The organism is Pseudoalteromonas sp. SW0106-04 (assembly GCF_001293805.1).
Classification (GTDB): Bacteria; Pseudomonadota; Gammaproteobacteria; order Enterobacterales; family Alteromonadaceae; genus Pseudoalteromonas; species Pseudoalteromonas ruthenica.
On sequence record NZ_BCAI01000005.1, the window covers coordinates 1 to 219,816 of the forward strand.

General features: G+C 47.7%; 189 protein-coding genes, 1 tRNA gene, 1 pseudogene and 1 riboswitch. Of the genes and pseudogenes, 122 read left to right on the plus strand and 69 right to left on the minus strand.

From position 1 onward, the window contains the following. Nucleotides 1-184: 184 nt before the first annotated feature. The gene (locus W04_RS07450; RefSeq protein WP_053910383.1) at nt 185-805 is read right to left on the minus strand and encodes an arylesterase; all 621 of its coding nucleotides are present in this window, start codon (nt 803-805) and stop codon (nt 185-187) included. Here W04_RS07450 and W04_RS07455 point away from each other — a divergent pair, their 5' ends adjacent. Both W04_RS07455 and W04_RS07460 read left to right on the plus strand, forming a co-directional pair. Next, nucleotides 806-1,522 (plus strand): ABC transporter ATP-binding protein, encoded by a 717-nt coding sequence (locus W04_RS07455; protein ID WP_045978404.1) that lies wholly within the window; start codon nt 806-808, stop codon nt 1,520-1,522. Continuing rightward, the gene (locus tag W04_RS07460) at nt 1,512-4,013 is read left to right on the plus strand and encodes an ABC transporter permease (RefSeq protein ID WP_053910384.1); all 2,502 of its coding nucleotides are present in this window, start codon (nt 1,512-1,514) and stop codon (nt 4,011-4,013) included. The genes W04_RS07455 and W04_RS07460 overlap by 11 nt, the downstream gene beginning before the upstream one ends. A 30-nt stretch (nt 4,014-4,043) precedes the next feature. Here the strand turns inward: W04_RS07460 and W04_RS07465 are convergent, their stop codons facing one another. Then, nucleotides 4,044-4,934: a TIGR01777 family oxidoreductase gene (locus tag W04_RS07465; RefSeq protein ID WP_053910510.1), complete on the minus strand. Its 891-nt coding sequence runs from the start codon at nt 4,932-4,934 to the stop codon at nt 4,044-4,046. Nucleotides 4,935-5,091: 157 nt separating this feature from the next. Here W04_RS07465 and W04_RS07470 point away from each other — a divergent pair, with 157 nt between their 5' ends. Then, nucleotides 5,092-6,138, plus strand: a complete 1,047-nt coding sequence (locus W04_RS07470; protein ID WP_045978403.1) for an AI-2E family transporter — start codon at nt 5,092-5,094, stop codon at nt 6,136-6,138. Here the strand turns inward: W04_RS07470 and W04_RS07475 are convergent. The 5 genes from W04_RS07475 to W04_RS07495 form a co-directional block, all read right to left on the minus strand. After that, entirely contained in the window at nt 6,135-6,545 is a 411-nt protein-coding gene (locus W04_RS07475; protein WP_053910385.1) for a lysozyme inhibitor LprI family protein, read from the minus strand. The genes W04_RS07470 and W04_RS07475 overlap by 4 nt on opposite strands. A 7-nt stretch (nt 6,546-6,552) precedes the next feature. After that, nucleotides 6,553-7,890, minus strand: coding sequence for an ATP-binding protein (locus tag W04_RS07480; RefSeq protein WP_053910386.1), 1,338 nt, complete (start codon nt 7,888-7,890; stop codon nt 6,553-6,555). After that, complete coding sequence (locus W04_RS07485) at nt 7,884-8,558, minus strand: response regulator transcription factor (RefSeq protein ID WP_022943803.1); 675 nt, start codon at nt 8,556-8,558, stop codon at nt 7,884-7,886. The genes W04_RS07480 and W04_RS07485 overlap by 7 nt, the downstream gene beginning before the upstream one ends. Continuing rightward, nucleotides 8,558-8,812 (minus strand): PepSY domain-containing protein, encoded by a 255-nt coding sequence (locus W04_RS07490; protein WP_022943802.1) that lies wholly within the window; start codon nt 8,810-8,812, stop codon nt 8,558-8,560. The genes W04_RS07485 and W04_RS07490 overlap by 1 nt, the downstream gene beginning before the upstream one ends. A 100-nt stretch (nt 8,813-8,912) precedes the next feature. Then, entirely contained in the window at nt 8,913-9,215 is a 303-nt protein-coding gene (locus W04_RS07495; protein ID WP_026110949.1) for a YciI family protein, read from the minus strand. 171 nt (nt 9,216-9,386) lie between these two features. Between W04_RS07495 and W04_RS07500 the strand changes: the two genes are divergently transcribed. Beyond that, complete coding sequence (locus W04_RS07500; protein ID WP_053910387.1) at nt 9,387-10,811, plus strand: sodium-dependent transporter; 1,425 nt, start codon at nt 9,387-9,389, stop codon at nt 10,809-10,811. Between the two features lie 20 nt (nt 10,812-10,831). On the opposite strand, the gene W04_RS07505 is transcribed toward W04_RS07500, so the two are convergent. Both W04_RS07505 and W04_RS07510 read right to left on the minus strand, forming a co-directional pair. After that, complete coding sequence (locus W04_RS07505) at nt 10,832-11,470, minus strand: CPBP family intramembrane glutamic endopeptidase (protein ID WP_053910388.1); 639 nt, start codon at nt 11,468-11,470, stop codon at nt 10,832-10,834. Between the two features lie 59 nt (nt 11,471-11,529). Beyond that, entirely contained in the window at nt 11,530-12,111 is a 582-nt protein-coding gene (locus W04_RS07510) for an inner membrane-spanning protein YciB (protein WP_053910389.1), read from the minus strand. A gap of 133 nt (nt 12,112-12,244) precedes the next feature. On the opposite strand from W04_RS07510, the gene W04_RS07515 reads away from it, so the two are divergent. Then, nucleotides 12,245-12,523 carry an HU family DNA-binding protein gene (locus W04_RS07515; RefSeq protein ID WP_022943797.1) on the plus strand — a complete coding sequence of 93 codons (279 nt, stop codon included), beginning with the start codon at nt 12,245-12,247 and terminating at the stop codon, nt 12,521-12,523. On the opposite strand, the gene trpA is transcribed toward W04_RS07515, so the two are convergent. The 6 genes from trpA to W04_RS07545 are packed head-to-tail and all read right to left on the minus strand — an operon-like array spanning nt 12,520 to nt 19,047. Then, on the minus strand, nt 12,520-13,326 hold the full coding sequence (gene trpA, locus W04_RS07520; RefSeq protein WP_053910390.1) for a tryptophan synthase subunit alpha: 807 nt from the start codon (nt 13,324-13,326) through the stop codon (nt 12,520-12,522). The genes W04_RS07515 and trpA overlap by 4 nt on opposite strands. Beyond that, nucleotides 13,323-14,510 carry a tryptophan synthase subunit beta gene (gene trpB / locus W04_RS07525; protein ID WP_045978473.1) on the minus strand — a complete coding sequence of 396 codons (1,188 nt, stop codon included), beginning with the start codon at nt 14,508-14,510 and terminating at the stop codon, nt 13,323-13,325. The genes trpA and trpB overlap by 4 nt, the downstream gene beginning before the upstream one ends. 7 nt (nt 14,511-14,517) lie before the next feature. Beyond that, the gene (gene trpCF / locus W04_RS07530; RefSeq protein ID WP_053910391.1) at nt 14,518-15,882 is read right to left on the minus strand and encodes a bifunctional indole-3-glycerol-phosphate synthase TrpC/phosphoribosylanthranilate isomerase TrpF; all 1,365 of its coding nucleotides are present in this window, start codon (nt 15,880-15,882) and stop codon (nt 14,518-14,520) included. Next, nucleotides 15,875-16,879, minus strand: a complete 1,005-nt coding sequence (gene trpD, locus W04_RS07535) for an anthranilate phosphoribosyltransferase (protein ID WP_053910392.1) — start codon at nt 16,877-16,879, stop codon at nt 15,875-15,877. The genes trpCF and trpD overlap by 8 nt, the downstream gene beginning before the upstream one ends. Before the next feature lie 3 nt (nt 16,880-16,882). After that, entirely contained in the window at nt 16,883-17,473 is a 591-nt protein-coding gene (locus W04_RS07540) for an aminodeoxychorismate/anthranilate synthase component II (RefSeq protein ID WP_053910393.1), read from the minus strand. Then, on the minus strand, nt 17,470-19,047 hold the full coding sequence (locus W04_RS07545; RefSeq protein WP_053910394.1) for an anthranilate synthase component 1: 1,578 nt from the start codon (nt 19,045-19,047) through the stop codon (nt 17,470-17,472). The genes W04_RS07540 and W04_RS07545 overlap by 4 nt, the downstream gene beginning before the upstream one ends. Before the next feature lie 482 nt (nt 19,048-19,529). Between W04_RS07545 and W04_RS07550 the strand changes: the two genes are divergently transcribed. Genes W04_RS07550 through rluB form a run of 5 tightly spaced genes read left to right on the plus strand, consistent with a single transcriptional unit; the run spans nt 19,530 to nt 23,336 of the window. Continuing rightward, nucleotides 19,530-20,363: a PHP domain-containing protein gene (locus W04_RS07550; RefSeq protein ID WP_022943564.1), complete on the plus strand. Its 834-nt coding sequence runs from the start codon at nt 19,530-19,532 to the stop codon at nt 20,361-20,363. 25 nt (nt 20,364-20,388) lie between these two features. After that, nucleotides 20,389-21,009: an L-threonylcarbamoyladenylate synthase gene (locus tag W04_RS07555; protein WP_022943563.1), complete on the plus strand. Its 621-nt coding sequence runs from the start codon at nt 20,389-20,391 to the stop codon at nt 21,007-21,009. Then, on the plus strand, nt 21,009-21,827 hold the full coding sequence (locus W04_RS07560; protein ID WP_022943562.1) for a ScpA family protein: 819 nt from the start codon (nt 21,009-21,011) through the stop codon (nt 21,825-21,827). The genes W04_RS07555 and W04_RS07560 overlap by 1 nt, the downstream gene beginning before the upstream one ends. Nucleotides 21,828-21,885: 58 nt before the next feature. Continuing rightward, nucleotides 21,886-22,476, plus strand: a complete 591-nt coding sequence (scpB, locus tag W04_RS07565; protein WP_022943561.1) for an SMC-Scp complex subunit ScpB — start codon at nt 21,886-21,888, stop codon at nt 22,474-22,476. Continuing rightward, nucleotides 22,473-23,336 carry a 23S rRNA pseudouridine(2605) synthase RluB gene (gene rluB, locus W04_RS07570; RefSeq protein WP_045978392.1) on the plus strand — a complete coding sequence of 288 codons (864 nt, stop codon included), beginning with the start codon at nt 22,473-22,475 and terminating at the stop codon, nt 23,334-23,336. Before scpB ends, rluB begins: the two co-directional genes overlap by 4 nt. 57 nt (nt 23,337-23,393) lie before the next feature. On the opposite strand, the gene W04_RS07575 is transcribed toward rluB, so the two are convergent. Continuing rightward, nucleotides 23,394-24,143: a YciK family oxidoreductase gene (locus tag W04_RS07575; protein WP_022943559.1), complete on the minus strand. Its 750-nt coding sequence runs from the start codon at nt 24,141-24,143 to the stop codon at nt 23,394-23,396. 198 nt (nt 24,144-24,341) lie between these two features. Here W04_RS07575 and W04_RS07580 point away from each other — a divergent pair, with 198 nt between their 5' ends. Further along, the gene (locus W04_RS07580) at nt 24,342-26,747 is read left to right on the plus strand and encodes a VolA/Pla-1 family phospholipase (protein ID WP_053910395.1); all 2,406 of its coding nucleotides are present in this window, start codon (nt 24,342-24,344) and stop codon (nt 26,745-26,747) included. A gap of 100 nt (nt 26,748-26,847) precedes the next feature. Continuing rightward, nucleotides 26,848-27,864 carry a protease SohB gene (gene sohB, locus W04_RS07585; RefSeq protein WP_053910396.1) on the plus strand — a complete coding sequence of 339 codons (1,017 nt, stop codon included), beginning with the start codon at nt 26,848-26,850 and terminating at the stop codon, nt 27,862-27,864. Between the two features lie 53 nt (nt 27,865-27,917). On the opposite strand, the gene W04_RS07590 is transcribed toward sohB, so the two are convergent. Then, nucleotides 27,918-29,252 carry a dicarboxylate/amino acid:cation symporter gene (locus W04_RS07590; protein WP_045978389.1) on the minus strand — a complete coding sequence of 445 codons (1,335 nt, stop codon included), beginning with the start codon at nt 29,250-29,252 and terminating at the stop codon, nt 27,918-27,920. Nucleotides 29,253-29,417: 165 nt separating this feature from the next. Between W04_RS07590 and W04_RS07595 the strand changes: the two genes are divergently transcribed. Together W04_RS07595 and topA are read left to right on the plus strand one after the other, a co-directional pair. After that, nucleotides 29,418-32,309, plus strand: a complete 2,892-nt coding sequence (locus tag W04_RS07595; RefSeq protein WP_053910397.1) for a hypothetical protein — start codon at nt 29,418-29,420, stop codon at nt 32,307-32,309. Between the two features lie 266 nt (nt 32,310-32,575). After that, nucleotides 32,576-35,221 carry a type I DNA topoisomerase gene (topA, locus tag W04_RS07600; protein WP_053910398.1) on the plus strand — a complete coding sequence of 882 codons (2,646 nt, stop codon included), beginning with the start codon at nt 32,576-32,578 and terminating at the stop codon, nt 35,219-35,221. Nucleotides 35,222-35,296: 75 nt separating this feature from the next. Here the strand turns inward: topA and W04_RS07605 are convergent, their stop codons facing one another. Together W04_RS07605 and W04_RS07610 are read right to left on the minus strand one after the other, a co-directional pair. Then, the gene (locus tag W04_RS07605; RefSeq protein ID WP_022945095.1) at nt 35,297-35,533 is read right to left on the minus strand and encodes a hypothetical protein; all 237 of its coding nucleotides are present in this window, start codon (nt 35,531-35,533) and stop codon (nt 35,297-35,299) included. 187 nt (nt 35,534-35,720) lie between these two features. Beyond that, nucleotides 35,721-37,340, minus strand: a complete 1,620-nt coding sequence (locus W04_RS07610; protein ID WP_053910399.1) for an alpha-glucosidase family protein — start codon at nt 37,338-37,340, stop codon at nt 35,721-35,723. A 653-nt stretch (nt 37,341-37,993) separates the two neighbouring features. Here W04_RS07610 and W04_RS07615 point away from each other — a divergent pair. The 6 genes from W04_RS07615 to W04_RS07640 all read left to right on the plus strand — a co-directional run bounded on the left by W04_RS07615 (nt 37,994) and on the right by W04_RS07640 (nt 49,994). Further along, nucleotides 37,994-40,798 (plus strand): TonB-dependent receptor, encoded by a 2,805-nt coding sequence (locus W04_RS07615; RefSeq protein ID WP_053910400.1) that lies wholly within the window; start codon nt 37,994-37,996, stop codon nt 40,796-40,798. 86 nt (nt 40,799-40,884) lie between these two features. Further along, the gene (locus W04_RS07620; RefSeq protein WP_053910401.1) at nt 40,885-42,378 is read left to right on the plus strand and encodes a tryptophan halogenase family protein; all 1,494 of its coding nucleotides are present in this window, start codon (nt 40,885-40,887) and stop codon (nt 42,376-42,378) included. Next, nucleotides 42,378-44,192: a glycoside hydrolase family 13 protein gene (locus tag W04_RS07625; RefSeq protein WP_053910402.1), complete on the plus strand. Its 1,815-nt coding sequence runs from the start codon at nt 42,378-42,380 to the stop codon at nt 44,190-44,192. Before W04_RS07620 ends, W04_RS07625 begins: the two co-directional genes overlap by 1 nt. An 82-nt stretch (nt 44,193-44,274) precedes the next feature. Further along, the gene (locus W04_RS07630) at nt 44,275-46,107 is read left to right on the plus strand and encodes an alpha-amylase family glycosyl hydrolase (protein ID WP_082342183.1); all 1,833 of its coding nucleotides are present in this window, start codon (nt 44,275-44,277) and stop codon (nt 46,105-46,107) included. Next, nucleotides 46,107-47,594 carry an MFS transporter gene (locus W04_RS07635; RefSeq protein WP_053910403.1) on the plus strand — a complete coding sequence of 496 codons (1,488 nt, stop codon included), beginning with the start codon at nt 46,107-46,109 and terminating at the stop codon, nt 47,592-47,594. Before W04_RS07630 ends, W04_RS07635 begins: the two co-directional genes overlap by 1 nt. Nucleotides 47,595-47,609: 15 nt before the next feature. Next, nucleotides 47,610-49,994 (plus strand): glycoside hydrolase family 15 protein, encoded by a 2,385-nt coding sequence (locus W04_RS07640; protein ID WP_053910404.1) that lies wholly within the window; start codon nt 47,610-47,612, stop codon nt 49,992-49,994. A gap of 87 nt (nt 49,995-50,081) precedes the next feature. Here W04_RS07640 and W04_RS07645 read toward each other — a convergent pair whose 3' ends face one another. Continuing rightward, nucleotides 50,082-51,107 carry a LacI family DNA-binding transcriptional regulator gene (locus W04_RS07645; RefSeq protein ID WP_053910405.1) on the minus strand — a complete coding sequence of 342 codons (1,026 nt, stop codon included), beginning with the start codon at nt 51,105-51,107 and terminating at the stop codon, nt 50,082-50,084. A gap of 347 nt (nt 51,108-51,454) precedes the next feature. Here W04_RS07645 and glk point away from each other — a divergent pair, with 347 nt between their 5' ends. From glk to W04_RS07700, 11 genes are all read left to right on the plus strand, one after another. After that, nucleotides 51,455-52,471, plus strand: a complete 1,017-nt coding sequence (glk, locus tag W04_RS07650) for a glucokinase (protein ID WP_022945104.1) — start codon at nt 51,455-51,457, stop codon at nt 52,469-52,471. 12 nt (nt 52,472-52,483) lie between these two features. Beyond that, nucleotides 52,484-53,524, plus strand: coding sequence for a LacI family DNA-binding transcriptional regulator (locus W04_RS07655; RefSeq protein ID WP_022945105.1), 1,041 nt, complete (start codon nt 52,484-52,486; stop codon nt 53,522-53,524). A 360-nt stretch (nt 53,525-53,884) separates the two neighbouring features. Beyond that, nucleotides 53,885-55,747, plus strand: a complete 1,863-nt coding sequence (edd, locus tag W04_RS07660) for a phosphogluconate dehydratase (RefSeq protein WP_045978380.1) — start codon at nt 53,885-53,887, stop codon at nt 55,745-55,747. Nucleotides 55,748-55,771: 24 nt separating this feature from the next. Then, nucleotides 55,772-56,392, plus strand: coding sequence for a bifunctional 4-hydroxy-2-oxoglutarate aldolase/2-dehydro-3-deoxy-phosphogluconate aldolase (locus tag W04_RS07665; protein ID WP_022945107.1), 621 nt, complete (start codon nt 55,772-55,774; stop codon nt 56,390-56,392). A 16-nt stretch (nt 56,393-56,408) separates the two neighbouring features. Continuing rightward, nucleotides 56,409-57,413, plus strand: coding sequence for a type I glyceraldehyde-3-phosphate dehydrogenase (gap, locus tag W04_RS07670; RefSeq protein ID WP_053910406.1), 1,005 nt, complete (start codon nt 56,409-56,411; stop codon nt 57,411-57,413). 113 nt (nt 57,414-57,526) lie between these two features. Then, nucleotides 57,527-59,320, plus strand: a complete 1,794-nt coding sequence (locus W04_RS07675) for a HAMP domain-containing sensor histidine kinase (protein ID WP_053910407.1) — start codon at nt 57,527-57,529, stop codon at nt 59,318-59,320. 89 nt (nt 59,321-59,409) lie between these two features. Next, nucleotides 59,410-59,742: a metalloregulator ArsR/SmtB family transcription factor gene (locus W04_RS07680; RefSeq protein ID WP_053910408.1), complete on the plus strand. Its 333-nt coding sequence runs from the start codon at nt 59,410-59,412 to the stop codon at nt 59,740-59,742. An 11-nt stretch (nt 59,743-59,753) separates the two neighbouring features. Then, nucleotides 59,754-60,758 carry an ArsJ-associated glyceraldehyde-3-phosphate dehydrogenase gene (locus tag W04_RS07685; protein WP_053910409.1) on the plus strand — a complete coding sequence of 335 codons (1,005 nt, stop codon included), beginning with the start codon at nt 59,754-59,756 and terminating at the stop codon, nt 60,756-60,758. Between the two features lie 9 nt (nt 60,759-60,767). Further along, a complete protein-coding gene (gene arsJ / locus W04_RS07690; RefSeq protein ID WP_053910410.1) occupies nt 60,768-61,961 on the plus strand; it encodes an organoarsenical effux MFS transporter ArsJ in 1,194 nt (397 codons plus the stop codon). Nucleotides 61,962-62,120: 159 nt separating this feature from the next. Next, nucleotides 62,121-62,807: a signal peptidase I gene (gene lepB, locus W04_RS07695; RefSeq protein WP_053910411.1), complete on the plus strand. Its 687-nt coding sequence runs from the start codon at nt 62,121-62,123 to the stop codon at nt 62,805-62,807. A gap of 3 nt (nt 62,808-62,810) precedes the next feature. After that, nucleotides 62,811-63,503 (plus strand): aspartate/glutamate racemase family protein, encoded by a 693-nt coding sequence (locus W04_RS07700; RefSeq protein ID WP_053910412.1) that lies wholly within the window; start codon nt 62,811-62,813, stop codon nt 63,501-63,503. Nucleotides 63,504-63,714: 211 nt separating this feature from the next. Here W04_RS07700 and W04_RS07705 read toward each other — a convergent pair whose 3' ends face one another. From W04_RS07705 to W04_RS07720, 4 genes are all read right to left on the minus strand, one after another. Then, nucleotides 63,715-64,188, minus strand: coding sequence for a hypothetical protein (locus W04_RS07705; protein ID WP_157576342.1), 474 nt, complete (start codon nt 64,186-64,188; stop codon nt 63,715-63,717). A 68-nt stretch (nt 64,189-64,256) separates the two neighbouring features. Beyond that, nucleotides 64,257-67,043, minus strand: coding sequence for an ATPase (locus W04_RS07710; protein ID WP_053910414.1), 2,787 nt, complete (start codon nt 67,041-67,043; stop codon nt 64,257-64,259). After that, complete coding sequence (locus W04_RS07715; RefSeq protein WP_053910415.1) at nt 67,044-67,592, minus strand: hypothetical protein; 549 nt, start codon at nt 67,590-67,592, stop codon at nt 67,044-67,046. It abuts the gene before it with no gap. Further along, complete coding sequence (locus tag W04_RS07720; RefSeq protein WP_053910416.1) at nt 67,589-68,863, minus strand: hypothetical protein; 1,275 nt, start codon at nt 68,861-68,863, stop codon at nt 67,589-67,591. The genes W04_RS07715 and W04_RS07720 overlap by 4 nt, the downstream gene beginning before the upstream one ends. A gap of 314 nt (nt 68,864-69,177) precedes the next feature. On the opposite strand from W04_RS07720, the gene nhaD reads away from it, so the two are divergent. The 7 genes from nhaD to lysC all read left to right on the plus strand — a co-directional run bounded on the left by nhaD (nt 69,178) and on the right by lysC (nt 74,998). Continuing rightward, nucleotides 69,178-70,425 carry a sodium:proton antiporter NhaD gene (nhaD, locus tag W04_RS07725; RefSeq protein ID WP_053910417.1) on the plus strand — a complete coding sequence of 416 codons (1,248 nt, stop codon included), beginning with the start codon at nt 69,178-69,180 and terminating at the stop codon, nt 70,423-70,425. A gap of 247 nt (nt 70,426-70,672) precedes the next feature. Continuing rightward, on the plus strand, nt 70,673-71,092 hold the full coding sequence (locus tag W04_RS07730; protein ID WP_053910418.1) for a GNAT family N-acetyltransferase: 420 nt from the start codon (nt 70,673-70,675) through the stop codon (nt 71,090-71,092). After that, nucleotides 71,085-71,621, plus strand: a complete 537-nt coding sequence (locus tag W04_RS07735) for a peptidoglycan DD-metalloendopeptidase family protein (RefSeq protein ID WP_053910419.1) — start codon at nt 71,085-71,087, stop codon at nt 71,619-71,621. Before W04_RS07730 ends, W04_RS07735 begins: the two co-directional genes overlap by 8 nt. Nucleotides 71,622-71,632: 11 nt before the next feature. Continuing rightward, the gene (locus W04_RS07740; protein ID WP_053910420.1) at nt 71,633-71,977 is read left to right on the plus strand and encodes a hypothetical protein; all 345 of its coding nucleotides are present in this window, start codon (nt 71,633-71,635) and stop codon (nt 71,975-71,977) included. A gap of 31 nt (nt 71,978-72,008) precedes the next feature. Further along, on the plus strand, nt 72,009-72,464 hold the full coding sequence (locus tag W04_RS07745; protein WP_053910421.1) for a hypothetical protein: 456 nt from the start codon (nt 72,009-72,011) through the stop codon (nt 72,462-72,464). Nucleotides 72,465-72,764: 300 nt separating this feature from the next. Next, the gene (locus W04_RS07750; protein ID WP_053910422.1) at nt 72,765-73,238 is read left to right on the plus strand and encodes a hypothetical protein; all 474 of its coding nucleotides are present in this window, start codon (nt 72,765-72,767) and stop codon (nt 73,236-73,238) included. Between the two features lie 157 nt (nt 73,239-73,395). Beyond that, a riboswitch (Lysine riboswitch) is annotated at nt 73,396-73,568 on the plus strand. An 80-nt stretch (nt 73,569-73,648) separates the two neighbouring features. After that, entirely contained in the window at nt 73,649-74,998 is a 1,350-nt protein-coding gene (lysC, locus tag W04_RS07755; protein ID WP_053910423.1) for a lysine-sensitive aspartokinase 3, read from the plus strand. Here the strand turns inward: lysC and W04_RS07760 are convergent. After that, on the minus strand, nt 74,970-75,683 hold the full coding sequence (locus tag W04_RS07760; protein ID WP_053910424.1) for a 4'-phosphopantetheinyl transferase superfamily protein: 714 nt from the start codon (nt 75,681-75,683) through the stop codon (nt 74,970-74,972). The two genes, lysC and W04_RS07760, sit on opposite strands and share 29 nt — an antisense overlap. Before the next feature lie 90 nt (nt 75,684-75,773). On the opposite strand from W04_RS07760, the gene W04_RS07765 reads away from it, so the two are divergent. Then, nucleotides 75,774-77,096 (plus strand): sodium-dependent transporter, encoded by a 1,323-nt coding sequence (locus tag W04_RS07765; RefSeq protein ID WP_053910425.1) that lies wholly within the window; start codon nt 75,774-75,776, stop codon nt 77,094-77,096. A gap of 18 nt (nt 77,097-77,114) precedes the next feature. Here the strand turns inward: W04_RS07765 and W04_RS07770 are convergent, their stop codons facing one another. Continuing rightward, the gene (locus W04_RS07770; RefSeq protein ID WP_053910426.1) at nt 77,115-78,095 is read right to left on the minus strand and encodes a 2-hydroxyacid dehydrogenase; all 981 of its coding nucleotides are present in this window, start codon (nt 78,093-78,095) and stop codon (nt 77,115-77,117) included. Continuing rightward, nucleotides 78,061-78,573, minus strand: a complete 513-nt coding sequence (locus W04_RS07775; protein WP_022945131.1) for a glutathione peroxidase — start codon at nt 78,571-78,573, stop codon at nt 78,061-78,063. Before W04_RS07775 ends, W04_RS07770 begins: the two co-directional genes overlap by 35 nt. 97 nt (nt 78,574-78,670) lie before the next feature. Between W04_RS07775 and W04_RS07780 the strand changes: the two genes are divergently transcribed. Continuing rightward, nucleotides 78,671-79,555, plus strand: a complete 885-nt coding sequence (locus W04_RS07780; protein ID WP_053910427.1) for an NAD(P)-dependent oxidoreductase — start codon at nt 78,671-78,673, stop codon at nt 79,553-79,555. 17 nt (nt 79,556-79,572) lie between these two features. Here the strand turns inward: W04_RS07780 and sbcB are convergent, their stop codons facing one another. The 4 genes from sbcB to W04_RS18965 form a co-directional block, all read right to left on the minus strand. Continuing rightward, the gene (gene sbcB / locus W04_RS07785; RefSeq protein ID WP_053910428.1) at nt 79,573-81,024 is read right to left on the minus strand and encodes an exodeoxyribonuclease I; all 1,452 of its coding nucleotides are present in this window, start codon (nt 81,022-81,024) and stop codon (nt 79,573-79,575) included. A gap of 361 nt (nt 81,025-81,385) precedes the next feature. Next, complete coding sequence (locus W04_RS07790) at nt 81,386-81,913, minus strand: cytochrome b/b6 domain-containing protein (RefSeq protein ID WP_053910429.1); 528 nt, start codon at nt 81,911-81,913, stop codon at nt 81,386-81,388. Further along, on the minus strand, nt 81,913-82,188 hold the full coding sequence (locus W04_RS07795) for a PepSY domain-containing protein (protein ID WP_197275950.1): 276 nt from the start codon (nt 82,186-82,188) through the stop codon (nt 81,913-81,915). Before W04_RS07795 ends, W04_RS07790 begins: the two co-directional genes overlap by 1 nt. A gap of 138 nt (nt 82,189-82,326) precedes the next feature. After that, the gene (locus tag W04_RS18965; RefSeq protein WP_053910431.1) at nt 82,327-83,550 is read right to left on the minus strand and encodes an HD domain-containing phosphohydrolase; all 1,224 of its coding nucleotides are present in this window, start codon (nt 83,548-83,550) and stop codon (nt 82,327-82,329) included. 230 nt (nt 83,551-83,780) lie between these two features. Between W04_RS18965 and W04_RS07805 the strand changes: the two genes are divergently transcribed. Next, nucleotides 83,781-85,094 (plus strand): PAS domain-containing methyl-accepting chemotaxis protein, encoded by a 1,314-nt coding sequence (locus tag W04_RS07805; protein ID WP_053910432.1) that lies wholly within the window; start codon nt 83,781-83,783, stop codon nt 85,092-85,094. Between the two features lie 17 nt (nt 85,095-85,111). Here W04_RS07805 and W04_RS07810 read toward each other — a convergent pair whose 3' ends face one another. Beyond that, a complete protein-coding gene (locus W04_RS07810) occupies nt 85,112-85,855 on the minus strand; it encodes an EAL domain-containing protein (RefSeq protein WP_053910433.1) in 744 nt (247 codons plus the stop codon). Between the two features lie 223 nt (nt 85,856-86,078). Here W04_RS07810 and W04_RS07820 point away from each other — a divergent pair, with 223 nt between their 5' ends. After that, nucleotides 86,079-86,633: a DUF922 domain-containing protein gene (locus W04_RS07820; RefSeq protein ID WP_053910435.1), complete on the plus strand. Its 555-nt coding sequence runs from the start codon at nt 86,079-86,081 to the stop codon at nt 86,631-86,633. Between the two features lie 82 nt (nt 86,634-86,715). Here W04_RS07820 and W04_RS07825 read toward each other — a convergent pair whose 3' ends face one another. From W04_RS07825 to W04_RS07840, 4 genes are all read right to left on the minus strand, one after another. Beyond that, a complete protein-coding gene (locus W04_RS07825) occupies nt 86,716-87,255 on the minus strand; it encodes a DUF2937 family protein (RefSeq protein WP_053910436.1) in 540 nt (179 codons plus the stop codon). A 92-nt stretch (nt 87,256-87,347) separates the two neighbouring features. Next, nucleotides 87,348-88,022 carry a lytic transglycosylase domain-containing protein gene (locus W04_RS07830; protein ID WP_022946520.1) on the minus strand — a complete coding sequence of 225 codons (675 nt, stop codon included), beginning with the start codon at nt 88,020-88,022 and terminating at the stop codon, nt 87,348-87,350. 100 nt (nt 88,023-88,122) lie between these two features. Next, entirely contained in the window at nt 88,123-89,475 is a 1,353-nt protein-coding gene (gene astB, locus W04_RS07835) for an N-succinylarginine dihydrolase (RefSeq protein WP_053910437.1), read from the minus strand. Nucleotides 89,476-89,520: 45 nt separating this feature from the next. Continuing rightward, nucleotides 89,521-89,736: a hypothetical protein gene (locus W04_RS07840; protein WP_053910438.1), complete on the minus strand. Its 216-nt coding sequence runs from the start codon at nt 89,734-89,736 to the stop codon at nt 89,521-89,523. Between the two features lie 439 nt (nt 89,737-90,175). On the opposite strand from W04_RS07840, the gene W04_RS07845 reads away from it, so the two are divergent. From W04_RS07845 to W04_RS07900, 12 genes are all read left to right on the plus strand, one after another. Beyond that, nucleotides 90,176-90,736, plus strand: a complete 561-nt coding sequence (locus W04_RS07845) for a type 1 glutamine amidotransferase domain-containing protein (protein WP_053910439.1) — start codon at nt 90,176-90,178, stop codon at nt 90,734-90,736. 782 nt (nt 90,737-91,518) lie between these two features. Beyond that, the gene (locus W04_RS07850) at nt 91,519-93,204 is read left to right on the plus strand and encodes a hypothetical protein (protein ID WP_053910440.1); all 1,686 of its coding nucleotides are present in this window, start codon (nt 91,519-91,521) and stop codon (nt 93,202-93,204) included. Between the two features lie 172 nt (nt 93,205-93,376). Further along, entirely contained in the window at nt 93,377-93,628 is a 252-nt protein-coding gene (locus W04_RS07855; protein WP_053910441.1) for a hypothetical protein, read from the plus strand. Nucleotides 93,629-93,724: 96 nt separating this feature from the next. Continuing rightward, entirely contained in the window at nt 93,725-94,510 is a 786-nt protein-coding gene (locus W04_RS07860; RefSeq protein WP_053910442.1) for a DUF2071 domain-containing protein, read from the plus strand. A 151-nt stretch (nt 94,511-94,661) separates the two neighbouring features. Continuing rightward, nucleotides 94,662-95,069: a GFA family protein gene (locus W04_RS07865; protein ID WP_053910443.1), complete on the plus strand. Its 408-nt coding sequence runs from the start codon at nt 94,662-94,664 to the stop codon at nt 95,067-95,069. A gap of 449 nt (nt 95,070-95,518) precedes the next feature. Further along, a complete protein-coding gene (locus W04_RS07870; protein WP_053910444.1) occupies nt 95,519-95,821 on the plus strand; it encodes an isoamylase early set domain-containing protein in 303 nt (100 codons plus the stop codon). 2 nt (nt 95,822-95,823) lie between these two features. Then, on the plus strand, nt 95,824-97,827 hold the full coding sequence (malQ, locus tag W04_RS07875; RefSeq protein WP_053910445.1) for a 4-alpha-glucanotransferase: 2,004 nt from the start codon (nt 95,824-95,826) through the stop codon (nt 97,825-97,827). Beyond that, complete coding sequence (gene glgB / locus W04_RS07880) at nt 97,808-100,069, plus strand: 1,4-alpha-glucan branching protein GlgB (protein WP_053910446.1); 2,262 nt, start codon at nt 97,808-97,810, stop codon at nt 100,067-100,069. The genes malQ and glgB overlap by 20 nt, the downstream gene beginning before the upstream one ends. Beyond that, entirely contained in the window at nt 100,062-102,137 is a 2,076-nt protein-coding gene (glgX, locus tag W04_RS07885) for a glycogen debranching protein GlgX (RefSeq protein ID WP_053910447.1), read from the plus strand. Before glgB ends, glgX begins: the two co-directional genes overlap by 8 nt. Then, nucleotides 102,134-104,629 carry a glycogen/starch/alpha-glucan phosphorylase gene (locus tag W04_RS07890; protein ID WP_053910448.1) on the plus strand — a complete coding sequence of 832 codons (2,496 nt, stop codon included), beginning with the start codon at nt 102,134-102,136 and terminating at the stop codon, nt 104,627-104,629. Before glgX ends, W04_RS07890 begins: the two co-directional genes overlap by 4 nt. A gap of 2 nt (nt 104,630-104,631) precedes the next feature. Next, nucleotides 104,632-105,924 (plus strand): glucose-1-phosphate adenylyltransferase, encoded by a 1,293-nt coding sequence (gene glgC, locus W04_RS07895; protein WP_053910449.1) that lies wholly within the window; start codon nt 104,632-104,634, stop codon nt 105,922-105,924. Nucleotides 105,925-105,926: 2 nt separating this feature from the next. Next, on the plus strand, nt 105,927-107,444 hold the full coding sequence (locus W04_RS07900; protein ID WP_053910450.1) for a glycogen synthase: 1,518 nt from the start codon (nt 105,927-105,929) through the stop codon (nt 107,442-107,444). Between the two features lie 39 nt (nt 107,445-107,483). On the opposite strand, the gene W04_RS07905 is transcribed toward W04_RS07900, so the two are convergent. Beyond that, nucleotides 107,484-108,518: a GGDEF domain-containing protein gene (locus W04_RS07905; RefSeq protein ID WP_022946540.1), complete on the minus strand. Its 1,035-nt coding sequence runs from the start codon at nt 108,516-108,518 to the stop codon at nt 107,484-107,486. 313 nt (nt 108,519-108,831) lie between these two features. Between W04_RS07905 and W04_RS07910 the strand changes: the two genes are divergently transcribed. Further along, nucleotides 108,832-111,636 carry a collagenase gene (locus W04_RS07910; protein WP_231658073.1) on the plus strand — a complete coding sequence of 935 codons (2,805 nt, stop codon included), beginning with the start codon at nt 108,832-108,834 and terminating at the stop codon, nt 111,634-111,636. A 54-nt stretch (nt 111,637-111,690) separates the two neighbouring features. On the opposite strand, the gene fur is transcribed toward W04_RS07910, so the two are convergent. From fur to W04_RS07935, 5 genes are all read right to left on the minus strand, one after another. Beyond that, a complete protein-coding gene (fur, locus tag W04_RS07915) occupies nt 111,691-112,137 on the minus strand; it encodes a ferric iron uptake transcriptional regulator (RefSeq protein ID WP_053910451.1) in 447 nt (148 codons plus the stop codon). 137 nt (nt 112,138-112,274) lie between these two features. Continuing rightward, complete coding sequence (gene fldA, locus W04_RS07920; protein ID WP_022946543.1) at nt 112,275-112,802, minus strand: flavodoxin FldA; 528 nt, start codon at nt 112,800-112,802, stop codon at nt 112,275-112,277. A gap of 14 nt (nt 112,803-112,816) precedes the next feature. Further along, entirely contained in the window at nt 112,817-113,095 is a 279-nt protein-coding gene (gene ybfE / locus W04_RS07925) for a LexA regulated protein (protein ID WP_022946544.1), read from the minus strand. A 2-nt stretch (nt 113,096-113,097) separates the two neighbouring features. Beyond that, complete coding sequence (locus W04_RS07930; RefSeq protein WP_022946545.1) at nt 113,098-113,319, minus strand: DUF2788 domain-containing protein; 222 nt, start codon at nt 113,317-113,319, stop codon at nt 113,098-113,100. A gap of 125 nt (nt 113,320-113,444) precedes the next feature. Beyond that, nucleotides 113,445-114,221, minus strand: coding sequence for an alpha/beta fold hydrolase (locus W04_RS07935; protein ID WP_053910512.1), 777 nt, complete (start codon nt 114,219-114,221; stop codon nt 113,445-113,447). 182 nt (nt 114,222-114,403) lie between these two features. On the opposite strand from W04_RS07935, the gene seqA reads away from it, so the two are divergent. From seqA to W04_RS07970, 7 genes are all read left to right on the plus strand, one after another. Further along, entirely contained in the window at nt 114,404-114,949 is a 546-nt protein-coding gene (gene seqA, locus W04_RS07940) for a replication initiation negative regulator SeqA (RefSeq protein WP_053910513.1), read from the plus strand. Between the two features lie 10 nt (nt 114,950-114,959). Then, entirely contained in the window at nt 114,960-116,600 is a 1,641-nt protein-coding gene (pgm, locus tag W04_RS07945; protein ID WP_053910452.1) for a phosphoglucomutase (alpha-D-glucose-1,6-bisphosphate-dependent), read from the plus strand. Between the two features lie 95 nt (nt 116,601-116,695). Next, nucleotides 116,696-117,730, plus strand: coding sequence for a succinylglutamate desuccinylase (gene astE / locus W04_RS07950; protein WP_053910453.1), 1,035 nt, complete (start codon nt 116,696-116,698; stop codon nt 117,728-117,730). 291 nt (nt 117,731-118,021) lie between these two features. Next, the gene (locus W04_RS07955; protein ID WP_053910454.1) at nt 118,022-119,239 is read left to right on the plus strand and encodes a thiamine pyrophosphate-dependent dehydrogenase E1 component subunit alpha; all 1,218 of its coding nucleotides are present in this window, start codon (nt 118,022-118,024) and stop codon (nt 119,237-119,239) included. After that, nucleotides 119,239-120,216 (plus strand): alpha-ketoacid dehydrogenase subunit beta, encoded by a 978-nt coding sequence (locus tag W04_RS07960; protein ID WP_022946551.1) that lies wholly within the window; start codon nt 119,239-119,241, stop codon nt 120,214-120,216. The genes W04_RS07955 and W04_RS07960 overlap by 1 nt, the downstream gene beginning before the upstream one ends. 10 nt (nt 120,217-120,226) lie before the next feature. Further along, nucleotides 120,227-121,804 (plus strand): dihydrolipoyllysine-residue acetyltransferase, encoded by a 1,578-nt coding sequence (locus W04_RS07965; RefSeq protein WP_053910455.1) that lies wholly within the window; start codon nt 120,227-120,229, stop codon nt 121,802-121,804. 161 nt (nt 121,805-121,965) lie between these two features. Then, complete coding sequence (locus W04_RS07970) at nt 121,966-122,331, plus strand: DUF805 domain-containing protein (RefSeq protein WP_053910456.1); 366 nt, start codon at nt 121,966-121,968, stop codon at nt 122,329-122,331. Between the two features lie 42 nt (nt 122,332-122,373). On the opposite strand, the gene W04_RS07975 is transcribed toward W04_RS07970, so the two are convergent. Further along, nucleotides 122,374-123,549, minus strand: a complete 1,176-nt coding sequence (locus W04_RS07975) for a putative manganese transporter (protein ID WP_053910457.1) — start codon at nt 123,547-123,549, stop codon at nt 122,374-122,376. A 61-nt stretch (nt 123,550-123,610) separates the two neighbouring features. Continuing rightward, nucleotides 123,611-125,239, minus strand: a complete 1,629-nt coding sequence (locus W04_RS07980) for a M28 family metallopeptidase (RefSeq protein ID WP_053910458.1) — start codon at nt 125,237-125,239, stop codon at nt 123,611-123,613. A gap of 108 nt (nt 125,240-125,347) precedes the next feature. Here W04_RS07980 and W04_RS07985 point away from each other — a divergent pair, with 108 nt between their 5' ends. The 8 genes from W04_RS07985 to W04_RS08020 all read left to right on the plus strand — a co-directional run bounded on the left by W04_RS07985 (nt 125,348) and on the right by W04_RS08020 (nt 132,384). After that, complete coding sequence (locus W04_RS07985) at nt 125,348-126,157, plus strand: DUF3025 domain-containing protein (protein ID WP_053910459.1); 810 nt, start codon at nt 125,348-125,350, stop codon at nt 126,155-126,157. Continuing rightward, a complete protein-coding gene (locus W04_RS07990; protein ID WP_045978335.1) occupies nt 126,157-126,948 on the plus strand; it encodes an ATP-binding cassette domain-containing protein in 792 nt (263 codons plus the stop codon). Before W04_RS07985 ends, W04_RS07990 begins: the two co-directional genes overlap by 1 nt. Then, on the plus strand, nt 126,941-128,149 hold the full coding sequence (locus tag W04_RS07995; RefSeq protein ID WP_053910460.1) for an ABC transporter permease: 1,209 nt from the start codon (nt 126,941-126,943) through the stop codon (nt 128,147-128,149). Before W04_RS07990 ends, W04_RS07995 begins: the two co-directional genes overlap by 8 nt. Before the next feature lie 100 nt (nt 128,150-128,249). Further along, entirely contained in the window at nt 128,250-129,524 is a 1,275-nt protein-coding gene (locus W04_RS08000; RefSeq protein ID WP_053910461.1) for a hypothetical protein, read from the plus strand. 107 nt (nt 129,525-129,631) lie between these two features. Then, entirely contained in the window at nt 129,632-130,381 is a 750-nt protein-coding gene (locus W04_RS08005; protein WP_053910462.1) for a hypothetical protein, read from the plus strand. 45 nt (nt 130,382-130,426) lie between these two features. After that, a complete protein-coding gene (locus tag W04_RS08010; RefSeq protein ID WP_053910463.1) occupies nt 130,427-131,566 on the plus strand; it encodes a hypothetical protein in 1,140 nt (379 codons plus the stop codon). A 12-nt stretch (nt 131,567-131,578) separates the two neighbouring features. Next, nucleotides 131,579-132,118: a tetratricopeptide repeat protein gene (locus W04_RS08015; protein ID WP_053910464.1), complete on the plus strand. Its 540-nt coding sequence runs from the start codon at nt 131,579-131,581 to the stop codon at nt 132,116-132,118. 80 nt (nt 132,119-132,198) lie between these two features. Next, nucleotides 132,199-132,384, plus strand: a complete 186-nt coding sequence (locus W04_RS08020; protein ID WP_045978329.1) for a hypothetical protein — start codon at nt 132,199-132,201, stop codon at nt 132,382-132,384. A gap of 78 nt (nt 132,385-132,462) precedes the next feature. On the opposite strand, the gene W04_RS08025 is transcribed toward W04_RS08020, so the two are convergent. The 3 genes from W04_RS08025 to W04_RS08035 all read right to left on the minus strand — a co-directional run bounded on the left by W04_RS08025 (nt 132,463) and on the right by W04_RS08035 (nt 136,484). Next, complete coding sequence (locus W04_RS08025; RefSeq protein WP_053910465.1) at nt 132,463-133,719, minus strand: aromatic amino acid transport family protein; 1,257 nt, start codon at nt 133,717-133,719, stop codon at nt 132,463-132,465. A gap of 209 nt (nt 133,720-133,928) precedes the next feature. Further along, a complete protein-coding gene (locus W04_RS08030) occupies nt 133,929-135,506 on the minus strand; it encodes a peptide MFS transporter (protein WP_022946566.1) in 1,578 nt (525 codons plus the stop codon). A gap of 177 nt (nt 135,507-135,683) precedes the next feature. Further along, complete coding sequence (locus tag W04_RS08035) at nt 135,684-136,484, minus strand: UDP-2,3-diacylglucosamine diphosphatase (protein ID WP_053910466.1); 801 nt, start codon at nt 136,482-136,484, stop codon at nt 135,684-135,686. Nucleotides 136,485-136,807: 323 nt separating this feature from the next. Between W04_RS08035 and W04_RS08040 the strand changes: the two genes are divergently transcribed. Next, complete coding sequence (locus W04_RS08040) at nt 136,808-137,044, plus strand: DUF333 domain-containing protein (RefSeq protein WP_053910467.1); 237 nt, start codon at nt 136,808-136,810, stop codon at nt 137,042-137,044. Nucleotides 137,045-137,078: 34 nt separating this feature from the next. Here the strand turns inward: W04_RS08040 and W04_RS08045 are convergent, their stop codons facing one another. The 5 genes from W04_RS08045 to W04_RS08065 all read right to left on the minus strand — a co-directional run bounded on the left by W04_RS08045 (nt 137,079) and on the right by W04_RS08065 (nt 142,759). Further along, nucleotides 137,079-138,806 carry a proline--tRNA ligase gene (locus W04_RS08045; RefSeq protein WP_053910468.1) on the minus strand — a complete coding sequence of 576 codons (1,728 nt, stop codon included), beginning with the start codon at nt 138,804-138,806 and terminating at the stop codon, nt 137,079-137,081. 75 nt (nt 138,807-138,881) lie between these two features. Beyond that, nucleotides 138,882-139,589 carry a tRNA (N6-threonylcarbamoyladenosine(37)-N6)-methyltransferase TrmO gene (tsaA, locus tag W04_RS08050; RefSeq protein WP_053910469.1) on the minus strand — a complete coding sequence of 236 codons (708 nt, stop codon included), beginning with the start codon at nt 139,587-139,589 and terminating at the stop codon, nt 138,882-138,884. Nucleotides 139,590-139,693: 104 nt separating this feature from the next. Next, nucleotides 139,694-140,290, minus strand: a complete 597-nt coding sequence (locus W04_RS08055; protein WP_053910470.1) for a porin family protein — start codon at nt 140,288-140,290, stop codon at nt 139,694-139,696. 249 nt (nt 140,291-140,539) lie between these two features. Beyond that, complete coding sequence (locus tag W04_RS08060) at nt 140,540-141,007, minus strand: acyl-CoA thioesterase (RefSeq protein WP_022946572.1); 468 nt, start codon at nt 141,005-141,007, stop codon at nt 140,540-140,542. Between the two features lie 105 nt (nt 141,008-141,112). Continuing rightward, on the minus strand, nt 141,113-142,759 hold the full coding sequence (locus W04_RS08065) for an electron transfer flavoprotein-ubiquinone oxidoreductase (protein WP_045978323.1): 1,647 nt from the start codon (nt 142,757-142,759) through the stop codon (nt 141,113-141,115). A gap of 231 nt (nt 142,760-142,990) precedes the next feature. Here W04_RS08065 and W04_RS08070 point away from each other — a divergent pair, with 231 nt between their 5' ends. Both W04_RS08070 and W04_RS08075 read left to right on the plus strand, forming a co-directional pair. Then, a complete protein-coding gene (locus W04_RS08070; protein ID WP_053910471.1) occupies nt 142,991-143,743 on the plus strand; it encodes an electron transfer flavoprotein subunit beta/FixA family protein in 753 nt (250 codons plus the stop codon). Then, entirely contained in the window at nt 143,740-144,666 is a 927-nt protein-coding gene (locus W04_RS08075) for an electron transfer flavoprotein subunit alpha/FixB family protein (protein WP_045978322.1), read from the plus strand. The genes W04_RS08070 and W04_RS08075 overlap by 4 nt, the downstream gene beginning before the upstream one ends. Nucleotides 144,667-144,810: 144 nt before the next feature. Here the strand turns inward: W04_RS08075 and asnS are convergent, their stop codons facing one another. Continuing rightward, entirely contained in the window at nt 144,811-146,208 is a 1,398-nt protein-coding gene (gene asnS, locus W04_RS08080; protein WP_053910472.1) for an asparagine--tRNA ligase, read from the minus strand. A 550-nt stretch (nt 146,209-146,758) separates the two neighbouring features. Here asnS and W04_RS08085 point away from each other — a divergent pair. Both W04_RS08085 and W04_RS08090 read left to right on the plus strand, forming a co-directional pair. Continuing rightward, entirely contained in the window at nt 146,759-147,190 is a 432-nt protein-coding gene (locus W04_RS08085; RefSeq protein WP_022946577.1) for an ATP-binding protein, read from the plus strand. Between the two features lie 22 nt (nt 147,191-147,212). Next, nucleotides 147,213-147,719 carry a phosphate-starvation-inducible PsiE family protein gene (locus W04_RS08090; RefSeq protein ID WP_053910473.1) on the plus strand — a complete coding sequence of 169 codons (507 nt, stop codon included), beginning with the start codon at nt 147,213-147,215 and terminating at the stop codon, nt 147,717-147,719. Nucleotides 147,720-147,761: 42 nt separating this feature from the next. On the opposite strand, the gene W04_RS08095 is transcribed toward W04_RS08090, so the two are convergent. Together W04_RS08095 and bioA are read right to left on the minus strand one after the other, a co-directional pair. Beyond that, a complete protein-coding gene (locus tag W04_RS08095) occupies nt 147,762-149,099 on the minus strand; it encodes a KamA family radical SAM protein (protein ID WP_053910474.1) in 1,338 nt (445 codons plus the stop codon). Nucleotides 149,100-149,338: 239 nt separating this feature from the next. Continuing rightward, nucleotides 149,339-150,631: an adenosylmethionine--8-amino-7-oxononanoate transaminase gene (gene bioA / locus W04_RS08100; protein WP_053910475.1), complete on the minus strand. Its 1,293-nt coding sequence runs from the start codon at nt 150,629-150,631 to the stop codon at nt 149,339-149,341. Nucleotides 150,632-150,728: 97 nt separating this feature from the next. On the opposite strand from bioA, the gene bioB reads away from it, so the two are divergent. The 5 genes from bioB to htpX all read left to right on the plus strand — a co-directional run bounded on the left by bioB (nt 150,729) and on the right by htpX (nt 155,349). Further along, nucleotides 150,729-151,772, plus strand: a complete 1,044-nt coding sequence (gene bioB, locus W04_RS08105; protein ID WP_053910476.1) for a biotin synthase BioB — start codon at nt 150,729-150,731, stop codon at nt 151,770-151,772. After that, entirely contained in the window at nt 151,772-152,893 is a 1,122-nt protein-coding gene (locus W04_RS08110; RefSeq protein WP_053910477.1) for an 8-amino-7-oxononanoate synthase, read from the plus strand. Before bioB ends, W04_RS08110 begins: the two co-directional genes overlap by 1 nt. After that, on the plus strand, nt 152,890-153,645 hold the full coding sequence (locus W04_RS08115; RefSeq protein ID WP_053910478.1) for a methyltransferase domain-containing protein: 756 nt from the start codon (nt 152,890-152,892) through the stop codon (nt 153,643-153,645). Before W04_RS08110 ends, W04_RS08115 begins: the two co-directional genes overlap by 4 nt. Next, the gene (gene bioD, locus W04_RS08120; protein WP_022946583.1) at nt 153,642-154,322 is read left to right on the plus strand and encodes a dethiobiotin synthase; all 681 of its coding nucleotides are present in this window, start codon (nt 153,642-153,644) and stop codon (nt 154,320-154,322) included. Before W04_RS08115 ends, bioD begins: the two co-directional genes overlap by 4 nt. A gap of 157 nt (nt 154,323-154,479) precedes the next feature. Continuing rightward, on the plus strand, nt 154,480-155,349 hold the full coding sequence (gene htpX / locus W04_RS08125) for a protease HtpX (RefSeq protein ID WP_053910479.1): 870 nt from the start codon (nt 154,480-154,482) through the stop codon (nt 155,347-155,349). Between the two features lie 63 nt (nt 155,350-155,412). Here htpX and W04_RS08130 read toward each other — a convergent pair whose 3' ends face one another. Continuing rightward, nucleotides 155,413-155,616, minus strand: coding sequence for a hypothetical protein (locus W04_RS08130; RefSeq protein WP_022946585.1), 204 nt, complete (start codon nt 155,614-155,616; stop codon nt 155,413-155,415). Between the two features lie 85 nt (nt 155,617-155,701). On the opposite strand from W04_RS08130, the gene W04_RS08135 reads away from it, so the two are divergent. Further along, nucleotides 155,702-156,220 carry a GNAT family N-acetyltransferase gene (locus W04_RS08135; RefSeq protein WP_053910480.1) on the plus strand — a complete coding sequence of 173 codons (519 nt, stop codon included), beginning with the start codon at nt 155,702-155,704 and terminating at the stop codon, nt 156,218-156,220. Between the two features lie 6 nt (nt 156,221-156,226). Here W04_RS08135 and W04_RS08140 read toward each other — a convergent pair whose 3' ends face one another. Beyond that, nucleotides 156,227-156,763, minus strand: coding sequence for a TetR/AcrR family transcriptional regulator (locus W04_RS08140; RefSeq protein WP_053910514.1), 537 nt, complete (start codon nt 156,761-156,763; stop codon nt 156,227-156,229). Between the two features lie 82 nt (nt 156,764-156,845). Here W04_RS08140 and W04_RS08145 point away from each other — a divergent pair, with 82 nt between their 5' ends. The 5 genes from W04_RS08145 to W04_RS08165 all read left to right on the plus strand — a co-directional run bounded on the left by W04_RS08145 (nt 156,846) and on the right by W04_RS08165 (nt 162,879). Further along, nucleotides 156,846-157,034, plus strand: coding sequence for a hypothetical protein (locus W04_RS08145; RefSeq protein ID WP_022946588.1), 189 nt, complete (start codon nt 156,846-156,848; stop codon nt 157,032-157,034). 173 nt (nt 157,035-157,207) lie between these two features. Then, complete coding sequence (gene purE / locus W04_RS08150) at nt 157,208-157,690, plus strand: 5-(carboxyamino)imidazole ribonucleotide mutase (protein ID WP_022946589.1); 483 nt, start codon at nt 157,208-157,210, stop codon at nt 157,688-157,690. A gap of 11 nt (nt 157,691-157,701) precedes the next feature. After that, nucleotides 157,702-158,841 carry a 5-(carboxyamino)imidazole ribonucleotide synthase gene (locus W04_RS08155; protein ID WP_053910481.1) on the plus strand — a complete coding sequence of 380 codons (1,140 nt, stop codon included), beginning with the start codon at nt 157,702-157,704 and terminating at the stop codon, nt 158,839-158,841. 158 nt (nt 158,842-158,999) lie between these two features. Continuing rightward, nucleotides 159,000-160,193: an endonuclease/exonuclease/phosphatase family protein gene (locus W04_RS08160; protein ID WP_053910482.1), complete on the plus strand. Its 1,194-nt coding sequence runs from the start codon at nt 159,000-159,002 to the stop codon at nt 160,191-160,193. A gap of 199 nt (nt 160,194-160,392) precedes the next feature. Further along, nucleotides 160,393-162,879 carry a prolyl oligopeptidase family serine peptidase gene (locus W04_RS08165; RefSeq protein ID WP_053910483.1) on the plus strand — a complete coding sequence of 829 codons (2,487 nt, stop codon included), beginning with the start codon at nt 160,393-160,395 and terminating at the stop codon, nt 162,877-162,879. Between the two features lie 20 nt (nt 162,880-162,899). Here W04_RS08165 and rrtA read toward each other — a convergent pair whose 3' ends face one another. After that, nucleotides 162,900-163,490: a rhombosortase gene (gene rrtA, locus W04_RS08170; protein ID WP_231658075.1), complete on the minus strand. Its 591-nt coding sequence runs from the start codon at nt 163,488-163,490 to the stop codon at nt 162,900-162,902. Between the two features lie 89 nt (nt 163,491-163,579). On the opposite strand from rrtA, the gene ggt reads away from it, so the two are divergent. From ggt to W04_RS08190, 4 genes are all read left to right on the plus strand, one after another. Continuing rightward, nucleotides 163,580-165,337, plus strand: coding sequence for a gamma-glutamyltransferase (gene ggt / locus W04_RS08175; RefSeq protein ID WP_053910484.1), 1,758 nt, complete (start codon nt 163,580-163,582; stop codon nt 165,335-165,337). A gap of 184 nt (nt 165,338-165,521) precedes the next feature. Then, the gene (locus W04_RS08180; RefSeq protein ID WP_053910485.1) at nt 165,522-167,240 is read left to right on the plus strand and encodes an NAD-dependent malic enzyme; all 1,719 of its coding nucleotides are present in this window, start codon (nt 165,522-165,524) and stop codon (nt 167,238-167,240) included. Between the two features lie 169 nt (nt 167,241-167,409). Then, entirely contained in the window at nt 167,410-168,483 is a 1,074-nt protein-coding gene (locus W04_RS08185; RefSeq protein ID WP_045978310.1) for a sensor histidine kinase, read from the plus strand. Further along, nucleotides 168,480-169,307: a LytTR family DNA-binding domain-containing protein gene (locus tag W04_RS08190; RefSeq protein ID WP_053910486.1), complete on the plus strand. Its 828-nt coding sequence runs from the start codon at nt 168,480-168,482 to the stop codon at nt 169,305-169,307. The genes W04_RS08185 and W04_RS08190 overlap by 4 nt, the downstream gene beginning before the upstream one ends. Here W04_RS08190 and W04_RS08195 read toward each other — a convergent pair. Both W04_RS08195 and pyk read right to left on the minus strand, forming a co-directional pair. Beyond that, complete coding sequence (locus W04_RS08195) at nt 169,304-170,293, minus strand: ATP-dependent 6-phosphofructokinase (protein ID WP_053910487.1); 990 nt, start codon at nt 170,291-170,293, stop codon at nt 169,304-169,306. The two genes, W04_RS08190 and W04_RS08195, sit on opposite strands and share 4 nt — an antisense overlap. Nucleotides 170,294-170,330: 37 nt before the next feature. Beyond that, the gene (gene pyk, locus W04_RS08200; RefSeq protein WP_022946599.1) at nt 170,331-171,767 is read right to left on the minus strand and encodes a pyruvate kinase; all 1,437 of its coding nucleotides are present in this window, start codon (nt 171,765-171,767) and stop codon (nt 170,331-170,333) included. Between the two features lie 276 nt (nt 171,768-172,043). On the opposite strand from pyk, the gene gndA reads away from it, so the two are divergent. Next, nucleotides 172,044-173,417, plus strand: a complete 1,374-nt coding sequence (gndA, locus tag W04_RS08205) for an NADP-dependent phosphogluconate dehydrogenase (RefSeq protein ID WP_053910488.1) — start codon at nt 172,044-172,046, stop codon at nt 173,415-173,417. Between the two features lie 99 nt (nt 173,418-173,516). Continuing rightward, on the plus strand, nt 173,517-175,250 hold the full coding sequence (locus W04_RS08210; protein ID WP_082342189.1) for an amidohydrolase: 1,734 nt from the start codon (nt 173,517-173,519) through the stop codon (nt 175,248-175,250). A 123-nt stretch (nt 175,251-175,373) separates the two neighbouring features. On the opposite strand, the gene ansA is transcribed toward W04_RS08210, so the two are convergent. Further along, nucleotides 175,374-176,384 carry an asparaginase gene (gene ansA, locus W04_RS08215; RefSeq protein WP_053910490.1) on the minus strand — a complete coding sequence of 337 codons (1,011 nt, stop codon included), beginning with the start codon at nt 176,382-176,384 and terminating at the stop codon, nt 175,374-175,376. A gap of 54 nt (nt 176,385-176,438) precedes the next feature. Continuing rightward, entirely contained in the window at nt 176,439-178,304 is a 1,866-nt protein-coding gene (gene sppA / locus W04_RS08220) for a signal peptide peptidase SppA (RefSeq protein WP_022946603.1), read from the minus strand. A gap of 198 nt (nt 178,305-178,502) precedes the next feature. Between sppA and W04_RS08225 the strand changes: the two genes are divergently transcribed. From W04_RS08225 to W04_RS08255, 7 genes are all read left to right on the plus strand, one after another. Continuing rightward, nucleotides 178,503-180,470 carry an NADPH-dependent 2,4-dienoyl-CoA reductase gene (locus tag W04_RS08225; protein WP_053910491.1) on the plus strand — a complete coding sequence of 656 codons (1,968 nt, stop codon included), beginning with the start codon at nt 178,503-178,505 and terminating at the stop codon, nt 180,468-180,470. Nucleotides 180,471-180,846: 376 nt separating this feature from the next. Beyond that, nucleotides 180,847-181,530: a DoxX family protein gene (locus W04_RS08230; RefSeq protein ID WP_053910492.1), complete on the plus strand. Its 684-nt coding sequence runs from the start codon at nt 180,847-180,849 to the stop codon at nt 181,528-181,530. A gap of 118 nt (nt 181,531-181,648) precedes the next feature. Beyond that, nucleotides 181,649-182,200, plus strand: coding sequence for an NAD(P)H nitroreductase (locus W04_RS08235; protein ID WP_022946606.1), 552 nt, complete (start codon nt 181,649-181,651; stop codon nt 182,198-182,200). Between the two features lie 229 nt (nt 182,201-182,429). Next, nucleotides 182,430-182,807, plus strand: a complete 378-nt coding sequence (locus W04_RS08240; RefSeq protein ID WP_053910493.1) for a hypothetical protein — start codon at nt 182,430-182,432, stop codon at nt 182,805-182,807. Between the two features lie 56 nt (nt 182,808-182,863). Beyond that, nucleotides 182,864-182,954 (plus strand) — tRNA-Ser (locus tag W04_RS08245). Between the two features lie 90 nt (nt 182,955-183,044). Then, nucleotides 183,045-183,419, plus strand: a complete 375-nt coding sequence (locus W04_RS08250) for a hypothetical protein (protein WP_022946608.1) — start codon at nt 183,045-183,047, stop codon at nt 183,417-183,419. An 81-nt stretch (nt 183,420-183,500) separates the two neighbouring features. Continuing rightward, the gene (locus tag W04_RS08255; protein ID WP_026111357.1) at nt 183,501-184,118 is read left to right on the plus strand and encodes an FKBP-type peptidyl-prolyl cis-trans isomerase; all 618 of its coding nucleotides are present in this window, start codon (nt 183,501-183,503) and stop codon (nt 184,116-184,118) included. A 53-nt stretch (nt 184,119-184,171) separates the two neighbouring features. Here the strand turns inward: W04_RS08255 and W04_RS08260 are convergent, their stop codons facing one another. Next, entirely contained in the window at nt 184,172-184,690 is a 519-nt protein-coding gene (locus tag W04_RS08260; RefSeq protein ID WP_053910494.1) for a DUF2062 domain-containing protein, read from the minus strand. Between the two features lie 108 nt (nt 184,691-184,798). Here W04_RS08260 and W04_RS08265 point away from each other — a divergent pair, with 108 nt between their 5' ends. Genes W04_RS08265 through tcdA form a run of 7 tightly spaced genes read left to right on the plus strand, consistent with a single transcriptional unit; the run spans nt 184,799 to nt 192,140 of the window. Continuing rightward, nucleotides 184,799-186,928 carry a DNA internalization-related competence protein ComEC/Rec2 gene (locus W04_RS08265; protein WP_082342190.1) on the plus strand — a complete coding sequence of 710 codons (2,130 nt, stop codon included), beginning with the start codon at nt 184,799-184,801 and terminating at the stop codon, nt 186,926-186,928. Between the two features lie 59 nt (nt 186,929-186,987). Continuing rightward, complete coding sequence (gene msbA, locus W04_RS08270; protein ID WP_053910496.1) at nt 186,988-188,733, plus strand: lipid A export permease/ATP-binding protein MsbA; 1,746 nt, start codon at nt 186,988-186,990, stop codon at nt 188,731-188,733. Beyond that, nucleotides 188,730-189,728: a tetraacyldisaccharide 4'-kinase gene (lpxK, locus tag W04_RS08275; protein ID WP_231658077.1), complete on the plus strand. Its 999-nt coding sequence runs from the start codon at nt 188,730-188,732 to the stop codon at nt 189,726-189,728. The genes msbA and lpxK overlap by 4 nt, the downstream gene beginning before the upstream one ends. Beyond that, nucleotides 189,729-189,926 (plus strand): Trm112 family protein, encoded by a 198-nt coding sequence (locus tag W04_RS08280; RefSeq protein WP_045978843.1) that lies wholly within the window; start codon nt 189,729-189,731, stop codon nt 189,924-189,926. Beyond that, nucleotides 189,914-190,663 carry a 3-deoxy-manno-octulosonate cytidylyltransferase gene (gene kdsB, locus W04_RS08285; protein ID WP_045978842.1) on the plus strand — a complete coding sequence of 250 codons (750 nt, stop codon included), beginning with the start codon at nt 189,914-189,916 and terminating at the stop codon, nt 190,661-190,663. The genes W04_RS08280 and kdsB overlap by 13 nt, the downstream gene beginning before the upstream one ends. Further along, nucleotides 190,660-191,325, plus strand: coding sequence for a TIGR01621 family pseudouridine synthase (locus W04_RS08290; protein WP_053910497.1), 666 nt, complete (start codon nt 190,660-190,662; stop codon nt 191,323-191,325). The genes kdsB and W04_RS08290 overlap by 4 nt, the downstream gene beginning before the upstream one ends. A gap of 5 nt (nt 191,326-191,330) precedes the next feature. Beyond that, nucleotides 191,331-192,140 carry a tRNA cyclic N6-threonylcarbamoyladenosine(37) synthase TcdA gene (gene tcdA, locus W04_RS08295; protein ID WP_053910498.1) on the plus strand — a complete coding sequence of 270 codons (810 nt, stop codon included), beginning with the start codon at nt 191,331-191,333 and terminating at the stop codon, nt 192,138-192,140. Here tcdA and W04_RS08300 read toward each other — a convergent pair. The 3 genes from W04_RS08300 to W04_RS08310 form a co-directional block, all read right to left on the minus strand. Then, entirely contained in the window at nt 192,137-192,553 is a 417-nt protein-coding gene (locus W04_RS08300; protein WP_053910499.1) for a SufE family protein, read from the minus strand. The genes tcdA and W04_RS08300 overlap by 4 nt on opposite strands. Beyond that, the gene (locus W04_RS08305; protein ID WP_231658079.1) at nt 192,550-193,797 is read right to left on the minus strand and encodes an aminotransferase class V-fold PLP-dependent enzyme; all 1,248 of its coding nucleotides are present in this window, start codon (nt 193,795-193,797) and stop codon (nt 192,550-192,552) included. The genes W04_RS08300 and W04_RS08305 overlap by 4 nt, the downstream gene beginning before the upstream one ends. 74 nt (nt 193,798-193,871) lie before the next feature. Continuing rightward, nucleotides 193,872-195,158, minus strand: a complete 1,287-nt coding sequence (locus W04_RS08310) for a citrate synthase (protein ID WP_045978838.1) — start codon at nt 195,156-195,158, stop codon at nt 193,872-193,874. A gap of 428 nt (nt 195,159-195,586) precedes the next feature. On the opposite strand from W04_RS08310, the gene sdhC reads away from it, so the two are divergent. The 13 genes and pseudogenes from sdhC to W04_RS19085 form a co-directional block, all read left to right on the plus strand. Then, nucleotides 195,587-195,964, plus strand: a complete 378-nt coding sequence (gene sdhC, locus W04_RS08315) for a succinate dehydrogenase, cytochrome b556 subunit (protein WP_051034453.1) — start codon at nt 195,587-195,589, stop codon at nt 195,962-195,964. Then, on the plus strand, nt 195,955-196,302 hold the full coding sequence (gene sdhD / locus W04_RS08320; protein ID WP_022944506.1) for a succinate dehydrogenase, hydrophobic membrane anchor protein: 348 nt from the start codon (nt 195,955-195,957) through the stop codon (nt 196,300-196,302). The genes sdhC and sdhD overlap by 10 nt, the downstream gene beginning before the upstream one ends. Continuing rightward, a complete protein-coding gene (gene sdhA / locus W04_RS08325; protein ID WP_045978836.1) occupies nt 196,303-198,075 on the plus strand; it encodes a succinate dehydrogenase flavoprotein subunit in 1,773 nt (590 codons plus the stop codon). 11 nt (nt 198,076-198,086) lie between these two features. After that, nucleotides 198,087-198,803 (plus strand): succinate dehydrogenase iron-sulfur subunit, encoded by a 717-nt coding sequence (locus W04_RS08330; protein WP_022946093.1) that lies wholly within the window; start codon nt 198,087-198,089, stop codon nt 198,801-198,803. 115 nt (nt 198,804-198,918) lie between these two features. After that, nucleotides 198,919-201,732 (plus strand): 2-oxoglutarate dehydrogenase E1 component, encoded by a 2,814-nt coding sequence (locus tag W04_RS08335; protein WP_053910500.1) that lies wholly within the window; start codon nt 198,919-198,921, stop codon nt 201,730-201,732. 10 nt (nt 201,733-201,742) lie between these two features. Further along, nucleotides 201,743-203,269 carry a 2-oxoglutarate dehydrogenase complex dihydrolipoyllysine-residue succinyltransferase gene (gene odhB, locus W04_RS08340; RefSeq protein WP_053910501.1) on the plus strand — a complete coding sequence of 509 codons (1,527 nt, stop codon included), beginning with the start codon at nt 201,743-201,745 and terminating at the stop codon, nt 203,267-203,269. A gap of 180 nt (nt 203,270-203,449) precedes the next feature. Beyond that, nucleotides 203,450-204,616, plus strand: coding sequence for an ADP-forming succinate--CoA ligase subunit beta (gene sucC / locus W04_RS08345; RefSeq protein ID WP_022946096.1), 1,167 nt, complete (start codon nt 203,450-203,452; stop codon nt 204,614-204,616). Next, entirely contained in the window at nt 204,616-205,488 is an 873-nt protein-coding gene (gene sucD / locus W04_RS08350; RefSeq protein WP_045978833.1) for a succinate--CoA ligase subunit alpha, read from the plus strand. The genes sucC and sucD overlap by 1 nt, the downstream gene beginning before the upstream one ends. Nucleotides 205,489-205,848: 360 nt before the next feature. Continuing rightward, on the plus strand, nt 205,849-207,276 hold the full coding sequence (locus W04_RS08355; protein WP_053910518.1) for a DEAD/DEAH box helicase: 1,428 nt from the start codon (nt 205,849-205,851) through the stop codon (nt 207,274-207,276). A gap of 190 nt (nt 207,277-207,466) precedes the next feature. Next, entirely contained in the window at nt 207,467-210,157 is a 2,691-nt protein-coding gene (gene rdrA / locus W04_RS08360) for an antiviral RADAR system adenosine triphosphatase RdrA (RefSeq protein WP_053910502.1), read from the plus strand. Next, nucleotides 210,157-212,868, plus strand: coding sequence for an antiviral RADAR system adenosine deaminase RdrB (gene rdrB, locus W04_RS08365; RefSeq protein ID WP_053910503.1), 2,712 nt, complete (start codon nt 210,157-210,159; stop codon nt 212,866-212,868). The genes rdrA and rdrB overlap by 1 nt, the downstream gene beginning before the upstream one ends. 15 nt (nt 212,869-212,883) lie before the next feature. After that, the gene (gene rdrD / locus W04_RS08370) at nt 212,884-213,606 is read left to right on the plus strand and encodes an antiviral RADAR system accessory protein RdrD (protein ID WP_053910504.1); all 723 of its coding nucleotides are present in this window, start codon (nt 212,884-212,886) and stop codon (nt 213,604-213,606) included. Nucleotides 213,607-213,790: 184 nt separating this feature from the next. Beyond that, a pseudogene (locus W04_RS19085) lies at nt 213,791-213,967 on the plus strand (transposase); the annotation flags it as partial. A gap of 193 nt (nt 213,968-214,160) precedes the next feature. On the opposite strand, the gene W04_RS08375 reads toward W04_RS19085, so the two are convergent. Further along, a complete protein-coding gene (locus W04_RS08375) occupies nt 214,161-215,732 on the minus strand; it encodes a PepSY domain-containing protein (protein ID WP_053910505.1) in 1,572 nt (523 codons plus the stop codon). Further along, complete coding sequence (locus W04_RS08380) at nt 215,729-216,019, minus strand: hypothetical protein (RefSeq protein ID WP_053910506.1); 291 nt, start codon at nt 216,017-216,019, stop codon at nt 215,729-215,731. The genes W04_RS08375 and W04_RS08380 overlap by 4 nt, the downstream gene beginning before the upstream one ends. A 404-nt stretch (nt 216,020-216,423) precedes the next feature. Between W04_RS08380 and W04_RS08390 the strand changes: the two genes are divergently transcribed. Next, nucleotides 216,424-218,478, plus strand: coding sequence for a TonB-dependent receptor (locus W04_RS08390; protein ID WP_053910508.1), 2,055 nt, complete (start codon nt 216,424-216,426; stop codon nt 218,476-218,478). Nucleotides 218,479-218,708: 230 nt separating this feature from the next. On the opposite strand, the gene W04_RS19230 is transcribed toward W04_RS08390, so the two are convergent. Next, a complete protein-coding gene (locus W04_RS19230) occupies nt 218,709-218,939 on the minus strand; it encodes a phage integrase N-terminal SAM-like domain-containing protein (protein WP_373432699.1) in 231 nt (76 codons plus the stop codon). Nucleotides 218,940-219,133: 194 nt separating this feature from the next. Between W04_RS19230 and W04_RS08395 the strand changes: the two genes are divergently transcribed. Next, nucleotides 219,134-219,526 (plus strand): ankyrin repeat domain-containing protein, encoded by a 393-nt coding sequence (locus W04_RS08395; protein WP_053910509.1) that lies wholly within the window; start codon nt 219,134-219,136, stop codon nt 219,524-219,526. A gap of 154 nt (nt 219,527-219,680) precedes the next feature. Beyond that, a partial coding sequence (locus tag W04_RS19235; RefSeq protein ID WP_157576345.1) for a transposase occupies nt 219,681-219,816 on the plus strand: 136 nt, incomplete at its 3' end.

Genomic DNA, 219,816 nt, shown 5'->3' on the forward strand with positions numbered 1-219,816 from the left:
ACAGTGCGCTACCAGGCTGCGCTATATGCCGACTTGGATTGCAATAGTACGGAAATATTTTGTAAATGCAAGCGTCGGCGGGTGCGTTTGCTTATAAAACATTCATATTCGCCGATTTAATTACAAAAAAGAAAAAAGCGCTAATTTTCAGCGCTTTTGTTGAGTTATTTTGGTGTATCAGAGGCTACTTGGTCAGCCAGTTACTGATTTGTGTTTTCATAATATCCCGTAGGATCGGCTGCGCTTCAGCATTAGGGTGAATGTTATCGTTTTGCATTAATTCACCGTTGGTCGCCACTTGCTCTACAAAGAAGGGCATTAAGGTCACTTGCTTTTCCTTGGCCACATCAACAAAGCTTTGCTCAAACAACTCGGTATAACGGCGGCCATAATTGGGTGGAATACGAATTTGCATTAACGCCACCTCAGCACCGGCCTCTCGGCTTTTATCTATTAGTGCATGCAGGTTGGCTTTCATTTTAGTGACGGGAAAACCACGTAAGCCGTCGTTGCCGCCAAGCTCAATGAGCACATGGGTAGGGGTGTGCTCTTTAAGAATCGCATCAAGGCGACGTAGCGCACCGCCTGTGGTTTCACCGCTTATACTGGCATTAATCAGGGTAGTGGGCGTATTTTGTTGTTCGTACGTATCTTGTAACAATTGCACCCAGCCTTGGTGTTGTTTTAACCCATAGGCTGCGCTTAAGCTGTCACCTAGGACAAGTATCTGATTGTCAGCCCAAGCGAATAATGGTTTAGTGACAAGCAGTAAGACGATAAAAACACGTAGGATTGAAGCACTCATATGTCAGCGTTATCTCAATTAAATATTATTCAAGTCAAAGAATTAACTAAGTCCGTTAATACGCTTGACGGCGATTTAACGATCCTCAGCGACATTACCTTTAATGTCAAGCCAGGCGAGTCGGTGGCCATTGTTGGCGCCTCGGGGTCGGGTAAATCAACATTGTTGAGCTTGTTAGCAGGGCTTGATGTGGCAAGCTCAGGAAGCATTACCTTAGATGGTGATGCCTTGGAGCAACTGGACGAAGAAGGGCGCGCGGCCTTGCGTGCGCAAAAAGTCGGATTTGTATTCCAATCCTTTATGTTGGTGCAAAGCCTCAGTGCACTTGAGAATGTGATGCTGCCAGCTGAGCTTGCTAACCAAAGTGACGCCAAAGAGCAGGCGCTGGCGCTGTTGGAAAAGGTCGGTTTGAGTCATCGCGTTGAGCATTACCCTTCGCAGCTTTCTGGCGGCGAGCAGCAGCGAGTTGCTATCGCTCGTGCCTTTATTGGCACGCCGCAAATTTTGTTTGCTGATGAGCCTTCGGCAAACTTAGACAGTAAAAACGGTAAAATGATTGAAGAGCTGTTGTTTGAGCTTAACCAACAGCAAGGCACCACGCTGGTGCTGGTTACACACGATGAAGCACTGGCACAGCGATGCGACCGTATCTTGCACATCGAAGGCGGCAGTCTAACCGAGTTGAGTGAGCCGAAGGAGCAGGTCAATGTGGGGTAAATTGGCATTTAGACTGTTTTTGAGAGAGCTGCGCCGAGGCGAGCTCACGGTGATATGTGCAGCCATTGCGTTGGCAGTGATGACGGTGTTGACCTTGTCCTCAGTAACTGACCGTATTGGTCAAGCCATTTTGCAAAAATCCAACGCTTTTATCGCCGCCGATAGAGCGCTGGCCAGTAACCATGCGTTGCCAGATGAATACCGCCAGCAAGCACAGAAAATGGGCTTGAAAACGGCGCAGCTCACGTTTTTCGATACCATGCTCTTTGCCAATGACCGTATGCAACTGGCGGCAATAAAAGCAGCGTCATCAGCCTATCCTCTTAAAGGTAAACTACTCATTAAAAGCGATTTTGATGCCCAAGAGCAAGTGGCTGAGGGCGGCCCCAAAGAGGGCAACGTTTGGCTCAATGAAACGGTGATGTATTCATTGGATCTGCAAGTGGGCGATGAGGTTGAGTTAGGTGCTGCCACCTTTACCGTTAGCCATATTTTGAGCGAAGAACCGGATGCGCCGTTCAATATTTTCTCTGGCAGTCGCCGGGTGTTGCTTAATGAAGCAGATATCGCCAAAACTGAGGTGATCCAACCGGGGAGTCGGGTGTTCTACCGTCAACTCTATGCTGGCGACGGTGACGATGTCGAAGCGTTCTATCAATGGCTAAAGCCTCAACTGGCCGAAAACCAACGTTGGTATGGGGTGAAAGACAGGCAGTCGCCCATAGCTAATTCGCTAGAGCGCTCGGAGCGCTTTTTACTGTTGGCAGGTCTGTTGGGCATTATTCTCGCGGCAGTGGCTATTGCGGTATCAGCAAAGCGTTATTGCGAGCGCCAATACGACCCGGTGGCAATGATGAAAACCCTAGGCGGGGCTCGTGCACAAATACGCGCTATTTATTTGCTGCACTTGTCACTGGTGTGTGGTTTTTCACTACTTATTGGCCTTGCTGTAGGATATTCGCTGCAGCACGTGGCCGCCGACTACATGGCTAAAAGCATGGATATTAGCCTTCCGCCTGCGTCGCTGCGCCCATGGTTAAGTGCGGTATTCATCGGGGTTGTGTGCGCGGTGATGTTTTCTATTAAGCCGCTGCTGGATTTATTTGATATTCCGCCGTTACGGGTATTGCGCCGAAACCTCGGTGATAGGTTGGTGGTGAGCAAAATCCACCTCGCGCTCTCGGCGTTAACGGTTTTTGGGTTAATGTGGTTATTCAGCGGTAAAATCAAAATTACCCTAATCTTATTCGCCTCATCGGCCCTTGTGGTGGTGGTGCTGTTTGTTGCCTCAAAAGTGATTTTTGGCACAGGGCGAAAGCTCGGCCTCAGCCCGGGTAACAGTTGGTCTTTAGCGCTGGCGTCAATTCAAAAGCGGGCTAATGCCAATGCCGTGCAATTAATCAGCTTTGCGCTGGCGATTAAGCTGTTACTGTTTCTCATTGTGCTTAAAAATGACATGATCAATGACTGGCAATCGCAATTACCAGCGGATGCCCCTAATGCGTTTCTTGTTAATATTAGCGAGCAAGAAAAACAGCCCGTTGCTGATTATCTCGCGGCTAATAACATTGAGGTGTCGCGTTTTTATCCGACCATTCGTGGGCGCGTCAATGCCGTTAATGGCGAGAAAGTGGCGCGAGAAGTGTCATTAGAGGACAACGAGAAAAAAGATGAAGAAGCACGCTCTGGTGTGGGTCGTGAGCTGAACTTGACGTGGGTTCGCGATATGCCAAGCCATAACACCCTAACCAAAGGGCAGTGGTTTACAGAGCAAAGCCAAGGAGAAGTCTCTATTGAGCAGTCAATGGCTGAGCGGTTGGAGATTCAACTGGGCGATACCATTACCTTTTTAATCGGTTCGCAAAGCTTTGATGCCGAGGTTACCAGCTTTCGCGAGGTGAATTGGTCCACCCTAAAACCAAACTTCTTTATGATCCTAAGCCCAGACTTGCTCGCTGAATTTCCGGCAACCTACATTGCGGCAGCACGCATTGATGACGGTGAAAATAAAGCCTTTACTCAGCTATTGCGGCAGTATCCCACCATTACGGCTATCGATGTCGACAACTTTGTCGAACAAATTCGCTCAACTATCGAGCAGGTGTCGTTAGCCATTGGGTTTGTGCTGGCAATCGTAGTGGTCTGTGGTGCCTTGGTATTAATTTCGCAGGTCCAAGCAAGCTTGGGTGAGCGGATGCAAGAGGTCGTTATTTTACGCACCTTGGGAGCACGCGGAAAGTTGATCCGAGGAGCCACCTTGTATGAATTCTTACTACTGGGATTGATAGCTGGCGTAGTTGCCGCCTTAGTGAGCGATGTGGCGTTATTCATTGTGCAGCGACAGTTATTTGAGCTACCTGGAAAGTTCCATCCTGATATATGGTTCATCGGGCCCGTAGCTGGTGCTTTGTTTGTGGCACTGTTGGGATACACTATGATAGCGCGAACACTCAACAAGAACACCAGTGGTTTGCTACGCAAACTGATGTAGACGAAAAAGCCGCTTTAACAAGCGGCTTTTTTAATTGCGGTTAAGGAGTTGAGCCAGGGCAGGTTTGAGTTCGGGGTGGCGAAAACGAAAGCCCTCGTCTATCAGCCGCTGGGGTTGAACATTTTGCCCATAGAGCAATAAATCGGCCATTTCTCCCATCATCAGCCGTAATGAAAAGGCGGGCATGCGCACGATGGCGGGGCGGCGCAATACTTCAGCGAGCGTTTTAGAGAATTCCTCATTATTGACGGGCTTAGGCGCGGTGGCGTTGATGGCGCCGCTAATATGATCGTATTTTATTAGGTACATAATTAGCTGCACCATGTCATCAAGGTGGATCCAAGACATGTATTGTTGGCCATCTCCTATGGGGCCACCGAGGCCAAAGCGAAATGCGGGGAGCATTTTTCCTAGGGCACCGCCTTGGGCACTTAGCACAATACCGGTACGCAGTAAGCACACACGGGTTTGTGCTTTGTTTGCAGCTGCCTCCCAGTCGCGACAAAGCTGGTGGCTAAATTCATCATAGCAGTGGCTGAAGTCTTCGGTGATCTCCACATCTCCTTGGCGGCCGTAATAGCCAATGGCGCTGCCCGATATTAGCGCCTTCGGTTTGTTGTCTGCGGCATTTATCTTGGCCACGATAGCTTTGGTGGTATTGAGTCGGGAGTCGTAGATACGCTTTTTTTGTTGCTCGCTCCAACGCTTATTAACGATGGGCTCACCGGCGAGGTTGATCACGATATCGACATTATTAAAATCAACCTCATCTAAATTCTGGATGGCTTCAATACGATGACCCAACTTTATGTACGCCCGTGAGGGGGAGCGAGTGAGTACCGTAACCCTATGGTGGTTAAGTAAATGCTTGTAAAGTTCGCTACCTATGAGCCCTGTGGCTCCGGTGATCAATATATGCATGGGTGCCATCGTGTTGCTAATTCACTTTGTTTCTAGTTTAGTTCAAATACTACGAAACTGGCGAATTTAAGATCATTTCCTATGGCCAATCAATGGTTTATTTTCAAACGTATCTCACCTAAACTAGCATCACTTGTCTGCTTTAAGGAAACGAACTGTGCCCAGCTTCACTGGAGCGAGTAAAAGCCTCCTAGTTATGGCCGCCTTGGTGGTGGTTTTGGCAGGGGTGAAAACCGCAAGCGCCTTGGTGGTGCCCTTTATTCTATCGGTATTCATTGCCATCATCTGTAACCCTTTGATTGATACTTTAGGTCGCTACCGAATTCCCAAAGGCGTGGCAGTGAGCATTGTTATACTGCTGGTGGTCGCCGTCCTTTTGAGTATTGGCGGCTTGGTAGGGCAGTCGGTGAATGATTTCTCGCAAAACCTGCCGCAGTATAAAGAGCAATTAAAGAAAGAGTTTGTGTGGGCGGTGAACACGTTAGCGCAATACAATATTTTCCTAAATAAAGAGCAACTGATCTCAATGTTTGACCCTGGGAAAATGATTGATGTAGCCACCAACATGTTAACTGGGCTAGGCGGGGTGATGGCTAACCTGTTTTTAATCATCATTACCGTGGTGTTTATGTTATTTGAAGGGCCCAGTATTAGCCGCAAAATTCACTTAGCGTTAGATGACCCAGATATGAAAATGGCGCAAATCGACCGTTTTCTTGAGTCTATTAACTCGTATTTGGCGATTAAAACCTTAGTTAGTTTAGCGACAGGCTTTTTAGCGACCATGTTATTGTGGGCGCTGGACGTCGACTACTTTATTTTGTGGGGCGTGGTTGCTTTTATGTTTAACTACATTCCCAATATCGGCTCTATTATCGCCGCTGTGCCGCCGGTATTGTTGGCTTTGATCACGCAAAACCCATTGACTGCGGCTTTTGTGGGCATGGGATACTTAGTCATCAATGCGGTGATGGGCAACGTGGTCGAGCCTAAATTTATGGGTCGGGGCTTAGGTTTGTCGACCTTAGTCGTGTTTTTATCGTTAATCTTTTGGGGCTGGTTATTGGGCACGGTGGGGATGCTGCTCTCTGTGCCTTTGACTATGGTGGTGAAAATAGCCCTAGAAGAGAGCGAAGAGGGGCGCTGGCTTGCCACCTTACTTGGCGCCGACGTAGACGACGCTAAGCAAAGTGACCAAGGTTAATCTAGTGGTACGCGATAACTGTCGATACGCTGCTCAATAAGCCGTAACTCACAATGCTTATACGCCATCGCCGCAGCCGTAGCGTCGGGCATCACACGCAGATAACGCCACCGACAGCTGTCTTCAAGGTAGCTGTCAAAGCTCTGCTGCGAGCGTAAATAAATATCCAATGGCTGAGTGATCCCCGATTGCTTAGCGAAGTTTTCGAGCTGCAGCTGACGCTTATTCTGCCACGCAGTCAAATCTCGGCGCAGAAGCTCTAACTGGCGGTCAAGACATTGGATATAGTCACGACGACTATCGGGTGTTTCGCCTACCGGTGCGCATTGCGCAATTTCATTGGCATCAACAGTATTGAACAAACAGGCGCCGAGGCCAATGGTTAACACAAAAAAGTGACGTTTCATAATGACGTTAGGTTGTCTCTTGGTAATCAAACTCAAGCATAAAGCGAGCGCCGCCCAAGGGGCTGTCGTCAATGCTTAAAATACCATGATAGCCGTTTACGAGATCAGCGACAATGGCCATACCCACACCGTGTCCGCTTTCATAGCTATCAAGGCGGGTACCACGTTGCAACAGCAACTCACGCTTCTCCTCAGGCACGCCAGGACCGTCGTCTTCAATCATTAGTTTAAGACGCTTCTTACGTTGCTCGACCTTTAAACTCACCTGCGAGACACAGGCTTTACAGGCGTTATCAATGAGGTTGCCAAGCAGTTCCATTAAATCGGTTTTATCGCCCAAGAAAAAGTGCTTGTCGCTCACATCGACACTGAATTCGATGTCTTTATCACGATACACTTTACTCATGGCATTAAAGATAGAGTCCGCTACTGGCTTAATATGCGTTTGTTTTTTCCATGTGTCGGATGCACCCGTCGCAGCGCGTTTTAATTGGTGTTCGATCATCACATTGATGCGGTCCAACTGCTCTTGGGCATCGTCATCGCTGGCCATAGGGCTTGACTTAAGTACAGCCAAGGGGGTTTTCAGAGCGTGGGCAAGGTCACTTAAAGACGCGCGATAACGCTCTTTTTGCCGTTGCTGTGATTCCAACAGTAGGTTCAAATCGGCTTTTATATTTTGCAGCTCAACGGGGTAGTTGCCTTTGATACGCGTGCCTTCGCCCGATTCAATGGCTTTTATCTCTTTATCTAAGCGGTGTAATGGACGAGAGTTCCAGATGAAGCCGATGATCATCAACACGGTGATCACCACACCCATAATTAACATCCAGTTTATTGATGTCTCCTTAAACCCTTCCATCAGCCTTAATAAACCATCGTTACTTTTAACTACAATGAAGCGGGCTTCAATGGTTTGGTCGAGATTCGCGAGGATCCCAGTGAGTGACAGTTGCCAGTATTTGCGACCATTGACGGTCACGAGGCGAAAATCCGCTTTACCGGTTTCGGTGATCACTAAGTCCGGTTTGTAATCAATATTTAAGGCGGACTCACTTTGCCAGACTCGCTCGTTGCCATTATAAATCATGGCATAGGTGTCTGATGTGACGCGGTTCAGCTCGGGGGCAAGAATACTGCGTGGCATTTCTACACCACGTTCACTGTATTCAACTTCAGAAATTAATGAGTATAAATGCGCTTCGAGGGTTTTTTCAGTGGCCTCCACTAATGAGGCACGATACGCGTTGCCAATCGAAGCAAATAAAATAGGCATGGCTACGATCAACAAAAAGACAAGGATAAATCCTTGTCTTATTTTCAGTGAAACTTGATTTCCTACCACTGGGTGCGCAGCCTGTATCCTCGCCCACGTAGGGTCTCAACGGGGTTCAGGGTGCCTTCTGGGTCCAGTTTCTTGCGCAGACGCAGGACAAATACTTCTATCACGTTAGAGTCGAGATCAAAGTCTTGGTCGTAAATGTGCTCGGTCAATTCCGATTTAGAAATCACTTTTTGTGGATTCACCATCAGATATTCCAACACTTTATATTCGTAAGCGGTCAGATTGAGCTCGCGCTCTTCTACCCATACCTGCTGCGAGCGTGTATGAATACGGATTGGGCCGTTTTCAATTTCAGGGTTCGCCTGACCCGCACTGCGACGAATTAATGCGTTACAACGAGCGATTAATTCTTCCACATGAAATGGCTTGGTAAGGTAATCGTCGGCACCGGCATCGAGGCCTTCAACCTTGTCCTGCCAGCGATCGCGCGCAGTCAAAATTAAGATAGGGATGTCGACGCCATTTTTACGGGCTTGTCTGATAAGCTCAATACCATCAATTTTTGGTAAGCCTAAATCAACCACCGCCATATCCAGTGGGTATTCACAAATATGGAAAAGGCCCGCTTCTCCATCATTACACAAATCAACGCTGTAGCGCTCTTTTTCTAGGGCACTACGCAGGTTATCTGCCAAATGTAAGTCGTCTTCAATTACTAGTATGCGCATTAATTATTTTCCTTCTCTACCTGCCCGGTGCGTTTTGAGACGCTGACGTCAACCACACGGCCCTTGGGCTTTAATATACGAACAATAAACTTTTCCCTTTGTTCAGATATCTTTAACACTTTACCGTTTTCGGCTTCTTTGGCAATTGCCACTGCCTGCTTTTTATCAATGTCTTTGGGGGGCGTTGAGCCAGCCTGGGCCACTGAGGTGGCTAAAACAAAAGCAGTAAATATAGCGGCTATATATTTAAGCATGGTTCAAAGAACTCCCAATTGATCTTTCGTTGCGCAACATACACTGCACTTGCAGCGGCAATGTCGCAAGCATACAAAAAATCAATTAACCTTTACTGAATTACGCTGGAAGCACCTTCTTGAAGGGCTTGACTACTGAGTTTTCATATACACCAGCGGCGATATAGGGGTCATCAGCGGCCCATTCCCGTGCATCTTCTAAGGATGCAAATTCAGCCACCACTAATGAGCCGGTAAAGCCAGCTCCACCCGGGTCGTTACTGTCCGTCGCTGGAAGTGGTCCGGCAAGGTGTAAGCGCCCTTGGTGCTGTAACTCTTGCAAGCGTGCAAGATGCGCTGGACGCGCCTTAAGACGCTGCTCGAGCGAATTTTCCACATCGGTGGAATAAATCATGTACAACATAATAATAACCAAGTACTTGGTATCGATTACATTTATGATAGCCAGCAATGATAGGCGTTGTAAATTAATATCGTTGTTTAAATGGGACCGCGCCCACCAGCAGTCGTTAAAGCTTGAAAAGCTTTGTTTAACACTGGTAGAGTCGGGTTAAAACAATAACAAGGTTTTTCTATGAGCGAAAAACGTGAACATTTTAGCTCTCGCTTGGGCTTTATTCTTGCTGCTGCAGGCTCTGCGGTAGGTATTGGCAATCTCGTTGGGTTTCCTGTTTCGGCCACCAAAAATGGCGGTGGTGCCTTTCTTTTAGTTTATGCACTGTTTGTGGCGTTTATTTGTTTGCCGGTCATGATGGCGGAAATGGCTATGGGCCGAAAAGCGCAAAAAGACCCTTATGGTGCATACAAAACACTGTCGGATAATTCACCGCGCTGGCGCGGTGCAGGGATTCTTGCGGTACTGACGCCGTTTATGATTGCGGTGTTTTATATGGTTATTACAGTGTGGATTTTCGGTTATCTGGCACAAACAGCCATGGGCAACCTTGATGCGCTTGCCGACCCCGGTAACTTTGGCCGCTTCATTAATGAATACAGTATTTTTGGCTACATGGTGGTGGTCGCCATTGTGGTTAACTTAATCCTCGTCGGTGGCGTCAAAGAGGGCATTGAAAAGGCTGCGAAGTTTTTAATGCCAGCTCTTTTTGTGCTGCTCATAGGTTTGGTTGCCTATGTGTTGACCTTGGATAATGCTATGGCGGGTGTGCGTTATTATGTGGTTCCGGATTTCTCAAAAATGAATGCCAGCGTACTCAATGGTGCCTTATCACAAGCGTTTTTCTCGCTGTCGTTAGGGATGGGGATTTTGATGACCTACGCGTCCTACATCTCGAAAAAGGATGATATTGTTGGTGGCGCAAAGATGGTCGCCATCACCGATTCACTGGTGGCTTTTACCGCCGGCTTAATGGTGTTGCCAGCCATTTTTAGCTTTAATCCGGATACTGATCCAAGCCAACTCTCTGAGTCGTCGGTGTCGATGATATTTGTTTATTTACCGAAGATTCTTTTGGCACTGCAAACCGATATTGGTTATATGGGTGCGTCTATGGTGGCGTTTGTATTTTTCTTGTTGGTGTTTTTCGCTGCCATTACGTCGTTGGTGTCGATTGTCGAGGTGCCCACAGCAACGCTTATTGAGGAAAAGGGCTACAGCCGCAAAAAAGCACTGTTAGTTTTAGCAGGCGCTATCGGCTTGCTCACCATTGGCTGTACCGTATCATTTGGCATGGTCGATTGGTTGACTCAGTTCACCCACTACGGTGATGCTGATAAGAGCTTCTTTGATGTGGTTTATGACGTGTTTTATGACACCATTTTACCACTTAACGGCTTGATGGTGTGTTTGTTTGTTATGTATCGTTGGAAGAAGGTGCGTTTGAATGATGAGCTTTCGCAAGGCTGCGCTAGTTACGAAGGCAGCTTTATGCAAAAGTACGTGAACTTCTCACTATCAACCTTTATCCCAGCGATTTTGCTGCTGATTTTCATCAATACTGTGGCAACCAAGTTTTTCGCCATTAGTATCTTCGGCTTTTAATTCGCCGGTCGGGGGCTAGCCTAAATAGCCCCCGAATCTAAATAACTGCCAAGTCCCAGAGTAAACATCCACAACCCCCACAAACTATGTTCCAGTACACACACAAGTGTGGAGCGTGAGTGCGCATAGGTATAAGAAAACAATAGCCCACCGCAAAACGACAATACTATCGCAACCCAATTCCCATAAACCATGTGTGCCAAGGAAAATACGCTAGCACTTAACCAAATACGCCAAGTTTTGCTAGGAATGATGGGCTTATAGCGGTGAAAGAAATAGGTGCGAAAAATCAGCTCTTGTGGCAACACAGAGAGCAGCGGGTATAACACCAGTAGCATCAACCAGCTCAATGGTGATTGCAGCGGGTAGCTAAACCAGTTTTCCTGATTGAGAATGCCATAGAGCACACCCGAGAATAATGCTCCGGTGAGAAAAAACGTGGCAATGCGCTTACGCACCGCTGAGAACTGGCCCATGGAAGTGATGCGAAAGCGTTTAAAGTGGGGATCGGTAAGGAGAACAAAACAACACACCGCAGTGAGGGTGATCAACGCAGGGATCAGCCAGTTATGCAAATACTCGCGCATCAGCAAGCCGGCAACCGGCAATAGGATAAAGATACAGAACAGCTCTAGCCAGCGATACTGCGCGTTATTCAATGTTTCAGCCCATTGCTACACTCAATATGTACTCAGTGTAGCAGGGCTGTACGACAGCTTTATGACTCTTCTTCAGGAAAGTAAGGGTAAAGACGCATAATCGTGGCAATAATAGCCACAAAGGTGATGCCGATAAGGCCGAACACTTTGAAGTTTACCCAAAAGTCGAGCGAGAAATTGTAGGCAACATAAATGTTGAGCACTGCAATAACGGCAAATAAAATAACCCAGAAAATGTTTAACTGCTCCCAAATCCGCTCTGGTACCGCAATCTCTTGACCTTGCTCACCGCCTTGTTTCTCTTCTACCGACTTGAGCAACCCAGTGAGTGCCTTTTGCACTAGGTTCTTTTTGAAAAACAGCCGTGCGGCTAATAACACCACCGCTAACAGCGCATAAATGAAAGTGGCCTTCCATTGGATAAAATGCTCATCTCGAAACAGAATGGTCATAGTTCCTAACACTAGGGCGATAGCGAAAAACACCCAATGACGCTTAGCAATATGGCCCTCTTTGAAATAGCCATAAGCAAGCTGTAGGGCACTGGTGCCGATTAATACGCCCGTCGCCCAATAGATATCAACGAGTTTATAAACAGCGAAAAATAAAATTAGCGGAATGTATTCAATTAAAGTACTCATTCACGACGTCCATTACATTAGGTAGCAGCCGTTTTACCAGTATCTGAGAGCAAGCTCAAGCATCAGTGCGACATTGACATTTTCATTGTCGCCTTTTAGGCTGCGCGGCTTTGAGTTTTCAGTAGGTAGCACCGTGAACAAAAAGCAACTAATTGACGCCATGCATGGGCGCAGTGGATTAACTAAGCAACAATCTGCGGCAGCGTTAACATCGCTCATTGAGGCGATAACGCGGTCTTTACACGAAGGGGATGCGGTATTTATACCTAAGTTTGGTAACTTTTCGCTTAGCTATCACCCGGCGAAACGCGGTCGTAACCCGCAAACAGGGGAGGAAATAGAAATAGCAGGGCAAAATAAAGTGGCCTTTAAATGCGCCAAGGCATTAAAAGACCACATACAGCCAGGCTAACCCTTGGTCGCCTCTTTCATGGCGATAGTAAACACTTTCAGCTCTTCACACATGGCCTCTGGGTGGTCCAAGTTGGCGGCAATAATTTTTACCACGGCGGAGCCACTGATAGCTCCCGCAGCACCACTGCTCAGGGCTTGGCTCACATCATCCGGAGTGCTGATACCAAAGCCAAGCAACGCGGGTGCGGCATGATATTCTTTTAGCTTGGCAATCATCGAATCCGCCGGCATTTGCGCTTTGGTTTCGGTGCCCGTGACGCCTGCTCGGGAGAGCAAGTAGGTGTAACCGCGCCCGTAAGAGGCGCACTGTCGAAGGGTGTCATCATCGGCATTGGGGGTGGCGATAAAAATCGGCTCAATGCCGCTTTCAGTGGCCGCTTGACGGAACATTTTCGACTCATGTAAGGGCACATCAGCGACCAAGATTGAGTCCACTCCAGCGTCTTTCGCTTGTTGGTAAAACTGCTGCGGTCCACGGGCTAGTACCAAGTTAGAATACAGTAGTAAACCAATTGGAATATCTGCGTTATAGGCGCGAATTTCGCGAATGATGTCAAAGCAATCATCGGTGCTAATATTCGCCTCTAAGGCGCGAATATTGGCGGCCTGAATCACCGGGCCATCGGCAATTGGGTCGGAGTAGGGAATGCCCAACTCTAATGCGTCGGCACCGCCATCAATCAGGCTTTTAATAATGGCAATACTTTGTGCTTTACCCGGATCGCCCAAGGTCACAAAGGGCACAAACGCGCCTTCATTGTGCTCGGCGAGGTTGGCGAAGGTGGTGGCATAACGACTCATGATATATCTCCTTTAGCAGCAAGCACTTGATGCACATGGGCCAAGTCTTTGTCACCTCGGCCGCTGAGGTTTACAACAATAATACACTCTTCACTTTGTTGCTCCGCATACTGGAGGGCATAGGCCAGTGCGTGGCTCGACTCAAGTGCCGGTATAATGCCCTCATGGCGTGCCAGCGCCTTAAATGCATCGAGCGCTTCATCATCGGTGATACCCACATATTGGGCGCGGCCGCTTTCATGCAGATGCGCGTGCTGAGGCCCCACTGCGGGGTAGTCTAAGCCTGCCGATACTGAGTAAGACTCTTCAATTTGGCCTTGCTCGGTTTGCATGATGTAGGTGTAAGCGCCATGCAAAATTCCTTTGCTACCGCGACATAAGGTCGCGCCATGTTCACCGCTATCAAGGCCCTTACCTGCGGGTTCAACGCCGATCAGCTTGACGCTTGGCTCATCAATGAAATCGGTAAACATGCCAATGGCGTTAGAGCCGCCGCCGACACAAGCAATGACCGCATCGGGTAAACGTCCTTCGGTTTCGAGAACCTGTTGCTTGGCTTCTTCACCAATCATTTTTTGGAACTCGCGCACCACCGTTGGGAAAGGGTGGGGTCCGGCAGCGGTACCGAGCAGATAGTGCGCTGTTTTATAATTCGCTGACCAGTCGCGCAGCGCTTCGTTCACGGCATCTTTCAAGGTACCAGAGCCGGCGGTAACAGGTATCACTTCAGCGCCCATCAAGCGCATACGAAATACATTCGGCTGCTGACGCTCGACGTCTTTAGCGCCCATATAAATGCGACACTTTAAACCCAACAGCGCACAGGCCAAAGCCGTAGCCACACCGTGCTGACCAGCGCCGGTCTCAGCGATGACTTCCTCTTTGCCCATGCGTTTGGTGAGCAAGGCCTGGCCCAACACTTGGTTGGTTTTATGGGCGCCACCGTGAAGTAAATCCTCACGCTTAAGGTACAGTTTGACCTTGGGGTTTTTCACCAAGTTACGCGTTAACGTTAAGGGTGTCGGACGGCCGGCATATTCATTGAGCAAAGAGTGAAACTCTTTTTCAAAAAGCGGGTCGTGTTGTGATTTATTAAACTCGGCTTCTAGCTGTTTAAGCGCCGGCACCAAAAGCTCCGGCACAAACATGCCGCCAAAATCGCCAAAATAGGCTGAATTACTCATAACCACCTCAATAATTCCGAATTGCCGCAAAGGCAGCATTAATTTTCTGTGTACATTTTTTACCGGGTGCGGTTTCTACGCCGGAATTAATATCCAGCCCGGTTGCGTTGTGTGCTAAAGCGTCAGCAATATTGCCAGGGGTCAAGCCGCCTGCCAGCATGAAAGGGGGTTCAGCCTGCGCCAGCAGTTGCCAGTTAAATTGCTCACCGGTGCCACCTTTCGCTTGTTTGCTATACGTGTCATAGAGAATACGGTCGACGCCCGCGAGCGCTTTAGGCAGCTGTGTAGCCACCGCTTGTGCTTTCCAAATTTGGCACGATAACGGCAGCGCTTGGCGTAATGACTGAATATAATGCTCATCCTCCCCTCCATGCAGCTGCACGGCAGCCAGTTTTAATCGCGTGGCATAGTCGCTGACTTGCGCAATCGGTGCGTCAACGAAAACCCCTACGTAATGCAGCGGCGCACTATCAACAATGGCCTTGGCGCAATCAATGTCAACATAGCGGGGTGAGCCTGGGTAGAAAATCAGGCCACCATAATAGGCACCAGCTTGGTATACCGCTTGTGCATCCTGTGAGCGCGTAAGACCACAGACTTTATGCTCGCCAAAAATTAAGGCGCGACAAGCGCTTTCAATATCAGCCTGGGCCATAATAGAACTGCCAACCAGAAACCCGTCACACAAGGTGCTTAAGCGCTGCACGTCTTTATGGCTGTAAATGCCCGACTCAGAAATCAACACTTTATCACTGGGGATCAATTGGCGAAGCCGTTCAGTGGTCGCCAAATCGGTCGATAAGTCGCGTAAGTCACGGTTATTGATACCGATGATCTCGGCGTTCAACGCCAGCGCCCGAGTTACTTCCTGCTCATTGCTCACCTCAGTTAATACATCCATATTCAGTGACTTAGCCAGTTTGCTAAGCGCCGTGTAGGTGTCGTCATCAAGCACTGAGAGCATCAATAAAATAGCATCACCGCCGTGTAAACGAGCCAAATAAACTTGATAAGGGTCGATAAAGAAATCTTTGCAAATCAGTGGCTGGCTGACTTTCTGTCGTACCTGGGTTAAGTAGTCAAAATGGCCTTGAAAGTACTTTTCGTCGGTCAGCACACTAATACAGCTGGCGTACTTTTTATAGACGGCAGTGATTTCATCCAGGTTAAATACATCGCGAATAAGCCCTTTTGAGGGCGATGCCTTTTTGCATTCCAGAATAAAGCTCGTTGGGCTCTGTTTCAGGGCACGATAAAAATCACGGTCGCTCGCAGTGATGTCGTCAATAAAACTCGCTAACGGTTGCGTGCGTTGACGCTGCGCTACCTCATGGCGTTTATCGGCAACAATTTTTTCTAATACATTAGCCATGACTTACCTCAATGATGGTATCAAGCGTGCGTTGTGCTTGCTGGGATTGTAAAACGTCTTGAACCTGCGCGCTGGCCTCTTTGAAATTAGCCGCTTTGCCGGTCAATACTAATAACGCTGCGACATTGATCACCACCGCACTGGTGTGCGCCGGCTCTCCTTGGCCGCTTAAAATCGCCCGCGTGGCATTGGCGTTGTAGTCTGGCCCTTGACCACTGAGTTGCGCAAGTGAATAGTTTGCAAGTCCGAAGTCACTGGGGTTTAAGGTGTACTCATGCAGTTGCCCTTGGTTGAGTTCAACCACTTGGGTCTCACCATGTAAGGCGATTTCATCGGTGCCGGCACCATGGACGACCATCGCCCGTTTGCATCCTAAGGTTTGCAGGGTCTTTGCCATAGGTAAGCATAAGGCAGGGTCGTACACCCCGAGTAATTGATAATCCGGTGCCGCCGGGTTAGCAAGCGGCCCGAGAATATTAAACAGAGTCCGTGTTTTAAGGGTGGTACGCACCGCCATCGCGTGCTTGACCCCTTGGTGGTAAAGCGGAGCGAACAAAAACGCAAAGCCGGTTTGCTCAAGCATCGCGGCGGCTTGCTCTGGGCTCATATCGATATTGATCCCCAGGCTTTGTAACAAATCAGACGACCCTGAGTTACTCGATACACTGCGGTTACCATGTTTGACCATATTAATTCCACAGGCGGCGGCTACAAGCGCTGCCGTGGTGCTGATATTAATAGTGTTGGCACCATCACCACCGGTGCCACAGGCATCGACCAAGTGTTGCGCCGAGGTGTTAAAGGGCAGGGCATTGGCGCGCATAGCGGCGGCGGCCCCGGCAATCTCGTCGGCGCATTCACCCTTAATTTTCAGCGCGGTAAGCATGGCCGACAGGGTGATATCATCAATATCGCCGCGCATCACGCTATCGAACAGCTGCTGTGACTCTGCAAAGGTTAAGTCCTGCTGCTGATACAGCTTATTCATTACATCCATGAGTTACCCCTGTGCTGTTAAGTATTCAAGGCTTTGCTGCAATAGTTGCGCGCCATGAGGAGTTAGAATCGACTCTGGGTGAAACTGATAGCCAAGCACCTTATCTTGATGCTGACACACAGCCATTGGCATGCCCTGGTACTGCGCGATAATCGCTAATTGATCGCTTACCTTGGTTGCCACTAAGGAATGGTAACGGGCCACCACGAGGTGCTCGCCAAAGCCGCTAAAAGCGGGGTGGGGCATTAGGCTAATGGTGGATGATTTACCATGCACCGTTTGCTGAGCATGGCCAATTTCACCCCCATACGCCTGCGTTAATGCTTGTTGCCCGAGACAAATCCCGAGCATCGGGAAGCGTCCCCGACACAGGTCAATGAGCGCCATTAAACATCCCGCGCTGTCGGGCGCGCCAGGCCCGGGGGAAAGCACGAGCACCACCGGCTGGGTTTCTGCGCACATGCGCTCGAATATGACTTCCGCCGCCACGGTATTGCGATACACCACCAACTCTTGGCGCAACTGTGCAAATTCATCCACCAAGTTATAACTGAAAGAGTCTTCGTTATCTAAGAAGTAAATCTTATAATTCATGCGTTTGTTGCTCCTTGGCTGGTGGCGATAGCGCGCAGTACGGCGCCGGCTTTAGCGCGGGTTTCATCGGCTTCACTTTGCGGGTCTGAGTCATAAACCACCCCAGCGCCGGCTTGCACATGGGCTAGGCCACCTTTGACAAAAGCACTGCGGATAACAATGCAAGAGTCCATGGCTCCATCACCCGTGAGGTAGCCGACGGCACCGCCATAGCTGCCTCGGCGTTTCTTTTCTACCTCACGAATTAAGCGTGCAGCGCTGACCTTGGGGGCGCCAACCAAAGTGCCCATATTCATACAGGCCGAGTAAGCGTGCAGTGCATCTAGGTCTTCTTTTAACTGTCCTACCACCCGCGAAACAAGGTGCATGACATGGGAGTATCTATCGACTTTGAGTAGCTCTTTAACGTGACGCGTGCCGGCCTGGCTGATACGAGCGACGTCGTTACGCGCTAAATCGACGAGCATAATGTGCTCGGCGCGCTCTTTGCCATCATTGCGCAAATCGAGCTCGATGCGCGAATCGAGGTCTAAATTTAAACGTCCATCGGCATGCTTCCCACGCGGGCGCGTGCCCGCTATCGGATACACCTCAACTTGATTGCTCTGGGCACAGTATTTCAAGGCCGATTCAGGAGAAGCGCCGAACAGCGTAAAATCTTGGTCGCGCAAATAGAACATATAGGGGCTGGGGTTTTGTGTTTTCAGCTGTGCATAGGCCGCTAATGGCTGTTGGCAAGGCAGAGTAAAGGTTCGTGAAGGCACCACCTGAAAAATATCACCGTCGATAATATGTTGCTTTAGTTGGCTAACCTGCGCCTTGAAGTCTTCGTCACTGATATCGACACTGGCTTCTACAGGCTGCGCTGTTGCCTGCGGCGCTGGTAGTACCTCCACATCATCACAGAGGGTGTTTAAGCGTTCGACTTTTTGTCCTACCTCAAAGCAATTGGCATGCACTTGCGGGCCATTGAACACGTTACCGATAATTTCAGTGCTCTGTGCTTGGTGATCAACCACCACTAGGGTTTCAGCAAGGTAAAAAACATAGTCTGGGCAGCTGTTATCTTTTGCCTCGACGGCGGGTAGTTGCTCAACATTCGCGACCATGTCGTAGCCCATTACGCCGCCTAAGAAAATGGCAAACGGATTGTCAGAGTTGTTGCTGATGCGATTAATGCACTGACGTAGGGTATCGAAGGCGTTGGCTGCTTTGAGCTTGGCATGCTCGTCTAAATCGCTGGCCGCGGGCGGGTAGCTGATTTGCAAGGTAGTGTTATCGAGTGTGGTGGTGCCGGCATCGATGTGACGCTGCAAATAAGGCAGCAGTTGCGCGCCGTTATTTGATAGCGCGATGACACTGACCTCGCTGCCGTTACACTCTATGCGCAATGCGCTATCAACTAATACGATACTTTTTAAATTGGCTTTGGAGTCTATTTCTGCGGACTCCAGTAACAAACTATTATCGGTATCGAGCTTGGCGAACAGGCTCAGCGCAGAGGGGATATAGTCTCGCCGCTGGCTAATGCTGGTCACCTGACCGGGCTCGGTCGAGATGTGGCTAAAAATCATAAAAAGTCCTCATTCCCAAAATGTATTGCCATCGGTTTTATTGCTGCTAGCAATGATGATGGCCTAAAAACAAAAAACCCGCATACTTCGAAAAGCTGCGGGTTGCAATTATGCTCAGCCGTAACAAGGCCCACCCGCTATCTCGAGTGCCACCACCAAATTACTGTTACGAACTGCGTTAAAATCATGTTACTTACCTTTGTTTAGATACAAAAAAACCCGCTTGCTGCGGGTTTTGTTAATCAGGAAGTACTCACTGCGCACGACTAATTCCACCCGCGATTACGAGTGCCACCACCATGTCATATGTGTGTTATTAGCCTGTGACTGCATGAGCTTGATAATCCTAATTAATTGATGGCTGTTAGTTAAACCTAGCTGAGCATCAGTGTCAACCATTTTATAAATAAAAAGTTATTGCCGCGCTGCGGGGTGAAAAATGATAAGCTAATGGCATTATTGATAGCTGTTAAGAGGGCTGTGTGCTTAAGTACGATTTACATTGCCACAGTAATTTTTCCGACGGGACTTTAAGTGTTGATGAGCTGGTATCGAGAGCCGCCGACAAGGGAGTTGATGTGCTCGCGCTCACCGATCACGATACCATTGCCGGTATCGCTCCAGCGCGCGCCGCGATAGCTGCGCAGGCGCTCGACCTAGAATTAGTCGCCGGAGTCGAAATATCCACGCGCTGGCACAGCTTTGAAATTCATATTGTTGGCTTGCAGGTTGACACCCAGGCTCCGGAACTGACAGCATTGTTGGCTGAACAGCAGCAAAAGCGCAGTGAACGAGCGATAAAAATAGGCGAACGTCTGCAAAAAGCAGGGTTTGAAAACACCTATGAACAAGCCTGTGAGCTGGCCGCTGAGGCGCAAGTAACGCGTGCCCATTTTGCCCGGGTGTTAATGGCGCAAGGCGCAGCGAAGACCTTTCAAGGCATCTTCAAAAAATACCTCAGTCGCGGCAACACCGGGTATGTGCCAAGTACATGGTGTGACATGCACACCGCCATTAAGGCCATCGCCGCAGCAGGCGGGCAGAGTGTGCTCGCGCATCCGGCTCGATACAAAATGTCGAATAAGTGGCTGCGCAAGTTAGTAAACGAATTCGCCACGCTCGGTGGCGATGCAATGGAAGTGGCCCAAACCCAACAAGCGCCCTGTGAAAGGCAGTTTTTAGGGCAGCTTGCGCGCGAGCATGGGCTGCTGTGCTCGCAAGGTTCTGATTTCCATTTTCCTTTACCTTACATAGAATTAGGAAAGAACCTATACTTACCTAAAGACTGTGAAGGCGTATGGCAGCGTTGGCAGTAGTCGTTATCACAAAGCAAGGATAAACATGAGTCAATTTTTTCACATTCACCCGCAAAATCCGCAGCCACGGCTGATCCAACAAGCGGTGGATATTGTGCGCAAAGGCGGCGTAATGGTCTATCCCACTGATTCTGGGTATGCCATAGGGTGCCAACTAGGGGAAAAGGCCGCGCAAGAGCGGATCACCCGAATTCGGGGTATCGAAAAGCACCATAATTTTACTTTGATGTGTCGCGATTTATCAGAGCTTGCGACCTATGCACGCGTTGATAACCAGATGTTTCGGTTGATCAAGAATAACACGCCAGGCCCTTATACCTTTATTTTCAAAGGCACTAAGGAAGTACCACGACGAGTATTAAATGATAAAAAGAAAACCATTGGTATTCGCGTCACCGATCATCCGATTAGTAAGGCGTTACTTGAAGAGCTTGGCGCACCCTTAATGTCGTGTTCATTGATTTTGCCTGGCGCTGAATTCACCGAGTCAGACCCCGATGAAATTCGCGATCGTTTAGAGAAGCACGTCGATGTGATTATCCATGGTGGTTTTTTGAGTGAACAGGCCACTACTGTGGTGGATTTGTCCGATGACGCAGTGGAGATTTTGCGTGTCGGTTGTGGTGATCCCAGTCCCTTTAAATAATGACCCAAGATACTTTGGTAGAGCAGCAAAAGCTGCCGCTGGCGTTTATTCGCGGCGAGGCCGTGGTTGAAAAGCCAGAAGATTTATATATTCCACCGGATGCCCTAGAAGTCGTACTCGAGACTTTTGAAGGGCCTTTGGACTTGCTGCTTTATCTTATCAAAAAGCACAAACTCGATGTCCTTGAGCTGTCTATTTTTAGCATCACCGAGCAATATATGCGCTATGTGGAAATGATGCGTGAGTTTCAATTGGAGCTCGCCGGTGAGTATTTGGTGATGGCGGCGCTGTTGGCGCAGATAAAATCACGTTTACTGTTACCTGTGCATGAAGAACTCGGTGAGGAAGAGGAAGACCCTCGCGCCGAGCTGGTGAGACGGTTGCAAGAATACGAGCAATTTAAAAAGGCGGCGGAGCAGCTGGATGAATTGCCGCGCATGGAGCGCGATATTTTTACCGCTCACGCGTTAGTTGAAGAAGCGGCTATGCCTGAACCTTTATTTCCTGAAGTAGCACTAGAAGAATTAATGCTGGCACTCAGTGATGTCATGGCCCGAGCCAAAACCTTTGAGCATCATCATATCACTCCTGAGCAGCTATCGACCCGGGCACGCATGAGCGCTATTTTAGCGCAATTACAAAACCACTCCGGTTATATTGATTTTGCCTTGCTATTTACCCCACAAGAAGGGCGCGCCGGTGTGGTGGTGACCTTTATAGCCATATTAGAGCTCACCAAAGAAGGGCTTATTCACTGCCAACAAGCTAATAGCGAAAGTGCCATACATGTGCGTTTAAAAGAGCATGCTGCAGCGTGATTTGCATTGCCTTATGGTGTAGCTCTGCCATAATAGCGCCCGCGATGGAGGTCTGAGCATGAGCACGCGACGCATTAGTGACGAGCAGCTTATAGAGTTGCTAGAGGCGGCAATTTTCGTTGCCCCTAAACCGCTGACAAAAAAACAACTCAAAGAAACTGTACTCAGTGATATTAATGTGTCTTCTAAGCGCGTTAATGAAGCTTTAGAGGCCATCAGCGCGCATTATCAAACCCGAGGGATCCGCTTAGTGCACGTTGGCTCAGGCTATCGCTTTCAGGCGTGCAGCAGCTTAAGCCCTTGGCTCAGCAAGCTATTCCAAGAGCGGGCACCGAAATATTCAAGGGCGTTAATGGAAACCCTGTCACTGATAGCCTATCGTCAACCTATAACCCGAGGCGAAATAGAGCAAGTGCGTGGTGTGACAGTTGCTAGCAATATTATGAAAACATTGCAAGAGCGCGGTTGGGTGAAGGTGATTGGCCATAAGGAAGTCCCTGGTCGCCCCGCGTTATATGCGACGACGAATGAATTTTTAGATTATTTTTCGCTATCTGGCTTAGAGCAATTACCGCCGCTCCCTGAGCAGCAGCAAAGCCAGATAGATAAGTTATTACACGATCCTTCTGTGAGAGAACCATCTGAATGAGTGAAAAGTTACAAAAAGTCCTAGCCAGAGCCGGCGTCGGCTCCCGTCGCGAGATGGAAAAGTACATCGAGGCCAACCGCGTGAGTGTTGATGGCAAAGTGGCGCGCTTAGGCGATCGCGTTGAGCCCAACCAAACCATTCGTGTCGATGGCCACATAGTCAAAGTTGAAGAGCCACAAGAGCGAGTGTGTCGGGTATTAATGTACCACAAACCTGAAGGTGAGCTGTGCACCCGTAAAGACCCTGAAGGGCGTCGTACGGTATTTGACAGACTACCGCGAATTGAAGGCGACCGCTGGATTGCCATTGGTCGTTTAGATATTAACACCTCAGGGTTGCTGTTATTTACCAACGATGGAGAGCTCGCCAACAGGGTGATGCACCCGAGCTATGAAATTGAGCGTGAATATTCGGTGCGCGTATTTGGTGATGTAACCAAAGAAGCAGTTCGCAACCTCACCAAAGGCGTGGAGCTCGATGATGGGCCGGCACGTTTTCATAGTGTTAAGCCTATGGGCGGTGAGGGGATCAATAAATGGTTTAACGTTACATTGAGCGAGGGACGCAACCGTGAGGTACGTCGTATGTGGCAATCTCAAGGGGTGGAAGTATCGCGCCTGATCCGCGTACGTTATGGCGAGCTGGAGCTCAATAAGCGCTTACCACAAGGTGGCTGGGAAGAACTTGAACTCAGTAAAGTGAATTACCTGCGTAAGACCGTAAAGTTAAAGCCTGAAACACAAACTAAGTTATCGGTTGACCCTATCAAGCGAAAAGACAAACGCGCTAAAGTGAACCGCATTAGAAAAGCTGTTAAAAAGCACAACCAGCGCGTGCAACAACAAAAGAAACGCCGTTAATTCAGATACAAAAAACGCCGCAATCAACGCGGCGTTTTTTACATCAAGATGTGCTAATTATTTCTTTTTAATTTGCGCATCCAACGACTGACCATTAACGTCACTAGAGTCATCACTCATTAAATAAAGGTAAGTGGGCATCAAGTCTTCAGGCGTTGCTAGCTTGTCTTTGTCTTCTCCTGGGTAAGCACTGGCACGCATACTCGTGCGGGTGGCGCCTGGGTTAATACAATTGATGCGAATATTGGTTTTATCGACTTCTTTTGACCATGTCTGCATCATGCCTTCGGTGGCAAATTTAGAAATAGCATAAGCTCCCCAAAATTCGCGGCCTTCGCGGCCAACGCCCGACGACGTAAACACAACCGATGCATTGTTTGATTTCTTTAATACAGGAAACAACGCTTTGGTCAGCATTGCTTGCGCAGTGACGTTGACCTTCATGATGTTCTCGAAAGTGGATGTACAGAAATGTTCCATTGGGCCTAATGCACCCAGGATACCAGCATTGTTTAATAAGCCATCGAGCTTACCAAATTGCTGATCAATAGTGGCGGCCAGGTCACGGTAATTTTGCTGTGTGGCACCTTTTAAATCCAATGGAACAATCGCTGGTTGTGGGCCACCTGCAGCGACGATTTCATCGTAAACTGCTTCGAGCTTTTTAGTTGTTTTACCTAATAAAATTACTGTAGCACCGTATTTGGCATAGGTTAACGCGGCAACCCGGCCGATGCCGTCGCCAGCCCCAGTAATTAATATGACTTTTTCATCTAATGCATTTGCACTTGCTTGGTAGTTTTGCATAAGCTGCACCTAGAGCATGATCTTTTTAAGAATTTTACCATACTCAAATAACAAGTAATCGATTTAATTACAAAATTAAGTGGCGAAAGGCATAGGTTTACGTTAAGTTAAACTGGTCTAATGTGTCATTAACATTTTGCTATCTTTAATACACACATAATAAGCAGATAACAATAAAAAAGGTTTGGAGCCAACAACATGAAAAAATTGCTACTTCCTCTCGCTGTAGCGTCTGCGCTCGCTGGCTGTGGTGGCGGAGAAACGCTCGAAGACGTTAAGAATGAAACACCTACGGTTGTTCCGCAATCCACAGTGGTGTTTGACCCCGGTGCCGGGGAAATCTCCGTACCCAATGATCTGCTTTTAAGCGGCACCACCGATGGCACCTTGAATATTCCTGGTGAAGGCGATGATTACACTAACCCTCAACTGGCGCTCGGTGCGTTAGATGGGTGGTCGACGCAAATGCCATATGCCATTGATTTCGATTTTTCCCCTGGTGTAAGCCTTGATGCAACATCGGCTGCAACACCGGGTAATGTGCGTATTTTTGAAGTTGTGATGGGCGCCGACCAAAGCTCACAAACCTGCGCTCAAGTACCGGCAGGCATTGCCTGTGAATATGTTAAAGAACTTAACTTTGGCGTTGACTTTATCACCCAAGCCAGTGGCAATTCCGTGGCTGTGGTGCCACTTAAGCCATTTACTCAAGGGCGCTCGTACATTACGGTATTGACCAACGGCTTGACCGATTCAGCCGGTAACGCCATTGCCCCGTCATCGACCTATGCTAGTGTTAGCAGTGAAGACCCACTTGTTACTGAGCAGCAACTGAGTTTGCAAGCGGTGATCAACAGTTATGAAGACGTTATTGTTGGCGGCAGTGACCTAAGCAAAGACGACATTATTTACTCAGCGGCGATGACCATGCAAAGTGCAGGTGAAGTGCTCGGCACGATTAAAAGCTTGCTTGCCGCGTCGCTCACTCAAGATAGCTTACCCAAGCCTGAGATGATGATCCCGCAACAGCCTGCGCTCACAGTAGGGCAGATTTTTGCGGCTCAAGGCATGCAAGACATTAATCCTGCATTTAACGCAGTGAGCTATGAAAAAGGCAGCATTGTTCTTCCTTACTACTTAAAAAGCCCACAAGGCAAAGAGCTCAGTGATTTAAACAACACCTACTGGCAAGCAAACTGCGACAGCGCTGTAACCGTGCTTGGTTATAAAGAGCAGGCTGGTGAAGCATTCCCTGAGCAACCAGTGAGTGAAAATGATGCAATATGTGCCGCTCTCAGCGGCGGTCAATTGCGTGATTTGAGCTTGGATGACAAACGTCACCTAACGAAATACAACACCATTCCGAAAGTGCAGAGCTATCGAAATATACCTGTACAGGTTACAAAACCGGCAGATTTAATGACCTTAAACGCTATCCGCAGTCAGCTTGGGCTTGATGCCATGAGCATGCCTGCTGCTGGCTGGCCAGTTGTTATCATGCAACATGGGATTACCAGTCGCAAAGAGGATATGCTGGCGTTGACTGCGGCGCTAAGTATTCAAGGCTTTGCCACCGTTGCTATCGACCACCCGGCTCACGGTGAGCGTGGAATCGATGTCGACAACGATGGCACTGACGATTTTAATGCGACCACAGGCTCTGTGCTTGCGTATATGAATTTGAATTCATTGCTGGTCGCGCGTGATAACTTACGCCAATCAGCTGCGGATTTACTTGGTTTGCGCCTAGGTCTTAATTTTGTCAACGACCCTATGCTCAACACGATGGATGTGGGCTTCGTCGGTCACTCCTTAGGTGCGGTTGTGGCCCCGGCTTTCTTATCTATGACGAATGCAGAGCTTGACCCTCAGGTTGATCCATTGTTTAAAGTGAACACTGTGGCACTTGGCAGTGGTGGTGGCGGCATCGCCAATTTCTTACTTGCATCAGATTCATTTGGGCCATTTATCCAAGGTTCAGTATTAGCTGGTGCAGGAACCGATGAGTCAGCAGCGTTTGGCGCATTCCTACAAGAAGGCGCAGTCTCTAGCTGTGCACAATTTATTGATAACCAAGAGGCGTACGTTGGCTGTGGTTATCAAGCGTTTTTAGCGCAGTTAACAGCTCAAGGTGACACTGCGAGCTTGGCTAATATTCAAGGGTTGTTAACGCAGTTTACCTACGCTGCACAAACATTGCTGGATGCCGGTGACCCAACCAACTACGCAATGCGTGTAAACGCACAGCAAACCCCAGTTTATACCAGCGTGGTTGTGGGTGATGGCATGGAAAACAAGCCGGATACGGTGATCCCGCCTATGGTTGAGAGCAACCCCATTGCCGGAACTATTCCACTTGCAATGATGATGGGCGCTGACAATGCAGCACAAACGCAGTTAGCAGATAGCCCACAAAGCTACCTAGTACGCTTTAGTAAAGGCCACCATGGTACACTTTTGACGCCAGCTGCGAACCCGCAAGCAGGAGCAAGTGCAGCAGATAGCGCTGCAGCGAATGCTGAAATGCAACAGCAAGTAGCGACCTATCTGAAATCGAAAGGTACGATATTGCCTATCACTAATGAAGATGTGATAGCCCAGTAAGCACACGGGTTTCGACTATCAGCCGCGCAATTGCGCGGCTTTTTTGTGGCTAATGGCTGTGCTACATTGCCGTGCATCAACAATGAAAGAGGGACTCTAGGTGGAGTATATTTATGAATACGGGTTATTTTTTGCAAAAACCCTGACTTTTTTAGTGGCAATCGTCATTATCATCGCAATGATTGCAGGAGCGGCAAATAAACCTAAAAGTAAAGAAGGATCACTTCAGGTTGACGATCTCTCAGCAAAGTTAAAACAGTTGAAAGATGATTTTTTAGCAAACACCCTGGATAAAAAAGCCTTAAAAGCGCTCAAGAAAGAACAGAAAAAGGCAGCTAAAAGTGACAGCAGCGACACACAGCAAGGGCGCCTATACGTTATTGACTTTGTTGGCTCCATGGATGCTCATGAAGTTGAGAGCTTACGTGAGGAAGTCACGGCGATTTTAACATTGGCCGATAAGCAAAAAGATAAGGTATTAGTGCGCTTGGAAAGCGGCGGAGGCGTTGTCCATGGGTATGGCTTAGCAGCGTCGCAACTGGCCCGTTTGAAAGCGGCACAGATACCACTGACCATCGCCATTGATAAGGTCGCCGCCAGTGGTGGATATATGATGGCATGTGTTGCCGATGAAATCATTGCTGCGCCTTTTGCTATTGTCGGCTCTATTGGCGTGGTTGCGCAAATACCAAACTTTAATAAGGTGCTGAAAAAGAACGATATTGATCTAGAGCTCATTACCGCAGGGCAGTATAAGCGGACCCTTACTTTGTTTGGCGAAAACACTGATGAAGGGCGAGAAAAGTTCCGTCAAGAAATTGAACAAACGCACCAATTGTTCAAACACTTTGTCAGCGAGCATCGCCCTGAATTAGACTTAGGCACCGTCGCTACTGGGGAGCACTGGTTTGCGATTGATGCCAAAGAAAAAGGGTTGGTGGATAGAATCACGACCAGTGATGATGAACTACTTGCGTTTAGTAAAGAGCGACAAGCTTACAAAGTGAGCTATAAGAAAAAACAAGGCTTGGCGGATAAAGTCGCGCATAGCTTAAGTCTCGCGGTAGAAAAAGCAGGTTTAAAGATATGGTCTAAGGGTCAGCGCCTGAGACCTTAATTTAGATATAAAAAAACCTCGCCACAACGGCGAGGTTTTTTATACAAGTAAGGTTAGCTTCTTGCTTTGGGCTTATATTCTTCCAGTTCTTTAGCCGACTCGAGATCGTTAAAGACGGTCTCATCAAGCTGTCCTTCAGATTTGGCGACAACACAGGTAACCATACAATCACCGGTCACATTAACCGCTGTACGCGTCATATCTAACAATCTATCGACGCCGATAATAATCGCGATACCTTCGACGGGGAGGCCCACCTGATTCAGTACCATCGCCAGCATAATCAAGCCAACTCCTGGCACTCCAGCGGTTCCAACGGATGCCAATGTGGCGGTAAGAATAACCATTAGGTAATCTGAAATACTTAAATCGACACCAAACACTTGAGCGATAAACACGGTTGCACAGCCTTGCATAATGGCGGTGCCGTCCATATTAATAGTGGCTCCCAGTGGCACAGTGAATGAGGCTACGGAGTTACTAGCACCGAGCTTTTTAGTCGCGGTCTCAAGTGTAATAGGCATGGTTGCACTGGAACTTGAGGTGCTAAACGCAAACAAACAAGTGTGCTTCATTTGCGATAAAAAGGTGACAGGATTTAAGCCAGTCAGCACTTTTAATAGGATAGAGTAGTTAATTAACCCATGGATCAGCAGCGCTGCGACCACCACACCGAAATACTTCATCAGGCTCCAAATAAGCCCCAGCTCAATGGTCGTAAACAGTTTTGCCATCAAACAAAAGACCCCGTAAGGGGCAATGTTCATAAGTAAGGTAACCAGTTTAAGAATGACATTATTGAGGTCCTCAAAAACGGCGCTTAGGCGCTGGCCCGCTTCGCCACTGAGAGCCATTGCAATGCCGAATAGTAGCGCAAAAACAATGACCTGCAACATGTTACCACTGGCCATAGCATCAATAGGGTTGGTGGGGAACATATTGATGATGACCTGAGCCAGCGTCGGCGCTTCTTTCGCATCAAAGGTCGCATCATTTGGCAAGGTGACGCCATCGCCAGGGCTTACTAACAGCGCTAAGGTAATGGCGACGGTGATGGCAATGGCAGTGGTACCCACATACATGGCGATGGACTTACCACCTAAACGACCTAAGGTTTTCGGATCACTGAGGCTACAAGTACCACAAACGAGGGACACAAATACCAGTGGCACCACCAACATTTTTAAGCTGGCAATGAAGATTTGCCCGCCAATATTGAATAAACCGTCAACAAAAAAGCCTTTAACAGGAAAGGCAAACAAGCCTAAATCAAGTAATAATTCGTCTTCACCGGCCAAAATCAACTTGAACAAGAAGCCGACAACAACACCTAGCGCCATACCAATCATAATACGCGTGGTGAGAGACATTGAACCTTTTTCAGACATAGGTATGATTCATCTTCGTTATTGTAATTCGCTATAGCCTATCAGCGAAAATCACTCAATGCAGCGAAAAACGACAACTTTTTTCAAAAAAGGAATGCGTAATTCACTCATCCTGGGTTAATATTAAGTAAATAATTTAAACAATAAAACGTTAGGGAGAAGTCAATGCGTTTTGTGCGATTGCTCAGTGCCTCATTACTGAGTTTACTTCTAGTCGCCTGCGGTGGCGGCGGCAGTTTAGAAGAAGGTGGTGACACGGGGGGAGATGGTAGTTCTTCCGGTAGTTATTCCATTACCGTAACCGTGGTGGACAGTGAAGGCAATGCAATATCTGCCGAAAATCCTATTTCTAATGATAACCCGGCGCAAGCAGTAGCAACGCTCAGCGCAACTTCAGGCTCGGTGTCCGGTAAGGCCATTGAGTTTAGCCTGCAGCAAGTAAGTGGCAATACCCTAGGTGAGCTAAAACCTGCTTCTGCACAAACGAACGCAGATGGTGTCGCACAGGTCACTATTGGCCCAGGTCAAGTGAAAGGCGCGGGTCGTGTAACCGCAACTTACATTCCGGCTGCGGGAGACCAAGTGACAGCGCAAGCGGATTTTACCACCCAAGGTGATGACGTTGTTGTGACCGAGGAAACCGCCGATGTTGACGTGTTACTACTCACTGGTTGTAACGCTGGTTGGGATGATGACCGTGATAACGTCATGCTTGACCCTCGTGACCCGAATACCGGTTGTAATATCGTAAATAGCATTTCTTCTAATGAAGTGGGCGAGATTTACGTTGAAGTAACCAGCATTCAAAGTGGCGACGGCGTGGGCTCGGCAATCGTTAATGCCCAGACCTCAGTGGGCACAGTATTACCATCGTCTGGCACTGCATTAACCGACTCATTTGGCCGCGCACTATTGCGTTTACAGCCAGGCAACCAAGGTGGCGCAGGCACGATTACCGCCGAAGCATTGGGCGTCACTGACACCACTAACTTTGCTGTGGGTGTGGTAGATTTAGAGCTGACAGTTGATAACGGCTTGGCAACGGATAACAACAATAATGTTATTCCACTTAAAGCCGGTGGCAGTACGGTTATCGAAGTGCAGCTTCGCGATGAGGAAGGCAACCTATTCCAAACTCCGACCGATGTGGAATTTAGTTCTACTTGTGCCGCCAGTGGTCAGTCTACTTTGGATGACAAAGTAAAATCGCGTGCCGGTATTGCTACAGCAACCTACCGCGCGAACGGCTGTAACATTGAAGATAACGTCACTGTAACAGTAGAGACTGGTGGTAAAAACTACACCGCAACAACCATTATTCCGGTTGAAGCGTCACCTGTACAATCTATTCAATTTATGGATGTAAGCGAGGCGTTTATCGCTCTTCCTCCAGGTGAAGGCGGTGTACCTACCCAATCTGTGGTGCGCTTTAAACTTCTTGATGAAGATGGCAACCCTGTCGCTCAGGACCGCATCGATTTTCGTTTGACTGACGGCACCGGTGAAGCAACACTGACACAGGTAACAGGTAATACTGATAACAACGGTGTGGTGCAAACCACTGTGACCTCTGGTGTGGTCCCAGGTGCCCTAGTTGTAAAAGCTTGCTATGTGCCAAAAGCCGATGTGGCCGCCTTGCCTGAAGGTGATGATTTGACCTGTTGGGTTGATGAATATGAAGCCTGTCAAGCAGCCGATGCCCCAAGCTCTTGCCCTGAAGGCGAACTTCGACTTATTCCACTAAGTGAGCAAATCAGCTCGGTATCTAGTTTGCTTACTTTAAGCTCAGGCGTGACCGATCAGAACAGCTTTGATTTAAGCGCCGACGTTATTAACTCCAACTCGCTTTATTACAACGGTGTGGTATCTAATCTTACGGTATTTTTTGGTGACCAATTTAACCAGCTAAGTGGCGATGGTGTTGAAGCAACGGTACTTGCTGAGGCAGGCGCTACAGGAGTGATCGATGGCACGCAGTTTAACCCCACCTTTAAATGTCAAACGACTGATGCAGCCTGTACCATTCAATGGCGTAGCCAAGGTGATAGACCATTTGAAGACTATAAATGGGGTAACCGTATAGGCGATATCGACGGCAATCCATCTACTACCGAGGGCATTAATCCAAAAACCGGTGAGCAGAATTGTGACACGTGGTTTACGCAACCCGCACCTTGTATCAATGGTATGGTACGCGCTAAGAATGACCCTAATGGTATTGTCATGGGCGGGCGTGTTACTGTAATGGCGGTAGCCAAAGGCCAAGAAAACTTTGTTGATGAAGAGTCGAGCGGTGGTGTGACCCGTCGTAACGGCCTGTTCGACATTGGTGAATACTATCAAGAGTATGACTTAACCGAAGCCTTTATCGACCATAACGAAAATGGCACCTTCGACAAAGCCAACTGCGATCCAACACCTGGACCGACTGACCCTTGTTCAGAGTTACTCTCGCGAGGCGGTCATAACGAAACTTGGCGTGACCTTGATAACGATGGCATCTTTGATGAAGCGGACGGCAAATACAATGGTCTATTGTGCTCACAAGAGGCTGAAGCGGCCGGTGAATGTACTCGTGAGCTGATTGAAGTGCGTAGCAGTGTAGAGCTAGTGATGTCTGGCGATAAGCCTTTTGTACGCTTTGCGATTGATTCGAACAGCTGTACAACCGATGCGCAGCGCGAATTGGAGTCTACTAACGTTGATGGTAAATGTGATATTAAAGAAGTCAATGTAAGTACGGAAGACGAAGGCGGACTCGCTTTTCAAGATATCCATATTTATTACAGCGATGAGTTTGGTAATCCTTTACCTGCCGGGACTGAAGTAGAAATCACTTCGAGCAATGGTGACTTGGACCTTATCAGTCACACTGCAACCCTAGGCAATACGAACAGTGATAAACCTTCACATTCTATTGTTAAAGTATCTAGAGAAGCACAAGGCAACCAAAAAGATACAGGTGCTTTGGTAATTACCTTTACCATTCCATCAGGATTTGATGGTGGTGATGCCACGGTAGTATCTGCATCAATGACTGTTGTTGATAACCAATAATAGCGCGTCTTGTTAAACAAAATGCCAACCACTCGGTTGGCATTTTTGTTTTTATTCCTATATATTGCCCGGCGTTAGCCTGTGCACCGGTGATTAATCACCATAACGGACAAAATCACAGCAATAGCTGGTCAAAAAATCGCTGATTAGATAAAAGTTTAGCGTCAAAGCTTGTAACAATAGGTGTTTGTAGATATACCTATATTTATTCGTGCCCACGAACAAGGGCAATCATTATAAAAAGAGATAGGTCAACTTAGGCTATTATGGGCAAATCGCTAGTCATTGTAGAGTCTCCTGCAAAAGCAAAAACAATTAATAAATACCTAGGCAAGGACTATGTTGTTAAGTCCAGCGTAGGTCACGTACGCGACCTTCCCACCTCAGGGTCAGGTAAGGCGAAGGCGCCTGCGGCAAAATCTCCCGCCGAAGTGCGCAAAATGGCCCCTGAGGAAAAAGCCGCCTATAAAAAGAAGCGTGACTATCAAAACCTAGTTGCACGCATGGGTATTGACCCAGAAAAAGGTTGGGAGCCTCACTATGAGGTGCTACCCGGCAAAGAAAAAGTTGTTCAAGAATTAAAAAAACTCGCCGAAACGGCAGATGAAATTTATCTTGCAACGGATTTGGATAGAGAAGGGGAAGCCATAGCATGGCACCTTGAAGAGATTATCGGCGGTGATAAGTCGAAGTACAAACGGGTGGTTTTTAACGAAATCACCAAAAATGCCATTCAACAGGCCTTTTCTACCCCAGGCGAGCTGAATACCGATATGGTACAGGCTCAGCAAGCGCGACGCTTCCTAGACCGTGTTGTTGGTTTTATGGTCTCGCCCTTGTTGTGGCAAAAAGTGGCGCGCGGGTTATCTGCTGGGCGCGTGCAGTCCGTTGCTGTTCGTCTTCTTGTTGAACGCGAGCGTGAAATCAAGGCCTTTATCCCGCAAGAGTTTTGGGATATTCATGCCGATGTACAAGCCAAAGCCGATGCGTTACGTCTTCTGGTAACCAAAGAGCAAGGTAAAGCCTTTAAACCGGTTAATAAAGACCAGGCTGACTCTGCTGTGGCGCAGCTGCAATCGGCGCAGTACCAAGTTACCGACGTTGAAGAAAAACCGAGTAAAAGCCGTCCAAGTGCGCCTTTTATCACCTCCACCATGCAACAAGCGGCCAGTACGCGCTTAGGGTATGGCGTTAAAAAGACCATGATGCTAGCGCAGCGTCTTTACGAAGCCGGTTATATTACCTACATGCGTACTGACTCGACTAACTTGTCACAAGACGCTATCGCCATGTGTCGCGGTTATGTGGCCGATAATTTTGGCGACAATTACCTGCCGGAAAAAGCCAATATTTACAGCGCAAAAGGCAATGCACAAGAAGCGCACGAAGCAATCCGGCCGTCAGATGTGAACGTTCTTTCAGGGCATGTTGAGGGTGTTGATGCTGACGCTAAGAAACTGTATGAGCTTATTTGGCGTCAATTTGTTGCCTGCCAGATGGTGCCAGCGCAATACGATTTAACCACAGTGACGGTTACAGCGGGTGAGTTTGAGCTTAAAGCCAAAGGCCGCGTATTGCGCTTTGATGGTTGGACCCGAGTACAACCTGCCGTGCGCAAGAAAAGCGATGAAGAGCAAGCGCTGCCAGCATTGAGTGTCGGTGATGAATTAGGCTTAGATAAGCTGGACCCACAACAGCACTTTACCAAGCCGCCAGCGCGATACAGTGAAGCAAGCCTAGTTAAAGAGCTTGAGAAGCGCGGTATCGGTCGACCCTCAACCTATGCTTCGATCATCGGCACTATTCAGGACAGAGGCTATGTACGGGTGGAAAACCGTCGTTTCTTCGCCGAAAAAATGGGTGAAATCGTCACCGATCGCCTTGTTGAGAACTTTACCGAGCTATTGAACTACGACTTTACCGCCAAAATGGAAGAGCGCCTGGATGATATTGCCGAGGGCGAGCGTCAGTGGACTCAAGTGCTGGATAACTTTTATGCCGACTTCTCGGAAAAGTTAGCCATTGCCAGTGGCGATGAGGCGCAAGGCGGAATGCGTCAAAACCAAATGGTCGAGACTGACATTGATTGTCCTAGCTGTGGCAGAAAAATGGGGATCCGCACAGCATCAACCGGTGTGTTCTTGGGCTGTACCGGGTATAACTTGCCACCTAAAGAGCGCTGCACCACCACCATGAACCTCACGCCAGGTGAGGAAGCGGTCAATGCCGATGAAGTTGAAGATGTTGAAACATCAACATTGATGCAAATGAAGCGTTGCCCTAAATGTGAAACCGCCATGGATTCATATTTAATTGATGAAACCCGCAAATTGCATGTCTGTGGTAATAATCCCGCGTGCAGTGGTTATCTCATTGAACAAGGGCAGTTTAAGCTCAAGGGCTATGATGGTCCGATTATTGAGTGCGATAAGTGTGGCGCCGATATGGAGCTGAAAAACGGTCGCTTCGGTAAGTATTTTGGCTGTACCAATGAAGACTGTAAAAACACCCGTAAACTGCTCAAAAATGGCGAGCCGGCACCACCTAAAGAGGACCCGGTGCACTTGCCAGAGCTTGAATGCGAGAAATCGGATGCCTATTTCGTGCTGCGTGATGGCGCTGCCGGTATATTCTTGGCGGCCTCTACTTTTCCTAAGTCACGGGAGACTCGGGCACCTAAGGTTTCTGAATTAAAGCGTTTTCGCGATCGTATATCACCTAAATTTTACTATTTAGCCGATGCGCCAGAGACTGACTCTGATGGTAACCCAGCGGTAGTACGTTTTAGCCGTAAGACTAAGTCGCAGTATGTAATGACAGAAGTCGATGGTAAAGCGACCGGCTGGAAGGCAACCTACGAAAATGGTAAATGGGTTGAAGAAGAGAAAAAGAAAGCGAAAAAGAAAAAGTAACCCGCAAAAAAGAAAAAGCCGCTCACAATGATTGAGCGGCTTTTTTACTCCCCTAGGCCCATATTAGGCAAGCGGCTATTTGATATTCACTTGTTGTACGTGCTGGTAACCATTGTCACTGAGCTCATCATTGACACAGTCGAGCACATACTGATACTGGCTTTGCGCATCAATGTCATCTTCCGTGGCCCAGTCTAGGCACATCTGCGTGTGCTCCTTGATTATCTCCTCGGGGGCGACTGGTAGGTCATCGCTGGCAAAAGCACTTTGTAAGCCAATAGCAAACAGCGCACTTAAAACAAGGTATTTCATTGCATAGTTCCTCTTTGGAAAGTGCTTTATTTTTAGCGTAATCCCCGGTTTTTAGAAAGTGAGTTATTTTTATCGTCAAGATAACCGACGTTGTCCTTGGGTGAGCAACATGATTGTTGAACAAGCACAAAAAAAGCACCCCGTAGGGTGCTAAAAAATGTCACGTTTTATGACACAAGGGAAGGGGTTAAAGACGAGCAAACCAACAGCCAAATGCAGGTATATGCAGTGTTTGGCCTTGCAATCGCCCAGTGTGATGGCGCAACGAATCTTGATATTGATGACTGGGCGCGTGCGTTACTTCGACACTCACGGGTTGCTCCGATAGGTTAAAATAACAACATATGGACTCATCACCATGGTTGCGGGTAAAAGCAAGAACGGGCTCATGGGTATCAATAAAGTGAATGTCACCTTCAACTAACGCACGATGCTGACGCCGCCAAGCCATAAATTCGCTGTAGGCATTCAACGTGGAGTTAGGGTCCTGTTGTTGCTTAGCCACATTGGCGCTACTATGGGCATCGCTTACTGGCAACCAAGGCTTGCCATCAGTAAAGCCCGCATGCTCGCCTTGTTGCCAAGGCATCGGCGTGCGACAGCCATCACGGCCTTTAAAGTTGGGCCAAAAAGTGATGCCATAGGGGTCTTGCAAATCTTCGAATGCAACATCCGCTTCGCCTAATGCCAGTTCTTCACCTTGATACATGCATACACTACCACGTAGGGAGCCAAGCAGTGCGGTCAACATTTTTACTTGTTCAGGGTTAACTTCGCCGTTTTTTGCCCAACGGCTGGCAACACGCTCCACATCATGATTACTAAACGCCCAGCAAGGCCAGCCCTCGAGCATATTCGCCTCTAAGGTCTCGACCGTTTTACGAATATAGGCGCTGCTGTAATCATCGGTTAGTAGCTCGAAACTATATCCCATATGCAGCTTGTCACCGCCGCTGGTGTATTCGGCCATGGTCGCAAGGGAATCCTCAGACGAAATCTCCCCAAGTGCTACCGTACCCGGGTACTTGTCGAGTAAGGCACGAATATCGCGCATAAAGTCGAGGTTTTCAGGTTGCGTGTTGTTGTAGTAATGGTATTGAAAAGCGTACGGGTTATCTTCGCTAAAACCACGGCCTTGACGCTTTTCTTTTGGCTTTGCCGGGTTATCACGTAATTGAGCGTCATGATAACAAAAGTTAATGGCATCTAAGCGGAAGCCATCAACCCCTTTTTTGAGCCAAAACTCCACGTTATCCAGCACCGCTTGGCGCACTTGCGGGTTATGAAAATTAAGGTCTGGCTGCTCGGTAAGAAAGTTATGCAAATAATACTGTTCGCGACGAGGTTCCCATTGCCATGCCGGGCCGCCGAAAATGGATAGCCAATTGTTAGGCTGCGTGCCATCTTCTTTAGCGTCTGCCCACACGTACCAATCAGCATACTCATTATTGTTTGATTCGCGGCTTTGCAAGAACCAGGGATGCTGATCTGAGGTGTGGCTCAATACCTGATCAATAATGATTTTAATATCGCGCTGATGTGCTTCGGCGATCAGTTCATCGAAGTCTGTAAGGTCGCCAAAAATAGGGTCAATATCACGATAGTCGCTGATGTCATAACCGAAATCCTTCATTGGCGATTTAAAAAACGGTGAGATCCACACCGCATCCACACCCAAGCTTTTTATGTAATCAAGGCGGTTAATAATACCTCGGAGGTCGCCAATTCCATCGCCGTTTGTATCTTGAAAGCTGCGGGGGTAAATCTGATAAATTACCGCACCTTTCCACCAAAGAGGGTTCGCCATGTTTCGCTCCAGAACATCGGTTAATTTTTTTGCTTGGCAAAGAATACGGCAACCTCAGAACGCTTGTAAAAAATCTGCATACGTATGCATGATGTATTCGTATGCAAAAGCGCATTAGGTGGCTTTAGTGTTTGCCTGGCTTTGTCACCAACTTGATACCAAAAGGCTGTTTACCAATGGAAATGGTGCCGTTGAGCTGGCTCGTTCCGTTAATCGGGTCTTGCACTTATTTAAGGCGATTCAGCCTACCAGTGCACTAAAGTAGTGCGAAAATGAATGGTAAGACCAATTACCACGTCACAATATGGACTTTTACTATTATGTTCTCAATGGCCCTAATAGTAAGGGATGTGGGCTTATTTATGGGTTCAGGGGGTTGGCGTAGGCTAAGGCAGCGTATTGTTGGGGGGTGTTAAATTGTAACTGTGCTGTAAAGGCTAGCAAGCTCGCATATTTACTGGATTGTTGCTAATTTTGATGTAACTAAAATGTAAAATATTGCAGCTGCAATTACATTGAATACGTATGCATAAGTTTGTTAATAATTTAAGACGAGCGTTAGTATTTTTTGCGACAACAACACGAGCCAAATTGGTGCAGCGCTAACTATCACCAATTGGTCCTAATAAAATGGTTAATCGGGATAAAACACTATGTCTATGTTCAAACCAAGTATGCTAACGCTTGCACTGTTGAGTGCCGGTTTAGGTAGCCAAGTCGCGTATGCTCAAGGCAACGAAGCGCAGGCGCAAGCCGATGAGCAGCAAGATGTTGAAGTGATTGAAGTACGTGGCTTTCGCCGCAGCGTCGTCGAGTCAATCAATACCAAGCGTTTTGCAACAGAAGTGGTAGAGTCAGTGTCTGCGGAAGACATTGGTAAATTACCAGATTCGTCTATTGCTGAATCTATTGCTCGCTTACCTGGTTTGACTGCACAGCGCTTAGACGGTCGCGCATCACGTGTCAGCGTACGTGGTTTTAGCGAAAACGAGAGCGCCACCACCTTTAATGGTCGTGAACAAGTCTCTATCAGCGACAACCGTGGCGTAGAATTCGACCTTTACCCGTCAGAAATTATGAGCGGTGTAACGGTCTATAAAACACCGAGTGCGTCACTTGATGCTGAAGGCATTGCCGGTGTTATCGATATGCAAACAGTCCGCCCGCTAAGCAAGGGCGAGCAGGTCATTCAGTTTAACGGCCAGCTTGAGCAAACGAGTTTCGATAAACTAAATCCAGACGGCGATGACAAAGGCTTCCGTGGTACGGTCTCTTACATTGACCAGTTCGCTGACGATACCTTTGGCGTTGCTTTTGCTTATACAACGATGAGTTCACCCAACCAAGAGAAGCGTTGGAACTCATGGGGCTACCCTGAATTTACCACAGACTCAGGGGATACTTATTCAATCTTGGGTGGGGCGAAACCTTTTGTGCGCTCATCAACGCTCGAGCGTGACTCGGCGATGTTAGTGCTTGAATACGCGCCTACCAGCGACTTGAGCATGACCTTTGATGCGCTTTATGTTGATTTTACTGACGAAAAAATCCTTCGTGGTATTGAAGTCCCCTTTGCTTGGGGTCAAGGCTCAATCTCTCCTGAGAGCGCAACGGTTGACTCCGACAGCGGCTTTATCACCAGCGCCTTAACAGAAGGTCAACGCGTTGTCGTTCGTAACGACTTTGAAGAGCGTAAAGCGGATCTGAGTCAGTTTGGCTTTAATGTAGAATACCTCCTTAGCAACGACTGGGAGTTGGAATTTGACGCCAGTCGCTCCGAAGTAGAGCGTCAAGTATGGAGTATCGAAAGCTACTCAGGTACAGGTCGTGGTGACAATAACGGTATTTCCGATAATATCGGTTATGCCTTTGATGATGGCAACACCGGCGCCCAGTTCTCGCACCAGCTTGATTACAGCGACTTCAACCTTATTCAATTAGGTGGGCCTTTATCTTGGGGTTCTAGTGCGGCATTAAATAATCAATATGGCTTAACCGGCACGCCATATGAGAATACCGCGCAAGATGGCTTTATTAATGCCCCAGAAGTGGAAGACGAATTAACTACGTTGAAATTGGCCGCTAGCAAGGCAATGGATAACGCCTACATCAGCGGTGTGGAATTTGGCGTGTCTTATCGTGACCGTGAGAAAACCAAGGTCTCTGAAGGCTACTTTATGACTTTGGCTGATTTCTCTTACCCAGAGAACGTCGGCATGCTCGAAGTGCCTGAGCAGTATCGTCTAGGTAGTGCCGATTTAAGCTTTATTGGCATGGGCCCAATGGTCGCTTACGATACCCGTGCACTCGTGGATGACGGTTACTATAATCTGCTGCGTGAAAGCCTAACCGACTCTAAGCACTTAACACGTTCATGGACAGTGCAAGAAGAAGTCACCGCCGCTTTTGTACAAGCCAATATTAATGCAGAGCTAGGTGATATCCCAGTAACGGGTAATGTCGGTGTGCGTTATGTGTATACCAAACAGTCGTCACAGGGTAATGCCTTTAATGTCGTTGATGGCCTCGTTGTGGCCGAACCCACCGATATTAGCCACGACTACAGCAATGTGCTGCCGAGCCTAAACCTTAACTTTGCTCTAGATGAGCAGCAAACGCTGCGTTTTGGTGCGGCGAAAACCATCTCTCGTGCGCGCTTAGATGAAATGAATGCCTCAATCAGCGCCTCGTACAATGCCCAGCAGCCAGATGAAAACGGCAATTATTGGTCGGTATCCGGCGGCAACCCGGAGCTTGAACCTAAAGAGGCGACGGGCTTCGACTTAAGCTATGAGAACTACTTTAGTGAAGAAGGTTATTTCTCGGCAGCGGTGTTCTATAAAGACCTGAACCAATGGATTTTTGACGGTAACTATGAGATTGATATGAGCGGCGTGGCGGACCCGGCTACTGGTGAAATTCCACCAAACAGCACCGGCACCGGCTCAGGTAAAATCAATGGCGGTGGCGGTGACCTATGGGGTTACGAGCTTTCCGTGGCATTACCGTTTAACTTATTCGCCGATGAGCTAGAAGGTTTTGGCCTACTGGCTAGCCATACCGGTGTTGAGCAAGATATGGAAGACCCCAATGGCAACGACTATGAATTGCCAGGTTTGTCTGACAGCATTCAAAGCTTAACCTTGTACTATGAGCGCTATGGCTTCACCGCACGTACGAGCATGCGTAAGCGTAGTGACTTTAAAGGCGATATCTACGGTGTGGGTTTCTCAACTGACCAAGTCGATATCCAAGGTGAAACCATCTGGGATGCACAGCTTGGGTATGACTTTGCTGATTCCGGTATTCAAGGCCTAGAGAGTCTAGAGATTACTTTCCAAGTGCAAAACATCACCGAAGAGCCGTTTATCTCGCTACAAGGTGACAATGCCCTGCAAGTACGTGACTACCAAGATTATGGTCGTACCTACTTGCTCGGTTTCAAGTATGAGCTATAACTCTTAACTGTCGTAACTTGTTTAAAAAGCCCTTGAATTTTCAAGGGCTTTTTTGAAGTTAACAGCTAATAGCGGGGCACACAGAGATGGCAAATATTAATCGGGTGGTGATCTTAGGGGGCGGTACAGCAGGGTGGTTAAGTGCTGCGTTGCTGGCAAAAATGCTGGGTAAACAGCTGAGTATCACCCTAGTGGAGTCCACGGATATTGGCACTGTCGGTGTCGGCGAAGCGACCATACCGCCGATTGTCGCCTTTAACAACGCCTTGGGGATTGATGAAAAAACGCTGATACAGCGCACCGGGGCGACCATCAAATTGGGGATCCAGTTTGAAAACTGGGGCCGTCAGGGCGACAGCTACATGCATGCGTTTGGTCATTTAGGTAAAGCGCTGCCCTTTTGTGATTTTCATCATCTTTTTCACCATGCAAAAGAGCAAGGTCTTGGCCATTCGTTGTGGGATTACTCACTTAATTTCCAAGCGGAAAAAGCAGGGCGCTTTGCACCACTGCGGCATTTACCCAATACCCAGTTAGCCGGTACTGAGCATGCGTATCATTTTGACGCCAGCTTGTATGCGCAACTGTTGCGCGAGCGCGCCGAACACTTTGGCGTTCAGCGTATAGACGCTAAGGTTGATAAGGTTGAGCAAAGTGATAACGGTGATGTGCAGGCGTTGATGTTGCAATCAGGCGAGCGCGTAGAAGGAGACTTATTCATTGATTGCAGCGGTCAACGAGCACTGTTGATAGCGCAAACCTTAGGGGTCGGTTTTGAGGATTGGTCACACTGGTTACCGTGCGACCGCGCCATCGCTGTGCAATCGCATCACGGCGACGATAAAGGCCTGCTACCTTATACCCGCTCCATCGCTCATGATAGCGGTTGGCAGTGGCAAATCCCGTTGCAGCATCGCGTTGGTAATGGCTTAGTTTACTGCTCTCGCTATCTCGATGACGACCAAGCCAAGGCGCAGTTACTGGCAAACCTTCCCGGTGAGGCATTGCACGAGCCCCGGGTGATCCCATTTCGCACTGGTGCTAGGCGCCAGCAATGGCACAAAAATGTGGTCGCCATCGGTTTAAGCAGTGGCTTCCTTGAGCCCCTTGAGTCCACCAGTATCCATTTGATTCAAACTGCGGTGATCCGCTTATTGAAACATTTTCCACACCAAGGCATTGCTCCCGACTCGGTGCGTGCATTTAACCGCTTATTTAGCACCGAAATGGCGCAAATTCGCGACTTTATTATTCTCCATTATGCACTCAATCAGCGCCAAGATAGTCGTTTTTGGCGTTATTGCGCCGATATGGAACTGCCGCCATCTCTTGGCGAGCGTATCGCCCAGTTCCAACAAAGCGGGCAGGTGCATCGTTATCAAGATGAACTCTTTGCCGAAGTGGCCTGGCAGCAGGTATTGATCGGTCAAAACTGTTGGCCCCAACAGCACCACCTGCTGGCTGAGCAATTATCAAATGAGCAACTTGATGAATTACTGCAAAGTTTGCGCACACTGATTAATCAGGCAGTGCAAAATATGCCGAGCCACCAACAATTTATTCAAAGGAATCTAAGCTAATGCGTGTATTTATGGTGTTATTAGCCTTATTGGCATTACCTTGTCAGGGCCTCGAAGTGGCGCCAAAACATTGGTGGGTAGGAATGCAAAACCCCGATGTGCAATTGCTGCTGCATGCACCAAATACTGCCCAGCGGCAGTGGCAGTTACGCCCATACGACGGCGTTACACTAACGCGTCAGCATCATCTTGACTCCGACAACTATCAGTTTCTCAGTGTGCATATCGGTGTCCAGGCGCGTCCAGGTACACTGCAGTTTGTCGCCGACGATGGCGCGCAATTTGACTATCAACTCAAGGCGCGGGCGCACGATTCAAAGCAGCGTCAAGGGTTTAGCAGTGATGATGTGATCTACCTTATCAACCCCGATCGCTTTGCTAATGGCGACGTGCATAACGATAATCACCCCAGCATGATAGAAAAAGCCGACCGTCAGGCGCGCGACGGCCGCCGTGGCGGTGATTTACAAGGGATAACCGAGCGTCTCGATTACCTAAAACGCATGGGCTTTACGCAATTATGGCTCACTCCAGCACGAGAGAATAATATGGCCTCAGGGTCATACCATGGGTATGCGATGACCAACCTGTATGCCATCGACCCACGCATGGGCGGCAACGAGGCCTATTTTGATATGGTGGCACAAGCTGCCGAGCGGGGGATCGGGGTGATCATGGATATGGTGCCCAATCACATTGGCGCCAATCATCCATGGGTGGCCGATAAACCGAGCCGAGATTGGATAAACAACGGCGGTGAGTTTTTGGCTAATAATCATCGCCGACAAACGGTGATGGACCCTCACAGCAGCGAATACGATCGCACCCGCTTTAACGATGCGTGGTTTGTACCAGCAATGCCCGACCTGAATCAGCGTGTAGACGAGCTGAGCACTTATTTGATTCAGCACAGTATATGGTGGATTGAGCAGGCCGGGCTTAGCGGTATTCGCGTCGATACCAATTCTTATTCCGATAAAGCCTTTATGGCCCGTTGGAGTCAGGCCATTATGGCCGAGTATCCCAACTTCAGTATTGTTGGTGAAGAGTGGACCACCAATCCAGGAATTATTGCTTATTGGCAGCGCGGCAAACACAACCAAGACGGTTTTAGCACCGCCATCAATTCAATGATGGACTTCCCGTTGCAGGCGGCTCTAGTCAAGGCCCTCAATGAAGAGCCTGGTTGGCACACCGGCTGGGTGCGGGTGTATCAAAGTCTCGGTAATGACTTTATGTATGCCAACGCCGATGACTTGCTGGTATTTGCCGATAACCATGACATGAGCCGCATATACACCCAGCTTGGGCAAAGCCTTAACAAAACCAAGTTGGCAATGACACTGATGCTCACTATTCGTGGCATTCCCCAAGTCTATTATGGTACGGAGGTGTTACTTGATAACACCCCTTCGGATGCCCATGGTGATATCCGCATTGAGTTCCCCGGCGGTTTTAGTGGTCATCAAGCCGATGCCATCACTGGGCAAGGCTTGAGCGCAGAGCAAACACAGATGCAAGACTATCTGCGCACCTTATTGCAACTGCGCAAACAATATAGCGCGCTGCGTCAAGGTCGGATGGTGCACTTTGCTCCTAAGGACAATGTCTACCTGTATGCCCGTATTGATAGTGAGCAGCGCATTGTGGTGATATTGAACAAAGGCGGCAAACAGCACCTAGAACTGGCGCCTTTTGCCGAGATTTTACAAGGCGCAAAGCAGGCTAAAAATCTGCTGAGTGGTGAGATGTTACAGTTAAATCAAACGCTGGCAATCAGCGCTGAACAAGCCATGATTTTAGCACTGCAATAGAGTGAATACGTATGCACGGCATATCAAAGGGGCCGTGGAGAACGTAGTATTTTTGTCATAAAAGAAATAACAAAGTGTACCCATGAAAGACAACAAGTTAACAACCACGCTACTGGCTGGGTCATTGGCTGTAGCCCTGCTAGGCTGCTCTGAAAACACCAGTTCCTCGCACAGCAAAGACGCTGAAAAAGAGCTGCAGCAAGATGCCGAGCAAGTACAAAAGCCGGTGGTCTACCAGGTGTTTACGCGCTTATTTGGTAACACCCAGCAAACTAATAAACCGTGGGGCACGCTCAGCGAAAATGGCGTAGGCAAATTTGCCGATTTTGATGATAAAGCCCTCGCGGGGATTAAAGAGTTGGGAGTGACTCATATTTGGTATACCGGGGTGTTACATCACGCCACGGTCACCGACTACAGTGACTTCGGTCTGCCAGGTGATGACCCTGATGTGGTTAAGGGGCGGGCGGGCTCACCCTATGCCATTAAAGATTATTATAACGTTAACCCCGACCTAGCCGTGAAACCAAGCGATCGCTTACAAGAGTTCGAGGCCTTGATTGCCCGTACTCATGAGCAGGGCATGAAAGTGCTTATCGACATTGTGCCTAATCATGTCGCGCGTGATTATCACTCGGTATCTAAGCCCGAGGGAGTAGCGGATTTCGGCGCCAATGACGATACCAGCGTCAGCTATCGCCGCGATAACAACTTTTATTATGTGGTCGGTGAGTCATTTAAAGTACCGCAGTCGCCACAGTATCAAGTACTCGGGGGGATGAGCCACCCCAAGGCCGATGGTCATTTTGCGGAAACCCCAGCGAAATGGACCGGCAATGGCGCACGAAAGGCGCAGCCTGATATCAATGATTGGTACGAGACGGTAAAGATCAATTATGGTGTCAAACCCGATGGCAGCTATGACTTCCCACGTTTGCCAAAGGACTATGCGAACAAAGATTACCGTGCTCATTACCAGTTTTGGCAAGATAAATCCCTACCGGATAGCTGGTATAAATTCCGCGATATCACTCAGTACTGGCTGGCCAAAGGCGTAGATGGCTTTCGCTATGATATGGCAGAAATGGTGCCGGTAGAGTTTTGGAGCTTCCTAAACTCCGCTATTAAAATGACCAACCCCGATGCCTTCTTACTTGCCGAAGTGTATAACCCAAGCCTATATCGCCCTTATATTCACCAAGGGAAAATGGATTACCTGTACGACAAGGTCGGGTTCTATGACACCTTAAAGGCCATTATTCAGGGCCAACAGGGTGCGGATACTCTGCTTGCTAAGCACCACGAGGTGGCGGATATTGAGCAGCACATGTTGCACTTTTTAGAAAACCACGACGAGCAGCGTATCGCCAGCAGTGATTTCGCCGGCGACATGAACTGGGGCAAGCCCGCGATGACGGTATCGACCTTAATCGGACGCTCGCCAAGCATGCTCTATTTTGGCCAAACGGTGGGCGAGGATGGCTCCGAAGAGCCCGGGTTTGGCGACCCAACGCGCACCAGTATTTTTGACTACATTGGGGTGCCTGCTCATCAACAGTGGATGAATAATGGCGCCTTTGACGGTGCACTGCTGAGCCCAGAGCAGCGCCAATTACGGCAGTTTTATGTCCAACTTATGGCCCTTAATTCGTTGCCTGCCATTGTCGGCGGTGAGCTGCAGAGCGTTGCCAACTCACAACCAAAGCAGGTGGTTAGCTTTGTGCGCCAACTCGCGCAGCAGCGCATTCTCGTGGTGGCTAACTTCGCGCAGCAGCAACAGTCTGTGCGTATTGATATCGCCAGTGGCGAGGGGGAAACCTTACTAGGCACAGAGCCACAATTCGATGCCCAAGGCATCAGCTTAACATTGCCATATCAGGGTGTCAGTGTGGTGCAATTAGGAAGTAAACAATAATGCAAAATGAAAGACCCAGCTTAAGCTTTTGGCAAATATGGAACATGTGCCTCGGATTCATGGGGATCCAGTTTGGCTTTGCGTTGCAAAACGCCAATGTCAGCCGCATTTTCCAAACGCTCGGAGCAAAAATCGATGACATCCCCATTTTATGGGTGGCGGCGCCGCTTACCGGACTTATCGTGCAACCCATTATTGGCTATATGAGTGACAAAACCTGGGGGCGCTTAGGACGTCGCCGTCCGTATTTCTTTTACGGTGCGATCGTCACCACGGCGGCCTTAGTGGTAATGCCTAACTCACCAACACTGTGGGTTGCGGCGGGCATGTTATGGATTATGGATGCGTCAATTAACGTCACCATGGAACCCTTTCGCGCATTAGTCGGTGATAACTTGCCGAACAAGCAACGTGCGCTCGGCTACTCTCTACAGAGCTTTTTCATTGGCGTGGGTGCGGTGGTCGCTTCCAGTTTACCGTGGATCTTGAGCAATTGGTTTGATGTCAGTAATACTGCGGCTGCCGGAGTAATTCCCCCTTCAGTGCAGTATGCCTTTTACGTCGGCGGTGCGTTTTTGTTGGGATGTGTTATGTGGACGGTGTTTACCACCAAGGAATACAGCCCAGAGCAGCTCGCGGCGTTTAATGATGACGCACAGGCCAATACCACTATCGATACCACGCAGATCATTAACTTTGCTCGCACTTTAGTGGTCAGCGGCCTATCAGGGGCGGCGATTATCGCTGCCGTTGGGGTGATGGACTTAGAGAAAGAGTTGTACTTGCTCGGGGGCTTACTGCTGGCCTTTGCCATGTTACAAGGCATCGCCGCTTGGCAACAGCGTCAAGGCTACACAGGCAACGGCTTCTTCACGGTGGTACACGATGTTTTCACTATGCCCAAGGCCATGCGTCAACTTGCCTGGGTACAGTTTTTCAGTTGGTTTTCGCTCTTTGCGATGTGGATTTATACCACGGCTGCGGTGACCAGCCACCACTATGGCAGTGTTGATGTCACTTCTAAAGCTTACAATGATGGTGCTGACTGGGTTGGCGTGCTGTTTGCCGCTTATAACGGCTTTGCTGCGCTGGCCGCATTGGTGATCCCGGTAATGGTGAAGCGCGTCGGTATTCGCATCGCCCATGCCCTTAACCTGCTCTTAGGCGCACTGTCGTTGGCCAGCTTTTTGGTTATCAGAGACCCAGCCTGGCTGATGCTGCCCATGGTGGGAATTGGCTTTGCGTGGGCGTCTATTCTTTCGTTGCCCTATGCCATGCTCTCGAGCGCACTACCGAGCTCGAAAATGGGCGTGTACATGGGTATTTTCAATTTCTTTATCGTTATTCCGCAGTTGCTTGCAGCCAGTATTCTAGGGCTTATTTTAAAGCATGGCTTTGCCAATCAACCTATTTACGCGCTCATCATTGGTGGCGTGTCTTTTGTGTTGGCAGCGCTTGCACTTACGCGGGTGAAACTTAATCATTAATCTAAGGGTGATACAGTGAAAGTATTAAACGCAATTGCCAGTGCCATGGTACTGGCAACACTGGCGGGATGTAACAGTGCCGCCCCCACAGCGAACAGCGATAGTGCGCCAGGAGCCCCAGGCGATAAACCGTTTTGGGCATATTCGGGGAAAACCGGTATTGGTACCTCTTATGAGGCCTATCAACAAGGTCGTTACGATGATAACAGTGCCACAGGCACGGTATCAAAAGTGTGGTTCTCCTTGGCAAAAGGGATGATCACCGAAACCATGTTTGGGTTGATTCACCAAGCGCAAATTCGTGACATGCAATTTATTGTCAGTGGTGCGGACTTCGTTGTCGCTGAAAGCGATGGTCTTAGCAATAGTGTGGAATACCTTGATGTCGACCCCCAAGGGCGACCGACATCATTGGCATACCGGGTAACCAGTGAGGATAGCCAAGGGCGTTTTCGCATTATTAAAGATATCTTTACCGACCCGGATGCGCAGTCACTGATGGTGCGCGTGCGTTTTCAGGCCAATGAGCCGGGGCTGCGAGCACATGTGCAGGTGAACCCTTATGTGAACAATGATGGCGTTGATGACCGGGCCAAAGTTGCTGGCGATGCCCTTATTGCCTATTCCGGTGCCCATTATCTAAGCTTGCAAAGCGCCAAAGGTCTTAATGACGGCTCCGTTGGTTTTGTTGGTCAATCGGATCGCTACTCGCAGCTAAAAGCGCGCGGCGAATTTACGCGTTATCAGAGCACGGGCGAGCAAGCGGGGAATGTCGCCATGAGTGCCACACTCGGCGAGATAAGTGAAAACAGCCAGTTTGATCTGGTGTTAAGTTATGGCAGCAGTGAGCAAGAGGCGCTTGCCCAGGGTCAGAAGACGCTGAAGCGCGGCTATGACACGGTGCTTTCGCACTATAATGGCGATGGCGATGCCATCGGCTGGCAGGATTATTTGCAGAGCTTGCAGCTCGAGCGTCTCTATGATGCCAGCACCGATGGCGGCAAATTACTCAATACCAGCGCCTTAGTGCTAAAAGCGCAAGAAGACAAAACCCATGCTGGGGCATTGATTGCCTCTTTATCAAACCCATGGGGTGATACCGTGGCCGCAGAGCAAGGGCATACTGGCTATAAGGCGGTATGGGTACGCGACTTTTACCAAGTTGCTATGGCTTTTCTAGCTATGGGGGATACGCAAACGGCAAAAGCGGCGTTTAACTATTTACCTAAGGTCCAGGTACGAGAGGACACCCCAGGCAACCAAGGGGATACCGGCTGGTTTTTACAAAAGACCCATGTTGATGGTGAATTAGAGTGGGTGGGGGTGCAGCTGGATCAAACCGCAATGCCCATCATGCTCGCCTGGAAACTATACAAAGGCGGGGTGCTGTCGAAAAACGAACTCGCTCAGTGGTATCGCACCATGCTGCAGCCGGCTGCAGACTTTTTGGTCGATGGGGGATTGGCAAAAATCCTGTGGAATGACACCCAGATCACCCCGCCTTATACGCAGCAGGAGCGTTGGGAAGAGCAAGCAGGCTACTCGCCTTCTACTACCGCCGCCGTAGTGGCTGGATTGGTCAGTGCCGGGGAAATTGCCAAGCTAAGCGGTGATACCGACAATGCCCAGCGTTATTTGGCAACAGCGAAGCAGTATGAGCAAGACATTGAAGCCTTGATGTTTACTAGTAAAGGTACATTAACGGGTGAAGCCAGCGATGGCCGCTATTTTGTGCGTATCGCTCAGGATGAAAATACCAATGGTGATACCCTGCTGGCAGCAAACAATGGTCGTGCCGGTATGGACAAAAAGCAGATTCTAGATGGCGGCTTTTTAGAACTGGTGCGCTATGGCGTGCGTGGTGCAGACAGCGACTCGGTGACGGCGTCTCTGCCTGAGTACGACGACCAAAGCCTCGTCGATAATCTGCGAGTCAAATATACCTTTACCGATGAGCAGGGGCGCGCCTATCCCGGTTGGCGTCGCTATGGTAACGATGGTTACGGCGAAGATGAAAAACGGGGTAGCAACTATGCCGAGAGCGGCAACAATACCGATGGTCAGCGCGGTCGGGTATGGCCCTTTTTCACCGGTGAGCGGGGTCACTATGAAATTGCCGCAGCCAATGCCGTACGTGGCGGGCTCACAGCGCAAGACTATCAGCGTATTCAGCACACCTATGTGTTCGGTATGGAAGCCTTTGCTAATAAGGGTATGATGCTGCCAGAGCAAGTGTGGGATGGTGTCGGCGTTAACCCGTTTGGCTATGAGCTTGGCGAGGGCACAAACTCGGCCACGCCACTGGCGTGGACCCACGCCGAATACGTGAAGCTACTGCGCTCATTGACTGATAAGACGGTATGGGATCATTACCCCATTGTTGAGCAAGCGTTGCAGTAAACGACTTTGAGAAGTACAAGCCGCTGGCGTTATCGCAGCGGCTTTTTTTGTGATTAACTTATCGACAACAGGCTGCGAGCAGTGGTACTAACGGCTAGATTGGCGCACGATAAGCTGCGGTGGCAAAATGCTATTCGCTAAGTCGACTTCTTGCTCACCGATCAGGCAGAGTAAGTTAGCCACCAACATTTGTCCGGCCAAAGTGGTATTTTGTTGGACGGTAGACAGCGGCGGCGTACAGAAGCGCGCCACAGCTAAGTCATCGAAACCAACGACAGAGACATCATGAGGGACCCGAAGTCCCGCCTCTTGCAAAGCACGAATAGCGCCTATGGCGATTAAGTCGCTAGCACCGAATAAAGCGTTGAAGGTTATGTTGTTGGCCAGTAAGGATTTGGTCGCTTGATACCCCGATTCTTCGGTAGAAATAGCGGTGGCCATTTTACGCTCGCTTACATGTTTGCCGTTATCTTGTAAGCGCTGCTCGAAGCCCTTAAAGCGAGCGCTAAATTCGGGACTGTGGTGTGACGCATCTCCAATAAACGCACAATCAGTGCGACCCAATTCAATAAAGTGCTCTGCCACTAAGCGCCCCCCATACTGGTTATCACAGCTTACCGTGAGCTCTGGACGGCCATCCACATTAGCGCCCCAGCAAACGAACTTAGTATTGGTATCTAATAAGCGGGCAAATTTGGCTTGGTAGTCAATGTAATCGCCGTAGCCAAGCAAAATAATGCCATCGGCACGATGACTTTCAGCGTAATCGGCGTGCCAGTCATTACTGCTGGATTGAAAAGACACCAACAGGTCATAGCCTTCTTTGGCGCAAGCGCGGGTAATAGATCCCAGCATGGATAAAAAGAAAGGGTTAATTTGCGACTCGTCTGAAGTTGGGTCTTCAAACAAGAGTACCGCCAAAGTCGAGCTTTGTTGTGCTCGTAAATTACTGGCGTTTTTGTCCACCTTGTAATTTAGCTTGCGCGCGACTTCAACCACTTTACGCCGTGTCTCCTCATTGACCAATGGGCTCCCTCTTAGGGCACGGGAAACCGTGGACTGAGAAACCCCAGCATAGTGGGCAATGTCGAAAGAGGTGGCTTTACCTTTCATGTATTTCCTCATAGAGCGCTCGCAATAGTCCACGACAATACAGCCAAGTACCATTAAAGAGAAGCGAAGTGTCTGCAAAAAACGGGCATTTTGCTACATTTTTGCCGCAAACTGAAAATTTTTATTGATTCATAGCTGACACCGGTGTCATAATGTCGGCGTTTTATCATTTTGTTGTCACAAAACGGTTTGGCTGCCCGCTGCCCGGGCAGCACTTTTTTCAGTAGCGCGAAAAAAGTACAGCTAACATAAAGTTAATAAGTTTATACCAGTTAAGTCAATGGTGAAGAAAAGCGCGGCCTACACACCCACACCATGACGCTGGATAAATAACAAGAGAATACATTATGAGTCCAGCGAGTACACAGGCAGAGAGCAAGGTGCCATTCGCACCCATTTTGGTCGCTGATATTGGCGGCACTAATGCGCGTTTTGCGCTGATCACCGACTACCTACCCAACGACAACGAGTTTGTCATTAGCCATCGCCATACCTTTCCTAGCAGCGATTTCAGCACCTTTGAAGATGCGATCAGTGAATACCTAGCGCAATTATCAGAAATCACCATAAGCCGTGCTTGCCTCGCCGTTGCAGGGCCAGTTAAGGGTGAAGAGGTCATGCTGACTAATCTCGGCTGGCACTTCAACGTCACCCAGCTAAAAGCGCGCTTCGACTTTAGTAATTTACAAGTTATCAATGACTTCGCAGCGTTTGCCTATGCCGCGCCTTATCTTAATGCCAGCGATAACATTGTTGTTAAACAAGGCCAAGCACAGGCACAGGCTAATATTGCTGTGTTTGGTCCCGGCACCGGTTTCGGCGCGGCTTGTTTGGTGCGCTCTCAAGGGAATCAAGCGGTGATGAGCTGTGAAGCAGGGCATATTAGTCTTGCACCGGTGACAGAGCTGGACCGACAACTCCATAACGTGCTGCGCGATGAGTTGCAGCATGTTTCTGTTGAGAATGTGTTTGCCGGCCCCGGCATAGCAAGGCTGTACCAGGCCATGGCTAAGGTTGAAGGGGCGCAGGTCAATGAACTCGATGCAGCGCAAATTGCTGCACTTGCACAAAGTGGCGAGTGTCATATTGCTACCAAAACACTGAATCACTTCTGTGACTGGATAGGCAGTGTGGCTGGTGATATCGCCTTGAGCTTTGGCGCTCTGGGCGGTGTGTATATTGGCGGTGGTATTTTGCCGCGCATGCACGAGCGCTTGCTTAATAGTCGCTTTAACGAGCGTTTTATCGCCAAAGGCATGATGTCACAGTACAATAGTCAAATTCCGGTGACCTTGGTGTGCCAAGAAAATATTCCTTTTATTGGCGCTGCGGCGTGTATCCACCAAGGGCAGAGTAAGGACTAAGTTGCGCGGATTATGAAAAAGATAACAATTAATAGTGTTGCCAGTTACGCCGGCGTATCCAAAAAAACTGTGTCGCGGGTATTAAATAACGAGCCTAATGTCAGTGATGCGACCCGAGAAAAGGTGCTTAAAGCCTTTAAAGAGCTGGATTATACGCCGAATCCTATTGCCCGGGGTCTAGCGCGCAATCGCAGCTTTATTATTGGTTGTCTTTACGATAATCCGTCAAAAAGTTATATCACGCGTTTGCAAAGCGGTGCTCTGGCAGCGTGCCATGAGCATGGATTTAATTTGTTGATCCATCCTTGTGAGTTGCGCGCAGAGGCGTTACTTGAAAATATAGAACAGCTGCTGCAAACCTCGCGTCTAGATGGCTTAGTATTGACGCCGCCATTTTCAGATCATGCCGAGTTGGTGGCATTTTTGCGTAAAAAAGGCGTGCCATTTGCCCGTGTCGCCTCGGTGAAACTTGATGACGACTCTATTTCTGTGCGCAGTAATGACGAGCAGGGCGCTTTTGAGATCACCGAGCTATTGATTAATATGGGGCACAAAGATATCGCCTTTATCAAAGGTCACCCCGATCACAGTGCTACCGAGCAGCGCTTTAATGGTTATCGACGAGCGCTCAAGCAACACGGTATTGAATATCAAGAACGGTTAGTGGAAGAGGGTAACTTCTCCTACCATTCTGGTGCCGACAGTGCACGCACCATTTTACATTTAAACCCTCGACCTACGGCGGTTTTTGCCTCGAACGATTACATGGCCGCTGCGGCGCTCAAGTTAGCAACGCAAATGAACTTGAAAGTACCGGATGATATTTCCATTGCGGGTTTCGATAACGCGCCGATAGCCCGTCATATTTGGCCCGGTTTGACGACCATCGCACAACCGGTTGAGGAAATGACGCGTCTTGCGGTTGACCACCTGATAGAACAAATCAATCATGCCACCGATGAGCAGCAAGAAGGCGAGCAACGTCAACCTCTGCAGCTGACCCTCGAAGCAGAATTGATCACCCGTGAGTCTACGGCGGCACCAAAAGCCTAAACAGCACCCAAATCCCAATTGCAACTGGCCCATATTCAGCTCGCTGATATGGGCCTTTTTGTGATCTAACCGACTATACTTTGAGTCACATTACACCCTGACTAGCGCTGTTATTTTTTCGTTTTTATTTGGTAAATAACTCGCAACATAGAAATTTTAAACTAAATTTATAGACAGGGTTGACACCGGTGTCAAAGGTGTGAGTTAATAACCCTGACACCGGTGTCAGCTTGGTTGTGAGAGACGAGTTGGCAGCGTACCTTTGAACGGGTAAATCAAAGCTGCTCAGTACTTCATTGCCTTGGAGTCGGTATTGAAGTACTGAGCCTTTTATCCACCAACGGCAAGAAGAGCAGAATTATGTTGCATCCGCGTATTAAAGAAGTCACCGAACGAGTTATAGAGCGCAGCAAGGCGACACGCCAAGCGTATCTAGCTCGTATGAACGAAGCCAAATCTCAAGAGCGCGTTCGAGCCGGTATCGGGTGTGGCAATTTGGCCCACGTGATGGCCGCCTGTAGCAGCGACGATAAAGCCCGCTTAAGTGGCGACGAAAAACCAAACCTCGCTGTCATTAACGCCTACAATGACATGCTTTCCGCGCATGTACCTTATAAAGAATACCCTGACCTTATTAAACAAGTAGCGAAAAAGTTTGATGCCACTGCTCAAGTCGCTGGTGGCGTACCTGCGATGTGTGATGGTGTGACCCAAGGCCGTGATGGCATGGACCTATCGTTATTCTCCCGTGATGTTATTGCTATGTCCACGGCAGTGGCATTGTCTCATGATGTATTTGATGGTGTGTTTTGCCTCGGGGTGTGCGACAAAATAGTCCCAGGCCTAGTGATTGGCGCTTTATCATTCGGTCATTTACCGGTTTACTTTTTACCAGCGGGGCCCATGCCTTCAGGCATTCCAAATAAAGAAAAAGCCCGTATTCGTCAAAAATTCGCGCAAGGATTAGTGAGTCGTGAAGAGCTCCTTAAGGCCGAGAGCGAGTCTTACCATAGCGCCGGTACATGTACCTTCTATGGCACCGCAAACTCCAACCAAATGCTAATGGAAATCATGGGCTTACATTTACCTGGGAGCTCCTTCATTAATCCTTATACAGAGTTACGCGATGGTCTCACTGCCAATGCGGTAGAAACCATGCTTAAGCAATTAGTAGAGAGTAAAGACGCAGTGCCCATGGCTGAGGTGATGAGCGAGAAAACCATCATTAACGGTCTAGTTGGTCTACTGGCGACGGGTGGCTCAACCAATCACGCCATTCACCTTGTGGCTATTGCCAAGGCGGCAGGGGTGGAACTGACGTGGAAAGACATGTCGGACCTATCTGAAATCGTGCCGCTGTTGACGCGCATTTACCCCAACGGCCATGCCGATGTAAACCATTTCCAAGCCGCAGGCGGCATGGGCTTTTTAATGAAGCAACTACGCGACAAAGGCCTATTGCATAACGATGTAAAAACCATTCTCGGAGAAGGGCTCGACCCTTACACCACAGAGCCTCGCTTAGATAAAGACAGCAACCTGATCGTTTCTGACGCCAGTGGCCCAAGTAAAGTGAAATGGGTGCCATGCCCTGACAATTCTCATGATGAGGATGTGTTACGTCCAGCGGACAATCCTTTCCATCGTAGCGGGGGTTTACAGCTACTAAGCGGTAATTTAGGTAAAGCAGTCATTAAAGTGTCTGCGGTACAAGAGCAGCACCAGGTAGTGAGTGCGCCAGCCAAGGTGTTCTCAGATCAGGCCGAGCTTCAAGCCGCCTTTGGGCGTGGTGAATTAAACCAAGACTTTATCGCGGTTATCAAAGAGCAAGGTCCAAAAGCCAAAGGTATGCCGGAATTACATAAGCTGACACCCGTTATGGCCAGCCTGCAAGACCAAGGTTATAAAGTGGCGATTGTCACTGACGGGCGCATGTCTGGTGCTTCAGGCAAAGTGCCTGCGGCGATTCACTTGGCGCCCGAGGCAGTTGAAGGTGGCCTAATCGCAAAAATTCGCGAAGGCGATTTAATTACCTTAGATGCGCCAAGCGGCGAGCTAAAAGTACACGTCAGCGATGAAGAGCTTGCCCAGCGTGAAGTGGAGCTGGTGCACACAGGGCCAACCTTTGGCACAGGTCGTGAGCTTTTCGCTGGTTTTAGAAATATTGTCAGCAGTGCAGATTTAGGCGCGAGCGCCTTTGCGCCAGCTTACGAACAACAATAATTGCGCTGGGAATGAGGACAAACTATGTCAATTGAACAGATTTTAACATCGGCACCGGTCGTGCCAGTGGTCGTTATCGACCGCTTAGAAGATGCCGAGCCGCTAGCGAAAGCTTTATACAACGGCGGTCTTAAAGCACTGGAGATCACCTTGCGTACACCCGTTGCTGCAGAAGCAGTGAAGGTGATGAAACAAGCCGTTCCTGATGCCTATGTAGGCACCGGTACGGTGATTGATAAAGCCACATTTGATGCCTCTATTGCAGCCGGAGCTGACTTTATGGTTAGCCCCGGTGTTAATGACCAACTGCTAGAGCTTGCTAGCCAGTGCGATACCCCTTTCTTGCCCGGAGCGGCCACGCCAAGCGAAGTAATGAGGCTCGCTGAGCGTGGCTTCTCTTTTTTGAAGTTTTTCCCTGCCCAGGCAGCAGGAGGCCCAGCGATGCTTAAGTCTATTGGTGGGCCATTACCTGGAGTGAAGTTTTGCCCTACAGGTGGCATTAGTTTAGATACCGCACCTCAGTATTTGGCCCTTAACAACGTAGTCTGTGTGGGCGGAACTTGGATGCTAGATAAAACACTTATTGAAAAACAGGACTGGCACGCAATTGAGCAGCTCGCACGTCAAGCCAGCCAACTGAAATAGTCGAGGGGAGAGTAAGATGATTAAAGTTGCTATTAACGGATATGGCCGTATTGGTCGCAACACTTTGCGTGCACTGTACGAGTCTGGTTTAAATACTGATATTCAAATTGTTGCCATTAATGACTTGGCGCCGGCGAACGTCAATGCACACCTAACACAGTTCGATTCCGTGCACGGCCAATTTTCGCAAAAAGTAACCTTGCAAGATGATGTGATGGTTATTGGCAGTGATGAAATTAAGCTGGTACAAGAGCGTGACCCAGCCAACTTGCCGTGGGCAGAGCTGGGCGTCGATATTGTCCTCGAGTGCACAGGCTTATTCACCAAACGTGAAGGCGCCGCTAAGCACATTGAGGCGGGTGCCAAGAAGGTGATTGTCTCAGCGCCAGGTACTGATATGGACGCCACCGTCGTTCATGGTGTTAACGATGATGTTCTCGATGCCAGCAGCACGATTATCTCTAATGCCTCTTGCACCACCAACTGTTTAGCACCGGTGGCCAAAGCACTCAACGACAGCATCGGTATAGAGCAAGGCAGCATGACGACGATTCATGCTTACACCAATGACCAAAACTTATCTGATGTATATCACCCCGACCTTTACCGTGCCCGTAGCGCCACGCAGTCGATGATCCCTACCAAAACTGGCGCTGCTAAGGCCGTTGGTTTGGTACTTCCAGAGCTGGCAGGCAAACTTGATGGCATGGCGGTACGCGTACCGACCATCAACGTGTCTTTGGTAGATTTGACCTTTGTTGCCAAACGCGACAGCAGTGCAAGCGAAGTCAATGAAATTGTCAAAGCCGCAGCCCAAGGTGCGATGAGCCAAGTGCTTGATTATAACGAGCTACCGCTGGTTTCTATCGATTTTAATCATAACCCTGCATCATCAGTGTTTGATTCAACGCAAACCAAGGTCGATGGTAAATTGGTTAAAGTAATGGCTTGGTATGACAACGAATGGGGATTCTCAAATCGGATGTTAGATCAAGTGAAAAACTTAGCACAGTTTTTATAGTTCCATTGTTGTTAAGTGAAGCCGCCTTGAGCGGCTTTTTTTATGCTTGGCATTTTGACTTGTAGTTGAAGCCAACTATGCTCTTAACTACGCCAACTCTATAAATCAATACATTGAAATTACAACGTTTTGCAACCTGGCTTTTGGGCTCAGCTGTGCTCATTATTGGCTCCTTAATTGCCGCCACAACTTATGTTTACTTCAGTTTGCACACCTTAACTGACGTGCAGCGTCAGGTGCAGCAATATCAGTCTTCTGTAGACCGATTAGTGATATTAAAAAACGAGCTGTTACTGAATCGCGACGAAGCCAGCGTGCAGGCACTGCATCGGCAAATAGACAGTCATATTGCCGCGCAATTAAGTAACCCTTTTAATGCCCAAACGCATGCCCAATCTGCACTTATCACTGAAACTCAGCAAGCCCTAGAGGAATACATCGCACACCTCAATACCTTGGTGAGTTTGTTAACGCGTATGGGACTCAATGAGGATAAAGGTCTACGCCAGCACTTTCGTGCCCAAGCACATAAACTGCAAGAGTTAGCCGAAGAGCAGAACAACGTCACACTTAATAACGAAGTATTAGAGCTAAGAAGGCGTGAAAAGGATTACTTAATGCGCTTTGATGACCAGTACCTGGCGCAGCATCGCCAGCATTATGACGCCATCCTCACCCTCATAGAGCGCCAGCAACTAGGCAATAGTGCGTCTCGTATACTTAAAAGTTATGGGCAAAACTTTGCAGAAGTGGTGGCGCTGTTTAACCGCATTGGTGTGCATGGTGATGAGGGGATAAGGCAGACGTTGAGGCAGCAGGAAAGCCGCATCGAGGACCTACTGCAGCGACTCGATATTCAATATACTCAAACGCAAATCGATGATGCGTTGCTTGCGATTACTGCTACCTTGGTGGTTGTGGTTCTTGTTGCCGTGGTGCTGTTAGCGTTCTTGCAGCTTTTGAGTATGCGCGTCAATGATTCACTCACGCGCTTACACCGACAAATCAGGCAAGTCATGGACGAAGAGGACTTCTCCTCACGCACAGGCTTGGATGGACGTGATGAAATAGGGCGGTTGGGTCAGGATATCGATCAACTCTTTGCCTTTATTGAAGAACTACTTGAACGCTTAGCGAACGCACAAAATAAGCTGGTCGAGGAGGCTAAGCTTGCCAGTTTAGGGAGTATGGTTAGTGGCTTTGCCCATGAACTTAATACGCCAATTGGCGTTGCCATTACTAGCCAGTCATTGTTGAAAGACCAATTTTCCTTACTGAAAACAGACTTCTCCTCCGGGAAGTTGAAAAAACATACTCTCAGCGCACTTATTGATAACGCCGAGCAATCATTAGCGCTGTTGGAAAATAACCTCAACCGCAGCGCTAGTTTGATTGATACATTTAAAATGATGGCGGCACAAAACCAGTATGACAAAGAAGGTCTATTTAATGTGCGCACTACTGTGAGCCATATCATGACTAGTTTGCAGTCTGAGTTTGATTCGGCTGTGGCTATCTACCACATTGATATTGATGAGCAGCTTGAGATAATTTCTTCACCCGCAGCGCTGACCCATATTATAACCTGCTGTGTGCGCAATAGCTTGATGCACGGTAAGACAAGCGGGCGCACGCTGGAAGTCGGTATCAGAGTGAAAGAGCAAAATGGCGCGTTGCACTTGTTTATAGAAGACAATGGGCCCGGCATTGAGGAGCCGTTATTGAACAAAGCATTTGAGCCTTTCATTACCACCAAGCGTCATGAAGGTGGCACAGGGTTGGGTTTGGCCATTGTCTACAACCTAGTCCGTAGTAATTTAGATGGCCAAATCACCTTGCACAACCTACCGCAACGAGGTCTAAGCGTGCATGTGACCTTCACGCCTAAGTCTATCCAGCGCGGATAGATCATATGTAAGTTTCCATATATATGTTATTGCATATATCCAACGTTAAGAGTAAGCTAGGTATATTCGATATTTCGTATATATAGTCTATGGCTGTACACTTTTTTAAAGCGCTCAGTGATGATACCCGTCTACAGACGTGTTTACTTATTGCCGAGCAAGAAGAGCTGTGTGTGTGTGAGTTGGTTTGCGCCTTGGCACTGAGCCAACCGAAAATATCTCGCCATTTGGCGCTGCTAAAAGAGGCGGGAGTATTGGCGACACGGCGAGACCGCCAATGGGTGTATTATCGTATTGACGACACCCAACCACAGTGGCGGCAGCAGGTTATAACCACCACGCTAAATAACCAAGCAGAATTAATAGAAGATGCACTGGCGCGATTACAGGCAATGGATAATCGCCCTTCGTGCTGCGATTAATGGAGAAAATCATGACATTGAAAGTAGGCATTAATGGCTTTGGCCGCATGGGCCGGTTGGTATTGCGCGCGGCCTATGACTGGCCGGAAATAGAATTTGTTCATATCAACGACCCTGCCGGTGATGCTGCTACACTCGCGCACTTATTGGAATTTGATTCGGTGCACGGACGTTGGCAATACCCAGTTAGCGCTGATGGTGAGGCTCTGTGCATCAATGAGCAGCGAATCCAATGCAGCGCCAATAAGGCCATTGCTGATACCGATTGGTCGCAGTGCGATATTGTTATCGAAGCATCCGGGAAAATGAAAAAAACTGAACTGCTGCGCCAGTATCTCACTCAAGGGGTGCGTAAAGTGGTGGTCACCGCTCCGGTTAAAGAGCAAGGTATCCTTAATGTGGTGATGGGCGTTAATGATGCGCTTTATTGCCCAGATAGCCATGATATTGTCACAGCGGCTTCATGCACCACTAACTGTCTCGCGCCGGTGGTTAAAGTGTTGCAAGATAAAATTGGTATTAAGCATGGCTCCATGACCACTATCCACGATATCACCAATACGCAAACGATTTTGGATGCCCCTCATAAGGACTTACGCCGAGCGCGCGCCTGCGGTATGAGCCTGATCCCAACCACTACTGGCTCGGCTACAGCCATCACCCATATCTTTCCTGAACTGAAGGGCAAGCTCAACGGTCACGCAGTGCGAGTGCCTTTGGCAAATGCGTCGATCACCGACTGCGTGTTTGAGCTTAACCGTGAAACCACTGAACAAGAGTTAAATACCTGGTTTAAAGAGGCTGCTCAGGGCGAGCTCAAGGGCATCTTAGGTTATGAAGAAAAGCCACTGGTATCCATAGACTATCGCACCGATCCGCGTTCAAGCATCGTCGATGCACTATCGACCATGGTGGTCAATGGCACCCAGGCGAAGCTTTACTTGTGGTATGACAACGAGTGGGGGTATGCCAATCGCACCGCCGAGCTGATGCGCAAAGTTGCCAATAGCCTGTAGGGATCCGCTATGAATACATCGCCAATTCAGCAGTATGGCGTGATCACCGCAAATTATTGGGCTTTTACGCTCAGTGATGGCGCCTTGCGCATGCTGGTGGTTCTGTACTTCTACCAGCTTGGTTATGCGCCCTTGGCCATTGCCATGCTGTTTTTGTTTTACGAGTTTTTTGGCGTGGTGACCAACCTTGTGGGAGGTTGGCTTGGGGCCCGTATCGGCCTCAATCGCACCATGCAAATAGGCATGGCATTGCAACTGATTGCTCTGGCCATGTTGTTAGTGGATAAAAGCTGGCTCAGTGTGCCTTGGGTGATGGCGGCGCAGGCACTCAGCGGCATAGCTAAAGATCTCAATAAAATGAGCGCGAAAAGTGCCATTAAAACCGTGGTCACTGACTCACAACAAGGGCGTTTGTACCGTTGGATAGCGCTACTTACCGGCTCTAAAAATGCCTTAAAAGGAGCGGGCTACTTTGCCGGTGGTGCGCTGCTGTCGTTACTCGGTTTTAGCGGTGCGGTAATTGCGTTAATGGTCTTGGTGGGTGCTGGCTTTATCCTCAGTGCATTGCTGCTCGGCGAGGATTTAGGCCGTAGTAAGTTTAAACCTAAATTTCGGCAATTGTTTTCTAAAAACGCGGCACTAAATCGCCTCGCAGCTGCGCGTATGTTGCTCTTTGCCTCTCGCGATGTCTGGTTTGTGGTGGCCTTACCAGTGTTTTTTATTAGCGAGCTAGGATGGCAACACACCGAGGTTGGCAGTTTTATGGCGCTGTGGATTATCGGCTACGGTGTAGTGCAAAGTATCGCGCCGCGCTTGAGCCGTCATGCCCGTGTGTCGGTGTTTCACCAAGCAACTGGATTTAGTGCATTGTTGACGCTAACAACGGCGCTATTAATAGCGGTGTGGTTGCTGTTTGCCACCAGCCAGAGTGTGCAAAATCTTGTCTTGGTGGTCGGGTTGTTGTGTTTTGGCGCGGTGTTTGCGGTTAACTCATCGCTGCATAGCTACCTGGTCGTCAAACTCGCAGACAGAGATGCGGTGTCTTTGGATGTGGGCTTTTATTATATGGCCAACGCCATGGGAAGGCTTATTGGCACCGTGTTATCGGGGTGGTTATACCAACAAAGCGGCCTACTGGCGTGTTTAGTCAGCGCGCTATTGATGCAAATAGCCACTTGGTGGGTGACCCGAAAGATAGCTTAAATACGCGGCCAAGCATTCGCTTGCGGCCGCGTTGATATATTTTTTGTGCTGTCTGCACGGCCGTTTTGTTTTGCTATCAGGGTCAACCGCACACACTCTTTTACATTTTTCGCCGAACTTTTTGTGCTCGCGCCCACCTAAGGCAAAAAGGAGTGAACCATGTCTCAACCAGCTAAACGTCGCCATTGGGCTGCGCAATTAATTAAGAACAACCGTGGATTTATCTGTTTTATTATCGGCATGTCGGTATTTCGCAGCGCTTTTGCCGATTGGTATACCGTGCCGACGGGCTCTATGCTGCCAACAATAGAAGTGGGTGACCGTATTACCGTAAATAAGATGGCCTATGATTTGCGCGTCCCTTTTAGTGATGTCTCGCTGTTACGAATGGGCGAGCCTGCGCGTGGCGATATTGTGGTGTTCGATTCCAAGGCCGCTGATAACAGACTCGTTAAGCGTGTTGTGGGAGTGCCAGGCGATATCATCGCCATGCACGATGAGGTGTTAATTATCAATGGCCAGGCGCAGCGTTATAAGGTGACAAAGGAGAACGCTAAGGCGTTATTTGCCACCGAGTTGCTCGGTGACCTCGCCCATGCCATTCGAATAGATAAAACCCGTGCCATGCATGCTGGTAACTTTGCGCCGATACTCATCCCCAGCGATCACTATTTAATGATGGGCGATAACCGCCGTAATAGTGCCGACTCTCGCTACTATGGCTTAGTGCCACGGGGAGAGTTAAAAGGGAAAGCTCATCATGTGGCTTTTTCTTTGGACTATGATCATTATTACCTGCCTAAGCGAGAGCGCTTTGGTGAATCCTTATACAGCTACAGTGAGTAAGCGATGAACACCCTAGGCATAATCGGCGGCATGAGCTGGCAAAGTACACAAAGTTACTATCAACTTATTAATCAAGGCGTAGCGCAGCGATTAGGCGGTTTGCACAGTGCTCAATTAATTATCAATAGTGTTGACTTTGCCACTATTGCGCAGCTACAGCACGACAATCAGTGGTCGCAACTGGCGGAGCGCCTCGGCTATGCTGCAACACAGTTACAGCGTGCAGGTGCTGACTGTGTGCTTATCGCCACCAATACCATGCACAAAGTGGCCGATGAGGTAAGCGCCCATATTGATATACCGCTTTTGCATATTGTTGATGCGGTCGGTGAAGCACTGCAACAACAGGGGATTACCACCGTAGGTCTATTGGGCACGGCGTTTACCATGGAGCAGCCTTTTTACCGCCAGCGCTTGTATGAGCAGTTCAATATCAGTGTCCTAGTGCCGAATGCTCAGCAGCGCCAGCGCGTTCACGAGGTGATTTACCAGCAATTGTGTAAAGGGCATATATGTCCGCAGGCCAAGTCTGATTACCTAAATATTGTCACTGAGCTCGGCCACCAAGGAGCTCAAGGCGTCATCTTAGGGTGTACAGAAATCGGGTTGTTGCTAAAGCAACAAGACACCGCCATGGCATTATTTGACACCACGGCACTGCATGCGCAAGCGGCGGTCAATTTTGCCTTGCGCTAAATAGAGGGGCGCTCTGCCTTGTCAATGATATTCATGACAAAAACCACCCATCATGGGGTTTGCTAACTTTACAAGCGATATGAAGTTGATAGCAAAATTATCAGTAGGCAGATGCACAGCAGCACCCTCGTATACTGCCGCATGCCTTGCATGGTGAGCGTGCCGTTGTGCTGCTATGGATGTGAGTGACTATCAATATGCCATAGATGAGCTAATCACACATGGCAAACTCTTTTTGGTCGTTGTCACTGTTAGCGCCCGCTAGTTGAGCAACTTGGAGTAGCTCGGGGGTTGTTGCAAATTCGGCTCCTGTGCCTGGCCAATAGAAGTCGCTAGGGATGCTATCATCATCGTTTAAGCACAGTGTTAGTAACACCGGAGTTGCAGGGAGCACCGCTTCTTCGCCTTTTTCCACCGCCATCGCGTAGCTAATATCACCACTTTGTTGCCCCCGTATCGGGGTGATAATCTCGCCACGGTAGATATGCCACATCAGCGCCTTATCATCGGCAATACTGCTGACGCTGTGCACGAGCACCACTGCGCTAAAGGGGGTTTGTTGTACACTTCTTTGCAAAAAACTTTGCTGGGCGTCAAGCACACTCGGGCTTGGCGCTTGCCCAGCATAACTGCAATTAAGCGGCAAAAACGCCGCGACTAACAAAGACAAAAATCCTTTTCTCACTCTATGCTCCCAGCGTGATAGCTAATTTAAAGGCGACAGAAATAAGTGCCTTCCATCGCAGTCATTTTTTAGCTAGCTTGGTCTTGCTCTACTTTAATCCAATCACGCTCGTCAACCCAGTTTTGTTTACCATCACCTAGGGTGCGAATCGGGACGATATAGTCGCAGCTTATTTGCGGCTTCACCGAAGCAAAAATAGGCACAAAGCCAAAGCTCAGTGCGGTTTCAATGATCGCTTGTTGGTTTTGTGGGTCAATATCGGCCGCTTCATCAATATATAAAGGCACGCGATACAAGCTTTTTTCTTTGTCGGATAGCAAATGGCGTATAAATAGCATGCCACATAGCAGTTTAATGGTGATACGGGTGCCATTGGAGCCAGCGGAGTCTATTTTATCGAAGTATTCGGTTTCGCCAGCGCGATTAATCACCTGAAAGCGAATATCGAATAAATCACTCAATGTCAGCCCCGCCTTTTCCGAGGCGAGCTTAATTAACTGATCTTTCGCCTCATTCACCTGCGACTCGTTGATATGCTGCTCTGAGAGCAAATCAAGGCTGTCACCTTGTTCATACAGATCAGAGGTCGCCAAAATGGTATCAATGCTTTGCACTAGCATCTGCCTAGGCAGTACATCAATTTTAAAGCCTTGCAGATTAGAGATTTGCTGCTCACTGATGCCATCGTTAAACAACCGCATCTCTGCCGTTAACCTATCCAGGTCTTGGCGTAACCCTTTGATCGTTGCCGCTACCTCGGTGAGGGCCACACGGGCTTGGCGGTTGACGGCTTCGCGTTCGTTATCAATGTTGTGATAGGCACTGATGAGCTTTTGGTATTTACTCAGCTCATCGCTTTCGTTGTCGAACTTGGTAATCCCGGCATTGTAGATGTGTAAGTAGGTGTTGCGAATATTAATATCGAAGTTGCGCAGCTCCTGACAATCTTTGTTAAAGGTATGAATGGTGTCAGCCAGTGAATCAAAATCAAAGTTAATGTCGATTAAGTACGGCGTCACCTTACCGCCTACAACATCTAACGTGTGGTCGATACGCTCGCTTTTAACCTGCTCTAAGCGTGCCTTTTGTCGTGCCAGGGCTTCAATCTTGGAGTTCACAATCGCGCGGCTATCGGCAATCCCCGCTGCACTTTGCTGTACCTCGCTGAGATAACCATCCACCTCTTCTTGTTCACCGTTCAGGGTCTCCATCAGTGCCTGCTGCGCTTGCTGCGAGCGCTGCATCACCTGGTATTGTTCATAGCGCTTTAATGCCGCCTCCTGGGCCATCAACTGCTCATAAAGGGCATCACGCTCAGCTTGTTTGCCGGCGACATCGGCGGCTACGTCACGCTGCGCTTTTAAATCAGTTAATGAATGCTCCAATGACTGCAATTGCTCGGTGAGCTGCGCTTTATCGGCGCCACTTTGCATTTGCACCACAGGCAGTTTTTTAAGCTTGATGGTGGCACCGGGTAGCACTAACTCACCGCCGCGTATCGCCTCGCTCAACAGGGTTAAGAAGTCGCCAAAGGCGTGCTCATCGTCAATGCTAATTTCGCCGCCGCTGGTGGTGGCAAAAGAGAGCAAGTCTGGGTTTAAAATACGCGAAATTTCTTCAACCTCTTTAAGCGATAAATCTTCGCGCATGCGAGTAAACAGGTTGTACTCAAGGTTTTTGAGTTGCAATTTCAGGCTTTTGATTTGCTTTTGCGTTTCCTTAATACGGAAATCTAAGGTGTGTAAGCTTTGTCCTTCGGCGCTTTTCAATGAGTGACTAAGGGTTTCATATTCACCTTTCAGTGCTTTGAGCTCGCTGTGTAAGGTATCACTGTTGGCGAGTTCAAACTCATGATGCAGAGCATCGAAATCACTAAACCAGGCGTTGAGTTCGGTAATTTTGCGCTCAATATCCCGAGATTGTTGCACATATAAACGCTGCTTTTGCTCAAACTCGTGCTTTTGCGACTCAATGGCCGAGAGTTGCTCATTGAGCTCGTCATTTTGCGCCTCGAAGTACTCGGCGTACTCGCCCAAGGCAACATCTATTTTCGGCCCATAGGCGCCCAGCTTCCCCTTGAGCGCGCTTTGATGTTCCAGCATATTTTCCAAGGCGGCAATGGGCTCTTGCATGGTCTCTAAGGCATTGAGCTCGCGGCGGGCTCGGTTAACCTTATCAAAGGCGCGTTGCCACACTTCGTAGAAGTCTACATGGGCGTTGGACATATGACGTTCAAACACACGCAGCATAAAGCGTTTAACATCGCCGGCCCCGAGCTTATGAAGGTTAAGCATACGGCGAAAAATTTCTTTGTAAGTAGGCGCGTCGCTGACATTATTAAGCGGGATCATGCGTAAGTTAATATCGCCGTCAAAGGGTGTAGCACCGCCAATCAGCAAGGCATTGAGCTCTTGCGCCTTAAGCTCGAGCGGCTGGTAGCCTTTGTCTTGTAAATGCTTAAATAACCGGGTGTACTTAACGATGCGTTTATTGTCGGTAAAATCCTCTAAATTTAAAGCGCCGTTATAGCAAAAGTACTGATGAGCGAAACCCGCTATTTTACCCAGCCCAGCAACGCCGATGACCACTTTGCCATGGGGAAGATCGGCCTCCAATAAAATGTAGGATTGGTCGGAGGCAAAATAAAACTTTCGGGTTTCCTCTAAGTCATGGCCATCCCACTCGGTGAGCCGCAAATCGTTAATCAAAGGAAACTGTAAGGCATTAATGACCGAGCTTTTTCCGGTGTTATTAGGGGCACATATGGAGCTACTTTTATGTAAGGGGATAACGCACTTGGCATAGCCAGCAGTATTTAACAAGGCGAGTTTGCTTAATCCGTGTAACTGCTGCATTTATAGCTCCTCGGCGCTTTCTAGCGCATCACTGTTTACTTCTAATAAGGCATCTAAATAGCGATGGATAGGCGCGAGCAGGCGAAAGGCATGGTCTTTTTCTTTGCATAGCCCTAAGCGCACCATGCGCATTAACACGTCTTTGCGCAGTTCGGTGCCAGAGAAAATCTCCAGTTGGTCGAACAGCACCTTGTTGTGTAATACCAACTCTTGGCATAGCTCTAAATCCACTTCACTGTCGAATAGTGCACGCATTGGGTCTTTACCGGCATTGGCGTAATGTTCGATTAAGGTGTAGATAAAAAGCGCGATGGTCCGCGATACTTTGCCCATATTGGCAGTGCCTTCATCCATTGCAAAGTAATAAAAGCCTCGCGCATCATGCACTAGGGTGTGGCCTAAGGCCGTAAATAACAGCTCGTATTGGTCTAACTGTTGGTCTAGCTCTTGCCAGGCCAAGTTGTCTTGCTCGCTGATGTGATAGCCACTGACTAGTTTTTTGTTAATGTAATGCAGTTGCGTTAGCTGCGATAAATCAATCTGACTCATACCGGGTCATTACTCTCATTAGTGGGCTCGCTGGCGGCAACGAAGGGGTACAAGGTAAAGCGCTTGCCAGCGAAGGTCTTTTGTTCGGGGTGGGTATCTTGCTCGAGTGCTAAGCTCGCGTCGTTAATAAGCTTTTGGTACAAATAAAGTAGCTCATCGGCTTCTAGTTCTGGGTAGGAGCCAGTGAGTACATCGATAACTTGTTGTTTGCCTGCGCGCTTTTTATTGTTGCTTTTAAACAAAGCGCGCACATCGCCATAAGCGGGGATCGCTGGCGGTGTATAGGGCGCAGCTTGGTCGCCATCGGGTAGCTCAAAGTCGTGCTCTTCAAATTCAGCCAACCCTGCCATATAGGCTGTTAGCTGAGCATGACTGCCGAGCTGGTGGCGCATCGGATCGGAGGCAAAAAATGGCTGATGGGCACTCATAACCGTGTCTAACCCGCGCTTTCGTATGTGTGCCAGTACTTTTGCTGCCTGACGGGTGATCAGTGTGTTTTGTCGTAACTCCTCACGCAGTGGCATAAGAATATCGGCGCTGTGGCGCAAGCTTTGCTGACCCACTTGATGCATATCGAGGATACGAGTGCGCAGCTGCTCAAGCATGCGAATACTGGCGCTGTCACGGCCACTTTGCTTTAGCGTGTACAAGTGCGTGCTGAGGCCCTGCTCAATGGCATCAAAGCACAGCTGAAATGGGCCGTTAATATCGAGCATGGCTAACATCGGCTCGATGTACTCATCGAATGCTTCAATAACGGCTTTGTAGCGTTTTGCCAGCGACAAGTGCGAGGCGTCAGACTTGGCTTGTTCAACCAAGTTGTAAATGGCATTTTCGTTATGTCGATAGAGCTTAACGATTTTGCGAACCCGTTCATCCATAATTCGGCTGTAACGACTAATATCCATGTAATCAGCATCATCTACCGCTTGTGCCAATTTAGTGCTTAAGCGTTGCAGGTCCTCCACCAAAACGTGAATCTCTGCGGCCACACCGAGACTTTCATCTTGCAGCAAGTAAGCGGCAAAATCACTAATGGCGCGGTTAATCTCCAACTGCGAAGACTTGGCCAAGAGCACCAAGATATCTTGATTGAGTAGGCGGTTAGTTTCTTTGTATATTTGCGCGCCGGAATAGTGGGGAAAGTGCTGCTTCACTATACTCTGCACTTCTTTAATACTGAAATCGCCCATCTTGTAGCGTTTGATCAGAGTTTCCAGCACCGGCCATAGCTCTGTCAGCGTATTGAGAACGCGCTTGGCTAGTATCATGTTATGTATTCTTTGTGCTTGGCAATGGGGAGCGATTATAACGAAAGCGAACTAAGGGTAAAACAGCTTTTGCGCCGTTGCGCAAGCTTTACACGGGGGGAGTAAAAAAATTGTCATATTAGCGTATTTGGTAATAGCCCCGGGACATAAGCGGTGTTAGAATTCGCGCCGCTTGCAGACCAAAAACCTGTTATTGGTCTGACAATTAACCCAGGGTACTCCTAAGTTTGTTTTTTGTAGCGCGGGTGTGTGCATACGGGCAGTAAACTTAGCAGTATTGTTCTATTCGCCTATAGCAAGGAAAAATACCAAAAATGGTCAGTGCGCTCATCTTGACGCTCATTGCCGTGGCCTTTGTGCTTATTGTCGTGGAAGATGTCATCCACGTGAATAAGGCCAAAACCACGCTGTTTTTCGGCACCCTGTGCTGGATCATCCTCTTTATCTCCCCACTAAACGGTCACTCCCTCGACCACATTAAGCATGAACTCAATGAGAATATTTTAGAAATTGCCACCCTTTGGCTATTTTTAATGGCGGCAATGACCTTTGTTGCCTATCTCAATTCCAAAGGGTTCATTCAAAACTTAGTGCAACGCGTATTGCCCAGCGAAATCAGTGAGCGTAAATTAATGTTCCTGATTGCTGGTTTTGCCTTTTTGTTCTCGTCGATTTCCGACAATATCACCGCAACCTTAGTGTCGCTGGCGGTGGTGATGTCGTTGAAGTTAGATGGGCGCAAACTGGTCAAGTACGCCACGTTAATCATCTTCGCGGTTAACTCAGGGGGGGTGTCGCTTATTACTGGTGATGTCACCACGCTCATGATCTTCCTTGCTGATAAAGTCACCATCGCCAACTTACTGCTGCTAGTGGCCCCAGCAGCACTGAGCGTTATTGTACTCGCTGCGTTGTTATCGATGAAAATGAATGGTCGAGTGAGCTTCGCTTTGGGCGAGCCTAAAGCGATAGAAAAGACCGATATCACCATTGCGGCGATTTTTATCTCCACCATTGTCGGTACTCTAACCATGAGTGTGCTGTATTCCATCCCGCCTTTGCTGACCTTTTTGTTCGGGCTTTCGGTGATGTTCCTAAGCGCCCAGTTCTTGATGCGTAAAAAAGACGTGAATAAAAAAATCATCGACTATATTCGTGAAATTGAATACGACACCTTACTGTTCTTTGTCGGTGTGTTGCTGTTGGTCGGCGCGCTAAAAGAGGTTGGGGTGCTGGCGCAATTTACCCACTTGTATGAAGTATTGGCACCAAATCAAGCCAACTACTTGATGGGCATACTCTCGGCAGCGGTGGATAATGTGCCACTGACCGCAGCGTTATTAAAAGCGGACATTCACATGCAAACCCGCGACTGGCTCGCGTTTACCTATGCCACCGGCGTGGGTGGGTCGATGCTGGTTATCGGCTCGGCGGCAGGGATCATTGCCATGAGTAAGGTGCGTGACCTTACCTTTATGAGCTATCTACGCAATACGGTGTACTTATTAATTGCTTATTCAGTAGGTTACAGCGGAGCCTACATGATGGGTACGTTTGTTTAAGTACTACAAAGTGGTATATCATTGACAGCACGAGGGCCTTTATTTTGGCCCTCATAACGCACACATATAGGCATGGATTGCGATTACACGGTAAAAAGGATTGGCGCCAATTTTTTAGTTATTAGCAGTGATGTGCACCTTGGTTCTTAGAACTGGTCGTTGATCGCTGCAAAACATTTCCTTTCTCTGTAAGCTTCGCTTTTTATATCGGTGTTTAATTAATTGCATCTATGTATTCAGAGGTCGTATGACGTTAGAAGTAATACAGAATCCAGAACAAGACTTACTCGACTTTATTGCTCAGCAAATCAGCCAATACAATTGGGCTCATTGGCAAAATGTAGAACGTAAGCCTTTAGCGGTTAGCTGGCGCGATGAACAAGGCGAAGTAAAAGCCGGAGCCAGTGGCCGTACCTTTGGTCATTGGTTGCTATTGGATTATCTTTGGGTGAGTGACACATTACGTGGGCAAGGCATCGGCTCACAGTGTCTCACTGCCATAGAACAAGCCGCTGAGGCGCGCGGGTGCACGTATGTGCTGCTCGATACCTTGGATTTTCAGGCGCAACCGTTTTATGAGCGCCATGGCTATGAAACACAATGGGTGCAACAGCAATATCCGCTTAACGGCAAAAAGTATTTTATGAGCAAACAGCTTCATGAGTAAGCCGATACGGTACTTAAAAAGAACAAGGAGGTTAGTTTTGGCGGCATTACTGTTTGGTTTTATATTCGCGTTTCTTGTGCCCGAGCCGGTGACTATTCCCGTGCATGGGGCAAGTAGCGCTGATTGGCATCAAGATACTTTTTGGTATGAACCTTGGGGAAGCTCTGGGGTGCATAAAGGGGTCGATATTTTTGCCAATAAAGGTACTGATGTGGTGGCCGCTTCACATCATTTGGTGATTTATCGTGGACAGTGGCCAAAGGGCGGCAATGTGATTATCGCCCTCGGACCAAAATGGCGATTACACTATTATGCTCATCTAGACAGCTTCAGTGATAGCGATCGTCGTTGGTTTAGTGGCGGTGAGCAAATAGGCAGTGTTGGCACCAGCGGCAATGCCCAAGGTAAAGCTGCTCATTTACACTACTCATTGGTGACTTTAATTCCTTACTTTTGGCTTATTGACAGCGCCCCCCAAGGCGTCAAGAAAGCCTTCTACCTCAACCCTATAACTTATTTCGATAACTAACGGAGCAACGGATGCGATTAGTATTACTGGCTTTGGCGTTTATTCTACTGCTATGTAGTTGCGCAGAACCCGTCCCTGTGCAAAAGCGCGATTATGTCGGGCACTGGCAAAGTCCAAGCATGAGCTTATTGATTCTCGAAGATGGCACAGTGGCCTATAAACGCTATAAAAACGGGGGATCTACCTCAGTGGAAGGGCCGTTGCAATCATTCGAGGGTGACGACTTCAGTGTTGGCATTGGTTTTTTCAGCACCACCTTCATCGTCAACGAGCCACCGAACAACAATGACGGTCAATGGACTATGGTCGTTGACAATGAACGGCTAATAAAACAACCGTCTGCCTACAGCCACTAAATTCAGTTTTCATCAAACAAGGAAGACCCCAGTGAGTCAACTTACCCGCAAAAAGCAATTTGCCACGCGTGCGGTGATCACCCGCGCTTTATACACCGGTGCACTGTTTATCTATGTACTGTTTTTTATTAACTTTATGATGGAGCAGAGCTTTTGGGCGCAAGCGATATCGGTGTTGATATTTAGCTTTATGCTCAGTGCCCAGTATCAATGGAGCATCGAGCCCATACGCTGTAGTGCCATATTTGTTGAGCATGGGGTGCTGAACTTACTTGATACGCCGATAAAGCTCGCTGATGTCAAAGAGGTGATTTACTGCCAGCACCAGCGTTATGAACATATTGTTCGTTTTCGCTATCACAATAAAACTTTTCAAGACTTTGAGCTTTCCTCAAGTGACCTGATAGCTGATTTACAGCTTTATCATTTTTTAGTGGCCCAAGGCTTGGTGGTGCGCATGACTGAGGACAGTAGTCAGTTTTCTTAGATATTGGCGAGTGCTCACTATTAGCTTATTTCATGACGATTTTATTCACAGAAAAGGTAACTTTATTTTGCACACAATATGAGGCGTTTATTTCTTGAAATAAAGTTTTTATAAATTGATTGTTGCGTAATTAAGGAATTACAACGTTGGCATTTTTAATGAAGAAGAGGTGTTTAGGTTTATTTATTGTCGATAAGGTAATAGTGGTTTGGGTGAAAAATAATCAACTCAGTTTTTGTTTATATAAATGATGGTTTTATGTAGCATTTTTGTTTCCAACCTATTGTTAAGGAAATAAAAATGAGACAAAAAATTTTATCAGCTTGTGTGGTGGCCTTGCTCTTTTTCGTGGCCAATGATGTATTTGCATCTAGCTCACAAATAAAAGTAACAGACTACAATACCTTCTATGATACCCAAGTAAACAGTGCAAATTGTGGAGGGTATTGGGACGAGCGATTAGTGAGAGTCTGTGATTATAGAACCGAGTTAGTAGACGTTTCTTACAAACGTTGTCACTACAGGCTTACTGCTCCGGCTCCTAATAGCGATGCGCCAGAGTGGGAAACTCGCGTTGTATTATCAACACAAAGTTGCCCTGCAAACTGGACAATTGCCGGACCTTCTGGCCAGGCTCCCGGTGGCGTGTATATGCATCAACACAACTCCTATTTCACTCAACAAGAAGAGCAAACCGTCGAATATAATTGTCGTATGGAAACGCGAACTGTTTGGGTGCCAGTTGATGGTGAGCATTGCCCCATACAACCTTAATGAGAATCCATAATAGGCAATACACAGGCAGGCTGCGGCCAACCTGTGTATCCAAGCAATCATTAACCGCCAGAACACCATCCAGTGAAGTGTGATATTGACTTCTAGCCGTCTGCTAGGTACATTGCTGATTCACATTTGGTCTCAAGACCGAATGTGTCGCAGAAGAGGTGCGATAGCTAGGTAGTAAACGTGAGGCCGACGACCGCCAATGACCGTTTATGAGGGAGACTATCGCCGAGGAAGTGCATTGTGCGTCGCAATGGCTTTCGGTTCTTGAGGCTGAATCCTCGGAACTGTCACCTGTAGGGGTGGAGGGCTTCTGGCAATGGACATTCTTACCTTTTTAGTCTTGCCAAGTTCTCCTGATTGTATTTGAAAAATAACTCGTTTTTCATCTCGGAGAGATAATGAATCAGGAATATTCTGTCGCCAAGTTTGGCGGCACTTCAGTAGCCGATTATGGCGCTATGAGCCGGTGTGCACAAATCATCGCTGCTAATAATAATGTGCGTGTGGTGGTCGTCAGCGCCAGTGCCGGGGTCACCAATCACCTTGTAGCGTTATGCCAAAGTGCATTAACGCCTCAGCAGCGCCAAGCGCACATTGATGGGGTGATCGCTATCCAGCTTAATATTCTCGAATATGTTAGCCTTGATGCCGATTTAGCCCACGGCTTTGATGTCACCTTGAGCGCCTTTCGCAGCAGTGCTGAGCAAGCACCACAATCGAGCGCTCACAGCGATGAGCTACTGAGTTTTGGCGAGCGTTTCTCTTCTTATTTGTTTACTCAGGTATTACGCGAACATGGCGTGGCGGCAACGCGCTTTGATGTGCGTTCTGTGCTCAAAACAGATAGTCAGTTTGGCAAAGCCCAGCCCAATATTAAAACAACAGCGCAGCAAGCCCATGCCCAATTGCTGCCGTTGCTTAAAGATCAAGTGGTTGTCACTCAGGGCTTTATGGGCAGTGATGACTATGGCGATACCACTACCTTAGGGCGCGGGGGGTCGGATTACAGCGCGGCCCTACTAGCCGAGGCGATTGGCGCGAACAGCGTATATATTTGGACCGATGTGGTCGGTATTTTCAGCACCGACCCCAGAGTCTGTGCCAAAGCCGCACCCATTGCCTACTTAAGCTTTGACGAAGCCGCCGAAATGGCAACCTTTGGCGCTAAAGTCTTACACCCAGCGACTATTTTACCTGCTGCACGCAGTGGCATCAGTGTGTTTGTCGGCTCCAGTCGCGAACCACAAGGAGGCGGGACGTGGATACAAAAAACGCCACAAGGAGATACTTTAGCGGGTGTTCGCGCAGTGACTCAGCGTAAAAACCAAATTCTCTTGACCCTGAAAAGCCCAGAAATGTTACTAGCGAGCGGCTTTTTAGCGCGGGTGTTTACTATTTTGAGTGAGCATAACATTTCCGTTGATTTGGTCACGACTTCGGAGATAAGTGTCGCACTGACGCTCGATAATGCCCCGAATGCCAGCCGGCCGGAGCTGGATCAACAAGCTCTTGAGCGTTTAAGCGAGTTTTGTCATGTGTCAGTTGAGAATAACCTCACATTGGTGGCGTTAATTGGCTCGGAGATTGTGCTGCGCCAGAGCGAGTTGAATTTAATGCAGGTGCTCAGTGAGTTTGATATTCGCCTCATTTGTCACGGCGCATCGAAACATAACCTGTGCTTCTTAGTTGAGCAAAGCCAGTCTGATGCAGTGGTGCAAACTATTCATCAACAGCTGCTGGAAGATTAACAGTAAGCACCGGGCGCTGCGTATCGGTGATAAGACTGATATCAAAGTGCCCGGCAAATAGCTCCTGACAATACACCTGGCCATCAAGGGCGGCGATAAGTTCCAAAATGGGCTGGCCTAACAAGGTGGCAATAGGTTGCTTAGTCGCTTTTGCGTAGGCTTCTTTTAATGTCCAAACTCGGAAAAAGGTCTCAACATCGCTGCCAATATCTCTTGCCTCGGCCTCGGGATAATAGTGCGCTGCGAGCTTCTTAAAGGCGCGAGAGTTGTCTATTTTCTCAATATCCACACCTAATAAGACTGAACCCCGCGTCACTGCTACAGCAATGTGGCCATGAGCGTGGCTGATGACCACCCGTGCATCGAGAGGATGACCATCAATGCTCAATATCAGCTGCGCCTGGTCAACGTCAAATTCACTGCACCAAGCAGCAAGAGGGTAGTCGCGATACTGCGGGTATAGTTGTCGCGCAAGCTGTTTTATGGCCCAGCGTGTGGCGCGATACTCCTGCTGCGCCTGCGTCTTTTTACGCTTTGCTAAGACCGCTTGCTCTGTACGGTGCAAATGTGAGTCATCTAATTCACCGTGCGCTTTAGCACAATAAAGCAACACCACGTCGCTGTGCTTGGCATGTTGCTCGGTATCGGTCGGTAAAGGTGAAAAGCAATAGGCAGGGTTTAGCATCAAGGACATTCCGATAAGCGTGGCTATGACTACTTTGTTACGGGTAATTATGATTTAATAGCGGCAAAACAATAACAGATATCCCTGCGAATGACGAATAAGCGTGACGGTTTCCAAAGCCGTATAGGTTTTGTACTAGCGGCAGCTGGTGCAGCAGTAGGCCTAGGTAATATTTGGGGTTTTCCAACTCAAGCAGCGAATTACGGTGGCGGTGCTTTTTTACTGGTGTATTTCATTGTCATCTTTGCCTTGGCACTACCGGCACTGTTCACTGAGCTGTACTTGGGCTACGCCGCTCAAGCCAACCCGGTACAAGCACTTAAACGTGCTTGGCAACCAAAAGCGGAAAAAATAGGGGCAGGGGCTGGTTATATCGGTTTAGCCGGAGCCATTGTCATGCTGAGCTTTTATTCTATCGTGGCTGGGTGGATGTTGGCCCATGCCTTGGCGCCGCTGTGCGAGATGCTAGGTATGAATGACGCTGCCGCATTTTTAAGTGGCGACTCTCTTGCCCGTAACCTTATTTTCACGCCGTTGATGTTGGTGTTAACTGCAAGCATTATTTTAAAAGGGGTTAAATCAGGGATTGAAGCTTGGTCGCGGCGATTAATGCCGTTGCTTTTGGTGCTGTTAGTTGGCTTGATTTTCTACATCGGCTCGTTACCCGGCGCCGGTGAAGGCTTTAGTAATTACCTGCAACCTGACTTCACTAAGGTGTGGGACCCAGATTTAATCATTGCTGCCATGGGACAAGCGTTTTTCTCATTGTCGCTGGGGGTAGGGTGCATGATGATCTACGGCTCTTACTTAAAGCCTGGGGCTAATATCGGCAAGCTGACCCTGAGTGTGGCCGCCCTTGATACATCGGTGGCGTTTTTGGCCGGCCTGCTTATTGTGCCCGCGATTTTTGTCGCCAGCCACAATGGCGTGGAAGTATTCCAAAACGGCAAACTCATTGGCGAAGGGCAACTGATCTTTGCGGTGCTCCCGCAATTGTTTAATACCATGGGCAGCATGGGGCTGGTGATTGCTTTGGCCTTTTTCGTTCTCATGTCTATTGCTTCGCTGACCTCGACCATTTCTTCGACCGAGATCCCAGTGGCGTTTTTGCTGGAAAATCATGGTATCGGCCGTAAAGCAGCCACTTGGCTGGTTAGCGCCGTAGTGATGTTGGCATCGCTCACCATCGTATTTAACTTCGATTGGCTGTTTGGCTTAGTGATCCAAGTATTTACTCAGTACCAGTTGCCTTTGATGGGATTGTTCTACTTTCTTACCCTCGGCTGGGTGTGGCGTCGTGGTAATCAATTAGCGCAATCTGACAAGATGAGTATTGTGGCGCTGCGCTGGTATATACGCTTAGTATGTCCAGTGCTGATGACCGCCGTGTTTATTAATGTGGCGCTGAAATAGCCAGCGCCACTTTATGTTTTAAGGAGCGCAAACGCGATTGGTTAGCGCTTCACCTTTGGCGTATTGCAGTAAATTATCAAAGGTGGTTTGCACGATTTGCTGCAACGCTTCTTCGGTGAAAAATCCTTGATGCCCAGTGATCAACACATTTTGGAAGGTGAGCAGGCGGGCGAAGACATCATCTTGAAGAATCTCCTCTGAGCGGTCTTTAAAAAACAACTCCGACTCTTGTTCGTACACGTCTAACCCCAAATACCCAAGCTGACCGCTTTTTAGCGCATTGATACAGGCCTTAGTATCGAGTAGCGCGCCGCGCCCGGTGTTAATCAACATAGCGCCGCGTTTCATGTGGCGCAGTGCGTCGCTATTTATAATATGGTGGGTTTGCTCGGTTAAGGGGCAATGCAAGCTGATAATATCGCTTTGCGCTAATAATGTGGCTTTATCAACCAGGGTAAAGTCGCCTTCAGGTTTTGCTGGGTCGACAACCAATACTTTGGCGCCAAAACCGTTCAGTATACGGCACAGCGCCAGCCCTATTTTACCGCACCCGATAAGCCCCACGGTTTTGCCGTGTAAGTTAAAACCCAGCAGGCCGTTGAGGTCGAAGTTATCCTCACGAACACGGTTATAGGCTTTGTGGGTTTTACGCGATAGGGTCAAGATCAGGGCGAGACAATGCTCTGCCACAGCCTCTGGGCTGTAGGCGGGCACCCGTGCAACCTCAATACCTAAGCGTGCGGCGTGGTCTAAATCAACGTTGTTAAAACCTGCACAGCGCAGTAGAACCAGCTTAATACCTAGCTCGTTGAGCTTATCGAGCACCTGCTTATTGGCCACGTCATTTACAAATACGCACACGCTGTCGCACCCTTGCGCCAGCGAGGCAGTTAGCTCATTAAGCTGAGCATCAAAGAAGTGGACCTCAACGTTATCTGGACAATGTTCGCTGAATGCGTGTTGCTCATACCTTTGCGAGCTGAATAGGGCTAATTTCATCAAGTTGACTCTCTATTACCGCACGAAGGGTATCGGGTTTGGTCCGAGGTGCGTAGCGGTTCACCAGTTGGCCCTGAGAGTTTATTAGAAATTTAGTGAAATTCCATTTTATTGCCCGGTTTTGTGCAATGCCCCGAGTGTGTTCTTTTAAATAATTAAACAGCGGGTGGGCGTCAGGACCGTTGACCATTACCTTACTAAACAATGGAAAGCTAACATTAAATGTGCTGGTGCAAAAGGCTTTTATATCCTCATTTGAGCCTTGCTCATGGCGGCCAAATTGATTGCAAGGAAATCCCAATACCACTAAGCCCCGCTGTTGGTAGTCGCTAAAAACACGCTCCAACGCACTATATTGATTACTAAAGTTACAGGTACTGGCGGTGTTTACAATGAGTGCAACGCGTCCTTGTAACTGTTTAAATGAATAGGGCGTGCCATCGATGAGGGTGGCATTGAAATGGTAAATACTATCCATTGTGAGCTCCATAACTCAAAACAAGGCGTTTTTGTACGATGCCTTTGTTATACTTTTTTGCGTTTTCTCGAGGCTATCAGGCAAATAGGTCAAAATTATGTCAAAAATGTGTACCTTTATCGGTTTAGGCGTCATGGGCTACCCCATGGCCGGGCACCTGCAACAAGCAGGGTTTGATGTGTGTGTATACAACCGTACAGCGTCAAAGTCGCAGCAGTGGGTAGAGCAATATGGCGGGCGCAGTGCTGCAACGCCAGAACAAGCGGCCCAAGGCGCAGACTTTGTGTTTGTATGTGTTGGTAATGACGATGATGTGCGCAGCGTGATTTATGGTGAACACGGGGCGCTGGCGGGTATGCACGAGGGAGCTTTGCTGGTTGATCACACCACCACCTCCGCCGAGCTTGCCAGGGAGTTGGGTGACGCTGCGAAAGCCCAAGGTATTGCCTTTATTGATGCGCCGGTCTCTGGTGGCCAGGCGGGCGCCGAAAATGGCGTACTAACCGTGATGTGTGGCGGGAGCGATGCGGCTTTTGCCAAGGTGCAGCCAGTGATGGCAGCCTATAGTCGCTTTAGCCAATTACAAGGTGATATCGGCAGCGGCCAGCTCTGTAAAATGGTAAATCAGATTTGTATTGCCGGTGTGGTACAGGGCCTGGCAGAAGGTTTACATTTTGCGAAAAAAGCCGGGCTCGATGGCGACAAGGTGGTAGAGACCATCGCCAAGGGGGCAGCCGGGTCTTGGCAAATGGAGAATCGCCATCAAACCATGTGGCAAGGAGAATATGAGTTTGGTTTTGCCGTTGATTGGATGCGCAAAGACTTAGGTATTGCTCTTGATGAGGCGCGCAATAACGGGGCTAGCCTAGGTCTTACGGCATTGGTGGATCAATACTACAGTGACGTACAAGCTATGGGCGGTGGCCGTTTTGATACCTCCAGCTTACTGGCGCGGTTGGAAAAGCTGAACCCCAGTAAGTAGCGGTATACGCCCACAAGCTAAAGGCTTTGGGCGTAGTGGTATAGGGCTTTGAGCACCGCCATATTGCGCTCATTGCCTTCATTCTCGTGCACTAGGTTTTCTAGGCTGAGCATGAAGTCTTGCGCGCCGATAGAAGGGCTGTCCTCGCCATTCATCAGCTTGTTTTGACAGTACTTTCGCCACGAGTCAAGCTCGCTGGGGGTCAGCGTTTCCGGCCAATTACGGGCGCGATAACGAAATAGCAAGGTGGTGAATTTATCATCTTCAAAGTCTATGTCTAAACCGGCGAGCTGCATGGGTTCAGTGGCGCGAATAATATCAAACTTGGCCTTATCACTGTTGCTGATAAAACCACTATAAAGTTGATAGTCGGGGTTGCCAGTATCAGCAAACTGGCGCGTGTCGTTAAACACTTCGGCGACCTTATCGCGTAATTCGGGGTGGGCCTTTAGTACCTTTAAGTGGGCTAAACATTGTTCGCGATCGATACCCAAACGCTCGGCGTTCTCTGGCAACAAGGTTTTCGCGGGGGCAAGAATAGGGCATTTATTCACATGCACTAGTTTTAAGCCAATCGGCGCTTGCCCAGGAGGCAGTTCATCATGACGGGTATAGAGATACTCGCGTAACTGCTCGACACTTAAATCCAACAGCGGTTGCGGGTCTTGCGTTAAATTAAAGCACACCACCGCGTTTTTATTACTGGGATGAAAGCTCATTGGCGCAATCCAAGTCGTGCAGCCTTGGCTTGCAGGAATACGCGAAGAGGTATGCACTAGCGGCGTCATGTTATAAACATCCACCAAATCAAGCAGCGCTTTTTTATGGCGCAACGAGAAAAAGAAGTGATACAGCTTGGGCTGCGTGTCTTTAATCAGTTTTGCCAGCGCAATTGTGGCTTTTACATCGCTCAGGGCATCGTGGGCATCGGCGTGCTCAATGCCATTGGCTTTGGTTAGGTCTTCAAGGCGGAAGCTGACGCTGCCATCTTCCTTTTGCGGCCAGTTAATACCTTGCGGGCGTAGGGCATAACAGGCACGTACTAAATCAATAATATCCCAACGGCTATTGCCATTTTGCCATTCACGAGCGTAAGGGTCATAAAAATTACGGTATAAAGTGTAGCGGCTAACCTCATCATCAAAACGAATACTGTTGTAACCGGCCACACAGGTATTCGGGCGGGCGAATTCGTCATGAATTTTAGCGATAAACTCTGCTTCATTAAGGCCATGGCGCAGCGCATGCTGCGGCGTGATCCCTGTGACTAAACAGGCCTCGGGGTGAGGCAGATAATCCGGCGCCGGACGGCAATACTCAATAAGCGGCTCACCGATGATATTCAGATCTAAATCGGTGCGAATACCAGCAAACTGACTGGGACGATCTTTTTGCGGGTTTGCCCCCCAAGTTTCATAATCGTGCCAGTAGATTGTACTCTGGTCATTGTCGTTTCTGAGTTCTGCCATATTATTGCTTTTCCATATAAATCAGTGTTTTGCTGCTTTACTACTTTGCCTGTTGTTATTATGTGTCTTCGTAATCGTCGCGCTGTGTGTATAAATATGTGTATACTTTTCCGCGAAAAAGGTGTCTATTTTTAACGCTGCTTAGCGGCATACGATGATGCAAATTGCTCGGCAAAGAATATGCACTAGGCATACTAACACATTGAGCTGATTTAAGAATAAAGGTAACTATCCAGCTCGCCTGTTTAACTTGCTAAATGAGTGTTTAGGGCCATAACGGGGAATGGGAGCCTAAAGACACTCACTATAAAACGCGTGTAAACAGCTCGTTTATTTAAGCTTTCAACCTATTCGCCAAAGGCTAGTCGCGCTTTTTGCGTTGCCCGGTGATCATGGGTGGTATTAGCGGGATGCGCCCCCACCAGCTAACCACGATAACCGCAATAATATGGATAATGGCGATGGCATACAGGGTATTAGCTGCCAAGGCATGGAAGTCTTGCAGTAGCGAGTTACCGAATAGGGCATCGATTTCCTCAAGCATAAACCCAGTAACGGCAAGTGCAATAAATAGCAGCCAAGTTGCAAATATCATTAGCCAGCCAATAGGGTTATGGCCCGATTCGGTGGGGATCTGGCGCTCTTTGAGGTGAGTGATGTGCGCGCTTATCGCAGCGCGGTTGATAGCGGCTGCGCGAATACGGGCGTAGCCCGAGGGAAAGAGGCCCCAAATTAGTCGCAGTAACACCAGGGTGGCAGCGCTGTAACCTAGCCACTGATGCCACGAGCCACCAGCTTCAATAATGAAGTAATTGGTAATAAAGATGCCAACGAGGGACCAATGGACGATACGTACCACCGGGTCCCATATTTTAATTGTGCTGCTCACTAGTGCGCTTCTTGTTTAACTACCGAGCCGTCGACTGGATTAAAGTAAATTTCTACCTTGTTGTTATCTTTATCGGTGCCATAAATTTCATAGCAGCTGCCATCGGTCACTTTAAACTCATTGATGCTATAGCCCTTGGCTTGCAGTGTTGTTTTAAAGTCGCTTTGATCCAGCCATTGGCTTTGCGGCGCATCAGTACAGACGGTGACATCATTGGCAACGCCACAGCCAGATAGTATTAACATCGCTGCTGTAAGCGAAAGAGCTCGTTTAATATACATAACCCATTTCTCCTTTTTTGCTGTTGTATCACTAAAACAAACCTGGGTCAGATGATCAATGCGCTTGATCAATAAATATGCAAATTGTCTAATGCCGCCTACAAGCCAAAAACACTATCAGCGTTGCCAAGCTTAGTTGGTGGGCTGCGAAAGCTGGTAGCCTTGCTCACGAAATAAGCTCAATGCCGCGTTAACAACCTGGGGGTCATATAATTTACCGGCGTTGGTTTCTATTTCCGTAAGGGCTGCGTCCAGTCCCAGCGCATGGCGGTACGGCCGAGATGTGGCCATTGATTCAATCACATCGGCAACGGCAATAATGCGCGCTTCAAGCAAAATATCCTCGCCTTTCAAGCCTTGCGGGTAGCCGCTGCCATCAATGCGCTCATGGTGCTGATAAGCCACTTGGGCGATAGGCCAAGGAAAAGGAATACTCTTTAAAATTTGATAGCCATGCTCAGCATGCGTTTTAATAATGGCAAACTCGCTGTGGCTTAAGCGCGTGGGTTTGGTCAAATATTCAGAGGGGATGCTGATTTTGCCAATATCATGCACTAAGCCTGCAATGCGTAAACCGTATTGAGTGTCGGCGTTGAGCTGCATTTGTTTAGCAATTTGCACTGCTAAATCACCCACTCTGGACTCGTGGCCAGCCGTGTAGGGGTCGCGCAGTTCAACCATGCTCGAGATAGCTTCAACCGTGCCAAGTACGGTATTTTCCAACCGGCTAGAATAGTGTCTTACCTGATTAAGTGCGCCTTCCTCGGCGCTAATATCGCACAAAATACCAATATAGCGCTGCGGGTGAGAGCCGCTCACTAAGTGCATTTCGTCGTGAATATGAATATAGTGGCCATCTTTGTGCTTGATACGGTAATAGTGGTGTCCGCCACCGGCGCCGATAATACGATGACTTTCTTCTTGAGCACGGAGTTTATCGTCTGGGTGTAGACTTTTCGACCACCAACCTATGGCCATTGCTTGCTCAGCTTGGTATCCCAGCACTTTGGTGACATTGTCACTCACCCACACGGTTTGGCTGCGCTGAGCAGACACCTCAATGGCGTAGGTGACAATAGGCATGTGTTTAAAGTAGTTGGGTAATTTGTACAGGAGCAGTTGCTCATCGCTTTTGGCGGCAGAGACCAAGGTTTGAGCGTTATTGAGCTTCTTCAGTAACAAGTGTAAGGCCACAGACATTAGCAGGACAAAACTCACTCCTTTGCCAATAGAAAGCGCCAACGAGTCCTCAAAGTCTCCCCATACTAATGCCAATAACCAATCGCTGGAAACTATCCAAAGAGTGCTAATAACAGCATAAAGGCCAACTATTTGATTTCGACTTAGCCCTCTCATGTACTGCTCTTAAAAATGTGCGATGAACCCATTTTTATACTCGTCGCATTTTACTGTTCACTATATCTGCATAATAATACAATATTACGACACGCGGTGAGCATCTACCAGTAGGTAAATTGTATGCGCCATATCAAATAATGCTGCGATAAGCTGCTTTATGATCCACCGCACCATGCAAAACGTTCTTAAACGTTCGCTCTTTTATTATTTACTTTGATGGTACCACCATGTTTCTGCGAAAAAGTCACCTCGCTGAGCTGAAAAGCTTGCAAGATGAAGTGCTTACTTACAAGCAAATATTCTCTAGTTTAAGTGAAGAGATGATCCATCTAACCTTGGATTTGCAGGGGGTGATTATCTCTGCCAACACACTTTTTGAAACTGAGACCCAGATTAGCAGCCACGCGTGGCAGGCCAAGGCGTTGCTCGACTTCGTACCAAATTTGGCGCGCAACACAGAGCACTATAAGGCACTTAAAAATGCGCTAACCCAGCGCAAACACTGGGCTGGTGCTTTGGAAATGCAAAACAATGACCAGCACTTATGGTTACGTGTGATATTGCAGCCGATTGTGGATGCCAGTGGGCACTGTACGCACTTTGATCTGTTCGCATCGAACCTAACCCGCACCATTAATACCTCAAGGCACAATGAAAATGTCATCAACGCTATTGAGCGTTCTATGGCCGTGATCCGCTTTAACCCTCAAGGAAATATTATCGACGCTAACGACTTATTTCTAAACACTGTGGGTTATCGCCTTGAAGAAGTCAAAGGCAAGCACCACAGCATGTTTTGTGAGCCCGCACTGGCTAATAGCCATGAGTATCGTGAGTTTTGGCAAAAGCTCAATCGCGGAGATTACATTGCCGATCGTTTTAAGCGTATCGACAAACAGGGACGAGAAATTTACCTCGAAGCCTCTTACAACCCTATTTTCGATAGCCATGGTCAGCTCTATGAAATAGTTAAGTTTGCCACCGATATCACTGCGCAAGTAGAGCGCGAAAGCCAGGTAAATCATGCAGCTCAAATCGCTTACGACACCTCAATTAACACTCAAAGTAGTGCCAGTAGTGGCGCTGCCATTATGGAAGAAACCGCAGCGGTTATGAGCCAATTAGCGGCAAAGATGGATAGTGCGTCTGAGAAAATCAATGCCCTTGAAGCGCAATCGGCGCAAATTAATAAAATTGTTCAAGCCATCAGCGGCATCGCCGAGCAAACCAACTTATTGGCACTTAACGCCGCCATTGAAGCTGCGCGGGCAGGTGAGCTTGGGCGCGGTTTTGCGGTGGTTGCCGATGAGGTCAGAGAGTTGGCCTCGCGAACTTCAAAGTCGACCGAGGAAATCATTGGGGTGGTCAATGATAACGCGCAACTGACCTTGGAAGCGGTGCAAACCATAGGTGAAAATAAAGACACAGCCACCGAGGTTGCTGAGAAAGTCAATGATGCCAGTGCGGTGATTGAGGAAATACGCGAAGCGTCTCAAAAAGTCGTGGATGCGGTATCACAATTTGCTAACCGGCTGTCTTAAGGCAGCCGCTCAAGCGATCAGTGACTCGGTATATGTACCTCTGGGAGCCCTTCAAACTGGGGCTTCGCTAACAAATAACCCTGCATTAGATTAATGCCGGCTGCTCGCAACCAATGATATTCACCCTCTGTTTCAATGCCCTCGGCAAGCACCTGAATACCCAGCTCACGCAGCAAATTCACGCAGTTTCTTATGATGATCTGTCGGGTTTTATCCTGGTCGATATTGCGGATCATCAACATATCTAATTTAACAATGTCGGTTTGAAAGTCAGCTAATAAGTTAAGGCCTGAATAACCGGCGCCAAAATCATCCGTGGCGGTCATAAAACCCAATTTACGATAATACTCAACGATGCGTTTGATATGGTGCGCATCACCTACCTTTTCAGCTTCGGTAAACTCGAACATAATTCGCTCGATAGGAAACTGGTAACGCTCAGCGGCTTCCAGAGTTGTTTTGATACATCGTTCAGGTTCATAGATGGCATTCGGTAAAAAGTTAATGCTCAGCATCGAGGGTATTTGCAGCTTGGCAGCCAAAGCAATGGCTTTAATGCGGCAATGCTGATCAAACATATATTTATTTTCATCGGTGAGCTGGCTTATTACTGCACCGGCGGGTTCATTGTTAACGCCACGCACAAGCGCTTCATACCCAAATACCTCGCCTTGTTGGCAATCAACAATGGGTTGGAACGCCATGGTAAAGTCAAAAGGGAGAGGGGGCGTGTTAATGCAGCGGCGACACTGAGATGCCATCAATGAATTCTCTTATTATTAGCTTCAAACACTAATATTAACACTAGCTGGTATTTGTGGGCTGTACAAGCTAAGTCGATGATTTTTAGAAAGACCTGAGCATAATCTCCACAGTTGGCAGCAAATTTATGATATTTCACACAATTGTTATCTTTTAGTGGTACAAACCCACGTACTTGATAAAATAGCGGCGTTAACAAGCCAACGCCAAAAAGGAACTCTTGTGCGCTATCTCATCTTTTTACTTTTTTCATTTTCGCTTCATGCTCAACTTGTCATTGATGAAACCACACAAAATTATGCCGTCAGTGCCGATGCGCCCGATGGTCTTTTACACGCACTCGATAATGCTTCGCCGGTAAAGCGTGATAACAAGGTTGTGCATGGTTACACCTACTACGATATCCGCTGGCAGTTTTGGTTTGATAGTAAGTCACGCCAATGTGATATCAATAAGGTAACCACTACGTTAGAACTGGAATACACGCTGCCACAACTAACAGATAGTACTGAGAGTGTGAAAAAGGCGTGGTCGCAGTGGTTTTCGTATTTGGCCGAGCATGAGCATGAACATGGTCGTATGATAAAGGCGATGGCACAGCGCATCGACGAGCAACTAGAGGCCATTCCCGAGTTGGGCAGTTGCCGCGTGATTGAACAACAGGCCGCGCTTATCGGCAATGCTCTGAAACAAGAGCTAGCACAGCAACTGCAAGCATACGACGAGCAAACCAATCATGGCCGCACTGAAAAGGCGTGGCTGGTGGATCACCTTTAGTACTTCACTTAAATGGTAACCGCAGCTGCTTTTTTCCTAGAGCAGCTGCCAATAACCCAGCTCTGCTATCTATGGTGTGGCTTTATGAAGGCTTGCTTCGCACATTTATAAACAGCGATAGCAAAACGAGTAGGGCACTGGTTAATAAAACAAACAGCCCTTCAACACACCAAGTAATCATTAACGCCACCACTAAGGCACTGCCCAAAGAGGCCATGTTCAGTTGGATTTGCGGGCGGTAGGATTGCCATACCGACTGGCCAACATCAATCACCGGCGCAGTCAGCAAGTGCCAATAAGGGTTACTTTGATAATCGGATACTGCGTTCTCTAGTTGCTCTTGGCGCTCCAAGAGTAAGGCTAAGTTGTTACCGCCTTTGGCGTAAATGCGGTCGTCACTTTGTTGATAGTGAGCCAACAGTTTTTCTAAGGAGCCATCAAAGAATTGCTTGGCGTCTTCTTTAAACGGGGCAATGGCCTGAGTTACCTCGTCGTTGCTTGCACGCAGTGCATGGCCATAATCGTCAACAAAGCCCGGCACTTGCAAACCCAGCAACGCGGCAATAAAAAACACGCACAAACGCACATAATGACGACACCAACGAATAATATCTTTAAGCATACAATTCCATCTACGGGCACATTGCCGCACTGACTCCAGTTATGGTGATTAAGTTATCACTTCACTCACACAATTGGTATGTCTTAGCGCCGCTAGCGCGCTGCACTGAGCAATCCGTTCGGGTATTGGCGCGGTACTGTTAAAGTTAATAGCTGTTGATGTTGGCGGTAACGATTATGGAGAATATCCACACGTTTAACGAAGTCGCGGGTTTGCTGAAAAGGAGGCACGCCACTGTAATGGGCAACGTTGCCAGGGCCGGCGTTATAGGCCGCTGCGGCCAGTTTCGTATTTCCTTTAAAGCGCTTTAATAGCTTCGCAAAATAGGCGCTGCCGGCGGCAATATTGCTATCGGGGTCAAAGGGGTTATCGATATTGTAGGCTTTGACTAGTAAAGGCATGAGTTGCATCAGCCCTTTGGCGCCCTTATGTGATTGCGCATTAGGGTTAAAGCCCGACTCGGCATGCACTATGGCTTGTAACAATGCCACATCTAAGTCATTTTTGAGCGCTTCTTCGTACAAGGTTTGACGAAACTTGTAGGGATGCAAAGGGGTTGAATACCAGCTTTGATAACGCGATTGCTCGCAGCGTTGGCATTTTACTTCAACAACACGAAAGCCACTGACTTTGGGTTTTTGATCGGTGAATACCGCAATGCCCTCGCTGTTGTAATAGTGGTAGATCACCGGATCGTTGGCGCCAAAGGCGGATATGGAGCAGGCCATCCAAATACTGGAGGCGAAGATGATGCGCGTTAACAACATAGTGCCAAACCCTGTGATAAACGTTCTTTAAGCCTAGCACAGGGTCAGCCTTTTGGCTGATAAAATAGCCATTGCACGATCGCTTTAAGGCGCTAAGCGATCACTGCTGAAAATCATAAATACTGCCTAAATTCATAAGCTTAGTTAATTCATCTAAGGCGGCGTAAGATTCTTGGATCAGCAGTGGATCGCGCAGATCGTCCTGGCATAGCTGGTCACGATAATGACGCTCCACCCAATCACTTAGGGTGTGATGTAACTTGTCAGAGAATAAACAGGCTGGGTTTGTGGCAGCCAATTCCTGTTCATTTAACACCACTCGTAAGCGCAAACAAGCTGGGCCACCGCCATTTTGCATACTTTGTTTGATATCCACGTAATGGACTTCATCCAAGGTATCTGGCTGAGTGAGTAAATCATCTAAATACGCCTTAACCGCTGGGTTCTCAGCACACTCCTGCGGCGCAATCAGCGCTGTGGCATTGCTAGGCAAGGTAATAAGCTGGCTATTAAACAAATAACTGCTCACGGCATCGGCAACACTCACCGCCTCGGTGGGTACTTCAACAATACTAAGGCGATGGGCGTCGTTATACAGTGCACTATAAGCAGAGCTTATTGTATCCAGAGCTTGGTGTTGCTTATAAAAGGCTTGCTCGTGGCAAAAAAGCAGCTGCTCATTACCAACGGCAATCACATCGTTATGAAACACGCCTTGGTCAATAACTTCTGGGTTCTGCTGAATATACAGCTGTTGGCTATCATCGAGCTGATGTAAGCGAGCAATGGCAGCGCTGGCCTCAAGGGTATGGCGAGCAGGGAATTTTTGTGGTTTCACGCCGCCTTCACTAAAGGCCTCGCGCCCATACACAAATAAGTGCAAGCCTTTATCGCCGTGCTTTGGGCATAAGCGGGTATGATTTGCGGCGCCTTCATCGGCGAAATGGTCGTGCCCAGGTAAGGGGGCGTGATGGGCAAAATAGTTTGAATTAGCGAACGTTGCTTGTAATACCCGGCCCGTGGTTGGCGCTTCAATGGAACGATGCAACTTATTGCTTAAATTGGCCGTCGTAAAATGGACGCGGTTATCGGCACTGTCGCTTGAGGGGGATACGGTGGCAGCATTCGCACTCCACATTGCTGATGAAGAAAAGCACGCACTTAATAAAGTCGGGTTATATTTGTACGCTTTTTCGAGTATTTGTGCATCCGAGCCAGTAAACCCCAGCTGCTTTAACAATGCCATATGAGGGCGTGCGTGAGGGGCCAGTACACCTTGGTGTAAACCCAGCTGGCGCATCGTGCGCATTTTCTCAAGCCCCTGCAAGGCCGCTTGTTTAGGGTTAGATGGCTGCGCTGCAAAACGCTTAGAGGCAACATTACCAAAAGACAATCCGGCGTAGTTATGGGTGGGGCCCACTAAGCCGTCAAAGTTTACTTCATAGCTGTGCATAGTACTCCTTAAAAATGCCTGTAACAGTAAAGGGCAGCTTTAAACCTAGCGGTGATGGTGTGCAAGTGCAATGTCAACGTCATTGAGTTGTTTTAATAGCTGCTGGCGCCGTTTGAGCAAAGTGCCTCGCGATGAGCTTTGGTCGTGCATTCGCAGCGCCTTATATATTTCCCGTTTAGAGAGCTTAGTATGAGCGGCCGCTTGCGAGACGCTAATTTGCTTATTCAACAAGCGGGGCATCACAGACGCGAGGCTATTCATCGTCTTTACCCTGCGCATAGTCATGAATTTGCCAAATACTAATATCGAAATGCCAAAGTAGGTAAAGGGTTTCACGTAGCTGTTGCATAACGGCGCTCCTAAGGTGGGTGACGCTGTAGCTAATGAATAATCTGTGCCACTAATGCAAAGAGTAATAAATACAGAGGCCTATAGCTTGATGGGAGTATTTAAAAGGGGTGTTAAGCACCGTTTTGGGTCATTTTTAACTGTGATTGCACCATGCTTTTGCACGGTGTGTGCAAGTATTAAGCACCCGTCGTTTAGTCATGTAAGTGTTTCATTAAAGCCTGAAAGCTTTGCAGGCAACCTGTCACTAAAAATATAGCCCAAAACTATAAAGACTATTAATTTCAGTAGGTTATTAATTTGGCACGATGGCTGCTCATATCTAAATGTGTTTAATTTAAAGGAGATTAATATGAGTACACCTTTAGCAGGTAAGAAAGTAGCCATCCTAGCCACTGATGGGTTCGAGCAAAGCGAACTGGTATCTCCTCGTAAAGCGTTACTCGATGCCGGTGCCGAGGTAGACATTATCTCTATTAAGCCAGGCACTATTCGAGGTTGGGAGGACGACCACTGGGGCGAAGAAATAAAAGTAGATAAGCTAGCGCAAGAAGTCAGCGCGGTTGAATACAACGCCTTAGTACTGCCCGGCGGTTTATTTAACCCCGATGCACTGCGCCAAGACACCGAAGCAAAGCGCTTCGTGGACGGCTTCTTCCAAGAAGATTACATCAAACCCGTTGCAGCTATTTGCCACGGCCCGTGGATGCTAGCGGAAATTGATAAACTTAAAGGGCGCAAAGTCACCTCGTATCCAAGTATACGCACCGACTTAGAAAACGCCGGAGCCAATTGGGTAGACGAGCAAGTGGTTGTTGATAATGGCCTAGTCACCAGCCGTAAGCCCGGCGATTTGCAAGCCTTTAACAAAAAACTCGTTGAAGAGGTATGGGAAGGTCGCCACGGCGAATAATTAGCCCCATTTACTTCTCAATATAAAAGCCAGCAGCCTTACTGCTGGCTTTTTTGTGGATGCAATAAATGAAGCGGCATTTTTATTAAAACTCACGAGTAAACATAGCGAGATTTTTTATATTAAGGCAGCAGCCGCAGGTGTCTAAGCGCTACTTTTTGGTATTAATATTTCTTTTTAAGAGGTATTAGGGCTTTCTCATTCGCCACCGCGTTGAACACGCTAATAGGTAAAGCACCCGAAAACCTATCCAACAGGGCGTGTTATGGAATGTAATACCAGCCATTAATGAGTGAATAATAGTTCCAACTACCTGAATTTAATGCAGTTATATATATTCATAACGAGCCAAACTCGGCTCGATTAACTCATTGCGCGTTTTCCACCTCACGACTGAATATCGACGTGACGAAACTCAGCTGCTAACTTAATTAACAATAAATAAACATTGGCGTGGTAAAAACACAAAGAGCTATTTGGTTTAAGCCGAAATTGTACTTTGGGATCAGGAGCAGAATGAGTCTGTTAAGACTAGTGATAAACCTTTTAACTCATGGAAGAGAGTGCGTAATTATATCGATGGCACGCAAAAATTAACTGAAGAGTGTGAGTCAACTCTCAAAGAGATTCTAACTTTTGTATTTTGCAAATAAGAACATAACAAAGCCAGCCAGCAGGACGCAGCAATGTTGCGCCTCTGCTGGTGGGTGCTATTCAATCAAAGTACTCGTCCGCAATAACTTCGACAGTGTTTTAGGTGTCTAGGAATTTAAGGGATTTTCATGAAGAAAATAACGCTTTTTATCGTTTCTATTACTGCAATAATTGGAGTTGCCGTTTTTGTTATTGGAGACATACAGAAAAAGACTATAAAGGATTCAATTGCTTCAACTTTAAATGTCGATTCAAGTAAAATAATTCTGAACCTCCCCCCAAAAAACGCTCGGTTTCCAGGAACAATACTATCACCAAACAAGTCATCACTTATGGTTTATACCGCTGGTAATTTAGATGATGAATCAGTTTTGAAGGGCGAAAAATTCTCTGTAGAAGCGATTGTTAATGATATGTCCAGTGTACAGGGGGCGGGTCAAAGCTCTTTACTAAATAGCGCTTTTTCTAATGATGAGCAACTAGAAGTAACTCTCAAAATTAAAGATGCATATGTAGCAGAACTACCAGTTGGTGCTTTAAAAGAAAGAATAAATGAAAACGAATTAGTTCAAACTGCAATGAAAAAAAACATTGACCCAATCATTGTTAGTCGTGCCTATGTTGGGAAAATAGAGTATGTAGTTCGCGCACTTAGTGAAGCGGGAATAAAGGCACTCGCCGAAATTTCTAAAACGGGGTATGAAGTCGAGAAAACCAGACTGGGCTCTTTTAACTTCTCGGACAATATAGAAGGCAGAAGAGAGATATCATTTTCTATCAATGCACCGATAATATTTGCTTACGAAGTGATGGGAGTAAGCCGAGTAGCCACTGATTTATCTGATCAGGGAGAATTAGTGTTAAATGAGTTGAGTGCTAGAAGAGTGAAAGAGATCAGAGACGAAAACTCATTGCGAGCTCAAAAGAATCATAAATCATTTGGAGCAATTACCATTGCTAATGCTCATTACGAGAACTTTAGCTCACTAAACGTACCGCAAGCTACACAAGCATCTATTTTGATGGAGCGCTTATTTGAAAGCTATAATCCAGTTTTTACTAAACAGCTTAATAGTACTAAAGAAATGCCGCTAAGTGATGAGAGGCTTTTAGATTGGACGATTGATCTAACATTAGAGCTTTTGCAGAATCCCGTCGACCACTTAGTAGTGTATTACACAGGACATGGCCTATCTTTACCAAATGGAGAAATTGTACTTCTTCAAGGTAACGTCAATAAAGACTACGCGGAACGTGCTGCGAAAAACTATAAACCTTCTCTTAGCGAATCTGGGGATGGGCTTATCCTTGTAGAACAACTTTATAATGCACTTGCTATGACAAACGTGCCCTTCACACTAATTATTGATGCATGCTACCCAAATGACGAAATGGCTGCTGCTCTAACTAGAGTAAGTATGCTTTTAGGAGACAAGGAAGGTGATGAACTTTACTACGTTGGTAATAATGCTCTAATTACAGATGAGCTTTCAGATATTGGGAAAGTTATGCGACAAATCGGAAGCCGATTTGAGTATCGCCAACAAGACAACGCTGTAATTTTTTCTTCAAAGCCTGGTGCTAAATCAGGGTTTAAACCTAATCCTATTGATCCTTACGGCCTAGAGTTGCCTCCATTAGCAGCACGAATATTAAAATTTAACGACTATATTGATCATGACGGAAAAAAAATAAAGCTAGCTGATATTATCAGAATGAATATCGACTCAGTAAATGGTATTGGCGAAATTAGCCTAAGTGGCTCAATTACATGGAGCAATTTAGAAGTAATGACAAATTCTTTGGGGGAGTGAGAGCTATTATGTGCCACATATTCAAGCTTCTGAGCCTAGGAGGTGCGTAAGAATCACATGCACTCGGATAGCAAAAAGTGGCGCGGCTTTCGCTGCACTTCAACCCAACCGCTTTTTCTGCCTTTGATGTAAGGCGTTCCCTCCAGGACTCGTAGATAAAAGGATTTATATTTTGCCTCCACAAAATGATGAAGATTTAAAACTCGTTCATATTCCTGCGTTAGTCGCAGTGCTATTAAACGCCGAAACGAAAAAAGGCGCTCCCTTAACTGAGCAAGAAGTGTTAGGTATAAGAGACTCTTCACAATGTATGGCAATGCCACTTGATGTTGCTGAGGAGCTGGCAGAAGAAAGAGGTTATGCCGATATCGACCCTGAGAATGCATGGGATGAATGGCAAAGTGTTAGATTGGAACTGCTTTAAGGCACTTAAAAGTTAGATATTGTTGCTCAAAAAAACGCAAAAAAAGAACGCAAACCAGAAACCTAGATTTAGTTGTAGTGGAGCGATTGTACGTTGATGGACTCATTAAAATTAAAAGACTTTCTTCACCCTCGGCCAGCGCCAAGAGGGATTGATGTTCTGTGCAAATTACAACACTTCTCAATTATTACTTATGCTGTGAATCCTTCACGGTTTGAGGGGCTTTTCCCCGAGCGATTTGAATTGGATACCCTAGAAATTAATGGTGAAGAAAAGGCGTTAATTTCTGTTGTTCCTTTCATTGATGTTGATTTTACCTCGGCTGTTTTCCCATTCCCTAAATTTACCATGGGCCAAACAAACTACCGCATTTACATTATCGATAAAAAGACCAACGAAAGGTGTGTTTGGTTCTTGGGTACCACATTGGATTCTTGGACTTTAGCTGTCCCTAGGTTCGTTTGGAACTTGCCTTGGTATAGTGGCAAAGTGAAGTTTGATTGTGAGTTCGATTCATCAACCAGACTATATTCACAATATAAAATGGTTACCCAAGCCGATTGGGCGCCAGCACATGTTGAACTAACCCAGAGCGCAGACTCTAAACTGGAGTTACCGGGCTTTCCTGATGTAGAAACGGGATTGGTGTATTTAACTCATCCGCTGGCGGGCTTTTATTATCGCCGTGACGGTCAACTGGGGACTTATCGAGTCTGGCATAAAGCCCTAGAAGTGAAGCCGGCGAACCTTGAATCGGCCAACTTTGGTTTGTTATCGCGCCTGGGCTTAGTGACGCCAGAGGAGCAACAAGTCGCGCATAGCGTTCTTGTTGAACCTATTAATGAATTTACTATTTATTTACCCCCAAAAGTGATTAGATAAAAATACAGTATGGCGTGGAAACGTTATTGGCAGCCCTTGGCACTAGGGTGGGCGCACTTTTTTGCCATGGCTTATAGCGTGGTGTAACGCAGAGTCAGTTGCTTGTAGTAAAAGGGTGGGCCCAGAGCGAACAGTTAAAAGAGGAATTCAGATGTATAAGGGAAGTTGTTTGTGTGGTTCAATCCAATTTCAATTGCAGGGCTCTCTCACTGATATCATTCATTGTCATTGCTCTTTATGTCGTAAGGCCAGCGGCAGTGCCTATGCAACCAATGGCTTCATTAATGCAGAAGATTTAAAAATAACAGACAAAGCGGGTACTTTGACTTATTACCAAAGTGCTGAGGGTAAACGTAAATACTTTTGCAGCCAGTGCGGGGCGCCCATTTACAGTGCTAATGCGCAGTCGCCAAACAGGTATCGGCTGCGCCTAGGAACGTTAGACAGCGATATTACAGAGCGACCCATTTCTCATAATTTTGTGACCTCAAAAGCAAACTGGGAAGAGTTAGACGCAGCGTTCCCTCGTTATGAAAAGCACGAGCCTGGACGGCAGTGAAATTGGTGCTGCGCTAGGCTGCAACTTGGCACCGACAGCGTGGGTGCTTTGTAGGAAACAGCGCTGCTTTATATTAATTTCTTCAGTCAAACTCCCTCTTAAACAGTGTTAGATTTGCAACAGTCTGTTGCCCTGTAAGCCGCTCGCAAGCACGCGTGAAAATATCTCATTATGCGTTTTGTTGGTTTGTTTCTATTATCCCTTGTATCTATTTGAGGTTCGCAGCAGTTGCCTTGGCACTTATCCTGCTAACAGCCTATAAGTGACGGGTGACACCCTCACTTTTCGGCGTAATTGCACCGAGAAAGCGCATTTTATGCACTGTAATAATGCGTCCATATTTCTTTGCTAACCTCGCCATCAGACTTTGCAAAACACACCGATTTGCTGAGCAGTATCCATAGCACATTGATGTGGCGAACAAATATACACTTGTTTGGAGCCCAGCTATGTTAAAGAAGCGTTTTTTCAAAACAAAAAACGAAGCAGAAGTGACCTTTGAGTATGAGCATCCACACGCGGCCCGTGTTGCGCTCGTGGCGGAGTTTAATCAATGGCAACCTTTGCCCATGACCTGCTCGAAAAAAGGCAGCACATTTCGCGTTAAAACGCGCCTCCCCAAAAACAGCGAATTTCATTTTCGTTACTTAATCGATGACCATGAGTGGGATAACGACCACCAAGCCGATGCCTATGTTGCCAATGCCTATGGTACTGACAACAGTGTGGTATCAACCCACGTTCAGCCTTAACAATGCAGACGCTGGCACAAAGCCTCTATCTGATGGGGGTTGGCGACAGCTACGTGGATTACCAAGGGCAACAGCAACAATTTGATCAGGCGTTGCGGGTAAAAGTGCTTGAGGCCATGGGGGTCGATGTTGATAACCTCGACGCCTTAGCTGCGCTTAACTATCAGCTTGACGCGGCCCCTTGGCAGCAACTTTGCGATGACATTATGGTTATCTCGGAGCCTTCGCCACGTTTAGTTATTCGCCTGAGCGAGGCGCAGTTTCAGCGGCAGCAGAGTGCAAGCTTGCACTTAGAGGTGAACGCACAACATGCTAACTGGTGCATTAGCCAAGGGCAAGTCACCGGCGACTACGTGATTGATGGCTGTCGCTACCTCGCACTTAGCTATGAACTGGGTCAAGGTTGGTTAGCGCCTGGGTTTTACGCCGCGCGGATCAGCGTCGCAGAGCATAGCGCTGAGCTAGAGCTATGGTGGGCGCCGCAGCATGTTTATCAAGGCGCTTATGGCCAGCAAGCAGCTGTTAAAAGTGTGGGGTTATCGTGCGGCTTGTACACCTTGGTGAGCGAGCACGGGGTGGGCATGGGTGATTTTGCGGATCTTAAAGCGCTGCTGCGCGAAGCCGCTGCGTTATCTATAGATTATGTGCTACTTAATCCCTTGCACTTACTCGATTGTAATGATGCCAGTAGGCATAGCCCGTACAGCCCTAGCAGCCGCATGCTTATCCATCCGCTGTGCATTGCCGTTCAGGATTCGCCGGAATGTGATGCGGCGATTTTAGCGCAGCTCAATGAGGCCAAAAGGCACTATAGCAATGTAGCAAGTGCGCCTTGGCTTGATTATGAGCAAGTCTATGCGCTTAAGCTGCCATTATTACGCGCGTTATTCCAACGTTTTTGCACCACGGCAAGTGCTGAGCGCAAGGCCGAATTTGCACAGTTTAAAGAGCAGCACCGTGTCGCTCTTGATACCCTGGACGACCCAGATGATGAGCAGGCTTGTTATTGGCAATGGCAAGCCTGGCTGCAGCGCCAAGAATGCCAAAATATAGCGCAAGAGGCGGGCATGAAGTTGGGCCTTATCAATGATTTGGCCGTTGGCGTGAGTGATGGTGGTGGCGAGTTTAATCGTTACCGAGCACTGTTTACTCCCCATGCCTGTATTGGTGCGCCGCCGGATGATTTTGCGCCACAGGGGCAAAATTGGGGCATGCCAGCATTGTTGCCGCAAGCGATGAAGCGCCACCGGTTTGCCTATGCCAAAGCGTTATTTAGCGCCAATATGCAAGGGGCGGGGGCGCTGCGCATTGATCATGTGATGGCGTTGATGCGCATTTGGTGGTGTGTGGATGAGCAGGGCTGTTATGTCTATTACCCCTTCAACGAGCTGTTAGCGCTAATAAAAATACTCAGTCACCAACACCAGTGTGTGGTGATTGGTGAAGATTTAGGAGTGGTGCCAGAGCAAGTACGACAGGCCTTGGCCCAAGCGCAGATATTCTCCAATACCGTGTATTACTTTTGTTATCAGCACTCGACCTTTAGCGCGCCGCAACACCTTGATGAGCAGACCTTATTGATGATCAGCAACCACGATTTACCGCCATTTGCCCAGTGGTGGCAGGGTGATGATCTTAATCAAGCACTGCAACTGGCGCTTATCAGTGCAGAGCAAAAAAAGTCGTTATATGAGCGACGTAAAAACCATAAAAGCGCGCTGATTGAGCGACTCACTCAACAAGGGGAGTCGGTTTCGTTACACAGCACCAGCGCCGATGTGTATCGCGCCTTGTGTCGAATACTTGCGCAAGGAAGTAGTAAGTTGTTGACCCTGCAACTTGATGATTTAGACGGCCAACATGCGCCGGTCAATATCCCCGGTACGCACCGTGAATACCCGAACTGGCGACGACAGTTGAGCCAATCTGCTGTCGCTATTTTACAGCAGCAACAGCAGTTTATCTGTGAACTGACTAGGAGTCGTCATGGAACATGCGATGATTGATAATACGCCACTTCCTGATTTAGCCGATGCTGTTTGCGCCCTTGAAGGGGCGCAAGTGGGTGAGCCGCGACAGCTATTGGGCCATCAATGTATTGACGGCAGCTGGTATGTGATTCTCTACAAGCCCGGCGCTTTGGCGGTGGAGGTGCAATTTGCCACTCACACTTGTATTGCCCAGCGCTATTCAGACTCCGAGGTGTTTATCGCGCCGGCGCCGGCGGAATTTGTTCCGTATCAGCTCTGTGTTACTTACCCAGAGGCGGTGGTGGTTCAGGCCGACCCATTTTGCTTACCCTTAGGGCTCAGTGCCGCCGATTTATATTTTTTCCGTCAAGGCACAGAGCAACAGGCGCAGCGTCACCTTGGCGCCCATATGATGACCCTGCAAGGCCACCGTGGCGTGCGTTTTAGCGTGTGGGCTCCTAATGCCCTCGCGGTGAGTGTGACTGGGGATTTTAACCACTGGGATAGTCGCCAGCACCCTATGGCGCGGGTTGAAGACAGCGGTGTTTGGGCCATTTTTATACCCGATGTAGCGCCGGGCCAATGCTACAAATACCATATTCGTACGTTATCAGGCGAGGCTCTACTAAAAGCCGACCCTTATGCATTTGCTACAGAGCGGCCGCCAAATACCGCCTCGCGTGTCAGCGCTGTTACGTTGCCTAAAGCGCTGGATGAGCAAAGCTATGAGCAACGCGAGCGCCGCAATGCCATCGATGCTGCCATTAGTATTTATGAGCTGCACATTGGCTCTTGGCGACGCACCGCCGATAACCAATTTTTAAATTACCGTGAGTTAGCCGCGCAATTAATTCCGTACGTGGAAGAAATGGGGTTTACCCATATTCAATTAATGCCCGTTAGCGAATTCCCCTTTGATGGCTCTTGGGGGTATCAGAGCACCGGCCTTTTCGCGCCCACTTCGCGCTTCGGCAGTGGCGATGATTTTGCCTATTTCTGCGCGCAGTGCCGCGCGCACAATATTGGTGTGCTAATAGATTGGGTGCCGGGGCATTTCCCGGCAGATGCTCACGGTTTGGGGCGTTTTGATGGTACGCATTTGTATGAACATGCCGACCATCGCCAAGGGTATCATCCGGATTGGCATACCTATATTTACAATTATGAGCGCCAAGAGGTACGTAGCTTTCTCACCTCTAGCGCCAGCTTTTGGTTAGAGCAATACGGGGTAGATGGGTTGCGCGTGGATGCCGTGGCATCGATGTTATACCTTGATTACAGTCGTGAGCACGGGCAGTGGTTGGCCAACCACTTGGGCGGGCGAGAAAACCTCGGCGCTATTGCTTGCCTACAGCAAATCAACAGTGTGTGCTATGGCCGAAATCGCGGCATTATGATGGTCGCAGAAGAATCGACCGCGTGGCCAGGAGTCACACAAACCACCGACAGTGGCGGCTTAGGGTTCGGCTTTAAGTGGAATATGGGGTGGATGAATGACTCATTACGCTACATGCAGTTAGACCCGATTTACCGCCAATACCATCACCACGACATGACCTTTTCCATGGTCTATGCCTATAGCGAAAATTACATTTTGCCTTTAAGCCATGATGAAGTCGTTCATGGCAAAGGGTCGCTGCTGAGCAAAATGCCAGGAGATAGTTGGCAGCAACATGCGAACCTTCGCGCCTATTTAGGTTTTATGTGGGCTCACCCTGGCAAAAAGCTGCTATTTATGGGCGGCGAATTCGCTCAGCAGCGCGAGTGGGACCATAACCAAGCGTTGGATTGGCACCTGCTTGACGACCCAGCGCACCAAGGCATGCAGCGTTGGGTTAAATGCCTGAATCAGCTTTATCGTTCTTACCCGGCTCTGCATGAAAATGACTGTGATGAGCGTGGGTTTCGGTGGTTAGATGGGAACAATAGCCAGCAAAGCATTTACAGCTTTGTACGTATTGCCAGTAGCCTCCCGCAAGTCGTGCTCGCGGTTGTGAATATGACGCCTCAAGTACATCATGATTTTCGCATTGGTGTGCCTCACGCTGGTAGTTACCGAGTTATCGCTAATAGCGATGAGAGCCAATACTTCGGCAGTGGCGTTAGGGTGTGCGCTGAGCGACCTGCAAATGAGCAACCACTCCTTTCGGAGCCACTCTATTCAGAGCCACTCTATTCAGAGCCACTACCCTGGCATGGCCAAAGTCAGTCTATCAGCATCTGTGTGCCGCCATTGGCGTGTGTTTATCTGTTGTGGGAGGCACCTGATCATGAGTAAATTTATTACCAAGGCGGGCGTTGGTGCCCCCTTGGGGGCTTATATTGATGACCAAGGGGTTAATTTTTGCTTGTACTCGCGTCATGCCAGTGCCGTGTACTTGTGTCTGTATGATGCTTCTGGGCACAGTGAAATTGCACGCATAGCCCTACATAAAGGTGAACCTGGGTATTGGCATGTTCATGTTGCAGGGGCTGCAGAAGGGCAGCTATATGGCTATCGAGTGGATGGTCCTTTTGCTCCTGAACAAGGGCAGTTGTTTAATATTAACAAGTTGCTGCTGGACCCTTACGCACACTCGCTATTTGGTGATTTTCAACACAGTATTCGCCACCGCGCTGTCGATGAGCAAGGTAAGCTTTGTCCGTTCGATAATGCTCACTTAATGCCTAAAGCACAGGTAACCGCACTGAGCGAGTATAAAGGTAAACGCCCGGAGATTGCCTGGCACGACACCGTTATTTACGAATGTCATGTTAAGGGATGGTCGCAGCGCCACCCGGATATTGAGAAAGCCGAGCGTGGGTGTTTTGCAGCCTTGGCAACGCCGCAATTCATTGAGCATATCAAGGCGCTAGGTGTGACCAGCATTGAGCTTATGCCCGTGCAGCAGTTCATTAGTGAAGCGTTTTTACAGCCACTCGGGCTGAGTAATTATTGGGGCTATAACACCCTGAGCTTTTTCACTCCGCATAGTGATTATTTGGTCAGCGGCGATGTGCACGAATTTCAAGCCATAGTTGAGCAGTTACATCAACACAATATCGAAGTGCTGATTGATGTGGTTTACAACCACAGCTGTGAAGGCGAAGCGCTTGGCCCTTGTTGCCACCTAAGGGGCATTGATAATCGCAGTTATTACCGCCTTGATGAGCAAGGTCATTATATTAACGACACCGGCTGTGGTAACACCTTAGATTTAACCCAACAGGGTGCTCTGCGCTTGGTCATGGACAGCTTACGGCATTGGTATCAGGTATATGGGGTTGATGGCTTTCGCTTTGACTTGGCCAGTATTTTAGGCCGAGAGCACCATGGTTTTAACCCTGAGCATGTCTTCTTTCAATGCCTTGCACAAGACCCGGTATTACAACACGCGAAACTGATTGCCGAGCCTTGGGATATTGGCCCCGGAGGTTACCAGCTTGGCGCTTTTCCTGCTCCATGGCGACAGTGGAACGACCAATATCGCGATGTTGTCAGGCGGTTTTGGCGCGGCGATAGCGATTTACTGGGCGTGTTAGCCAAGCGCTTGCATGGCTCTGCCGATATTTTTAGCGCCACCGGCATGGTGCCAAGCTACAGCATTAATTTTATAACCAGTCATGATGGCTATACCTTGGCCGACCTTGTCAGCTACGAGCAAAAGCATAATCACGCCAACGGAGAGCGCAATCAAGACGGCCATAATGCCAACTACAGCTGTAATTATGGTGTGGAAGGGCACAGCGACGATGCCCACATCAAGTTACTGCGTTTGCGAGCACAAAAAAACTTACTGCTCACCTTATTACTTTCCAAAGGCGTGCCTATGCTCAGCGCCGGCTCGGAAATGGGGCACTCACAGGGGGGCAACAATAATGCATATTGCCAAGATAACGCCATTAATTGGCTTAGTTGGCACGATGTCTCTCGCCACCATCCGTTAGCACTGTTTATCAGCGATGTGCAAAGGCTGCGTCGTGAATTCGCCATTTTTACGCACCCGGAGTACATCCATGACAACGACCCGCGCTTTGTGATTGCTTGGTATCGCCCTGACGGGCGGCCGATGAGAAATGACGATTGGCATGACCCCTCGCTGCATACCTTGGTGTATTACAGTATCGATACCCAGGCCCATCACTATTTATGTGTGGTACTGCATCGCGGCGGGCGCGAGCAAGCCTTGCGCTTAGTGAGCCCTGATAATACGCCACTGCAATGGCACCTGCGCTTGAGTACGGACGAACACAGTGTGCCTGCAGCGCAGGGCATCGCTGTGGATCAAGAAATAACCTTAACTCCCTGTAGTGGTTGGGTGTTTAGTAACGTTGAAAACAAACACAATACAAGGCAAACACTATGACTACGTCTGGCACTGTATGCCACCCTGTGGATTGGCAGGATGCGCCGCTACTTGATAGCGAAACGTTGGCCGATGATTTGGCTCGTCATTTTCACTATACCCTCGGGCGCGACAAAGTGGGCGAATCGCAGCATTATTTGTATCAAGCACTGGGGCTGACAATACGTGATAGGCTGGTGGCGCGCATGCGACAAACCCGCAATGTCACTAATTCAGTGCCAACACGAAGAGTTGCCTACCTGTCGTTAGAGTTTCTCATCGGACGTAGCTTAAATAACGCTATTTTAAACCTAGATATGGCTGCTGAGGTAAGCGCCGCACTAGCCAATTACTGCGCCGAGCTCGAACATATAGCCAGCGCTGAGCACGACGCTGGTTTAGGAAATGGTGGTTTAGGGCGTTTGGCTGCGTGCTTCTTAGATAGCTGTGCGACCATGGCCTTGCCGGTCACAGGTTATGGTATTCGTTATGAATACGGCATGTTCAATCAACGCATTGATAATGGTCAGCAAATAGAGCAGCCCGATCATTGGCTGCGTGAAGGCCATCCGTGGGAATTACCAGCACCGGATAAAACCGTGCGGGTGAAGTTTTTTGGTCATGTCGATATTTATCGAGACCATCAAGGCCGCGAACACCGCCAATGGCTGGACACCCAAGATGTGTTAGCTGTGCCTTATGATGTGCCAGTGCCAGGCTATGGTAATGATATCGTCAATACCTTACGGCTATTTAAAAGTGAGGCCACCGATGAGTTTGACCTTGGTGAGTTCAATGCTGGTGGCTATGCCGAGGCTGTGGCGCAAAAAAACCTCGCCGAGCAAATTTCCATGGTGCTGTATCCGAACGATAGCAGTGAAAATGGCAAAGAGCTGCGCCTGCGCCAACAATACTTTCTCTGTAGTGCCGCACTGCAAGACCGGCTTAACCAATGGATAGCAATTAAAGGCGCACAGTTTACAGATTTTGCCGATTATCATGTATTTCAACTCAACGATACGCATCCCAGTATTGCAGTAGCTGAATTAATGCGCCTGCTTATCGACGAACACTGCATGAGTTGGGACGATGCTTGGCAGATAACCACTCGTACCATGGCCTACACCAACCACACCTTGCTACCTGAAGCGCTGGAAAAATGGTCTGTGGCTTTAATGCAACGGCTACTGCCGCGTTTGATGCAAATTATCTATGAAATTAACGCACGGTTCTTAATCTTAGTCGCCAAACAGTGGCCCGGGTGTGCACAAAAACAGCGTGCTTTGTCGCTTATTGAAGAGGGGCCAAACCCTCAGGTGCGTATGGCTTATTTAGCCATTGTTGGCAGTTATTCCGTCAATGGGGTGGCGGCGCTGCATAGCCGCTTACTAAAAGAGCAGTTGTTTGCAGATTTTTATGCGCTGTGGCCACAGAAGTTTAATAACAAGACCAATGGGGTCACGCCTAGGCGTTGGCTATCTCATTGTAACCCCGAGCTGGCACAGTTGATCACCGCCAAAATAGGCGATGATTGGGTAAAAGATTTCGCGCATATTAACCGTATTCGCCGTTACTACGACGACGATAGCTTTATTGCCGCGTGGCAAAAGGTAAAGCAAGCCAACAAAGCGCGGCTGTGCGAGTTGGTGCAACAGCGCTGCGCCGTGCAATTTGACTCGACCATGCTGTTTGATGTGCAGGTCAAGCGCATTCATGAATATAAACGTCAGTTGCTCAATATTTTGCATGTGATTCATTTATACCGGCGCATTTGTGATGGCGATACGCAAGGCATGGTGCCCCGTTGTGTGCTGTTCGGGGGCAAAGCGGCCCCCGGTTACGATATGGCTAAGCGCATTATTAAGTTGATATGTAATGTTGCTAACACCATTAACGATGACCCTCGTGCGAAGGCGTGGTTAAGGGTGGCGTTTTTACCGAATTACAATGTCACCGCGATGGAAACAATTTGCCCTGGAGCGGATTTATCAGAGCAAATATCCACGGCGGGTAAGGAGGCGTCAGGCACCGGCAATATGAAGTTTATGATGAATGGCGCACTGACCATAGGCACCCTGGATGGCGCCAATGTGGAAATGCTTGAAGCACTCGGTGGCGAGCACTTTTTTACTTTTGGCGCCAAGATTGAGCAAATTGACGATATCCGCAGGCACTATAGCGCACGCGCTATTATTGAGAACGACCCGCAGTTGCAAAAAGTAATCGCCTTGCTACAAAGCGGTCATTTTAATTTGTGTGAGCCGGATATTTTCGCTCCCATTATTAACCTCCTTTATGACGATAGCGACCCTTGGCTTACCTGTTATGACTTTGCCAGTTACTGCCAAGCTCAACAAGCTGTCAGCGAAGCTTATCAAGACCCTAAACACTGGACACAAATGAGTATTTTAAATACCGCTGCCTCTGGTCAGTTTTCCAGTGATCGTACTATTGCCCAATACAGTGAAGACATATGGCAGTTACAGGCCATGCCAACGCGCCAAGGAGAATAACCATGCCAAGTTATGCAAATCGATACATTAGTACTTTAACCCGTGATACTTACGCCTTGATCCTCGCCGGAGGCAGGGGATCGCGGTTACATGAGCTGACCAACTGGCGCGCCAAGCCGGCCGTGTATTTTGGGGGTAAACATCGCATCATCGATTTTCCACTGTCGAACTGCATCAATTCGGGGATACGCAGGGTCGGGGTGGCGACTCAATATAAGTCGCACTCGTTAATTCGTCATGTGCATCGCGCTTGGGGGCACTTTAAAAAAGAGCTCGGTGAGTCAGTAGAGATTTTACCCGCGTCACAGCGCTACGGCGATGAGTGGTATTGTGGCACCGCCGATGCGGTATTTCAGAATATGGACATCATTCGTCATGAGCTACCCCGTTATGTCATGATTTTATCAGGCGATCATGTTTACCGTATGGACTACGGGGCGTTACTGGCAAAACATGTGGAAACGGGCGCCGATATGACGGTGTGCTGTATTGAAGTCGATACCGAAGAGGCTGCCAACACCTTTGGTGTTATGACCGTGGACGAACAAAACCGTATTCGTCGCTTTGATGAAAAGCCCGCTGTGCCGAATGAAATTCCAGCAAAGCCGGGTCGGTGCTTAGCGTCGATGGGCAACTACGTATTTAACACTGAATTTCTATTTGAACAATTGCAAAAAGATGCGCAAAACAGCTGTTCGGGGCGTGATTTTGGTCACGATATCATCCCGGCAATCATCGACAATCACCAGGTATATGCCTTTCCATTTACCGATCCGGGCATGTCTGGGCAGCCCTATTGGCGTGATGTTGGCACCTTGGATTCGTTTTGGGAAGCGAATATGGAGTTGGTTGAACCGCAGCCGAAATTGGATTTGTACGACCCTAGCTGGCCAATTTGGACCTACCAAGAGCAATTACCGCCAGCGAAGTTTATTTTTGATGACGATGAACGCCGGGGGATGGCGGTGGATTCAACGGTTTCCGGTGGCTGTATTATTTCCGGCTCGCAAGTGCGCAAGTCGCTATTATTTTCTAATGTGCACGTGCACTCTTTTTGTCAAATCGAGCAAGCGGTGGTGCTGCCGGGTGTGGTCGTTCATCGCGGTTGCCATATTAAGCGAGCGATCATTGACCGGGGCTGTGAAATACCAGAAGGACTGACCATTGGCTTAGATCATGAGGAAGATATTGAACACGGCTTTCGCGTATCCAAAAATGGCATTGTGCTGGTAACGCGCGATATGTTGGCGGCGCTTGCGCAAAAAACCGATGCCCAGAGTCAGCAGCGAGCGTAATAATGAAGTCAGTGTTATTTGTTTGTGCTGAAAGCAGCGCCATTGTCGGCGCAAAAGTGGGTGGGGTGGCTGATGTGGTGGGCAATGTGTCAAAAGCGCTGGCCGAGCAAGGCACCCGAGTCGATGTCATTTTGCCGCATTACCAATGTATGGAGCTCATTGAGGCGCAGCCCTGCGCCGAGGTGCAGGTTCACTTTGCCCACCAACGGCTTAATATACAACTTTTGTTGGTGAGCAAACGCGATGGGGTCAGTCACTATGTGTTATCGCATCCGTGGCTGTGCAGTGAGCATGTTTATCACCACGATGAAGACGGCCGGCCCTTTGCTGCTGATGCCAGTAAGTTTGCCTTATTTTGCTTGGCGGTGGCACAGGCGATAGAGCAAGGTGTGCTAGCGGCCGATGTGTTGCATTTACATGATTGGCACAGCGCCACGTTGGCGGTGCTTCGTGCTTATGGCAATGATTTTCAAAGACTTAAAGCCATGCACACGGTGTACACCATTCACAACTTAGCATTGCAAGGAGTGAGGCCGTTTGCCCACGACCCGTCGGCGCTTGAATCGTGGTTTCCATGGTTTAGTTACGATGGCCAGCGTATTTGCGATCCGCGCTATCCCCATTGCTATAATCCGATGCGCGCTGCCATTGAACTATGTGACAAAGTGCATGTGGTCTCGCCCCAGTATATGCAAGAGGTTCAGCGTCCAAGCAATATGGAGCATGGTTTTATCGGTGGAGAAGGGTTGGAAAATCAGTTGGTTGCCGCGCAGCAGCAAAATCGGTTGTTGGGCATCCTCAATGGCTGTGACTACCAAAGCGAGTCGGTAAATTACACTCAAAAACGGTTATGGCAGCTCGCTGAGCAGGCTGTATTACAATGGATGGGCAAGGCCAATCAGTTAAGCGCGAGTCATTACATCGCCCATGTTCGCCTGCAACAATGGCGTGCCAACGAGATCACACCTTGGCTATGCTCGGTAGGACGGATCAGCCCGCAAAAAGTCGCGCTATTGCTGCATGATAATACGCTGGGTGATCTGCTACGGTGTTTGGCTGAGCAAGGCAAGCACTTTATGATGCTCGGATCTGGCGATCCGGCGCTTGAAGCAGTGCTAACACAGGCGATGGCTGAGCATGACAACTTTTTGTTTTTACGCGGCTTTGCCCTAGAGTTGGGTGATGCGATGTACCAGCTTGGGTCATTATTTTGCATGCCCAGCTCATTTGAACCATGTGGCATCAGTCAGCTTTTAGCGATGCGCGAGGGCACGCCCTGCTTAGTACATCAAGTGGGCGGACTTAAAGACACCATTGCCGAAGGCGTCAATGGTTTCACCTTCACGGGCAATAGCCCAAAACAGCAAAGCCAGCAGCTACTCACTGCCTTGCAGCGTGCTCTTGCTGTTTACCATAACGAGCCAGCGCAGTGGCAGACATTGTGCGCGCAAGCCAAAAACACGCGCTTTGACTGGCACCAAGTCGCCGTCAGTTACCTTGAGCAGTTGTACACCCATTAGCTGCGGCGCAAACGACTCAGTGACACCTTGGGGAGCGGCCTAAAACAGGTCGATATCCCCTTCATCCTGATTAGCATTGTCCGGTGAAATTGCACCGGATTGCACAAGATCATCAAAAAAGTGCAGCTGATCACGGCCATTATTTTTTGCATAATAAAGTGCTTTGTCGGCGTTCTCTAATACGCTGATGGGGAAGTCATAAGGGCTGATACGAGCCATCCCCACACTGACTGTCAGCGTTTTTACAAAGGGGAAGTGGGTGTTGCGCACATGGTCCATAAACGCCTGCATTTTTTCATTGATATCTTCTTGTTTGCAAGGCTCAAAAATAAGTACAAATTCTTCGCCGCCGAAGCGAAACATTAAATCTGAAGCGCGGAAGAAACCACGCATCTGCTGCGCCAAGATAAGCAATACCTCATCACCACAGACATGACCATAGTTATCATTAACTTGTTTGAAGTGGTCGATATCCACCATTGCTAACCACGAGTAACTCTCGGGTTGGCGCTTGCGGTTATTATTCTCTCGGTTATGGGCTTTTTGGTTCATCACTTGCTTTTCTAGCAGGCGTTTAAATTTACGCTCAAAGGTTTGCCGATTTAATAATCCGGTCAGCTTGTCGCGCTCATTCTCATGTAAAATGGTTAGGTAATTTTCGTAAATACGGCAAAAGGCGTTTAGTAACACTTGTTGTGATGAGCTCAAGTGATTACTGACCACCTTGATGGCGACCACAGGTTTATCAAAAATCGAAATGGGCAGCCAGCGATGCTCAATGCCGTTGTTGTTCTGTACGGTAATGATACAAGCAGATTGTAAACACGAGAGAAGTTCAGATTCAGGGGATTCTACAATGTGTGTGTCGTGCCATTGATATTGACCGGCATTCTCATGGTGTAGCACTAGGCTGCACTCAATGACCTTGCGGCCAAAGTCTTGTAAGTCCTTATAGACTGCTATCTCTTGGCACTGTATGAATTCTTGTAGGGTGGTGACTAGGCTGTATTCGAGGGAGTTTACATCTCTGGTTTTAGTGATTTTGATAACCGAGTTTAATAATTCTTCTTGCATGATTCGGTAGGCCCTATGAATTTACCACATAATGCGACCTACATGGTCGCTAGCCCTGAGTATAGTCAATATATGAAAACCGGGACGTCCATTTCCGCCATTGTCATATTTTCTTCTCCTTCTCTTTCTCAGCCATATGCTTAGCATCTTGCAGTTAGGTTCGCAGCGAGCAATGGCCTAACACGTTGCTTGTAATCAAAAAAGGGAATTTGAATCTAACGATATAACCACAACGAATATAAAATATATTGTATACATTATTAACTAAATGTTAACTTTGCCGCGAGTTCAATCAACCCAGAAAAGGTACATTATGAGAAAATCAGCAATTACGTCGGCACTGATGGTTGCGCTTGGCTGCGTAGCTGGCCACGTTAGCGCGCACCCGGGCACCAGTGAAGGCAAGCGATTGTTTAAACCTATAAGTGCACAGCACTCATTGGCCGTTGCCCATGAGGCGGACCAGCAGAGGCAACATATCGCGCCGCCAACGGCCGATAGGCAAAAGCAGCTTTCTTCAGTCCATTTAGTTAATGAGCTATCACATGCTAGCTTGATGGCAGATGCGAGTGCGCAGTGTGCCCTGCAGCAACTGGCTGACGCGTCGAGCGCCACCATCGCCGAGCAAGTGACCAGCCAGGGGGTGGATTGCGTCAACGCGCTATTTAGTGCCAGCAATGAAGTCGCTGGACAAATTGTTACTGATGGTAAAATGTTAGCAGTCGCTGATAGGGCACTTGTGCTTGCCAGCAATTATAACGGCCAAGGCAGTGCTGATTTGGAAGCGCTGTTTTTGTTCCTGCGCGCTGGTTTCTATGTCGAGTTCTATAACGATCAGGTAAGCTTATCGCCAGCTGCAACTGAGGCGACCCAGCAAGCACTGGATGCCTTTGTTGCCAATACCCACTTTTATGCCAACAGTGACGCCCATGGCAAGACGCTTAGTGAAGTGATCATCACTATGGATAGCGCTGAATTACAACACCGCTACTTAGCGCAAGTTAAACAATGGCTAAGTCGTTGGGACCAAAGTTATGGTAATAGCTGGCATATGCGCTCGGCGGTAAATGGTATTTTTACCATTTTGTTCCGAGGTCAATGGAATGATGAATTCATGGCGCTGGCAAAAACCGATACGGAGCTGGCACGACTGTTAGGTGAGTTCACAGCGCAAACCTGGATGATAGGTAGCGACAGCGAATATCTGATCACCAACGCGGCAAGGGAGTTAGCGCGGTTAAAAATGCACAGCGGTGAGCCAATAGAAGATGAGGCCGATAATCAGCTTAGCGCACTATTTGCCCGTTATAACATGGTTGGCTACGGTGATGCCCTCTGGTTAGGCGCAGCCGATATCGTCGATTACTACGGTGCCTGCGCGCAGTTTGAGGTGTGTGGTTTTAAAGAACAGGTTGAGCAGCAGGTATTGGGTCAAATTCACCAGTGCAGTGACACCATTCGCATTCGGGCACAACAATTAAGTGCCAGCCAACAACAAGCAGCCTGTGAAAAAATGGCCTACGAAGAAGGGGTATTCCACGACAAGTTAGCCACTAATAATCAACCTGTTGCCGATGATTTGAACTCCTTCTTACAGGTGAATGTGTTCAATAGCAGCGACGATTATAAAAAATATGCTGGGGTTATTTTTGGCATCGATACCAACAATGGCGGTATGTATTTAGAGGGGGATCCGAGTAACCCGGACAATCAGGCCAACTTTGTCGCTTACGAGGCCAGCTATGCCAACGCTGAACACTATGTCTGGAATTTAGAGCATGAATATGTTCACTACTTAGACGGGCGCTTTAATCTTTATGGTGACTTTAACGCCCCAACAGCCGATATAGTTTGGTGGAGTGAGGGAGTGGCTGAATATGTCTCGTTACTTGAGGACAATAGCGCGGCAATTGAGACCATAAAAGATGGCAGCACTTACCAATTAGGCGAGGTGTTTGCCACCACGTATGCCGGTTTTGACCAAGATAGAATTTATCGCTGGGGATACTTGGGGGTGCGCTTTATGTTTGAGCGTCACCGCAGCGAGTTGGCCAACATGCTAGCGAATACTCGCCAGGGCAACTGGCAAGGCTATCAAAGCCAAGTGAATAGCTGGGCGGCGAGTTATGGCAATGAATTCACAACTTGGACACAAGCGCTCGCCGGTGGCGAGAACAATACCGCGCCAACGGCCCGTATTAACGCCCTCGATACCGGGGTTGTGAATCAAAGTGTGACCTTTGATGGCAGTGCGAGCAGCGACAACGAAGGCGCTATCGCAAGCTATCTTTGGGACTTTGGCGATGGCACATCAGGGCGAGGGGCTATTGCACAGCACAGTTATAATCAGTCGGGCAGTTACACCGTGACCTTGAGTGTGAGTGATGAGCAGGGCCTGAGCCACAGTGTTAGTCACAGTATTACCATTGAGGCCGATAGCAGCGGCGGTATTACTGAGCTGAGCAATGGGCAAAGCGTGTCTATCAGTGGAGCACAAGATAGCGAGCAAGTGTTCCGTATCACATTGCCGCAAGGCACTTCAGCGCTTGATGTGACCCTTTCAGGAGGCAGTGGTGATGCTGACCTTTATGTTCGTGAACAGCAAGTCCCCACCACAGGCGAGTTTGACTGTCGTCCTTATATTGGTGGCAATGAGGAACAATGCCAGCTCAATCTAGGTAGCGCGACCAGTGAAGTGTATATCATGGTCAGGGGGTATAATGCGTTTGCAGATGTGAGCCTAACAGCCAGCTATCAGGCGTCTTCTCACATCGATGATATGTGCGCGCAACAAGGACCGCGTACTGATGGGCACTTAGTGGCCGGTGAGACTATCTGCTTAGGTGCGCAGGCACCGATGTGGTTTAGTATTGAAAATGTCGCCGCAGCGCAAAGTGTGCGTATCGAAGCGGCCCATGGCAGTGGCGATTTAATGCTGGAATATGCCAACCAAGGCTGGCCCAACGGCAGCAATGTTGAGGCGCGCAGCGATACATCAGGAAACGTGGAGTGTTTATCGGTGAGTGGTCAAAGCAACTACTGGGGGTATTTAAAAGTATCTGGCAACAGCGCTGGAGCGAGCTTGAAACTTAGTATTGATGAAGGCCATTGTCAGTAAACTAAAGACACAAAAAAAAACCTGCGTTAGCGCAGGTTTTTTTCATATAAGCAATTAGTTATTGCTTATCTCGGCGTAGTTCTTACACGCTTCAACATCTTTACACTCGCCGTATAAATAGAGTGAGTGATTGGTTAGCGTAATGCCGTTTTCTTCTGCGATTTCTACCTGACGACGTTCAATCATGTCGTCTTCAAACTCGATCACTCGACCACATTTCAAACACACTAAATGGTCGTGGTGCGTAGAGCCGGCCAATTCAAATACCGATTTGCCGCCTTCGAAGTGGTGGCGGGTGACAATGCCAGCGTCATCGAACTGGTTTAAAACGCGATAAACAGTAGCCAGACCGATCTCTTCGCTGTTATCAAGCAGGATTTTGTAGACGTCCTCGGCACTGATGTGCTGGTTATCCGGAGACTGGAGGATTTCTAGGATTTTAATACGCGGTAGCGTGACCTTTAAGCCCGCTTTTTTAAGCTCTAGATTATGATCAGTCATTCAACTTGTTCTCGATTTTAGATTCTTGGTTGCACCGCTAAGGGACAGCAAGCGGTGCGTGCGACGCATAATAATGGCTAAGAATAACGTGCTTTACTATCAAGTGTAAAGCCAAGTTACCCTTAGCGTTTTTGTTCTTAGTCGGCAAGTTCTGCTAGGCACATTTCATCAAAAATCTGCTTACACCAGGTTTTTACACGCTCATCGGTCAGCTCTGGTTGACGGTCTTCATCAATGCCCAAGCCAACGAAATGCTCGTCATCAACCAGCCCTTTTGATGCTTCAAAATCATAGCCTTCGGTAGGCCAATTACCGACTACAATAGCACCACGCTCGGTGATAATGTCGTTGACCATGCCCATGGCATCAAGGAAGTACTCGGCGTAATCTTCTTGATCACCACAACCAAAGATAGCACATAGCTTGCCGTCAAAGTCGATTTCTTCTAGTTCAGGGAAAAAGTCATCCCAGTCACACTGCGCTTCGCCGTAGTACCATGTGGGGATACCAAAGAGCAGCAGGTCAAACTCTGCAATCTCTTCTTTGCTGCTTTTCGCGATGTCGTGCACGGCTACCATGTTCTTGCCGAGCTCTTTTTGGATCATTTTTGCAACGTGCTCAGTGTTACCCGTATCACTACCAAAAAATATACCTACACTTGCCATGAATAAATAACCTTTTATGTATCTATAGCCAATCGTTCTTGCAAAATGGTTTCAATCAACGCACTACGGCTAATATTTTGCGCATCTGCCATATCATTTAATGCTTGATACAGCTCTGATGAAACTTTAAATTCGACGCGTTTCAAGCCCCGCGCTTTATCGCGCTTGAGCTGGTTACGCTTATTTACTTTCAGTTGTAACTCCCGAGGGAGCGGGTTAGTTTTTGGACGACCCGGGCGTCGCTCATACTCGAATAAATCGAGCGTGGTTCTATCTAGCTCTGACTTGGCCATGGTTAACCCACACCTGCTCCTTGCCAGAAGACTTGAATAAGCCCCTTGGCGATAAAGCCGGAACAGCCTAAAAACAACACAAGCCAGACAATATAACGACCAAATTTAGGCACATCGCCTTTTTTAAGTACGTCTTGAATTGCCATGCCGATGAAAAAAAAGATGCCAGCAAGGCCAAAATATAACCCGAGGGTATCGATCTCATTGATTAATTGGTCGACCATTGACTGCTACCTATCTGTAAAACGGCGCGCATTGTAGCACAGAAAAATCCAATAATTTAGGTGATATTGAGGCTTTTAGCCTCCGTTATACTCACCCTAAATTACGCCCACACTATTGATATGGATTAACGTGTTAAAAAATCAACGATGGATTTATTTACTGCTGCCGGTTTTTCAGCGTGTAGCCAATGTCCGGTGCCTTGAATTACTTTTGCTTTGGCATTCGGAAACAGGGTCATGATCTGTTCTTTGTGCTCAGGCAAAATATAATCTGAGTCGCCACCTTTAACGAACAGTGTATCACACAAACAAGAATCATTTACAACTGGCTGCGATAGGATATTTGCATATTGCTGTTTTAGCACTGGCAAATTAAATTGCCATTCTAGGGAGCCTTTGTCGGTTTTTTTCAAACTTTTAGCCAAAAACTGGCGTACACCCGGTGTGGCTATGTATTCACTCATTAACTCATCCGCTTGCGAACGTGAGCTAACCGATGCACTGGCAACGCCTTCAAGCGCTTGAAAAATGGCGTCATGACGGGAGTGGTAACTCACTGGAGCCACGTCAAGTACAACGAGCTTGCTGACGCGCTCGGGTGCATCTATTGCTACTTGCATAGCCACCTTGCCGCCCATGGAATGACCCACAATGTGCGCTTGCGCGATCTCCAGCTCATCCATCAGCGCAATAATGTCCTCAGCCATAGCCGGGTAGGTCATGGTCTCACTGTGAAAAGATTGACCGTGATTGCGCACGTCCACGTTAATTACATGAAACTGCTCACTGAGGGCTCTGGCAACGACCTTAAGATTATCTAATGAGCCAAATAAACCATGAATAACAAGCACAGTGGGCGCATTTTTCGGCGCCTCAGAGCTGCTTTGATAATTTAGTAACATAAACACGTTATCATCGATGAAAGTAGGTAAATTGTGCCCACTGGACGCGCGCAATGCAACACTTGGTCAAACACTGCTCAGTTGCTAAGGGCCTATACAGGGCACGCCCCCTAGCTTATTCAGGTAACTTGGGTATAATTCTGCAAAGCATTTGTAAACTTGGCAGTAATGACAGGAATATCATGAAAAAAATAGAAATAGACGACGAGCTATACCAATATATTGCCAGCAATACCCAAAGCATTGGCGAAAGTGCCTCTGAGATTTTGCGTCGTTTATTGAATTTGCAAAGCGCAGCGCCCGTAGCTGCGCCAGCCACTGTAGAAACCGATGTAAGCGATGAGCCCGAGCAGCAGCAAGCGCAGCCCATAGCTGAAGCTGATGATAGCCAAGCCAGCGTGTTCGACATTCTTAATAAAGAAGAATTGGCGATGCAAAAGGGCGTTGTTGGCCGCTTCTTGTTTATTCTTGCAGCGCTGCATCGCACCCATAAAACCACATTCCACCGCGTACTGAATATTAAAGGCCGTGACCGTCGATACTTTGGTAAAAGTAAAGAGGAATTGCAGGCCAGTGGTAGCAGTCTAAACCCGAAGAATATCGATGACAGTCCTTTTTGGGTAATGACCAACTCTAATACTACCCGTAAGAAAATGATGTTGCATGAAGCGGCGTTAGAGCTGGGTTACACTAAAGAGCAAGCAGAAACTATTCGCGACTATTTATAAGGAATCAGGTATGGCCCTTCACCCCAATGCCGGAAAACTCGCCAAGCAAGCCGATCTTGTTAATATACCTAAATTAATGAGCGCTTATTATCTCAATGAGCCTGACGTGGAGCAATTTCCAGAGCACCGCGTCGCATTTGGTACTTCCGGTCATCGTGGTTGTTCTTTTAATACGCAGTTTAATGAATCTCACATTTTGGCTATTACCCAGGCTATTTGTGATTACCGCAAAAAAGAGAATATTTTCGGGCCGCTGTTTTTAGGCAAAGATACGCATGCGTTGTCGGAGTCGGCGTTTAATTCTGCCATTGAGGTATTGGTCGCCAACGAAGTGCAAATCATTACCCAGCAAGGCGATGACTTTACGCCCACTCCGGTGATAAGCCATGCGGTAGTGAGTCACAATAAAGCCCACCCACATGAATTGGCTGACGGCATTGTGGTGACGCCCTCACATAATCCACCTCAAGATGGTGGATTTAAATATAACCCACCCAATGGTGGGCCTGCTGATACCAACGCCACAAAATGGATTGAAGATAGAGCCAATCAGCTGCTCATTGAGGACTTGGTGGAAGTGGAGCTTTTCCCCTTTGCTAAGGCTGTGCGCTCTGGTTTTATCAAATACGTGGACTTAATAACCCCATTTGTTGCTGATTTAGCTAATGTCGTTGATATGCACGCGATTGCCAAATCAGGGATCACCATAGGGATCGACCCCCTTGGTGGTTCGGGAATTCATTATTGGCCGCATATTGCCAAGCAATACGGATTAAACCTCACGGTTGTGAACGACGCGATAGACCCGCGTTTTGCGTTTATGCCACAAGATAAAGATGGCAAAATCCGAATGGATTGCTCATCCCCTTATGCGATGACCAATTTGGTTGCACTAAAAGACCGCTTTGATATTGGTATTGGTAACGACCCAGATTATGACCGCCACGGTATTGTTACCCCAGACGGATTGATGAATCCCAACCACTTTCTTGCCGTCGCTATTGATTACCTATTGACTCATCGCAGCGCGTGGCCGGGCGATGTGAAAGTCGGTAAAACTCTGGTCTCCAGTGCGATGATTGATAAAGTGGTACAAAGCCACGGTAAAACCTTGTTTGAAGTCCCTGTGGGCTTTAAATGGTTTGTTGATGGTTTGCACAGCAGTGAATTGTGCTTCGGCGGTGAAGAAAGTGCCGGAGCTTCGTATCTACGCTTAGACGGCTCGGTATGGAACACCGATAAAGACGGATTTGTTATGGGGTTACTTGCTGCTGAGATTCTCGCCGTTACTGGTAAAACGCCTTCGCAGTATTACCAGCAACTAGTGGCAAAATTTGGTGAGCCTGTTTACAAGCGCATTGACGCCCCTGCTAATAGTGAGCAAAAAGCGAAACTGAAAGCACTCAGTGCTGAGGCCATTACGGCCACGGAACTGGCCGGAGATGCGATCACAGCCAAGCTGACTCATGCGCCAGGCAATGATGCTCCGATTGGTGGTCTAAAAGTAGTGACTGAAAATGGCTGGTTCGCGGCCAGACCGTCGGGCACCGAAGACATTTACAAGATTTACCTTGAGTCCTTCCAAGGTGAAGAACATTTACAACAATTAGAACAAGCAGCCAAGGCGTTGGTTGATAACGCCATTGCTTAACCCGCTCACATAAGCCAGTCGCTCGACTGGCTTTTTACTGTTTATCTTGATAACGCTGCCAATAGGCGGCGAAGCTCTCACAATAAAGGTGTACTATGTATTTACAGCGTCTGAAAGAGACCGGTGACTTCCTTAGCATAACCCGTGAAAATGAATTCAATCTGCCGCCAGAGCAGTTCACGCTTGATAATGGCACAATTGTAAAGGTCCTTGACACAGGCGTCATTGAATTCACTCCAGCGCGATACGGTGATAAGGATTTTGTTTTCTCCAGTGCCGTGCATGGCAATGAAACCGCGCCTATAGAAATTTGTGATCAACTGATACAAGCCATTATCGCTGAACACATTACTTTAACTCACCGTGTGCTGTTCATTTTTGGTAATCCGAAATCAATTAATATTGGCCAGCGTTTTGTCGATGAAAACCTTAATCGTCTGTTCTGCGGCAAGCACAGCGAGGGTGGGGTAGATAACCCTGAGCGTCAGCGCGCGAAAAAGCTTGAACACTATGTAGAGCAGTTCTTTACCATGGCGGGGCAAGGGCGCTATCGTGCACATTATGACCTGCATACCGCGATTCGCGACTCTAAGAACGAGAAATTTGCGGTGTATCCGTTTTTACATGGTAAACCCCATAAACGCGAACAACTACAGTTTTTGCTTAGTTGTGGTGTACAAACGGTGTTGCTAATGTCTGAACCCGCATCCACCTTCAGTTATTTTTCTTCCCGTCATTTTGATGCAGATGCGTTCACTATTGAATTAGGGAAAGTGCGTCCTTTTGGTGACAACGATATGAGCCGTTTCGCTAAAGCCAAAGCCACCCTTGAGGCATTGATCACGCAAGCAACCGTGACTTACCCTGAACTTCATGCTGATGATGTTGAGTTATTTTCGGTTTATCGCACCATTAATCGCCATCATGAAGACTTCAGCTTTACCTTTGCCGACGATGTGCCTAACTTCACTGGCTTCGCCAAAGGTGAATTATTAGGTCATGATGGTGAGCAAGAAATTCGTGCCGAGGTAGAGGGAGAGGCGATTATTTTCCCTAACGCTAAAGTCGCATTGGGGCAACGCGCTTTGCTCACAGTTGTCCCCACAAAACTCACCGATGAGTTCATCTGATCCGACCACTCTGCTCCGTAATATCCATTTATTTCAATATGTTACGGAGCGTACACGGAACTTGCCAAGGCCCCATTCTCAATGATGTGAATATTCGGCTATCATTAGTTGAATATACCTTTACGTTGACGTAAAGTGGCGGCAGCATAATTTAAACTAAGCGCGTGTAGTGGAAGATTTAGACCACTATTTACTAACTGAAAGACTAACTATTGCAAGTCAGTCGATCGGCAAAGCAACAATAACAACATCTCAACGCTTAGCTTGGTGACAACAACAGAAGGGAAGGTTATGACTAACCCCAATAATGTTTCGTTGAATATTAATCACGAACTAGAATTTATTGATGGCCACGGCCTCGATGTGCCTACTTATCGCGTTCTTAGCGAACAAGGTAGTGTGCTTGAGGGCGCAAAAGAGCCAGAAATTGATAAGCAAACAGCGCTTAAAATATACGATACTATGCGCTTCATTCGTGCCTTAGACGAGCGCATGCAAGCAGCACAACGCCAAGGGCGTGTCAGCTTTTATATGCAGTGTTTAGGTGAAGAAGCTGCGGTAACCGCCAGTGCGGCGGCGCTTGATGATAATGATATGATCATGGCGCAGTATCGTGAGCAGGCAGCGCTACGCTACCGAGGTTTTACCCTAGAGCAGTTCATGAATCAGATGTTCTCTAACGAGCAGGACTTGGGTAAAGGCCGCCAAATGCCAATTCACTACGGCTCACGTGAACTCAACTACATGACCATCTCGTCACCGCTGGGCACGCAAATCCCACAAGCGACTGGGTATGCTTATGGGCAGAAACTTAAGCACGTCAACAAAGACTCCGGCGAGCTCGATAGCACCATTGATAACGTCACCATTTGCTATTTTGGCGAAGGGGCGGCATCAGAGGGTGATTTTCATGCCGGGTTAAATATGGCCGCTGTACACAAAGCGCCAGTGCTGTTTTTTGCGCGTAATAACGGTTATGCGATTTCCACCCCGGCCGATGAGCAGTTTGCTGGTGACGGTATTGCGTCGCGTGGTGTGGGTTATGGAATCAAAGCTATCCGTGTAGATGGAGCTGATGCATTAGCCGTTTATGCGGCGACCAAAAAAGCGCGGGAAATTGCCACCGAAACTGGTGAGCCTGTGCTAATTGAATCCCTCGCTTACCGTTTAGGGGCGCATTCAACTTCGGATGACCCAAGCGGCTACCGCTCTAAAGATGAAGAAGCGGGCTTTCGTGAAAACTGTCCAGTCGCACGTTTTCGCAATTGGTTGCTGAGAAAAGAGTGGCTTGATGAACAAGAAGACGAGCAAGTGAAAGAGAAAGTGCGTGAGCAAATTCTTGAAGCATTAAAGGCGGCAGAAAAAGTGGCTAAGCCACCGTTGGAAGACCTTATTAGCGACGTGTATGACACGCCCATCCCGAGTCTTGAAAAGCAATACAATGAATTAAAGACTCATATTAAGAAGTACCCCGATGCCTATCCAACAACAGCAGGGAGATTGAAATAATGAAAACAATGAACATGCTTCATGCTATCAACTCGGCGTTGGATATCACCATGGCAGAGCACGACCATGCCTGTATTTTCGGTGAAGATGTTGGCTACTTTGGCGGTGTATTTCGGGCCACGTCCGGATTACAAGAGAAATACGGGAAACACCGGGTATTCAACACGCCGTTAACCGAACAAGGGATTGCGGGATTCGCCAATGGTTTAGCGGCGTTTGGTGCGCCAGCGATTGCTGAAATTCAATTTGCGGATTACATTTTCCCTGCGTTTGACCAAATCGTTAATGAGTCAGCGAAGTTCCGTTACCGCAGCGGTAACGAGTTTAATGTCGGTAATCTTACCATCCGTACACCTTATGGTGGTGGCATTGCCGGAGGTTTATACCACTCGCAATCGCCTGAAGCGTATTTTGCGCACACCCCGGGGTTAAAGATTGTCGTACCACGTAACCCATACCAAGCCAAAGGCTTACTGCGCGCCGCCATCAAAGATGACAACCCAGTGCTGTTCTTCGAACCAAAGCGCCTCTATCGGGCCTCTACCGGCGAAGTGCCCGAGGAAGATTACACCATTGAGCTGGGCAAAGCCGAAGTGGTGCAAGAAGGTAAAGACGTGACTGTATTGGCCTGGGGTGCACAGATGGAAATCATTGCAGCAGCGGCTGAGAAAGCTAAAGAGCAGGGGATCAGTGTGGAGCTGATAGACTTGCGCAGCATCCTCCCTTGGGATGTCGATACTGTTGCTGAGTCTGTGAAAAAGACCGGTCGCCTCGTGGTCAGCCATGAAGCGCCGATCACCAACGGCTTTGGCGCCGAGATTGTGGCGACCATCCAGCAACAATGCTTCCTTTACTTGGAATCACCTATCACGCGTGTATGTGGTTTGGATACACCGTATCCATTAGCACTAGAAAAAGAATATATTCCAGATGCGCTGAAGGTATTCGAAGCCATTAAAAACGCGGTTGAGTTTTAAGGGGATAATCATGGCAAAAGATTTTATTTTACCAGATATTGGTGAAGGCATTGTTGAATGTGAAGTGGTTGAGTGGCTTGTGGCAGTCGGTGACGAAGTCAAAGAAGACCAGCCTATTTGCGATGTCATGACTGACAAAGCCTTAGTGCAAATCCCAGCGGTACATGATGGCGTGATCACTGAGCTTTATTATGACAAAGGGGATATTGCTAAAGTACATCAGCCACTGTTTGCAATGGATGTGAATGGCGAGCAAGGTGATAGCCCTGCGCCGCAAGATACCCAGCAAGAGCCCGAAGTGAAGCAAGCGAGTGCAACTTCTAACAGCGCGGGTACTCAGCGCGAGGACTTTATCTTGCCTGATATTGGCGAGGGCATTGTCGAGTGTGAGATAGTTGAATGGTTGGTAAGTGAAGGCGATACCATTAAAGAAGACCAAGCGGTATGTGATGTGATGACCGATAAGGCCTTGGTACAAATCCCTGCTAAGTACGACGGTCAAGTGGTGAAGCTCTATTATCAAAAGGGTGATATTGCTAAGGTGCACAGCCCGCTATTCCAAATGGAAATTGCCGGTTCGACAAACGCCGAGCAAAGTAGCGAAAGCACCGACTCGGCAACGCAATCACAGCACAATGAAGCAGCCTCAGAGACCAATACTGACACCTCTGTTGCCCAAGGCAAAGCATTAGCATCACCGGCTGTGCGTCGCCGTGCGCGTGAGCATGATATTGACATCAGCAAAGTTCCTGGCAGCGGTAAAAATGGCCGTGTATACAAAGAAGACATTGAACGCTTCTTGGCATCTGGTGACACAGCGCAAAGTGTTTCGCAGCAAGGGCCGAGCAACACTACATCGAGTAACGCCAATCAACAAAGTGGCGGGTCTCGTGTAGAGCCGATCAAAGGTATGAAAGCGGCCATGGCGAAGCAGATGTCGGCGTCGGTTTCCACCATTCCGCACTTTACATACAGTGACGAAATTGACCTTACGGACTTAATCGCATTGCGCGGCACGCTCAAAGAGCAGTATAAGAAGCAAGGCGTGAAGTTAACCATGATGCCGTTTTTCATCAAGGCGCTGTCATTGGCGATGCAGGAATTCCCAGTGTTAAATGCGCAAGTCAATGATGAGTGCACTGAGTTAACCTACTTCGATGACCACAACATTGGCATGGCCGTTGACTCTAAACTTGGATTGCTGGTACCGAATGTAAAACAAGTGCAGAACAAATCGATTGTTGATGTGGCTAACGAAGTAACTCGCCTTACCGACAGTGCCCGAGAAGGGCGTGTGGCGCCAGCAGATTTGAAATCAGGGACTATCTCTATTTCTAACATCGGTGCTATTGGCGGCACGACAGCCACACCGATTATCAATAAGCCTGAAGTAGCCATTGTTGCCCTTGGTAAAGTACAGCAATTGCCGCGCTTTAACAAAGCCGGTGATGTTGAAGCTCGTGCAATAATGCAGGTAAGTTGGTCTGGAGATCACCGTGTAATTGATGGCGGCACCATCGCCCGCTTTAATAATCTATGGAAAGATTTCCTAGAGCAGCCAAGTAAAATGTTGATGGCGATGCGCTAACTGGTCCAATTAGCTGAACAAAAACTGAAAAAACTAGCTCCGGCTAGTTTTTTTTATAGCTGTTATCGATTAACATTATCATTGCTTTGAAATGAAAAGCGACCCAGCCATTCAGGTTTTGAACGGCTATTGGAATAAACAATAAAGACTAGGATTTCAATATGGAACATTTTACAGAAGCGCTTAAGCGCTATGCAGATTTCACAGGCCGTACGCGTCGTAAGGGCTTTTGGATGTTTGTGCTTTTTTACTTAATCTTTTACGTGATTGCGGCAGTCATTGATGGCGTCATTGGCACTATTCTTTTTACCTCTGTTCTTTCATTAGCACTGTTCGTCCCAAATATTGCTATTACTGCACGTCGTTTACACGACACAGGCCGCTCAGGTTGGATGCAATTGATTGCTCTTATTCCACTGATTGGTGCTATCGTACTGCTTATTTTCTTGGTTCAAGACAGCCAAGAAGGTGACAATGACTACGGCGCTAACCCTAAAGAGGGCAATATCGAAGGCGCCACTGCCTAATCGATAACGAGATATATAGAGCCGGTTCAGTACCGGCTTTTTTTATGTCCACAGGTTTATAAAATACCAGCCATAGCCTAAAACGAGCGCCGGTATCAAGGTATAGACTGTAGCAATAAATGCGGCCTTGGGTGACAGGGCGATGGCAGGAAATAAGGCATCCCCATCATTTGAGATGGCATTGGCCAATAAGGCACTGAATGGGAGCCCACCTTGAAGGTATAGGCCAGTGACAACGATCTGCGGGCCACAACCGGGAATTAAACCAATCAGCGCAGCGATTAAGGGCGTCCATAGTGCATACTGATTAAACCACACCGCTAAATCAAGCCCTGCGAGGGTGCTGACAAGTTCAAAAGTAATAAACGCAGCCACCACCCAGACAGTAATAAAATGGGTATCTTGTATAGCCTTAACAGTTGCAGATTCTGGCTCGGGCGGGCAGTCTTCACAGGCAATAGATTGATAATTACCCTCATTTTTGGTGAGCGCCCACACCAGCATCGACGCCACCGCTAAAAAACTACCGCCATACAGCACCATGGTATCGGCACCTTGGAATAGGGTTGCAGGCTCGATATTAAACGCCAAAACGAGGGCAACAAGTAATAACAATGGTAATGTCCATATCCATATTTGCTTTGTCGCCATTAATAATGGGCTTGCAGGCTTGCCTTGCAATACATCGGGGTCTGGTTTTTTATGGTGAAATTCGATATCGGCGTGTATTTTATTGACCAGCGTGCCCATCAACGTGCCCGCCACCAGGCCAATAGCAAGGACTAACAGGGCATCGAAAGGACTGGCTGCCAAGAGTAAAAATGCGGCATCTCCCATTGTTGCGCTTAACACCGCCACAACGGCACCAAAACTGACTTGCCCCCGGGTAAATTGGGTCACGACAATAATGGCACCACCACAGCCAGGCAACGCGCCTAAGAACGCCGCAAATAACACTTCAAATTTAGGGTAACGCTGAGAGAACTGCCCTAATTCCAGTAAAGGATAACGCTTTATTAGCAGGTAGTAGAGCAGCAGGGTAGCAGCGACAAAGACACTGACCTGAAAAAAAGCATCACTGAGCGCCGTTAACGTCAGTTCGCGAGTGCTAGGTATGGCTAACAGTAGCGCCAAACCAAGAGGGAAAAATAACCGTTTATTAATGACTTTCATCCAATTGGTTGTAAGAACACAGGGTGAGAGAGTCGATACGGGCATAATGTGTAACCTAGATCATAAACTAGGTTACACTATAGTTTAATCTAAATGATAATTAAACCTATTTAGATCTTTGGAATTCCGCGTCTGCATACCACTGCGGCCATTCGCTTTGCTGTGAGATGTCATAGCCCACTTTGTAGAACAGCTGCAAGTCCTGCACGGCACCGGATAAATCCCATTCATCGCGATAGCGATCGCAAGGTTGGTGATAACAGCCGCGCAACACTAGACCCATACGTTTACGATACTTAGCCGTTTGCGCATCTGCAGGCTCACTGCCACCCCCGGCGTACATCGCCGGCACACCCATGTTGGCAAAGGCAAAGTGATCAGAGCGATAATACCCACCTGAGCTTGGTTTAGGGTCACCAGACACACTACGCTGCTGCATTTTCGCGGCTTCGCTTAGCATATCATCAAGTTCAGACTTACCCATGCCGACAACGCTGATGTCTTTAACCTTACCGAGTAGGTTCAAGCTGTCCATATTGATATTGGCAACGGTTTTATCAATATCGATAACCGGGTTAGCAGCGTAGTATTTTGCCCCTAACAGACCTTGCTCTTCAGCAGTAACGGCTAAAAACGTCATCGAACGGTCTGGGTTTTTGGGCAATGTGGCAAAGGCTTCAGCGACTTCAATCATACCGCCAGTGCCGGTAGCATTATCATGTGCGCCATTATAAATCTGGTCGCCCTTACGACTCTTATCGGTTCCTAAGTGATCCCAGTGCGCGGAGTAGATAATGTGCTCATCAGGCTTGGTGCTGCCAGGTAGCGTGGCGATAAAGTTATAGGAAATCGATTTTTTGATTTCGCTATTTACTTCAACGCTGGCAGTTAAATCGCCCATATCAACATGGTAAGCACCTTCGCTTGCGCGTTGCTTAGCTTGGTCAAAATCCAGACCGGCTTTTGCGAATAGCTCTTTGGCTACATCCACAGTCACCCAGCCTTCCACCGCCACGCGGTCCATATTGTTGTTATCTTTTTGGAAACCAAACTGGGGGCCGCTCCACGAGTTTTCGACCACCGACCACGGATAAGATGCAGGTGCGGTCTCGTGCACAATAATAGCGCCAGCAGCGCCTTGGCGGCTTGCTTCTTCGTATTTATATGTCCAGCGGCCATAGTAGGTCATGGCATCGCCAGTGAATAATTCAGGATCCTTGGTAGCGAATCCTGGGTCGTTAACTAGCATGACTACGGTTTTACCTTTTACATCAAGACCTTCATAGTCGTTCCAGCCATATTCTGGGGCGTTCACACCATAGCCGACAAATACCAGCTCAGAATCGTTAATGGCCTCTTTAGCGCTAATACGGCTGGTCCCCATGACCATGTCTTTTTTATATTGGTAGTCTTTTCCGCCAATATTGAGGGTCATGTTGGGGTCGGCTTCAATCGAGACCAGCGGCACTTCTTGTAAGAAGCTATCACCATTGCCGGGCTTAAAGCCTAAGGCAGTAAATTGTTCGGTTAAGTAGGCGAGTGTGAGTTCTTCACCTTTGGTTGACGGAGCTCGTCCGCCAAATTCATCCGAAGCCAGTGTTTTAACGTGCTGCGCGAGTTGTTCAGCATTGATGCTGTTCCAGCCCGCCATAACGTCTTGTTCAGTAATTTGTGTGCTTGCACAGCCAGCAAGGATGCCGCCAGCAAGTAAAGTCAGTGGGAAATAGCGTTTCATATTTATTCATTTCATTGCTATAAGACGACAGCCAGTATAAGGATAGCGATGAAATTACACCAGTTTTTGCGCTAAACTAGGCAAAATTTACGGTTAAAATAAGTAGTAATGAAACGTTTTACCCCCTATCCGCAGTGGCGCACTGATTGTTTACAAGGCGGTGCATTTGCCCACCTCAACGCCCTGTTTGCCTTAGAGCAATATCGCGACTGGCCGAGTTTGAGAGAGTTAAACCAAGATCAATTGATGAACGCCCAAGGTTTGGCTATAGAATTTATAGCCAATAGCGAGTTTGAACAGGATGGGCGCTATTATGAGCAATTCATTTATGAAACTGGCAAAGTCCCCACGCGCAGCGAAAACTGGCATGACTTGTTTGGTGCCTATATATGGCGGCTATTTCCTAAAACCAAGGCCTTACTCAATCGCTTACATATTGAGGAAATGGCTCTGCAAACCTGCTCTAAGCGCAGTAAAAAACGTAATGCACTGACCTTATTTGATGAATGTGCCGTGGTATTAGCGGTGAGTGATCCCAGTTGGATAACCGCCTTTCGCCAACACCAGTGGCAGGAGGTATTCGTAGAACGCAAAGAGCAGTGGCAACATAGCATTCGTGCCTATACCTTTGGCCATGCCAATTATGAAATGCTGACACAGCCGTTTATTGGCTTAACAGGTAAAGCGTTATTTATCGACGTTGACGCTGATATATTTTGTAAAGATTTAAGTGCCCAATACCGCTACCTCGATGCGCGCCTATATGAGATGATAGCCGAGCAAAATGTGTTGGCTGATAACTCTCAGCTATGCCCGCTTCCCTTGCTCGGGGTACCGGGATGGTATGACGATAATGTCGACCCAAATTTTTATGCCAATACGGATTACTTTCGACCAAAACGAAGGAACACAAAATAATGATAAGAGTGAATGGGCTACAAAAAAAGTTCAAACTCACCAAAGACCATAAGAAAAATGTCAAAGAGTCGCAGCAAGACCCCCGTGAAGACAAAGACTTTTTCCATTCGGTACGCGATGTCAGCTTTCATTGCAATCAAGGTGAAGTACTAGGGTTACTTGGGCCTAATGGCGCCGGTAAAACCACCACGCTACGAATGTTATCAACCGCATTAAAACCCGACTCAGGAAGCATTGAAGTTAATGGCGTGGACGCGGTTAAAAAGCCCTTAGCGGGGCGCAAAGCCATTGGTTTTCTCTCAGGGTCTACAGGCTTGTATGGGCGCTTAACAGCGAAAGAAAATGTTGAGTACTTCGCCAAGCTCCATGGCCTGAGAGGTTCGGCGCTCGCAGAACGTTGTGAAGAGCTATTTACCTTGTTGGATATGCACAGCTTTTTGGACAAGCGAGCCGATAATCTGTCTACCGGAATGAAGCAAAAAACCAATATCGCCAGAGCCGTGGTACATAAGCCCGATGTGGTGATATTGGATGAGCCCACCACAGGCTTGGATATCATGACCACGCAAACGGTGATTAACTTTATTAAAGGCCTTAAAGAGCAGGGCACACCGGTGATTTTCTCGACCCATCATCTCGATGAAGTTGCGTTATTGTGTGACCGTGTCAGTGTCATTGACTTAGGGGTCACTTGCTTTGACGGCACCTTAGCGCAGTTTAGCGAGCAAGGGCGCGCGACAGCGCTGAACGACGCGTTTATGAATATTCTTGAGGATCATCGCCATGTATGAAGTATTTTTAAAGGAAATAAAAGAGCTGTTACGCGATAGAAAAACGCTGATGTTCGTGGTTGCGCTGCCGCTGCTTATTTTTCCGATAATTTTTGCGCTTATTGGCTTTTTAGCATCGCAGGCCGCGCTTGAGGCCAAGCAGGAAGTGCACACATATGCCATCGTTAATGCCCAATATGCAGAGCCTTTCGCGAAGGAAGTCTTTTTTCATAAAAGCTTTAAAGAGCTTGAACAAAAGCATTCATACCAGAGCATTGATGACTTAAAAGCGGCGGTGGAAGCAGGAACCATCGATGTCGGTATTTATATTCCACACGATGCGCAAGGCGCGCTGGATAACGGTGAACAGAGCACCTGGCAAGTTATATTTAATGATGCGCAAACCATCAACTTCTTATTTACCAACTTGAAAGAAGTAGCGGACAAATACGCGCAGCAACTACAAAGTGCCAAGCTTATTGAGCTTGGGGTCAGTGAAGATGCCCAGGCGGCGTTGCTACAGCCCATCGAGCTTGAGAAGGTCAATACCGCTGATCAGCGCGAAAATCTCGGTGAAAAAATCGGTGCCTATATCCCTTATCTGCTGCTACCTTTAGTGCTGACGGGCGCCATGTATCCAGCCATTGACTTAGGGGCCGGTGAAAAAGAACGCGGTACTCTGGAGACCCTGTTATTGACGCCTCTATCACGTACTCAAGTGGTGCTCGGTAAATTCTTAACGGTATTTTGCAGTGGCATTACCAGTGCCATGGTCACCGTACTCAGTTTTGGCTTATGGATCACCCTGGCTGGGCAATTTATTGAGCTTGATATGCTTAAAGAAGCCTTTGGTACGGTAATGGTGACCGACTTATTATTGATTTTGTTGCTATTAATTCCGGTTGCCGCGATTTTTGGCTCTTTAGCGCTGACCATTTCTATTTATGCGCGCAGCTTTAAAGAGGCACAAAACTACATGTCTCCGCTGTCATTTTTAGTGTTCATCCCTATCATTGTCGCCATCATGCCGAATATGGAATTGACCGCTAAAACAGCGCTGATCCCTATAACTAATATTTGCCTGGCTATCAAAGAGATCATTAAAGGCACAGTTGATTTGGGCTTAGTGGGACTTATCTTTGCAGCCACCGTGGTGCTTGCCGGGGCGTTACTGGCATTTTGTACCTACTGGTTTAATAAAGAGGATGTGTTGTTTCGCTAAATTAGGTAATTTAGTTAACTAATTGTTACCCGATGTAATATCTATATAAGACGTTCCTTCTATACTCAGCACTACGCTAAATGGTATAGAAGGAACCGTCATGAATCTTACCCAACCGCTCATCTTGGCGACTAGCATCGCGCTGGTGCTTAGTGGCTGTAACAATGCGACCCCAGTGGCTGATGAAATCCAAAGCGGTGATCCGCTGTTTTGCAAGGCCAGTCAGCAGTGGGTTACCAACCCCAGCAACCCACCGGCAGAAATTCCGGGGGAGGGTGAGAACCTATGCCAGTTTTATCAATTTTCTTGGCAGTGGTTTATCAATCTAATGGCAGCGCCACAATCGACACGCAATTTCCTTGATTCCGGCCAATATCCCGTGTTTTTGGGGACTGAACAAAACTCCTGTGCAACGAACACCGTTGCGTCAAAGCTCTTTATTCGCACGCAGAAAGACAGCCACACTAGCAGCAGTGATTTCACTTTACCTAGCGGCACCAACCAGGCGCTCAACGACGCAGTTATTTATGACCAACAAGGTAACGTCGTTCTCTACGAGGCTCGCTTTAATAAAGACATGTGTAATGTTGCATCAACCTCGACAACGCTGCCTGCTGGCACGACGGAGATAAAGTCGTCTTGGCGCAAGATCAGCGAACAAGAGAAAAGCGACTATGTGTGGATCCAATCTGATACTAACGCCAACGGCAAGCTTGAGAGCGACGAGATTTACGGTATGGTGGGTTTTCATTTAGTAAAAAGTACGGCGCTGCACCCAGAGTTTATTTGGGCTACGTTCGAGCACCGTAGCAACGCCCCCGACTGTCAAACTAAGCCACAAACGTCGCAAGGGTGGAGTTTTGCTAGTAGCCAATGCGCAAGCTCCCTACCTAACCCGAAAGCGGGCTGTGACTTCAATAAAACAGCGGATATCTCCGGCAGCACCCCCTTAACTGGTACGCCAACAGAAATTTGCCAAGTCTACGCACAAGGTACACGTGAAGGGGATAATCAAGCGACAAAAAATCGCGTTAATATCACTACCATTAATAAGCAGTTACAAAGCAGCTTTGCCGCCTTGCCTAATAGCAGTGAGCTCCAGGTACTCAGCCAGTACAAGTTAGTTGGGGCATTGTGGGTCAGTGATACCAGTCAATCTAGCAGCCTTGAGAATCAACGAGGCTCTATTCAACTTGCCAATACCACCATGGAGACCAATGCTCAGCAAGGGTTCGGTGAATTGAGTTACAGTGGTAACAGTAACCTGCAACCCGCAGCTAATTGTTTTGCTTGTCATGGCTATAGCGGACCGCAAAGTAATGCGCAAGTTAGTCATATCTTCACCCATATTCACGGTAGCGGCGAAGGAAAATAGTTAAAGGGCTTTTTCAGCCATGCGCCCTTAGCGGCGCTTTACTTGGCAGCCTAGTTTGCTAATATCGTCCATTATTCAAAGGATTGTTTTATCAATGGACGATATTTATGCGCCTATTATTGGTATGGCTGGCGATGGTAGCCAGCTCTGCTTCAGCCCAGTCACTTACCCTCGTTTATCAAGTAGACAACCGCCACACCGGTGAGCGCGGTGAAGCGGTGTTACATATATCCAATTCGGCCATTGCCAACCACTACCGCTTGCCCAATATGCAGTTATCGCTAATCACCCGCCAAGGTGAGGGCCAGTATGTGCTTATTCATAGCCACAAGCAGATCTTGTTTCGCCACTTTCAGCCTTTTTATGAAAATGCCAGTCGCCAACTTAAAGCTATGGCCGAGAGAATGGGCAAGAGTGAGCAGCAGTTATGGAAGATGATGCTCGACCCTAGCAACGACCCCAGTGCTGCCACTTTCTCTCAAATAAGTACACGGCAATACCAAGGAGTACGTGATGAGGTTGTGGTATATCGTGTGCAGACTGAGCAATCGCGACTTAGTGCCTCCGAGCTTGAGTGGATCAAAAATCGTTTAGAGCAGCAGATGAGAATTCCCCAGTCAGGACTGGGATTAATGGTCGACAACGTCGATGAATTACTGCGATTATTTACCTATGATCATAATGCGCTTCCAAGTCGCATTGAGGATCTTGATAGCGGCTATGTATTGACACTACAAGAGCAAAAATGGAGGGCGCTAGAGCCGTCTGCCTTTTCTTTGCCCGCAGGGTATCTTAAAAAAGACATCACTGAACGAACTCTCAACCTTATGGAATACCTACAAAATTTAAACGAGTAGAAAAGCTCAAACCAAATCAAAGCTCGGTCATAAAAAGGAATAAAAATGAGCCAAGGATTACAGATAAAATCGTTGCGGGAATGGATAGCGACCATTTTAGCTGGCTTCTTTTCACTGTTAGTCGTCCTAGCTATCGTTAGCGGTGATATTGAGTCAGTTTTAATAAACACGCTGTTCACCTTTTTGCTTGCGGCTTATCAGCGGCGCTTTATACTCGATAACGACGCTCTGCTAATTCGCAGCCAACTAAAGTTGTTTGGCATCGGGATGATAACCTTTAGCGTAAAGCGTATTGCGCTGTCATCGCTCAATGAGCTTGTGCTAACGTTTGGACGCGCTAAAAACGAGTTAATGCTTACCTTTTCATCTGAGCATAGCACCCAAGTGGAGCGCTTCGACTTTAGAGGCCAAGGTGAACTGATCAAGCGTTTGCTCGCGGACTCAGGCATTGATTACACCCTACGTAGTAAGGGGATAGCGAGTAAAAAGGGGCACAAAGCCGGTGCAGCCAGCAAAGACACTGTAGCTGATATTTTCTATCGCCATACTTCTCCTGGCGAGATACTCTCAAGCCATAGCGTGTCGCGCTTTGCGATGCCACTGCCAAACAGCCAACGTAAGACTGTATATATTGCGGTCGCTTTTGGTTTGCTAATCACTATAGGCGTTGTGAGCTCCTCCCAAAACTGGATTGCTGGGAGTGTTCTTTTAGCGCTGACCTACCTGAGTTATTGGCTGGTTCGAGCCCATTTATGTAATCAGTATTACTTTATCGGCCAATCACCTCAAAGCGATATTGTGGTTGGTGAGCAGTATTTACAACTCCCGGCACTGCTGTTTGCAGATAAAAAAGCGCGTAAGGTGGCAAAGGAGCAAGTCCGCTCGATAGAGGCAAGATGGAATTATTACGTAGCTGATAGCTATTCCGTTGGCTGGTCTCGACGCAAAATTAAACGCCCACACGTGGTGTCATTAACCTTTATCACCGACGAAGGCCCGACTATTGCACTGAGCAATATGGCCATCAATGGTCAAGCGCTGTTATTAGCGCTTACGCATATGAACTATCCGGTATCGCTTGAGCGCTCAACAAAACAGGCACTGCCGATGCTGTTTCATATACGTATTGCCGTTGTATTTGGCGTTGTTGGCATTATCGTCTCATCGATGATTCGTTTTCTATAAATAAGGATTGTTATGAAAAAACTAACGTTCATTGTCTTGCTGGGGATTCTCAGTAGCACCGCATCTTATGCTCAACAAGTGAAAACTGATAACTCACTGAAAGCCACGTTGTTTGGCAAAGACGATAGTAATCTTGATATCCAACTGGAGAAAGCTAAACAGGGGGATGCACAAGCTATGGCTCGCTCTGGTTGGCTTTTTGCTCTAGGGTTAAAGCCAAATTATGATAAGTCGCACTATTGGCTCAATAAAGCTATTGAAAACGGAAACACAACCGCGTTCTATTTTTATGCAAAATTATATGAAGAGGGAAAGTTTGGGGAAAAGAATCCTAAAAAGGCGTTCGATTATTATCAGCAGGGTGCTGACAATGGCAATTTAACCGCTATGTACTATGTATATGAAGCCTATCGAGATGGCAAAGGTGTTGCCGTGGATGAGCAAAAAGCCGAGGAAGTGCTCAATGAGTGTGCCAAGGCCGGTGGAGAGCTTTGTTCTGGATGGAAAGAGTTTAAAGACAACCTCAAACGTTCAAGAAAACAATCAAACTAAGCAGGGGCCGCACATTTAGCACTGTTCGCTCAGTTTCAATGTGCATAAAGTGCATAGAGATAAAAGAAGGAAAGATATAGATGAAAGGACAAGGACTAGGGCTGTTAGTGGGGACTGTGGGGATCTCATTACTGTCATTTGCTGCGGTGAAGCTATTCTTATTTGTTGAACCCCCTGGGTTTATCAACATAGGAATGATGGCCGTGGGCAGCATACTGTGTTTATCGAGTCTCTTTCTCGTTACGCGTAAATCCCTAAACCTTTAAGCGTTCCGCTTTTTAGATAAAGATATAAAAGGTTTACAGGGAGTCAGCGGCAGCCGTCATGGTTGCCGCTGCAAATAACTAACCTATCAAGTTATACAGAAGCGCAGAAACCGCCAGTACACCTACAAGTAACACAAAGTACGTACTGAGCTTGCCTTTGTAACGTGCAAGGGAAGGGACTTTGTACACTGCAATCATCGGCATAATAAATAAGATCATCGCAATAATTGGACCTGAAATCGCCCCCATCATATCCAAAATACTGGGGTTATAGATGGCGCAAATCCAAATCGCCACAAACATCAAGGCAACACCTAGCTTATCCGCCCCCTGATAACTTAATTTCGAATGCTTAACCGCTAAGCCATTAAAGCTCTCCCGTGCTCCCAAGAAGTGACCAAAAAACGACGAGGTGATGGCAATAAAGGCCACCAAGGGGCCAACATAGGCCAGAAGAGGGTTGTCATAGGTATTAGCAAGATAAGAGAGCACGGAAATATTGGCTTCCTTTGCGGCTTCAAGCTGTTCAGCACTAAGAGCAAAAACACATGAAAATACAAAAAGAAGTACAAAACTTATCAGCATAATTGCAGTGTACTTGAGGATTTTGTCAGACTTTACACGTGCACTTTGGCCATAATGACGACGCTGTGCATTGGCAAAGCTGGAGATCGCCGCAGCATGACTAAAAGAAAATACGATAACAGGCACGGCCAGCCATAAGTTCTCAATAAACTGCGGCGCTTGGGCGATATCTGTACTGGGGACCTGCCAGTGTGGCATTAAATACAGAGATAAACCAAACAGTACCGCAACTAAAGGGTAAACCAAGATGGCAAAGGCGCGCAGCATTAGCTTTTCGCCTCCGAGCATCACGGCCACCATGGCTGCCACCAATACGCCGGACAGTAGCGCACGAGGTGGCTGTGCAAAGCCCAGTTGATGCACGATAAAGTCATTTACGGTGTTGGTCAGGCCGACTCCGTAAATAAGTAAAATAGGGAAGATAGATAGAAAATACAGCAGTGAGATTAATCTGCCAGCGCCAGCACCGAAGTGTTCTTGCACCACATCAGTGAAGTCACTGTCGTCGTGTTTAGACGATAACACAAAGCGTGCTAAGCCTCGGTGCGCGAGGTAGGTCATCGGGAATGCGGCACAGGCCATAATGATGAGGGGCCAAAAGCCGCCGAGGCCGACATTAATGGGTAAGAATAAAATACCTGCACCGACTGCGGTGCCAAATAAACTTAATACCCAATGGGTATCGTGGCGAGACCACGCCGGTGCTGTGGTGGTGCCTTCACCGCCGAGCACATGTTGAGAGGAACTCATAGATACTACCTTTGAACTGCATAAAAACGTGGCAATCATACAGAATTTGGCAAGGTAATTCATACTTATGCCAAAAATTGTTATAGCAATCCAACTTTGGTCGTACTAATTAGAATAACTAGCTAAATGATGTTCTTTTTTTAGCCGAAGAGTGTGGTGTTGAAATAAAAACGGCCCTATTAAGGGCCGTTGGCAGTGGTGATTTAGTATTAAATCTTTTGTTCTGCAGGTTGTTCGCTTGGGTTTGGTTCAGGAACTTCTGGGGCATTTTGGCCCGCACGCTCCCAATACTTCGCTTTGAAGTTAAACAATACCAAGATAATACCTACACCAATACTGAACAAGGCTATTTGCATGTACAGGCCAGGGATTTCTTGAACGTTTTCTGGGTCAAAGCTACCAGCTAGTAAGCCAGAGATAATATTACCAATGGAGTAGGTAAGAACAAATACGCCCATCATTTGGCCCACATAACGTGCTGGCGACAAGCGGCTTACCGCACTGAGTGCGACTGGGCTTAGGCATAGCTCACCTACTGTATGTAGGAAGTAAGTGGTAATAAGCCAATAAGGTGCGACTTTCAGGCCATCAGCAGCATATTGCGCGGCAAAGAACATGACTAAAAAGCCGGTTGCCATAATGATAAGACCCACGGCACATTTAACGCTGTACGATGGCGTGATCATACGCTTGGCAAGGTTAATCCACAGTGCTGCAAAAAATGGCGACAATATAATGATGAAAAATGAGTTCGCTGACTGGAACCATGCTGTTGGGATCTCAAAAGAACCCAGCATACGGTCGGTGTAGTCGCGAGCGAATAAGTTCAACGATGAACCAGCCTGTTCGAACCCTGACCAAAAACACGCTGAGGCCACACAGACTAAGAATAGTGCCCACATGCGCTGCTTTTCATCGTCCGTTAGCTCACCTAAAAAGTAGATGTAGCCAAAGTAAATGAAAAAGGTGATGGTAAAGACGATGGCTACCGAGCCCGCTAAAGCGACCGGGTCAATGACCAACCAGCCATTGTGTGCCGCGTAAACAGTCAGTGCGACCATCGCAATTGATGCGCCAATAACAGTCCAAGCAAGCGATGCGCCCTTGGTCGACAATGGGTTTGCTGGCTTATCATTGATGCCGCGAATACTACCTTGAGTTAGGCGGTACTGCACTAAACCGATGGCCATGCCCACGGCTGCTGCACCAAAGGCCCAGTGCCAACCGACATTTTCCATAAAGTAGCCACATACACCGTAGCCAATCATAGAGCCGAGGTTGATGCCCATGTAATAAATCGCGTAGCCACTGTCGCGACGCTCATCTTCGGTTTTATACAGCTGACCTACCATGGCACTGATGTTTGGTTTTAATAAACCGGTACCGGTAGCAACAAATATTAAGCCGATAAAGAACGAACTAGGGTGGGGAATTGCGAGGATAATATGGCCGATCATAATAACGATACCGCCATACCAGACAGTTCGCTGACCGCCTAACAGGCGATCTGAGATCCAACCACCGGGTAAGCCAAGGAAGTAGACTGCACCGGTATAGAGGCCGTAAATTGCCGCAGCAGACGCTACCGTGAAGGCCAAACCTTCCTCTTGCAGCGATGCGGTCATAAACAGCACTAGCATGGCACGCATGCCGTAGTAACTCATGCGTTCCCACATTTCTGTGAAAAATAGGGTTTGTAACCCTTTGGGATGACCGAAAAAGGCGGTATCCAATTTTGAATCCCCAGCCGCCGAAGTCGGTGGCGTGGGTATCTGCTCATCAGACATAGATTCACTTCCATTATTGTCGTTATAGTGAGCAGTTATTAGTACGTGAAATAAGCTCAATATGCAACCAAATCGCGCCTTACAGAGGCTAGATGGTTAGATTTATAGCAATAGCTGTGAATAAATTAATCAACCTCGGGCGTGTCGTTGAATAATGCCTACGGTCACGTAATGAATTTATGCTGCCTTGCTATTCACTTCGCTTAACGGGTTTGAAGCCATCACATGCTGGGTGTCTGACCAATGTAAAAGCTCAATACGGCCCTGATGATTCTCTACCAAGGCGCTACAGTTCTCTATCCAGTCGCCGTCGTTACAGTAAATAATACCATCACTGACACGTAGTTTGGGTTGGTGAATATGACCACAGACAATGCCGTCATAGCCCCGGCGCTTGGCCTCGTAAATGGCCGCATCCTCGAATGCAGTAATCGCTTGTTGAGCCTTGTGTACACGAGATTTTAACCACGCTGCTAAAGACCAATAGCGGCCACCAAAAAGGCGGCGTACGCGATTATGCCAGCGATTTAAAAACAGCAAAAAGTCATAGGCGGCGTCGCCGATAATACTGATCAGTTTGCTGTAACGCGTTGCAGAATCAAAGTCATCACCGTGCAAGATAACAAAGCGCTTCCCATTACCTGTGGTATGCACAAACTGACGGTGTACTTCCACGCCCATGAGCAACTCTTTATCATATTTACGAAAGGTCTCATCGTGATTACCTGGTACGTAAATGACCCGTGTGCCTGCTTTTACTTTCTCCTGCAGCGCTTGCAGTACATGGTAGTGACTGGAATGCCAAAAAAACCGCCTTTTCATTGACCATAAATCAATAATATCGCCCACTAAATAAAGTGTATCGCACTGAATATGGGCTAAAAAGTCGAGTAAATAGTCGGCTTTACAATCTTTGCAACCTAAATGAATATCAGAGATAAACACGGCCGGGTAATGGGTGATTTTACGTTGTTTCATAATGGTGTGACTCGCAGCGTAATAATAGTGAGGCTAGAGCGTAGCGATGACAAAAAAAAGACTAAAAAAAGAACAATCCGTGACAACTATCGGATCTGCTTGTCTAACGGTATGAGCCTGATTATTATTGCGACCTTCAGCCAGCCTTGGTGAACAAGTGCTGGGAGACAATGAGCCAATATGACAGCAAAGCAATGATTTGTTCGCTTTAACAGGCTGCTTTGCCAAGAACCGGTCATTTTGGCGATGTTTTAGCAGTGCCTCGTCGATCATAAACACTTGTGTAACGAGGATAAACGCGTAAAGCGTAATAGGAGAGCAACATGAAGTATCGTTTAGCTGGGCTGTGTATCGTGTTAACAGCTGCGCTTAGCGGTTGCCAAGACGAGCCATTAACGCAACAACTGCCTGTGGATATGAGTAATCCCGCTGCAAAATTCTGTGTTGATCAGGGCGGTCAATACCTTGTTGAGCAACAGCCCCAAGGCGAGAGCAGCTTTTGTGTATTGGATAACGGCTCAAAAGTTGACGCGTGGGAGTTTTTCCGCAAATACCAGTAACAAAAAAGCCAGTCTCTCGACTGGCTTTTTTCGTTTATGCTTTAGCAAGCTCGGCAACAATGGCGGCTACCGCACCATCAATATCCAGCAACTGCTTTTCACCTGTACGGCGGTTTTTAAGCTCTACCTGATCGTTATCGAGATTACGCTCACCAATCACTAAGGTCAGTGGTACACCCAGTAGTTCCATATCGTTAAACATGACGCCAGGGCGCTCTTTGCGGTCGTCAAAGAGTACATCAACGCCAGCTTGTTGCAATTCGCTGTAAAAGCGCTCAGCAATATCAGGGATACGATGTGACTTGTGCATATTCATGGGCACGATAGCTAGTTCGTATGGAGCGATATTTTTCGGCCAAATAATGCCGTATTTATCATTGTTTTGCTCGATGGCAGCGGCAACGATACGGGATACACCGATACCGTAACAACCCATGGTCATGGTCTGGTTTTTACCACTTTCTGCCAAAACTCCGGCTTTCATAGCCTCGGAATACTTGGTGCCAAGCTGGAAGATATGACCAACTTCAATCCCTCGTTTAATACTCAAAGTACCGTGACCACAAGGGCTCGGATCGCCATCAACCACGTTACGAATATCCGCAACTTGGTAGTCATTGACGTCGCGGTCCCAGTTGATGCCACTGAAGTGCACATCATCTTCGTTGGCACCGGCGACAAAATCTGCCATCACCGCCGCTGAGTGGTCAACAATAATCGTCGTATTTAAGCCAACAGGGCCTAAAGAGCCGGGATGAGCGCCTACTGTTTTAACAATGTCCGCTTCGCTCGCCATTTCCAGTGGAGCCTGCACGCCTTCAAGCTTCTCTGCTTTGAGTTCGTTGAGCTCATGATCGCCACGCAGTACTAAAGCAACCAATGGGCGTTGCTCTTGCTCGTCTGCTGCGCCGTAAACAAATAAAGTTTTTACGCCACGGTGCGGCTTAACGCCATAATGCTCTTTAAGGTCAGCAATGGTTTTTGCTTTCGGGGTATCGAACTTTTGCAATTCTTTGCTGGGCTCAGGACGGGCTTCGCTCGGGGCTTTTGCCTCTGCCTTTTCGATATTTGCGGCATAATCACTGCCATCACTGAAGGCGATAGCATCTTCACCGGATTCGGCCAATACGTGGAATTCATGAGACAAATTACCACCAATGGAACCGGTGTCTGCAAGAACTGGGCGGTAATCTAAGCCTAAACGGTCGAAAATATTGCAATATGCTTGGTGTAGCTTTTCATACGTTTGCGCTAAACACTCGTCACTTAGGTGGAACGAGTAAGCGTCTTTCATAACGAACTCGCGCGAGCGCATGATGCCAAAACGAGGACGAATTTCATCGCGCACTTTGGTTTGTATTTGGTATAAGGTGATTGGCAGCTGTTTGTAGCTACTAATTTCTTTACGCACGCAATCAGTGATCACTTCTTCGTGGGTAGGTCCTAGCGCAAAAGGGCGTTTATGACGGTCTTCAATACGCAAAAGCTCAGGACCATATTGTTCCCAACGGCCCGACTCCTGCCACAACTCAGCAGGTTGAATGATGGGCATGAGCATCTCAATGGCGCCAGCCTTATTCATTTCCTCACGAACAATGTTTTCAACTTTTTTCAGCACTTTAACGCCGGAAGGCAGCCAAGTGTATAGGCCGGAGGCGAGTTTGCGGATCATGCCCGCACGAAGCATGAGCTGGTGGCTCACCACCTCGGCATCTGAGGGCGTCTCTTTCAGGGTCGCAAGTAAATACTGACTGGTACGCATGAATATTCCGTTTTTTATTTAATGATTAATAGGTAAGAGCGCTAGTTTAGCAGCGCTCGGGCGCAGGGCAAAGCGCTAAAGCGGGCAAATTTCGAGAACATGATTGTGCTCACCGTCTACTTGCCAGCGAATATTAAAATCATACAAGGTCATGCCGTAGTGCTGTACCCCAGCCTGACTCTTTTTGTACGCTGGCCGTGGGTCTTGCTGAAGCACTTGCGTGATAAATTGCTCAAGCACTAGAGCGGGGTCGCTGTTGTCGATAACACTTTGTGCTTGTTCAGAAAAGCTGACACTCATCTGGGTGTGTGGCCGGGTATCGGCAAAGCCAGCACTGGCATCCATCATGGCATCGGAATAAGGCAGATAGGGCTTGATATCAATAATCGGGGTGCCATCGAGTAAGTCGATTCCCCCTAACCGAAGACTAAGCTGCCCGTGTTGGTAATTCACACCCAGTAGTTCGACAGCGCTCATGCCAATGGCGTTGGGACGGAATGTTGCTCGGGTAGCGAACACGCCTTTGCGAGCGTTACCTCCTAAGCGAGGAGGGCGAACTAACGGTGAATAGCCTTTATCAGCCGTTTCATGAAAACGAAACAACAGCCATAGGTGGCTAAACTCCTCGATACCACGCACAAACTCTTCTCTATTAAATTCATCGGTAAAGATAAGATCAGCGCGCGCCGCGCTAACTAGCCGGGGTTGCCGGGGAATAGCAAACTTTTGTTTATACGGAGAGCGAATATGGCCAATGGCGGTGATTTGATACTGGGAAGACACAATGTTTTACACAGCGAATTAAGGTGAGCGCAGTGTAATCATGGCATCGGGTAAAAACAAGGGGCACAGGGCCCCTTGTACAAGTAGGGAAAGCGCAGTGCTAATTAGAATAGGTATTCAACCGAAACAGACGCAACGTCCATTTCAGGATCAATTTGTTCGTCTAGTTCATAACGCTCGTATTCAAGGTTGAAGCGTACTTGCTCTGTCATCGCGAACTGTACACCAGCGCCATAAAACACATCGCCGCCATCGGCTTCCGTAGTAGCAATGGTTAGGTCATCAAGTTGCGCACGTAGGTCTGCATCCCATTCTAGCCAACCCGCAGTTGCGTAAACTTTGAAACGCTCACTAACAGGCAGAGCGAGTTTGGTTGATAGCGAAACACCATCTAATTCTGCTTGTTGGTCGATATCAGACACTTCATCAAAGTTGTGATAGCCGAGCTCGAAACTCCAATAATCATTGAGCTGTGTGCCCACGTAAGCTTCAAGCATACCGGCATCGTCATCAAATTCAGTATCTAGGTCATCATTGTCGAACTCAAATGAGTATTGGCCGTAACCGATACCGGTGTAGAAACGAGGGTTCACTTCACTGCTTGGTTCATAACTTGAAGGGGCCGCCATCGCTGTGGTTGTCGTCAAAGCCATCGCTAAAGCGCAAAGGGAAAAGCGAGCAGTTTTATTAGTGTGTTTCATCTTGATTCTCCATTTTGTTAGTTCATGCCTAACAAAGCAGAGGCCATGCCAAGAGTCTTAAAACAACTAAAATTAGGTGTTTTATTAATATATAATTCAGTTAGTTACAGAAAAGCGCAGGATTGTTTACAAAACCTTAAGGTGTGTAACGCGCGGCTGTTTTGTATGGACCTGAAAAAGGTGTAAATTTTTCCGGTAAATGTCAAAATTACACCCTGAATGGAACCTAACTAATTGATTAATAGTCGATTAACAGGTCTTCTGTAAAAGTGTTTCGGTTTCGATGGCTATCTCTTTCATTTTAATCGCATACGCCTCTAGGCGCTTCTGCTCTTCTGTTTTTGCCTTAAAGCATGGCACCTCTACTGGGTAGCCGGCTTGGTCCATAGCGACAAAACTGATCACGCAATGGTTAGTCTCGACCATATGTTGCGTCTTGGGGTCACCACAGCGTACTTGTATAAATATTTGCATACTGGTTTTACCGGTATGCGCAATAGAGGCGTTAACTTCAACTAATTGACCCACTAATACTGGCCGGCGAAATTTTACTCCGGCCACAGATACCGTGACACAGTAATGACCGCTCCAACCTGCGGCACAGGCATAGCCAGCTTGATCTATCCATTTCATGACGACTCCGCCGTGGACCTTACCACCGAAATTGACATCGGTAGGCTCGGCTAAAAATCGAAAAGTAACCGTATCTTGACTCATAGAGCTCCCCAAATATGCTCGACCTGTTACAGCAAGTGTAGTGTATATAAATAAAAAAGGGGCTTACGCCCCAGTTGCAACTTAGGATAAAGTACTTAATAACAACTACATATTAGGGTAGTTAGGACCACCCGCTCCCTCTGGGGTGACCCAGGTGATGTTTTGGCTAGGATCTTTGATGTCACAGGTTTTACAGTGCACACAGTTTTGCGCATTGATCACAAACTTTGCCTCACCTTCACTGTCATCCACTTCGTAAACCCCAGCTGGGCAGTAGCGCTGTGCTGGTTCATCAAAGCGTGGCAAATTAACCGTAATAGGTATCGCAGCATCCTTTAATTGTAAGTGACACGGCTGAGACTCTTCGTGATTGGTGTTAGACAAAAAGACCGATGAGAGCTTGTCAAAACTAAGCTCACCATCTGGCTTTGGGTAGTCAATTTTCGGTGCTTGTGAGCTGCTCAGTAGGGTCGCGTAATCAGGGGTGTTGTCCTTAAAGGTAAAAGGCAGCTTTCCTGCGAATAGGTTTTGGTCCAGCGTGTTGTACGCGCCCCCGAAGAACTTACCCAATTTGTGCATCGCCGGCCCAAAATTGCGTGAGCGGTAAAGCTCATCATACACCCAAGAAGATTCAAAACGCTGCGCAAAGTCCGCCAAATCAGTGTGCTGATCACCGGCTTTTATTGCCGCGAAAATACTTTCGGCTGCCAACATACCGGATTTCATTGCGGTGTGATTGCCTTTGATTTTAGCAAAATTCAGCGTACCTGCATCACAGCCCACGAGTAGGCCGCCCGGGAAGTGCATTTTTGGTAGCGAATGTAACCCGCCTTTGGCTATAGCACGCGCGCCGTAGGCTAAGCGTTTACCGCCTTTGAGCACATCGGCGAATACAGGATGATGTTTCATTCGCTGAAATTCATCAAAAGGACTTAAGTGCGGGTTGGTGTAGTTAAGGTCGACAATGAGGCCCACCACCACTTGGTTATCCTCGCAGTGGTACATAAATGCGCCGCCATTGGTATCTCCACTAAGCGGCCACCCAGTGCCATGAACCACTTTTCCTTGTTGATGTTGCTGTGCATCTACTTGCCAGATTTCTTTAAAACCCAGACCGTAGTGTTGCACAGAGCGATCTTTATCAAGGGCAAATTGATTGATCAGTTGTTTACCCAAGTGGCCTCGGCAGCCCTCTGCGAAAATGGTGTATTTTGCTCTGAGCTCCATCCCCGGCATAAACCCAGGCTTTTCATTGCCCTCTTTGTCGCGACCCATATCACCGGTAATGATGCCTTTGACGCTGTCGTCTTCAATAAGTAGTTCGTGCGCGGAAAAACCAGGGAAAATTTCGACTCCTAATTGTTCTGCTTGCTCGGCTAAAAAACGACAAACGTTGCCCATAGAGACGATATAGTTGCCATTATTATGAAAGGTTTTTGGCACCATAAAGTGGGGCAGGGATTTAGCTTTTTGCTCATCACTGAACCATAAAATTTCGTCTTCGGTGACTTGGGTATGCAGTGGCGCGCCTAACTCCTGCCAATTAGGGAGTAGCTCATCGAGTGCGCGAGTTTCGAAAACGGCACCGGAGAGCACATGAGCACCTACTTCAGAGCCTTTTTCAACCACACAAATCATCAATTCTTGTTGTTGTTCTTGTGCTAATTGCGCGAGCTTAATGGCGCTAGCAAGGCCGCTGGGCCCTGCACCGACGATGACCACGTCAAATTCCATGGTTTCGCGTTCTACCATAATGATCCCCTGCTTTATATGACGGTATAAGGTGTTACGAAATGCAAATTAATCGTTACACAAAAGGTTATTGTCCAAGGTTATTTTAGGTTGACGTTTACGTCAACAGGAAGTAGTCTGATTTCATCAAATAAATAAGTTTACGTTAACGTCAGGTGTGGGCGTGTCAGTAGTAACCGCGCAGGTTATAGCCGCTTTAAAACGTCCACTCGCGTGTCAACAGGAGCAAATATGAAAGTATTAGTGCCCATCAAACGTGTCATCGACTACAACGTCAAAGTACGCGTAAAGGCAGATAACAGCGATGTCGATTTGGCGAATGTGAAAATGGCGATGAACCCATTTTGCGAAATCGCCATAGAAGAAGCTATTCGCCTAAAAGAATCAGGTAAGGCAACGGAAGTGGTTGCTGTGACTATTGGTGATAAGTCATCGCAAGAGCAGTTGCGCACTGCACTGGCACTGGGCGCCGACAGCGCCATTCACATCGAAAGTGATGAGAAGCTAGACTCACTGCATGTGGCAAAACTACTCGACAAGTTAATTGATGAGCAGCAACCCGATCTGGTTATCTTAGGGAAGCAAAGTATCGATTCGGACAATAACCAAACTGGGCAAATGCTGGCTGCGCTGCGCGGATGGGGGCAGGGTACTTTTGCCTCAAAAGTGGATATTAACGATGACAAAGTGAATGTGACGCGTGAGGTTGATGGTGGCTTACAAACTGTAGCGCTCACGCTTCCTGCGATTGTCACGACTGATTTGCGTTTGAACGAACCCCGTTATGCATCATTACCTAACATTATGAAAGCAAAACGCAAACCTTTAGATGTGAAAAGCGCTGCGGATATGGGCGTCGACCTTGCTGCGCGAGTGCAGTTGGTGAGCGTGGAAGAGCCAGCTCAGCGTCAAGGTGGTGAAATCGTCGAAGACGTTGAAACCTTAGTGAACAAGTTAAAAAATGAAGCGAAGGTGGTGTCATGAAAGCATTAGTGGTAGCTGAGCACGAGTACGGTGAACTAAAGCCTGAAACCGCGAAAACATTAAGCGCGGCGCACAAAGTAGGCGCTGATATTGATGTGTTGCTGGTTGGTGAGAACCTTAATGACGCGGCTGAACAGGCTAGTAAGCTCAGCGGTGTCAGCCGTGTGTTGGTCGCTGATAGCAGTGACTATGCACACCAACTAGCTGAAAACACTGCTGATTTAATTGTGAGCCTAGCGGGTGATTACAGCCATCTATTTGCCAGTGCGACGACCACCGGCAAAAACATTATGCCACGGGTTGCGGCGCTATTAGACAAAGCGCAAGTATCGGACATTATTGATGTTATCGACGCTGATACGTTCAAACGCCCGATTTATGCTGGTAACGCCATTGCGACGGTGAAGTCACTTGAGTCTGTGCATGTTATTACTGTGCGTGCCAGTGCCTTTGATGCGGTGAGCAGCGACGGCAGTGCCAGCATCGAAAAGATTGACAATAGCATGGCCTCAACGAACAGTGAGTTTGTCTCTAAAGAGCAAACTGAGTCTGAACGTCCTGAATTGACCGCTGCTGATGTGGTTATTTCCGGCGGTCGAGGCATGCAAAATGGTGAAAACTTCAAACTGTTAGAAGGTATTGCCGATAAGCTCGGTGCGGCTATTGGCGCATCACGCGCTGCGGTAGACGCGGGCTTTGTGCCGAACGATATGCAAGTAGGGCAAACCGGCAAAATTGTCGCTCCTGATTTGTACATAGCCGTGGGTATCAGTGGTGCCATCCAGCATTTGGCAGGTATGAAAGACTCAAAGGTTATTGTAGCTATCAACAAAGACCCAGAAGCACCGATTTTCCAAGTGGCTGACTATGGGTTAGTGGCTGATTTATTCGATGTTCTACCTGAGTTAGAAGCCAAGCTTTAAAGCGCAACTAGTTTACAAAAAGCCCGCGACTGTTTTTGTGTTGTGGGCTTTTTTGTTGGCCATTGCTGTGCTAGCTAACGGCATTAGCGCAAAGAAAAACCCGCTGAATTAGCGGGTTTTCGATATATAAAGAGTGCAACATGATTAGTAAGTAGCACTGCCTTTAGTGCGTGGGAAGGCAATCACGTCACGGACATTGCCCATACCGGTCACGTAAGCGACTAAACGTTCAAAACCTAAACCAAAGCCTGAGTGAGGCACCGTGCCGTAGCGGCGTAAGTCGCGATACCAGCTATAGTCTTCTTTGTTTAAGCCCATTTCCTCTAAACGAGCATCAAGCACATCTAAACGTTCTTCACGCTGAGAGCCACCGATGATCTCGCCAATGCCTGGGGCAACGACATCCATCGCTGCCACCGTCTTGCCGTCTTCGTTCTGGCGCATGTAGAAGGCTTTGATATCGCGCGGGTAGTTTTTGATAACTACAGGCGCTTTGAAGTGCTCTTCGGCCAGATAACGCTCATGTTCAGATTGTAAATCCACGCCCCACTCAACAGCGTATTCAAACTTCTTACCGCACGCCTTAAGAATGTCGATAGCGTCGGTGTAATCAACCTGCGCAAAGTCCTTGCTGACGAATTCTTCAAGACGACTGATGGCCGTTTTTTCGATACGTTGTGCGAAGAACTCCATGTCATCACGACGCTCTTCCAATACCGCAGCAAATACATACTTAAGCATGTCCTCGGCAAGTTTGGCGATGTCGTTCAAATCGGCAAAAGCCACTTCCGGCTCGACCATCCAGAACTCTGCAAGGTGGCGCGAGGTGTTAGAGTTTTCAGCACGGAAGGTTGGGCCAAAGGTGTAGATCTTTGACATTGCGCTGGCATAGGTTTCACCGTTGAGCTGGCCTGATACCGTTAAAAATGCTTCTTTACCGAAAAAGTCTTCGCTGTAGTCGATATCGCCCTTATCAGTGCGTGGTAGGTTCTGCATATCCAATGTCGACACTCGGAACATTTCACCAGCACCTTCGCAGTCACTGGCGGTAATGATGGGAGTGCTGATCCACATGTAGCCACGCTCATGGAAAAAGCGGTGGATAGCCTGCGATAAGCAGTTACGAACACGGGTAACAGCGCCAATCACGTTGGTGCGTGGACGCAGGTGGGCGTGCTCACGTAAGTACTCAATACTATGGCGCTTTGCTGCCATAGGGTAAGTGTCAGGGTTTTCTACCCAGCCAATTACTTCAACGCTGTCCGCTTGAATTTCAAAGGCCTGACCTTTACCGGCTGACGCTACGAGCTTACCGGTTACGCTTACCGAGCAGCCGGCCGTTAAACGCGTTACTTCATCATAATTATTGAGCGAATTAGGCACTACAGCTTGGATAGGATCAAAACTCGAACCGTCATGAACGGCTAGAAACGAAATACCTGCTTTAGAATCGCGACGTGTGCGCACCCAACCTTTAATGTTGACCTGGGTGTCCACGGCAACGGCGCCTTTTAATAGCTCGGCGATTGCTGTATGGCTCATTTTCACTCCAATGATTACTATTGCCCACTGCGCTGCACGTTGGCAGCAGCAGTATTATGATGAAAGTTAAGAGGCCTATCTTAACCGTGATTTAGGGAGAAAAAAACTGCCAATTGCCTCAATCAGGGCAGAAATACGTAAAAGCGTAGAAAATATCACCTAAACTAATCATATATAACTTATTATCGAGACGCTTTAGCATGTTGAGGGGAGATAAACCGGGCCCTTTTCGATTAGTCGCTTGGTGTGCAGGTTTAGGCTGGGTGCTTTTTGTTGTGGTATTAGTATTGATTCACTACGCTCGCCCTGATGTAGATTACGGCATATTACGTTATTTCGACGTGCCCATTCGCGAGCATTGGCTCTTAAAACCGAAAAATAGCGCCTTAATCATGCTAATGCTGTGTGGTCTTTGCTGCGTTTGTGGCATTATAAGGGCAAGAAATATAAATAAAATGATGCATCTGGCTGCACTTTCGCTTATTGCTTTAGCGTTTTTGTGTGTCAGCTTTACCCTTGCAATCTTAAGTTAAAATGCAGTGAGTAGTTAATGAAACAAGCTTTTATCCTACGCGGCTTGCCAGGTAGTGGTAAAACCCACTATGCGCAGAGCCTTGCCGACGACCTCGTTGCCGGCGATGCTAGCCAATACTTTATTTGCAGTACCGACGATTTCTTCGTGCAAGATGGTCACTATCAATTCGATAAACACAAGTTACCTGAATATCACAATCTTAATTTAGCCCGCTATATTAAAGCGCTCGCTGAGGGCATTCCGTTAGTGATTGTTGATAACACCAATATCAAAAAATGGGAATTTATCGCCTATATTGAAGCCGCGCACGCGCTCGGTTATCAAGTCAAAGAAGTGATCGTGGGCGAGGTAAAAGACAAAGCAATGCAACACCTTTATGCTCAGCGCAACACCCACAAAGTAGCGCTGCGGACGATAGCGAAAATGGCCTATCAATTTGAGTGGTAATTGACCATATCAAGGAGCATTGATGAGTAACAAGCAAGTAGAGCATGACACCCAAAAACCTAAACTAGCGCATGAGCTCCACCAAGAACTTCCGGTTGATCATCCCGATGCGTTTTTTCGCATGCTACACAAAGTGATTCGCTGTGCTATTTGTGTTTTAGCCCTGTGTATGGTGGCAGTAATACTCTGGGGGGTGGGCGATGTTATGTACATTATTTACGAGCGATTAATGCAGCCACCTTACTTTTTACTAGATGTAAATGACATCTTTTATACCTTTGGTGGCTTTATGGCTGTGTTGATAGCGGTGGAAATATTTATCAACATTAGGATGTATCTAGGGAGCAATGTTTTTCCTGTCAAACTTGTCGTCGCGACTGCTTTGATGGCTATCGCTCGTAAAGTGATCATCCTCGATTTTGATACCCTCACCCCGCTTTACCTGATAGGTATCGCTGCTACAACTTTAGCGCTGGGGATAACCTACTGGCTTTTGGGCAAAGCGCCCAATGATGATTATGACCATTAGATGGATATTGATAAAAAAACCGCCTCTAGGGCGGTTTTTTTATTACATGGCGTTGTATTCGTCTTCCCAGAAGAACTTTTCTTCGCCAAATGCCGGCTTTAAGTCATTAAGCCATGTGGCGTTTTCGTCATACTTAGCAAAGAAAGGACGCTGAACCCAATCTGGGTTGCGAGCTTGAATAAAGCGCAGTACGAAAACCTTTTCACCGGCAATCTCGCTGACGCCAGATACTTCCACTTTACCTGGGCCGGCACTCATAGATGGGCCGCGCACGGTGCGACTGACACCGGATACCTGTTTATAAGCTTCGCGGAAGGTTTCCCAAGTTTTATAAAGTGGTAGCTCAAAGTAACGCTTGGCCCCGGTATCACGTTCAATAAACATGTAGTACGGGATCATCCCTAGCTGCGTTTGCTCTTTCCACATTTCCGCCCACATATTCGGGTCGGTATTAATGTTGTTAAGTAGTGGTGCTTGGGTACGGATTTGCGCGCCGGTTTTGCGCAATAGGGCAATCGCTTCGCGTGTAGCTGCGGTGCGCAGCTCTTGCTTATGGTTTATGTGGGCCATAATGGAAACGTGCTTGCCTGCATCCACAAGCTCTTTAATCAAGGCCAGTAAGTCTTGCGCATCAGGATCGGTTAAATAACGGAACGGCCAGAAAGTCAGTGACTTGGTGCCAATACGGATGGTGCGAATATGGTCAAATTCGGGCTCTTTAAGCTTTTCAAGGTAGCCACGAAGCTTGACGGTACGCATTACCATTGGGTCACCGCCAGTGACGAGTAGATCGGTAACCTCTTTGTGCTCACGCAGATAGTTATGCAGTAAGTCCGCATCGTTGTTATTGAATCGTGTCGCTTTACCAACAAACTGCGCCCAGCGGAAGCAGAAAGTACAGTAAGAATGACAATATTGTCCTTGTGCTGGGAAGAACAACACGGTTTCTTTGTACTTATGTTGGATGCCTTCAACGCGCTCACCATCGAGCTCAGGCACATTCTTTTCCATTTGCCCGGCAGGGTGCGGGTTCAGCTTGTTACGGATCTGTTGTGCCAGTTCCATTACCTGTTCAGCGGTTGGGTCCGTTCTATGCAGCGCAGCCATTTGCTCGTACGACTCGTCATCTAACATACCACGCTGAGGAAACGTAAGTTGGAATACCGGATCATTGGGAACTTTATCCCAATCAATCAATTCTTCAATTACAAAGTTATTTACGCGGAATGGGAATACACTGGCCACGACCTTCATCTCAAAGCGCATATGCTCTGGTAGTTGGTGTAGGGCTTCAATTTTATCAATTTGACGGTGTTGATACACGGTAAACCTAGGCGGGACAAAGGTTTCCGCTGGCTGTATTTGAACGGTTTGCTGCATATATTTTCACTTGCTAGTTGAAAAGGTTGGTACTCTAACAAAAAGGTCAAGCCAATTCCTAGTCCTAAGTGCGAATATAATTGCGCTGCAACACGCAAAGAGCGGCCTTTGGCGCGCTCAAGCGTGTGTGAAATTGCTACGCAGTGAAACTAATTGTTCAGCGAAAAGTAAGCTAACTCTTTGAGCTGATTATAAACTGTGGCGATAGCCAGCTCAAAGGGGCAACAGTCACCACCTCATTAGTAGTGGCCCTGAGCGATAGCATCGTATATTGCCGTGGCCAAGCGCTGAATGTCGCTTTCGCTGCTAACAAACGGCGGCATAAGATAAATCAATTTACCAAAGGGGCGGATCCACACTCCTTGGCTAACAAAGAACTGCTGGATCTTGGCGACATCCACAGCGCTATTGAGCTCAACTACACCAATGGCGCCAAGGCGGCGTACATCAACCACGGCGGCTAATTCGCGGCAGCGCTCTAAGGCACCAAGCCAATGATGAATATCCTTTATTTGCCCATGCCAATTATTATCGAGCAACAATTCGAGGCTTTTGTTGGCCACGGCGCAGGCCAGCGGGTTACCCATAAAGGTGGGACCGTGCATCAAAACGCCTGCTTCGCCTTCGCAAATACCGCGTGCTACATGACTCGTGGTCAATGTTGCGGCTAAGGTCATATAGCCACCGGTAAGTGCCTTACCGACACACATAATATCTGGAGTAATATCGGCGTGTTCAACAGCGAACAAGGTACCGGTGCGGCCAAAACCAGTGGCAATTTCGTCGCAAATAAGCAATATCTCGTAGCGGTCGCACAACTGGCGCACGGTTTTTAAATAGTCGGGATGATAAAAGTTCATACCGCCGGCATTTTGGACGATGGGCTCAATGATAAAAGCCGCCACTTCATGATGATGTTTGGCAAAGTATTGCTCTAGGGTGTGCGCCTCTTCTGCGTCGAAGTGTTCATTAAAACGGCTACGGGGTGGCGGCACAAAGATTTGTTCGGGTAAAAATCCGCGATACATACTGTGCATTGAGTTGACCGGGTCGCACACACTCATCGCGGCAAAGGTATCGCCGTGATAGCCCTTTTGCGGGGTCATAAGCTTATGCTTTTGTTTATGGCCTTGGCTATACCAATATTGCACTGCCATTTTTATTGCCACTTCCACACTTACTGAGCCGCCATCGGCAAGAAACACCTTGTCGAGCGCTTTAGGAGTCATCGCCACTAATTTTTTACACAGTTCAACTGCTGGCGCGTGAGTGATACCGCCAAACATAACATGGCTCATATTGTTGCTTTGGCTTTGCAGCGCTTCATTTAGTTTGGGGTGATTGTAGCCATGCAGGGCACTCCACCACGATGCCATACCATCAATTAAGGCTTCGCCACTTTGCAGATAAATGCGGGTTCCCTCAGCATGGGTAACGGGGTAATTGGGAAGAGGGTTGAGCATTGATGTGTAGGGGTGCCAAATGTGCTCACGATCAAACTCAGTGTCGATATGTGTATAATTATTGCTCATAGGTAAACTTCAAATGTCATTTCAGCGTTGACAATACTAAGGCAACTCGTAGACTGATACAAAATTAAATTCTACCGTCGATAATAAAGAGAACTCTATGGAACAGGCCGAAATCCGTCATAACTGGACGCACGAACAAGTTAAAGCCCTTTTTGACATGCCATTTAATGATTTGCTGTTCAAAGCGGCAAGCATTCACCGTCAACACTTTAACCCCAACGAAGTGCAAATTTCGACTTTATTATCGATTAAAACCGGCGCCTGCCCAGAAGATTGTAAATATTGCCCTCAGTCAGGGCACTACAAAACCGACCTCGAGCGTGAACGCTTGATGGAAGTTGAAAAAGTGGTTGAGCAAGCAAGGGCAGCCAAGTCAAAAGGTGCGACCCGTTTTTGCATGGGCGCAGCATGGTCAGACCCAAAAGACCGCGACATGCCTTACATTGAGCGCATGGTCCGAGAAGTAAAAGAACTGGGTTTAGAAACCTGCATGACACTGGGCAAGCTCGATAACGATAAAGCCAAGCAGCTGCGCGGGGCGGGGTTAGACTACTATAACCATAACCTTGATACTTCACCTGAATACTATGAGCAGATTATCACGACGCGCACTTACCAAGACCGTTTAGACACACTGGATCATGTGCGTGATGCCGGCATGAAGGTATGCTCCGGTGGTATTATCGGTATGGGAGAGCAGGCTTCTGATCGCTACGGCCTACTGATCCAGCTGGCTAATTTGCCTAAGCAACCGGAAAGTGTGCCGATTAATATGCTGGTTAAGGTCAAGGGCACGCCTTTAGAAAACGTCGATGATTTAGACCAGTTCGAATTCATTCGCACTATTGCTGTGGCGCGTATCATGATGCCGAAAAGCTACGTGCGTTTATCAGCAGGGCGCACGGCAATGAATGAGCAGATGCAAAGCATGTGTTTCTTTGCCGGAGCAAATTCCATTTTCTATGGTGACAAACTGCTGACCACCGACAACCCTGAAGCCGATGCCGATATGAACCTTATTCGCAAATTGGGGATGCGCCCAGAGCAGGCTCAGGATTACTCAGACGAGGCCTATGAAGCGTCATTAAGTTCAGCTATCGCTGATAAGAAAACCTCAGAGCTGTTTTACGAAGCACCCTAATGGCGTTTGAATACATTGATAATGTGCTCGAGGGTGCCAAAGAGCAGCACTTACTGCGCCAGCGCGTGGTAGTCGATGACATTTGTGCGCGCACCTTGGCCGTGGATGGTCGACGCTATTTAAATTTTGCGTCCAATGACTATCTTGCCTTAGGCGATCGGCCGCTGCCGCCATTGAAAGGGCGCAGTGGCGGGCACAGTTCGCCGTTGGTTACTGGTTACAGTCGTGAGCAAGCAGAGCTGGAGCAACGTTTTTGTGCACTTTATGGCTTTGAGTCAGCGCTGCTGTTTGCCAGCGGTTTTAGTGCTAATGCCAGTGTGCTAAAAGCCTTGTTTGCTCAAGCCCGTGAAGGCTTGATTGTGCAAGACAAACTGAATCATGCCAGTTTAGTCGATGGCGGCCTTGCGGCAAACGCACAGATGCAGCGCTTTAATCACAATAATATGGCGCATCTGGATGCGCGCTTGGGTAAATCCAAAGCTCACCATAAGCTGGTGGTAAGCGAGGGCGTGTTCTCAATGGATGGGGACTGCGCGCCGCTTGAACAGCTACGCAATCAGTGTGAGAAGCACCGGGCCTGGTTAATGCTCGATGATGCCCATGGGTTTGGGGTGCTCGGTGGAGGCAAAGGCAGCGCTGTGGTGCTTAAGCCTGATATTTTAGTGCTCACCTTTGGTAAAGCGCTGGCTGCCAACGGGGCTATCGTACTAGCTAGCAACAAGGTCATCGATTTGCTGCTGCAAAGTAATCGCGATTACATCTATTCCACGGCACTGTCCGCTTTGCAATGTGAGGTGATTGACGAGCGACTGACGCAGTTGTTGGCGGCCGACGCCGAGCGCCAACATTTATCTGTACTGATTGATTACTTTAAAAGCCAATGTGCGGCGGCTCATTTAGCGCTGATGCCCTCAGATACACCGATACAGCCGTTGATCGTCGGCGATAGTGAATCAGCGTTGGTGATGCAAAATCAACTTCGTGAAAAAGGCATATGGCTTAGTGCTATACGACCGCCCACTGTGGCCCACAATACTGCGCGTTTGCGTATTACCTTAACAGCAGCCCATACTGAGGAAGATATCGGCACCTTAGTCAGCGCCTTGGAGCAATGCCGATGAGTGCGGCATTAAAACTCACTACCCAGCGGCAATTCTCCAAAGCGGCAACGAATTATCAGCAGCATGCGCGAGTGCAAGCCGCGAGCAGTACCGTTTTGTTAGACCACATTGGCGCCAGACATTTGGGTGTATGTTTAGACTTAGGCGCGGGTCCCGGCGTCAATAGCCATGCGCTCAGTGTCAGGGCACAGCAGTTAGTGTCCCTTGATTTATCAGAATCCATGCTACAGTGTGCACGAACCTTAGGTGGCGATGACAATCATGTGGTGTGTGCAGATATGGACACGCTACCAATACACAGTGCAGCGATAGACACCGTCTTTAGTAACTTTGCGATGCAATGGTCTGCTGATTTAGCTGCCTTACTTTGCGAGTTACACCGTATTTTAACGGCGAATGGGCGGGCATATATTGCCGTGGTGAGCGAAGGCTCCCTTGAGGAAGTGAAAGCTGCTTTTGCCACGGCAGGGGTGCCAGCCATTAACCAATTTATACGTGTTGACGATTTGACCATCGCAGCAAAGCAAGCTGGGTTTAAGGTGCAATGGCAGCATCAAGCAAGGCTACTTGATCGCTTTGACAGTGCTAAACAGGCGTTAAAAAGTTTATCGGCTATTGGTGCCAATAGCTGTGAGCATGGCCACCGTCACTTATCGAAAAATCAGTATATGCAGGTTCTCAACCATTTACAGGGATCGCAGCCGGGCGTGGAATTAAGCTACAACGTCGCATTTTTGGAGCTCATTAAATGAAACAATTTTTTGTTACCGCAACCGATACCGATGCAGGTAAAACCCATGTCACCAGCTTGCTACTGAAACTCGCTGTACAGCATAAAAAGAAGGCGGCCGGGTTCAAGCCCATCGCCGCAGGTGCTGAGGAGGCGTTTGGCCGACTGGTCAATACCGATGCACTGACGCTCATCGAAAGCGGCAACACCAATGTGCTCTATGAGCAAGTAAATCCGTTTATTTTTGCGCCACCGATTGCACCTCATATTGCCGCTGCGCAGCAAGGAGAACATATTAGCGTTAGCAAGTTACGCAGCGCATACGACGAGTTTAAAAGTTGCGGTGCCGATATTCTCATTACCGAAGGCGCCGGAGGTTGGCTATTACCCATTAATGACACGGAGCTGTTAAGTGATTGGGTGCTTGCTGAGCAGCTGCCAGTCATTTTAGTTGTGGGTATGAAACTCGGTTGCCTCAACCATGCATTGTTAACTATGGAAGTGCTGGCGCATCAAGGTGTACACGTCGCTGGGTGGATAGCCAACCAAGTGGATCCACAGATGCAGGAATACGATGCCAATTTAGCCACTTTGAAAGCAAGGCTGCCAGCCCCATTTCTTGGTGAAAGCCCTTATACCGAGCACACACCAAAGCTAAAAATCCACCGCGCACTCATGGAGCTATTCGAGTTAGGTTAAGGTTACAGTTGCTTACAAATCCGTTTGCCGAAATAACTTGATACCGTAAACATCTGCCTATATATATTGAGCATAACGCGTCGATAGGGTGACGCTATCCATTATGGATCACTCGATGATCCCTAATGAATAATCTTACCCGTTGGAGAAATGTAGTATGAAACGTGTTGTGCTCTTTTTATTGACCAACCTTGCCGTTATGTTAGTGCTAGGTGTGGTGTTATCTATCGTATTCTCAGTGCTGGGGATATCAAGTCGCAGTATGGGGGGGATCCTCATCATCGCCGCTTTGTTTGGTTTTGGTGGCTCCTTTATCTCATTGTTGATGTCTAAGTGGATAGCTAAACGCTCTACTGGCGCATATGTTATTGAGCAGCCGCGCTCCGGTACCGAGCAGTGGCTGGTAAACACGGTTGCCGAGCAAGCGCGTCAACGTGGTATCAACATGCCAGAGGTCGCTATTTACGACAGCCCAGAAATCAATGCTTTTGCTACTGGACCATCGAAAAACAACGCGTTAGTCGCGGTAAGCAGTGGCTTGCTTCACAACATGAGCCAAGAAGAAGCCGAAGCGGTTCTCGCTCATGAAGTCTCTCATGTGGCCAATGGCGACATGGTGACATTGACGTTGATTCAAGGAGTCGTGAATACCTTCGTTATCTTCTTTGCTAAGGTATTGGCTGGCATCGTTGATAATTTCCTCAATGGCGATGAGGAGCAAAGTGGCCCCAGCTGGACCTATTTTATTTTCGATATGGTGTTTCAGGTGTTATTTGGCATACTCGCTTCTGTGGTCGTTGCTTACTTCAGCCGCAAACGTGAATTTGCCGCAGACAGAGGCGCAGCCGAGTTAGTGGGCGCACATAAAATGCGTGCCGCACTAGAGCGCTTAAAAGGCAACCATGAGTCACAGCTAGAAGGCTCAATGATGGCCTTTGGTATCGCACCAGGGCGCTCTATTGGTGAGCTATTTGCTTCACACCCGCCATTGGATGCGCGAATTCATGCACTGTCAACGCAAAGCTAACGGCTGTTGTGGAACTAAAAAAAGCGCACTTTGGAGTGCGCTTTTTTGTTTTCAGTTAAGCAATTACGCGCTTTGTTGCTGGCGTTGCTGCTGGTTGGGGATCAACTCCTCAACCACCTCTTTGGCGCTTAGGGTGTAGCGGACGCCATCAAACATCACCGAGACGAACTCCTCAATGCCAGTGATCCCTGTTAACGTCCAGCCTTCGCCGCGTTTAGGGCAGTACACCGTGGTAGTAGGAGGAACCATAATAAAATCATCAGCCATGAGTGTTTTTAACTTCTAGTGCTTGCTCTTGAGCATAGTTTAAGGCAATAATTCGCTAACTCAAGCCCGATATACTCTTACCGCTATGAATCGCTGCCCATCTCGCGGGCTCAGTTTACGCCCCATAGGCCACAAAGATGCGCCGGCAATGTTTGCTATCCTCTCGCAGCCTTTGGTTTTTCGCTTTAATGATTATTTACCACCGAAAACTAAAACTGAGGTGCGTAGTATGATTCAAGCGGACATCGAACTACTTCTAAAAGGGCAAGGCGTGCGCTTAGCTATCATTCACCAGCACCAGGTCATTGGTAGCTGCGGCCTATATAATATCGCCCAAGGTTGCGCGGAGCTCGGCTTTGAACTTCATCCTCAGCATTGGGGTAAAGGTTATATGCAAGCAGCCATAGCTTTGCTATTAGCCGAATACGGCCGCTATATTGATAAGCCGCTCGCGCGTATCCAAGCACGAGTGATGGTCGAAAATCACCGCAGTATCAATACGCTTACCCGTGCAGGCTTCAAACCAATTAGCGCACAACATTACAGTTTAGCGTTACCGGCCTGTACACTCGATATTGGCGAGCAACTCAATCAAGCAAGTTAATCCTGATTAGAGTAGGGCGAGCTTGGCACTTAAGCGACGCACCATAGCATTAGCGTTAGGGGCTGGCTGATTTAACCCCTCTATTAAAGTCATAAAGTAACAGTCCATCATGGCTGCGGCACGCACCTCGTCATACTGGGGAGCCGATGCAAATAGCAAGGCTTTAAATTGCTGTATTTGCTCATCGAAAAACTGTCCTTGCCAAATCAAACTCTGTAGTAGGGTCTTACTGAATTCCACATGCTGCAAATAAAACGCATACAGGTGCGTGGCATAGTGGCGCATTTTCAGTTTTGGCTGCTGATGGTCGTCACTGCGTTGAGCATCAGCGATGACGTTATCAATCTGCGCAATCATTAACACCTTGAGCAACTCATCTTTATTCGCAAAATGGCTAAACAAGGTGCCATTTGCTATCCCTGCAGCCTTGGCAATATCACGTGTTGACGTGCTCTCAAACCCTTTGGCAATAAACAGCTCCCACGCGGTTTGGCAGATCCGTGTTCGCGTTTGCAGTTTTTTAGGCGTTAATTGGTGACTCAAAACAAACCCTTTTGCTTGATATTGAGCGTGCTCAATTATTATAATGAGCGCGCTCATTTTTATAAGTTAATGGAAAACTACAATGGAATCAGTCGTTAATATAGTATCACGGATAATCGGTTATGTGTTGTTTGTGCCCTTTATATGCTTTTACAGCTATGTGTTAGGGCCGGTGCTAAAGGCGGTGCTCATCCCCGGAGGGGTGGTGGTTTTGGCATTGATAATGGGGCCCGCTAAGGCATGGCGAGTTTGGAAAGCAGCGAATGGATAACTTTGTTCATTGCCCCTAGCAACAAAACTTAGCCATGCTTTTTATCGGGCTTTTTAGTATAATGCGCGACAATTTTTGTGGTGAAAGAGAATCACTGCGGCGCTAACCCCCTTTGATGCTTGGTCATCATACGGCGTAATTTACATTTATATCGTTCATACTGAGGAGTGGCAATGAAAGTAGGAATTATTATGGGCTCAAAGTCAGACTGGCCCACCATGCAACATGCGGCGGACATGCTGGATAAATTCGGTGTCGAGTATGAAACCAAAGTGGTTTCTGCGCATCGCACTCCTCAACTCTTAGCTGATTACGCGAGCTCAGCTGCTGAGCGTGGTATTAAAGTGATCATCGCCGGTGCCGGCGGGGCTGCGCATTTACCGGGTATGGCGGCCGCTTTTACCTCGCTGCCGGTATTGGGCGTGCCAGTAAAATCGAAAGCGCTCAATGGCGTTGACTCGTTATTATCAATCTGCCAAATGCCAAAAGGTGTGGCGGTAGGTACTTTAGCTATTGGTGATGCCGGTGCCGCGAATGCGGGACTGTTGGCAGCGCAAATCTTGGGCTGTCAGCAACCTGAGCTACTGGCGAAAATCGACCAATTTCGTGCCGAGCAGACAGAGACTGTTTTAGCTAACCCTAACCCAGCTGAATAAGCGAGTCGTATATGCAAATGTTAGTTCTGGGCGCGGGCCAACTAGCGCGAATGATGGCGCTTGTAGCAGCGCCGCTGGATATCCATATTCGTGCTTATGACGTGGCCAGCAAACAAGTGGTGCACCCGGTAACCGGTGAGCACTATACGCAAACGTTAGAGCAAGCAATCGCCAGTAGCGAACGTATTACTGCTGAGTTTGAGCATATTCCCAGCGATGTGCTTGCGGCTTGTGAGCAAAGCGGCAAATTCTTCCCCGGTAAAAAAGCCATTGAATGCGGCGGCGACCGCGCCAAAGAGAAGGCGCTGCTCGATAGTGCTGGCGTACCGAGTGCTCCGTATATTTTAGTGAGTGAGCGTGCCCACCTTGAGCAGGCGGTGAATGAATTGGGTTTACCTTTGGTGATCAAAACTTGTCAGGCTGGGTACGACGGCAAAGGCCAATGGCGCTTAAAAAGCATCGAACAAACTGATGAAATCTGGCAAGAAATGCAGGCATTTTTAGATAAAGATGCGTCGCATCGCATTATTTGTGAAAAGATGATTGCGTTTGACCGTGAAGTTTCAGTGATAGGTGCGCGCGATGCACAAGGGAATGTAAAAGTATACCCGGTCACCGAAAATGAACACACTGACGGGGTGTTAACGCTGTCGGTCGCAGGCATCGTCAGCCAAGACATGCAATCTCAGGCGGTAGATGCCTACAGCAAAATAGCCAATGCGCTGGATTATGTTGGCGTACTTGCTATCGAGTTTTTCGATGTTGACGGTGAATTGTTAGTCAATGAGATTGCGCCGCGTGTGCACAACTCGGGTCATTGGACACAGCAAGGCGCTTATTGTTGCCAGTTCGAGAACCATGTGCGTGCTGTTGCCGGTTTGCCTTTGGGTTGTACTTATCTATTACAGCCGAGTGCGATGATTAACGTTTTGGGTCAGCCAGCGATCCCGGCAGAGGTATTGGCCACCACCGGCGTTCGCAGTCACTGGTATGGTAAAGCGGTAAAACCAGGGCGAAAAATGGGGCATATCAATGTCAGTGCTAATACCTTGCATGAGCTTGGGGAGCGTCTCGGTGAATTGCATGAGCACCTCAGCGAGCAGGATTATCCTGGTATTGAAGCACGAGCCCATCAGTTAATTCTCAATTAGCACTTGTGGTTGCAAAGTACGGATGGCAACCAACAAGACTATTTAAGCTAATAAACCGAGCCTTGAAGCTCGGTTTTTTCATCCCAAACGCTGACACAATGTCATTAACAGCTGCTAGTATGGCGTTTTCATTTTGCTTATATAAGAGAAAACCCTAAATGACCTTGTGCAAACGTTTTGGCCTTATTGGCTCCTTGTGTCTGTTCGTTGCGGCCTGTGCGCAACCTCATTCGTCTATGCCAACAACGCTGCGTATCGCGACCTTTAACGTCAGTATGGATGGCTCGAACTACGTTACTAACCCCAGTGAGCTAAGTGAGTCGCCTTTACCTGCCTTGCTAGCCCAAGGGCAACACCCGCAAATTCACAATATCGCGCATATTATTCAACGGGTGCGTCCTGATGTGATATTGCTCAATGAATTCGATTATAACGAGAATTGGCGCGAACAAGTTGATGCTTTTCAACGCCACTATCTAGGCAAAGATCATGGCAGTGTAAAAGCCATTCATTACCCCTACAGCTATAGTGCGCCAGTTAATACCGGTGTTGCCAGCGACTACGACTTTGACGGTAATGGTAAGCTCTCTGGCAATGGCGGAGATGCTTATGGCTTTGGTTTTTACCCTGGCCAATACGGCATGGTGATCTTAAGCCGCTACCCCATTGACTATGAGCGCGTGCGCACGTTTGCACAATTGAAATGGGCGCAACAACCGCAGGCGCAGATGCCCATGCTTGATGGCAATGCTTTTTATGATAACCGTACATGGCAAGCTGCGCGCTTAAGCTCTAAGTCATTCTGGGATGTGCCTATTAGTGTTGATGGTAAACGTGTGCATCTACTGGCATCTCATCCTACACCACCGGTGTTCGATGGTCCGGAAGATAGAAACGGTCTGCGTAATAAAGCTGAGATTAAACTAATAGCCGATTATTTAGATAATCAAAGCGATTATTTGGTGGATGACCAAGGCCGCCAAGGAGGCCTCAATACCAACAGCCGATTTGTTATCTTGGGAGATTTGAACGCTGCACCGCAAGGCGATAAAGCGCGTCCTGAGGCCATTAATCAAGTGTTAGCGCATGATAAAGTGGATGCCAGCATGGTGCCCGAGAGCTCCGGAGGAGCAGGGGTGGATGAGCAAGCGTATGCGCGTTATTACACCGCCAGCTGGCGTGCTAGAGCTGATTATGTGTTGCCATCAAAGTTCGGTTTTGAGCCAATCTCGGCAGGTGTATATTGGCCGACGGAGCAAGACCCGGCACAATATAAATTAATTAGTGATAGAAAAGCCTCGTCAGATCATCGTCTTGTGTGGATGGACCTAAAATTAATAAAAAAACAGTGAACCATTTAGCCGCTTAGTACTCTATATATATGTGAAGCAGGTTCCGTACTTGTTTCGTTATTGCTAGCGCAGAGTTTTGGTCAGCATCCCTTGCTGACCTTTTTTTTGTCTAAGTAAACTGCCGTTGGTCTTAAAACACTGTCTTTGCTTGTGAGTTTTTGCTTAAATCAGGGCACCGTGTATTTAGTTGAAGACAATCATGTTCCATAAATCAGTACTGGCGGCGACCATTGCTTCCAGTTTTATCCTCAGCGGCTGTCAAAGCACCGCACAACAAAGCAACACGCAAGTAGAAACGAATCAAACTCCCGTCCCAAGCCAAGTGGAGACACCGGCAAAACCAGGTTCAGTGGCTATTACCCTTGAACAAGCTATGGCTGATCCGGACTGGATAGGTAACCAGCCAGAAGGCGCGTTTTGGCACAGCGATTCAAACACCGTTGTTTATCAGCAAAAACAACAAGGTAATCAACTACGCGACACCTACACACAGGCCGTTGGCGCAGACAGTGCAACCAAAGTAACGCTGGCGCAGCTACACACGTTGGGCGATGATAAGGCCGTATACAGTCAAGATAACCGCTTACAGGCCTATGTATTTAAAGGGGATGTATTTGTTCGTGATACCTCTGCCAACACCTTAGTGCAAATCACCAAAACGTCGGCATTTGAATCTGCGCCGCAGTTTTTAAATGATAACAGCCTAGTATATCGCCGTGGTAACGTGTTTATGCATGTAGACTTAGGCACCGGGCTGCATAGTGAGTTGGCCAACCTTAAGCTCGAAGATAAGCCAATCAAGGTTAATGAGCCGAAAAGCTACATTGCTAGGGAACAACATAAGCTTATTGACTATGTTGCACTGCAGCTAAAAAATCAAAAAGATGCCCTCGAGCGCGACCAGCAGTTAGCGAATGAAAATAGCGCGGTAGTCGATGCCACCATTTATCTAGGCGATAAAAAGCGTTTAGTGGATGCCCAGCTCTCTCCCGATGGCAGTAAGCTTATCGTTGCGTTAACCGATGATAGAAGCTGGCGCGCAGACACCGACATCATGCCTAATTACATTACCCAAGATGCAGGGGTAGAATCGGTACCAGCCCGTCGCCGGGTTGCGGATGCCAAGCCACAGGGCACAGAATTGGTGTATATCGACTTGCCGAGCAAAGCAAAAACAACGCTGACCTATAATACCTTGCCCGGTTGGAATGAAGATGTGCTTGCCGAGGTGAAGCGTGAAAACTATGCGCGCCAAGGCAAAGAGTATGAAAGCGAAACTAAGCGCCGTGAAATCAATTTGATGATGGATTGGGGCTGGGGTCAAAGTGCCATTCAATGGAACCGCAGTGGCTCGCAAGTTGCTGTTATGCTTGAGGCTTGGGATAACAAAGACCGCTGGATAGCGACCGTTGACTTTAAAGGCAAAAAGTTAGTGAACCAACATCGTTTACACGACGATGCCTGGATCAACTACACCTTTAATGATTTTGGCTGGTTAAACACCAGCGACACCTTGTATTTCTTGTCAGAGCAATCCGGTTATAGCCACATCTACACTAAGCCGTTAACAGGTAAAGCAACCCAGCGTACCGACGGCCAATTTGAGGTGTCTAACCTGACCTTGAGCGAAAATGACCAATATCTTTACTACAAAGCGAATAAAAAGCACCCAGGTATTTACGAGGTGTATCGCTTAAACCTGGATAGCGGTAACAGCGAGGCGCTAACCAGCCTTGATGGCATGACTGATTATAGTTTGAGTCCTGATGAGCAAAAACTGTTGTTACAGCACTCAAAAATCATGCACCCGCCGGAGCTTTATGTCATGGATGCGGCTCCGGGGGCTAAGGTTACGCAGCTAACTCACACCGTATCGGAGCAATTCAAAGCAACTAAGCTGGTGGCTCCGAAAGTCGTTGCCGTACCGTCAAGCCATGGTGAGCAACCGGTGTATGCGAAAGTGTATTACCCCAGCGATTACCAAAGCGATGAAAGCGGTAATACCCGTAAGGCGGTTATTTTCAACCACGGCGCCGGTTATTTGCAAAATTCACACTTTGGCTGGTCCGGTTACTTCCGCGAGTTTATGTTCCACTCGTTACTTGCCAGTGAAGGCTACGTAGTTATGGATATGGACTACCGCGCCTCGAAAGGGTATGGCCGCGACTGGCGTACTGCCATTTATCGACAAATGGGAACGCCAGAGACGCAAGACTTGGTTGATGGTGTAAAATGGATGCAGGCTAACGCCAATGTTGACGTTGAGCGGGTCGGTACTTACGGCGGCTCATACGGTGGCTTCATGACCTTTATGGCGCTTTTCACCGAGCCTGAACTGTTCCAAGCCGGAGCGGCGCTGCGCCCTGTGAGCGATTGGGCACATTATAACGCCCCGTATACCTCTAATATTCTTAATCACCCAGATGTTGACCCTATTGCCTACGAGCGTAGCTCGCCTATCTACTTCGCTGAAGGGTTAGAGAAGCCGCTATTGATCAATGCGCCTATGGTTGATGACAACGTGTTCTTCCAAGATGTTGTGCGCTTAGTGCAGCGCTTGATTGAACTGGAGAAAGAGGACTTTGAAACGGCTATCTTCCCAGTTGAACCGCACGGATTTGTCCAGCCTTCAAGTTGGTTAGATGAATACCGCCGCATTTATAAGTTGTTTGAAGAGAACCTTTAATTGCTAATGAAAAACCCGAGCTAAGCCTCGGGTTTTTTTATGCCTCGCCACTCTAACAGCGCTAAGCCCAAGCCACACAATAGCCCGAATAGATGAGCCTCAATAGCCACGCGGGAGTCAATTAATGCCTCAACGTCACTACTGGCGCCAACAATTTGCTCATAAGCCACCTTGGCTATTACGCCTACGATAATTAAATACCCGGTTTTTTCACCGCAGCGAATATCTTTCACCGCACCATAGGCAATCAAGCCGTGCAATGAACCACTTAAGCCGACATATAAAGAGATGTTCGGGCTAAAGCCGTATAAACAGAGGCCAATCCCAAAAGACAAGAGCAGCAAATAAAGCCAATACTTACGCACACTAAAAAAATGGCCATGGATCGACCACAGCACTAGAACACCTGCCATGTTCATGCCTAAATGCGGCCAATTGCTATGTAAAAAGTGCCCCGTTAGCAAGCGATACCACTGGCCCTCAGCGATGGCGGGGCGCTGAAAAGACAATGGCCCAGCGGCATCAATTACCATAAGCAGTGTACACAGTGCGATCAGTGGCCAGACAGACAGCATTGCGCGGTGCGAAAAGAGGGTTTTAAACACAGTCATAACTTAACAGTGGTCGTTATTTTTTGCCTATTGTGCCCCTTTGCCTTTAAGATGCCAATTAATTAACCACGACAATAACACTCAGCGCTATGTTACGAACTTATACCCAGATAGCAGCGGCTCTCTCGTTGCTTATTAGCTCTGGCTGCACAGCCACCACGACCACCAATAAACAGGTGCTTGCCGATAGAGAGCCTGAGGCCACCACGGCGGTGGTGACAAAACAACAAGTAAGCGGTGAGCATTACATGGTAGCCGCTGCCAATCCCTATGCGGTGCGCGCCGGTGAAGCGATTTTAGCTGAAGGGGGCAGTGCCATAGACGCAGCCATTGCTGTGCAATTGGTACTGACATTGGTCGAGCCGCAATCGTCCGGTATTGGCGGTGGGGCCTTTATTTTGCACTATGATGCAAAGCAGCGCCGACTCACCACCTATGATGGCCGCGAGCAAGCTCCTAGCAAAGCGACACCGGAGTTATTTGTTGATGGCAATGGCAAGGCTGTACGCTGGATTGATGCAGTGGTTGGCGGGCGCTCAGTAGGGGCTCCTGGGGTCTTGAAGGCGCTGGCGAAAGCCCATCAACGTGATGGCAAATTACCTTGGTCCCGTTTATTTGATGAGGCCATTACTTTAGCCGAGCAAGGGTTTAAGGTGTCACCGCGATTACATAAGCTTTTAGCGCGCCGTATTAACCCAGGAGTGGAGAAAATGCCTGCGGCGCGGGCGTATTTCTTTCCCGGTGGTGCGCCTTTGGCTATTGGCAGCGTAAAGCAAAACCCCGCCTTGGCATCGCTTTATAAACGCTTGGCCAGCGAGGGAGTGGATGCCTTTTATCATGGCGACAATGCCAAAGCCATTGCTAAAGCAGTACAAACAAGTCCCATCGCCCCAGGTTTACTCACCGAGCAAGACATTAACAACTATGTCGCCAAAGAGCGTGCCCCGGTGTGTGTGGGCTATCATCAATACCGAGTGTGCTCGATGGCACCGCCTAGCAGCGGTGGTATGGCAGTTTTGCAAATCTTAAAGCTGCTGGAGGATAAAAACCTCAGCCAATATGCGGTTAATAGCCCCAAAGCGCTGCATTACTTCACCCAAGCGTCGCGCTTAGCCTTCGCTGATCGCGAGGTCTATATGGCCGACCCCGACTACCAACCCGTGCCGACGCAAGCGCTACTCGATAATAGCTACCTTGAAAAACGTGCCTTATTGATGCTTGAGCATGATGCTAAAAAGCAAGCTGGACACCCGGGTGTGGGTATTGCCTATGGTAAGGACGATGCCTTTGAGCTGCCTAATACCAGCCACATTTCCATTGTTGATAATCAAGGCAACGCCGTGTCGATGACCACCTCCATTGAAATGGCATTTGGCTCCACCGTGATGGTCAATGGCTATCTGCTCAATAACCAGCTCACCGATTTTGCGCTATCGCCAAAGCGTGATGGTAAATATGTATTAAATCGCGTTGAAGGCGGTAAACGCCCACGCAGCTCTATGGCCCCCGTGATGGTATTTAATGAAGATGGTTCTTTGCGTTTAGTGATTGGCTCGCCCGGCGGCAGCCGTATCATTAATTACGTGGCCCATGCATTGGTCGGGGTGTTGGATTGGCAACTGAGCGCCCAGCAAGCGATCAATCTGCCCCGTATTACTAATCGTAACCATATCACCACCTTAGAGCAGGGCACTGAGCTGGTGGAGCTACAAACGCAGCTCGAGCAATGGGGCCACAAAGTGCGTATTGGCGACCTTAACTCTGGCATTCATGCAGTCGAGGTGAAAGGCGGTAAGCTCTATGGCAGTGCCGATCCACGCCGAGAGGGAATCGCTCTCGGAAAATAAAGGTAAACAAACAGCAGGTATTTGAATGCCTGCTGTTTGTTAACAAAGATTCATTGGTGTGTATCAAAAATGATAATGCGCCAATCAGCGATAAATCAATGGTCTGATAAGCCCAAATGGGTTTGCAATTTGCGCGCTAAGGGCAATAATATCAGGCAATCTCCTTCTGTGCTAAGTAGGCAATATGACAGACAAATCCAACGATAAAACCAATACACACACCGATCCCAATTACTTGTACATTCCTTACGCTGGTCCGACCTTATTAGAAACGCCACTACTAAATAAAGGCAGCGCATTTTCTCAGCGTGAGCGTGAGAGCTTCAACTTGGCAGGCTTATTGCCGCCACGTTTTGAGACCATTGAAGAGCAAGTAGAGCGCTGTTACCAACAGTACTCTAGCTTCCAAGATAACCTTAATAAGCATATCTACTTGCGCGCCATCCAAGACAATAACGAAACGCTTTACTATCGTTTGGTGCGAGACCACATTGAAGAGATGATGCCGATTATTTACACGCCAACAGTGGGTGATGCGTGTGAGCAATTCTCAGATATTTATCGTAGCTCGCGCGGTTTGTTTATCTCCTATGAAGACCGCCACAATATCGATGATATTTTGCGTAATGCCACTAAAGGTAAGGTGAAGGTTATCGTTGTTACCGATGGTGAACGTATCCTTGGCCTAGGCGATCAGGGCATTGGTGGCATGGGTATCCCCATTGGTAAGTTATCGCTATACACCGCGTGCGGTGGTATCAGCCCGGCCTACACGCTGCCGGTGATGCTGGATGTTGGCACTAATAACGAGAAACTGCTGAATGACCCAATGTACATGGGCGCACGCCATCCGCGTATTGGCCAGCAAGAGTATGACGAATTTTTAGAGTTGTTCATCAAAGCGGTGAAGCGCCGTTGGCCCAATGTCATGCTGCAATTTGAAGACTTTGCTCAGCCTAACGCGATGCCACTGCTGAAACGCTATCGCGACGAAATTTGTAGCTTTAATGATGATATTCAAGGCACTGCCGCTGTCACTGTGGGCACTTTGCTGGCCGCGTGTCGAGTGAAGGGCACCCGTTTAAGCGACCAAAAGGTGGTGTTTGTTGGGGCTGGCTCCGCAGGATGTGGCATCGCCGAGCAGGTGATCAGTCAAATGGTTTCTGAAGGGATCAGTGAAGAGCAGGCGCGCAGTCAAATCTTTATGGTTGATCGTTTTGGCCTATTGAGCGAAGGCATGCAAGGCCTGCGTGACTTCCAACAGGCCTTGGTACAATCCAATGAAGCGCTCTCGCAGTGGCAGTACAGCGGTGATTTTGCCTCTTTACTTGATGTGATGCATTGTGCTGAGCCAGGCATTATTATTGGCGTATCTGGGCAGCCGGGGCTATTCACCGAGCAGGTGATCCGCGCAATGGCATCGAGCCACGAAAATCCGATTATCTTCCCGCTTTCAAACCCGTCCAAACAGGTTGAAGCGCATCCGAGTGATGTGCTGGCTTGGACACAAGGGCGTGCCATTATCGCCACAGGTAGTCCATTTGGCACCGTGGACTATGATGGCCAGCAGTATGTTATTCCGCAGTGTAATAACAGTTATATCTTCCCTGGCATTGGCCTTGGTGCAATTGCCATTAAGGCTAAGCGCATTACCGATGAAATGTTGATGGCGGCCAGTGAAACCTTAGCGTCGAGCTCACCCCTTGCCAATGATGGCAAAGGGAGCCTACTGCCGCCACTGACTGAGATTGAATCGCTATCTAAACGTATCGCCTTTGCTGTGGCTAAAGTCGCTATCGCCCAAGGTGAAGCGTTGGAATTTAGCGATGAGGATATTATCAAAGCCATCGATAATAATTACTGGCACCCTGAGTATCGTAACTACAAGCGAGTCAGCATCTAGCCTTCGCGAATATGAGCAAACGCCGTGCAACTGCACGGCGTTTTGCGTTGAAGGAAAGGTTAAGTAAGACCAATCACAGTGCCTTTTTAGTTGTCTTTATTAATAATGGCGTTAGATAAGTATGCAACCGCTGTGGATAAGGCTGCGTTGCAAAGGAGTAAAACGAATTTTGAATTGGCAGCAGCTAGTTGATAATCGCCAACGATTCTTTTGGGTGTTACAGATAGCCGGTTGGATAGGTTATGCCCTGGTGAATTACATTGGCTCCAAAGTATTTGAGATGCGCGACATCTATGTCTTTGTGATCTTGCTTAATGCCTATGCGGGCTGCTTAATGACGGTGCCGCTGCGGTACTTGTATCGCCGGGTGTGGAATGCCAAGCCGTGGCTGCTAGTGTTGGTGGTGTTCACCGCTTCCTACGCCACAGGGACCTTGTGGTCGGTGGTACAAAAATTTAATTTGTGGGAAATTTATCGCCATGGTTACCGCCCTGATGAGTGGTTTTATTACTTTCAACAGGGCCTTGATGCGGTCTATATCATCCTCTGTTGGAGTGGTTTGTATTTTGGCATTAAATATTACCAATTGCTCCAAGGGGAGCGACAAAAAGCGCTAAAAGCCAATACCATGGCGCATGAGGCGCAATTAAAAATGTTGCGCTATCAGCTTAACCCGCATTTTTTGTTTAATACCCTCAATGCGATATCGACGCTGATTTTAGTGGAAGAGAATAAAGACGCCAACAAGATGGTGTCACGGCTAAGCGATTTTTTACGCTATACGCTCAATACCGATCCGATAAAGAAAGTGCCACTCGAGCAAGAGATTCATGCGTTGAGTCTGTATTTGGAAATCGAGCGAGTACGTTTTGATGACCGCCTAGCGGTGGACATGCAAGTCAGTGACGAAGCAAGCCATGCCTTGGTCCCGAGCTTGATTTTGCAACCGTTAATTGAAAACTCATTGAAGTATGCCATTGCGCAGATGACACAAGGCGGGGTGATCAGTATTAAAGCCCAAGTGTTTGCCAACGAGCTGTTACTGGAAGTGAGCGATAATGGCCCTGGCGCTGAGCTTAAAGATGGCCAATTGGTCAATGCCACCGGTGTCGGTGTGGCCAATACTAAAGATCGACTAAAGACACTTTACGAGAACAATTATTCATTTGTATTATCAGGGAATACGCCCACCGGTCTGACGGTAAACATACGTATCCCCTATGAAAAGGCTGTAGCAGAATGAATACCATAAAAACCCTCATCGTGGATGATGAATCGCTGGCCCGTAAAGGGTTGGCTATACGATTAGCTGATATTGAATGCATTGAGCTGGTACAGCAATGCGCTCAAGGGCAAGAGGCCGTCGATATTTGTCGCAACGAGCCTATCGACTTGGTTTTTTTGGATATTCAGATGCCAGGTATGAATGGCTTTGAGGTCGCGGATGCGTTAGCGCAACTGCCAGACTCACAACAACCTTTGGTGGTGTTTGTCACCGCCTTCGACCGTTACGCCGTTCAAGCTTTTGAAGTCCATGCTTTGGACTATGTACTCAAACCCGTAGATGACAACAGACTAAAACAGGCGGTGGAGAAAGTGCAATCACATCTAAAAACACAACAAGACAACACCCATAAGAAAAAGCTAGCGAGTTTTGTGGCCGGGATCACAGGCAATAATTGCGAAGAAATTCTCAAGAAACTAGCCTCGGGTGACTCATTAGAAACTAAGCGCTACCCAGAGTCGCTGGCGGTGAAAGAGCAGGGCGAGATCATCCGTGTGCCTACTAATACCATCCAATGGGTTGATGCGGCAGGGGACTACATGTGCCTGCACTGTGGTGATGGGCAAACCCATATTCTGCGTAAAACCATGAAAGAGCTTGAGCAAGAACTCGACCCTGGATTGTTTGTTCGTGTGCACCGCAGCGCCATTGTTAATTCAAAACAAATCAACAAGCTGGTGACGCAAGTCAGCGGTGAATACCTGCTGGTGCTCACCAACGGACAGGAGCTTAAAGTCAGTCGCAGCTATCGAGATAAAGTCAAAGCGGCGCTGGCCAATTAACGGCGAAAGCGTTTTAAGCGGGCGACAAAATCACGATTACGCTGTCGTGTGTCGCAGGTGTGCTCAAACGCCAAAGTTTTCAGCTGATTATTAACGACACCGACCATGACACCATCAGCGCCAGCATTAAGATGCTCGATGGCGCTGCAGCCTAACTGCGTTGCTAATATGCGATCGCCAGCCACAGGAGCGCCGCCACGCTGTACATAGCCCAAAATGGCACTGCGGCTTTCAACGCCGCTGTGCTCGGTCAGCTGGACCGCTAATTGCTCGGCGCTAATTGATAGCGAGTGCTCTGCCATGACCAGCACGTAGCTATGACCGGCATCATTATTAATATTCGCTTTCACTTGCTCATACAGTTTTTGTAAAAACTGCGGCTCGTCATCAATCAGTTCCTTACAAATTATTTGCTCCGCGCCACTGGCAAGGCCTGCTTCCATGGCAATGATGCCGCAATCTCGACCCATTACTTCGACAACAAAAGTACGTTCAAACGCTTGCGCGGTATCGCGAATTTTATCGATACACCCCAATGCGGTATCTATTGCGGTGTGAAAGCCGATGGTTTCATCGCTGCCATTAATATCGTTATCAATGGTACCGGGGATGCCAATAATTTGCCCTGACCAGTGCTCTGCAAGTGCCTGAGCACCTTTAAAGCTGCCATCTCCGCCAATGACGACTAAGGCATCGATGTGGCACTTACGCAGGCTATTGGCAGCTTGTAACAAACCATCTGGGTGGTGCATTTGCGGGCAGCGGGCCGATTTTAAAATAGTGCCACCTCGGTGGATGATATCGGTCACGCTGGCTGCGTTGAGTTCAGTGAAGTGTTCGTTGATAAGGCCGTTGTAGCCACTAAAAAAGCCGAAGACCTGATGTTGATGAGATAGCGCGCTGAGCGTAACAGCGCGAATTGCAGCATTCATACCGGGGGCGTCACCGCCGGAAGTGAGTACTGCAATTCGTTTTGGATGAGACATAAGTTGCTGCTTCAGATAGAAAACTTATGTCTACTATTTACCCTACAGTGACAATTTTCAAGGTATTTGTGGCACCGATGGTTTCCATTAAGTCACCGTGGGTGAGGATCACGGTGTCGCCCTTTTGCAATTCGCCAAGCTCTACTAAGGTATTCATTGCTTCACTAACAATACATTCTTTGGTGAAGTTAGTAGAGTCAAAACGCACTGGGTATACGCCGCGATACAGCGCGGTCTGACCCAGTGTTTTGCCATGGCGTGAAAGTGAATAAATAGGTAGACCCGAAGAGATGCGTGACATCAGCTTAGAGGTGTTGCCTGATTCAGTGAGCGCGACAATGGCTTTCACTGTACCCAGGTGGTTAGCCGCATACATAGCAGATAGTGCGATTGTTTCTGCATTATCGGCAAACATGCTATCAAGGCGGTGCTTAGAAATGTGCGTTTCTTTTTGTGACTCAGCACCTAGGCAAACACGGGCCATGGTGGCAACCGTTTGCTCAGGGTAATCCCCTGCGGCTGTTTCAGCAGAGAGCATGACCGCATCGGTGCCATCAAGCACGGCGTTAGCAACGTCCATGACTTCAGCGCGCGTGGGCATGGGGTTATCAATCATTGATTCCATCATCTGTGTTGCGGTGATCACCACACGGTTCAATGAACGAGCTCGGCTGATAATGGTTTTTTGTTTACCCACTAACTCCGCATCACCGATTTCAACACCTAAATCTCCGCGCGCGACCATCACTGCGTCGGATGCGAGGATAATGTCGTCTATGGCTTCAACCGTCTCTACAGCTTCTGCACGTTCGATTTTCGCTAGCAATTGAGCATCTGAACCGGCCTTTTCTGCCAATGAACGCACATAGCGCATATCATCGCCAGAGCGGGGGAAAGACACGGCGATATAATCGACGCCAATTTTAGTCGCGGTGATAAGATCTTCTTTATCTTTATCAGTAAATGCAGGGGCAGTCAGGCCACCACCGAGGCGATTAATGCCTTTGTTGTTAGACAATACGCCGCCGACTTTCACGCTGCAGTGTACTTTTTGTCCTTCAACACGCTCTACGGTCAGCTGGATTAAACCGTCGTTAAGTAACAATAGGTCGCCAGCTTTAACGTCTTGAGGTAATTCTTTATAGTCGATCCCCACGCCATTAACATCACCCTCACCTGGGGCAAGCGCTGCATCAAGGATAAAGGGGGCGCCAGGGGCGAGGTTCACTTTTCCTTCTTTAAAGGTACTTACGCGGATTTTCGGGCCTTGTAAGTCAGCAAGGATGGCAACATGAGTGCCTAGGCGCTGAGCGATCTCACGCACGGCCTCGGCGCGCGCTTGGTGGTCACTGGCCACCCCATGAGAGAAGTTTAAGCGCACGACATTGGCGCCAGCGCGGATGATTTTTTCTAAGTTATTATCTCTGTCCGTGGCAGGGCCAAGGGTGGCCACAATTTTCGTACGTCTTGGCATGCATTTCTCCTGTAGGCATTATTGCTTATAGCATGTTAGAGCAGGGAAGGACGCTCCGCCAGCTCTAATTCCTATTATTCGTTAACAAGATTTCAGCATTATGACACCGGTGTCAGATTCAGTCAATTAAGCTTACCCGCAAACTTTATCCATGTACCTTGCGTTAATTTGATATAATTCAGCGCCAGGGATTGAATGGGGCATCGTATGCCCTATAATGCCCGCCGTATTTACGTTGAATTACCCAGTCGTACGTTTTACCGAGGAGGAAACTGGATGCAAGTTGCATTAGTAGGTCTTGGGGTGATGGGCAAAAATCTCGCCCTGAACTTAATCGAAAAAGGGCTCACCCTAGTAGCCTATGATACCAACCCCGATGCCGGGGAAGAATTGTTAAGCTGTGCCAAATCACAAGGAATGGCCGAGCGCTTGCACATTGTTTCAGACCTTCACGACATGGTGCGTCGTTTAGAAACGCCGCGCTCTATCCTTTTGTTGGTACCGGCAGGCGAGTTGGTTGACAAAGTCTGCCACGACTTGGTCGATGCCGGTGTCAGTAAAGACGATATCATCATCGATTGCGGTAACAGTAATTATAAAGACGGCATTGCCCGCAAATTGAAATTTCAAAACAAATTTGAGTTTGCCACGATGGGGATTTCCGGTGGTGCAGAAGGCGCACGCCATGGTCCGGCCATGATGGCGAGCGGCTCCGAAGGGGGCTGGGAGCGCATTGAACCTTGGTTTGAGAAAGTAGCTGCCAGTTACAATGGCGACTCGTGTTTTGCCCGCGTTGGCCAATCTGCCAGTGGCCATTTTGTGAAAATGGTTCACAATGGCATCGAGTATGCCCTTATGCAGCTTATTGCCGAGACTTACCAGCTATTGCGCTTGGGCGCTGGCAAAACACCACAGCAAATTGCCGAGATTTTTGATACCTGGGCCGAGGGCGAGCTCAATAGCTATTTACTCTCTATCTCTAGCCATATCCTCAAGTTAGCAACCAAGGACAATACACCGCTGGTCGATTTAATCGATAACAAGGTGGGCGCCAAGGGCACCGGCTTATGGACGGCGCAAAATGCCTTGGAGCTTGGTATTGCTGTGCCATCGCTTGTTGCTGCGGTGCAGGCACGTCACTTAACTAATACCGGTGATACCCATGCGGCTAAAGAAATGACCTATGCAGCAAAGCAAACGGACAGTATCGATATTGATATTGACCAGTTGCAGCAAGCGTTTCATTTAGCGAGCCTGCTTTGCTACCGCCAAGGTTTGGCGCTGATCAAGGGTGCATCACGAAACCATCAATGGAAAGTTGATTTAAACAAAACACTGCAAACTTGGCGTGCAGGGTGCATTATTCGGGCAGATTACCTAGACCAAATTGCTCAGGGTGTTGAGTTTATTGATACCTTAGATGAGCAGGCGAAGGCGCTTCGTAGTGTGACTGGTGCGGCCGTGACCACTGGTTTGGCATTCCCGGTACTGTGTGCAACACAAAACTACTTAGCAACGCTAAGCACTCCAAGTAATGGTCATCTAGTGCAAGCGCAGCGTGACTACTTTGGTGAGCATGGTATTAAAACCCACACTGGCGAGTTATGCCATCTAACTGATCTGGTCGATATTGACGCTAAAGTACGCTAATTAATTAGCCGCTTTTTCGATCAATAAAGCCCTGTCTATACAGGGCTTTATTGTATATGCTAAAAACACATTCCAAGTTTCTTTTTTGAGGACTTTAAAGTGTTACGCATTCTCTGTTTGGCACTGTTGAGTGTAGGTATTATTGGCTGCACTCAGCCTCAACAACCCGCAACTAAACTCGCAAATGCCGATACCTTATACTTTGGCGGCCCGATTCTAACGATGGCCGGTGACGCCCCCCAGTATGTTGAAGCGCTTGCAACCGAAGATGGTCGGATCATATTTACCGGTCAACTTCATAAAGCGAATGACCATGTTGGCGAGCAGACTAAGCAAGTGAACTTACAAGGGCAAGCGCTACTGCCTGGATTCATAGATGCCCACAGTCACCTTTTCAATGCTGGTTTAGCGCAGCTGAGTGCTGATTTACTCCCAGGGCCTGACGGCCAAGTAAATTCTATTGAGGCGCTGCTGAGCACCTTAACTCAATGGCACCAGGGTCAACCTATGTTAGCGAAAAAGCTCGGCTGGATCGTTGGCATGGGGTATGACGATTCGCAGCTGGCGCAGCGCCGGCACCCAACTGCCACAGAGCTCGACACGGTCTCCAGCGAAATACCTATTTTGATTATGCACCAGTCCGGGCATTTGGGGGTTATGAATACCAAAGCCTTGGAAATGGTGGGTTACTTACCACAGGCCCCACACATTGATGGCGGCGTAATACGTATTGATGAACTTTCTAATCAAGCGAATGGGGTGCTTGAAGAAATGGCACTTTTTCAGCCCTTGTTTAGTGTTTTTTCGGCCATTGATGAGCAACTACAAGATGAAATAGCGAGCGCAGGGCTTGCCCTTTATATGGCCAATGGTTACACCACTGCTCAAGAAGGTCGTGCAGATCAGAGCACCAGTATGTATTGGATAGCACGGGCGCAAAAGCAGTCTTTGCCGATTGATGTGGCTATCTACCCTGATCTTGAGCAGGAGTATGATTTTATGCTTGCACAAGGAGCGAGCAAAGATTACCAAGGCGGGGCACGAATAGCCGGCGTCAAATTGAGTTTTGATGGCTCGCCTCAAGGGAAAACAGCCTGGCTCAGTAAACCTTATCTTCATCCGCCAGCGGAGCATAACTCTGAGTATCGTGGCTACCCAGCCATTGCCAATGATAAGGCTCGCTCTAAGCTCGTGGCACAGGCCTATGCCAACAACTGGCAACTGATTGTTCATACCAATGGCGACGCTGCAGCAGACGCCTTATTGCGAGATATAGAAAGCGCAGCGACAAGATTTGAGCAGGCAGGTCGCAGGACGGTGATGATCCACGCGCAAACTGTTCGTGAAGATCAGCTTAAACGTATGAAACAGCTAGCAGTGATCCCGTCTTTTTTCTCTATGCATACCTTCTATTGGGGAGATTGGCACCGAAATGAAGTATTAGGACTGGAGCGTGCTGAGAATATTTCTCCCACAGGGTGGGCGCAAAAACACGCCATGCGCTTTACCCAACATCATGATGCACCTGTGGTAAAGCCCAACCCATTACGCGTTTTATCGACCACTGTTAATCGTAAGACACGCTCTGGCAAAGTGTTGGGGGCGCACCATCAAGTGAGCCCTTATATCGCTTTGAAATCTATGACAGAGTGGGCGGCTTGGCAGTACTTTGAAGAGCCAAACAAAGGGACGTTAGAGGTAGGGAAATTAGCTGATTTCGTTATTCTTGATAAAGATCCACTGCGCGTTGAGCCAGAGCTACTTGAGCAATTACAGGTTCAGCAAACCATAAAAGCAGACCGAGTGGTTTATGGTGTGAATCACGCCTTGTGATGGGGCTTGCGCAAAGCGAGTTGGTACAGGCAGCGGCTTATTTGTTGCGCTACTGAACTACGCGTGCAGATAGATACCACTATGCAATAAAAGGCACAGTCGCTGCTGTGCCTAAAATATCACTTAGCGACTCAACTCTCCGCGCAAGTTATCTTGCATTAAATGGCGAATACTTTGCGGGCTTGCGTTTTTGCTTAGCAAGTAGTGTAACTTACTGAGGCAGGCCTCTAGGGTCATATCATAGCCACTGATCACACCTACGTTTAGCAGTGCATTGCCCGTAGCGTAGCCGCCCATATTAACTTGCCCTTGCAAGCACTGGGTAAGGTTTACGACGATAATGCCACGTTCGTTCGCATTTGCCAAAAGCTCCAAAAACTCGTGGTTTTGAGGTGCATTACCGACACCAAAACTCAGTAAGATGAGCGCTTTAATATCGTCATTAATTATAGAGCTGACCACATCGGCGCTGATCCCTGGGTATAAGTGCAGCACGGCAATAGCTTGCGGGGTGATGCGCGAGACTTGTAAATCGTTGTCGATATAGGGGCTAAGCTGGCCTTCTAGGAGCCGAATGTTAATCCCTGCTTTTGCCAGCGGCGGCAAATTTGGAGAGTCAAACGCATTGAATCCATCGGCGTGGATTTTGGTGGCGCGATTTCCTCTAAATAGCTGATTATTAAAAAATAAGCTGACTTCTGCAATGGGGTAGTTAGCTGCTAAATACATCGCATTTAGGAGGTTCACTTGGCCATCTGAGCGCAGCTGTGACAACGGAATTTGCGAGCCGGTAATAATGACCGGTTTGGTCAGGTTTTCAAACATAAAGGATAAGGCAGACGCGGTGTAGGCCATGGTATCGGTACCATGTAGTACCACAAAACCATCGTAGTCGTGGTACTTGGATTTAATATCGTCGGCTATCATCTGCCAGTGCGCCGGTGACATATCAGAAGAATCGATCAGCGGGCAGTATTCTTCAATGTCAAACAGCGGCATCTCGTCGCGATTAAATTCAGCACTGTTTTTCACCGTCTCGGTTAAAAACCCCGCCGCTGGCACATAGCCTTGACTGGATTTTTTCATACCGATGGTGCCGCCTGTATAAGCGATATAAATGCGTTTACGTTTCATAAAAAAAGCCCGATGAAATTCATCGGGCTAGTATATCATTCCAGGCTTTAAGCGCTAGTTAGAAACACGACATACCAAGCACTTAGCGTAGATGCCATCAGGGTCATTGTAGTTTTGTAAACTCTGAACCTGCTGCTCAACCTGTTTTAGTAAGCTGTTGACCTGCATGGTCGCACCAAGGTTTGCGCTTGCCGGGGTCTGCTTATCGATTAGCGTGCTAACCATGGATGAGCTCAATAAGCTATTTAACAGTTGCTCACGCGGCGTCAGCTGTTGCTCAATGAGTTTAACGTCATACTGCTTGAGGCTGGCCATTTCAGCGGCAGCGCTGATGGCTGCGTCTTTATCACCAAGCTTGTCCACTAACCCGAGCTCTTTTGCTTGCGTTGCAATCCACACTCGGCCTTGGGCGATATCATCCACCTCAGCAGGGCTCATGTTGCGAGATTGTGCAACCACATTCAAAAAGCGCTCGTAGGCATTCTCAACACTCATTTGAATCGCTTGTGCCATCTTATCTTTTAGACCCAGCAGAATGGATGAGCCTTTCAGTTCGGTCGTCCCCACACCATCAGAATACACGCCTAACTCGGCAGCACTGTCCTCAAATGTCATGATTGTGCCAAATACGCCGATTGAGCCGGTGATGGTGCTTGGAGCAGCCCATATCTCATTGGCTGCAGAAGCAATCCAATAACCGCCCGAAGCTGCGACTGAACCCATGGACGCTACTACAGGTTTGCCTGCTTCTTTAAGAGCGATAACTTCGCGACGAATAACTTCTGAGGCAAACATGCTGCCGCCACCGGAATCAATGCGTAATACCACGGCTTTAACTAGGTCATCTTCACGGGCTTCACGAAGTAGGGCAGCCGTACTGTCCCCCCCGATTTCGCCAGCGCGTCGCTCACCATCAACAATGGTTCCTTTAGCAACGATAACCGCCACCTTTTCCGTGATTGGGTTTTCGAATGGCATGGGCGATTTAAACGATGCGAGGTAGTCGTTAAAGCCAATTTGTAAAAAGTTTTTGCCTTCGTCGTCGTAACCGACTAGGTCGACCATCTGTTGACGAATTTGTTGATTATTTTTAAGTGCATCCACCCAACCAAAACGCTGCGCATACTCACCGCTGTTCCCGTCTACTTGCGAAAGCTTGCGTAAATAATCGTCAAGGGTTTCATCAAAGTTGCTGGCATCGAAGCCACGTAGTGCAGTGATTTCATCTTTATACTGCTGCCACAATTCACCAAGCCACTCTTTATTTGCTTCTTTTGCAGCGGGGGACATGTCGTTACGAATCAAAGGTTCAACCGCAGACTTAAAGGTACCGACGCGGAAAACGTGTTGCGTCACTTTAAGTTTATCGAGTGCTTCTTTGAAATACACTGGGTAGACACCAAATCCATCGATTGAAACGCCGCCATAAGGATGTAAATTTACTTCGTCAGCATGCGCTGCTAAGTAATATTGGCTTTGGGTGTAATAATAGCCAGTAGCAATAACCGGTTTGCCCTGTGCTTTGAAAGCGTCAATGGCATCGGCAACGGCATTGAGTTTATTAATGTGCGCGCCACCCATCTGCTGTAAATCGAGCAGCATAGCGGTGATGCGATCATCTTTAGCAGCGTTATTGATCACATCAACAACGTCATCAACTAAAATTTCTGCCGGCTCATCTTGGCCCCCAAACGGTCCAGCAAATACTGCATCGAGAGGGTCAACATAGCGTTTCTGCTCCACTAAATAGCCATTTAGGTTAAGTGTCAGCACGGCACCGTCAGGGACGATAATCTCGCCTTCATCGCTTGCAATAGACGCTATAATAGCGATAACAAGCACTATAAAAAGAATGTTGACCAAAAGTTGGCGCGAGAAGTTAATTCCATGCCAAGTGGCCTTTACTGCTTTTTTAATCAAAATCAGATCCTTACTTTATCCATTTTGGGGGCGTACGGGATAGAATCCCATATTAGCCTAAAGGGTTGAAAAGTTTAAACAGAAAAAAGTAACGAAGTGTTTATATTGGCGAATACTGTATCGCTAGTGCTTGCTCAATGTGGCAAAGATCGCTACCCTGAAACAGGTATGACCAGATAATAGTAAAGGGGTAACACCATGCTAGAACAACCACTAAAATTGATGCATGGAGAATTAAGAAACCGGCTCGTGATGGGCTCTATGCACACCGGTTTAGAAGAGGGGTGGCATAATCGCAAACGCCTCGCTGCATTCTACGAAGAACGCGCGAAGGGAGGCGTGGGCCTAATTGTTACAGGCGGTTATAGTCCAAATATTCGCGGTAAGCTTACGCCTATTTCGTCCTCCTTTAACAGTGTATTTGATGTAGTAAAGCATAAAAAATACACCCAAGCCGTGCACAAACACGGTGGCAAGATTTGTTTGCAACTGCTTCACGCCGGACGGTATGCCTACCACCCATTTAGCTGCGCGCCGAGCGCTATTCAGGCGCCTATTTCGCCTTACACGCCGAAGGCTATGTCGGTGGGGATGATAAAAAGTACCGTTAAAGACTTTGCCAAAAGCGCCAAGCTAGCGCAAAAAGCCGGTTATGATGGTGTCGAAATCATGGGTTCAGAAGGCTATTTAATAAACGAATTTATGGCACCGCATACCAATAAGCGCACCGACGAATATGGCGGTAGCAATGAAAACCGTATGCGTTTAGCTAAGGAAATCGTCTCAGCCGTGCGCGCTGCTGTCAGTGATGACTTTATGATTGTATTTCGCCTGTCGGTGATGGATTTAATTCCTGATGGTTCGACAGCCGAAGAGGTTACTGCTCAGGCCAAAGCGCTGGATGCGGCGGGTGTTGATATTTTCAACACCGGCATTGGCTGGCATGAGGCGCGCGTGCCAACAATTGCTTCTATGGTGCCGCCAGGGGCCTTTAGAGAAGCTTCACAACGCCTTAAACAAGCAACAGATAAGCCCGTTATTGCCGTCAACCGTATCAACACGCCGGAAATAGCCAATAGCATTTTAAACCAAGGTCAAGCCGACATGATATCCATGGCTCGGCCACTGCTTGCTGACCCAGAGCTCTTTAATAAATATGCGCAACAACGCAGCGAACAAATCAATATTTGCATAGGGTGTAACCAAGGCTGTCTGGATCACGTGTTTAAAGGGCAACGAGCCACTTGCTTGGTGAACCCACTGGCCGCATTCGAGCTTGACTACGCCATCACAAAAGCCGCAAAAGCGAAAAAGGTATTGGTTGTTGGCGCTGGGCCTGCGGGACTTGCAGCAAGTATTTATTTACGCCAACGTGGCCATAACGTCACCTTAATCGAAAAATCCAATGATTTAGGCGGTCAGTTCAATCTCGCTATGCGTATCCCGGGTAAAGAAGACTTTCAATTAGCACTCAAATACTTCAGTGAAGAGGTGGTGCGTCAAGGCGTTGATTTGCAAACCAATACGTCATATGAGCCGGCCATGCTTAACGAATACGATGATGTGGTATTCGCCTGTGGGGTGTCGCCTCGTGAAGCGGATATTGAATGCGCCGATGGTAAACGCATCTATCGTTATGACGAGGTTATTCGCGGTGACGTGACGCTCACTGACCGCATCGCTATTTTAGGTGCAGGTGGAATAGGCTTTGATATGGTTGCGTTTTTAACCGAGCAACATCACCAAAGCGTTGAGCATTTCAAAGCCCAGTGGGGCATTGAGCAACCCATTGAACTGCATAAAAGCGATAGAAAGATTTATATGCTTAAGCGCAGTGCAGGGCGTTTCGGTAAAGGGTTAGGGAAAACCACGGGTTGGATCCACCGTAAAGTGGCAAAGATGCACGACGTGGAGCAAATTGGTGAATGTCAGTACGAGCGTTTTGATAACGAGGGGTTACACATTCGTGTGAATGGCGAAGCAAAAGTGCTGAATGTTGATACTGTGATAGGTTGCATTGGGCAAACTGCCAATGATGCCCAATTTAAGCAAGTTGATCAGCAACATAGTGCTCAAGTCCATGTCATAGGTGGTGCTAAGCTGGCCGCAGAAATTGACGCTAAGCGGGCTATTAAAGAAGCCTTACTAGTAGCGAGAGAAATTTAATAGTGCCTAGGGTCTGTTGACCTTTCAAGTTCGTTTTTGCAGCAGTTTGATTGGGTTTTATACAAGGCAGAGGCTGCGTGGCATAGTTATTCTATGTGAGCCAGCCGATAACACAGTAGAAAAGCCAATCAAGCGCTGCCGAACGGTTCTTTTGAGCGCACTTTTCTCATTGTTGCTCGATATTCGCTTAGATTACTAGGCCACACATCGAGCGCCGCGATAAAAGCACGCTCAAACAGAACAAAAATAGAACAGCAAAGATCAACAGACCCTAGCAAAGCAAAAGCTAACTGCTGTCAATAATATGAAATAACTTCCGGCACCCGGCGGTCTGTGTGCTATATCAATATTAGTTAACTCAGACCCAAGGTGCCCTATGCTCACCACCGTTACCGGTGTTTACCGTTCCCTGCTATCACAACTCAGCTTTCTCGATGGGCTACCCTCGTTGTGTATGCGCTTAATTCTTGCCCCTGTGATGATCATTGCGGGCTTTAATAAACTCAACCTTGCTAATAGCGACCTTGCGTGGTCGCAACGATTACTCGCCGATGCCAATGTCATTGCTTGGTTCGGCAATAGCGACTGGGGCTTGGGCCTACCATTTGCTGAGGTACTTGCTTTTTTAGCCGGGTGGACCGAATTTTTAGGTGGATGGCTCATCTTTGTTGGCTTGTTTACACGCTTAGTGAGTATCCCTTTAATGTTTACCATGGTCGTGGCCGCTACAACCGTGCATTGGCATAATGGCTGGTTTGCAATTACGCCAACTAACCCAGATACCAGTGCCGCGAAAGTGCTTGAGTGGGCAGGGGTTCCAGGAGCGCAGCAGAGTCTAGAGAACTCCATACAAGCTAAGCAGCGGCTCGATATTATGAAGCAGCTGATTGCCGAAAATGGCCGCCCTGAGTATTTATATGAAACCGGCAACATCGTCATTCTTAATAACGGTATTGAGTTTGCAAGTATCTATTTTGCCATGTTGTTAGCGCTATTTTTCTATGGTGGTGGTCGTTTTGTCAGCCTCGATTATTACTTGCGTCCAGCACCTCGTGAATAACGCCAGGTGCTAGCCACTCATTCTCAGTAGCTACAACTCTATGGCCCGTTTGGGCCATTTTTATCATCGCTTGAATATGGTACTCTTTTGTTAATTATTCACATTCTCATATATAGCCATGAATGCAAAAGAGCTTTTATTAAATCGTCAATCTGATAGCCAGCTTTCTTTTCCCGGGCCTAATGCTCAACAACTTGAACTTATTCAACAAGCGGCACTGAGAGTACCCGATCATGGCCATCTTGCGCCGTGGAAATTCGTCGTTTTACAAGAGCGCCAGCGCGAAAAGCTAGGTGATATTTTCTTACAGGCGGCGCAAAAAGAAGACATGGGCGAGCGAGTGATTGAGCGTGCAGCGTCATTGCCTGAGCGAGCTCCAATGGTGATCGTCTGTATCATGAAGTACATTGAACACGATAAAGTGCCGTGGGTCGAGCAAGTGGCCAGTGCTAGCTGCGCGACATTTGCGATGCAACAAGCGGCATTTGCTCAAGGTTTATCGGGTATTTGGCGAACGGGTGCATTTGCAAAATCAGCCACAGTTAAACAGGCTTTAAAGCTCACTGATGACGACGAAATTGTCGGCTTCCTTTATCTGGGAACGCCCACCGTAGATTGTCCTAAGAAGCGTCGCCACCAAGTCGCTGATTTTTTTACCGACTCGCTGTGAACTATTTTAATAAGTTGGTGTCAAACGCCCTGTGTGGGCAAGGAGCATTATATTGTGCCCGCAGCTACGAATGAGTCATCTTTCATTAACCTTTTATTTGTTATTGTGTGTCGAATTTCGCCAAATTAACGGGAAAATAATCTAAATGCTCGGTTTTTTATCATGATTATTTTTGTTAGGCTAAGTTTTGAGCAGACCCTAATAAATAATAAGAAGAAGATGTATTGCTATGGGTAACCTATTTTTAAGAGAGAAAGAACGCTGGGGCTTATGGACTTTCTGGGGTGTCGTTGGGGCGTTATTAACGACCTATGTGGCGATGCTAACCAAAGCGCCTCTTTACATCACCTTGAGCGCCATGGCCGTGGTCGTGTTTATTGCCATTTGGATGCTTTACACTAGACGTTTTGGCTTTTTACGTGCACTTAAGGTCTCCGCTTATATTTTGTGTTTCAGTGCATTACCGGCTTTGTGTTTGCTCATTGTTCCTGCCAGTAAGAATCAACGGCCAGAGCTTATTACCCAAAGTGTGATTTTTGCACTGTTGGCGCTTATAGGCTGTGTTGTTTGTGCGCTGATCGCCAAGCGCCCTCGGCAATATTACTAAATTGATTTAAAACGCTTTACAGCGCCAGCAAAAGTCATTAATATGCGCGCCAATTCGGAGAGATGGCAGAGCGGTTGAATGCACCGGTCTTGAAAACCGGCATGGGTTAATAGCCCATCTAGGGTTCGAATCCCTATCTCTCCGCCACCTCATTCCCAAAACCGCCTTATTGGCGGTTTTTTTCGTTTTGCTTCCCGTTATAATGGCGGCTATTAACCTATTAGGATTTACTCGCTCATGCATAATGTAATGCGTATTGTTGCTTGGGGCATTGTGGCATTTTTATATGCACAGGGCTTAGATGTGGTGTTAACTCTCGTTCGCGATGCCGAGCTAAACTGGATTATGACGTTAACTGCCATCGCCGGTTTCAACCTGCTTACCGCCCATTTAATCACAAAATACGATAACACCTTGGCTATTTTAAGCGCACTGATCATAAGCTGTTTGGGCATCATTGTATTTGGGGTCATGATCCAGCCATTATTCGTTGGGCTCCCTTATTGGCTATGGGTATTTAGCATTGTGTCTTTGCTGCTTTTCGTTTGGTTAATGCCTTGGATCAGCGCAAAAGTGGCCAATAGTTCGGCAAATGAGCGCTCATCGTCTTAGATTTTCTAGCCAGCACTGACGTGCGTTTTTCAGTGTGTTACCCTGTGCAGGCATTTATAGAAACAAAAGATGAACAACTTTATGTCTGATAAATTTAATACCGACGCGGAAAAGGCAAGCTACGGCATTGGCCTACAAATGGGTGAGCAACTAAAAGCAACCCCTTTCGAAGGAATGAACGTAAATTCCGTGTTTGAAGGAATGAAGGATGCCTTTACCGGTGAAAGCTTCCAAGTAGAAATCCCTGAAATCCAGGCAGCGTTTGAAAAAATTAACGCTGAGATTCAGCAACGCCGCGAAGAAGAAGCAAAAGTATTGGCCGCAGAAGGCGAAGCTTTTCTAGCTGACAACGCTAAGCGTGCAGAAGTAACAGTGACTGAATCGGGTCTACAGTACGAAGTAATCGAACAGGGCGAAGGTGACAAGCCTAGCGCTGATGCGACCGTTCGCACTCATTACCACGGTGCACTTATTAACGGTACTGTATTTGATAGCTCTTACGAGCGCGGCGAGCCTGCAGAGTTCCCAGTAGGTGGTGTTATTAAAGGTTGGACCGAGGCGTTACAAATGATGCCTACAGGTTCAAAGTGGCGCTTGTATGTGCCGCATGACCTTGCTTACGGTGAGCGCGGTGCAGGTGCAGCTATTGCTCCTTATTCAACACTTATTTTCGATATCGAGCTTATCGATATCCTGTAAGTGTTATACGCATAAAAAAAACCGCCAACTGGCGGTTTTTTTATGGCTTAAATTTAGCTGTCATGGTCAGAGTTTCGAGCTTGCCATGCTTTTTTAACACCGCGACACCACAAAAAATCAACTACTATAAAGCTAATAAGCGCGGCGACTGTGCCACACACCAGAGAACCTACTAAAAACGCAGGCCCAATGGTTGTGAGGCTGTCACTCAGCCACTGCCAACTTGCTTCAAAGTAAAAGGCTTGCTCTTGATGTCCTAAAATCCACGTACCGACCAAATAAGAAAAATAGAAAATCGGCGGCATAGTCAAAGGGTTGGTGATCCACACTAGGGCGATGGACAAAGGCAGGTTGACCCGCAGAGGTATTGCCACAGCTGCCGCTAAAATCATCTGGAAGGGAACCGGAATGAATGCGAAAAATAGGCCTACGGAAAAGGCACCTCGCGCCGATCGTCTGTTTAAATGCCACAGATTAGCGTCATGTAAAAATCGCCCAAATATGCGTAGCGACTTTTGCTGTTTAATCTTATTGTGATCGGGTAAAAACCGTTGAATGGTTTTCTTCGCCATGGGATAGGGCCCTGTACATCTATTGCGGTGTGCAGTGGATTCGCGTTCGGGTGTATTTTGTCACTTTTCACCCCGTCACTGCCAGTACTTTTTATCATAATACCTATAATGGCAATAATCAGGGTGTATTGTGGTGTATTTTTAGGCTTTATTCGCGGTGTGGTCTTCGCCATTGGCTATACCCTGGTTTACCACCAACTTATATTTACCTGGCATGGACCATCGTTGAGTGGTGCATACGTTGAGGTGCATGGCACAGTGCAACAAACACGGGTATTGGGGGCAACTCAATTTGTCACCTTGCGCCTCAATGATGTGGCTGGTTACGCTGTTCCTTTTTATCAAAACCATTTACTCAGTGTAGCGGTGCATGCCAATCAGCCTGTCGCAATTGGCGCTAAGCTGAGCGCTGATATGCGCGTCAAATCGAAACGCTGGCGTGTTAACTACGATGTGCTCGATAGGCGAATTTATGGGTTTTTACATGGGTTCAGTTTCACGGGAAGCTCAGCCAAAAACATAACGATTACTCACGCATCGCCGTCGATAAGGCAGCGTTACCTGGCTTGGTTGAAAGCGCAGCTGCAACCGCTTGAGTTAAAAGGCGTATACTTAGCACTACTGAGCGCAGAACGCAGTGATATAGAGCCCAAGCACAATCAGTTCTTCAAACACAGCGGTATTATCCATTTATTAGCCATTTCCGGATTGCATATCTCTTTGCTGTACGGGTTGTGCTTTATAGGTATTAAGTGCGGGCTTTGGTGTGTAGCGCATGGGGTGCGCTCAGGACAATGGCAACAGGCCCTTACAAACCGATTAGTGGCAGGTGTGGCGCTTTTGATATCTGGTATATTTGTGCTGTTATGCGCGCTGCCTATCAGTGCTCAACGAGCTTGGCTAATGTTAGCCGTTTTTGTTTGGCTGTATTTTTCACGACAACACTATTCGTTGTCGCGATGCTTGCTTATCGCCTTGGCCTGCGTGTTGTTAGCGAATCCCTTCGCGTTACTTAATATCGGGCTTTGGTTTTCTTTTTTAGCTGTGGCGGCCATTGTTATTGCTTTGGTGCAGTCGCAACGATGGCACTGGCTTAGTCGTTATATGTTCATTCAGCTATGGTTGTTTATTGCCCTAGCGCCATTGAGTGCAGCGACGTTGGGTGGATTTTCATGGGCCAGTGCCCCGGTGAATCTGGTTGCCGTGCCTTTTGTCAGCTTTATTTTATCGCCTTTACTGATTGTCGTGGTATTAACTGGGTTCAGTGAACCAATGCTGTGGCTATTACGTCAATTAGACTTGGCGCTATCCTCGACGTTAGAAGGGGTGATAGAGCTTGGCCCAGTACTTTGGTTTTCCACCGGTGAGCTTGATATCACAGTGGTTATGATTTATTACCTTGTAGTTGTGGCCATGCTGATAAAACCCAGTTTATGGCCCGTGTGTTATGCAGGGGGATTGTTTGTTGGCTATTGTGCACAGCAATGGGTTTATCAACCCAGATGGCAACTTGATGTGCTTGATGTTGGCCACGGGCTAAGCATAGTGATCAGCCGCCAGGGCAAAGCCGTGGTATATGATCTCGGACCTAGTTATTTCTCGCGCTACTCGATAGTTAAAAATACCTTGCTACCTATCATTAACGCGCGAGGCTTGCAGGTCGAGCATACCATTATTTCACACAGCGATAATGATCATGCTGGCGGGTTAGAGCACTGGCTACTAGCTGGGTATGGGTACACCTTAAAGCCCTTTCACGATGGTAATCCAGGTATCTGTAGAATGAACGAATTGAGCTGGCATGGCTTGACTGTTCGCTCTATTTGGCCGCATAGAAATCAGCAAACTGACAATGCTAACTCTTGTGTGGTGCACATCAGTGATGGCAAATACAATGTGTTACTAAGCGGTGATATCACCGAGCGAGAAGAGCAGCAGCTGTTAACGCAAGATAAAATAAGGCCAGTGGATGTCTTGGTCAGTGCCCATCATGGCAGTGACAGCTCTTCTAGTGCCGCGTTTATTAAACAAGCCAAGCCTAAGGTTGTGATTCACTCAAGTGGCGTCCGTCGCAATTGGCAGATGCCACACCCTGAGGTGTTCGCACGTTTTGCAGCGCATAATGCTGAGCAATACCAAACTAAATTGCAAGGTGGTATTCGGGTGCAATTTTATGACACCGAAATGCAGATAAAAACAGCAAAAGCAGACAAAAGCTATTGGTTTATCAGTGATTGAGTTTTGTTTTTGCTTTGCTAAAGCTACAATACCCGCTATTGCGTTGATTCGAGAGTATTATGCAGCAAAGCGCCTCCCAAAGTTATAAGCGACTACTTGGTTATGTAAAAACTTATAAAGCCGCCGCCATTGTCGCCATTATTGGCATGCTAGGGTATTCAGCAATGGATGCCACCTTTGTGTGGCTAATGCAGCCATTTATCGATGAAGGCTTAACTGAGCGCAACAGCGCTGTTTTGACTTGGGCTCCTTTTGTTGTGATTGCGTTGGTATTAGGGCGCGGCGCATTTAACTTTGTGTCCAGTTACTGTTTAGCCTATGTGGGTTCGCAAGTGGTGCGCTCATTACGCCAAGACTTGTTCCAACACATGCTTAATCTCCCGGTGAGTTTTCATGATAAGCACTCCAATGGTGAGCTTATCTCAAAGATCACCTTTGATACCGAGCAGGTGCAACAGGCTATTACCAAAGCCTTGTTGGTGCTGGTGCGCGAAGGGGCGTATGTGGCGTTTTTATTGGTGGTGATGTTTGCCGCCAGTTGGAAGCTGTCGCTGGTGTTTTTAGTGATCACGCCGATTGTTGCCATCATCGTGACTGTGGTGTCTAAGCGTTTTCGCCGTATTTCCAAAAATATTCAAAATGCCATGGGTGATGTTACCCGTTGCTCAGAGCAGATGCTCTCAGGACACAAAGTGATCCATGGTTTTAATGGCCAGCAACAGGAAACCGAGCGCTTTGCCCATGTTAACAATATCAACCGTCTGCAACGGGTGAAAATGGATGCCACCAAAGCGCTGAGCGTATCGGTCATTCAAATTCTTGCGGCCTCATCTATGGCGGTGATCTTAGTGCTTATCTCCATGCCGAGCATGCTTAACTCAATCACTTCTGGGACCTTTGTCAGCCTGATCTCATCGATGATGCTGATGCTACGCCCGCTGAAACAGCTATCAAACGTAAACAGCGAGCTACAACGTGGTATCGCCGCTGCGCAAAGTATCTTCACCGTGCTTGATACCGAACAGGAAAAAGACACCGGCACGCACGTATTGGAAAAAGCCAAAGGGCATATTCAAATTACCGACTTGACCTTCCATTACCCCGATGTCGCAGAGCCGGTATTAAAGTCACTGTCACTGGATATTACCCCGGGGCAAAATATCGCCCTTGTTGGGCGTTCAGGCTCGGGTAAGTCGACGCTGTCGAACCTATTACCCCGTTACTATGACGTCGAGCCGGCATCGGCGATTAAACTCGATGGTATTGCCACCAATGAGCTGACTCTGGCGAGTCTGCGCCAACAGTTTGCTATTGTCTCGCAACAGGTGGTGCTCTTTAACGATACTATCGCTAACAATATTATGTATGGCTTGGCGCAACCGCTGAGCGAACAAGCCCTTATCGAAGTGGCTAAAAAAGCACATGTGTGGGAGTTTGTTAAAGACTTGCCGCAAGGCTTAAATACCATGATTGGTGAAGACGGTGTCATGCTCTCTGGGGGCCAGCGCCAGCGTATTGCCATTGCCAGGGCTCTGGTTAAAGATGCACCTATACTGATTCTTGATGAGGCTACCTCAGCACTTGATACTGAGTCGGAAAAGTTAATCCAGCAAGCGCTTGAGTCGCTAATGAAAGATAAAACCGCGATTATTATCGCCCACCGTTTGTCGACCATAGAGCAAGTAGATTGCATTTATGTGCTCGACCATGGACAAATTATTGAACAGGGCACCCACAGCGAACTGTTAAATACCAACGGCACCTATGCGGCGCTGGCAAAAATGCAGCAAGGTGAGGGGCAGTGAGTCGCGCCGATAACGGCATCGGCGCTGCGATAGAGCGCTCTTGGTTTCGCCGAGTGAGCCTGATTACGGTGCTGTTATTGCCGTTAACGGCCTTATACTGGCTGATTAGTCATGCTCGTCGCCTAGGCTATCGTCTGGGCCTATTCGCGGCCTACCGGGCGCCAGTGCCGGTGATTGTCGTGGGTAATATCAGTGTGGGTGGTAATGGTAAAACGCCCATGACACTCTATTTGGCCGAGCTGTTGCAGCAACACGGTAAGCGCGTTGGTATTATTTCCCGTGGCTATGGCAGCCACCCCCCAGAGACGCCCTTTGTGGTTACAGCGGACACCGAGCCCCACCAAGGCGGCGATGAGCCGGTGCTACTGGCTAAACGCAGCGGATGTGCGGTGGTGATTGGTGGCGATCGCAAGGCCAGCATAGAAAAACTGCTGGCGCTACAAAGTGTCGATGTCATTCTCAGCGATGATGGCCTGCAGCATTACGCGCTAGAGCGCGATATCGAATTATGTATAGTCGATGCCGCGCGGCGCTTTGGCAATGGCTTACTGCTCCCCGCAGGGCCGTTGCGTGAGGGTCAAGGGCGGCTAAAATCTGTCGATTTGGTGATCTACAATGGGGAACAAGCAGGACAAGCCAGTTATCAATTAGCCTCATCCGGGCTTTATGGGGTTGCTGATGAGCAACCGCTATCGCCCCCGTTTGCAAAGGGCGTGGCCATCAGCGCGATTGGTAATCCAGAGCGCTTTGAGCAGAGCCTGCAAGCAATTGGCGTGGCTATTAGTGAAGCCGTGCATTATCGCGACCATCACCATTATCAAGCATCGGATTTAACACAGTTTGGCGAACAGGCTGTCTATATGACAGAGAAAGATGCGGTAAAATGTCGTACTTTCGCCCACCGGCAGTGTTATTATTTACGCGTAGATGCCAAGACCAATCAGGTTTTGGAAACTCAATTAACAACTATTTTAAAACGTAAAGGGGTGCTGTAAATGGCGTTCGATACTAAGCTCTTAGAAATTATTGCCTGCCCAGTTTGTAAGGGAAAGTTGCGCTACGATAAAGACAACCAAGAACTCATTAGTACCGCTGCGAAACTGGCTTACCCAATTCGTGATGACATTCCGGTACTGTTGGAAAACGAAGCGCGAGAGTTGAGCAGTGACGAGGTTGAGCAGTGGAATTCGTAGTTATTATTCCCGCACGCTATGCCTCTACACGCTTACCGGGCAAACCGCTGGCTGATATAGCCGGCAAACCAATGATTCAGCACGTCTATGAGCGTGCGGTGTTATCTGGCGCGACGGCGGTTTATGTGGCCACCGATCATGTTGATGTAGCGACCGTGTGCGAGGGCTTCGGTGCCCCCGTGGTGATGACCCGGGAAGACCACCAATCTGGCACAGAACGTTTAGCCGAGGTCGTAGCTAAGCTAGCGCTAGATGACGACACGCTGGTGGTCAATGTGCAAGGCGATGAGCCGTTACTAGCACCAGAAAATGTCGCCCAAGTAGCGCAATTGCTCAGTGGTAACGATGCCCCGATGGCAACCCTGTCGACGGCGATTACAGACCGCGAAGAGGCGCTCAATCCTAATGCAGTGAAGGTAGTGAGTAATACCGCACAGCAAGCACTTTATTTTTCCCGCGCGCCGATCCCTTACCATCGCGATGCATTACTAACAAAAAGCTGTGAGTTAGACATTCGCCATATGCAACGCCATATCGGTATCTATGCCTATCGCGCAGGTTTTATTAATGAGTATATTGGCTTGGCGCCATCACCTTTAGAGCAACTGGAGTCGCTGGAGCAATTACGCGTGCTTTATCATGGCTTCACCATTAACGTGGCCGAAGCCAAGCAGGTGCCCGCTGCGGGAGTGGATACCGAAGAAGACCTAGCGCGAGTGATAAGCGCGCTTCAATGAGTATCCTCACGGTCATCAATGATGACAACGATTTCACCGTTGTATATAAACCGGCGGGGATGGATTTTCACTCGCAGGATAACGAGCCGGGGCTGGTGGCTATAGCCCAGCAGCAATTGGACACTAAGTTCTACCCCGTACATCGCCTTGATAAGGTGACCTCAGGTTTAGTGCTGCTACCAAAAAGCAGCGCGGCAGCGGCGACATTCACGGCGATGTTCAGTGCCCATGAGGTAGATAAGTTTTATATGGCGCTCTGCACGGCAAAGCCGAAAAAGAAGCAGGGGTGGATCAAAGGTGATATGGGCAAAGCCCGGCGCGGCGCTTTCAAGCTACTTAAAACCCAGGAAAACCCGGCCATTACCCGATTTTATAGCTATTCACTGGCACCGGGACTAAGGGGCATGGTGTTAAAGCCTTTCAGTGGCAAAACTCATCAGCTCCGTGTTGCCATGAAGTCATTATCGGCACCGATTCTGGGCGATACCCTGTATGGCGCCGAGGCCAGCGATCGCACCTATTTACATGCATACGCGCTGCGTTTTCAATACCGCGACCAGCATTATTGTTTTTGTGCGCCGATGCAAGAAGGACAGCATGCAGCGCAGTTAAATACACTTTTAAGCTTTTGTGACAACCAACCTTGGCAGTTAAATTGGTAGAGACAATGACACAAGATGATTATCAACTTCGCTTCGGTGGTATTACCCGCCTATACGGACAACAGCAAACCCAATGGCTGCAGCAGGCGCATTTCTGTGTCATCGGCATTGGCGGGGTCGGCAGTTGGGTCGCCGAGGCGCTGGCGCGCTCCGGAGTAGGGCAACTCACCCTTATCGACCTCGATGATATATGCGTTACCAACAGTAACCGGCAAATTCATGCGCACTCGCAATCGGTGGGCGAAGCCAAAGTAGAAGCCATGAAAGCGCGTTGCCAGCTAATCAACCCACAGATCACTGTGCATGTGATAGATGATTTCATCACTATAGATAATATCCGCGAGCACATTCAGGGCTTTGACTACGTCATCGATGCCATTGATGCGGTGAAGGAAAAGGCGGCTTTGATTGCCCATTGCAAACGCAATAAGTTACCTATTATCACCACCGGCGGCGCGGGAGGGCAAACTGACCCCAGTGAGATAAAATTTGGCGATGTTGCCAAAACCACCCACGATCCGTTATTGGCCAAGGTTCGCTATTTACTGCGCAAACAATATAATTTTAGCAACAATCCGAAGCGAAAATTTGATGTCGATTGTGTGTATTCCACCGAGCAGTTGGTTTATCCCGATGGCCATGGACAGGTATGTCGAGCTAAGCAAGGGGCCGATTCGACGATGAATATGGACTGTGCTAATGGCTTTGGATCGGCAACCATGGTGACCGGCAGCTTTGGCTTTTTCGCAGCGGCTAAAGCAGTGCGCAAATACTTAAATAAGCGCCAACGTTTGAGTGAGCAAAGCCAGGGTTAACAGTGGCTTTTGGCAAATTGGTTAATCGCGCTGACAATGGCGCGAATGCCATTACCGCGCGAGGGGCTAAGGTGGCGCATCAATCCTAACTCCTCGAACTCTTGCTCGGCGTCAAGAGCCGCTGCTTGTTGCGGGGTTTTACCGTTGTACATCATGAGAATCAACGCCAGTAATCCTTTAACAATGCGAGTGTCGGAATCGGCCACCACAACCAGCTTATCTTCTTGGGGAGTGAAGTCGATATACAACCAGACATTACTTTCACAACCGGAAACCTTCGCTTCATCGACCTTGAGCTCATTGGCAAGGACTGGCAAGCTTTTTCCCAACAGCATCAACTCACGATAACGTTGTTGCCAGCCGTGAAGGGCTTGAAAAGCCTGTTTTAGCTCAGGGTAATTGCGATAACTCATGGTGCCATCATCTCCAAGGTATTACGTAGTGCACTGATAAAGTGGTCGATTTCTGCAAAGGTATTATAAAACGCCAAGCTGACTCTCACCGTACCATTCACCCCTAATGCGTGCATTAAAGGCTGGGCGCAGTGGTGGCCATGGCGCAGGGCAATGCCTTCCATATCGAGCAAGGTGGCAATGTCATAGGGGTGCTCTGATTGTACATAAAAGCTAACGGTACCGACATTATGCTGCATGTCGCCAAGCAAGGACACCGACTCAATGTCGCTAAGTTGCGCCACTAAATACTGCATTAAGCTACGCTCGTGCGCTGCTAGGGCGGCGCTATCAAGGTTATTTAAATACTCAATGGCGGCAGCAAAGCCAAGCACCGCACTGATATTCGGCGTGCCGGTTTCAAACTTACTCGGGGGCGGGTTAAATTCGGTATGCTCAATACGTACTTTAGCCACCATTTCGCCGCCGGTTTGAAAAACATCGAGTTGCTGAAGACAACTAAAGCGCCCGAACAATCCGCCAAGGCCGGTAGGGCCGAGGCATTTATGCGCCGAAAACACGAAAAAGTCGCAGCCTAAGTCGGCCATTTGCGGGCGCAAATGTAGTAGCGACTGGGCGCCATCAACTAAGGTCCAGGCACCTTGTTGCTTGGCCTGCTTGAGTAGCGCTTTAACGGGGTTAATGTTGCCAAGAGCATTAGAAACATGGGCCAGGGCAAATACCTTGGGTCGATACTGGGCAATCATTTGCTCCGCTTGAGCGATATCGAGTAGACCTGCGGGGGTGACCGGTACGGCCATCAATGTTGCACCGGTGCGCTTCGCTAGCTGTTGCCAGGGCACGATGTTAGCGTGGTGCTCAAGCTCGGTAATTAAAATCACGTCTTTGGGTTGTAGCTGCGCCGTCAGCCCATAGGCGACCAAGTTAATAGCCTCGGTGGCCCCTTTAGTCCAAACCAATTCGTTATGCTGACAGCCGATAAATTCGGCCACTTGCTGGCGCGCGTGCTCATAGCGGCTGGTTGCTTGCTGGCTTAATTGGTGGGCGCCGCGATGCACATTGGCGTTTTCCTGGCTGTAAAAGCGCGTCAAGGTGTCAATCACGCAGCGTGGTTTGTGCGCCGTTGCGGCCGAGTCAAAATAAACACGTTCGGTGTTACCATGTTGAGTCAGGGCAGGGAAATCTTGGCGTATTGCATCTATATCAAACATGGTTGGTAAAGCTGGCTGTACAAATGCCGCCATTGTAGAGAACTAGACTGAAATGGCAATAAAAAAGGCCGCTGGGAGCGACCTTTTTGAACTCTAAGACGCGTTGCTTAGCGCTTGTCTTGAGCGACGTAATCGCGCTTCGTTGCGCCTTTGTATAGCTGACGTGGACGGCTGATCTTGTGACCAGGCTGAGACAGCATTTCATCCCAGTGCGAGATCCAACCGACAGTGCGCGACATAGCGAAAATAACGGTGAACATGCTAGTTGGGATACCAATCGCCTTAAGAATGATACCTGAGTAGAAGTCTACGTTCGGGTATAGTTTCTTCTCAACGAAGTAAGGGTCTTCAAGGGCGATTTGCTCTAGGCGCATGGCAACATCTAGAAGTGGATCTTCGATGTTTAGCTCTTTCAGTACTTCGTGGCAGGTGTCACGCATTACCGTGGCACGTGGGTCGAAGTTTTTGTAAACACGGTGACCGAAGCCCATTAGGCGGAACGGGTCGTTCTTATCTTTCGCTTTAGCGATGTATTCGTCAATGCGATCAACTGAGCCGATCTCTTGTAGCATGTTCAAACATGCTTCGTTAGCACCACCGTGCGCAGGGCCCCAAAGTGATGCGATACCCGCTGCGATACATGCATAAGGGTTAGCACCAGATGAACCAGCAATACGTACCGTTGAAGTTGATGCGTTTTGCTCGTGGTCAGCGTGCAACATGAAGATACGGTCCATGGCTTTAGCAAGCACAGGATTTACTTGGTAATCTTCAGAAGGCACTGAGAACATCATGTGTAAGAAGTTCTCTGCATAGCTCAGGTCGTTACGTGGGTAAACGAACGGTTGGCCAATGGTGTACTTGTACGCCATTGCTGCGATAGTCGGCAGCTTCGCAACTAGGCGAGTGGCACTGCGCTTACGCTGTGCTGGGTCTGAGATATCTAAGTCTTGGTGATAGAAAGAAGACATTGCACCAACCACACCACATAGCATCGCCATTGGGTGAGCATCAACGCGGAAACCTTGGAAGAAGGCCGCCACTTTCTCGTGCACCATAGTGCTTAGAGTGATTGACTTAGAGAATTCTTCAAGCTCTGCTTCTGACGGTAATTCGCCGTTAAGCAGTAAGTAGCAAAGTTCGACGTAGTTAGATTGTTCAGCAAGCTGATCAATGGGGTAACCACGGTGTAGCAATACGCCTTTACCACCATCGATGTAGGTGATAGATGAGTCACAAGAGCCAGTCGACATGAACCCTGGGTCGTAGGTGAAGTAGCCGTGTGCGCCTAAGGTACGGACGTCGATAACGTCTTGACCCGCAGTACCTTCGTAAATGGGAAGTTCAATCGGGTCTTGTCCATCAATATGGACAGTGGCTTTCTTATCTGCCATCTAATTATCTCCTATAAGAATAACAAGCTAAAGCTGTTATGCGTGATACTAATGTTAAGCAAATTCCGATCATTCTAACGTACAAGAGGGGTAGAAAGTCAATTTTAATGCATTTGTGTATAATAAATATTCTGCAGAGATTAAATATTATACCAATGGCTAATTCGCAAACCTCCGTGACTAAACAAGAATTGTAATATCCGCTGCAGACTTATATACTGTCAGGGGTTCAATACCGTAACGTCTTTGAGTAAACCGTTTATGACAAACACGTGAAATTTCGCTTTAAAATTGAACAAATAAAGTGATCTTTTTTCGCGTCTGTGGGTTTATTTATGTGAGCGCATTTATGCAGTGATTGCATAAATGGTTATAACAACAATGTAGATGGCTCTATTTATCAATGTGAGCAAGATGGGCAAGTAACTGTGAAAAAGCAAAGACCTGTAAATCTCGATCTAACGACCATCTCTATGCCAGCAACGGCCAAAGCATCAATTCTGCACCGCGTCACCGGTGTCGCAATGTTCTTTGCCTTGACCTTTGTTATCTGGGCATGGGCTGTGTCACTGTCTTCTCCGGAAGGATTTGAATTTGTCAAAAGCCTGTTAACCGGGTTTGTTGCCAAATTTATCGCCTGGGGTACCCTCACCGTTCTCTCGTATCACTTCATCGCAGGTGTACGCCACTTAATCCAAGACTTGGGTCCGTGGAAAGAATTAGATTCAGGCAATGCAACCGCTAAAATCGGCTTTGTATTGTGGGTGATTGTTGCCGTATTGGCGGGAGTTTGGCTATGGTCTTAAATCAAGCATCTTTAAAGCGTGATGGTGTTCAAGATTTCGTATCGCTGCGAGCGACGGCACTTATCATCAGCTCTTATGCACTATTTATTATTGGTTATCTGCTATGCACTCCAGCATTAACCTATGAAGCATGGTCGGGGTTATTCGGTAACTTCGCGATGAAGGTATACACCCTAATCGCCCTTGCGTGCATTATGGTGCACGCACGCATCGGCCTATGGCAGGTGCTAACCGACTATGTAAAGAACGCCAAACTACGCGCGTTTCTTGGCTTCGTATTAAACCTTATGGCCCTATCTTACGTAGTAGTTGGCCTGTTTGTTCTATGGGGTGTTTAAGTGAAATATTCAGTTCGCGAATTTGACGCAGTAGTGGTTGGCGCTGGCGGTGCAGGTATGCGCGCAGCGTTAGCAATCACTGAATCAGGCAAGTCTTGTGCGCTTATTTCCAAGGTATTCCCAACCCGTTCACACACCGTGTCGGCACAGGGTGGTATTACCGTAGCACTAGGTAACTCGCACGAGGATAACTGGGAATGGCACATGTACGATACCGTTAAGGGCTCTGATTATATCGGTGACCAAGACGCCATCGAGTACATGTGTAAAACCGGCCCAGAGGCAATCACCGAGCTTGAAAACATGGGCTTGCCATTCTCTCGCTTTGAGAATGGCCGCGTATATCAGCGCCCATTCGGTGGTCAGTCGAAAAATTTCGGCGGCGAGCAAGCAGCGCGTACAGCGGCTGCAGCGGACCGTACTGGTCACGCCTTGCTGCACTGCCTATATCAGCAAAACGTAAAGAACAAAACCAATGTATATTCTGAGTGGTATGCACTGGACCTTGTTAAAAACGACGACGGTGCGGTAGTGGGCTGTACAGCTATCGACATCGAGTCTGGTGAAGTGGTTTACTTCAAATCGAAAGTGGTTGTGCTTGCCACCGGCGGTGCAGGGCGTATTTATGCTTCCACCACTAACGCGCACATCAACACGGGTGACGGCGTAGGTATGGCCACACGTGCTGGCGTAGCCATGCAAGACATGGAAATGTGGCAGTTCCACCCAACCGGTATCGCCGGTGCTGGAACCCTGGTAACCGAAGGTTGCCGTGGTGAAGGGGGTTATCTTCTGAACAAAGATGGCGAGCGCTTCATGGAGCGTTATGCGCCTAATGCCAAAGACTTGGCGTCACGTGACGTAGTTGCCCGTTCAATGATGACCGAAATCCGTGAAGGCCGGGGTTGCGAAGGTCCATGGGGCCCGCACATTAAACTGAAACTGGATCACCTAGGTGAGGAAACGCTAAATCTACGTCTACCTGGCGTATGTGACCTAGCGAAAACCTTTGCTCACGTTGACCCAGCGAAAGAACCAATTCCAGTTATTCCAACCTGTCACTACATGATGGGTGGTGTTCCAACTAATGTGAACGGCCAAGTACTAAGCGTTGATGCCCAAGGCAACGACACGCTAGTAGAAGGTCTATTCGCAGTCGGTGAAATCGCTTGTGTATCTGTACACGGTGCTAACCGCCTAGGTGGTAACTCACTACTTGATTTGGTTGTATTTGGTCGTGCAGCGGGTAACTACCTAGGTGTTTACTTGAACGATTACCAAGCGCAACGTGATGCTTCAAGCGACAACATTGAAGGTGCATTGGCACGTTTCAATCGTTGGGAAACATCAAAAGAAGGCCAGGGCGAAGACCCAGTGCAAATCAAAAAAGACCTACAGCAATGTATGCAGCTTAACTTCTCGGTATTCCGTGAAGGTGATTCAATGGCAACGGGTCTTAAAGAGCTTAAAGAAATTCGCGAGCGTCTACAGCATGCCCGCTTGGACGACAAATCAAGCGAGTTCAACACTCAACGTATCGAGTGTTTAGAGCTTGATAACTTGATGGAAACAGCTTACTCAACAGCGGTTGCTGCGAATTTCCGTACTGAGAGCCGTGGTGCGCACTCGCGCTTCGACTACCCAGACCGTGATGACGAAAATTGGCTGTGCCACAGTGTTTACAACCCTGAGACGGAAGAAATGTCTAAGCGTGATGTAAACTATGCACCTAAGCTTCGTGAAGCGTTCCCACCTAAAGCTCGTACTTACTAGGAGAGATGACGATGGCAACTTTAGAATTATCTGTTTATCGTTACAATCCAGACGTGGATGATGCGCCATTCATGAAAGACTACACCCTTGAGGTGGAAGAAGGTCGTGACATGATGGTGCTTGACGCACTGCTAATGTTAAAAGAGCAAGATCCAAGCCTGGCATTTCGTCGTTCCTGCCGTGAAGGGGTATGTGGCTCCGATGGTGTGAACATGAATGGTAAAAATGGCCTTGCCTGTATTACGCCAATTTCTGCACTGCAGACAAACGGCAAGGGCAAGGTAGTGATTCGTCCACTACCGGGTTTACCGGTTATTCGTGACCTTGTAATCGACATGTCGCAATTCTACACTCAGTACGAGAAAGTGAAGCCGTATCTCATTAATGATACGCCTCCAGCGGGTGAGCGTTTGCAGTCGATTGAAGATCGTGAAAAGCTAGATGGACTATACGAATGTATTCTTTGTGCATGTTGTTCAACATCATGCCCAAGCTTCTGGTGGAATCCAGATAAATTTATCGGCCCGGCCGGCCTATTACACGCTTACCGCTTCTTAGCGGATAGCCGAGATACCGCCACCGATGAGCGCTTGGCAGATTTAGACGATGCATTCAGCGTATTCCGTTGTCACAATATCATGAACTGTGTCAATGTATGTCCGAAAGGTTTGAATCCGACCAAAGCGATTGGGCAAATCAAATCAATGCTTCTTAATCGTTCCGTTTAAGGGCATAATAGAACTAAGAATGGCTGGACGTCTGTCTGGCCATTCTTCGATCACTTACTTGAGTTTTAAGTAAGTCAGACAATGTAAATTCTGCGCTAGATAAAAGGGCTTATAAATGCACGATGGTGTGATGAAGGCATGGCTAGAGTCTTCTCATCTGTACGGCGGTAACGTTGCCTATGTTGAGGAGCTTTATGAAGCATATCTTGATGATGTGACTTCAGTGCCAGAAGAATGGCGTGAAGTGTTCGAGCAACTTCCCAAAGTGGAAGGGGTGGATGTAGAAACTAAGCATTCACAAGTAAGAGCTGAATTCGCCAAGCTGGCAAAAAATAAACATCGCGAAGTAGTTGTTGCAGAAGGTGGTCAGGGTGACCCCAAACAGATCAAAGTATTGCAACTGATAAATGCTTTTCGATTCCGTGGTCACCAAAACGCGAATCTTGACCCACTCGGGATTTGGAAACGTGAACGCGTTCGCGATTTGGAGTTAGACTTCCACGGTCTTTCTGAAGACGATTTTGACACTGAGTTTTATGTAGGTTCGTTTGCCGCCGGCGGCGAAATGATGAAACTGGGTGACTTATACAAAGCATTGAAGGCAACTTATTGTGGTTCCATCGGTGCCGAGTACATGCACATCACATCTACCGAAGAAAAACGTTGGCTACAACAACGCTTAGAATCGGTTCAAGCACGCCCTCAATTCGATAGCAAAACCAAGCAGCGCATTCTTAAAGGCTTGATTGCGGCCGATGGTCTTGAAAAATACCTAGGCTCGAAATTCCCAGGTGCCAAACGCTTCTCATTGGAAGGTGGCGACGCCTTAGTGCCAATGCTTAAAGAACTGATTCACCGCGCCGGTGAAAGTGGTCAACAAGAAGCGGTTATTGGTATGGCCCACCGTGGTCGTCTAAATGTGTTAGTGAACGTACTAGGTAAAAACCCATCGGCGCTGTTCGATGAGTTTGCTGGTAAACACGATGACACGCTGGGCTCTGGTGATGTGAAATACCATATGGGTTACTCATCAGACTTCGCCACTGAAGGCGGCAGCGTACACATGGCCTTGGCATTTAACCCCTCGCACCTAGAGATTGTTAATCCAGTGGTGATGGGCTCGGTACGCGCTCGTCTCGACCGTTTAGAATGTGAAAGTGGTTCAAAAGCACTGCCTATCACCATCCACGGTGACTCGGCCATCGCCGGTCAGGGGTGTGTGCAAGAAACCTTCAACATGTCGCAAACTAACGCCTTTAAAGTAGGCGGCAGTGTGCGCATCGTGGTTAATAACCAAGTTGGTTTCACCACCTCTAAGCAAGACGACACACGTTCTACCGATTACTGTACCGACATTGCTAAAATGGTGCAGTCACCGATTTTCCACGTTAACTCCGACGACCCTGAAGCGGTTGCCTTAGTGACGCAAATTGCACTTGATTTCCGTAATCAGTTCAAACGCGACGTGGTTATTGATTTAGTGTGTTACCGCCGTCATGGACACAACGAAGCGGATGAGCCAAGCGCCACGCAACCGTTGATGTACAAAAAGATCAAAAAGCACCCAGTGCCGCGCCAAATCTATGCTGATCAGCTGGTTAGCGAAGGTGTCTTGAGTGAAAAAGAGATTAAGAAACTTGCTGATGATTACCGCAACGGCCTAGACGAAGGCAACTGCGTGGTTGAAGAAATCGAGCCAGAAACTAAGCACTCTTCTGATTGGTCGAAATTCGTCGGTCACGATTGGGATACCGAGTATGAAACTCATATTCCTGTTGAAAAGCTTAAAGAGCTTGGCGAGAAGGTGGCTTCTTATCCAGAAGAGCACAAAGCGCAATCTCGGGTTAAGAAGATTTACGATGACCGCAAAGCGATGGCCGCCGGCGAGAAAAAACTCGACTGGGGTATGGCTGAGACCCTTGCATATGCCACTATGGTTGAGCAGGGCACAGACATTCGTCTAACCGGCCAAGACTCAGGCCGTGGTACCTTCTTCCACCGTCATGCTGTGGTGCATAATCAAGAAGATGCATCCACCTATTTACCGCTGCAACACATCAAAGAAGACCAGGGTAAATTTGAAGTGTACGACTCGGTGCTTTCAGAAGAAGCCGTGCTGGCATTTGAATATGGTTACGCCACAGCCGAGCCAACATCACTGGTGATGTGGGAAGCGCAGTTTGGTGATTTCGCCAATGGTGCGCAGGTAGTATTCGACCAATTCCTAAGCTCAGGCGAACAAAAGTGGGGCCGTTTATGTGGCTTAACCTGTTTGCTACCCCATGGCTACGAAGGTCAAGGCCCCGAGCACAGCTCAGCGCGCCTAGAGCGTTTCTTGCAGCTATGTGCAGACCACAACATGCAAGTGTGTGTGCCGTCAACGCCAGCGCAGGTTTACGCTATGTTGCGTCGTCAATCAGTGCGTCCACTACGTCGTCCACTGATTGTTATGACCCCGAAATCATTGTTGCGTCACCCGTTAGCCGTTTCTACGCTAGAAGAGTTATCTGAAGGCGTATTCCACAATATGATCGACGAAATCGATGATATTGATGCTAAAAACGTTGAGCGCGTGGTGTTCTGTAGCGGCAAAGTGTACTACGAGCTGCTGCAAGAGCGTCGTAAGCAAGAGCTGGACAACATCGCCATCGTGCGTGTTGAGCAGCTTTACCCATTCCCGCATCAGGAAATGGCTGACATTATCGAACGCTACAGCCATGTGAAAGATTTCGTATGGTGTCAGGAAGAGCCACAAAACCAGGGTGCATGGTACTGCTCGCAGCACCACTTCTGGCAGGCAATTCCACAAGGTGCAAATCTAACTTATGCAGGACGTAACGCGTCCGCGTCACCGGCATGTGGTTACATGTCAGTACATACTAAAGAACAACAAGCGTTAGTCGCTGACGCGCTTACCATTAAAAAATAAGGGATAAGAGATGACCACAGAAATCAAGGTTCCTGTTCTTCCTGAGTCAGTTGCAGACGCCACCGTTGCAACTTGGCATGTCAGTGTTGGCGACAAAGTAAGTCGTGACCAGAACCTCGTAGACATCGAAACCGATAAAGTCGTACTTGAAGTAGCGGCGCCGGCAGACGGTGTGATCAGCGAGATTAAAGAGCAAGAAGGCGCAACGGTACTTGCTGAGCAAGTGCTAGCCATTGTTGGCGATGCCGACGACGCGCCTGCTGCGGATGAGAACAGCAGCGATGATAACGCTAAAAGTGAAGAAAAAGCTGATTCAGCACCAGCAAAAGACAGCGGTGCTTCAGAAGGTAAAGAAGTGGATATTAAAGTACCTGTACTTCCTGAATCTGTTGCCGATGCGACCATCGCAACATGGCATGTACAACCAGGTGAAGCGGTAAGCCGCGACCAGAACTTGGTTGATATTGAAACTGACAAAGTTGTACTTGAAGTGGTAGCCCCGGATGACGGTGTCATGGGCGAGCACGTTCACGGTGAAGGCGATACGGTCACAGCCGAGCAAGTTATCGGTAAAGTGAAAGTAGGCGCTAAAGCTGCTGGCGGTAGCAAAGAAGAGTCTGCTCCGGCTGCCGAGCAAAGTGGTGATGACAGCGCCAGTGATGCATTGACTCCTTCAGTACGCCGCCTCATTGCTGAAAAAGGCCTAGATGCGTCAAAAATCAAAGGTTCAGGCAAAAACGGTCGTGTTACTAAAGAAGACGTAGATAAGTTCCTTAAGCAAGCGCCGGCTAAGCAAGAAAGCAAAGCCGATGACGCGCAGTCAGCGCCTGTAGGTAACCGCACGCAAAAACGTGTTCCTATGACACGTCTTCGTAAGACCATCGCTAACCGCCTACTTGAAGCGAAAAACTCAACGGCGATGTTGACCACCTTTAACGAAGTGAACATGAAGCCAATCATGGACCTTCGTAAGCAATACAAAGACGCCTTTGAAGAGCGCCACGGTATCCGTTTAGGCTTCATGTCGTTCTATGTTAAAGCGGTAGTAGAAGCGCTTAAACGCTTCCCAGATGTGAACGCATCAATCGATGGCGACGACATCGTTTATCACAACTACTTCGATATCAGCATTGCGGTATCAACACCGCGTGGCTTGGTAACGCCAGTACTACGCGATTGTGACAAGCTGTCGGTTGCAGAAATCGAAGCCGGTATTCGCGAGCTAGCGCTTAAAGGCCGTGATGGTAAGCTAACGGTTGATGACATGACCGGTGGTAACTTCACTATCACCAACGGTGGTGTATTTGGCTCACTATTATCAACGCCAATCATCAACTTGCCACAGTCTTCAATCTTGGGCATGCACAAAATCCAAGAGCGTCCTATGGCGGTGAATGGCAAAGTTGAGATTCTACCTATGATGTATTTGGCCCTGTCTTATGACCACCGCCAAATCGATGGTAAAGAGTCTGTTGGCTTCTTAGTGACCATTAAAGAGATGTTAGAAGATCCAACACGTCTTCTACTTGATGTATAAACATCGAGAATGAATAAAAATTAAGCTGTGGCCCGCGCCGCAGCTTTTTTTTGCCGCCTTTAGTCCCACTAGGGTTTTCAAGCATAGCCATGGGATCTATACTAGGTGCGCAATTTGGGATGGTTGGGTAAATTGCATATTTATTCAGCTCTTTTAGTACAAAAAATTGGATAAAGCATCATGAATTTGCATGAGTATCAGGCAAAACAACTTTTTGCCGAATATGGTTTACCAGTTTCTGAAGGTTACGCATGTGACACACCTCAAGAAGCTGCTGAAGCTGCTGATAAAATCGGCGGTGATAAATGGGTTGTTAAATGTCAGGTTCACGCCGGTGGCCGTGGTAAAGCGGGCGGTGTAAAACTTGCTGACAGCAAACAAGAAATCAAAGAGTTTGCACAGAACTGGCTAGGTAAAAACCTAGTAACTTTCCAAACTGACGAAAATGGTCAGCCTGTTGCAAAGATCCTTGTTGAAAGCTGCACTGACATTGCAAACGAACTCTACCTTGGTGCTGTTGTCGACCGCGCTTCACGTAAAGTTGTTTTCATGGCGTCTACCGAAGGCGGTGTTGAAATCGAAACTGTTGCTGAAGAAACGCCAGAGCTTATCCACAAAGCTGAGATCGACCCACTTGTAGGTCCTCAGGCTTACCAAGGCCGTGAGCTTGCTTTCAAACTTGGCTTGAACCCAACTCAACTTAAGCAGTTCGTTAAGATCTTCATGGGTCTTGGCAACATGTTTATCGATCACGATTTCGCGCTACTTGAAATCAACCCACTGGTTATCACTGACGAAGGTAACCTACACTGCCTAGACGGTAAAATCGGTGTTGATGGCAACGCACTATATCGTCAGCCTAAAATCCGCGCGATGCACGATCCTTCGCAAGAAGACGAGCGTGAAGCACACGCAGCACAGTGGGAACTAAACTACGTAGCGCTAGACGGTACTGTAGGCTGCATGGTAAATGGTGCGGGTCTTGCAATGGGTACTATGGACATCGTTAACCTACACGGCGGCAAGCCAGCTAACTTCCTAGATGTGGGCGGCGGTGCAACTAAAGAGCGCGTTGCTGAAGCATTTAAGATCATCCTTTCTGATGACAATGTTAAAGCAGTACTTGTTAACATCTTCGGCGGTATCGTACGTTGTGACATGATCGCAGAAGGTATTATCGGTGCGGTTAAAGAAGTTGGCGTAAACGTACCTGTAGTTGTACGTCTTGAAGGTACTAACGCTGAACTAGGCCGTGACGTTCTTGCTAACTCAGGTCTAGACATCATTGCTGCAGAATCTCTAACAGACGCAGCTGAAAAAGTTGTTGCTGCTGCGGAGGGCAAATAATGTCTGTACTAATTAATAAAGACACTAAGGTAATCTGCCAAGGTTTCACCGGTGGTCAGGGTACGTTCCACTCTGAGCAAGCAATCGAATACGGTACGCAGATGGTTGGTGGTGTATCACCAGGTAAGGGTGGTCAAACGCACCTAGGTCTGCCGGTATTTAACACTGTTCGTGACGCTGTTGAAGAAACAGGCGCAACGGCTTCTGTTATCTACGTACCAGCGCCTTTCTGTAAAGATGCAATCCTTGAAGCGATCGATGCGGGCATCGAGCTAATCGTATGTATCACTGAAGGTATCCCAACGCTAGACATGGTTGACGTTAAAGTTAAGCTTGATGAAACTGGCGTGCGTATGATTGGTCCTAACTGCCCAGGTGTTATCACTCCGGGTGAGTCTAAGATTGGTATCATGCCTGGTCACATCCACAAGCCTGGTAAAGTAGGCATCGTATCACGTTCTGGTACTTTGACTTATGAAGCCGTTAAGCAAACAACTGACGCTGGCTTTGGTCAATCTTCATGTGTTGGTATCGGTGGTGACCCAATTCCTGGTACTAACTTCATCGACGTACTAGAGATGTTCGAAAAAGATCCGCAAACTGAAGCTATCGTAATGATCGGTGAGATCGGCGGTACAGCTGAAGAAGAAGCGGCTGCGTACATCAAAGACAACGTCACTAAGCCTGTTGTTTCATACATTGCCGGTGTAACTGCACCTCCAGGCAAACGTATGGGTCACGCTGGTGCGATTATCGCAGGCGGTAAAGGTACTGCTGACGAGAAGTTTGCAGCCTTAGAAGCAGCGGGCGTACAAACTGTACGTTCACTTGCTGAAATTGGCAACGCACTAAAAGAGAAAACCGGTTGGTAAGCTCTGCTAGTGAGTGACATAAAAACCCGCCTTGAGCGGGTTTTTTTATGGCTGCACTGATGCTCAGTTGCAAGCGAGTAGGGCACATGCCAATGGGAGCGAGCAGCGGATTTGCGCTTTCTTTTTTTGCCATGCACTGTATTAACCCAGAGTGTGTTATGATGGCAGCGTGATCAGTAAAGAGCATACCTTGAGGCGCCATTGCGCCGACGCTCTTTACGCCTGTGTAGCAAGTCGCTACGCCTTTTTAATTTTTTGGTGATGCAATCGGGTTTAAGCTTGTTTCGCCATGTATACCGAGTTTATATGACCGAACAGCAAGTACCATCAGCAAACAACACCATCAAAACCGAAGACACCATCCAATTCAGTGACTTAAAACTACAACCTAAACTACTTCAAGCGATTGAACGCCAAGGCTACCAGCATCCTTCACCAATACAGGCGCAAGGCATTCCTGCGGTGTTATCCGGCCACGACGTGATGGCCGCTGCGCAAACCGGCACCGGTAAAACGGCGGGTTTTACCTTGCCGATGCTAGAAATATTAAGTAAAGGGCAGCGTGCTCGCGGTAATAACGTGCGAGCTTTAGTGCTTGCTCCTACCCGTGAGCTGGCCGCTCAGGTGGGTGCCAGTGTCGCCACCTATGGTAAAGAGTTAGCGCTGAGCTATTGCGTGGCCTTTGGCGGCGTTAAAATTAACCCGCAAATGATGCAACTGCGTCGCGGGGCCGATATTCTCGTGGCCACGCCCGGACGGTTAATGGATTTGTACCAGCAAAATGCCATTAAATTTGAGCAATTAGAAATGCTGGTGCTTGATGAAGCCGACCGTATGCTAGATATGGGCTTTATTCACGATATTCGCCGCATTATTAAGTTATTGCCGCCGAAACGACAAAACCTCCTGTACTCGGCGACCTTCTCGGACGAGATCCGTGAATTGGCGAAAACCATAGTCCACCAGCCGCTAGAGATTTCTGTGGTGCCTGCCAATACCACGGCAAAAACCATAGAGCAGTGGGTTTACCCAGTGGATAAATCGCGCAAAACTGCGCTGCTAAGTCATTTAATTAAAGAAAATGATTGGCAGCAGGTGTTAGTGTTTAGCCGCACCAAGCATGGCGCGAATCGCATTGCCACTAATTTGGAAAAGCGTGGTATTCACTCTGCCGCGATTCATGGCAACAAGAGCCAAGGCGCCAGAACCAAGGCGTTGGCCGGATTTAAAGACGGCAGTATTAAAGTTCTGGTGGCCACCGATATCGCGGCGCGCGGCATTGATATTGACCAGCTTCCTTGTGTGATCAACTTTGACTTGCCTAATGTTGCCGAAGACTATGTTCACCGTATCGGACGAACCGGTCGAGCAGGGGCCTCAGGATTGGCTATCTCATTTGTCACAGCCGATGAAGCAAAAGACTTAAACGGCATTGAAAACCTTATTCAAGAGTTATTGCCACGGCAAACTATCGCGGGCTTTGAGCCCACGAATGAGGTGGCACCAAGCACATTGCGGGCGCCGAAAAAGCCTAAAAAACCCAAAAAGCCGAAATCAGCCAAAGCTGAGCAGCCAGGCAACACCGCTAAGCAAGCAGTGAAAAAGAAGCCTTCGCACGCAAAAAAAGCGGTGAGTGCGCCGCAGCAGGGTAAAGCGCCCCAGCAAGGTAAGGAGCAGGGCGTTGCTAATAAACCCAGAGGGCGCGATAGCGACTCACCCCAAGCGAAAGGCCCGGCAAGAAGAAATAACCGCTGGAGAACACGACGCGCCAAAACCGGCAGCAGCTAAGTTCTAGCACTTATCATAAAAAGCGAGCCCCTTAGAGGCTCGCTTTTTTGGTTATGTTAGCTTGCGCCAAAAACGATCAATTGAATAGGGGTAACGCTTTGTTCTTAAGTATATTTGTTATATTGTTATTTGTTATACATCGTCAAAATATCCAATAAGAATAGTTGAAAGTACACACAGGGATTTTTCAATGGCAACAACTTACATACCTTTGGACCAGTCAGAGTCGGCAGAACTTAACGAACCGAATACAATTTTACCGAAGTTTATATACGAAGATCTGGTTACACTCATTAGTGAAGCGGTAAAAGCGATTGGAAATACTGACCAAAATAAGCTAGAACGCAGTCACAAGGCAATTTCTATTGACGGGGAGCGGGGGTCCGGTAAAACTTCTATATTAGTCAATTTAAAAAGCTACATAAGAAATACAGATAACAAGCTTCTAACGGACATTCATATACTTGACCCAATCGATCCTACCTTGCTTGAAGATGGTGAGTCCCTCTTTTTACATGTAATTGTCGCGGCAATCCTCCATGACGATGAAATTAAAAAAGCACAGGCTTCCAATGTACAAGATGCTCGTTCTTTTTCTCATACTCTCGAGAAATTGGCCAACGCTCTTGAATCTGTGGATGCTCAAAAAGACCTCTATGGCATGGATAAAATTAGGTCTCTATATGGCAATAAGCATTTAGTTAACTGTGTCACCGAGTTTTTTAAAAGCACTTTAGTGCTATTAGGTAAAAAATTATTAGTTCTGCCTATTGATGATGTCGATACCTCCCTAAACCTCGCATTTGAAAATTTAGAGATTATTCGCCGTTACTTAGTGGCTCCTTGTGTACTACCTATCGTCAGTGGTGATCGAAAATTATATGATGAGGTTTGCTGGCGAGACTTCCATGGCCGCCTAACCAAGGACTCGTCTTATCAAAGGTTACAGGCCTTCAACATAGCGCAAGACTTAGCAAACGAATACCAACGTAAGATTTTACCCTTGCCTAGGCGTTTAAGCATGCCGTCAGTTGAAAGCTACTGGAATGATCCTGAGATCAAATTAGGCTCTAACAATAGCATGCCTTTGAGAAATTTGATTGCGTGGTTAGAAATTTTCATTTCGGGGCCTGTAAATGGATTGGAAAACAGTAAATTACCTCTGCCAATTCCCTCCGTTAGAGCTTTAACACAATTCATCGGGCACTGTGGTAGTCTAATTGAAAACCTTCCGAGAGAAATTCGTGAAGCAAAGGAGCCATTAGAGGTTCAGCGTTTGTGGCAAATACCTAGTGTTCCTACAGAAGCTATTGAATCTTTTAGAAATGAATACCAAAGAATTCATTATAAGACTGACCGCGATTATAAATCAGCATATAATGCATTTAACGAATCACTGGAAGGCACAGCCGACCCTGATACAGTTAAAAGCGAAGCCGTATCAACCGAGCTAATAAGATCTTGGGTTGACAGTCTATCAACATATTTCCAGCATGAGCCAAGAGCAGGCGCGATTAATTTAACGCTGCAAGCAAAGCAGTATTGGCTTAGACGGCGTCAGAGTCCTCTTCATCAAACATCTCTATTTGCTACACCACTGTTTCAACCTCTTTCTCATTCGAAGCAATTTAAATTGAGTGAACTAGATAATGACCTTACAGAATGGAAAACTCATCTAGAAGGTCGTTTACCCGCTAGTTGGATTGATGAGATTAGCAACCAGAAAACAGTTCTACCATACCCAGTCGCTGAGATCGGAGTAAACTCTGCTCTAAAATGGGATTATTGGAAGGTTATTAAAAGTAGTGATGCTACTGAAGATCAAAAAAATAAAGCAATTTTCTTCATTTCCGCATTATGCCACCGCAATTACTACACCAAAAACAAACGTTCAATGATGCTAAATATTGGACGAATATTCGAAGTGGTAATTGCGAGTTTGGTCTCAGAGCCTGAGTCATATCATTTCGATAGCATAAGGCAAAGAGCCCCTTTCTACTCAACAGGTGACGTAGCCCCTACTAAGACACTGAATATCAAGGATGAACGAAAAAGAAATTTCTTTTTCACTGAAGACAGCTCAAATGAAGCGGTTAATGGCTTGCCATCGGAAGTGCATGAACAGATAGATTTTTGCTGGCAAATATTGCTGGCTGAAATTATTGAGTGGCGTAAAGATTATGAGGTAGATAAGCTAAATATCTCTCCTTGGTTAGTTTACAAAGTGTTTAACAAGGTTTTCAGCCAAGTAGCTAATGATGACTATTACAGTAATGGTATGACTAATATCAACAATGCACTAGACATTGCAGGTAGAGCATTCTTTGGAACTTGGTCTGCCTTTGGTTCTTTCGAAAAAGGGGAGCTATTTGGTCTCCCTACTATCGTTGCAAATACAAATATTCATACCTCCAGAAACTTTGAACTTAATAACGAACATTTCTCGCAAAATATTCTACCTTTCTCGGTTAGGCTAAATGCTTCAAATGAAGACACTGAAGCTCGTAAAGATTATGGGCGTCATTCGAAGACTATAACTTATGCACTCTCAGGTCACCCAATTAGAAAATGGTTAAATGAACTATTCCAATTCAATTGGCCGTCTAGTGAGATGTTTACACCCCCTCCGCCGCCACCAGTGCCAACACCGGCACGCAAAAACTCTATTTCACCCCACAAACAAGCTATAAGTAATATGTTAAAAATCGACCCTCAAAGAAAGTTCACAACTCAAACCATTTTAGAGGCGATGGAGAATTTAAAATGGACAAAAGCAGAGTTCTTAAGTCATTTTGCGACATTGCAAGAGGAGTTCAGCGATAAGAAGCTTAATGCCTTTATAAATGCTGGTGAACAACTACCCGAAGAGAGAGAAAGTTAATGCTTAACCGGCAGTTAAGTGAACACGCTGCGGGTTGTTTTTATAGTGATGAGCAGGTAGCCGAGCATCTTTGGCTTTCTTTGCTTACGCCCCAAGACAGTGGCTTTGGTGATGCCTGGCAAGTACTACAGGATAAATGCTACCAGCTATTAACTGCCGGAGTTGATGCACGTTATCCCCGTGAGTTTAGATTAACCGACATTCGCACCATTATGGGTCAGCAGTGCCACTCCGGCTTGTTTGTGAGTCCATCTTTGCCTTGGTTAGATGAATTAGCAGACAACTTACTGATACGCAACGGCGACTTACTGCACTTTAAAGAGTCCAAAGTGCAAGCATATGTGCGCCTTGCCGCAGAGCTCGACCCCGCATTATTAGTTGGCTGGCGTCTTGCCAACTGGTTACAACAAAATCCAAAACCTCAAGCACATGATATAAGGCGAGTGCTCAATGCTCAGTTACCTTTCTTTGCTCCACCGGCTAATCCAGTAAAGCCCTTTGCTGAAGGCCATGTGCACGTCTGGGGCGTCACTGCTGAAAGCCTTATTTTTAGCGAACTATTGTTCCACTCTAAGTCACCTCGTAAAGGAAATATGAATTCCGACTGGGAACAACTCAATGATGCGGAGATAGATAAGCTTTTAACTAGAGCTAGAAGCCTTTTTGCTTATTTTATTGACTCCACACAGCAACCCCACAACAAGCAGATAAGGGCCTTTAGTGATTGGCAAAACCAACGCAATACGTCATATAAAATATACACAGATTGGGAGTTACTGGCACAAATGCCTTGTCACACCAACGAGACTAATTCTCAATGGTTACTTGCCGAACTCGCACAGGCCATTAATCAGCAGCAATCAAATTGTTGGCTATGGCTCAAGGTTTTTTTAAGTTTTATATACCAAAACAACAGCACAACGCCCTTTATACGCAGCGCAATATTGTGCTTTTGGCAAATGATGAATGCACTTAGGCGCCGTCTAATTATGGATGGTCAGGGTCTTTCTCGTTTTGTAGAAAGATATAATGGCAATAACTTACGTAAAATTGGGCAGCCATATAAAGACAATATTCGCCGACTATTTGTGGGTAAAGGCGATGTTGCTGAAATCAAATCCGGCTCTATGGCGTTCTCGAACAAAAGCATACAAACTTTTTCACAAGCACTTATTACCAGCACCTCAAGCATCGCACCAACGCCACCCTATGTCTTTGGCGAGCATGAAATAATTCCCAACGAAACCTGCCTGCGTCATATTGAAACCTTAGAGCGTTGGCACTTTTGCGGGCATTTCTCTCGCTCCAAATCAGCAAAGAGAGGAAAGAGGCCGCAAGCAGACCTGAAAGATAACTGGAAAGAAGCCGAGAAGTTACTCCGCCGCTTGCGCTCACAGTCTGGATGGAATGAAGCGACATTTCTCGGTGGTAAATTAAACCCCAACTTTCATTTTCAGCCAAATCGTTGGTTTCGTGGTTTGGATGTCGCTGGCGATGAAAATGCTTTAAAAATAGAATGTTTTGCCCCAATGCTACGCTGGCTAAGATCTGGACTGCATTCAAAAATAGAAACCGAACGCGCAAACAAAGATTTTCATTTTAGTATTCACTCCGGGGAAGACTACGCTCACCCTCTTTCGGGAATGCGACACATTGATGAAACGGTACGGTTTTGCGAAATGCGTGACGGAGATAGACTCGGGCATGCTTTAGCGCTTGGTATTGAGCCTTTACAGTGGGTACAAAGGCAGGGAGAAATGATTCTTTATGCCGATGAGCATTTGGATAACCTTGTATGGATGTGGCATTACGCCACAGTCTTGAGTGGACGCCTCCCTCTTGCTCAACAAGTTATTCCATTAATAGAGCGACGAATAGCTCGATTCTACAATAAAGTTAACTGGTTGAAACCACCTTCGTTTTACTGTGACAGTGCACAGCAATCTGACACACCTTTATCTGAGGCGCAGAAAGATAAGCTGACACCTGATATCTTGTACCGAGCTTGGTTATTACGTAGAAATTGTTACTACCGTTGGCAAAAACTTCACGGCAGCTCCCCTATGACGGCTATGGAGCAGGTTGCTCTTCCCGATTGGGAGAGCCTGAAAGACGACGATAAATATGCATCCTTAATTTATAAAAATCGCCATTCAGAATTACGAAAGGACAACTCACCTGTCATGGTAATTGTTCGCGTTGCAGATGAGTGGGAATCGCAAAGTAATATTGGATTACCTCCTGTTCAAAGCCAATGGGAGCAGAACCAAGACAAACACATCATTGAGGATGTAGATACCCCTGAGGAGCTTGAATTCATGGCTGCGTTACAAGACTACCTGCTAACGCAATACGACAGCATGGGAATTATTATTGAAACCAACCCAACATCAAATGTTTACATTGCCAGACTAAAAAGTCACAAAGAACACCCAATATTTCGCTGGAACCCACCGGATGAATCCGTTTTGCTTACCGGCAGCGAGTTTAACCGCTTCGGTTTGCGTAAAGGGCCTGTAAAAGTGCTGGTGAATACAGATGACCCCGGCATAATGCCCACGACCTTACGTACCGAATATATGTTATTGCGTGAAGCCGCACTTGATCTAGGTATTGGTAGCACGGTTGCTGAGCGCTGGCTTGAGTCTATCCGCCAATTTGGGATTGAACAATTCCACCGAAATCACCTACCCGTGTTTGAACCCATTTAACGAGAATTAGCACTTATGAGTAACCAGGAAAACTCTACTATTTCATCATATACAGAATTGAATCATAGATTGAAATCACAAAAGAGTGAGTTTGATAATAATCAAAAAGCAACATATTGGAAGCGCTATGTGATTCGTCGTATTCCGCTGTTTACCATACCGCTTTTAGTTTTCTATGCTGTTATATTTATATTGGGGTTTGTAGATGACGCAGGTACCAAAGCTGCAAAATTAATTATTCCTAACTTGCCTTACTCTGTTTATTTAACTCCAGACGTACTCTGCGCGTTAATTTTGATTGCTCTTGTCCATTCTCTAATCGTGGGAATAAAATATAAAGCATTCAAAAAAAAATGGGAGGTGTGCAATAAACTTATATTCAATGCTTTGATGTTTGCGATCGTGTACTCGTCATCTGCCCTAATTTATTATCAAATACACGCTGTCACTATTGGATTGGCCACTTTCGCTCCTTTGAGCATTTTTCCCTTACTAATCGACCGAACGCTGGGGTGGACGCGTCAAAACGATAGATTTAAATTATTTTCTTCCAAAATCCAGGGCTTGATCGAATTAAACTTAGCTAGAAAAAGTCTAAATGTAGCTTTTAGTGAGGGTAATGTTTTGGAATACTTAGGAGTAATGGAACAGTTTGAAAGCCAGAAATATAACGACACTGTTAGCGACTCCTTTTACATCCTGACTCAAGTTGAGAAATTACAACAGCAAACTCAGTAGTTTAGGCCCTGTGTTTCTTTTGCCTGTTGTAAAAAATGGATGGATGCTTTAGTCACTCGGCTTCATTTTCTTGGGGAACGTTGATTGACTAGTGACTGTTTTGTAAGGTTGCTCTGTCCATTTCCCCCTAAACTGAGACAGACATAATTAGAGTTTTCTGTAATGATTAGTACAGGAGACGACTATAAAAAAATCACGCTATACAGAATCTCAGATCATCGCAGTATTAAAAGAAGTCGATGAGGGTAGGAAGGTTGAGGAAGTGTGCCGTCAGCAGGGTATCAGCAGTGCAACCAATTACAATTGGAAGCCCAAGTACGGTGGGATGGAAGCCTCTGACGTTAATCGGTTGAAGGAGCTTTTCGCAAAAAAGGGTTGGTAACAGCGGATAAACGAGAGTACGCCAGCGTAATGGTTTGAGTATCCTAAGGGCTTGTCTGTTTGTTGGCATTCATTGGCCGTTCGACCTTTTATCGCCCTGAGCGAGACTGGCGTAAAGCTGATGCCGCTGTCATTGACTCAATCAATGCTATGCGTAAGAAGTCGCCATTCTGTTAAGTTTGGCTGACTTTTTCAAAGGCTGGCATGATGCTTTGTGTGGCCTGTTTTTGCTGCTGATGTTTCGACATTTTAAAGAAAATAACAGCAAAAATAGCGGCGACGATATCAACCGTATAGCTTGAGTAGAAGAGCGTATTCCCGTCATTTAGTGCAAGTTTCACCAGCGTTGATAACACCATTAATGCACACAAACTCGCGAGTAAATAAAGGCCAACCGTCGTTGCCTTTTGTACAGGTTTTATGAAGCTATATATCACAAAAGCAAAAAACGCGGCGTAGTAACTGTATAGACTGGCATAGTTTGTATTGGCAACAAATGTAGGTAGCCATTTAGCTGCAACTAACGTGAAAGCAACGGCAATCATCGACCCTAAACAAACACCAATAGTGAGCTTTGCCATAAACAACGTACTGCGTTTGTTGGGATCTTTTTTGAAGCGCTTATCTATCCATAATAAATTGCCTGAATAGAACAAAAATGCCCCAAGTAAGCCCATTATAAAGTAACCCCAGCGCCCCCATTCTCCACCATAGGTGCCAAAATGGAGTGAGAAAATACTGGCCACCATGTTACCCCACACTGCATCTTCGCCTTGTGGGTAGCTCGAGTTAACGACCTCTAAGGTGTACGGGTTCATAAATAAATAGTCAGTATCTGGGCCGCGCACAACCGCATTGTTGTTACTCATCATAAACACCGCAGAGGGCGAAGCTGAATTTAAATTACTATAACGAATGTGGATAGGCTCATAGCCAGGCGCATAGCTTTTAGCTGCAAGCACTTGCTCGTCGATACTAGGTAAGTTGTCAATGTGAAAACTTTGCGCAGCGGGAGTAGGGCGCTGAAACAGCGGTTTATCATCATAAAATTGCGCTAAGCCACCATAAATAAAGTCATGAAATGCAAACACCACCACAGTGAAGGCTATGACTAAATGAAACGGTAAGCTGGCAATCCCCACAAGGTTATGGCTGTCGAGCCAAAACCGGCTTGGCCCTTTTTCTTTACGCAATGCAAAAAAGGTTTTAACTAGTGTCGGCAGTAAAATAATGATCCCAGAGACCAAAGCTAAAAAATACAACACACTGGCAATACCTAGAATATAAACCCCTGATTGGTCATGGCCAATTTCACCAATAAAGCCTGCTGTGCGATGTAAGTAATCAATTAAATCGCCAAGTTCGTTTTCAGTTTGCGCGCTAACGTTTAATGTGCCATCAGCATTGAGGTGGGCATAGTTGAGCTGTTTATCAAGCTCCATGCCACGGGCACTGCCTTTGATATACCAAGAAAGAGGCGCGTCTTGGGTATGTAAGTCTAGGTTAAAGCCTTTAGCAAGTTGGTCACCACGCACACTTATTACCGTATCTACCAGTTTTTGGTAGTCATAATCAGAACTGGTTACTTTAGGCGCGGTAACCGGTGCAGCCCACTGTTGTATTTCGTGTTTAAACATGGTCAGGCTGCCAGCATAAAAACCAATAAACAGCACTAAGCCAGCAATAATGCCCGTCCATGTATGTACACCTTGATAGGTGCGTAAAATATCCGATCTTACTTTCATAGTGCGGTCCTTAGCATGAAAAATACGCCATAAAGCAGCACAGTTAAGCTGCCAAGGACAAGCCAAGCTTGCTTTGCAGAGTTGAACAAATAGCTAAAACTAAAAATGATTAGCCAAATAGGGGTGATCATCCACATGTTAAATTGCACTTTGTCTCGAGCTTCAATGCCTCCAGGGCCATACCAAGCAAAAAAAGCAATGAATATAAATGACAGTGCCAACCCTAAAAAGGCACCGGCTAGCGTTTTACCTAACCACGTTGGTTGGCGCTTTGATGAGTTTGTCATGAATTACCCCTTTGTTTGCAGCAGGCTAATAAAAGGGATCAGCATTAGCATAAGCATCACGCTAAAGATTATATAGAACACAGCTGCTGTGGCTGATAGCTGCACAAAGGCAAGTGTTAGTGCACACGCTATTAATGCAAGCGATAGTAATCGCCAATGTTTTTTTATCGGTTTTTTTAAAAATCGCTGTTGTTTTCTGGTGCAGTAAAAAGTGCTGACAGCGAAAACGATGAGTAAAGTAACGGTGAAAATGAGCATAAAATGAGAATTAGAATTTATGTTATACCTCATTGTAAATGATAACTAAACTCAATTGCAATATCATTAAGCCTGTGTTAATTTCCTCGCGCTTTTTATCAAGCTCGATTTGTTTAATTCTAATAATCTCTTATGGGGAAAGGACATTGGCTACTGCATTAAAACTCAACACAATAACCAAGGTTATTTTTGCATCGTTACTTGTTGCTCAAGGCTCGGCTTGGGCTGACGACGAGCAAAGCAGTCGAGAATCAATGGACACTATTGTTGTTACCGGTGAAAAAACGGAAAAGTCACTTAAAGAAACCATGTCGTCGGTGGCGGTTGTTGATAAGGCGCGACTAGAAAACGGCCAGCTTGCGTCTATATCCGAAGCGCTCTCAGAAATGGCAAACGTGGTGGTGTTAACGGGTTCTGTGCCTGATATGCGAGGAGTGTCTGGTAATGGTGGGGCAACCGGTTTTAACTCATTTAGCGGAGGTTCAAAAGCCCGTGTTTCAACGTTAATAGATGGTGTAAGCCAACCTTTTGTTGCTGACTTAACGGGTGATACCGGCCTTTGGGATGAAGAACAAATTGAGGTTTACCGGGGGCCGCAATCAACTAGCAATGGTCGCAATAGCATCGCAGGTGCGGTGTACATGACAACGAAAGCGCCAACTCAGGATTTTGAAGGGGCAGTGCGCGTAGGTTATCGCAATCAAGATAGCTACCTTGATACTGCCGCAGTGGTATCGGGAGCATTAGTTGAGGATGTGTTGGCATTTCGCTTATCAACTCAGTATGTCGATGGCGAAACATTTTCAAACCCGTCGGTATACGAAACAAACCCAACTGATCGTGAATTAAACAAGTTAAATACCAGCAGTACGCGCGCTAAATTACTTTACACGCCAAGCAAAGATCTTGCCGTGCAACTGACTTACTCAACTTACAGTGAAGAGGGGAACTCTGGTCGGAAATACTTTGTTGCGGACGAACCATTTGATTATAAGCCGCTATATCAGCGTATTGTGGATACAGACTCTGATACTACGCAAGTAAATATTGATTACAGTATTAATGATGATTTTTCGTTAGACGTATTAGTTGCTTACATGGATTATCAATGGAGCTTTGAAGCATACGAGCCCATTGAAAGCGCCGAATCTGACGTATCAATGGATGAGAGTAATATCACCGTTGATACCAAGCTCAACTTTGGGCTAAACAACCACTTTTATTCCGGGTTTATCGGCCTTGCTTACTTTGATCGCGACCAAGAATTTGAAAGTGTGGGGGCAACAAACTACTACGGTGACGATAGCAGTAAATCGACCGCAGTCTATGGCGAAACAAGCTTTAACTTAAGCCGCGAATTAACGCTAACAGCGGGCCTTCGTATTGAGCGTGAAGAACAATTACGTAATTTCAATATGGCGTTTCGTGGCGATCAGCTCGTTGAGCAACTTGATAATTCACACACAGTGCGTTTACCAAAGCTCGCGATTCAATATGATGTTAGCAACGAAACGACTTTATTTGCCAGTGCTCGCCGTGGCTATAACGCAGGGGGCGGTGCGCTCGATTTTACCGCTGAAGATTACTACTACTACGATGAAGAAACGGTTAATACCTATGAAATAGGTTCACGCAGCGTAATAGATAATGGCGACATCAATATTAGCGCTAATGTGTTTTACAACAATTTTAACGGGTATCAAGCATTAAGTTCAGCGCGCAGAATCACGAATGTAGAAGATGCTCATAGTTACGGTTTAGAGGTCGATGCTTACAGTATGCTTGGAGAGCAGTGGCAGCTACATGGCGGTTTTGGTCTATTAAAAACTAACATTGATGAATCATCAGCCTTTCCAGATGCGGTTGGCAGTGATTTAAACTCTGCACCCGAACTAACGGCGAGTTTAGGTCTTTCACACTGGTTTACCGATAGCCTAAAAGTAAATTTAAGCGCCAACTATGTGGGTGAGTATTATGGTGACTTAACAAACACGGAAGAGCGCATTGCAGGTGATTACACTATTACTCGTTTATCGATGACCTACGACACCGAGCAATGGTTGATCAGTGCCTTCATCAATAACGCCCTAGATGAAGAGGCATATACTTCACAAGAGCCGGCAAGTGGCCGTTACCCACAAGGCTATGCGGCCGTTGTGAACCCGCAAACAGTCGGTGCATCAGTTACTTACCGATTCTAATCTAACAAGATAGCTAGTCGCTGGTTCATCAGCGACTAGCTTAATTTAAACCGCTTCCGTACATTAATCCCGCAATTAAGTAATAGCGCTTTTTCATACACGACATTATTTCTTTGACTTCTGCTGGTGTCATTACGACTGGTAATTTGGGTTGTCTATTGCTTTTCGCAAATTTAAGTCCAACGACAATTCTTCTTTTACTATGTGTTTTTACAAAAACGCTAATGCATTTAATGCGGCCCCATGTGCTCTCTGGGCGACATATTTCTTTTTAAAATTAAGGGGTCTGAAAGCTTAAACACTTCGTTATCGCCCATAGCAGTGAGATATCTTCTATTATGAAAATGTATGAAGTTAGATATCCAACTAAGGTAAGCGTTAACCGTTCTCAATGAATACTGTCGAGTCAACATGTTGTCTGCGATGTAATTTAAATAAGGCGAGCAAGTTTTAATTTTCATTCCTTTGAAAATATGTGGACACAGTGTTATTGAACAGTAATTGTCCAATCGCTGTTTTTGATAATGCTGGCAATGAGTTAACTACTCTGTTAAAAATATATCATTCAGAAAAGTGAGCGGTAGCGTAGTAGAAAAACGCGCGATTAGCTCGCTATAAACGTGTTATATTTGCAAATCAGAATCGAGGGTAAGTTTTGAATCAAAGGGAATTGAATGATGCATTAATTCAAGCTGCTGACTGCGACCTCGAATCAGCTAAAGAGTTGCTTGAAGCTGGAGCAAACCCAAATGGAATTCCTTTGATTATGGCAATCCAATGCGGGGCAGAAGACATTGTTTCCCTTTTCATAAAAGCTGGTGTTGATTTGAATTCTAGTTATTCGGATACAACGCCTCTAATCAGAGCCGTCACTGCTGGCTACCCAAATATAGTAAAGTTGCTTGTTGTTAATGGAGCCAAACCTAGTTTAAAAGATAACAGTGGAAAAACAGCGAAACAAAGGCTAGCTGAATGCTCCATGCCCCGTTTAAATGAACAAAACAAAAAGTTAATTGCTGAGTACCTCGATGGTGCAAAGCAAATATAACAAGGCCATTATGGTAATTGGACGCAAAACGCTTGGCTTGCGCTCCTTCGTCGCTAGTTTTAGCCAAGCATTTGTGCGGCCCATATGGCGGCGTTAGGTATAGGACTTACCCAAAAAAAGTAGACACCTTCTATAGTTAGAAAAGAGGTGTCTCATGACTAGAAAGAAAAGAACCCAGGCCTATACCGAAGAGTTTCGTCGCGAAGCGGTTCGAAGGGCGGAGCAACCCGGAAATACCAACAAATCCGTCGCCGAAGAGCTGGGGATCAGCGCCCAGCAAATTTATAACC

What these genes read in the sequence shown, in the direction of transcription:
- W04_RS08045 (WP_053910468.1), bottom strand. Translation starts at nt 138,806, where the DNA reads ATGCGTACCAGTCAGTATTTACTTGCGACCCTGAAAGAGACGCCCTCA.
- W04_RS07555 (WP_022943563.1), top strand. Translation starts at nt 20,389, where the DNA reads ATGAGTCAATTTTTTCACATTCACCCGCAAAATCCGCAGCCACGGCTG.
- rdrA (WP_053910502.1), top strand. Translation starts at nt 207,467, where the DNA reads ATGGCAACAACTTACATACCTTTGGACCAGTCAGAGTCGGCAGAACTT.
- W04_RS07870 (WP_053910444.1), top strand. Translation starts at nt 95,519, where the DNA reads ATGTTAAAGAAGCGTTTTTTCAAAACAAAAAACGAAGCAGAAGTGACC.
- htpX (WP_053910479.1), top strand. Translation starts at nt 154,480, where the DNA reads ATGAAACGTGTTGTGCTCTTTTTATTGACCAACCTTGCCGTTATGTTA.
- W04_RS07760 (WP_053910424.1), bottom strand. Translation starts at nt 75,683, where the DNA reads ATGCTAAACCCTGCCTATTGCTTTTCACCTTTACCGACCGATACCGAG.
- W04_RS08090 (WP_053910473.1), top strand. Translation starts at nt 147,213, where the DNA reads ATGAGTAACAAGCAAGTAGAGCATGACACCCAAAAACCTAAACTAGCG.
- sucD (WP_045978833.1), top strand. Translation starts at nt 204,616, where the DNA reads ATGTCTGTACTAATTAATAAAGACACTAAGGTAATCTGCCAAGGTTTC.
- pyk (WP_022946599.1), bottom strand. Translation starts at nt 171,767, where the DNA reads ATGCCAAGACGTACGAAAATTGTGGCCACCCTTGGCCCTGCCACGGAC.
- astE (WP_053910453.1), top strand. Translation starts at nt 116,696, where the DNA reads ATGTATTTACAGCGTCTGAAAGAGACCGGTGACTTCCTTAGCATAACC.
- W04_RS08060 (WP_022946572.1), bottom strand. Translation starts at nt 141,007, where the DNA reads ATGAGTCAAGATACGGTTACTTTTCGATTTTTAGCCGAGCCTACCGAT.
- W04_RS08225 (WP_053910491.1), top strand. Translation starts at nt 178,503, where the DNA reads ATGCTAGAACAACCACTAAAATTGATGCATGGAGAATTAAGAAACCGG.
- W04_RS07960 (WP_022946551.1), top strand. Translation starts at nt 119,239, where the DNA reads ATGAAAACAATGAACATGCTTCATGCTATCAACTCGGCGTTGGATATC.
- W04_RS07780 (WP_053910427.1), top strand. Translation starts at nt 78,671, where the DNA reads ATGTCAAAAATGTGTACCTTTATCGGTTTAGGCGTCATGGGCTACCCC.
- W04_RS08165 (WP_053910483.1), top strand. Translation starts at nt 160,393, where the DNA reads ATGTTCCATAAATCAGTACTGGCGGCGACCATTGCTTCCAGTTTTATC.
- W04_RS08005 (WP_053910462.1), top strand. Translation starts at nt 129,632, where the DNA reads ATGCGCCTATTATTGGTATGGCTGGCGATGGTAGCCAGCTCTGCTTCA.
- W04_RS08115 (WP_053910478.1), top strand. Translation starts at nt 152,890, where the DNA reads ATGAGTGCGGCATTAAAACTCACTACCCAGCGGCAATTCTCCAAAGCG.
- W04_RS08240 (WP_053910493.1), top strand. Translation starts at nt 182,430, where the DNA reads ATGGGTAACCTATTTTTAAGAGAGAAAGAACGCTGGGGCTTATGGACT.
- W04_RS08145 (WP_022946588.1), top strand. Translation starts at nt 156,846, where the DNA reads ATGGAATCAGTCGTTAATATAGTATCACGGATAATCGGTTATGTGTTG.
- W04_RS07825 (WP_053910436.1), bottom strand. Translation starts at nt 87,255, where the DNA reads ATGCTTAAAGATATTATTCGTTGGTGTCGTCATTATGTGCGTTTGTGC.
- W04_RS07545 (WP_053910394.1), bottom strand. Translation starts at nt 19,047, where the DNA reads ATGATTTTTAGCCACATCTCGACCGAGCCCGGTCAGGTGACCAGCATT.
- W04_RS08070 (WP_053910471.1), top strand. Translation starts at nt 142,991, where the DNA reads ATGAAAGTATTAGTGCCCATCAAACGTGTCATCGACTACAACGTCAAA.
- malQ (WP_053910445.1), top strand. Translation starts at nt 95,824, where the DNA reads ATGCAGACGCTGGCACAAAGCCTCTATCTGATGGGGGTTGGCGACAGC.
- edd (WP_045978380.1), top strand. Translation starts at nt 53,885, where the DNA reads ATGTTGCATCCGCGTATTAAAGAAGTCACCGAACGAGTTATAGAGCGC.
- rdrB (WP_053910503.1), top strand. Translation starts at nt 210,157, where the DNA reads ATGCTTAACCGGCAGTTAAGTGAACACGCTGCGGGTTGTTTTTATAGT.
- W04_RS07830 (WP_022946520.1), bottom strand. Translation starts at nt 88,022, where the DNA reads ATGTTGTTAACGCGCATCATCTTCGCCTCCAGTATTTGGATGGCCTGC.
- W04_RS07665 (WP_022945107.1), top strand. Translation starts at nt 55,772, where the DNA reads ATGTCAATTGAACAGATTTTAACATCGGCACCGGTCGTGCCAGTGGTC.
- glgB (WP_053910446.1), top strand. Translation starts at nt 97,808, where the DNA reads ATGGAACATGCGATGATTGATAATACGCCACTTCCTGATTTAGCCGAT.
- W04_RS08095 (WP_053910474.1), bottom strand. Translation starts at nt 149,099, where the DNA reads ATGCAGCAAACCGTTCAAATACAGCCAGCGGAAACCTTTGTCCCGCCT.
- W04_RS07990 (WP_045978335.1), top strand. Translation starts at nt 126,157, where the DNA reads ATGATAAGAGTGAATGGGCTACAAAAAAAGTTCAAACTCACCAAAGAC.
- W04_RS07900 (WP_053910450.1), top strand. Translation starts at nt 105,927, where the DNA reads ATGAAGTCAGTGTTATTTGTTTGTGCTGAAAGCAGCGCCATTGTCGGC.
- sbcB (WP_053910428.1), bottom strand. Translation starts at nt 81,024, where the DNA reads ATGGCAGAACTCAGAAACGACAATGACCAGAGTACAATCTACTGGCAC.
- astB (WP_053910437.1), bottom strand. Translation starts at nt 89,475, where the DNA reads ATGCACAGCTATGAAGTAAACTTTGACGGCTTAGTGGGCCCCACCCAT.
- W04_RS08250 (WP_022946608.1), top strand. Translation starts at nt 183,045, where the DNA reads ATGCATAATGTAATGCGTATTGTTGCTTGGGGCATTGTGGCATTTTTA.
- W04_RS07840 (WP_053910438.1), bottom strand. Translation starts at nt 89,736, where the DNA reads ATGAATAGCCTCGCGTCTGTGATGCCCCGCTTGTTGAATAAGCAAATT.
- W04_RS18965 (WP_053910431.1), bottom strand. Translation starts at nt 83,550, where the DNA reads ATGAGAGGGCTAAGTCGAAATCAAATAGTTGGCCTTTATGCTGTTATT.
- W04_RS08190 (WP_053910486.1), top strand. Translation starts at nt 168,480, where the DNA reads ATGAATACCATAAAAACCCTCATCGTGGATGATGAATCGCTGGCCCGT.
- W04_RS08130 (WP_022946585.1), bottom strand. Translation starts at nt 155,616, where the DNA reads ATGGCTGATGATTTTATTATGGTTCCTCCTACTACCACGGTGTACTGC.
- W04_RS08055 (WP_053910470.1), bottom strand. Translation starts at nt 140,290, where the DNA reads ATGAAACACACTAATAAAACTGCTCGCTTTTCCCTTTGCGCTTTAGCG.
- arsJ (WP_053910410.1), top strand. Translation starts at nt 60,768, where the DNA reads ATGAATACATCGCCAATTCAGCAGTATGGCGTGATCACCGCAAATTAT.
- W04_RS07930 (WP_022946545.1), bottom strand. Translation starts at nt 113,319, where the DNA reads ATGGTCGACCAATTAATCAATGAGATCGATACCCTCGGGTTATATTTT.
- W04_RS07865 (WP_053910443.1), top strand. Translation starts at nt 94,662, where the DNA reads ATGTATAAGGGAAGTTGTTTGTGTGGTTCAATCCAATTTCAATTGCAG.
- W04_RS07560 (WP_022943562.1), top strand. Translation starts at nt 21,009, where the DNA reads ATGACCCAAGATACTTTGGTAGAGCAGCAAAAGCTGCCGCTGGCGTTT.
- W04_RS07500 (WP_053910387.1), top strand. Translation starts at nt 9,387, where the DNA reads ATGAGCGAAAAACGTGAACATTTTAGCTCTCGCTTGGGCTTTATTCTT.
- W04_RS07980 (WP_053910458.1), bottom strand. Translation starts at nt 125,239, where the DNA reads ATGAAACGCTATTTCCCACTGACTTTACTTGCTGGCGGCATCCTTGCT.
- W04_RS08330 (WP_022946093.1), top strand. Translation starts at nt 198,087, where the DNA reads ATGGCAACTTTAGAATTATCTGTTTATCGTTACAATCCAGACGTGGAT.
- trpA (WP_053910390.1), bottom strand. Translation starts at nt 13,326, where the DNA reads ATGAGTCGTTATGCCACCACCTTCGCCAACCTCGCCGAGCACAATGAA.
- W04_RS07540 (WP_053910393.1), bottom strand. Translation starts at nt 17,473, where the DNA reads ATGAATTATAAGATTTACTTCTTAGATAACGAAGACTCTTTCAGTTAT.
- W04_RS08180 (WP_053910485.1), top strand. Translation starts at nt 165,522, where the DNA reads ATGACAGACAAATCCAACGATAAAACCAATACACACACCGATCCCAAT.
- W04_RS08000 (WP_053910461.1), top strand. Translation starts at nt 128,250, where the DNA reads ATGAATCTTACCCAACCGCTCATCTTGGCGACTAGCATCGCGCTGGTG.
- W04_RS08230 (WP_053910492.1), top strand. Translation starts at nt 180,847, where the DNA reads ATGCTCACCACCGTTACCGGTGTTTACCGTTCCCTGCTATCACAACTC.
- W04_RS08075 (WP_045978322.1), top strand. Translation starts at nt 143,740, where the DNA reads ATGAAAGCATTAGTGGTAGCTGAGCACGAGTACGGTGAACTAAAGCCT.
- W04_RS08310 (WP_045978838.1), bottom strand. Translation starts at nt 195,158, where the DNA reads ATGGCAGATAAGAAAGCCACTGTCCATATTGATGGACAAGACCCGATT.
- W04_RS08155 (WP_053910481.1), top strand. Translation starts at nt 157,702, where the DNA reads ATGCAAATGTTAGTTCTGGGCGCGGGCCAACTAGCGCGAATGATGGCG.
- W04_RS07955 (WP_053910454.1), top strand. Translation starts at nt 118,022, where the DNA reads ATGACTAACCCCAATAATGTTTCGTTGAATATTAATCACGAACTAGAA.
- sdhD (WP_022944506.1), top strand. Translation starts at nt 195,955, where the DNA reads ATGGTCTTAAATCAAGCATCTTTAAAGCGTGATGGTGTTCAAGATTTC.
- W04_RS08375 (WP_053910505.1), bottom strand. Translation starts at nt 215,732, where the DNA reads ATGAAAGTAAGATCGGATATTTTACGCACCTATCAAGGTGTACATACA.
- W04_RS07450 (WP_053910383.1), bottom strand. Translation starts at nt 805, where the DNA reads ATGAGTGCTTCAATCCTACGTGTTTTTATCGTCTTACTGCTTGTCACT.
- W04_RS07805 (WP_053910432.1), top strand. Translation starts at nt 83,781, where the DNA reads ATGTTTCTGCGAAAAAGTCACCTCGCTGAGCTGAAAAGCTTGCAAGAT.
- W04_RS08085 (WP_022946577.1), top strand. Translation starts at nt 146,759, where the DNA reads ATGAAACAAGCTTTTATCCTACGCGGCTTGCCAGGTAGTGGTAAAACC.
- rrtA (WP_231658075.1), bottom strand. Translation starts at nt 163,490, where the DNA reads ATGACTGTGTTTAAAACCCTCTTTTCGCACCGCGCAATGCTGTCTGTC.
- W04_RS07455 (WP_045978404.1), top strand. Translation starts at nt 806, where the DNA reads ATGTCAGCGTTATCTCAATTAAATATTATTCAAGTCAAAGAATTAACT.
- W04_RS08135 (WP_053910480.1), top strand. Translation starts at nt 155,702, where the DNA reads ATGAATCGCTGCCCATCTCGCGGGCTCAGTTTACGCCCCATAGGCCAC.
- gndA (WP_053910488.1), top strand. Translation starts at nt 172,044, where the DNA reads ATGCAAGTTGCATTAGTAGGTCTTGGGGTGATGGGCAAAAATCTCGCC.
- seqA (WP_053910513.1), top strand. Translation starts at nt 114,404, where the DNA reads ATGAAAAAAATAGAAATAGACGACGAGCTATACCAATATATTGCCAGC.
- W04_RS07970 (WP_053910456.1), top strand. Translation starts at nt 121,966, where the DNA reads ATGGAACATTTTACAGAAGCGCTTAAGCGCTATGCAGATTTCACAGGC.
- W04_RS07580 (WP_053910395.1), top strand. Translation starts at nt 24,342, where the DNA reads ATGAAAAAATTGCTACTTCCTCTCGCTGTAGCGTCTGCGCTCGCTGGC.
- W04_RS07715 (WP_053910415.1), bottom strand. Translation starts at nt 67,592, where the DNA reads ATGAGTCAGATTGATTTATCGCAGCTAACGCAACTGCATTACATTAAC.
- W04_RS07635 (WP_053910403.1), top strand. Translation starts at nt 46,107, where the DNA reads ATGCAAAATGAAAGACCCAGCTTAAGCTTTTGGCAAATATGGAACATG.
- W04_RS07770 (WP_053910426.1), bottom strand. Translation starts at nt 78,095, where the DNA reads ATGAAATTAGCCCTATTCAGCTCGCAAAGGTATGAGCAACACGCATTC.
- W04_RS08300 (WP_053910499.1), bottom strand. Translation starts at nt 192,553, where the DNA reads ATGAGTTATCGCAATTACCCTGAGCTAAAACAGGCTTTTCAAGCCCTT.
- W04_RS08280 (WP_045978843.1), top strand. Translation starts at nt 189,729, where the DNA reads ATGGCGTTCGATACTAAGCTCTTAGAAATTATTGCCTGCCCAGTTTGT.
- W04_RS07605 (WP_022945095.1), bottom strand. Translation starts at nt 35,533, where the DNA reads ATGAAATACCTTGTTTTAAGTGCGCTGTTTGCTATTGGCTTACAAAGT.
- W04_RS08305 (WP_231658079.1), bottom strand. Translation starts at nt 193,797, where the DNA reads ATGGCGGCATTTGTACAGCCAGCTTTACCAACCATGTTTGATATAGAT.
- rluB (WP_045978392.1), top strand. Translation starts at nt 22,473, where the DNA reads ATGAGTGAAAAGTTACAAAAAGTCCTAGCCAGAGCCGGCGTCGGCTCC.
- W04_RS07985 (WP_053910459.1), top strand. Translation starts at nt 125,348, where the DNA reads ATGAAACGTTTTACCCCCTATCCGCAGTGGCGCACTGATTGTTTACAA.
- W04_RS07720 (WP_053910416.1), bottom strand. Translation starts at nt 68,863, where the DNA reads ATGATACTAGCCAAGCGCGTTCTCAATACGCTGACAGAGCTATGGCCG.
- bioD (WP_022946583.1), top strand. Translation starts at nt 153,642, where the DNA reads ATGAAACAATTTTTTGTTACCGCAACCGATACCGATGCAGGTAAAACC.
- W04_RS07460 (WP_053910384.1), top strand. Translation starts at nt 1,512, where the DNA reads ATGTGGGGTAAATTGGCATTTAGACTGTTTTTGAGAGAGCTGCGCCGA.
- ggt (WP_053910484.1), top strand. Translation starts at nt 163,580, where the DNA reads ATGTTACGAACTTATACCCAGATAGCAGCGGCTCTCTCGTTGCTTATT.
- W04_RS07685 (WP_053910409.1), top strand. Translation starts at nt 59,754, where the DNA reads ATGACATTGAAAGTAGGCATTAATGGCTTTGGCCGCATGGGCCGGTTG.
- glk (WP_022945104.1), top strand. Translation starts at nt 51,455, where the DNA reads ATGAGTCCAGCGAGTACACAGGCAGAGAGCAAGGTGCCATTCGCACCC.
- W04_RS08015 (WP_053910464.1), top strand. Translation starts at nt 131,579, where the DNA reads ATGAAAAAACTAACGTTCATTGTCTTGCTGGGGATTCTCAGTAGCACC.
- gap (WP_053910406.1), top strand. Translation starts at nt 56,409, where the DNA reads ATGATTAAAGTTGCTATTAACGGATATGGCCGTATTGGTCGCAACACT.
- sucC (WP_022946096.1), top strand. Translation starts at nt 203,450, where the DNA reads ATGAATTTGCATGAGTATCAGGCAAAACAACTTTTTGCCGAATATGGT.
- W04_RS08260 (WP_053910494.1), bottom strand. Translation starts at nt 184,690, where the DNA reads ATGGCGAAGAAAACCATTCAACGGTTTTTACCCGATCACAATAAGATT.
- W04_RS07910 (WP_231658073.1), top strand. Translation starts at nt 108,832, where the DNA reads ATGAGAAAATCAGCAATTACGTCGGCACTGATGGTTGCGCTTGGCTGC.
- ansA (WP_053910490.1), bottom strand. Translation starts at nt 176,384, where the DNA reads ATGAAACGTAAACGCATTTATATCGCTTATACAGGCGGCACCATCGGT.
- fldA (WP_022946543.1), bottom strand. Translation starts at nt 112,802, where the DNA reads ATGGCAAGTGTAGGTATATTTTTTGGTAGTGATACGGGTAACACTGAG.
- purE (WP_022946589.1), top strand. Translation starts at nt 157,208, where the DNA reads ATGAAAGTAGGAATTATTATGGGCTCAAAGTCAGACTGGCCCACCATG.
- W04_RS07680 (WP_053910408.1), top strand. Translation starts at nt 59,410, where the DNA reads ATGGCTGTACACTTTTTTAAAGCGCTCAGTGATGATACCCGTCTACAG.
- W04_RS07630 (WP_082342183.1), top strand. Translation starts at nt 44,275, where the DNA reads ATGAAAGACAACAAGTTAACAACCACGCTACTGGCTGGGTCATTGGCT.
- pgm (WP_053910452.1), top strand. Translation starts at nt 114,960, where the DNA reads ATGGCCCTTCACCCCAATGCCGGAAAACTCGCCAAGCAAGCCGATCTT.
- W04_RS07995 (WP_053910460.1), top strand. Translation starts at nt 126,941, where the DNA reads ATGTATGAAGTATTTTTAAAGGAAATAAAAGAGCTGTTACGCGATAGA.
- W04_RS07935 (WP_053910512.1), bottom strand. Translation starts at nt 114,221, where the DNA reads ATGTTACTAAATTATCAAAGCAGCTCTGAGGCGCCGAAAAATGCGCCC.
- W04_RS07845 (WP_053910439.1), top strand. Translation starts at nt 90,176, where the DNA reads ATGAGTACACCTTTAGCAGGTAAGAAAGTAGCCATCCTAGCCACTGAT.
- W04_RS07655 (WP_022945105.1), top strand. Translation starts at nt 52,484, where the DNA reads ATGAAAAAGATAACAATTAATAGTGTTGCCAGTTACGCCGGCGTATCC.
- glgC (WP_053910449.1), top strand. Translation starts at nt 104,632, where the DNA reads ATGCCAAGTTATGCAAATCGATACATTAGTACTTTAACCCGTGATACT.
- W04_RS07860 (WP_053910442.1), top strand. Translation starts at nt 93,725, where the DNA reads ATGGACTCATTAAAATTAAAAGACTTTCTTCACCCTCGGCCAGCGCCA.
- W04_RS07765 (WP_053910425.1), top strand. Translation starts at nt 75,774, where the DNA reads ATGACGAATAAGCGTGACGGTTTCCAAAGCCGTATAGGTTTTGTACTA.
- W04_RS07975 (WP_053910457.1), bottom strand. Translation starts at nt 123,549, where the DNA reads ATGCCCGTATCGACTCTCTCACCCTGTGTTCTTACAACCAATTGGATG.
- trpB (WP_045978473.1), bottom strand. Translation starts at nt 14,510, where the DNA reads ATGAGTAATTCAGCCTATTTTGGCGATTTTGGCGGCATGTTTGTGCCG.
- W04_RS07615 (WP_053910400.1), top strand. Translation starts at nt 37,994, where the DNA reads ATGTCTATGTTCAAACCAAGTATGCTAACGCTTGCACTGTTGAGTGCC.
- W04_RS07490 (WP_022943802.1), bottom strand. Translation starts at nt 8,812, where the DNA reads ATGCTTAAATATATAGCCGCTATATTTACTGCTTTTGTTTTAGCCACC.
- W04_RS08265 (WP_082342190.1), top strand. Translation starts at nt 184,799, where the DNA reads ATGGCAATAATCAGGGTGTATTGTGGTGTATTTTTAGGCTTTATTCGC.
- W04_RS08030 (WP_022946566.1), bottom strand. Translation starts at nt 135,506, where the DNA reads ATGTCTGATGAGCAGATACCCACGCCACCGACTTCGGCGGCTGGGGAT.
- asnS (WP_053910472.1), bottom strand. Translation starts at nt 146,208, where the DNA reads ATGAGCCATACAGCAATCGCCGAGCTATTAAAAGGCGCCGTTGCCGTG.
- W04_RS08195 (WP_053910487.1), bottom strand. Translation starts at nt 170,293, where the DNA reads ATGTCTCATCCAAAACGAATTGCAGTACTCACTTCCGGCGGTGACGCC.
- trpCF (WP_053910391.1), bottom strand. Translation starts at nt 15,882, where the DNA reads ATGGCTAATGTATTAGAAAAAATTGTTGCCGATAAACGCCATGAGGTA.
- W04_RS07590 (WP_045978389.1), bottom strand. Translation starts at nt 29,252, where the DNA reads ATGTCTGAAAAAGGTTCAATGTCTCTCACCACGCGTATTATGATTGGT.
- W04_RS07475 (WP_053910385.1), bottom strand. Translation starts at nt 6,545, where the DNA reads ATGAAACGTCACTTTTTTGTGTTAACCATTGGCCTCGGCGCCTGTTTG.
- odhB (WP_053910501.1), top strand. Translation starts at nt 201,743, where the DNA reads ATGACCACAGAAATCAAGGTTCCTGTTCTTCCTGAGTCAGTTGCAGAC.
- W04_RS07965 (WP_053910455.1), top strand. Translation starts at nt 120,227, where the DNA reads ATGGCAAAAGATTTTATTTTACCAGATATTGGTGAAGGCATTGTTGAA.
- glgX (WP_053910447.1), top strand. Translation starts at nt 100,062, where the DNA reads ATGAGTAAATTTATTACCAAGGCGGGCGTTGGTGCCCCCTTGGGGGCT.
- trpD (WP_053910392.1), bottom strand. Translation starts at nt 16,879, where the DNA reads ATGGATGTAATGAATAAGCTGTATCAGCAGCAGGACTTAACCTTTGCA.
- W04_RS07700 (WP_053910412.1), top strand. Translation starts at nt 62,811, where the DNA reads ATGAACACCCTAGGCATAATCGGCGGCATGAGCTGGCAAAGTACACAA.
- scpB (WP_022943561.1), top strand. Translation starts at nt 21,886, where the DNA reads ATGAGCACGCGACGCATTAGTGACGAGCAGCTTATAGAGTTGCTAGAG.
- W04_RS07610 (WP_053910399.1), bottom strand. Translation starts at nt 37,340, where the DNA reads ATGGCGAACCCTCTTTGGTGGAAAGGTGCGGTAATTTATCAGATTTAC.
- W04_RS07890 (WP_053910448.1), top strand. Translation starts at nt 102,134, where the DNA reads ATGACTACGTCTGGCACTGTATGCCACCCTGTGGATTGGCAGGATGCG.
- W04_RS07495 (WP_026110949.1), bottom strand. Translation starts at nt 9,215, where the DNA reads ATGTTGTACATGATTTATTCCACCGATGTGGAAAATTCGCTCGAGCAG.
- msbA (WP_053910496.1), top strand. Translation starts at nt 186,988, where the DNA reads ATGCAGCAAAGCGCCTCCCAAAGTTATAAGCGACTACTTGGTTATGTA.
- W04_RS08010 (WP_053910463.1), top strand. Translation starts at nt 130,427, where the DNA reads ATGAGCCAAGGATTACAGATAAAATCGTTGCGGGAATGGATAGCGACC.
- lysC (WP_053910423.1), top strand. Translation starts at nt 73,649, where the DNA reads ATGAATCAGGAATATTCTGTCGCCAAGTTTGGCGGCACTTCAGTAGCC.
- W04_RS19230 (WP_373432699.1), bottom strand. Translation starts at nt 218,939, where the DNA reads ATGAAAATTAAAACTTGCTCGCCTTATTTAAATTACATCGCAGACAAC.
- W04_RS07710 (WP_053910414.1), bottom strand. Translation starts at nt 67,043, where the DNA reads ATGCAGCAGTTACACGGATTAAGCAAACTCGCCTTGTTAAATACTGCT.
- W04_RS08040 (WP_053910467.1), top strand. Translation starts at nt 136,808, where the DNA reads ATGAAGTATCGTTTAGCTGGGCTGTGTATCGTGTTAACAGCTGCGCTT.
- W04_RS07510 (WP_053910389.1), bottom strand. Translation starts at nt 12,111, where the DNA reads ATGAGTACTTTAATTGAATACATTCCGCTAATTTTATTTTTCGCTGTT.
- W04_RS08290 (WP_053910497.1), top strand. Translation starts at nt 190,660, where the DNA reads ATGAGTATCCTCACGGTCATCAATGATGACAACGATTTCACCGTTGTA.
- nhaD (WP_053910417.1), top strand. Translation starts at nt 69,178, where the DNA reads ATGGTCAGTGCGCTCATCTTGACGCTCATTGCCGTGGCCTTTGTGCTT.
- W04_RS07465 (WP_053910510.1), bottom strand. Translation starts at nt 4,934, where the DNA reads ATGCATATATTGATCACCGGAGCCACAGGGCTCATAGGTAGCGAACTT.
- rdrD (WP_053910504.1), top strand. Translation starts at nt 212,884, where the DNA reads ATGAGTAACCAGGAAAACTCTACTATTTCATCATATACAGAATTGAAT.
- W04_RS08255 (WP_026111357.1), top strand. Translation starts at nt 183,501, where the DNA reads ATGTCTGATAAATTTAATACCGACGCGGAAAAGGCAAGCTACGGCATT.
- W04_RS07735 (WP_053910419.1), top strand. Translation starts at nt 71,085, where the DNA reads ATGAGTAAGCCGATACGGTACTTAAAAAGAACAAGGAGGTTAGTTTTG.
- W04_RS07625 (WP_053910402.1), top strand. Translation starts at nt 42,378, where the DNA reads ATGCGTGTATTTATGGTGTTATTAGCCTTATTGGCATTACCTTGTCAG.
- ybfE (WP_022946544.1), bottom strand. Translation starts at nt 113,095, where the DNA reads ATGGCCAAGTCAGAGCTAGATAGAACCACGCTCGATTTATTCGAGTAT.
- W04_RS08065 (WP_045978323.1), bottom strand. Translation starts at nt 142,759, where the DNA reads ATGGTAGAACGCGAAACCATGGAATTTGACGTGGTCATCGTCGGTGCA.
- W04_RS07575 (WP_022943559.1), bottom strand. Translation starts at nt 24,143, where the DNA reads ATGCAAAACTACCAAGCAAGTGCAAATGCATTAGATGAAAAAGTCATA.
- W04_RS07850 (WP_053910440.1), top strand. Translation starts at nt 91,519, where the DNA reads ATGAAGAAAATAACGCTTTTTATCGTTTCTATTACTGCAATAATTGGA.
- W04_RS08160 (WP_053910482.1), top strand. Translation starts at nt 159,000, where the DNA reads ATGACCTTGTGCAAACGTTTTGGCCTTATTGGCTCCTTGTGTCTGTTC.
- W04_RS07740 (WP_053910420.1), top strand. Translation starts at nt 71,633, where the DNA reads ATGCGATTAGTATTACTGGCTTTGGCGTTTATTCTACTGCTATGTAGT.
- W04_RS07645 (WP_053910405.1), bottom strand. Translation starts at nt 51,107, where the DNA reads ATGAAAGGTAAAGCCACCTCTTTCGACATTGCCCACTATGCTGGGGTT.
- topA (WP_053910398.1), top strand. Translation starts at nt 32,576, where the DNA reads ATGGGCAAATCGCTAGTCATTGTAGAGTCTCCTGCAAAAGCAAAAACA.
- W04_RS08380 (WP_053910506.1), bottom strand. Translation starts at nt 216,019, where the DNA reads ATGACAAACTCATCAAAGCGCCAACCAACGTGGTTAGGTAAAACGCTA.
- bioB (WP_053910476.1), top strand. Translation starts at nt 150,729, where the DNA reads ATGGAACAGGCCGAAATCCGTCATAACTGGACGCACGAACAAGTTAAA.
- W04_RS08235 (WP_022946606.1), top strand. Translation starts at nt 181,649, where the DNA reads ATGAATGCAAAAGAGCTTTTATTAAATCGTCAATCTGATAGCCAGCTT.
- W04_RS07750 (WP_053910422.1), top strand. Translation starts at nt 72,765, where the DNA reads ATGAGACAAAAAATTTTATCAGCTTGTGTGGTGGCCTTGCTCTTTTTC.
- tcdA (WP_053910498.1), top strand. Translation starts at nt 191,331, where the DNA reads ATGACACAAGATGATTATCAACTTCGCTTCGGTGGTATTACCCGCCTA.
- W04_RS08035 (WP_053910466.1), bottom strand. Translation starts at nt 136,484, where the DNA reads ATGAAACAACGTAAAATCACCCATTACCCGGCCGTGTTTATCTCTGAT.
- fur (WP_053910451.1), bottom strand. Translation starts at nt 112,137, where the DNA reads ATGACTGATCATAATCTAGAGCTTAAAAAAGCGGGCTTAAAGGTCACG.
- W04_RS07810 (WP_053910433.1), bottom strand. Translation starts at nt 85,855, where the DNA reads ATGGCATCTCAGTGTCGCCGCTGCATTAACACGCCCCCTCTCCCTTTT.
- W04_RS08025 (WP_053910465.1), bottom strand. Translation starts at nt 133,719, where the DNA reads ATGAGTTCCTCTCAACATGTGCTCGGCGGTGAAGGCACCACCACAGCA.
- W04_RS08335 (WP_053910500.1), top strand. Translation starts at nt 198,919, where the DNA reads ATGCACGATGGTGTGATGAAGGCATGGCTAGAGTCTTCTCATCTGTAC.
- W04_RS07905 (WP_022946540.1), bottom strand. Translation starts at nt 108,518, where the DNA reads ATGCAAGAAGAATTATTAAACTCGGTTATCAAAATCACTAAAACCAGA.
- W04_RS07620 (WP_053910401.1), top strand. Translation starts at nt 40,885, where the DNA reads ATGGCAAATATTAATCGGGTGGTGATCTTAGGGGGCGGTACAGCAGGG.
- bioA (WP_053910475.1), bottom strand. Translation starts at nt 150,631, where the DNA reads ATGAGCAATAATTATACACATATCGACACTGAGTTTGATCGTGAGCAC.
- W04_RS07775 (WP_022945131.1), bottom strand. Translation starts at nt 78,573, where the DNA reads ATGGATAGTATTTACCATTTCAATGCCACCCTCATCGATGGCACGCCC.
- W04_RS07595 (WP_053910397.1), top strand. Translation starts at nt 29,418, where the DNA reads ATGCGTTTTGTGCGATTGCTCAGTGCCTCATTACTGAGTTTACTTCTA.
- W04_RS07730 (WP_053910418.1), top strand. Translation starts at nt 70,673, where the DNA reads ATGACGTTAGAAGTAATACAGAATCCAGAACAAGACTTACTCGACTTT.
- W04_RS08110 (WP_053910477.1), top strand. Translation starts at nt 151,772, where the DNA reads ATGGCGTTTGAATACATTGATAATGTGCTCGAGGGTGCCAAAGAGCAG.
- W04_RS08020 (WP_045978329.1), top strand. Translation starts at nt 132,199, where the DNA reads ATGAAAGGACAAGGACTAGGGCTGTTAGTGGGGACTGTGGGGATCTCA.
- W04_RS07485 (WP_022943803.1), bottom strand. Translation starts at nt 8,558, where the DNA reads ATGCGCATACTAGTAATTGAAGACGACTTACATTTGGCAGATAACCTG.
- lepB (WP_053910411.1), top strand. Translation starts at nt 62,121, where the DNA reads ATGTCTCAACCAGCTAAACGTCGCCATTGGGCTGCGCAATTAATTAAG.